Source organism: Janthinobacterium sp. PSPC1-1, from assembly GCF_049897625.1.
In the GTDB taxonomy this organism is placed as follows: Bacteria; Pseudomonadota; Gammaproteobacteria; order Burkholderiales; family Burkholderiaceae_D; genus Janthinobacterium; species Janthinobacterium tructae.
This window is the reverse complement of record NZ_JAFCWP010000002.1, coordinates 111826-340749: the sequence shown is the minus strand read 5'-3', so window position 1 is coordinate 340749 and position 228924 is coordinate 111826. Positions and strand designations below refer to the sequence as shown.

Genomic DNA, 228924 nt, shown 5'->3' with positions numbered 1-228924 from the left:
TTGGCGATCAGTTCAACCACCAGCGGCCGCTCCAGGCCCGTTTCGCGCAAACTCTTCGGCTGCGGCGGCAAGGGCGGCATCAGGTTCGCGTCGGCGGGGCGCGGCGTACTCTCGCTGCTCATAGAATAGTCGACTTCGGTCATCCTGTGTCTCCAAGCCGGTTAAGACTGCATTGAACAGAATTCATTCTAGCCAGCAGGGACTGGCGCCCATTGATTCAGAGCAATGAATAACAATCAGAAATAATGTCGCCCTTGCACCACCAGGCAACCCAGGGCAATGGCCAGTCCGTACGGCATGTTTCCCACGCTGGCACCGCTACCCAGCGCAGCAGGCGCCAGGGGAATGCCGGCCATGCGCGCGATCATCGGCCACAACAGCTGGCGCAGATTGCCCAGGCAGGCGCGCCACTTGCCCTGGTACGTGATCATCAGCACGGCCATCAGGCCGCCCAGCACAAAGGTGGCGAAACAGATCTGCAGCACGGGCCACGGGCCGGCAAAGGCGCCCACCATGGCGATCAACTTGACGTCGCCGGCGGCCATGCCGCGCAGCACATATAAAGGCAGGAATAGGAAGAAACCCGTCGCCATGCCGCCCAGCCACAACGACGGCACGCTTTGCGGCCACAGCCACAGGTGCAAAGCCAGCGCGGCGAGAATGCCGGACAGCACCAAACCATTCGGTATCTTGCGGCGGATCAAATCACTGACGGCGGCCCCCGTCACAAAACACAACAACAGCAGGTCGCACAAGGCAGTTGCAGGCATGGCATACCTCCTGAAAAAAACCCGCCACTGGCCGGCCAGCGGCGGGCACCCGCTTAGGGCGTCAACACCAAGTTAGTCGAAATTTCGGTGAGGACGTTCAGCAGGTTGGTCTTGATCAGCAAGAAACCGGCCGTGATGGCGGTCGCCATCAAGGCCGCAATCAAGCCGTACTCGATTGCCGTAATGCCATCCTCATCCTTGACAAACTGCTGTACTGCCGACAGGAAGGTATGCATGACAAGCTCCCAAAAGTGAATCACAAGTCCCTGGCGCAATCGGGTGTGAAACATTGCCCATTCCTGCTAATATGTTTCCTGCCGTAAATTTCTGCGCCATTGGATTGACTATAAAGCGTCCACGGTTTGGCAAATTGACGCGCCACAAGTTTCCATATGGAAATTATCAAACCTTGTTGAAATGACGACTGACGCAAACAAATGTTGCGATCAGGATTGAAAGTCTTCGTCAAGGCAAGTTTTTTGCAACGCGGTGCATGAATCTCATGTATTTACATGAAATATTGCATACGTTAATTGCCTATTAGGCAAAAAGACATTATCCTGCTTAGCTCTTCTTTGGAAAGGCCTCTCGCCCTGCGGTAAAGAGCGTCATGCCACCAAATAAATCTTGGCTTCTGTAGACGGACGCGAACATGCTCTTGCTTGATGCAATGCTGCTATGACGACACTTGTGTGACTACTTTCCAGAGAACGACAATGGATTCCCTACTGAAACACATGGTGGACATGACCGGGCACCGCGACCACACGATGCTCGACATCTCCGTGATCTCGGCGGTTCAGGAGCTCGCTGCCGCATCGCAGACCCGTGTGCTGGCACTGACCACCGTGCGTGGCCAGGTGTTCGTGCGGTCGCGGGCCATCATCGTGGCAGGCAGCGTGGCCCGCATGGAAGAGCATAACGACCCTACCCTGCCAGGCGAACCGTTGTCCGACTACCCGGCCCTGGCCGCCTGCATCGCGCGCCATGAAGCGAGCGCCGATACCCTGTGCGCCGACGGCCGCCACCTGCTGTGGCTGCCCATCTGGATCGGCGACCAGGTCACCACCTGCCTGGAAATCACCAACCCCACGCCCTACACGGGCGCCACCATCCAGGTGATCGGCGGCATCGTCAGCGTGTACCGCAATTTCCAGAACCTGCTCGACTACAGCGAACGCGATTCGCTCACCGGCTTATTGAATCGCAAGACCTTCGACGACCAACTGGCGAAAATCCTGCACAGCCGCGGCGAACCGGAAGCGGACAAGCCGCTTCCCATCGATGAAGAGCGGCGCCACCATACGGACACGGAACGGCAATGGCTGGCCGTGATCGATGTCGATCATTTCAAATTGGTTAACGATAAGTTTGGCCACCTGTATGGTGATGAGGTGCTGATCCTGATCGCCAATCAGCTGCAATCGTCGTTCCGCTCGCAAGACCGCATCTTCCGCTTCGGCGGCGAGGAATTCGTCGTGCTGTTGCGCTCGATCACCCTGGAAAATGCGCAGAAAATCATCGACCGCTTCCGCACCAATGTCGAAACGCACGACTTCCCGCAAGTGGGCAGAGTCACCGTCAGCGTGGGCTTCGTCAGCATCAACGCCTACGAGGCACCCGTCATCATTCTCGGCCGCGCCGACCAGGCCCTGTACTACGCGAAAAGCCATGGCCGCAACCTGGCTTGCCATTACGACGAGCTGGTAGCCAAGGGCCTGTTAACTACCATCGCCTCGAACGATACGGCGGAGTTCTTCTAGGCATCCGCGAGGGAGAGAAAGCGCATGGGATCGACCTGCCACTTGGCAGCCGACTCATGGCCGACGATCTTGTCGCCGCCGCCGAAGCCTAAGCCGCGCGACAGGTCGACTGTCTCGGGCTTGATGTAGGCATTGCTCTTCGTACTGAAAAACACATTCACCTTCGGCGCCAGCAGATTGCTCTCGTGCGCCTCGATGACGACGGCCAGGCGGCCCGATTCCAGCATGACCATGGTACCCACCGGATAGATCCCCACGCAGCGCATGAAATCCTGCGCGAACACGGGGTTGAAATGGAATTTGCTCCACTCATAAATCTTGCGCAAGGCTTCGGCGGCGGCGACGCCCTTGTGATAGCTGCGGTCGGACGTCAGCGCGTCATACACGTCGACGATGGCGGCCATCTGCGCCAGCTCGCTGATGGCGTCACCGGCCAGCTGGTCCGGGTAGCCGCTGCCGTCGCGCCGCTCATGGTGGTGCAAGGCGATGTCGAGGGGAATGGCGCCCAGCTCGGGCGAGCGGCACAGGATATCGTAGCCATCGCGCGGATGGCGCTTGATCAGGGCAAATTCTTCCGGCGTCAGGGGACCGGGTTTGTTCAGCACGCTATCGGGCACCAGCGCCTTGCCAGTGTCATGCAGCAAGCCGCCCAGGCCGGCCTGGTGCGTGGTGGCGCCATCGACGCCCCGCGAGCGGCAAAACGCCACCATCAGCGCGCACACACTGACGGAGTGCAGGAAGGTGTAGTCGTCCTTGTTCTTGATGCGCAACAAACCGACGAGGGCGCCGGGATTGCGCAGAATCGATTCGGTAATATCTTGCACCGTGTGCTGCACGCGGTCGATCTCGACGGCCTTGCCCAGGCGTACATCGGCCATCACCGTGCGCACCAGGCTCGATGCCTGCCGCCGCACCTGCGTGGCGCGCGCCAGTTCCATGCCCAGCGACACGCGCGTGACCACCTGCGGCGCCGCTGCGGCGATCTGCACCAGTTCGCGTTCCGTCTCGGCCCGCGCCTGCGCCACGGTAGGCGCATCCTGCACATCGAGGCCCTTGCCGCTGTCGATCACCACGTCGTGGATGCCCGCTTGCACGATCTTGCGGATTTCATCGTCGCTGCGCAACAGGAAACGGTTGCGCACGAACGGATGCGTCATCCAGTCGCAGCTGAGGTCGTGGACATACATGCCCACTTTTAATTGAGACGAATCAACTTTCTTGAGCATGCTGTCATCCCACAAGTACGCGTCTGGAGCACCGAAGGCGCTAGAATGAGTATAACAAAATTGTTATTCTGCTGGCCGCGTTCGGCGCTGCGGCGCAACACCCTGTTTTTTCCGATCACCGCACCCTCAACGCACCGCTCTTGGGACCCATGGAACTGCGCCAATTACGTTACTTTGTTGCCATCGTTGACCACGGCTCGCTGTCGCGCGCGGCCCTGGTCCTGCATGTGGCGCAGCCGGCCCTGACGCAGCAGCTGCGCCAGCTGGAAGAAGAACTGGGGGTACAGCTGCTGCACCGCTCGGCCCAGGGCGTGCTCAGCACGGACGCGGGCAAGGTGTTTTACGAACACGCGCAAGCGATCCTGAAACAGGTGGCCGACGCCCGCTCGGCCGTCACGCAAAGCGCCACGCGGCCGTCCGGCAATGTCACCTTGGGCTTGCCGCACAGCATCTCCGGCGCGCTGGCCCTGCCCCTGCTGCTGGCCGCGCGCGAACGCTACCCCGAGATCACCCTGCAACTGACGGAAGAAATCACGGGCAACCTCAATGAACAGCTCAAATCGGGCCGCATCAACCTGGCCGTGCTGTTTGACGATGGCCAGCTGACGCCTTTTGCCTGCAGCCCCCTGGTGGAAGAAGAAATGCGTTTTATCTGCCGCAGCGATTCGCCGTTCACGCCCGCCGGCCATGCCGTGTCGTTCCCGCAAGCGTTGAGCGCCACCCTGATCCTGCCGGGTCTGCAGCATGGTGTGCGCCCGCGCATCGACAGCCGCGCGCGCGAACTGGGCCTGGAGACGGCGAACGTGATCGAGATCAACTCGATCGCCATCCTGAAATCGGCCATCCTGGCCGGCATGGGCGCCACCATCTTGCCGGCCGCCCCCCTGCTGGCCGAACTGGACAGCGGCGCCATGCGCAGCTATGCCATCCACAGCCCCGTGCTGTCGCGCACGGTGGCCCTGTGCGCCTCAAAAAACATTCCCCTGACGAATGCGGGCAACGCCGTGAAAAACCTCGTGCTGCAAGTGGCCGCCGAGCTGTGCGGCAGTGGGCGCTGGGTGGGGGCGCACGTGCTGTAGCGGCCATTACTTTTCCAACAATAATTTCCCAAAAGAAATAAAATAATGATCTTATCCATTTCACCTTCGTCATCATGTCCTTGTTCATCACCTCGCTGCGCGCTCTGGCGGCAGGCGCCGCCCTGCTGCTGATGCCGGGCGCCCAAGCTGCCCGGCCCCAAGCCGAATTTCCCATCCTCGAAGTGCTATTGCTCGATATCGCACAGCCGATTGAAAAGAGCGAAATTGATGTAGCCGTGTTCATCGCTCCGGAAAGCTGCACCCCCAAGATGCATGAAAATACATGGGGGAACATAGTTTCATCGGACAACGATTCCCTCATCCACAGCTGGGCTTGCCGAGCGTACATGGACGCTGCCGTCAATCCAGAGTATCAAGTCGCCTTCATCCCTACGCCGCCTTCCTTCAAACGACCATCTATTCGCGATACCGTGCAAGGGCTGCCTCCCAGCACTACGGGGCGGCGCTATGTGGCCCTGGTGGACTGGACGTTTGCCGATATCATGCCGCCCAAAAACTGCAACTACGGCTGCAACTCTGACCTCATCATGCTCAGCGAAGCGGTCGTGTATGACCGCGTTGCCGACAAACCGGTCTGGCATTCGATCCAGACCAAACATGCATCCATGTCAGAACTCAGCTACACGGAAAAAAACGCAAAATGGCTGGGGCCAGGCCTGGTTTCCGGCACACTGACCAGCGGTCCGGTCATAGACCAGTACGCCCGTGAAGCCGATGGCAAAGGCGTGCGCCGCACAACGGCCCTGAAAACGCCGGACCAGCCGGGGCAAGCGGGCACGGTGCTCAATCCCAAAGCCAATCTGATCATCTTCAACCGCCTGTCACAAGAGACGCTCGACAGCCGGAAATTCGATGACGGCAACCACTTCTATTCGCTAGTCGCCAACCATCTGGACGGCCGCGCCAAAAAAACCTATTACATGAGCCATTCCAGAACCCATGTGGCACTGGAACTGGTGCCCGGCACTTACCAGCTATCGCTGGAAAAAAATCCGATGACCATCGAGATCAAGGAACATGGCTCCCCTGTTTACCTCAGCTTCGGCAAGGGCTTCATGGACAAGCTCAGTGTCAGCGAAATCGATGCGAAGCAGGCGCTGGCCTTGGCGCAAGACTCGCTCAATGCCCTGCTGCCTGAGTTGACGCCATTGGCCTATCCATTGCGCGCACGCAAGCTGCAATGGACGCAGCCCTAAGCGTGCCTTACATGCATGGCCTGTCTTGCGGCGCAAGGCAGGCCATCATTTTTTCTTATACCCCCATCGCCAAAGCGTATTTGCCCCTTCCCCTCGGTCGTTCTACACTGACCACATTAACTATTTTAAATTTAAAATAGTTATGTGCCGCCCACACGCGGCCATCCCGTCTGCACAGTGCGCGCCTTACCGGGTGCGCCCCTTGTACAGCCGCTATCTGAAACACCCTTTTGGAGACAGCCATGTCCGTGACCACGGAAAACGGCTCCGCAGCGTTCGCTAGAAACGCCGGTGCCGCGCCATCTACGCCCCCCGACACTTCCCGTTTGACCAGCGTCAGCCTCGACGACAAATACACCGCCACTTCCGGCGCCATCTTCCTGTCCGGCATCCAGGCCCTCGTGCGCCTGCCCATGATGCAGCGCCTGCGCGACCAGGCCGCTGGCCTCAACACGGCCGGTTTCATCTCCGGCTACCGCGGTTCGCCCCTGGGCGGCCTCGATGAAAACCTGTGGAAAGCCAAGCAGCACCTGGAACAACACCATGTGCAGTTCGTGCCCGGCGTCAACGAGGACCTGGCCGCCACGGCCGTCTGGGGTTCGCAGCAGGTGGACCTGATCGGCCCGGCCAAGTACGACGGCGTGTTCGCCATGTGGTACGGCAAGGGCCCGGGCGTGGACCGCTGCGGCGATGTCTTCAAGCACATGAACCATGCGGGAACCTCGAAATTGGGCGGCGTGCTGCTGGTGGCTGGCGACGACCATGGTGCGTATTCGTCGACCCTGCCACACCAGTCCGACCATTTGTTCTCCGCCTCGATGATCCCGGTCTTGTATCCTTGCAATGTGCAGGAATACCTGGACCTGGGCATACACGGCTGGGCCATGTCGCGCTTTTCCGGCTGCACCGTGGCCTTCAAGGCCCTGGCCGACACGGTCGAATCGTCGGCCTCCATCGATGCCGACCCGTTCCGCGTGGAAGTCAAAATCCCGCAGGATTTCATCATGCCCGAAGGCGGCCTGAACGCGCGCCTGTCGAGCATCCCGCTGGGCCAGCAGGCGCGCAACCAGGAAGCGCTGATGCAGGACTACAAGATCTACGCAGCCCTGGCCTACGCGCGCGAAAACAAGCTCAACCACACCACCATCGACAGCCCGAACGCCAAGCTGGGCATCATCGCTTCCGGCAAGTCCTACCTGGACGTGCTGGAAGCGCTGGAAGAACTGGGCATCGACGAGCAGATGGCGGCCGAGGTCGGCATGCGCCTGTTCAAGGTCGCCATGCCGTGGCCGCTGGAACCGGACAGCGTACGTGAGTTTGCGCAAGGCCTCGATGAAATTCTCGTGGTCGAAGAAAAGCGGCAAATCGTCGAATACCAGCTCAAGGAACAGCTGTACAACTGGCGCGACGACGTGCGTCCACGTGTCATCGGCAAGTTCGACGAAAAAGGCGAATGGGTGGCGCCGCGCGGCGAATGGCTGCTCACCTCGAAGGCAGACTTTTCCGTCTCGCAAGTGGCCAGAGTCATCGCCAGCCGCATCGCGCGCCTGATTTCCGACCCCGTCACCTGCGACCTGATCAAGGCGCGGCTGAGCTTCCTCGACGCCAAGGATGCGGTATTGAAGAAGGCCGTCAACACGCCGTTCCGCCCCGCGTTTTACTGCTCCGGTTGCCCGCACAACACCTCGACCAAGGTGCCGGAAGGCAGCCTGGCCCTGGCCGGCATCGGTTGCCACGTGATGGCCACCTCGATTTACCCGGAAATGAACAAGCTGACCACGCACATGGGTGGCGAAGGCGCGCCGTGGATCGGCCAAGCCGCATTCTCCGAACTGCCGCACGTATTCCAGAACCTGGGCGACGGCACGTATTTCCATTCCGGCTATCTGGCCATCCGCGCCGCGCAGGCGGCCAAGGTCAACATCACCTACAAAATCCTCTACAACGACGCCGTCGCCATGACAGGCGGCCAGCCCGTGGACGGCTTGATTACCGTACCGATGATGGCGCAGCAGGTGGCGGCCGAAGGTATCGCCCGCATCGCGCTGGTGACGGAAGATTTGAGCCGCTACAGCGACCGTTCGAACCTGCCCACCCACCTGACCCTGCACGACCGCAAGGACATGGATGCCGTGCAGCGCGAATTGCGCGAAGTGCAAGGCGTGTCCGTGCTGATCTACGACCAGACCTGCGCGGCCGAAAAGCGCCGGCGCCGCAAAAAAGGCGAGTATCCGGACGTGGCCAAACGCATGGTCATCAACGATGCCGTCTGCGAAGGCTGCGGCGACTGCGGCGTGCAGTCGAACTGCGTCTCGATCCTGCCGAAGGAAACGGAGTTTGGCCGCAAACGCACCATCGACCAATCCTCATGCAACAAGGATTATTCGTGCGCCAAGGGTTTCTGCCCCAGCTTCGTCACCGTCGAAGGCGGCAGCCTGAAAAAAACCAAGACGGGCGCGGGCAAGCCGGGTGAGACGGACAACTTCGGTCCGCTGCCGGAACCTGTATTACCCGCCTGCGACGCACCGTACAACATCCTCATCAACGGCATCGGCGGCACGGGCGTCATCACCGTGGGCGCGCTGATGGGCATGGCAGCCCACCTGGAAGGCAAGGGCGCGTCCGTGCTGGATATGACGGGCATGTCGCAAAAGAACGGTTCCGTCACCTCGCACGTGAAAATCGCCAAGTCCCCTGCGCACATCCGCGCCCAGCGCATCGCCACGGGCGAAGCGGACCTGATTTTAGGCTGCGACATGCTGACGGCCGGCGCGCAGGATGCCGTGTCGAAAATGCGTCCAGGTAGAAGCCTGGCCGTCGTCAACCTGCACGAACAGCCGCCGGGCACGTTTGCGCAGAATGCCGACTGGCAATATCCAACGGCGGAAGTGCGCCAGCTGATCGAGGAATCCGTGGGCGGCGCCGAGGCGGCCGACTTCATCGACGCCACAAAATTGGCTACCGCGCTGATGGGCGAATCCATCGCCGCCAACCTGTTCATGCTCGGTTACGCCTGGCAAAAGGGCCGCATCCCGCTGACGCAAGCGGCCCTGCTGCGCGCCATTGAACTCAATGGCGTGGGCATCGAGTCGAACAAGAAGAGCTTTTTGTGGGGCCGCCGCGCCGCCGTCGACGTGCGCAAGGTGACACAAATCGCCACGCCGTCGCAAGCGATCCTCGTGCAAATGCCGCAAAGCCTCGATAGCGTCATCAAGAAGCGCGTGGAGTTCCTCACCGCGTATCAAAATGCCGCGTATGCGGATGGTTATTCCACCTTGGTGAAACAGGTGCGCGACCGCGAGAATACCCTGGGACTGGGGCAGAAGCTGTCGACCGCCGTGGCCAAGAGCTATTTCAAATTGCTGGCCTACAAGGACGAATATGAAGTGGCGCGCCTGTACACGGATGGCCGTTTCGTGGAGCAATTGCAGCAGCAGTTTGAAGGCAATTTCTCCGTGAAATTCAACCTGGCGCCACCGCTGTTCGCGAAGAAAGATGCGAAAGGGCATTTAGTAAAAGCGGAGTTCGGTTCCTGGATGTGGCGCGCCTTCAAGCTGCTGGCCAAAGCAAAAAGCTTACGCGGCGGCAGCTTCGACGTCTTCGGTTATACGGCCGAGCGCAAGATGGAGCGCGCCCTGATCGTCGAATACCGCGAACTGCTGGCCGGCCTGCTGGTTAGCCTGACGGCGGAGAACCTGGCCACCTGCGTGGAACTGGCGTCCTTGCCCGAAAAAATCCGCGGCTTCGGCCACGTCAAGGAAGCGGCCGTCGCCACGTATCGCCAGGACAAGGCGCGATTGCTGGCGGTGCTGGCAGATGGAAGCAAGCGCGCGGCCTAAGACTCTAAGCTACAGCACTTGATTCACAATGCGCTATGTCGGCAGCAGTACACACTGCCGGCATAGCGCATTTTCGTTCAAGCCTGCACATTTTTTATTACACCAGAAAAACGACAACATCACATTCCTCATAAAAATCAGTCACTTACTATCACATGACCAAGCACTGGGTCACCCGGGCCATCGCGCTGCTTCAGTCAAGCCGCGACCCGGTACCGCATGAGATCAAGGAACTGGATTGGATTGGAAGCTGAGCCTGTCTGGCAATAAAGAGCACCTTATCGAGCATCTGACTGCCTTTGCCAATCCCAATAGGACTCGTGACGGCGGCTTTTCAAGAAATATTAAATTGTTTATATTTTCAATAAAAATAATTTCATTTACGCTATCTAAATCGTCTCATAATTTTTCTCTGAATTTTCCTTTTTCATAAAATCCGATTTTCATTGCCACGAAGACGAAATTCGTGCAAAACTTATTCGTTCATTCTGTACTTCAACAGGAACGAGTACGTTCACGCATTTCTACCCACGTCATAGGAAAAGCAATGGATTTAATCGACCAACTCAGAGCACTTGCCTCCCGAATCGCAGCGACCAAGGATATGATCCAGACGGAGGAAGCCACAAAAAACGCGATGATCATGCCTTTCATCCAGATGTTGGGCTACAACGTATTCGATCCCACGGAAGTGACACCAGAATTAATTGCCGACGTCGGTACAAAAAAGGGAGAAAAAGTCGATTACGCCATTCTCAGTGATGGCAAGCCAATTATTCTCTTCGAATGCAAGAAAAGTGGTGGAGACCTGAGCATCAATCATGCTGGGCAATTGTTCAGATATTTCCATGTCACTGCAGCACGATTCGGTGTGTTGACAAATGGACTTACCTATAAATTCTTCACCGACCTTGAGCAACCCAACAAGATGGACGAAAAACCCTTCTTTGAGTTTAATATTCTGGACTTCAAAGAGCGGGATGTGGATGAACTCAAGAAATTTGCAAAATCCCAATTCGACGTCGATACCATATTGACGACAGCGAACGATCTAAAATATACGCGTGCCATCCAGAATCGCCTGGCAGAATGGACACTCAATCCCTCCGAAGAATTTGTAAAAATACTGTCATCAGATTTACTCGGAGGAAAGCGCTTTACACCCGCTGTCAAAGATCAATTTACCGTCATTACTAAACGGGCATTTGAGCAATTATTGGGGGAGCGCATCAATGATCGCCTCAAGGGTGCAATGACGCCGGAATCATCGCCGGCACAAGAACTGGCGCCAGTCATTCCTCCTGAAGGTGTCGTTGAAAACCCGATCATCACGACACCAGAAGAGATCGAAGGATTGCACATCATCCGCGCGATACTGCGAGGTGTTGTCAGTTCGCGCCGCATTGTCATGCGTGATTCGCAGAGTTACTGTGCAATCTTGTTAGACGACAATAATCGTAAGCCAGTTTGCCGCCTACGCTTCAACAATACTGAAAAACTTGCCATTGGCCTGTTCAATCAAAAGAGGGAAGAGGAAAAGTTCCCAATTGCCAGCCTAGACGATCTGTACACCCATGCAGAACAATTGAAGGCTACCGTCCTGATGCATTTGCCTGCGGAAGATGGCGAGAAAACAGCGTAAGAGATAGCATTAGATGCCGTAGAACCAAGTCCGGGGCGAGTCCCGGACTTGCAACGCATGCTGATTCAATCCGCGCAGCGCCCCACGGTCGCCCCCGGCAACAACACCGGTTGCCAGATTTCCTGCAAGCGTTCCGGCGGCGTGCCGGCCAGCAGGGATTGCAGCATTTCCACCATCTTGGCGCCAGCGCGGCGCAGGTCGGGCTGGTTGATGGTGGTGACGTTGATGCCGATCAAGGTGTCTTCCACATTGCCCCAGACGATGACGGAGATTTCCTTGCCGATCTCGATGCCCGCATCCATCAGGGCGCGCACCACGCCCACGCCGGACAGGTGGTTGTCGACAATGACAGCCGTGGGACGGGGCGAACAGGCCAGCAATTGCTGCATGGCCTGGTAGCCGCTGCGGCGATCAAAAGTATTGTCGAGCAGATAGTGGGGATCGAGCGGCAAAGCCGCTTGCGCCATGCAGCGGATAAAGCTTTCCTTGCGCTCATAGGCAAAATGCAAATCCAGCGGCGCGCTCAGCAGGGCGATGCGCTGGTGGCCATGCGCCGCCAGGAAAGACACGGCCAGGTCAATGCCCGTGTCATTGTCGTAGTCAAAATACGCGTATGGCGCGTCGATGCGCGTGCGGCCATTCGCGACAAAGGGAAACCCCACCTTCGTCAGGTAGGCGATGCGTTCATCGACCACCTTGGTGCGGCCCACCACTAGGCCATCGACCTGGCGCCCGCGCACCATGGTTTCATACGAGGGCTGCTCGTTCTGCGGCGACACGGGGGCGATGATGAGACTCATCTTCGACGCTTCCACGGCGTCCGACATGCCATTCACCACGGAAAGGAAGACGCTGTCGCCCAGATCGCTGGGCAGCAGGGGATAGATCATGCCCAGCACATTGGTACGGCCGACGGCCAGGCTGCGCGCCAGCGGGTTGGGCCGGTAGCCGACTTTCTTGGCGGCGGCCAGGACGATTTCACGGGTGCGGGAATTGACTTCCGGATAGCCGTTCAACGCCCTGCTGACTGTCGTTTTCGACATGCCGAGGGCAATTGCGAGGCTCTTGAGATTCATGTGTTAACTACCTGTCTGTATGGCAAAAAAAACCAACTCTGACCGTCAATTATAGCCCAGAGCGCCAAGCAGGCCGCGCATTACCGTGCGCCGCCATGGTAGAAAAACAACAACATATTGACTATTTAAAAAGCAATGTTTTAAATGTGACCAGTGCTGCCCTCTTCGCAGCGGGGCATCGGCCATGGCAGACAGTCAAGGCCAAGTGACGGAAGCGTGCACTCACTTTGAGCATCGCGTCGCCAGCTTCGGCATGCCAGTTCGGCAACACGGGGCGCGCACGATAAAATTATCAAGAAAACATAATTAGCTGGAACTATGCGAGAATTTGTCCTACTCTTGATTCAGGTGAAGATTACCTGCAGACATGTCGCGCCCCCCCGGCCTGCATTCTTCCTCTTCTGCGCACGCCTGGACATACTTTCAAAGGTGAACAATGTGGTCACGCTAACGTCCGTCAACAATCTGCAAGCCTCGCTGGCCACGGCGCAACGCCGGGTCGAGCAAGGCCAGAACCAGGTACAGCGCGACAAGGAGCAACTGGCGCAAAGCCGCCAGTCGCTGGCGCGGGAACAGGAGTCGCTGAGCCAGACGCAGCGCAGCAGCCAGCAAGCCCAGGCCGATGCCCCTGCCGCCGTGAAGGCGCCGCAACTGGATCAGGCGATCAAGCTGGCCGTGCCGCAGCAGGCGCTCCCCTCCACGCCGAAAAGCACGCCCCAGCTGAACAGCTATGGCCAGACCCTGGGCCGCCTGATCAACGTGACGGCCTGAACCAGCTTTACCTGGCCATTTCCTCTTCCAGCATCGCCAGCCACCATTTATTCCCCTTCTGCGGTTGCGTCAGGTCGACCGTCTCGCCCATCTGCGGTGTGGCCAGGTGCACACCCTGCTTGGCCGCCAGCCCCGTGATGCGGTCGAACGGTTCATGCCAGGCGTGCAGCCCCAGGTCAAAGGTACCGTTATGCACGGGCATCAGCCACTTGCCGCGCAAGTCCAGGTGAGCCTGCAGGGTCTGTTCCGGCTGCATGTGCACGTCCGGCCACAGCTTGTCGTAGGCGCCCGTCTCGATCATGGTCACGTCAAACGGGCCGTACTTGTCGCCGATCTGCTTGAAACCGCCGAAATAGCCGGAGTCGCCGCTGAAAAACACGCGCACGTCCGGTGCGTCGATGACCCACGACGCCCACAGGGTTTGGTTGCCATCAAACAAGCCGCGCCCGGAGAAATGCTGCGAGGGCGTGGCGACGAGTTTCACGCCGGCAATCGTGGTGCCCTGCCACCAGTCGAATTGCCGCACCTTGGCGGCCGGCACTCCCCAGGCAACCAGGGTGTCACCCACGCCCAGCGGCGCAACAAAATGTTCGGTCTTGGCGGCCAGTTGCAGCACGGCGGCATGGTCGAGGTGGTCGTAATGGTCATGCGACAGGATGACGGCCTTGATCGGCGGCAAGTCGGCGATGCTGATGGGCGGCTGGTGAAAACGTTTTGGTCCCGCCCATTGCACCGGCGAGGCGCGCTCGGAAAACACGGGATCGGTGAGGAAGAATTCGTTGTTCAGTTTCAGCAGCAGGGTCGAGTGACCGAGGCGAAACAGGCTGTTGTCGGGCGCGGCCAGCAACTGCGCCTGGCTCAAGGCTTGCACGGGTACGGCAGCGGCCGGCACCGTGCTGTCGGGCTTATCAAAGAGAAATGTCCACATCAGCTTCAGCGTTGCTGCCGTGCCCAGCTTGTGCATCTGCACGGGATTGCGGAACTTGCCGTCCTGGTGTTGTGGCGATTCAGTCGGCGTGACAGGCGCGGCGCGCAAAGTGCAAGAACTCATGATGATCAGGACTCCCAAGAATAAGATGCGGTGCATATGCGATCCGGTCAATAAAACACAAGGATTAAATTACACTACACAGTGTAGTTCCTATTTCGAGCAAAGTAAACCAGGAGGTGTAAAATATTGTTTTCAAAGGAGATTTCCCGCCATGGCCGCACCGCAACGCCTCACCGACCGCAAGCGCGTCGCCATCGTCGATGCCGCCATCGCCGAGTTCCGCGAGCACGGTTTTGACGCGACCAGCATGGACAGGATCGCCGCCACGGCCGCCGTTTCCAAGCGCACCGTGTACAACCATTTCCCCAGCAAGGATGAACTGTTCGCGGAAATCCTGCGGCGCATGTGGGAAAGCAGCGTGGCCCAGCCCGCCGTGCCCTATCTTGCGGACCAGCCGCTGCGCCCGCAGGTGCTGGCCCTGGTCGAGCAGAAAATGGGTTTGCTGTGCGACCCGGCATTCATCGACCTGGCGCGCGTGATCTTTGGCGAAACCATCCACTCGCCCGCGCGCGCGCAAGCGATGGTGGCGCGCCTGAATGAAAAGGAAACGGGCCTGTATCTGTGGATCCGCGCGGCGCAGCAAGATGGGCGCATCAAGGCGGGCGAGACGGTGGAAGTGGCGCACCTGCTGATGTCGCCCTTAAAAACCTTTGCATTCTGGCCACAGATCACCCTAGGTGAGCCTCTGCTGGGCCCGGCACGCCGGCGCGAAGTGGCGGAACTGGCCGTCGATATCTTCCTGTGCTACTACGGCGTGGCAAAACAGACGGCATAAACGGGCGGCAAATGGGCAGAGATGGTCTGCCAATGCTCGCCCTCGTCGCTCGAATACCAGGCGCCGCCCGTCGTTGACGCCATCAGCAAGCTGCGCCCATCGTCGGCCAGCGCCAGCCCATGGCGGTAGATGAGGTCGTAGCAATGCTGCTGCGGCAATCCGGCGCGCAACACCTGAAACGTCTTGCCACCATCGCGCGTGCGCGTCACGGCCAGCGCGCCGTCCTGCGGTATGCGCAGCACGTCCGCCTGCGCGGGCACGAACCAGGCCGTGTCGCCATCGCGCGGATGCACGGCCACGGCAAAGCCGAAATGCGACAGCGGCGCCGTCGTCACTTCCTGCCAGTGCCAGCCGGCGTCCTGCGAGCGCCAGATGCCGTTATGGTGCTGACACCACAGCGCCTCGGGCGTTCCCGCGCTGCGCACGATGCGGTGCGGGTCTTGCACGGCTTCGTTTTCATCGAGCTCGGGCGGCATGTAGTCGGCGCGCATGCCCGTCGCGCTCAAGGCCCAGCTGGCGCCGCCATCGAGCGTTTGCCAGACGCCGCCGCAGGATACGCCGACCAGCACCTTGCTGCTGTCGCGCGGATCGACGCAAATGCTGTGGATGCCGGGCACGTCGTAGCCGCCGCCAAACCACTGCGCCCGCTGCGGCACGTGCCACAAGGACTCGACCAGCTGCCAGCTGTCGCCGCAGTCGGCGGAACGGAACAGACCGCCAGGCAGGGTGCCCGCCCACAGCACGCCGGGCTGGTCCGCGCCACCGGCCGCCAGCGACCAGATCTGCCGCAAGGTCCAGTCCACCGTATCGCTGCTGTCTTCCGGCTTGGCGGGATAGGCGGGCACGGCGATCTCTTGCCATGTGGAACTGCCCCTGTCCAGGCGGTGCAGCTTGGCGCCGAAGTGGCCCAGGTTCAGGGCCGCGTACAGGGTGCCGTCACGCCCATCGTGCAGCAGCATGGAGACGGGGTCGCCGGCAAACTGCACCAGCGCCAGCTGCCAGGCGCCGGCCGCATCGACATCGAACTGGAACAGCCCCTTGCGGGTGCCGAGATACGCGCGTTGCGGAACTGCTGTCATGGCGTCAACCTCCTGAAAGTGCCTGCAAGATATACACCTGGCTGTCGGGCCGCAAGACGTCGTCCAGCACGCGCCGCTCGCGGCAGCGGGCGCCATCGATGAAGATCACCACGTTGGGGCGCAACGCGCCCTGCTCGTCAAGCACGTAGCCACGCAGGCGCGGCTGCTGCGCAAACGCGGCATTGAGAGCGGCGCGCAGGCGTGGCGCGGCCACGTCCACGGTGGGGACGGCCAGGAAACGTGCCAGTTGCCGGGTAAAATGCAGATGCGCCATGCTGCCCTTCGACGTCGTCGGCCTCGACTCATTCTAGTCCGCTGTGCGGCCAATACAATTAAAATAGCGGCAAGCACACAAGGAGGCCAGGCATGACGATTACCCCGGAAGAACTAGCGGTGCTGATGCAGGAAGTGGAAGTGGCCGATCCCATCGATTTTGCCGACCTGCCTTTCGACGAGCAGGAATTGCGCGGCCTGATCGCCAACCACCTGTGCGAGATGGCCGATGCGATGGAAAGTTTCAGCCCGGAAGACCGCAACCTGGCCCTGCTGGCAGTGGCGGCCAAGCTGGTGCTGGAAAACCTGGTGCTGCACGTGCAACTGCTGCGCCGCCATGGCTTGCCCGTCAGCGACAGCGTGGATGCGCTGCTGCAGCGGCTGAAGGGCGGCAAGCCCTGACAGCCTGCCGCAGCAGCACCCTCGTTTACTGCAAGTTGATGGCCGTCACGCGCGACATGCCGTTGCCGTTGTCGCTCACCGAACGGATGTAGAGCACGCCATTGCGCGACAATGCCAGCGTGCCGGCAATCCGGAAACTCCAGACGGTTTTTTGGCTGGCCAGGTCCAGCGCGTACGTACCCTTCTGGCCAGCAATAAACAGCAGCTTGTTGGTGACGATCAGGTCGCCTCCAAAGCGCTCTTCCTTGACCGCCGACAGGGGCCAGCTCCACAGCACGGCACCCGTCGCCAGGCTGCGCGCTTCGAGCGACGCCGTGGCGTGATTGCCCGCATACAACACGCCCTGCGCCACCACGGGCTGCGTGGTGAACTGGCCATTGACGCTCCAGCGCACTTGGCGGCTATCCGTGTCGACCAGGGTCAGGCTGTTGTCAACGGGAAAACTAGTGGGAAGACGCTGGTTCAACAGCAGTACGCTGTGCGCATCGGCCAGCACGGGTGCCTGATACAGGCTGGACCGGCTCAATCCAGTCACCACCTTTCCCGGCACGGCCACGCTCCATTGCTGCGCGCCATCGGCACGATTGAACGCGCTCAAGGTACCCGCCGTATTGCTGTACACCGTAGTGGCATTCACGGCCGGCGTCCACTCGTCGACATTGCCCAACTTCGACAATCCCAGGCTGGCGGACCACAGATTGCGGGCCGTCGTGGCCTCCGCGCTGATCACATCGTTATTGCCGCCGACATAGACGCTTGCGCCAGCCAGCGTCGGAGCGGTCAGCGGTGACGTCCCCGTCAGGATGCCGTTCGTCTGCGGCTGCGTGGCAGTGGCCAGCTTGACGCCGCTCACGGCGTCAAACGTATGGACGCTGGCCAAGCCCGCCATCGCCAGGCGCGTGCCCGACACGCCAGGCGCGCTCAGTGCGCCATCGAGCGTCTGCGGCGTGCGCCATTGCACGCTGCTGTCGTGCTCGGACAGGGCCATCAAGGTATTGGTATAGATGATTTTCTTCGCATCCTGGCTATCCGCCGCGGATTGCTCCAGCGAGAAATAGACGAGGCCATTCGCGGCCACTGGCGGACTCACACGATAAGTTTTTTCTCCGCCAGCGTATTCCCACGTCCAGCGGCGCGAAAATTTGCCCGCATCGAGATCGACGGGCACCAGACCCGTGTGTGCCGCATTGCCATTCGTGCCTTCCCAGTCCACCGCACCCGGCAACGCGCCCAGGGCCGGCATATTGCCCTTGAGCGGCGCCACCACCACCTGGTATGGGATGCTTTCGGGCAAATTTCTGTATTCGAATTCGAACAAATTCAGGGGAGACAGCGTAATCCGTCCCGTGTAGGTGCCAGGCGCCAGGCCAGGCACGGGCTTGAAGGTGATGCGCCAGCTGTTGTCCGATAGTTTCTGATGATCCGATAGCTGGAAAACAGTCACACCGTTCGCGTCGGTGGCGCTCCACAGTGGACGCTCGGCCAAATCGCTGCGCACCACCACGTTCACGTCGGTACAGGCTTCACCCGGCGCCATGTTGCAGTTGCTGCTCACTTCAGACAGGTGCAGCACGCGGCGCTCTTCCGGCCCGAAGACTCCGCCCCCTCCGCCACAACTGGCGATGAATGGCAACGCCAGCATCAGGGCAGGTAACGCGGCGGCGCGGTACGATCCTTGCATCGTTATAGTCATGTATCTTCCATGTTCTGGCTTTCCCATCCGCCACCATGGCAAGATGCAAAACCCATCGAATCTTTTAACATGAAAAAATGTGAAAAATATCACACATTGTCACCAGTGCAAGGCAACATCAAGTGCGGCGCACGGCCCGCGCCTGCAAGGTGAGATCGCTTTCTGCCACGGCCACGCAGGGCAGGATGTAGCCGTCGAGCCGTTCATCGGGGCTGATGCCGGGCCAGTCCACCGTGTAGCGTATCTTTCCTTCGGGCATGTGGCAGATGCACGTGCGGCAAGTGCCGTTGCGGCAGGAACTGAGCAGGCGGATGCCGGCCAGCTCTGCGGCGGCCAGCACGGTGGTGCCCGCGTCGGCCGGGAATTGCCAGTCTTGCGGAAGGATGGTGATGGTAAAGGAGCGCATGCCCCAGTGTAACAGTCAGCTTGCCAAGGTCGTCCACTGCGCGCCAGCCGCATGGCTGCGCAACACGGCCTCGGCAAAGGCCAGGCCCGCCACGCCGTCAAACACCGTCGGCAGCCAGCTGGCTTCCTCGGGCACGGGCAAGCCAGCCTGCAGGGCGCGGATGGCCAGGGCCGCATCCAGGTACAGCTGCGCGAACGCTTCCAGATAACCTTCCGGATGGCCGGCCGGCACGCGCGTGGCGTGGCGCGCGGCCGCACTGTCGACCCGGCCCGGGCGCAGCAGTTGGCGGTTGCCGCCCTGCGGCGTACACCACAGCGCATTTGGTTGTTCCTGGTCAAAGTCCAGCTGAGCCTTGCTGCCGAACAAGCGCAGGCGCACCGTGTTTTCGCAGCCTGTCGCCACCTGGCTGGCCCACAGGGTTCCTTTGGCCCCATTGGCGTAGCGCAGCATCACCTGCACGTGATCGTCCAGAGTGCGGTGCGGAACAAAGGTCGACAATTCCGCCAGCACGGCATGCGGCGTGAGTCCGCTGACGAACTGCGCCAGGTGGTACGCGTGCAAGCCCACGTCGAGCAGGGTGCCGCCGGGACCGGCCTTGTGCGGGTCGTTATGCCAGTTGCCCTCGTTCATGCCGCCGGCCGCGATCGCATCGGCCAGCCAGTCTTGCGAATACTCCACTTGCACGAGGCGCAGCTCGCCGATCTCGCCCGCCTCGACCATGGCCCTGGCGTGGCGCAGCAACGGATAGCCGCTGTAGGTATGCGTGAGCGCAAACAGCAGGTTTTTCTGTTGCGCCAGCGCCGCCAGCGCCTGGCCCTCCGCCAGAGATATGCCCAGCGGCTTGTCGCAGATCACGTGGATGCCCGCTTCCAGGAACGCCGTGGCGACGGGTGCGTGTAAATGGTTCGGCGTGACGATGGCCACCGCTTCGATGCCGTCCGCACGCGCGGCCTCCGCCTGCGCCATGGCGCGGTAGTCGCTGTAGCAGCGCTCCGGCGCCAGATGCAGCGCGGCACCGCTCTCTCTCGCGCGCTGCGGGCCGGACGACAGGGCGCCCGCCACCAGTTCATACTGGTCGTCGATGCGCGCCGCGATGCGGTGCACGGCGCCGATGAATGCGCCCTGCCCGCCCCCTACCATGCCCAGCCGTAAGCGTCGCTGCATGTCGTCTCCTTATTTCAAGCCAAGCAAGTGATGGATTTGATCCTGGTCCACCGCGCTGCCGGCGAAATCGTCGAACGCGCGTTCGGCCACGTGAATGATGTGCTCGCGGATGAAACGCGCCCCTTCGGCCGCCCCATCCTCCGGGTGCTTCAGACAGCATTCCCATTCCAGCACGGCCCAGCCTGGAAAGTCGTACTGCGCCAGCTTGGAAAAAATCGCCTTGAAATCGATCTGCCCATCGCCCAGCGAGCGGAAGCGCCCGGCCCGGTCTTGCCAGTCGCCATAGCCGCCATACACGCCCTGGCGCCCATTCGGCCGGAATTCCGCATCTTTCACATGAAACGCCTTGATGCGCGCATGGTAAATGTCGATGAAGGCCAGGTAATCGAGCTGCTGCAGCACGAAGTGGCTGGGGTCGTACAAGATGGACGCGCGCGGGTGATCGCTGACGGCGGCCAGGAAGCGCTCGAAGGTCACGCCATCGTGCAAATCCTCGCCCGGATGCAGTTCATAGCAGAGGTCCACGCCGGCCGCATCAAACGCGTCGAGGATGGGCAGCCAACGTTTCGCCAGTTCCGCAAACGCCGTCTCCACCAGTCCGGCGGGGCGCTGCGGCCACGGATACAGGTAGGGCCAGGCCAGCGCGCCGGAAAACGTCACGTGCGCCGTGAGACCCAGGCGCTGCGAGGCGCTGGCCGCCCACAGCAATTGCTGCGTGGCCCAGACCGTGCGGGCAGCCGAGTCGCCACGCACGTGCTCGGGCGCAAAGCCGTCGAACAGCGCGTCGTAGGCCGGATGCACGGCGATCAGCTGGCCCTGCAAATGCGTCGACAATTCCGTCACCTGCAAGCCGTGGCGCTCCAGCAGGGTTTTCACATCGTCGCAGTACTGCTGGCTATTGGCCGCTTGTTCCAGATCGAACAATCGCGGCGCCGTGGGCAGCTGCAAGCCCTTGTAGCCCAGTCCGGCCGCCCACTGCGCCAGGTGCTCGAGCGAGTCGAATGGCGGCTCGTCGCCGAGAAACTGGGCCAGGAAAATGGCCGGGCCCTGGATGGTTTTCATATCGATGTCCTGTTAACCCAAACCGAAATCCGGGGTCAGACCTTAAGGTCTGACCCCAGCCCTTGTTTTGGGGTGTCGTTAAAAAGGCGAGTTCGGAAAGTAAAACTGCTTGGCATTCTCGCGCGTGATCAGCACCGACGGGATGATGGTGTTGGCCGGCAATTTATCACCTTTCAGGCGCGCTTCCGTCGTCAGCTTGATGGCGTCGTACATGAACTTCGGCGAGTACGACACGTCGGCCACGATCAGCGGATCGGAACCGTCCATGATCTTTTTTACGGCGCCCTTCGCGCCCGCGCCGCCGAACACTTGCTTGATGTCCGTGCGCTTGGCTTGCGCGATGGCCTTTTGCACGCCGATGGCCATGTCGTCATCGGCGGCCCAGACGGCGTCGATATGCTTGAAGCGGGTCAGATAATCCTGCATGACCTTGAAGGCATCGTCGCGGTTCCAGTTGCCATACTTGGCATCCAGGACCTTGATCTCGGGATGGCCTTTCATCACGGCACTGAATGCATCGTAGCGCTCGTTATCGAGGGTGGTCGGCATGCCGCGCAGCACGACAATATTGCCCTTGCCATTCAAACTTTTCGCCAGGTACTCGGCCGGCAGCTTGCCAAACGCCGTATTGTCACCCGCAATGTAGGCATCCTGCGACTGCGTGTTCGTCAAGCCACGGTCCACCACCGTCACGTACACGCCCTTGTTTTTCACCTGCGCCACGGGCTGCGTCAGCGAAGCCGACTCGATGGGGAAAATCACCAGGGTGTTGATCTTGTTCACCGTCAACATGTCCTGCAACTGGTTCGCCTGCTCGGGCGCCGTGGCGGCCGTCTTGACGATGATTTTCAGTCCCGGATGGGCTTTCTCCAGCTCCGCCTTGGCCTGGTTCGCCCACCACACGATGCCGGACGTAAAACTGTGCGTGGCCGTGGGTATGGCGACGCCCACCACCAGCTTGTCTGCGGCCTGCGCACTCGGCAGCGCCCACGCCTGCATCACCAGCACTGCCATCCCTGCTACCCCTGCTACCCGTCTAAAGCTCTTCATGCTGCTCTCCTCCAAGGTTGTGGGCGCCCGTTGGCTGCCCTTTCAGAACGCCGCTGTGTTTTTATTTGCGGCCTCGCTGCAGGAAGGCGACGGCGATGATCACCACGCCTTGCACTGCGGCATTCAGGTAGACACTGATGATGCTGGTCAAATTCAGGATATTGCTGATCACGGACAACAAAATGGCGCCGATCACGGTGCCGACGATGCGCCCTTCTCCCCCTTTGAGGGCCGTGCCGCCCACGACGACGGCGGCGATCGCTTCGAGTTCCCACAGCAAGCCCGTCGTCGGCGTGGCCGAGCCCAGGCGCGGCACGTACAGCACGGTGGCGATGCCCACGCAGACGCCCAGCAGCATGTAAGTGGCGATCTTGACTCTGTCGACGTTGATGGCCGCATAGCGCGCCACTTGCTCGTTGGAACCAATCGCCTGCACGTGGCGGCCAAAGGTGGTGCGATTGAGAATGATGGCGCCGGCCGCCGCAACGATCAGGAAAATCCAGATCGGGATCGGCGCGCCCAGCACGCTCGTGTAATACACGGGGCTGTACAGCTCGGACAGGGTGGCATCCAGCGTCAGGGCGCCGCCGTCGGCCAGGTACGTCAAGACAGCGCGGAAGATGCCCAGGGTGCCCAGGGTGACGATGAACGGTTCGATATTGCCCTTGCTAATGAGCAAGCCATGCATCAGGCCGAATCCGGCGCCCAGGATCAAGGCCATGGCGATGCCCAGCACCAGCATGGTGATGGGCGCCAGGTCGCCGCCTGCGCCTTGCGCCAGCGCATTCATGAAATAGATCATGCAGCCGGCGATCAGCGCCGCCATCGAGCCCACCGATAAATCGATGCCGCCGGAGATGATGACGAAGGTCATGCCCACGGCGATGATGCCGATGAAGGCCGTGCGCGTGAGCACGTTCATCAGGTTGTCCAAGGTGGCGAAGTCGCCGTTGAGCAAGGTGCCCGCGATGCACAGCGATAACAAGCCCAGCACGGGGCCAAAGCCCTTGATGCGCGCGCCCAGCTTGGCGACGGTGGATACTTCAGTAGTGTCAGTGCGTGCCGGTTGCATGGGCAATCAACTCCTCTTCGGTCAGGTGGTCAGCAGACAGGGTGGCTTGCAAGGTGCCGGCGCGCATCACGGCCACGCGGTGGCACAGGCCGATCAATTCGATCAGTTCGGACGAGATCACGATCACGGCGCGCCCTTCGGCGGCCAGGCGGTGGATCAAAAAGTAAATGTCGCGCTTGGCGCCCACGTCCACGCCACGGCTGGGCTCGTCGAGCACGACGACACGCGGGTCCGAATGCAGGTATTTCGCCAGCGCCAGCTTTTGCTGATTGCCGCCCGACAGCATGCGCGCGCGGCTGTCGAGGTCGCCCGTGCGGATATTGAAGTCAAGCACGGCCCTGGCCAGCGCCGCCTTCTCCGCCTTGACATCGAGCCACGGCCGCGCATAGCGCTGCAGCGTCATCATAGTGAGGTTTTCGCGTAAACCCAGGTTCACGTGCAAGCCCTTGCCCTTGCGGTCTTCGCTCAAATACGTCATGCCGTGCTGCATGGCTTGCCTGGGGGTACGAATATCCACCGGCTGGCCATTGATCTCGATCGTGCCCGCGCTGCGCGGGCGCAAGCCCAGCAGTGCCTCGAACGATTCCGTGCGCCCCGCGCCCACCAGTCCCGCAAAGCCCAGCACTTCCCCGGCGCGCACCTCGAAGGACAAGTCTTTCGACCAGCCGGGCACGCACAGGCCATCGACCTTCAGCAGGATCGGCGCATCCGGCGCGAGTGGCACTTTCGCCGGGAACATGTCGGACAATTCGCGCCCCACCATCAGGTTCGCCATCTGCTGGCGCGTGAGGCTGGCCGTCGGTTCGCGCGTGACGAAACGCCCGTCGCGCATGACGATGACTTCATCCGTATTGCGCTCCACCTCGTCGAGCTTGTGGGAAATGTAGAGGATGGTGACACCATCGCTTTTCAGCTGCGCCATCACGGCGAACAGGCGCTGGGTTTCGGACGACGTCAGGGTGGCAGTCGGTTCATCCATGATCAGGAAGCGGGCGCGGCGCGACAGGGCCTTGGCGATTTCCACCAGTTGCTTTTCAGCCACGATCAGGTCGCGTATTTTCGTCTCGGGCGACACCTCCAGGCCCACCTGTTTCAAATAGCGCGACGCTTCTTCGCGCATGGCGGCCTCGTCGAGCAGCCAGCCGCGCGTTTTCTCATGGCCCAGGAACATGTTTTGCGCCACCGTCAGGTGCTCGGCCAGGTTGAATTCCTGGTGGATCAGCACGATACCGGCAGACTCCGCCGCGCGCGAACTGCTGAAATGCCGGGGCTGGCCATCAATCAGCAGTTGCCCTTCGCTCACGCTCTCGTAGCCGGCGAGGATTTTCATCAGGGTCGACTTGCCGGCGCCGTTTTCGCCCAGCAAACCATACACGCGCCCGGGCGACAAGGTAAAACTGACGCCATGCAAGACGCGCACGGGGCCGAAATCCTTGCAAACCCCCTCGAAACCGACGGCAACGCTCACTATGCACTCCCTCGCAAAATTAATCGGTGTTGCAGCAGCACGCCAGGCACGCTGGCCGCCGGGTTGGCCAGCCGCTGCAGCAATAAACGCGCCGCCGTCTCGCCCAGCTCGCGCATCGGTTGCGCGATGGTGGTCAATCCGGGGGCGATCTGCGCGGCGATGGCGATATCGTCGAAGCCAATCACGGCCACGTCTTCCGGCACGCGTTTCCCCAACTGGCGCAGCGCGCTCAAGACGCCGATGGCCAGGGTGTCGGAGACGGCAAAGATGGCCGTCGGCGCGTCTGGCTGGGCCATCATCTGCAAAGTGGCGGCCGTGCCCGCTTCATAGTCGAGGCTTTGCACCGTGTGCACCCACTGCGGCTGCACGGGCAGGCCGGCGGCCGCCAGGGTATCCAGGTAACCTTGCTGGCGTTGCCGCGCGTACAGATAGCGTTCATCGGAGTTGATCAGGCCGATGCGCGTATGGCCGCGCGACAGCAGATGTGCGACGGCGTCGGAGGCGGCGCGGTGGTTGTCGATGCCGACATAGGGCACGGCCACGGCGGGGTCGAATTCGCAGCAGGCCACCCACGGCAGGCTGACGGATTCATGCGACAGCGCATGCTGCACCGTGTCCGGGTCGAGGCAGATGGCGCCATCGGCGCGGTGCATGCGCAGCAAGTCGAAATAGGAGCGCTCGCGGCCCGCATCGGCGCCCGTGTCGCACAGCAGCACGAAATAGCCGTGCTCGCGCGCCACCGTGTCGATGCCGCGCACGATCTGCGCATAGAAAGGATTGCCCACGTCGGGCACCATGGTCAGCAGCATGCGGCTCTCGGCCGTGCGCAAGCTGCGCGCCAGGTGGTTCATGCGGTAGCCCAGCGCCGCCACGGAAGCGAGCACCTTGTCGCGCGTGGGCGCCCGCACCCCAACCTGCTCGTTCATCACACGCGAGACGGTGGCCACCGACACCCCCGCATGCGCGGCGACGGCGCTGATGGAGACGGTTTCTGTCGGCAAAGAAGACGGGATGGCTGGCGGCATGGTGCTTTTCATATAAATGTAATCGATTACATTTATAGGCCAGTCGCGCGCGCGATGCAAACATTATCGATGCTGCGGTGCGCAAAAGATGTGCAAAAAACGGCCCGGCACGGGCCGTTGGACGCTGCTATTTCTGGGGCTGCCAGGCGCTCTGCTGCACGGCAAAACCACCGTCTCGCAGAGAAGAGATAACTTACTTCATCATCGCGCAAAACGTTTCGGGATTGCCGTCAAGAATGACGCCGCTGGGCCAACGGTGGCTGCGCTGCTGGGCGCGCAGCAAGGACGCGGCCAGGGCCGAGTCGCCATCGACGGCGTAGACGAAGACGGGCATGTTCAGGCCAGCGGCGTCGCTGAGTAAATTCGGATTGGCGTCGAGGCTGCGCGCGTCCACGTGCACGCCGGCGGGCATGCCGATCTGCTGCTGCACGCGCTGCAGCCACGGTTTGTCGAGCTTGGGCGGACGGGCATTTTTCGCGATATAGCGGCTGACCCGGTTCGCGCCGACCGCCTGTGCATTGCGCGCGTCAAACACGAGTAAACCCAGATAACCCTGCGGATCGGCGCGGCGCGCGCACGCCAGGTTGTTCGGCACGCCCGAGGTCAGGAACCAGTTGCCATGCTTGATGTTTGCACGCAATTGCCCCACCAGAGTGGCGATGGGCGCGCACGACGACACGACATCCTTGATTTCCGCGTTCAGGGTCTTGTTCGGGAAAGCCGTCGCCAGGCCGGCGATATCGCTAACGAAGGGCGGCGTTTCCGCCGTCTGCACGCCGCGGTTCTTCATGCTGGCGGCGCGCCAGTCATCGGCCGTCAGTTGCTTCACGGTGCGGGGCGAGCCCGTATCGACGACTCTGCCCGTCAGCAGATCGTGGTGCACCACCCAGCTGCCGTCGCCCAGCAGTTGCAAATCCGTCTCGACGCCGTCCCAGGTGCCGAAATACGTGTTGCGCAGGGCGCTCAGCGAGTTTTCCGGCGCATTGCCGGCGCCACGGTGGGCGTGCACCTTCATGCCCAGGCAGTCGGCCTGGACAGCCGTGCTGGCCATGCAGAGCAGCAAGGCCAGGGCGGCCGCCTTATTTTTGTCCCGGATGATAACCATAATGAATTCCCTGCAAAACATTGATGCGGATCGCTTCGTTGACGGGGTAGCTATAGCCCTGCCCCACCGCCACGACGTGCGTGATATTGGCCAGGATGGCCTTGCCGGCGAGATTCCAGCGCGTGCTGTCGGGCTCGCCCTGGCGCGTCCAGTCCAGCATTTGCCGGAACAAGTCGCTGCGCGTGACGTTGTTGTCGAGCACCGACAAGATGCCCCAGGTGCCCGCAAAGGCCGTCGCCAGCACGCCCGTGGCGATCCAGGCGGAACGGCGACTCAGCTGTCCATCGGCACCCGCCTGCTCGCCCCGGCGCATGGCCAGCAGCAATAATACGACGGTGGCGATCAAGTACAGCAATTTGGAAAAGTGGCCGATGGCACCCAGCAGCGAGAAAAACAGGGCCACGGGCGGTACGATGGCGGCGCGCGCCGCTTCCTTGCCTTCATGGAAGAACCTGCCTCCCGCTTCAAAATCCGTGCGGCTGGCGCGGTATTCCACCAGTTTTTCCGCCGTCTGGCGATCCAGGAACTGGTCGAACAGACGCCCGAACTCGGCAGGACTCGCATACGATGCCTGCACCGTGGCACTGGCCGGCAGTTTCAACGCTTCGCGCAATTCTGCCTGCACGCCGGGGCGCGCGACAAAGGCGGTAAACGGCAAGCCAGGCGGGATGCGCTCGCCGCGCACGGTAACGCCCTTGCTGGCCGCCTCGGCAGTGTAGCGGCGCTTGACGGCGGCGCGGAAGCCCTGCTCATCGTCGGTACGCCAGTTGGCGGGCACGGGCACTTTCTTGCGCACATTGTTGACGACGGCTGCCTGGCGCCGCATCGGCACCGAGTGCGGTTGCCAGCCACGCCGCGACAGGCTGCTCACATACTCCTGCCACGAGGATTGCTGCTTGGCACGCAAGCCAGCATCGCTATCGGGGATGATGCCCGCATACAGTTCCCACTTGCCGGCCAGCTCGCGCATGGCTTCCTGATATTTGTCATAGTAACCGGACGGGCCGCCCGCCACCTGGCGCACGTTGGCGCGCACCAGCTGCTCCTTGGCCGGCCCCATGCGCTCGTCAAGATGCCGCACGGACACGGCCAGGAAGGGGAACAGGGCCAGGAAGGACTTGCCTTCCGGCTTGGCGAACAGGGTGGGATCGTCGACCAGGCCTTGCAGCTGCAAGCTGCCGCCTACCAGCGAGCGCTGCAACAAGGTGGTATTGAAGGCCATGCGGCGAAATTCCGCGTCGCGCGTATTGACCAGCACATTCACTGTGGTTTTCAGCACGCCGAAGACGACGCCGGCCGTCACCAGGCAGCAAACGATGATCTTTGTCCAGCTGGGCCCGCTGCCATTGTTCTTCAGCCGGCGGCGCCACATCAGTTGCAACACCACCAGCGCGGCGGCGATGCCCGACAGGCTGCGGCCATAGAATTCCACCCCTTCCACGTCTTCCGGCTTGACGTTGCCGCCCACCACGTCGAGCAAGCGGGCATTGAAGCCCAGCTCGAAACACAAATACATAATCGTCAGGGCGATCAGGATCAAGGTCTGCCGGATTTGCAGACTGCGTAAACTCGCGGCCATCTTACTTCCTCAAGTCGATGACGACGGGCTTGATTTCTTCCGTCTGGAAACTCATGGCGGCCGGCACGCGCGAGGCGCTGTCGGCGGCACGTGCGGCTGGCGCCGCCGCTGCCGGGGCGCTTGGCACGGTGCGGGCGGGCGCAGGCGCTTCCTGCGCCACCTGGCGGCGGTTCCGGCTGGTGGTGCGCGTGGCGGGCTTCGCGGCTGGCGCCGGTGCGGCGGCCGGCGCGGCGGGGATCACGCGCCCGCTGTCGCTGCCAGGCATGGTGGCGATGACGGGACCCGTGGCGCGCAAGGCGTCGTCGGCAAACGGCTGGGCGCGCGTATCGACGCCGGGCGGCACGGCCACGCTGGCGTTGAGCAGGCGGTTGTCCGTGTAGATCATGCGCGACAGGCGGTTGTAGTTGGGAAAGTCGATATTCAGCGATTTCGCGTCCGCCGCCAGCTCCACGCGGGGGCGGTCCTTGCAATTGCCGACCGTCCACTGCAGCACGTCCGTGCCCTGGAAGGCCAGCACTTCATAACGGTAGGCGCAGCCGCGCTCCTGCGTTTCCACGATCACCACGGTGCGCTCGCCCACATTTTCCACCCTCGCCACGCGGGCTGTGATGGCGTTGGCCAGCGGCACGACGCGAAACGCCTGCGACAGCTTGATCGAATACTTGCCTTGCGGGTCCTTGCGCAAGGTGCCTTCCGTGCCGTCGCGCAGGCGGAAGGTGGAAATCGGCGTGCCGAACAGCTCGGCAGTATCGAGGCCCACCATCACGCCGCCACGGCCGTTCGGCGTCATGGAGCAGCCCGTCAACAGGACGCCAACTGCCACGCCAGCGATCAATGTGCGCCAGTGCGCGGATGCAAAATTCTTATACGTTGTCATGCTGGATAACTTTCTCTTATTTCACAATTCAGGGATTGATCACGGCCAGGGGATTGCCCGGTCCCGGTGGCGGCAAGATTTTCTGGCGGTCGCGCGATAACAGGGTGAAGGCGCCCAGGGTGTCCGGTCCGGCAACGATTTCCAGCTGCTCGCGCTGCAGCCAGGTGCGGATTTCCGCTTCTGTTGCCTCGGCGCGGAACAGCACGCGCGTGCGCACGCCCGTCTCGACGCCGCTGCCGCCATTACGGAATTCCGCATTGCCGACCACGGCCTGATCTTTCGGCAGGAACAGCCACGCCGATTGCACCAGCATCACACTGGCGGCCACGGCCGTGACGAGCTTCAGCCAGCGGTTCGCATTCGCAGCCCTGACTGGCTTAGCTACCGGTGCCAGAGCATCGGCCGGGGCGATCTGCAACTGCTGCAGCCCCTGGCGCAGCAATTGCCGGTAGGCCACGCGGCCATCCTTGCCCAGTTCGCTCGACAAAGGCGTGCCCGTCAGCGCATAGTCGTCGCCGGGCAGGGCCACGCGGGCGATCACGCCGGGCGCCGCCGTGGCGGCATTGGCGCGGCCATGCGTTTCCAGCCAGCGCGCCGCCTGCAGGCGCTCCTGACTGAACACGCCCAGGCAGGCGCCCAAGTCCGTCACGGCCAGGGTCACGGGCATGTCGCACAGCACCAGCCCCGCGCGGGGGTCGGCGGGCGCGTCGCGCTGCTCGACCACCAGGCCGCAGGCATCCGCATACGCCGTGTCGGGCGTGACGAGCCAGCCGCGCCAGCGCTGCCGCGAGCTGTCCCAGGCATCGAGCAGCACGGCGCCAAAGCCGGGACAGCGCGCCAGCAAGTGGATCTGTCCGCCCGCGATGGGCCGCGCGGCCAGCGGCGCGGCGTCGCTGCGGCGCGCAAAGCGTTGCATTAAGTGTTCCGGCACGGCAATGCCGCGCCAGTCGGGGGTATCGCCGCTCACCTCCGCGTCCAGCAAGTCGGCGGACGATGGGGGCGATGGCAGGCGCGCGGCAACGATGGCCAGCGAGGGCGTCAATGCAGTCATGCCGGTGGCCTTTCATCAGGGTTCGGGGAGGTGGCTATCGGGTCCAGCTGCAGGGATAACGCGGCCAGGCACAAGATATCCAAAACTATTTGCGCCGCCTGCATATCGCGCGCGGTCAGGGCATCGCCCACGCGCAGCTTGAGCAGGCTCAAGACCCAGCTGCCCAGCAGAGTAGAACGGTGGGCCGCTTCGACGATCTGGCGCCCGGCGCTGTCCGCGTCACCCTTCTGCCGGTGCACCAGGCCCAGCTTGCCGCCGTGATAATGCGCGGAGGCGATCTGCTCGGCCAGTTCCTTGACGGGCATGCCGCCGCAGCCGCAATGGCGCAGCAGCAAGATCAAGTCACGCGGCAAGGTGGCGATAAAAACGTCGGCCGCCTCGCGTACTTTCTGCGGCGTCAGCTGGTAGTCGCGCAGCGGTTCGGCATAGGCGTCGGGCGCGCGCAGCTCGCAGCCCTCTTGCGCATCGGCATCTTCGTCATCACGCTGCTTGCGCAGCTGGTCGATGATGAAGCGCTTGAAGTACAGGAACAAAGCACCGACGTGGTGGGGCGCCGCGTCGCTGTCGCTGTGCAGGACTTTTTCAATGAAAAACTGGTGGCGCAAATCCGCCAGGGAATCACCGAGCGACGCCGCCTCGCGCGGGCGGCACGGGGTCAGCGCGGCGACGACGCGCTGGTAAAACTCACCCAGTTCGCCTTGTGTCAGCTGATGGCGGCGGGTCCAGAAAGCATGAATCCGTTCAAATTGTTCCGATTGCACAGCCGGTCCGATCGTGTGTTGGGGCGGCACGCGCCACTGGCCGGCGGCGATGCGCACAGGCAAACAAGCAATGCGCTGGCCAGACAAGAGAAACTTGTCAGTAAGGTAAAATGCATTTAAGCAATTTTCTCATATCACAGTAAAAATCGCTAACTTTTGTTACTTTCACGACAATTCCCGAGACGCCCATGCATCGCCTGATTCCCCTGTTCTTGAGCCTGTTCTTTTTGCTGGGCAGCAACATCGCGCACGCCGCCGTGCCAGCGCCTGTGCCAGCGGCTCCCGGCAAGCGCATCGCCTTGGTAATCGGCAACGCGGCGTATCCGCAGCCGCTATTGAATCCCGTGAACGATGCGCGCGCCATGGCCGAGCGCTTGCGCCGCCTGGGCTTTGAAGTACTGTTGCGCACGGACATCACTGCGGCGCAGTTGCAAAAGGCGTCGGCCGAGTTTTCCACGCAGGCGCGCGGCGCCGATATCGCCCTGGTGTTTTACGCGGGCCACGGCGCGCAGGCGGGCGAAGCCAATTACGTGCTGCCGCTGGGTGCCAACATGAATGCGCTCAGCGCTGCCGCCATCGCCGCGCAGGGCGTGTCCGTCTCCAGCCTGGCGGGCGATCTGCAGCGCACGGGCGCGCGCGGCGCCGTGCTGATCCTCGACGCTTGCCGCCAGGAATATACGCGCGGCGGTGCAATGGTGCCCGTGCCCGGCGGCAGCAATGCGGTCAGCCACGGTTTTGCCGACACGCAAGCGCCACGCGGCGTGGTGATCGCCTATTCGGCGGGACCGGGCGCCCTGGCGCGCGATTTCTGGTCGCCCGATTCGCGCAACAGCCCGTATACCAGCGCCCTGCTCGACGCGCTCGATGCGCCGGGCTTGCCGATGGGCGACGTCTTCTCGCAAGTGGCGGCGCGGGTCGCCGCCATGACGCACGACGTGCAAAAGCCGCGCGTCTCGTTCGGCGAAACGTCGGCGCGCCTGGTGCTGAACATGGGCAGCGGCAAGGGCATCAGCCAGCCGGCGCCGGGCGTGCTGGCTTCCGGCAACAACGGTATGCGCGCCCCTGTCCCGGCGCCAGCGCCACCGGCCACCGTCACCGCCTCCGGCGCGAAAGTGTGGCCAGGCAACGTACTGCAAGACATCAACTATGAAATCCGCATGCAGATCGCGGCGCGACCGTTTCCCCGCCAGCAGCTGGAAAAGCGCGCACGCGGCGGAGATCTGGTGGCGCTGACGGCCCTCGGCTACGGCATCGGCGGCGGCGATGCTGGCATCAAACAGCCGAAGGCGGGCATGCAGTGGCTGGAAAAGGCGGCCGCCAAGGATTTCCCGATTGCCCAGACCTATCTGGCCGAATTGCTGATGGTCAAGGGCGACCCCGCCTCATTAAAACGCGCCGGCGTGCTGCTGGACGCTGCCTCCCAGGCGGGCTATACGGCTGCGCACGCCTACAAATTCGACCTGGCGCGGCGCACGGGCGCGCCGCCGCAGGATGCGGCCCGCCATTTGCAGGACGCCTTCATGGGCTTGATGAAGGATTACCAGGGCGCCGCCAAGGACGTTTTACAGCCGCCAAAAAAATAGTTTCAAATAATTTTGGATTTCCCTGAACTGCCCCCGTTATCCGTGGGTACATGCAATACAGCATGACAGTGACCAGGGAAATCCCATGCAAGCATCCAGCCCAGCAGCAACTATTACCACCGGCCAACGGGGCCGCATTCTCGCCTACCAATCGAGCGGACAAGGTTCCGTCAGCGTGGCCGGCATTCAACATGCCTTCGACGTGGCCACGCACTGGCGCTCGGACGTGGCGCCCGCCATCAACGCCGTCGTCGACGTGCGCTTCGATGACGCCGGCAGCCTCGCCACGGTCAGCGCCGTGGCAACGCAGCAACTGGCACAGGAAGAGATGGCCGGCGCGGCCAAGCTGGCGCGCGACAAGGGCCAGCAACTGTGGGGCCAGGCCGTCTCGGCGCTGGGCATCAAGGTGCTGGCGACTCTTGGCGTGCTGATCGCCGGCGCCTTTATCTTCAACACCATCGGCATCCGCCTGTTCGCCTCCGTCTCGCGCACCTATTGGCAGCTGCTGGGCCTGTCCGCCGACAGCCTGGAAAGCTTTGCCCGCGATGGCGGCGGTGGTTTTACCTCCGCACAATTTTTCTTCCTGCTGGCCATTGCCGCCTGCTGCGCCACCATGGCCAGCAACCACCCGAAAGCGGCGCTGGGCAAGTGCGCGCCGCTGCTGTTTGTCGTCATCCACAGCAGTTTGCTGTTCATCAAAATCAAGGGCGCCGTCAGCGATGCGGGCAACGCCATGGGCGGCATCATGGGTACCCGCGCGGCCCGCATGGCCGAGCAGATGGCCAGCGAAATGCTGGGGCAAGTGTGGCAAGGCTTGTCGTTCGGCATCGGCTTTTACCTGGTGCTGGCGTCTTCCATCGTCCTGGCCGCGTACGGCGTCGGCGAATACAAACGTAAAACCATCGGCTAAGTCACCTCACACATTCACTCAAGGAAATATCATGAACCGTACCCTCCCCGCCCTGCTCGCCATCGCCGTGATCCTGTCCGCCTGCGGCAAGACCGACACCGCCACACCGGCCGCCTCCGCCCCCGTCGCCGCGAATGTCGCCGACATGGCTGCCAAGGCGCAAGTGAAGGCGGCGGCCGCCAGCCTGCCACAAGCGGACCCGGCCACGCCAAGCGCCAGCTATATCGACATCACCAGCGGTAACCAATTGATGTACAGCTACATCGCCCTGTCCGGCGTGCCGCCCGACTATGCGGCCGTGGCGCAGCGCATCTCGCGCGAATATGCGGGCAGCAACGACGCCTTCCGCAAGCAGGAAGTGCTCGACGCGCTGAAACCGCAGATCGACGCCAAGGTCAGCGAAGCGAAAACCAAACGCTACCTGCGCTACCAGATCAATGGCCAGGGCGCGCTGTCGCCGTACGCCATGGACAAGGCCGCCTTCCCCGCCAAGTTCGCCGACGCGGGCACGTATTACTACATGTACGACAACGGCGACTACAAGCTGGCGTTCACGAATGGCGACGGCTACTCGCTGCTGAAAGTGGATCAGGAGGCGGCCCGCAAGATCGAGGCGGCGCGCAGCGGCTACAAGGACTTCGCCATCATCGTGTATGCCTACGCCCAGGAAGCGGACATGGCCAGCAACCAGGTCAAGGCGCAGATCGTCAAGGTGGCGATCAAGCTGAACGGGGAAGAAATTCCCGTCAGCCAGGCGCTGTAGAACAGCCTCGGTTACACTGTTCGCCACATTGCATCGGGATAGTGACATGGGCGAACAGACACTGGCGGAACAACAGCTGGCCAAGGGCCGGCAACTGCAGCAGCAAGGCAAGCTGATCGAGGCGATCAACGCTTACCAGGCGGCGTATAAACAGGACCCGGCCCTGGCCGAAGCGCAGCATTTCCAGGGCCTGGCCATGCTGGAACTGGGCCAGGGCACCATCGGCCTGGGCCTGTTAAAACTGTCGCTCAAGCAACAGCCCGACAACGCCCTGTTCCACTACAACCTCGGCAACGTGCTGCGCGGTACAGACAACGAAGCGGCGCTGGCCAGCTACGCCACGGCGGCGCGGCTGGCGCCGCACGAGCACGATTTCGCCATCAGTCACGCGGAATTGCTGCTGGGAAAACAGCGGCTGGCGGACACCATCGCCGAACTGGAACGGGCCCACGCCCTGCGCCCGCAGCGCTGGCAAACCCTGCAGGGCCTGGCCGAGCTGTACTACCGCACGGGACAGCAGGCACTGGCGCTGGAGCGTTACGCGCAAGCCCTGGCGCTGCACCCGGCGCTGGCGCACACGTGCCGCATCGGCTTTGCCAGCCCGCAAGCGGAACAGACAGAAACGCTGACACCGCTCGACGTCGCGCCATCGCTGCAGGACTTCCTGCGCGAAACGGATTTGCACATCCTCGACGATTTCCTGCCCGACCCCACCGCCTGGCGCGCCCAGGCGCTGACTCTGCCATTCGAGCAGCAGCGCTATGCGGGACAGAACTATCCGGGCAGCCAGACGGCGGGCCAGCCCAGCCAGGCCATCATGGAGCGCATCGCCACGGCGCTGGGCCGCCCCATCCGTTTCATTTCGCCCGACAATGGCTCGTATCGCCTCAGCTATGCGGACGCCATGGCACGCACGGATATCCACGTGGATAACGAGACGGGCAACAATTTCAATTTCTATGCGGGCGTGCTGTATCTGAATCCGCCCGAGCAGTGCCAGGGCGGCACCACGTTCTGGCGCCACCAGCCCAGCGGCTGGTACCGGCGCTTGCCCGAGGCGGACGTAAAAGCGGGCGGCTACGCCAGCTTCAAGGATTTTCAGAAACGCTGGCTGCCGAACAGTAAAGTGCAGAAATTCAACGACTTACAGGAACAGCGCGACAGTTGGCAAGCCCTGCTGGAAGTGCCGATGCGCCACAACCGATTGATCGTGTACAAGGGCCACTACTTTCACTCGATCAGCAATGTGTTTGGCGACACGCCGGAGAATGGGCGATTGGTGCAGCTGTTCTTTTTTGAAGTGCCCGATTGAGCATGCTGCGCGGGTATTGTCGGATTACGCCCTGCGGGCTAATCCGACCTACCTGTCACCGTGCCATGTGTAGGTCGGATTAGCGGAACGCGTAATCCGACACAGCCACCACCGCGTCGTGTCAATACATATCCGCCGCCGTGGCGCGTACCGCTTTCAACAGCATATCCGCCCCCGGCGACAGCAGATGATCCTGCTGGCGGATGATGCCGAAGGCATCCATCTTGCATGGAAGCTCGATGGGCAGGATGCTCAGCACGTTCAACGATTCGTAGTAATGCGCCACTTCCGTCGGCATCACGTGCAGGGAATCCGTTTGCTGCAGCAAGGACGTGATCAGCAGCAAGGCGGTGGTGTCGACCACGTCGACGGGCGGTTCCAGACTGGCGCGGCGGAACATCATGTCGAAGCGGTGGCGCAGGATGCTGCCTTGCGGCGGCAAGATCCACGGCTGGCCCGCCAGGTCTTTCAATTGCAGATTCTTGCGAGACAGCAGCGGGTGGCCATTGCGCGCCACGGCGCTGGCCGGCTCTTCCGTCAACTCCTCGTAGATGAGGCCGGCGCTGCTTTCCTTTTCCAGGATGCGCCCGATCATGAAATCGAGGGTGCCGTGCTGCAGCATGTCCATCAGGGTGTTGCTGTGCTCCAGGTGCACGCCGATGCGCATCAGCGGCGCCTGCTGCTTGATGCGGGCAATCGCGCGCGGCAGCAAGGCCATGGCCGGCGTCATGATGACGCCCACCTCCACCTGGCCCGTCAAGCCCGACTTCAGGGCGACGATGTCGTCATGCGCCAGCGACAGGCTCGTCAGGGCCATGCGCGCATGGCGTATCATCGTTTCGCCGTAGATGGTCGGCTCCATGCCGCGCGGCAACCTGTCGAACAGGCGCACGTCGAGCATCTCTTCCAGGTCCTTGATTTGCTTGGACGCGGCCGGCTGCGTCATGTGCAACTCTTCCGCCGCGCGGTGGATGTTGCGCTGCTCGTCAAGGGCGATCAACAGCAGCAATTGCCGCGTCTTCAGGCGGGCTCGCAAGAACCAGTTGGGGTTGAGGGTATCCATGAATAAATCATATCATGATCGATATCAGTTTTAACTCAATATCGATATTCCAGATATCGGTGTGTCTCCTTTTTGAGCGTCGTCAAACTGCGTTCACAATGCCTTGCAGGCGGCGCTGGGATTGGCTGCCGGGCCAGCCGTTTGATGGATGAATTCGATCGTGCCGTCCGGCTTGTATTTCAGCTCTTCCACAGCCACGGAGCGCCGGTATTCTCCGCCGCCGGGCAACTTGTCGTTGTGATAGAAGATGTAGGACTTGCCGTTAAATTCGATGATGGCCTGGTGGATGGTTTTCACCACGGCATTCTTGTCCATGATGGCGCCGCGGAAATGCCAGGGGCCCGTGGGCGTGGGGCCTGTCGAGTACGCCGTTTCTTCGGGGAAGTTGCGCGAGTACGACAGGTAATACGTGCCCGCATGCTGGTGCATATACGCCGCTTCCGTGAACGCATCCATGCCGAAGGTCAATATCGGGCCATCGAGCTCCGTCATGTTGGCTTTCAGCTTGGCGTATTTCAAGACCGTGTTGCCCCAGTAAATGTAGGCCTGGCCATCCGTATCGATGAAAACAGCCGGGTCGATGTCGTCCCACGGGATCGCCGTCTGTTTCGTCATGTCGTTCGTGATCAGGGCGCTGCCGCGCGCGTCGACGAACGGCCCCGTCGGGCTGTCGGAGACGGCCACGCCGATGGCCTTGCCGGCGATGGTTTTATGGTCGACGGTCGAGTAAAAATAATATTTGCTGCCGCGCTTGACGATGTCGCCGGCCCAGGCATCCTTGCCGGCCCAGGCAAACGTGGAAAAGCGCACGGGCGAGCCGTGGTCCGTCCAGTTGGCCATGTCGCACGAGGAATACACGCGCCACTCGTTCATCCGATAGTCCGTGTCGGTAGCGCCCGCTTCATCGTGGCCGACGTACAGGTAGACCCTGCCATTGTCGACCAGCGCGGCCGGATCGCCCGTGTAGATGTTTTTCACGATGGGATTGGCCGCCGGCGCGTTGACTGCAATACAGGCGAGCGCCACCGCCATGCCGATGGCTGCGGCACGTTTATTCTGCTTCAACATAAAAGTTAACTCCCGTTGGTATTTTTCTGGCCCATGGCCATCAGTCTTTGCACGACGCAAAAGACGAACAGCAAGCCGCCGATGACGATCTTGGTCCACCACGAGCTGAGCGTGCCGTCGAAGGCGATCAGGGTTTGGATGGTACCGAGCACCAGCACGCCGGACAAAGCACCGGCCACATAGCCGTAGCCGCCGCTGAGCAGGGTGCCGCCGATGACGACGGCGGCTATCGCGTCCAGTTCCGTGCCTTGCGCATGCAAGCCATAGCCGGACAGCATGTAGAACGCAAACAGCACACCACCCAGTGACGCACAGAATCCGCTGAAGGCGTAAATGAAGACCTTGGTGCGGCCCACGGGCAGCCCCATCATCAGGGCCGACTGTTCATTGCCGCCGATCGCATACACGGCGCGGCCGAACGGCGTGGCGTGCGCCAGCCAGATGGCCAAAAGCAAGGTCGCCACGGCGATCACCACGCCGGGCGAAACGAAGCCGCCCAGGAAACCCAGCTGGGTCTGCGACATGGCCACGAACAGCGGGTCGGTGATGGTGATGGAATTGATGCTGATCAAGTAGCACAGCCCCCGCGCCAGAAACATGCCAGCCAGGGTGACGATGAAGGGCTGCAACTTGAAATAATGGATCAGTGCGCCCATGCCGGCGCCAAACACGCTGCCCAGCGCCAGCACGGTGGCGATCACCAGCAGCGGCGACCAGTGCGCCACGTTGAGCAGCCAGGCGGCGATCATGGTCGACAGGGCCAGCACGGACCCGACCGACAAATCGATGCCGCCGGAAACAATCACGAAAGTCATGCCGACGGCGATCACCAGCAAAAAGGCGTTATCGATCAACAGGTTAAAGATCACCTGCGTCGACAGCAGGCCCGGGTAGGCGGCGCCGCCCAGGCCCAGCATCACCACCAGCAGCAAGACCGTGACGAGCGAAGTGAAATACGGGGTGTGCAGCAAGCCCTTCATGCTTTTCTCCGATGCAGTAATTGCTTGAACTCCGACGATTGCGACAGGCAGACGAGGAAGACGACGACCGACTTGACGACCATGTTCACTTCCGGCGGCACGCCCAGCGAATAGATCGTGTAGGTCAGGGTCTGGATGATGAGCGCGCCGATCATGCTGCCCACGAGGCTGAACTTGCCGCCGGCCAGGGACGTGCCGCCCAGGGTCACGGCCAGGATGGCGTCCAGTTCCAGCATCAGGCCCGCATTGTTCGCGTCCGCGCTCTTGATGTTCGAGCTGATCATCAACCCCGACAGGCTAGCGCAGGCGGCGCAAAACACGTAGACGAAAAAGATCAATGTCGCCGTCTTGATGCCGGCCAGGCGCGCGGCGACAGGGTTGATGCCGACGGCCTGGATGAACAGGCCCAGCGCCGTTTTGCGCATCAGCACGGCCGTGATGATGAAGACCGCCGCCACGAGGAACAGCGAGAACGGCAAGCCGAACAGGTAGCCGCTGCCGATGAAGAAGTACGGCTGGTAGTAGACGGTGACGATCTGCCCATCCGTCAACAGTTGCGCCAGGCCGCGTCCCGCCACCATCAATATCAAGGTCGCGACGATGGGCTGCAAGCCGAGACCGGCCACCAGCACGCCATTCCAGGCGCCGCACAGCAGCGCCGCGCCCAGGGCGGCGGCCAGGGCCCAGCCCATGGGGATGTTGCTCACGTAGGTCGGCACGCCGTTGTCCATCACCATGGTGCCGCCGATCAACATGGCGGCCACGGTGCCGGACAGGGCCACGACGGCGCCCACGGAAATGTCGATGCCGCGCGTGGCAATTACCAGGGTCATGCCCAGCGCGGCCAGCATCAGCGGCGCGGCGCGGTTGACGATGTCGATCACGCTGCCGTACAGATGGCCATCGCGAATTTCCAGATGGAAAAAGCCGGGGATGGCGAAGAAATCGACCAGCAACAGCAGAAACAGCGCGGCCAGGGGCCGGCTCAGGGGATGGTGTAAAACAGTATGCAAGGCGGACGTACCCGTAGTGGAAGCCGTACGCGCCAGTGGCGCGCTCGATGGCGTGGATAAACTCATGTGGCGTCTCCGGCAATCACTTGCAGCACGGAACTGTCATCAAGCTCGCCGCGCGCATAGTCGCCGCAGGCCTTGCGGTCGCGCATGACCACAATACGGTCGCTGCAGCGCAGCACTTCCGGCAGCTCGGACGAGATGAACAAAATAGCCATGCCCTTGCGGCACAGTTTGCTCACATAACTCATGATTTCCTGCTTGGCGCGCACGTCGATGCCGCGCGTCGGTTCGTCCAGGATCAGCATGGCGGGCGAGGTCACCAGCCAGCGCGCCAGCAAGGCTTTCTGCTGGTTGCCACCCGACAGGCTGCCAATCGGCGTTTCGATGCTGGCCGTCTTGATACCGAGCGCCTTGACGTACTCGTCGGCCAGCGCCTGCTGGCGTTTGAACGGGATGGCGCGCAGCAAGCCCGTGCGGGCTTGCAAGGCCAGGATGATGTTTTCGCGCACGGACAGCGACAAAATCGCCCCCTCGTGCTTGCGGTCTTCCGAGCAAAAGCCGATGTCACGGGCAATCGCGTCGCGCGGCACGCTGAAGTGGCGCGGCTTGCCCTGCATGGTGATGCTGCCGGAATCGGCCTTGTCGGCGCCAAACAGCAAGCGCGCCAGCTCCGTGCGGCCCGAACCGAGCAAACCGGCCAGGCCCAGCAATTCCCCCTGGCGGATGTGGAAATCCATGGGCAGCAAGGCGCCCTTGCGGCCCAGTCCGGTGGCTTCCAGCACGGCGGGACCGAAACTGGCCGCGCCCGCTTCTTGCGCCAGATCAAGCTCTTGCGCCACGGTGTCGGCCGCCACGCCGATCATCTTGTTCACCAGCGCCAGGCGCGACAGCTCGCTGCACGCATATTCTCCCTCGCGCTCGCCATTGCGCATGACGGTGATGCGATCGGAGATGGCGTAGGTCTGGTCGAGAAAGTGGGTGACGAACAGAATCGCCATACCCTGCTCGCGCAAACGGCGCAGCACGGAAAACAGCAGATTGACTTCCGCCTCATCGAGGCTGGACGTGGGTTCGTCGAGGATCAGCACGCGGGCCGAAATGTTCAGCGCGCGCGAAATGGCCACCATTTGCTGGATGGCCAGCGGAAAGCTGGACAGTTGCGCCGTGACATCGATATCGATCTGCAATTGCTGCAGCAAGGCACGCGCCTGTTGCTGCATGGCACGCCAGTCGATGATGCCAAAGCGGCGCGGGTAGCGGCCGATAAAAATGTTTTCCGCCACCGACAGGTTCGGACACAGATTGACTTCCTGGTACACGGTGCTGATGCCCAGCGCCTGCGCGTCCGAGGTGGACGCGGGGGCGATGGCTTTGCCATCGAGCAAAATCTGGCCGCTGTCGGGCGTGTAGACGCCCGTCAGCACCTTGATCAGCGTCGATTTCCCCGCGCCGTTTTGCCCCATCAGCGTGTGCACTTCGCCCGGATACAGGCGCAGGGCAACGTCGCTGAGGGCTTTGACGCCGGGGAAGGCTTTACTGATGCCGCGCAACTCCAGCAGGGGAGCTGGCGCGGCCATGTGATGCGCTTGCGTCTTCATCATGCGGCAAGCTTAGTACTTACGGTTCGGAAATTCCTTGGCGGCCACCTCGGCAGGGAACACGCCTTCCACCGTCGTGATGCGCGCCGGCACGGGCTTGCCGGCCACCACATCGCGGGCGATGGACATCAGTTGCGGGCCCAGCAGCGGGCTGCATTCCACGGTGACGTTCAGCTTGCCGGCGATCATGGCCTCGAACGCGCCTTTCACGCCATCGATGGAGATGATGATGATGTCCTTGCCCGGCTTCATGCCCGCTTCTTCGATGGCCTGGATGGCGCCGATGGCCATGTCGTCATTGTGCGCGTACAGCACGTTGATCTTCTTGCCTTCGGCCTTGAGGAACGCTTCCATCACTTCCTTGCCCTTGGCGCGCGTAAAGTCGCCCGTTTGCGAACGGATGATCTTCATCTTCGGATTCTTGCCGATGACTTCCTGGAAGCCTTCCTTGCGGTCGATGGCCGGCGCGGAACCGACCGTGCCCTGCAGTTCGACGATATTCAAGGTGGCATCCGGGGTTTTCTTGGCGTGCTCGAGCAGCCATTGACCAGCGCGGCGGCCCTCTTCCACGAAGTCGGAACCGATGAAGGTGACGTACAGTGATTTATCGGCCACGTTGACGGCGCGGTCCGTCAAGATGACGGGAATCTTGGCGGCCTTGGCTTCGCGCAAGACGGTATCCCAGCCCGATTCCACCACGGGCGAGAAGGCGATCACGTCAACTTTTTGCGCGATGAACGAGCGCAGCGCCTTGACCTGGTTTTCCTGCTTTTGCTGCGCATCGGCAAATTTCAGGGTGACGCCATCTTTCTTGGCGGCCTCCTTGATGGAGACGGTATTGGCGGTGCGCCATTCGCTCTCGGCGCCTACCTGCGAAAAGCCCATGACGAGGGGCTTGGCGGCAAAGGCGGAAGAAGTAGCGGACAGTGCCAACAACATGGCGCTGGCGAGGAGGGTGCGGCGTGTCAATTTCATTCTTGTCTCCAGTTTTTTTTGGAATACCATCATAGCCGGATGCCGGATGGGCGGTTTTTTATGAACCCATGGTAGGAGAAAGCAACATAGCCATCCAATCAATTCTTTTTCGCTTGCGATACCGATTTGCGTATCACCGGATGGTCGCCTAGCTTCCTGCCTCCCGTCAGCGCAGCAGGCGCAGCCCGTACAGGCCGCCCGCCACGGAATCCTTGCCGGCGACAAATTTCACGCGCAATTTGCCGTTAGCGGCTTTGACCAGCTCGGCAGGCAAGGCCACATCCACCGTATGCAGCTCTTGCGGCGCATCGGCCGCCACGGCGATGGTCTCGACCTTGACGCCGTTGATCAAGACGTCGAAGACACGCCCCGCGTCCAGGGTGGACAGGGTCAGGCGCAGTATCGCCGCTGCACCTTGCGGGTCGCTCAGTTCATAGCTGAACCAGCCCGTGGCATGGCGCCAGTGCCTGCCCTTGTTGACGCCGTTTTCTCCCCCCTCGGCCTGGAAGTTGTGGTCGGACTCGGGCTGCTGTTGCCCTGGCGCCACCTGGTCGATGGTCTGCGCATCGAGCGCCAGGCGTTGCGCTTCCGCCTGCCGGGTGGATTCCTGCAGCTGCGCCAGCCTGGCGGGCGTGGATACGGGCCAGTACAGCATGTAGCGAGAGTCATGCAGACGGAAGAACGGGATCAGTTTTATCTTCGCCGCATCCTTGCTCTGGATCAGCCCGGGCGCCGTGAACGTCAGCGGCTGGCCTTTCACGGGGCGGATTCTCCGCATGAAATCCTTCTCATCGCTGACGAACAGCGGCGACGATTCCAGCGGACAGACTTGCCCCTGGGCGATATGGCCCATGCGCGAATCGTCGGCAAAATAGTTCAGTTGTTCATTCGCGAATGGCTGCGTCTTGGCGGCCAGCACGATGGGGCCATGCAGCACGGCATAGTAATTCGACTGGTCCGGCATCTGCTCCAGGCGCGTCGTCATCGGCAGGGTCACGTCGACGCTATCGCCCGCTTTCCAGGCGCGCGTGATCGTCACGTATTCGCCGGGCGCGCCGTTCACGCGCATGGCCTTGCCGTTGAGCTTCAGGCGCAGCTTGCCTTTGGCTACCCACTGCGGGTAGCGGATCTTCATGCTGAACGTCTTATTTCCCTGCACGGTGATGCGCGTCGTGTCCTGATCGGGGAATTGCGTGCTCTGGATAATCCTGACGCCCTGCTCTTTCCAATCGAGCGTGGATGCCATGAACAGGTTCACGTACAGGGCGTCGCCTTCATGCGCGTAGATGAACTCGCCATATTTGGCCTGGCTTTCGATGCCGGAACCCACGCAGCACCACATGCCCTTGTCCACCTGCGAATACACGCGGTAGTGATTCGGGCGCATGGGCGTGAAATACACAAAACCGCCCGTGCCGGGGCGCTGCGACGACAGGATATGGTTGTACAGCGCGCGCTCGTAGTAATCCGCGTAGCGCACCTGTTCATCGCGGCGAAACAGTTGCCCGGTGAGCTTGAGCATATTGTAGGTATTGCACGTTTCAGGCCCTTCGACCTCTTCCACCATAGAGGAAAAGTCGTGCTCGTCGTGGAAATGTTCCTTGACGCTATTGCCGCCGATGGCCACCGTGCGCTTGTCATGCACGGTTTGCCAAAAGAATTGCGCCGCCTGCTGCCAGTCGCGCCGGCCCGTCAATGCACCGATACGCTCGAAGCCGATCACTTTCGGGATTTGCGTATTCGCATGCAGGCCCGTCAGCTTGTCCTGCTGCTGCGCCAGAGGCTGCAGGATGGCCTGGTGCGAAAAGCGCACGGCCAGGTCCATGTATTTCTGCTCGCCCGTCATGGCGTAGACGTCGGCCAGCACTTCATTCATGCCGCCGTGCTCGGCGCGCAGCATCGCCTGCATCTGTACATCGCTCAAGGACCCCGACAGTTTCACGGCCCAGTCCGACAGCTCGATCAACATGGTTTTCGCTTCAAGATTGCCAGCGTACTGGTAGGCGTCGCGCAAGCCGGCGAACACCTTGTGCAGGTTGTACCACGGCACCCAACGACCATTGACGGAGAAAGTGTCGGCCTGCAAGTTTCCTTTGGCGATCGCCTGCCAGGCGGCATTGCCGTCGGGGATGCCGCCCAGGTAGCCATTACCATTGGCGTCCTGGCATTTCTTCAATTCCGCCAGCAGGTAGTCGAGGCGTTCGCGCGCCTGCGCGTCGCCCGTGGACGCCACCATCAGGGCCAGCGCGGACAGGTAATGCCCGCCCATGTGGCCATCGAGCCCCGTCGACTCCCAGTTGCCATAGCTGGGCCGGATCTGCGGCAAGCCCGCTTCGCGGCGAAATGGCGCCAGCAATTTGTCCGGTTCGAAGGCCAGCAAATAATGCAAGTCCGTCGTTTGCGCATCGAGGAACGGTCCCGCTTTCAAGCGTACGGACGAGAGGGGAAACAGTTCAGCCGCAGGGAGTAGCGGCGTGACAAGACCGCCGGCGGCCAGCGCCAGCGTCAACAAGGTCTTTTTCATGGCGCGCCCTCAGGGTTTGGCGGCCGGCAGCTCGCGGCTTTGATAGCGGTTCAAGTCGCGTGCATCGACTTGCGGCCAGCCCTCCTTGTCCCACGTCATGGGCAGGATCTTGAGCTTCTGCAAATAATTGTCCGCCGTCTCATACGCATGCAGCACCAGGTAATCCTTGCCGTCAAACGTGTAGGCGCTATTGTGGCCCAGGCCTTGCCAATCCTTGTCGCCCTGCAGCACCACGGTGCCGCCGCCCTGCGCCATGTCGCGCCCGTTCTTGTCCAGGTACGGGCCTGTCACACTTTTAGAACGCCCCACTGCCAGGTGATAGGTGCTTTTTTCCTTCTGGCAGCACAAGCCCCAGGAAACGAAGAGGAAGTAATCCTTGCCGTGCTGGAAGATGAACGGCGCCTCGATTTCCTCGGGCGCGGGCTTGAATTCGCCCGCGCGTGGCGGCAGCGGTGCCCGGCGCGCCAGCGAGTGCCACTCTTGCGGTTCCGCAATACGGGTCCAGTCGGGCGTCAGTTTGACCAGCTTGATGCCGTTCCAGAACGAGCCGAACGACATCCATGGAGTACCGGCCGCATCGGTGATGATGTTCGAATCGATGGCGTTCCACTCGTCGCGCTCGGGCACCGATTGCAGCAACATGCCCTGGTCGACCCAGCGGTAGTCGGGCGAGCGGGGATTCAAGGTGGTATTGACGGTCACGCCGATGCCGGACGTGTTCTTGCCGAAGCCGGAGACCGAGTAGTACAAGTAATATTTGCCGTCATGCAATTGCACGTCGGGCGCCCAGATATGGTCGTCAAACGATGGCGCGGCCGTTTTGGCCCACGTGGGCTGGCCCGCGAAGACGCGCCCTTCCGGTTGCCAGTCGAGCATATTTTTCGAACTGTAAAAGGTGATGCCGGGGCCCGTGCTGTACAGATAATACGTATCGCCTTCCTTCGCCATCACAGGGTCGTGCACGCTCACTTGCGCGGCATGGCAGGACAGCGCCAGCAAGGTGGCGGTAACAGCGGCCAGGCCGCGCTTGAGCGTTTGCATCATTGTTTTCCTTTGACTTTGACTTGTTAGTTGCCCGTGCGGGCGCCCCACAGCGACACGCCATCGGCGGACTGCACCGTGAACGTGACGACAAAGGCGCCGGCATTGCCATTCCACTGGCGCGACAGCACGCCATGGAACAGGCCGCCGGACACCAGGGTAATGGCGATCAGATTGTTGCCCTGGTGTATCCACCTCCCCACCTGCGCGCCCGTGATGGTGCCGTCCGCCAGCAAATTGATGGATTGCGACAGCTTGAGCACCGTGGAAATATCCTTGCCATGATTGACCAATTGATAGCTGCCCGCCACGTCCGCTGCCACCACTTGCGCCGCCAGCGGCGTGGCGCTGCGACTCAATGGCACATAACGGAATGGCGCCGCCACCAGCCAGCCATCGCCATTCATGAACAATTCGTGCACGCGGATCTCGTGCAACTCGCCCGTATTCGGGAAGCGCGTATGGAAGATCAGGAAATACTGCTGCGTGGCGGCATCGTATACCGCCGAATTGTGTCCTGGCGACACATATCCCAGTGGCGTGCCCGTCTCGCCAGCGGCCAGCGCGAATTGATGGTTGCCCATCAGCTTCTGGCCAAAAGGCGCGATGCTGGCGTCGTCGAACAGGGGCAAGGCGGGATTGGACTTGACCTGGCGCATATCGTTGCCCTTGCCATCCACGTACGGGCCGTCCGGCGCGCGCGAACGGGCCACGCGCATATTGTAGGCACCGTTGGCATCCAGGCCGCCAAACGACGTAAACAGGTAGTAATACTGCGTTTGCGGGCTGTACAGCACGTAGGCGCCCTCGATGCGGCTATGGTTGCCGCCGATCACGTGCTTGCCATAGCCCTGCCCCGCGACAGGCAAGCCCGTGGCCGGGTCCATGGCGAGGATGAAGATGCCGCCCGAATACGAGCCGTAGATCATCCACAGCTTGCCGGCAGCGTCGCGGAAGGTGTTCGGGTCGACCACGTTCGGTTGCGTCAGCGCATCGTAGATAGTCACGCCATCCTCGCTGATCTGGCCCCACATGCCCGATTTCAGGAAAATCTTCTGATTGACATATGGGCCTTCCACTTTGTCCGCCAGGGCCAGGCCCATGGCGGAACGGGGCGAATCGCCCTTGCAGCTGTTGTAGTACATGGCGAACTTGCCATTGTCGAGCGCGATCACGTCGGGCGCCCACAGGCCCGTCACTTGCGTCCAGGCAAAGGTGTCAGCCAGGCTGGTGACGACATTGTTGAACAGGGGGTTGCTGGCATTGACGCCGTCGGCCATCTTCGTCCAGTTCATCAAGTCGGTGGATTTGGCGGCCGCCAGGTGCGAGCCGAACACATAATAGGTGCCGGCCACCTTGATCACGGACGGGTCGTGCACGGAGACATTGCTAAAAATGATGGCGCCTTGTACTGGTGGAACGACAGCGGGAGGGACGACCGGCGGCACCACGGGCGGCGTGACGGAGACGACAGGCGCGCTATCGGACGAACCACCGCCACAGGCGGCCAGGGCCATGGCGCTACCCAGCGCCAGCACAGCTTCTCTTCTGTTCATGGAATACTTTCTCTACAACGTGCAGCACGATGCGGCTGGCCGGCGCAGGAAAGCTCCCGCACCGGCACAGAGTAGACAGCAGGAAGCCAGGCGTTTATTCGACGGCGACCACCACCACGGCCTTGGCCGGGATAGACACGGTCAGCTTGCCGCCTTGCGCCTTGGCATTGAACGCCACCGGCTGCACGGCTTGCGGTTGCGCAAAGCTGTTGACGGCATCCATCTTGCCGGCGGTCAGTACGCGGCCCGTGATGCTGGCCACTTGCTTGCCGGCCAGCGCCACATTGACGTCGACGGCCTTGTGCGGGTTCGTGTTGACCAGCGACAAATATACCTTGCCGTCCCTGGCGCGCGCGGCCGAGGCACTCACTTCCGGAATGCTGACCTTGCCCAGGCTGTACTTGCCATTGCCACTGATGGCGACCGGCAAGGTCGTGGCATCCTGGAACGGCACGTACATTTCAAACGCATGATACGTGGGCGTCAGGAAATAGCTATCCTTGTCCGTGATGATCATGGCCTGCAGCACGTTGACCATTTGCGCGATATTCGTCATGCGCACGCGGTCCGCGTGTTGGTGGAAAATATTGAAGTTCAGAGCCGCGACCAGGGCATCGCGCAAGCTGTTTTGCTGGAACAAGAAACCCGTATTGGTGCCCGGCTCGACGTCGTACCAGGTGCCCCATTCATCGACGTACAAGCCCGTCTTTTTCGAGGGATCGTTCTTGTCGATGGCGGCGAGATTGTTCTTGATCAAGCTATCGATGCGCAAGGTGCGGCTCAGCGTGGAAATCCATTCATTTTCACCAAAGCCCGTGGCCGCGCCCTTCTTTTCCCAGATACCGGTCGGCACCGTGTAGTAGTGGAAACTGATGGCGTCCATCATGTTCGGCTTGATCTCGCGGCTCAGGGTGCTGGACCAGCTGATGTCGTCGTCATTGCCGCCGCTGGCGATGAATTTCGGGCGCGCGCTTTCCGGCGTCTTCATGAAGGTGTGATAGTGCTTGTACAGGTCGGCGTAGTATTGCGGACGCATATTGCCGCCGCAACCCCAGGCTTCATTGCCGATGCCAAAGTAATCGACTTTATACGGCTGCGCGCGGCCATTCTTGCGGCGCAGCTCAGCCAGGGTCGACTTGCTGTCCGAGGTCATGTATTCGAGCCACTCGGACATTTCCTGCGGCGTGCCGGAACCGAGGTTGCCGTTGATATAGGTCTGTGCGCCCAGCAGCTCGGCCAGGTCGAAGAATTCATGCGTGCCGACGGCGTTCGACTCTTCCACGCCACCCCAGTTGGTGTTGACCTTGGTCGGGCGCTTCTCGCGCGCGCCGATGCCATCCTTCCAGTGGTATTCATCGGCAAAGCAGCCGCCCGGCCAGCGCACCAACGGTACATGCAACTGTTTCAGCGCGCCCAGCACGTCATTGCGCCAGCCCTTGGTGTTGGGAATGCTGGACTCCGGTCCCACCCACATGCCTTCGTAAATACCGGTCCCCAGATGCTCGGCGAACTGGCCGTAGACGTTCTTGTTGATCACGGGACCTGGCCTGGCCGCGTCGATGGTGACATTGACGGGCGCGGCAAAGGCGCTGCCGACGGCCATGGCCAGGCTAAGGGCCACGATGCTGGTGTTGATGAATTTCATGCTGTCTCCTGTTGTTTTAATTGAAAATGGCTACAAAGCCGCCATGCGGCTTGATCGTGATGACGGCCTTGCCGGCCGAAATTTCCTGCTGGCTGAATGCGCGTTCGCCGGCGCCGTCCGTGATCAGGGCGCCACGCTTGCCTTCGAGAAAGGACAAGTCCACGGTGAAGGTTTGCGCCGTGACCTGGGCGTTGATGCCGGCCACATACCAGCGCTCGCCAGACTGGCGCGCCAGCATCAGGTAGCGGCCGGGCACACCATCGATGAAGCGGCTGTCATCCCAGCTGCGCGGCAGTTCCTGCAGGAAGGTTTTGACATACGGGGGCACGCTGGCCATGCCGGCGGGAATCTCGGCAAAGTTCTGCACGCCCGACAAAAACAGCACGGGCAGCGCCAGTTCGAAACCGTTGCGCGTGGCACGGCGGATGTTGGGCACGTCGCCAAACACCATGGGCGTGAAATCCATGGGGTCGAACAAATTGCGGGCGAACGGCAGCATGGCCGCGTGCGCGGGCATGGCGTCCTGGTCGCGCTGCTCGAAGGTGGTGAATTCCAGTCCCTTAACGGCCTCGGCCGTCATCAGATTCGGGTAGGTACGGGCCCAGCCCCGTGGCAAGGTAGCGCCGTGGAAATTGACCAGCAAGCCGTGTCTGGCCGCATCATTCAGGATGCCCAAATAATAGGCAATCATCGACTGGCCGTCGCCGGCAAAGAAGTCCACCTTGATGCCCTTGATACCCATGGCCGCCAGGCGCGAAAATTCGTGTTCGCGCTGTGCATGGGTCAGCAGCTTGCCTTTCGGCGTGTACTCGGTCTTGTTCCAGCTACCCGACGAGTTGTACCAGAGGAACAGGCCCACGTCTTTCGCGGCCGCATAGCTGGCCAGCTCGGCAATTTTCTCGTAGCCGATCTTGCGGTCCCAGTCCGCATCGACGAGTACATAGTTCCAGCGCATGTCCGCCGCGTAATCGATGAAATCTTTCTGCACGCCATACACGGTGGCGTCATCCTTCAGCAAGCCCCAGCTCCAGGCAGCGTGGCCGGGCAGCACCTTGGCCGTATCGAAGGCGATGGCGGGCGCGGCCAGGTCCGTGCCCAGGGTCGAGTCCATGATGGTGGCCAGGCTGCCGATGGCCAACACCCGCCATGGCGAGCGCAAGCCCGTGGCCGCCTGTGCCAGCAAGGCGCCGCCAGGTGCCACTTCGGCCGCCATCGGCGTGCCGATGCGGTAGATGCCCCCTTTCGAGGCCGCCTGCAGGCGCGAGGCGTGGAAACTGCCATCCATGCCCGCTTCCGTCAGCGCCACCCAGGTCTCGCCCGCCTTGAACAGGGCCGGGAAGACCCAGCCGGCCGCCAGCGGCGATGGCGTGCCGACGGCAATATCCATACGGTAATGTTCTTCGTAGGCGGGATTGGTGTTCATCCAGCCCGTCTGCGCCACCTGCATCGGCTGCAGCCACGCCCGCGTGCTGGGCGCAAAGGCAAACGACGTGCTTTCCTGCAGCATTGTCCCGGCCGAGCTGGGCACCTGGCCCAGCACGTAACGGAAAGCCACGCCATCGTTGGAGACGCGAAACACCACGTCCATAGCTTGCCCCCGCGCATTGTGCACCGTGAACGTCTGTTCATTGGCCGCGTAATCGATGACCTGGCGCTTGCCGGTGGCCATCGTGTAGCGCTCGGCAACAGAAGTGATGGGAGACGCCGCGCCCAGGCTCAGTTTCTTCGACAGGTTCAGGCCGCCAAATTCCAGGCCCAAAGTTGATGGCAGGATCACGGGCGCGCCGCCGCGCGAGATGCTGTAGTGGATGCTGCCAGCTGGGCCAGGCGCGACCTTGACCTGCAGGGTACCGTCAGGACTCTGCAGCCCTTGCGCATCAGCAAAGGTGGCAAAAACAAGGGCGACGCTGCAAACAAGAGGTTTCATCTTCAATGTCCGGATGTGGCGATGCCTCTCCTGCCGCGGGGTTGGGGCGGCATGAGGGGTGCTTCAAGATCGGAGGTGCCGGTCAATGCCGGCGCGAATAAACGGCGCGGGGGTGCTTACACCCAGCCTGCATCCACGATGAACTCTTGACTGGAGCACATCGCGCCATCGTCCGATGCGAGGAACAGCACCATGGCGGCGATGTCCTGTGGCATCAGCTTGCTTGGCAAGCATTGGCTTTTCTTGATTTCCACTTCCGCCGCGTCGTCGACCCACAGCTCGATCTGGCGCTGTGTCATGACCCAGCCCGGCGTGACCGTGTTGACGCGGATATTGTGGGCGCCATAATCGCGCGCCAGGCCCCGCGTCAGGCCCACGACGGCCGCCTTGGTGGTGGCGTAGACGGGGTAGCCGCCCGACTTCATGTGCCAGGAAATCGAGCTGACGTTGATGATGGAACCGCCGCCCCTGCGCTTCATGCCCTCGAAGACGGCCTGGCACGTAAAGAACATGGGACGTTGATTGATCGCAATACGCTCGTTCCAGTATTCCAGGGTCACGTCCTGCGCCTGGTGGCGCTGGTCGTTGGCAGCATTGTTGACGAGGATATCGAAGTCGCCCAGCGTCTGCGCCAGTTCCGCCATGACGGCTTGCAGCGATGCAATATCCGTGATGTCGCAATGGCGGAACAGTGGCGCCGTCAGACCCGCTTCGGCCAGGCGGCGGCACAAGGCCTCGCTCGCTTCCACGGCAATGTCGACAAACGCCACCAGCGCGCCCTGGGCGGCAAACTCCGCCACCAAAGATTCGCCGATGCCGCTGCCGCCACCCGTGATGAACACGCGCTTGCCCTGCAAGCTGCCATATTTCGCCAATTGCTTCATTTTGTCTCCACCTGTGTATTTTTATTTTTACCAATAAAACCGTAGCGAGCGGCAACGAGTTGTGGCCGAGACGCGGAACTGTGCGAATGCACAGTGAGCATCACAGGCCGCAAATCGCGCCGCACAGTAGGTTTTAGAGTTTACCGAGCACGCCATCGTGACGGCGCCATATCCCCAGCGGATTATCGTCGCGCAGCGATGCCGGCAGCAAGTCCTGCGGCAGATTCTGATACGACACGGGGCGCAGGAAGCGGTTGATGGCCGCCGTGCCAACCGAGGTGCTGCGGCCGTCCGAGGTGGCCGGGAACGGGCCGCCGTGCACCATGGCCGTCGACACTTCCACGCCGGTCGGAAAACCGTTGGCCAGGATGCGGCCTACGCGGCGTTCCAGCACGGGCAGCAAACGGCGCGCATCGTTCAGGTCGCCGGCATCCATCTGCAGGGTGGCCGTCAGCTGGCCTTCCAGGCTTTCCGTGATCGCCAGCAATTGATCCATGTCGCGGCACGCCACCAGCAGCGAGGCGGGACCGAAGACTTCGTCGCGCAGATCGTGCTTGCCCAGGAAAGCCTCGCCCGAAGTGACGAACAGGGCGGCGGCGCCCTTGCCTTCCTCGCCAGCGTTTTGCACCAGCGGCGTCACATCGGCGTGCTGCGCCAGGGCGGCCACGCCTTTCGCATAGCTGCTGGCGATGCCGGCCGTCAGCATGGTGGCGGCCGGTGCCGGTGTCAGCGCTGCGGCGGCAGCGGCGGCAAAGGCCGTAAAGTCAGCACCTTCCAGGCCCAGCACGAGGCCGGGATTGGTGCAGAACTGGCCCACGCCCATCGTCAGCGAAGCGGCAAAGCCGCTGGCAATGGCTGCGCCACGGGCGGCCAAGGCTTGCGGCAGCACGAACACGGGGTTGATGCTGCTCATTTCAGCATATACGGGGATCGGCTGCGCACGCTCCGCCGCCACCTTCATCAGGGCGATGCCGCCCGAACGCGAACCCGTAAAGCCGACAGCCTGGATGGCCGGATGGGCCACCAGCGCCTGGCCAATGCCATTGCCCGTGCCTGTCAGCAAGGCGAATACGCCGGCCGGCAGCTGGCAAATCTCGATGGCTTTGACAATCGCGCGCGCCACCAGCTCGGAGGTGCCAGGGTGGGCCGAGTGGGCTTTCAGCACGACAGGGCAGCCGGCCGCCAGGGCCGAGGCCGTATCGCCGCCAGCCACCGAGAAGGCCAGCGGGAAGTTACTGGCCGCAAACACGGCGACGGGGCCCAGGCCGATCATGCGCAAGCGCAAGTCAGGACGCGGCGGCGTGCGCTCGGGCAAAGCCGAATCGATGCGCGCATCGGTCCACGATCCTTCGCGCAGCAAGCCGGCGAACAGTTTTAACTGCCCCACCGTGCGGCCCCGCTCGCCTTCCAGGCGCGCGCGCGGCAAGCCGCTTTCCGTCATGGCGCGCACGATCAAGTCGTCGCCCAATTCCAGAATTTGCGCGGCGATGGTGTCGAGAAAATCGGCGCGCTGCGCATCGCTGGTGGCGCGGAAGGGGTCGAACGCGGCCTGTGCCAGGCGGCATGCCTCGTCGATTTGCGCTACGTCAACCATGTGGAAGGCAGGCGCGATATGCGCGCGCGCGGCCGGGTCCCACGCTTCGAAGGAGCCGCCATTGCCCTTGACGGCGACGCCGCCGATCAATGCATCACCGGTGATATTGAAACTCATAATGTGCTCACTTTCGCAAATTCGGTTGGGAAGACGTCGAGGCGGTTGCGCAGGGCGGGGCCAAAGGCCGGCGCCTCGATTTCAAAGGTTTCGCCCGGCGCCACGCTCACGCCATCGGCAAAGCTTAACGTCGCTGTGCCGAAGAAGTGCACGTGCACGTCGCCAGGGCGCTTGAACAGCGGATACTTGAAGTGATGGTGTTCCAGGTTGGCTATCGTGTGCGACATATTGTCTTCGCCGCTGACAAAGGCCTTTTCCCAGCGCACCTTGCCGGCCGCATCGAGCACGCGCGAAGCGCCATCGATGTGCGCGGGCAATTCGCCCACCAGCAGGGCCGGTCCCACGCTGCACATGCGCAGCTTCGAATGGGCCAGGTACAGATAGTTCTGGCGTTCCGTCACGTGGTCCGAGAATTCATTGCCGATGGCGTAGCCGACTCTATACGGCTGGCCATCGTCGCCGATCACGTACAGGCCGGCGATTTCCGGCTCTTCGCCGCCATCGAGGGCAAAGTCCGGCATGCGCAGCGGCTGGCCGCCGGCGCGCACGATGGAGCCGTCGCCCTTGTAAAACCACTCGGGCTGGGCACCGGCCGTGCCAGCGGCAGGCTTGCCGCCTTCCACACCCAGGCGGAACATTTTCATCGAGTCGCTCAAGGAATCGGCATCGCCGCCGATCTTCTTGTGCATGGCGTCGCGCGCACCGGCGCTGCCCAGGTGGGTCAGGCCCGTGCCCGTCACGTAGCAGTGCGCTTCGTCCGCATGGTCGAGCGGAGGCAACACACGCCCGGCAGCGGCCACGTCCGCATAGGAATGCGTGGTGTTGCCGACGGTGGCGTTGACCAGCTCCGCCAGATTGATACGCTTGCGGATGGCGTCTTGCGCCAGCGCATACGTCGTGTTGTAGCCTTCGATGACGCGGATGACGTCATCTTGCAGCAGGCCGACGAGGCGGCCGCCATGTTCATTCATAAATTGCAGCAACAGCATAATGGTCTCCGCTTAATGTGAGTGGCGCGGCACGGCGGAACCGCGATTGCCGACCAGGAAGTCGAAATCGCAGCCTTCGTCGGCCTGCAACACGTGTTCGATGTATAGCTGCTGGTAGCCGCTCTTCGGTCCGGGCGCGCTGCCCAGTTCGCGCTTCGCCAGGCGCTCGGCAATTTCCGCGTCGCTGATGTCGATGTTCAGGCTGCCGGCGTGGCAATCGAGAGCGATCATGTCGCCATCGCGCACGATGCCCAGCGGGCCGCCCGCCATGGCTTCCGGCGCCACGTGCAGCACGACGGTGCCGTAGGCGGTGCCGCTCATGCGCGCATCCGAGATGCGCACCATGTCGGTGATGCCTTGCGCCAGCAGTTTCGGCGGCAAGCCCATGTTGCCCACTTCGGCCATGCCCGGATAGCCTTTCGGGCCGCAGTTCTTCATCACCAGCACGGAATCGGCGTCGACATCGAGGTCTGGATCGAGGATGCGCGATTTGTAATGTTCAAAGTCTTCGAAGACGACGGCCTTGCCACGGTGCTGCATCAGATGCGGCGAGGCGGCCGACGGCTTCAGCACGGCGCCGCGTGGCGCCAGGTTGCCGCGCAACACGCAAATGCCGCCATCGGCCAGCAGCGGGTTGTCCAGGGTGCGCACCACTTCATCGTTGTAGATCGGCGCTTCGACGCAGTTGTCCCAGATCGACTTGCCGTTGACGGTCAGCGCATTCTTGTGCGGCAACAAATCGCCCTCGCCCAGGCGGCGTATCACGGCCGGCAAGCCGCCCGCGTAGTAAAACTCTTCCATCAGGAAGCGGCCCGACGGCAGCAAGTCGACGATGGTCGGCGTGCCACGTCCCACCTTGGTCCAGTCTTCCAGCTCCAGCGGCACGCCGATGCGCCCGGCAATCGCCTTCAGATGGATCACGGCATTGGTGGAGCCGCCGATGGCCGCGTTGACCTTGATGGCGTTTTCAAACGCCTCGCGCGTCAGCACTTTCGACAGGCGCAGGTCTTCGTGCACCATTTCGACGATGCGGATGCCCGACATATGCGCCAGCACGTAGCGGCGCGAATCGACGGCGGGGATGGCCGCGTTGTGCGGCAAGGACGTGCCCAGCGCTTCAGCCATGCTGGCCATCGTCGAGGCCGTTCCCATGGTGTTGCAGGTGCCGGCCGAGCGCGACATGCCCGATTCGGCCGACATGAACTGGTGCAAGGTGATGGAACCGGCCTTCATCTGCTCGTGCAACTGCCACACGGCGGTGCCGGAACCGATATCCTTGCCGTTGAGTTTTCCGTTCAGCATGGGGCCACCGCTGACGACGATGGTGGGAATGTCGACACTGGCCGCCCCCATCAGCAGCGCTGGCGTGGTCTTGTCGCAGCCGACCAGCAGCACGACGGCGTCCATCGGGTTGCCGCGGATCGATTCTTCCACGTCCATCGAGGCCAGGTTGCGCGTCAGCATGGCGGTGGGGCGCAGATTCGATTCGCCGTTCGAGAAGACGGGGAATTCCACGGGGAAACCACCCGCCTCCAGGATGCCGCGCTTGACGTGTTCGGCCAGCTGGCGGAAATGCGCGTTGCACGGGGTCAGTTCGGACCAGGTATTGCAGATGCCGATGATGGGCTTGCCGTGAAATTCGTGGTCAGGTATGCCCTGGTTTTTCATCCAGCTGCGGTACATGAAGCCATTCTTGTCCTGCGAGCCGAACCACTCGGCCGAGCGCAGGGCCACCTTCTTTTTTGTCTCAGACATGCCATTCTCCTGGTTGTGCCATGCCGGATCTAAGGTCGTCGGCCCGGGCAGCGATGTTGGAATACTAAAGAATCCTGCCATGCCTTTCCAATCAATTTTTAATGCGTTCCGATATCGAAAACGGTATCAGCATGCGCCAATGAAAACGCCCTGCGGGCGCATGGCGGCAGGGCGTGGGCTGTTTTGGCCGGGGTGCCTACTCGGCAGAAAAGCGGTACACGGTGTACGTCTGATACACCTGACCCGGGCGCAAGATGGTGCTCGGAAAGTGGGACTGGTTCGGCGAATCCGGGAAATGCTGGGTTTCCAGGCATAGCGCGCTGCGGTAACTGTGGGCGCGCAGCTTGCCGTGCTGGCTGCCGTCGAGGAAATTGCCCGAATAGAACTGAATGCCCGGCTCCTGCGTGTACACCTGCATCACCCTGCCCGATTGCGGCTCGCGCACCATGGCGGCCAGCGTCAGCGCCTGGCCTGGCTGTTGATTCAGCACAAAGTTATGGTCGTAACCGCGCCCGATGCGCAGCTGTTCATGCGGCACATCGATGCTGTCGCCGATGACGGTACTCTGGCGCAAGTCGAACGGCGTGCCCGCCACGTCCGCCAGCTCGCCCGTGGGTATCGATCCCGCATCGACGGGCAGGTAGCGGTCCGCGTTGATCGTTACCTCGTGGCCAAGGATAGTGCCCTGCCCCGCCAGATTGAAATAGCTGTGGTTGGTCAGGTTGATCGGCGTGGCCTGGTCCGTCACGGCGTGGTAGCGCAGGCTCAGCGCGTTGTCGTTGTCCAGTTCATAGGTCAGCGTCACGTCGAGCTTGCCCGGGTAGCCATCTTCGCCGTCCGGGCTGCTGCGCGTGAACGTGACACCTACAGCATCGTCCCTGGTGAACGGCGCGGCCTGCCACATGACCTGGTGAAAGCCCTGGTTTCCACCATGCAAGTGATTCGGCGCATTGTTGACGGCCAGCTGGTAATCCTTGCCGTCCAGACTGAAACGCCCCTGGGCGATGCGGTTGCCGAAGCGCCCGATGACGGCGCCCAGGAACGCGCTATTGGCCAGATACGGTTCGATGCGCTCGAAACCCAGCACCACATCGGCAAAGTTGCCGTCGCGGTCAGGTACGTGAATTTCGCTGATGATGGCGCCAAAGTCCAGCACCTTCACTTGCATGCCCTGGCGGTTCGTCAGGGTAAACACGCTCACGTGCTGGCCGTCGGGCAGGATGCCGAACGGCGCTTGCGTCACTGAAACAGAATCAACTGGGGTCATGGCGTCGGGTCCGGAACGTTACAGGGTCGATGAGCGGCCAAACACGGGCATGCCTTGCGCATCCCAGCGCAGAGGCTTGACAAACGTGTGGCGGTCCGGGTTCCACAGCGGGTCGCCAACGATTTCCGTGTACGTGCGGGCATGGTACACCAGCAACACGCCGTCGCCATCCTCGGCCGTGGTAAAACTGTTGTGGCCAGGGCCGTAGATGCCGTGCTCGTAGCAGGTGGCAAATACGGGCTCGGGCGACTTCGTCCACGCCGCCGGATCGAGCAAGTCGGCGGACTCGTCGGCCCACAGCAAGCCCATGGCGTAGTTTTCATCGGTGGCGCTGGCCGAGTAACTGATGAAGATCTTGCCGTTGCGTTTCAGCACGGACGGTCCCTCGTTGACCCAGAAGCCGCGGATTTCCCAGTCGAACTCCGGTTTGCTCAGCATCACGGGCGGGCCGGCCAGCTGCCACGGCGTGGCCATCGGTGCGATGTACAGGTTCGAATTGCCCTCGATGGCGACATCCTTCTGCGCCCACAGGTAGTACAGCACGCCATTGTGCTCGAACGTGGTGGCGTCCAGGCAGAAGGTGTCGATGCCCGTGTCGATCTGTCCCATGAATTCCCACTCGCCTTCCAGTGGATTGGCGTTGGTATTGCGGATCGCGTACATGCGGTGCTGGAACAGTTGATCTTTGATTTCGCGGCTCGGCGCGGCGGCGAAATACACATACCAGGCGCCCTGGTTGAAGTGCAGCTCGGGTGCCCACACCAGCTCGCTGTACGGCCCCGTTTCCGGCTTGTGCCACACGTCGACCGTTGGCGCGTCCGCCAGGCCGGCGATGCTGTCGGCGCGGCGCAGTTCGATGCGGTCGTACTGGGGCACGGAGGCCGTAAAGTAATAATAGCCGTCGCTGTGGCGGTAGATATGCGGGTCGGCGCGTTGTTCGATCAGCGGGGTCAGGACTTCAGCCATGTTGTTTACTCCAAATAATTAGTCTCAGGCGGCTACATAGCCGCGCTTGTGCATTTCGGTTTTCACGCCCGTGTAATAGCTGTCGCTGATGCGGTACTTGAACATCAGCAAGCCCATCAGCAAGTGGAAGAAGCCGGGGATGATCGACAGCATCAGGGCGATGCCGTTCAGGGCGAATTGTGTTTGCTCATGGTTGGGCTGGTAGTCGAAGTAGGACAGCAGCATGCCGACCAAAAAGCCCGCCACAGCCATGCCGGCTTTCTGGCAGACGGAGATGCCGCCAAAGGCGAAACCGGAGACGCGCTTGCCCGTTTTGACTTGACCATAATCGATGGTTTCGGCAATCGCCGACCAGAACACGGGCGCGTGCAAGTCCACCACAAAGGAGAGCAGGAAATACAGGGCGAAAGCCAGCACGGTGTCGCTCGGCTTCACAAAAAAGTAAATAGCCAGGCTGATCAGCGCGACGCCGATTTGCGAGTAGCGGAACAGCTTGACCTTGCAATAAAACTTGGTGATCCAGGTCGAGGCGATCATGGCCAGGATGGCCGCCACCACGCCCGTGGTCAGAAAGGCGGCCACCGTTTCCGTGCTGCCGCCCAGATAGTATTTCGCATAATAAATAGCGACGGAGCCGCGCACCACGTAGCCGACCGTGCCCGTGACGCACACGCCGCACAGCACCAGCCACTGGTCGTTCTGCAGCAGCACCTTCATTTGTTCCAGCAGCGATTGTTTTTCCACCACGTGCACGACCCGCTCGGTGGTGGTGAAATAGCAGAACAGGAACAGGGCCACGCCCATCACCGCCATCACGGCCATGGCCGCCTGGTAGCCGACGGCCGGGTTGCCGCCGCCCCAGCGCTGCGACAGGATCGGCACGACGATGGTCACCATGAAGGCGCCGATCTTGGCAAAGAACAGGCGGTAGCCATTGGCCGACAGGCGCTCGTGCGGGTCGCTGGTCAGGCCGCTGATCAGCGAGATGTAGGGGATGCCCACACCGGCCGTCATGATGGTCATCAGGATATACGTCGAATACGCCCAGATCAATTTGGCGTCATAGCCCCATTCCGGCGTGGTGAACACAAAAAACACGCTGACGCCGAACGGCACGGCCAGCCACAGAAGATACGGGCGGTAGCGGCCCGAGGCAAAGCTGTAGCGGTCGGTGATCTGCCCCATGACGAGGTCGGCGATGGCACCCACCACTTTGACGGCCACGAACAGCAGGGCCAGGTCCGTGGTTTTCAAGCCATAGATATCGGTATAGAAAAAGGTGATGATCAACATCATTGACGAGATGACGACATTGAGCGCCATGTCGCCCGCGCCGAAGCCGACCTTTTCAACGGTGGATAATTTTTGCGTCTCCATGCTTTGCGTCCATTCTTTTGATGATGAATCGTGTCTGACTGCCTAACTGCAACGCAAGGGGCGCTGCCGGCCGAAACCTTGGCAACGCCCTTGATGTTTACTGTGCGACTAACTTACATTTTCCAGCGCAGGGATAAACCGACTGTCCTGTCATAACGGCGCGTATCGCGCGGATACACGCCTGCCTCGTTCCAGTAATCCTTGAACTTGGTATCGAGCAAGTTATTCCCGTCCAGGGTCACGGTGAACTGCTCATTGATCTTGTATGACAGCGATCCGTCAAGCTGGGCCGTCGGCGCCACTTTCAAGTCCAGACCGGGGCCGCCCTGGTTGTAGCTGTCGATGAATTTCGAGCGCCAGTTGTAAGCCAGGCGGCCCGACCACGCATCTTTTTCGTACAGCAGCACCAGGTTGTAGGCATAGCGCGACACGCCCGTGATGGCATGGCTGCCCGTCTCGTCGTCGGTGGTGCCGCTCATGTAGGTGCCGTTCGCTTGCAAGCCCAGGCCGCTCAACAGGCCCGGCAAGCCGTCATAAAACTGCTGGTAGCCAATTTCCAGGCCCTGCAGCTTGCCGGCGGCCGTGTTGTACGGGCGGTCCACGTCGTAGGTCTTGCCGGCGATGGTTTCGCTGGCAATGCGTTGCTGGATATAGCCGTCGAACTTGTGGTGGAACACGGTGGCCGTCACGGAACCGGCCGGCGCGAAATACCATTCCAGTGCGGCGTCAACATTGTCACCCGTCACTGGCTTCAGGTTTGGGTTGCCACCCGCGCCCGTCGCCTTCACCGTTTCCGTCGAGTTGACCAGGGCCACGCCCGGGTTCAGCTGTGCAAAGCCAGGGCGGCTGATGGTGCGGCCCGCGGCGAAGCGGCCCACCAGGTCGGCGCGCAGCTTGATTTTCAGGGCCACGCTGGGCAGCACGTCGGTGCTGGCCGTGTCGCTGATGACGGGCGTGTAGACGCCGTCTTGCGAACTATTGCCTTGCAGGCTTTGTTCGGTGCGCACGACGCGCACGCCCACAGTGCCATCGACTGGGTAGGCGCCCAGCTTGAAGGCGATCTTCGCCTTGGTATAGATGGAATACGTCTTTTCCGTATCCTTGAAGAACGAGCCCGGATCCATGGCGCGCGCCGCGCTGCTGCCCGTGACGGCTTGGCGGATCGTGCCCGTGTTATTGAGCAGGAAACTCGCGCACGGCGTGTACCACTGCTTCAAGCCATAGTCGGGACCACCGCTGGACATCGGTTCCGACAGGCAATTGAGGCCGGGAATCGACGTCACGCTCTGGCGATTGAACGGAAACGCTGCGCCGGACACGTCCGGTGCTTCCGCATTGCCCTCGAAGCTCTTGATCGATTCGGCTTCGCGTTTGACGCCGCGCACACCGATGCTGATTTCCTTGAAGAAGCCGCCGGCACTCGGCGTGTACGCCAGGTCGGCGCGCAGGTCGTTCGAACTGCCTTGATCCCGGCCATAGCGGTCGAAAAAGCCCTTCAGATGGTAGTTCGACGGGTCTTGCAAATCGATGCCCGTGTAGTCGACGTGCAAGGTGCCGTTCTGGTTGGTATTGATGCTGGCGTTCGGCACGACGGTAATCGCATCGAGAATCGGGTTGCGCCAGGTATAGCTGCTTTTGGTGCTGGCCACTTCCGACGTGAAACGCCATTCCGGGTTGATATCCCACAAGCCGCCCACGGCAAACTGATGCGTCTTCGTCTGGTTCTTGTTCGCTTGCGTCGACATGATGGTGTTGACGTTTTTGGAGGTCAGCGTTTGCAGCTGGTTGCTGCCGGCAATCTTGGTGGCCGAGACGGGCGTGCCCCACCATGGCAAGCCGACGAAGTAGTCGGATTCGGCGTTGAGCAGGAAGCGCGTGGCCATGCCTTCGGCGTACAGTTCAACGTCGGCGTTCGGACGCCATTGCAGCACGGCATTGGCGGTGCTGCGGCGGCGGTCGCCCTTGATCGGCAACAAGCCCACCTGGTCCGGCCCCGTCAAACCCGGCGACAGGAAACTTTTGTCCACGGGGGCCGTACTGAACGCGCGTTCTTCATGGTAACGGTGCTGCTGCTGCGACAAGCCCAGCAGCGCGCCCACTTCGCCGATGCCCGTCTTCCAGCGGTTAGCCACCATGCCGCTGATGTTCGGGTCGGTGGCTTTCGATTTGTCGCTGTAGACGGCGCGCGTGTTGACGCTGGCGGTGAATTCCTTGAAGTCGAACGGGCGATTCGTGCGCACGTCGATGATGCCGGCCACGCCGCCTTCGACCTGATCCGCGCCCTGCGATTTGTACACGTCCACGCGCTGCAGCATGGTGGCGGGAATGTCGGCCAGGTTGACGTAGCGGCCCGTGGTGGTGAACAGTTCCCGGCCGTTGAGCAGGGTCGTGACATCGCGCAAGCCGCGGATCATGACAGCGCTCGCTTCGCCCGAATCACGGCGGATCTGGATGCCGGAAATGCGCGCCAGGGTCTCGGCCACGTTGTTGTCGGGGAATTTGCCGATATCGTCCGCGACGATGGAATCGATGACCTGGTCCGAGCGCATCTTGATCTGCTGCGAATTTTGCGCCGAGCGGCGCACGCCGCTGACGGTCACGACAGACACTTCCGCAGCAGGGTCGACACTGGCGTCGGCCGCCACCGCGTCCTGCGCCCATACCGAAGCCGTGCTCAGCAGGCCGATACCGGCCAATGCCGCAACGGCTGCCTTCAAGGTGAATGGACGAGGGAAAGTGGCCGCGAGCGGGCCGGTGGCGTGGCGCATCATGAATCTCCAGATATTGTATTGATATTGTTGTACCGCTTGCATGTCGTGCGCATGCTCGGCGTTTATCTTAGGGGCTGGACGATAATCTCTCCAATCAATTTTTCCACTGTTTCGATATCAATTTTGATATCGGTGGTGGAGAGACTTTGAAGGTTGTAAAGTGACAACGGCAGGGGCGTCGTGGGCATTTTCGGGAGAAACTTCCCATAAAAACGGCAGCATGGCCATCCCTGTGGAATCGCGCCGCAGGCGTTGTGGCGATGGTTAACGTCGATCGGCACGCATTGACATGCCTGTCGCACTTGTTGATAATGACAATCATTCTCAGGCAGCCAACCAAGCGGGCATCTTTGCCCTGCCAGTGCCCTGCCTGGCAACAGTCACTGGCGCACCTCGGGTTCTTTGAGTCGATAGCTTGCCGCCAACAGTGCCATTTCCTCGCGGCCATGGCGTCTGCGTTGCAATCCTCAGTGCGGCCATGGCATTCCCACCCTCAGTCTGAAGGACATCCAGTGAAGTTATTCAAAAGCATGCCGTTGCCTTATCATCCCCTGTACGCCGCCCTGATGGCTGCCCTGGCGGCGCCATCCGCCGTGGCGCAGCTGGCGGTGGACGGCAGCGGGACGGACGGCCAGATGCAGGCCGTGGTGGTGTCCGCCTCGCGTTCGAATATCGCGGCAGACAAGGCGCCGCAAACCGTGGTCATCATTGGCAAGGCGGAAATCGCGCGCCAGATGGCCATTTCCGGTAATTCCTCGGATGTTTTGAGCAGCGTGCTGCCGTCCTACACGCCCAGCCGCGGCAAGATGAATGGCTCGGGCGAAACCTTGCGCGGACGCACACCGCTGATCCTCGTCGACGGCGTGCCGCAATCGAACCCCATGCGCCCCACGGGACGCGAAGCCCATACCATCGATTTTTCCATGGTCGAGCGCATCGAAGTGATCCAGGGCGCGAATGCCATCAATGGCCTGGGCGCCACGGGCGGCACCATCAACATCATCACGCGGCGTCCTGAAAAAGGCAGCTTCAACCAGCACATCGACATCCAGGCGACAGCGCCGACAGCGCAAACGGGCTCCGATGTGATGAATTACAAGACCAGCTACCGCCTGGATGGACGCACGGACAAGCTGGAATACCTGCTGGCCGCCTCGTACGAAGACCAGGGGCTGTATCTGGATGGCAAGGGCCGCCCTATCGGCAGCGACAATACGCAGGGCGACCTGATGGATTCGCGCACGTATGACGTGCTCGCCAAACTGGGCTATGTCATCGATGACAACCAGCGTCTGCAACTGTCGCTCAACCGCTACAAGATCAAGTCGAAGGCCGGCTACCTGGTCGTCGCCGGCGACCGCGCCACGGGCTTGCCCAGCGTGTCGGTAAAAGGCGAGCCGCCAGGCATTGCACCGTGGAACGATGTCTGGACTTCCAGCCTCAGCTACAGCCACGCCAACCTGGCCGGCATGGAACTGTCGGCCATGGTCTTCAACCAGGAATTCGAAGGCTTGTTTGGTGCGGACAATTCGGCCACCTTCCAGGACGCCAGCATCGCGCCCGTCGGCAAGCTGTACGACCAGTCGCGCGCCGTCGCCTCCAAGTACGGCAGCAAGGTCGGCCTGAGCCGCTCGGACTTGCTCGATGGCCGCTTGAAACTGACGGTAGGCTTCGACACCCTGTTCGACAAGGGCAAGCAAGACTTGTACGCGACGGGACGCACCTATGTGCCCGAGTCCGAATACCGCAACCTGTCGCTGTTCCTGCAGGGCGAATACAAGCTGACGGGCCAGCTCACGCTGCACGCGGGCGTGCGCAAGGAAAATGCCGACCTGCAAATCGACAGCTACCAGACCCTGGCCCAGTACAAACGCGTCAAGGTGACGGGCGGCAAGCTGAAATTCAATGAAACCCTGGTCAACGCCGGCCTCGTCTACACCCCGCTGCAAGACATCACCGTGTTCGGCAGCTACTCCGAAGGCTTCGGCATGCCCGATATCGGCAGGGTATTGCGCTCGATCAATACGCCGGGACAAAGCATTGCCAACATGCACAACCTGGAACCGATACTCACGAAGAGCATCGAGGTCGGTACCCGCGTGCGCAAGGGCGCGTGGGATGCGGACGCCAGCTATTTCCGCTCCGATTCGGATTTCGGCACGCGCATCGTACCCATCAATGGCGCCTTCATGATGGCGCGTGAAAAAACCCGCATCGAAGGCGTGGAAGCGAGCGTCGGCCTGCGCCTGAACGCGGCCCAGCGCGCCAAGCTCGCCTATTCCTACACCAAGGGCCGCTATGACAGCGACGAGAACGGCAGCCTGGACGCGCGCCTCGACGGCTTGAACGTGGCGCCCAACCGCCTGATCGCCACCTGGTCGGCCGACTGGAACGCCCAGCTGAAAACCTTCGTGCAAGCACAGCACGCCTTCCGCCAGTCGTTCGACGACGCGGCCAAGGATTTCAGCGGCTACACGCTGGTCGATGCCACGGCCAGCTACCGCCTGCCCAAGGGCGAGCTGCGCCTGGCGGTGGCCAACCTGTTCGACCGCGACTACATCACGTATTACTCGCAAAGCGCGCTGGTCGAACCCAAACGCTACTTCGCCGGACGGGGACGCACCTTGTCGCTTGGCTACTCGCTGCGCTTCTAAGCGGCACGCATGACGACGCGCGCGCGCTCCAGAGTCGCCAGCATCGCCGCCCCGGCCCGCATGCTGCTGCGCGTGACGGGCGCCGTGGCGGGCGGCTACGCCATCACGGCGCTGGGCGTGACGGCGGCCGGCGCCGTGCTGGCGCGCCTGGGCATGGCCCGTTCGGAGGCCGTGGTGCTGGCGGCGATGCTGGGCTTTGTCGTGTATTTGCTGCTGTTGCTGTGGGGCTTTAGCGTGCCGTCACTGGCACGCCTGTGGCTGCGCCTGGGCGCCAGCGCCGCGGTGCTGGCCATCCTGATTTATCTGATCACCTAGGAAGCGGCCGCATGGAACGCACGTTTGGCAAATCCATGGTCTGGCTGCACAGCTGGGCCGGCGTCATCCTGGGCAGCGTGCTGTTCGCCATTTTCTGGATGGGCACCCTGAGCGTCTTCGACGCCGAAATCGACCGCTGGATGATGCCGCAAACGCGGCTGGCGCCCGCCACGCAGCCACTCTCCCTCGACCGCATTGCCCGCACCGTGCTGCCTGCCGTGCCGGCCGGCGCCAGCCAGTGGCGCGTCGACCTGCCCACGCCACGCGAACCGACCTTGGGGTTTTCCTATCGCCTCGGCAAAAACAGCGTGGCGCACCAGCTCGATCCCGCCGGCCATGCCTTTATCCCTGACCAGGGAACGGCAGGGGGATCGGGCTTTATCTTTCCGTTTCACTACAGCCTGCACCTGACATGGCTGGACCTGGGCAAATGGCTGGTGGGACTGGCAGCGATGGCGATGCTGGTGCTGCTCGTTTCCGGCGTCGTCATCCACAAGAAAATCGTCGCGCAATTCTTCACGTTTCGCCCCCGCAAGCGGCTGCAGCGCAGCGCGCTGGACCTGCATAACCTGAGCGGCCTGGCGGCGCTGCCGTTTCATTTCCTGATCACCTTGTCCGGATTGATCATTTTCATCACGATCTACTTTCCGCAGGCGCACGAAGCCACGTATGGCAGCGGCGAACAGGCCAAGGGCGCCTTCATGGCGCAAGCGTATGGCCGCTTCAAACGCCCCAAAACGGGACAGCCCGGCACGCTGGCGTCGATCGACGCCATGGCCAGGCTGGCCGAACGCGAATGGCATGGCGGACAGCCGTATTTCATGCGCGTCTGGCACCCGGGCGACGCCAACAGCTACGTCGAGCTGCGCCGTTCGTATACGGGCGATATCACGATGAACCTGGACCAATTGTATTTTGACGCCGGCACGGGCGCGCTGCTGCAGCGTTTCCAGGCCGCGCCCGTGATGACGGCGCAGCGTGTCATGTCCGGCCTGCATTTCATCCGCTTCAACCACTGGACCTTGCGCTGGCTGTACTTCCTGGGCGGCCTCTCCGGCTGCCTGCTGATCGCCACAGGCTACCTGTTCTGGCTGGAGGGACGCCGCGCGCGGCACGCCAGGCAAGGGCTACACGGCGTGCGCGTGGTGGAGGGACTGGCCATCGGCAGCGTGACGGGCATCATGCTGGCCACGCTGGCCTTCTTCGTTGCCAACCGCCTGTTGCCGCTCGACGCCGCCATGGCCGGCATGCCGCGTGCCAGCCTGGAAATGGCAGCTTTCTACGTGGTCTGGGTGGCCGCCTTCCTGCACGCCTGGCTGCGCGCTGGCCGTGCCTGGCGCGAACAGGCCTGGCTGATCGCCGCCATGGCGCTGCTGGCTGTACTGCTGAACTGGCTGACCACGGGCGACCATCCGCTCCACGCGCTGGCCACGGGCCAGCATGCCGTGGCCGGCATGGATCTGCTGCTACTGGCGACGGCCGTGCTGGCCGCAGCCAGCGCACGCCGCCTGGGCCGCAAAGCGGGGAAAGGCTCGCATGCTTGAACTGTTACTGAGCTGCGCTGCCGCAGCAGGCATCTACCTGGCATTTGCCTTGCTTGCACTATCACAAGAAGAACATTGGGCAGCGAGCGTCGGCACGCAGCCCGCCCCGCCATCGGCCCGGCTGCGCCGCCGCTGGCGCTACGCGGCCGGCACCACCCTGGCACTGGCCGGCGCACTGTGTGTGGCGGGTCACGGCAGCGGCTTTGGCCTGTTGCTATGGGTACTGATGATGGGCGCCGGCATCATGGCCGTGGCCTTCACGCTCAGCTGGAAGCCCCATTGGCTGCGCGGCATCGCGCAAGGCGCAGGCAAATTCGCACCACGCTGAGACCAGCGATGCGGCTAAACCAATAGAAGAAACAACGCGAGGAAAATCTTGGTGCGGCTGGCGGGGATCGAACCCACGACCCTTGGCTTCGGAGGCCAATACTCTATCCACTGAGCTACAGCCGCGTAGGGGGAATTTCTGAAGTGATGCGAAGGATACCGTTTTTCTTTACCTACGTCTACGGAAACTGTCGTATCGCTGGCAATTGCATGTCGCTGCTCAATTTTTGTGCCTATAATTGTGGGTTTCACAAAGGTTTACATCCAAGCATGTAAAAATGCTACCTTACACGGCCATCAGTTTCAAATCTGGACTAAGGACATCATGAGCGACGCACATAACGAACAACAATCAGCGATCAAAACGCCTAAGCAATTGCTTGCCGCCGTAGCTGGCTTCTTCCTCGTCACCGTCATCGGCATCATCTTGCTGGTGCAGTTCGTCACGGCGCAAAAACTGACGGGTGCAGGGACGGAAAGCCAGTCGCCGGAAGCCATTGCCGAGCGCCTGAGCCCCGTGGCCAACGCCGGCTTTACCTTCAAGGATGCCAGCGGTCCGAAGGTGCTGCAAGGCGGCGAAGCCGTGTACACGGCCACCTGCGTGGCATGCCATGGCGCCGGCGTGGCCGGTGCACCGAAGTTTGGCGATGCGGGCAGCTGGTCGGCCCGTCTGGCCCAGGGCTACGATACGGTCCTGAAGCACGCCATCGAAGGCTTGCGCGCGATGCCGGCCAAGGGCGGCAATCCTGACCTCGACGATGTAGAAGTGGCGCGCGCCGTGGTCTACATGGCCAACGCTTCGGGCGGCAAGTTCAAGGAACCGGAAGTGCCGGCACCGGCCGCAGCCGCTGACGGCGCTGGCGCACCAGCGGAAGAAGCCAAGAAATAAGCGCGATGCCGCTTCAGGCGGCGCGTTGAAGCGGCTCCCAAAGGCTGCCGCAGATGTGAAAAAGCCGCCCGGTTCAACTGAACCGGGCGGCTTTTTTAATGTCCGTGCGCGGCGCGCTACAGCTTGAATGCGCCGATGATCTGTTCGAGCTTGGCCGTCTGCTCCTGCATCGAATGGGCTGCCGCTGCCGCCTGCTCCACCAGCGCGGCATTTTGCTGGGTGGTGTCGTCGAGCTGAACGATGGCCTGGTTGACCTGGCCGATGCCCGTTTCCTGCTCCTGGCTGGCCAGCAGGATCTCGCCGATGATGTTGGCAACCTTGTCGGTGCCGGCGACGATCTCGTGCATGGTGGCGCCAGCCTGGTCGACCAGCTTGGTACCGGCGTTGACGTTGTGCACCGATTCAACGATCAGCGCGCCGATCTCCTTGGCCGCCGTGGCCGAGCGGTGCGCCAGGTTGCGTACCTCGGAAGCCACCACGGCAAAGCCGCGGCCCTGTTCGCCGGCCCGGGCCGCCTCGACGGCCGCGTTCAACGCCAGGATGTTGGTCTGGAACGCAATCCCGTCGATGACGCTGATAATGTCGGCAATCTTCTTCGACGAGTGTTCGATCGCACCCATCGTTTCGACCACCTGCGTCACCACCGCGCCGCCCCGCGCCGCCACCTTCGAGGCGTCCAGCGCCAGCCGGTTGGCTTCCTGGCCGCTGCTGACGTTCTGCCTGACGGTGCCGGTCAACTCCTCCATCGACGCGGCGGTCTGCTCGAGCGCGCTGGCCTGGCTTTCGGTACGGGCCGACAGATCCTGGTTGCCGCTGGCGATTTCACGCGAAGCGAGCGCGATCGACGCCGTGCTGGTGCCGATTTCGCGCATCATCTGCTGCAGCCGTTCGATGAAGGCGTTGAAGCTGCCGGCCACATCGTTGAACTCGCTGCCACCGCCGCCTGGCAGGCGCCGCGTCAGGTCGGCGTCGCCAGCCGACAGCGCGTCGATATTGCTCTTGAGTACGCCCAGGCGTCCCATGAACAGGCGGATGCTGCCGATGAACATGGCCAGCAGCAGCAGGGCGATGGGGATCTGCACCATGCCCAGCTTGCTCAAGATGCGGTCGCTTTGCTCGGTCAGCTGACTGGTCGGCAAACCGGTCGCCAGCACCCACGGACTGCCCGGTATCGCCTTCAGAAACAGCGTGTGGGGCGTGCCGTCGCTGCGATACTCCGATTCGGCCACGCCCTGCGCATCGAGCTTGGGCAGCAGGCGGCCGATTTCCGCTACCATCGGCGAACTGGACGCCAGATCCTCGACTTTCTTGAGTACGATCTCGTCCTTGATATACGTACTGTTGCTGATGATCTTGCCGTCGCGCTCCACGATCAGGATCTGGCCGTGGATCGTTTTCTCCATGTCGGCCACCAGGCGGTTGAAAAAACCCAGCGTGACATCGATGGTCGATACGCCGTACAACTCGTTGTCCTTGTAGATCGGCATGGCACAGTTGGTGCGCGGCTGCGCACTGGCGTCGTCCTTGTAAGCCTTGGCCCAGTCGCAATGGCCCTTGGCAGACTTGAGCCCGCCCAGATACCAGCTCTGCTCGAAGTACTTCAACGACTCCGGCGAGTTCCAGTGGGTGTTGACGACCAGTTTGTTGGACGCATCGCGGGCGAAAAAGGTGCTGAACTTGTCGCGCTCGGGATCGCGCTTTTTCGGCAGCGGCCAGATGCCGCCGCCAAACACATTCGGATCGGAATACTGGTCGACCAGCCCCGGCAGCAGGACGTCGATCGCGGCGCTGTCCATCAGCGCCACCGTCTGGGTGATGCTGCGCTGCTGCGCCTCCACCTGTCGCAACTGCTCGGTAATCCTGGTGGAAATTTTGCTGACATCAAAACCGACCACCATGCCCTCGGTGCGTTTCAAATCCGGCGTGACGAAAAAATGGATGACGGCCAGGGTCATGACCAGCAGCACCACAAAAACAAGACTGAACAGGGTGATAAAACGGGCTTGGCTCGTACGAAATATGTCTCTCACAATGTTTCCTTTTTGATGACACACGGGGCGCTACACAGGTTTATTATTGTTTTCATCCAGATATAGGCGCTTCAAACTTCGTTGTCAACGAGCAAGGAAAATCACCGGCGACGCACGCAACACTTCGCTGTATACGGCTGGCACGCAAGCAAAAAAAAATGCCGCCCGGCGCGAACCGGGCGGCATTGCTAAGTAACCCCCAATAAATTATTGTGATTTCTGACTTCCATAACCGGCGCTCTGCGGCGTTGCCCGCTGCTAGCAGTGCTCGCACTGCGTCGCAGCGGGCGCCTTGCATAGCATCCGGTTCTGTTCGTCATAAATTAACAATAATTTCCTGAGGATTACTTAGCGTATTTCTGTCCAGCCGAAAAAATGGTTTACCACATGATGACGCGGTCTTTCGGTGGCAGATACATCTTGTCGCCCGGTTTCACGTCGAAGGCCTGGTAGAAGCCGGGCTGGTTGCGCATGGTGCCGTTGGCGCGGAACTGGCCTGGTGAGTGCGGGTCCGTTTTCAGCAAGACCAGTTGCTGCGCTTCACGCATCTTCATGCGCCAGACCTGGGCAAAGCCCGCGTAGAAACGCTGTTCGCCGGTGAAACCGTCGATGACGGGGGCTTGCTTGCCATTCAGCGACAATTTGTACGCTTTATACGCGATCGCCACGCCGGAATTGTCGGCGATGTTTTCGCCCAGGGTCAGTTCGCCGTTGACGAAGTGGCCCTTGACGGGGCTGAAGCTGTTGTACTGCGCCACCAGCTGCTTGGTTTTCTTGGCGAAGTTTTTATGGTCGGCCTTGGTCCACCAGTCGCGCAGGTTGCCGTCGCCGTCGTACTGGGCGCCCTGGTCATCGAAACCGTGGCTGATTTCATGGCCGATCACGCCGCCGATGGCGCCATAGTTGACGGCGTCGTCCGCCTTGGCGTCGAAGAACGGCGCTTGCAGGATGGCGGCTGGGAAGACGATTTCGTTCAGTTCCGGGTTGTAATAGGCGTTCACGGTCTGCGGCGTCATGCCCCACTCGTCGCGGTCGATAGGCTGGCCCAGCTTATTCAATTCGCGGTTGTAGTTGAGCAAGTGCGAACGCTGGATGTTGCCAACCAGGTCGTCCGGCGCCACCGTCAGGCCCGAGTAATCGCGCCATTTGTTCGGATAGCCGATCTTGGTGGTGAACTTGGCCAGTTTAATTTGCGCCTGTTTCTTGGTGACGGGGCTCATCCAGTCGAGCTTGTCGATGCTTTGCTGGTAGGCCGTCATCAGGTTTTTCACCAGCGCTTCCATGCGCACCTTGCGCTCGGCGGGGAAATATTGCTCCACGTACAGCTGGCCCACGGCTTCGCCCAGCGCGCCTTCGACGGCGCCCACGCCACGCTTCCAGCGCGGACGCATTTCCGTCACGCCCGTCAGGGTGGTGCCGTAAAACGCGAAGTTTTCATCGACATACGCTTTCGGCAGGTAACCGGCATTGGCGTGCAGCAAGTGCCACTGGAAGTACGCTTTCCACGTCGCCAGCGGCGTCTTGTTGGCGATCTCTGCAAAACCTTTCAGGTAGCTGGGCTGGCTGACGATCACATAGCTGACCTTGCCGGCGATGCCCGTGTCCTTCAGGTAGCGGGCCCAGTCGTAGCCTGGCGCCATGGCGGCCAGTTTCGCCAGCTCCACCTTGTTATAGGTCTTGACGGGATCGCGGTTCTGCACATTGCTCCATTGCGCCTTGGCCAAGTCCGTTTCCAACGCCACAATGGCTTTCGCATTCGCGGCCGCATTCGCGTCGCCGGCCAGGCTGAGCATTTTTTCCACGTGGGCCAGGTATTTGGCACGCGTATCGGCCTTGCCCGCTTCCAGGTAGTAATCGCGGTCAGGCAAGCCCAGGCCGCTTTGCACGATGTCGGCCACGTATTTGGTGGAATCCTTGGCGTCCTGATGGATGGCGAAGTCGTACGGCGAGGTCACGCCCAGCTTGCTGAAGTGGGCGATGACGGCAGGCAACTCCGCCTTGTCCTGCAGCGCGGCGATCTTCGCCAGCTCCGCGTTCAAGGGCGTCAGGCCCAGGCTTTCCAGCTTGGCTTCATCCATGAAACTGTTATAAAAATCACCGATTTTCTGGGCATTCGAGCCGGCCGCGCGGGCCTTGTCGGCGCTAGCGCCTTCGACGATGCCGCGCAGCTGCGTTTGCGTATCGTCGGCCAGCTTGGCAAAGCTGCCCCAGCTCGACTTGTCGGCAGGGATCACGGTTTCCGCCAGCCATTTGCCATTCAGGTGCTGGAACAGGTCGTCCTGCGCGCGCACGGCAGGATCGACGTACTCGACGGCGATGCCGGACGTCAGCGCGGCGGCCGCGACGGCCGTGGCGGGAGCAGCAGCGGCTTTCTTGGCCGTATCAGCGGCGCCAGCCATGCCGGACACGCCAGCCAGCAAACTCAGGGTCAATGCACTTAACAAATAACGATTCACGGTTGTCCTCTATATTATATTGTGTGGAATATAAGGGTCAGAAGGCCCAGGGCTTCTGGCCCGGTTTTTGACTGTAGCATACCGGCTGAAATGACAGAAAAAACTTTGTCATGAATACAAAAAAGACCACGCAAGTGGTCCTTTTTGTTGTGACAAGATAACGTTTACATGACGTAGATCGGCTTAGCCCGGAGGGCGTAAGCCGACAACATGGTGAGCGCCATCGGTATGTCGGATGACACTTACCAGATGATCACGCGGTTTTCCGGCGCCACATACATCTTGTCGCCCGGTTTCACGCCAAACGCTTCATAGAAGCCAGGCTGGTTGACCATGGTGCCATTCGCGCGGTACTGGCCCGGCGAATGCGGGTCGGTCTTGATCTGCACGATTTGCTGCGCTTCGCGCATCTTGCTGCGCCATACCTGGCCAAAGCCCATGTAGAAGCGCTGGTCGCCCGTCAAGCCATCGAGCACGGGCGCCGGCTTGCCGCCCAGCGAGATCTTGTAGGCTTTATAGGCGATCGCCACGCCCGAGTTGTCGGCGATGTTCTCGCCCAGGGTCAGCGCGCCATTGACGTGGTAGCCAGGCAATGGGCTGTAGCCATCGTACTGCTTGGTCAGCGCATCGGCCTTGGCGGCGAAGTTCTTGCGGTCAGCCGGGGTCCACCAGTCGCGCAGATTGCCGTCGCCATCGGACTGGCTGCCCTTGTCATCGAAGCCGTGGCTGATTTCATGGCCGATGACGGCGCCGATGGCGCCATAGTTGACGGCGTCGTCCGCGTTGGCGTCGAAGAACGGCGGCTGCAGGATGGAGGCGGGGAAGACGATTTCATTCATCGTCGAGCTGTAATAGGCGTTCACCGTCTGCGGCGTCATGCCCCACTCTTCGCGGTCGATCGGTTTGCCCAGCTTGGCCACCTGGCGCGCGGAGCTGAAATTGGCAGCGCGCATCATGTTGCCCACCAGGTCGCCCTGGACGATTTGCAGCTTCGTGTAATCGCGCCATTTGTTCGGATACGCGATCTTCGGCGTGAACTTGGCCAGCTTGGCTTGCGCTTCTTTCTTGGTGTCAAGGCTCATCCAGTCCAGCGTGTCGATGCTGTCCTTGTAGGCGGCCAGCACGTTTTTCACCAGTTCCTGCATGTGCGCCTTGCGCTCTGCAGGGAAATATTGCGCGACATACAGTTTGCCAACGGCTTCGCCCAGCACGCCTTCGACGGCGCCCACGCCACGCTTCCAGCGCGGCTGGTTTTCCGTCACGCCGCTGAGTACCGTGCCGTAGAAGGCAAAGCTTTCGTCGACGAAGTTTTTCGACAGGTAGCTGGCATAGCTGCGCAGCAACTGCCATTCGAAGTACGCTTTCAGGGTGTCCAGGTCGGTGCTAGCCAGCACCTTGTTGTAGCCGGCCAGGTAGCTCGGCTGGTTGACGATGACGTAATCGACCTTGTTGGCAATGCCCAGGGCAGCCAGGCCGGACTTCAGGTCGTAGCCGGGGGTCAGGTCATTGAGCTTGTTGATGTCGGTCTTGTTGTAGCGTTTCACGGGATCGCGGTTCTCGACCTTGGTCCATTGCGCTTCGGCCAGCGATGTTTCCAGGGCCACCACCGCCTTGGCGCGCGCGGCGGCGTTCTTGTCGCCCGCCATGGCCAGCATCTTTTCCACGTGTGCCTGGTATTTCTCTTTGACGCCAGCCTGCTTGGCTTCCAGGTAGTAATCGCGGTCTGGCATGCCCAGGCCGCTTTGGCTCACGTAGGCGGCATATTTCGTTGAGGCACGCGCATCCTGGCCCACATACACGGCGTACGGGGTCGACACGCCCGTCTGGCTCAGGTGGGCGATCAGGGCGGGCACGCCCTTCTTGTCGCGCAGCGAGCGGATGCGGTTCAGTTCGCCGGCCAGCGGCTTCGTGCCCAGTGCATCGAGCTTGGCTTCATCCATGTAGCTGGCGTACAGGTCGCTGATTTTCTGCGCTTCGGAACCGGCCTTCTTGTGCTTGTCCTGTTGCGTCGCTTCGATGATGCCGCGCAACTGTGGCGTGGTGTCATCGCGCAGCTTGGCGAACGAACCCCAGCTCGACTTGTCGGCAGGAATCTCGGCCGTGGCCAGCCACTTGCCATTCAAATGGGTGAAAAAGTCGTCCTGCACGCGCACGGCAGGGTCGATGTACTGCACGTCGATGCCGGAAACGACGCCAGCGGCGGCACGCGCGGAAGGTGCGACACTGGGTACCACGGTCGGGGCGGCCACGGCGGATACGGGTTCGGCGGCATGGGCAAACGCAGCCAGCAGGGTCAGGGTCAGACTGCTCAAGAGATAGCGATTCACGGATTGTCCTTATGGGGCATGTCAAAAAGACCGGGCATATAGCTGCGGGCGGATAGCCCGCCGCGCCAGGCGCTGCAGGAATGTAGCACGCGAGCATGCCCTTTGACCATCTTTGCCCCTCAGTTGCCGGGCAACGTCATGCCGGCGCCGCCGCTACCCATGCTCACGCCCGCGCCGCCCATGCCTCCCTTGCCGCCCTTGCGCCCGCCGTGTTCGCCAGCGGGCGCGCCGCGCGATTCACTGCGGGGCGCGGCGGCGTCCATCACGCGCGCCATCTGCCCGGCGATGAACTGGGCCACCATCTGGCGCTGCTGCTCGTCCAGGGCATCGTTGACGCTCAGCCACCATTCGCGTAGCTGCTTTTCTTCGGCCAGGCTCTGCGTGCTTTCCGTGTCCAGGCCCGCGAGCAAGTCGCGCAACTCCAGCCGGGGCGCCTGCAAGCCCTGCGTCACGCCCGCTTGCAGGCGTTCGCGGCGCGCCTTGCGTTCGCGCAAGAGTTGACGGGTTTTTCCTTCCACCTGCTGCCACAAGGTGGTTTGATTCGCATTGAGTTTCAATTCCGTCCTGAAGTCGGACGCCATCGGCAACAAGTCTTCCAGGCGCATCTCGGCAATCGGCACGGCCGAGGCCGTCACGGCGGTGGTGCCCAGCAGGAAAGCCAGGCCGAGGCGGCGCAAGGCGGGGGAAAAGATCAGCGAGGTCATGGGGGCTCCGGATAAAAAAAAGCCTGCGTCCGCAGACGCAGGCAAAACCACTTCGGGTCGAGAATGCGAGTCCACTATAGGGCCGCCGCACACGCTTTTTTTCGACTCTTACAAATGCTTACTCCCCTCAAGAGTAACTATACATCGCATACAAAGCCGCAACATATGGCAAGCTGACAGCCCCGTTTTCGCGCGTAGACTGGGGCGAGGTACGCTTTTTCCACGGCCGGCCCACGCCGGCAGAGATTCAGGTCTATACTTTCAGGAAAGCGCCGCTCCACGGGGACTGGCGCTTGTGCAAGACACGCTAGCTGCAAAGGTGCAATGATGGGCAAACTCAAAAATACCGGCTTGATCGGCCTGGGCGTGGTGGCCGGCGTCGCCGTGTCGCTGCAATTTTCGGCCATGGCGCAAAAGACCGTCGAGCCGCCCCTGCCGCTGGAAGAGTTGCGCCAGCTGGCCGATGTGTTTGGCCTGATCAAGTCCGATTACGTCGAGCCGGTGGAAGACAAAAAATTGCTGGAAGACGCCATTTCCGGCATGGTCGCCTCGCTCGACCCCCATTCCGCCTACCTCGACAAGAAAGCCTACGCCGAGCTGCGCGAAGGCTCCGAAGGCAAGTTCGTCGGCCTGGGCATTGAAATTGGCCTGAGCGAAGACGGCTACATCAAGATCGTCTCGCCCATCGAGGATTCACCCGCCTACCGCGCCGGCATCAAGGCCGGCGATTTGATTACTCGCCTCGACGGCCAGCCCGTGAAAGGCGTCAGCCTGGACGACAACGTCAAGCGCATGCGCGGCGAACCGGGCACCAAGGTGTCGCTGACCATTGCCCGCAAGGATGAACCGCAGCCGCTGGCCTTCACCATCACGCGCGAGGAAATCCATCAAAAGAGCGTGAAAGCGAAGATGGTCGAACCGGGCTACGCCTGGCTGCGCGTGTCGCAATTCCAGGAACCGACCGTCGACGACATGGCCGCGCAGATCACGGCGCTGTACCAGCAAGATCCAAACATCAAGGGCATGGTGCTGGACCTGCGCAACGATCCGGGCGGCGTGCTGCAAGGCGCCATCGGCGTCTCGGCTGCCTTCCTGCCGAAGGACGCGGCGATTGTCTCGACCAACGGCCAGTTGCCGGACTCGAAACAGGTGTTCTATGGCCGCGCCGAATACTATACCTTCCGCGCGGAAGGCGATGCGCTGGCGAAATTGCCGGCCGCTATCAAGAAAGTGCCGCTGGTGGTGCTGGTCAACACGGGTTCGGCCTCGGCCTCGGAAATCGTCGCCGGTGCCCTGCAGGATTACCAGCGCGCCACCATCATCGGCACGCCAACCTTCGGCAAGGGTTCCGTGCAAACCATCCGCCAGCTGACGGCCGACACGGCCGTCAAACTGACGACGGCCCGCTACTACACGCCGAAAGGCCGCTCGATCCAGGCCAAGGGCATCGTGCCCGACCTGCTGGTCGATGAAAATGCGGACGGCGACGGCCTGAACGGCTTGCGCATCCGCGAAGCGGACCTGACCAAGCACCTGAGCAACGACCGTGACCAGGAAAGTGCTAAAGCTGCCCCCGTCAACGACGAGATGGAAGAGCAATTGCGCATCATTGCCCTGGAAAAGACCCGCAAGCCGCTGGAATTTGGCAGCAAGGACGATTTTCAATTGCACCAGGCGCTGAACCACCTGAAGGGTTTACCAGTCCAGCTGGCCAAGGCCGAACCGGTGGTGGTGCAGGCCGACGTCAAGAAAGAACAGAAGAAGTAAGCAACATCGCCAGCAGCACAGCGGGGGGCGCAATGCCCCCCGGTAAGCCGTCCACGCGACAAAAATCAATCTTCCGCCACACTTCCCCCTCCCCCGCAACACGAAACTCTCTACAGTCGAGCCCGTTTGTGTAAAATTTGCTTCACTTATCGGCAGCGCGCCGATTGCCAAATTTGAAAGTTTAACCATGAAACAAGTCGTCATCAGCGGTACCGGACTGTACACGCCGCCATTTTCGATCTCCAACGAAGAGCTGGTCATCTGCTTCAATGCTTACGCGGAAAAGTTCAATGCCGATCACGCCGACGCGATCGCCGCAGGCACGGTGACGGCGCTGGAGCTGTCGAGCGTGGCCTTCATCGAAAAGGCGTCCGGCATCAAGTCGCGCTTCGTGATGGAAAAGGAAGGCATCCTCGATCCGGCGCGCATGGTCTCGCGCATCCCGGAACGGGGCGATGACGAACTGTCCTTGCAGGCGGAAATGGCGGTCGCCGCCGCGCGCGATGCGCTGACGCGCGCCGGCCGCACGCCGGCCGACATCGACATGGTGCTGGTGGCGTGCAGCAATATGCAGCGCGCCTATCCCGCCATGGCGGTGGAAGTGCAGGATGCGCTGGGCATCGACGGGTATGGTTTTGACATGAACGTGGCGTGTTCGTCCGCCACCTTCGGCATCCAGCAAGCCGTGGCCGCCGTGCAAAGCGGCCAGGCGCGCGCCGTGCTGGTCTTGAATCCCGAAATCACCAGCGGCCACCTGAACTGGCGCGACCGCGACAGCCATTTCATTTTCGGCGACGCCTGCACCGCCATCATCGTCGAAGCCAAGGACACGGCCGTCTCTACGCACCAGTTCGAGATCATCGGCACGGAACTCAAAACGCGCTTCTCTAACGCCATCCGCAACAATTTCGGCTTCCTCAACCGTTTTGACGAGTCCGGCGTGGGCAAAGCCGACAAATTGTTCCGCCAGCAAGGCCGCAAAGTCTTCAAGGAAGTGTGCCCGATGGCGGCCGAGATGATCAAGGCGACCCTGGCCAAGGCCGGCGTGGAAGTGGCGCAAGTCTCCCGCTACTGGCTGCACCAGGCCAACCTGAACATGAACCTGCTGATCGCGCGCCTGATCCTGGGCCGCGACGCCGAAGCCAACGAAGCGCCCGTGATCCTCGACACCTACGCCAACACTTCATCGGCCGGTTCCATCATTGCCTTCCATAAATATCAGGATGATATGGCGGCGGGCGACATGGGCGTCATCTGCTCGTTCGGCGCCGGCTATTCCATCGGCTGCGTGGTCGTGCGCAAGGTGTAAGCATTGGGAGCGGGATGCGCCTGATTGCCTCAATTAGACGCAGATCGCAGTCGATGGCATGTGTTCGGTGCCACCTGGACGAAGATATAGCGCAAATTTTTTGTAAAAAAAGCGGCAGGAAAATTCCAGCCGCAGCTTTGTTGCGTTTATACTCGATCGCTGAACACCCTCTTTTTCCATCCGCACGTCCCCATAAGGAACCCACCACGCATGCCCCATGACATCAGTCTGATCACCACCATCGCTGCAGCCCTCGGGTTCGGCCTCATCTTCGGCTTCATCGCCGCGCGCCTGAAACTGCCGGCATTGGTCGGCTATCTGGCCGCCGGCATCATCATCGGACCGGCCACGCCCGGTTTTGTGGCGAATGCGGAAATTGCGGGGCAATTGGCGGAGATCGGGGTGATGCTGATGATGTTCGGTGTCGGCCTGCACTTTTCCATCGACGATTTGTGGGACGTGCGCAAGATTGCGCTGCCCGGCGCCATCTTGCAGATCGGCGTCGCCACGGCGATGGGCATGGGCCTGGCCCACTGGTGGGGCTGGACCCTCGGTGGCGGACTGGTCTTTGGCTTGGCCCTGTCCGTGGCCAGTACCGTGGTGCTGCTGCGCGCGCTGGAAGAACGGGGCATCCTCGACTCGCTCAATGGCCGCATCGCCGTCGGCTGGCTGGTGGTGGAAGACCTCGTCACGGTATTGGTGCTGGTGCTGCTGCCGGCGTTCGCCGGTGTGCTCGGTGGCAAGGTCGCGCCGGATGCCGAGGCCACCAGCCTGTGGCAAACCCTGGCCGTGACCCTGGGACAAGTGGCCGGTTTCATCATCTTCATGCTGGTGGTGGGCCGCAAGCTGTTCCCGTGGATTTTGTGGCAAGTGGCGCGCACCGGTTCGCGCGAACTGTTTACCCTGTGCGTGATCGCCGCCGCCGTTGGCATCGCCTACGCTTCCACCAAGCTGTTCGGCGTGTCGTTCGCGCTGGGCGCCTTCTTCGCCGGCATGGTGCTGCGCGAATCCGAACTGAGCCACCGCGCCGCGGAAGAGTCCCTGCCCCTGCGCGACGCGTTTGCCGTGCTGTTCTTCGTTTCCGTCGGCATGCTGTTCGAGCCGAATATCCTCATCGACAAGCCGCTGCAGGTGCTGGCCGTGTGCGCCATCATTATCTTCGGCAAGTCGATCGCCGCCTTTTTACTGGTGATGGCCCTGCGCTATCCGCCGAAAACCGCCATCATCGTCTCGGCCAGCTTGGCGCAGATCGGCGAATTCTCGTTCATCCTGGCGGCCTTGGGCCTCTCCCTGGGCCTGATGCCGCAGGAAGGGCAAAGCCTGATCCTGGCCGGCGCCATCCTGTCCATCGCCCTCAACCCGCTCGTGTTCAGCATGGCCAAGCCGCTGCTGCGCGTGATCGGCAACAGCGATTTTGCGCGCAAGTTCGAACGCACCACCGACCCGCTGGCCGAGCTGCCGATGACAGTGCCGCAGGAAAAGCTGTCGGGCCAGATCGTGCTGGTCGGCTATGGCCGCGTGGGCCGGCGCATCGCCGCCGCCCTGATGGAGCGGGGCATCCACTTTGTCGTGGCCGAGGAAAACCGCGAAATCGTCGACCAGCTGCGCAAGCAGGGCATTCCGGCCGTGGCCGGCAATGCGGGCGAACCGGCGGTATTGATCCAGGCGCACATCACGCACGCCACCATGCTCGTCATCGCCACGCCGGACACCTTCCACGTGCGCGCCATGATCGAGACGGCGCGCGCGCTGAACCCCGCCATCCTGACGGTGGTGCGCACGCACAGCGAGGAAGAGGCGGAATTGCTGCGCGCGGAAAACGCGGGCAAGGTCTTCATTGGCGAGCACGAGCTGGCCAATGGCATGGCCGAGCACGTGCTGCAGAGTTTTGAGGCGGCCAGCAAGGGCCACGGCGCGCATTAAGCCAGCACCCTTTCCGTCCTGCAAGCCAAGCCTGCCCGCTTCCCAGCCGGCAGGCTTTCTTTTTACAGGCTGGCGGCCAGCTCCGCGCCTTCCCGTATGGCCCGCTTGGCATCGAGTTCCGCCGCCAGCGCGGCACCGCCGATTTTATGGAAGCGCGGGCCGCCCGCCTGTAAGGGCTTGCCATCCTTGTCGACTGGCGGCATGAGTTCCGTCAAACTGTCCTGGCCCGCGCAGATGACCACGTTGTCCACCGCCAGCAGGCGCTGCTCGCCGCCCACGGTGATGTGCAAGCCCTGCGCGTCGATCTTGTCGTAGCTTACGCCGGCCAGCATGGCCACGCCATTGCGCGCCAGGGCCGCGCGGTGTACCCAGCCCGAGGTCTTGCCCAGGCCCGCGCCCACTTTCGATGTCTTGCGCTGCAACAGGAAAATCTGCCGCACGGGCGCAGGCGCCACGGGGGCCACCAGGCCGCCACCGGTGGCCGCATTCAAGTCCACGCCCCACTCGCCCGCCCAGGTCGCCACGGATTGCGGCAGCGGGTGCGCCGGGTCGTGCAGCAGATATTCCCCCACGTCGAAGCCGATGCCGCCCGCGCCGATGATGGCCACGCGCGCGCCGACGGGTTTCTTGGCTTGCAGCACATCCAGATACGACAGCACTTTCGGATGCTCGATGCCGGGAATGGCCGGCAGGCGCATCTTGATGCCGGTGGCGACGATGACGTCGTCATAGCCGCCGGCCAGCAATTGCTCGCGCGTCACGCGCTGCCCCAGGCGCAGCTTGACTTCCAGCAGCGCCAGCCGGCGGGCAAAGTAGCGGATGGTTTCCGTAAATTCTTCCTTGCCCGGTATCTGCATGGCCACCTTGAACTGGCCGCCCACGCTGTCGCTGCTGTCGAACAGGGTCACTGCGTGCCCGCATTCGGCGGCCACGCAGGCGGCCGACAGGCCGGCCGGCCCGGCGCCGACGACGGCCACCCGGCGCGGCACGGCCTTTTTCGCGTACACGAGTTCCGTTTCATGGCAGGCGCGCGGGTTGACCAGACAGCTGGCGCGCTTGTTGGCAAAGGTGTGGTCCAGACACGCCTGGTTGCAGCCGATGCAGGTGTTGATTTCGTCGGCGCGGCCTGAAGCGGCCTTGGCGACAAAGTCAGGGTCGGCCAGGAAGGGGCGCGCCATCGACACCAGGTCGCAGTCGCCGCGTTCCAGGATGGCGTTCGCTTCGTGCGGCATGTTGATGCGGTTCGAGGCCACCACGGGAATGGTGACTTCGCGGCGCAGCCGGCCCGCCACGCTGGCAAAGGCGGCGCGCGGCACGGAGGTGACGATGGTGGGCACCCTTGCCTCATGCCAGCCGAAGCCCGTATTGAGAATGGTCACGCCGGCCTGCTCCAGCGCCTTGGCGACCGTCACCACGTCATCCCAGGTATTGCCGCCCTCGACCAGGTCGAGCAGGGAATGGCGGTACATGATGATGAAGTTGGGGCCGACGGCGGCGCGGATGCGGCGCACGATCTCCACCGGCAGGCGCATGCGGTTCTCGATCGTGCCGCCCCAGCGGTCCTGGCGCAGATTCGTGCGCGCGCACAGGAACTGGTTCAATAAATAGCCTTCGCTGCCCATCACTTCGATGCCGTCGTAGCCCGCCTTTTGCGCCAGGCGCGCGCAGCGCACGTAGTCGCAGATGGTGCGCTCGATGCCCCGCTCGCTCAGGGGACGGGGGCGGAAGGGCGAGATCGGCGATTTTTTCGCCGATGCCGAGACGACGAACGGCTGATAGCCATAGCGGCCCGCATGCAGGATCTGCATGACGATCTTGCCACCCTCCTCGTGCACGGCGCGCGTCACCTTGCGGTGGTTCGGCACGTCGCCGAGGAAATTCAAAGTGCCGCCGAACGGCAGCAACCAGCCCTGGCGGTTTGGCGAGATACCGCCCGTGACGATCAGACCCACGCCACCGCGTGCCCGCTCGCGGTAAAACGCGGCCAGCTTGCCATAATGATAAAAACGGTCTTCCAGGCCCGTATGCATGGACCCCATGATGACGCGGTTGCGCAAAGAGGTAAAACCCAGGTCGAGCGGGGCCAGCAGATGGGGATAGGCAGTCATGGTCAGTCCGATAGATGGTGGTATGCAGGCCGTACGGTAACAAGCATTGCTGGCCAGCGCAGCGACTTTCTCTAGACCGGGAGTTCTAAATCGACGGGCGCGCCCGCCGGCGATGGGTACAGCTTGTGCCGGGCGCTACTTTCCCGTAGGCTAGGTGGCATGACGCGACTCTTCCTCTGCCTGCTGATGCTGTGCGCCGTCCCCGCTACCGCGCTGGCACAGGCGATACGCATGGACAAGCTGAAGGTCGAGGTCAAGCGCATCGAGGTCGACGGGCAGCGCATGTATGAAGTCGATGCCAGCGGCAGCGTGCAGGCGCCGCCGGCGTCCGTGTGGAAAACCTTGACGACCTACGAGCGCATGCATGAATTCGTGCCCGACCTCAGTTCCTGCCGCGTGCTGTCGCGCAACGGCAATGAAATCATCATCGAACAGCAGGGCATGGCGCGCTTCCTGTTCATGAACCACCCCATTCACCTGGTAGTGCGGGCCACGGAAACGCCGTTTACGGCCATCGATATCGCCCTCATTTCGGGCGACATGCGGCATTACGAATCGCGCTGGAATTTGTATCCCATCCCCGAGACGGGCGGCACACGCATCGTCTTTTCCAGCCGGCTGATGCCGGGCTTCTATGTGCCCGGCATGCTGGGCACGACCATGATACGCGGCGATATCGAGCGCATGATGGCGGCTGTGCTGGCTCGCATCGACAGCCAGCACGCCGATAAATCCGGATAACTCCGGCGCAGTTACGCCAGATACGTGTCGCGGTCGCGGATTTCCGCAAAGTTTTCCAGGCTGCCCAGTTTGACTGTGACGGGATTCAGGCTGGCCTGCGGCTGCATCGAGCGCCAGGCGAACAGCCATTCCTGCTCGGGCGCTTCGGCGCGCGTCTTGGTGAAGGTAGCGCCCAGGGCCGCGCGCTGGCCGTATTCGACGACGCCGTCGATGCCGGCCCAGCTGGGCAAAGTGCGCTGCACGGCGCGGTGCAGGCGTTCGCCGAATTCTTCCGTATTATGGATGATCAAACAGGCGTCAGCCGGGGCGAACAGGTCGAACAGGTGCTGGTCCCATACTTGCGAAAAGCTGAGGGTCAGGCAATTGCCCGCTGGTATCAGACGGAACTGGCCCAGGCTCAGCGCCAGCTCGAGTTCGCTGCGCTGGCCGTAGCGGTGCAGGGTGGGGGGACGTTTGTAATCGTGCATGCTGGACTCGTTCTTCAATAGTAGGGTAAAACCGGCGCGGCCGCTTAACGGGGCGGGCGGATATGGCGCCGGATGCGCTGGGCCCTGGCTGCCAGGTAAATTTCGCGCAGTAAGTAAATAAAACAGCCGATCAGGCAAATCACGGCCAGCACAAAGAAGGCCGCGATGTATTTGTCCAGCGTCAGGTTCATAATATCGCCCAGAAACAGCATGGCGATGATGACGCAGACGAAAAAACCGCAGGCCGTGCTGAGCGAAATCGAATAATTGATCAGATGGGTACGCGTATAGAGCGTATCTAACTCATCCATGTAGAAATCGTTGTAACCGATGTCCAGCCGGTCTTCCAGCACGCGCGTGCGGTCGATGATGCGGCCGAGGCGGTTGGTCAGCACGACCAGCATGGTGCCGATGCCGGTCAGCAGGAAAACCGGCGCAATCGCCAGCTGGATGATATGGCCGATGTCGCCGATCTGTATGTTCATGGGTAAAAAAAGGTAAGGTCGCACTGCCGCCCGCGGAAGGCGGCGGCACAGGCGCTAGTGTAGCAGGTGGCGCACGCCGGCTGGCCGCTTTGCCAACCGACGTGTTGTAACGTCATGCGAAGCCGCGCCCCGGGACGAAGCGCTCGGTGGCGCGCACCAGCGCCGAAGCGATGCCGTGCTCGAGCGCGCCATGGCCCGCGTCCGGTATCATCTCCAGCTGCGCGCCGGGCCAGGCCTGCTGCAGGCGATAGGCCGACAGCGGCGGGCAGATGGCGTCGTAGCGTCCCTGCACGATGACGGCTGGCAAGTGCGCGATGCGCCCCATGTTGCGGATCAGCTGGTCTTCCTCGAAGAAACCGAGATTGGCCATGTAATGCGATTCGAGCCTGCCCACGCCCAGATCCAGCGCATCGTTCGGCGCATCTTCCGGCTGCGGCATCAGGTACACGCGGCGCCCCTCGAAGCGGCTCCAGGCGCGCGCGGCAGGCCAGTACACGGCAGGATCGCTGCTGAGGATGCGTTGCACGTAGGCGGCCAGCAAGTCACCCCGCTCCTCTGGCGGAATCGGCGCGGCAAATTCTGCGTACAGTTCCGGATAGAACCAGCGTACGCCTTCGATGAACCAGTCGATTTCCGCCTGCGTGCACAAAAAGATGCCGCGCAGCACGAAACCGAGGCAAGCTGCCGGATGCGCCTGGCCATACGCCAGCGCCAGGGTCGAACCCCAGGAGCCGCCAAACACCAGCCATTGATCGATGCCGAACTGGGCGCGCAGCACTTCGATATCGTCGATCAGCAACTGCGTCGTGTTGTTGCGCCATTCGCCCAGCGGCGTGGACTTGCCGGCGCCGCGCTGGTCGAACAGGATCACGCGGTAGCGCTGCGGATCGAAGAAGCGGCGGTGCTGCGGCGACAGGCCCGCGCCGGGGCCGCCATGCAGGAACAGCACGGGAATGCCATCGGGATTGCCGCACTCTTCCCAATAAATGGTGTGCAGGTCATCGACCGCCAGCATGCCGTGCCGGTTCGGCGTCAGGGCGGGAAACAGGGGCGACAGGGAATCGGGCATGGCGAGCGGTCCTTGGAATGGCGGTCAGGGCGCCAGGCACGATTCCTGGCAACTGTCCCAATTATAGTGTGCCCCCGGCGCCTCAGGCCAGCAGCAAGGGCAGGCGGTTCGACGACTTGATTTCGCGCATCGACAGGCTGGACTGGATTTCCGCCACGCCGGGCAGGCGGCGCAACACCGTCGAGACGAATTCGCCATACGCTTCCAGGTCGCGCGCCACCACTTGCAGGAAATAATCGGCTTCGCCCGCCACATTGTGGCACGACAATATCTCGGGAATCGTCGCGATGGCTTGCTCGAACTGCGACGGCTGCTCGCCGCCATGGTTGGCAAACACGACCCGTACAAATGCCACCAGGCCGATGCCCAGCTTCTTGCGGTTGAGCAAAGCCTGGTAGCCGGTGATAAAACCTTCCTCTTCCAGGCGGCGCAGGCGGCGCCAGACGGGGGTTTCACTGAGCTTCAAGCGCTCGGCCAGGCGCGCGTTGGACAGCCTTCCTTCATCCTGCAACAGCCTGAGTATTTGCAAATCGGTGGCGTCGAGGCTAACTTCTGAAATTTTCATCTATTTTTTGTTTTTATAGGAGTGGAATCTACCCGAATACTAGGGCATGCCGGGCAGGAAAAGCAAGCACATTTCATCGCGACAAGAACATAATGGGGCCCGGCGAGCATGCGGCAAACTGCCGTTGCTCCCGCCCTTATTTTTTGCCTGTGACCGAGCTGCGCCATGTCCGATTCTACCTTCCTGATGTACCTGCTGGCACTGGCCGGCGCCTTTTTATTACCGGGCCCCGACATGGCGCTGGTGCTGGCGACGGGCGCCGCGCGCGGCGTGGCCACGGCGCTGGTGACGGCGCTGGGCATTGCCGGGGCGCGCGCCGTGCACGTGGCGCTGTCGGGCGCGGGCCTGGCGGCGCTGATGGTGACGCATCCGCAAGCCTTGCAGTGGGTCAAATGGGCGGGCGCCGCGTATCTGCTGTACCTGGCGCTGCGCCTGCTGCAGTCGGCCCTGTCGACAAGAACGGCACAGGAAGAAGCCGCCCCCGCCACGGCGCACGGCGCCCGCGCCAGCCTGGTGCGCGGCTTCCTGACGAATCTGCTCAATCCGAAGGCACTGCTGTTTTGCAGCATGTTCCTGCCGCAATTCGTCGTCGGCAGCGAGCAGGTCGGCATGCAATACCTGCGTCTGGGCGCCGTCCTGGTGCTGGTGGGCTTGCTGTTCGATGCCCTGTACGCCGTACTGGCCGCACGCCTGGCGCGCCGCCTGCGCGGTAAACCTTCGCCTTACGGCAAGTTCGTGCTGCCCACCGTCTTCGTGCTGCTGGCCGGGCGGCTGGTGCTGGGCTGAACTTCAGGCGCAAGCGTCGCCCCGCCGGCAAAAAAGGCGGGGTAGTCGTGCAACAGGCTACGCTCCAAATCGTTGACCTTGCGAAATTGCCGCAGCGACGGCGCCATGACCCGGCCCGCATCCCAGCTGCGCCAGGCGTTCGGCGCATCGAATTGCGCCAGCAAGGCGTCGCCCAGGTCCTGGTACACGGCCGCCATGTGCGGCTTCGCCTGCAGTACTTGCAGATACAGCGCGGTCGCTTCGGGCCATTGCCCCAGCTTGGCACGCAAATTCCCCTCGAACAAGGCCAGTACGGGCTGGTCCAGCCCCGTTTGCTTCCTGGATGCCTGCACGGTGGCCAGCGCGGCCGCGATGCCTGCCTGGTCCTTGGCCAGCAGCCCCCGCGTCAAGTCGTGGATGGGCTCGCACTCCTGCATGGCCAGTTGCTGCTGGGGCGTGAGTTTTTCCACCAGCGCCCCCGTGGAAAAATGATCTTCCAGCATGCTCAGGAAGGCGTCAAAGGGTTTCTCTTCCGCAAACAGACGCTCCGCTTCGGCCCGCAGCGCTGGATGCGCCTGAGGTCCCAGCGGCGGCAGCCGCGCCGCCTGCGCCAGCACTCTTTCAAGCGGGGAGGCATCGGCCGCCAGCGGGCGTGGCCGGTAGGCGGCCAGGGAATACGTGGCCGGCGCATCCATGACAAGCCGGCTGATACGGAAATGGCGCGTGACCTTGCCGCCCACCTCCTGGTAGTGCAAGGTGAATGCGGCGGGAATGCGCTTGCCGCCGGCCAGCATTTTCAATACCAGCGGGTGGCCGCCCCAGGTGTAGCGCAAGTACTGGGCAAACGCCACGGCATCGTCGCCGCTGACGGGGCTGCCGGCTATTCCCAGGCGCAGCAGGGGCTGCTCATCGAGCGACCACAGTACGGCGCCGTCGAGCACCTGGGGCAGCAGCGCATTGCGCCGCCTGGCCGCCGGCACGGACAGCGATTGCTCCTCGTACACGAGCGGCGTGACGTGGGCTTGCAAGCCGCCAGCCTGGAGCGCGCCGGCCATGCCCTTGCGGTGTCCTATCTCGAAACGGCGAAAACCCGCCACGTCGAACAACGAATACGTGTCGTAGGTGGAGGCCGCCGTATCGATGACGTGGCGGCGGCGCGTGGCAAAGTCGAGCACGGACAAGCTCTTGCCATCACGCACGCTGATGAAATGTTCGCCCAGCACCACATCGCTGTCCTGCGTATCGCGCGCGGGCAGGCTGGTTTTCACGCCGGGCTTGTTGACGCGCTCGGTAGTCACCGTGACGTGGAACGCGACGCTGGCCTGGGCCGCGCTGGCGCCCAGGAACAGGATGACGGCCACGCTGGCGCGGCGCAAGGCAGGAACAAGGGTCATGGGGAGTGATGCGATGAAGAAATGCTGATTCTAAGGCAAAGCACGCGCTTGTCCCGTTTTGCTCGCCAGCCTAAAAAAAAAGACAGCCGCAGCTGTCTCTCTGTTTTACCTCAACAACGATTACGACATGTGCTGGCCGCCGTTGATCGAAATATTCGCGCCCGTGACGAACGCGGCTTCATCAGAAGCCAGGTAGGCCACCAGGCCAGCCACTTCTTCCGGCTTGCCCAGGCGCGCCATCGGAATTTGCGGGATGATTTTGCTGTCGAGCACTTCCTGCGGAATTGCCATGACCATCTTGGTGCCGATGTAGCCTGGCGAAATGGTGTTGACGGTGACGTTCTTGCGCGCCACTTCCAGCGCCAGCGACTTGGTGAAACCGTGCATGCCGGCTTTCGCAGCCGAATAGTTGGTCTGGCCGAAAGCGCCCTTCTGGCCGTTCACGGACGAGATATTGATGATGCGGCCCCAGCCGCGTTCCACCATGCCATCGCAGACAGGCTTGGTCATGTTGAAAACGGAGTCGAGGTTGGTGCCCATCACGGCATCCCAGTTCGGCTTGTCCATCTTCTTGAACGTCATGTCGCGCGTGATGCCGGCGTTATTCACCAGCACGTCGACAGGACCGATGTCCTTTTCCACGGCAGCCACGCAGGCAGCGGCCGAATCGTAGTCGGCCACGTCGCACGGATACGCCTTGAAGTCATAGCCCATGTCCTTGGTCGTCGCCAGCCAGTCCGCGACCTTCTGATTGCCTGGAGAATAGGTCGTGACCACGCGATAGCCGAGCGCCGCCAGCTTGAAACAGACTGCTTCGCCCAGACCACCCATGCCACCAGTTACCAATGCAACTCTTGCCATTTTTCATCCCCTCAGTGTCGTTCTGTCGCTAAAAAGTTAATCATTTGCTTAAAACTATCCACATACGCCGTGTAACGGCAGCCGACCGCATCGAACCAGGCCGCCGCACACTGCGCGCGACGGCCCGGGTTCGGTGCTAGCGATTAATCCCGCTCGATGGCTAAAGCTACTCCCATGCCGCCGCCAATGCACAGCGCCGCCAGGCCTTTCTTGGCGTCGCGGCGGATCATTTCGTGGATCAGGGTGACCAGGATGCGCGCACCGGAGGCGCCGATCGGGTGGCCGATGGCAATCGCGCCGCCGTTCACGTTGATCTTGCTGGTATCCCAGCCCATTTCCTTGTTGACGGCAATCGCTTGCGCGGCAAACGCTTCGTTGATTTCCATCAAGTCCAGCTCTTCATGCGTCCAGCCGGCTTTTTTCAGGCACAGACGCGAAGCGGAGACAGGGCCCATGCCCATGACGGCCGGGTCCAGGCCCGACGAGGCGTACGCCTTGATGCGTGCCAGCGGCTTCAAGCCCAGTTCTTTCGCTTGCGCAGCGGACATCATGATGACGGCGGCGGCACCATCGTTCAGGCCGGAAGCATTGCCGGCGGTGACGGTACCGTCCTTGGCGAACGCAGGGCGCAGGCCGGTCAGCGATTCCAGGGTCGAGCCGGGCTTGATGTATTCGTCGCTGTCGAAGACCACGGTGCCTTTTTTGTTGGCGATTTCCAGCGGCAGGATTTCATCCTTGAACTTGCCCGCTTTTTGCGCCGCTTCCGCCTTCAGTTGCGACTGCAGCGCGAATTCATCCTGCTCCGCGCGCGTCACTTCGTATTTCTTGGCGACATTTTCCGCCGTGATGCCCATGTGGTACTGGTTGTACACGTCCCACAGGCCGTCGACGATCATGGTGTCGACCATCTTGAAGTCGCCCATGCGGAAACCGTCGCGCGAGCCGTTCATCGCGTGCGGCGAGGCGCTCATGTTTTCCTGGCCACCGGCGATGATGATGTTGGCGTCGCCACATTTGATCGCTTGCGCCGCCAGGTGTGTAGCCTTCAGGCCGCTGCCGCATACCTTGTTGATGGTGAATGCCGGGATGGAGCTGGGCAGGCCAGCCTTGATGACAGCCTGGCGCGCGGCGTTCTGGCCGACGGCAGCCGTCAGCACCTGGCCCAGGATCGCTTCGCCGATCAGGTTCGGGTCGATGCCGGTTTGTGCCAGCAAGCCCTTGATTACATGCGCGCCCAGTTCGGACGCAGGAATCTTGGCCAGACTGCCACCGAATTTGCCGACTGCGGTACGGCCGGCGGCCACGATTACGACATCATCCATTTATTTCTCCGATATGCAGGCCACGAGGGCCAAGGTGAAGGTGTTAATACAATCCAATGAATCCGGGAAGACACAGCAAGCTGTGTTTCATTCTAGCGTGGCATACGCCACAGTTCCAGCGCCACACCGCAGGCGGCAGCGATGGCGGCCTGCCCTGCAGTGGCGGCGGGCGGCCTGGCGCGGCGGATAGCCGCTGCCGGGCCACAACGCGCCTACGCTTGACGAGCGGGACGCGTGTTTTTATTTTTATCATACCCTTCATCGGCGCCGCCGAAAGTGGTTTTTAGAAAATTATTGAAGGGAATAATCAGGGGCACGGGCGTTTGCTTTACCACCTGCACCAGCTCGCCAAATTTTTGACGCGATGCAGCAAACTCACCCTTTGTCACAGTGTCGAATTTCTCCTGGGTTTCCTGAGCAACATCCTTTGCCTGGCGGCCATATGCACCGATGCGTTCGATGGCCAGTTGCGACTGCGTGCGCGACAGTTCCAGCAGCGCTTGCGTATCCTTCGCGGACAGCAGCTGATTGCCCGCCACCGTAGCGGCCGCCAGCGCCGCGCGGGCTGCATCGAGCTGCAAGTCCAGCACGCTGGCGCCGCTCTCGACGGCGGCCTGGGCATACGCTTGCGCGCTGATCAATTGTGCTTCCACCACGGCCTTGCCGGCCAGTGCCCATTGCTCGGAAAATGAAAACATCGTGTTCCTCCCCAAAGAGTAGGCAGCGCCATGTTGCGCCGCACAGTGCTCAACTGTAAGCGGTGGTTCATTGCTAAACCTTGATATTTATCAAGCTTTGCTGTTGGTTTGTTTCCAACTCAACGTTGATCAGGACAACAACTTGATACCGTCAAGCGAGGCCGCGCACTGCTCGCGTATCACGCTGACGAAATCGCGCACATACGCCTTGTCCTGCAACTGCTCCGGCACGGACACGTACAAGTCGCTCCACAGGCCGTGCTCGCCCACCGGGCGCGCCACCACATAATCGTAATCGACATAATTCTTGATGGCCCAGTTCGGCAAGGCGGCGATGCCGCGCCGGCTCGCCACCAGTTGCAGCACGGCCACCGTCAGTTCCGCCGTGCGGCGTTCAAACTGGATGCCGGCCGGCTTCAGCACTTCACGGATCAGATCGATGCGCTCTTCCGGCACGGGATAGGTGATCAGGGTCTCGCCCGTAAAGTCGGCCGCCACCAGCCGGCGCTGCGCCTGCAGCCGGTGCTTCTGCGCCATCACCACCAGCATTTCAAAGCGGAATAGGGGAAACACGGTGAAGTCGGGGCCGTAAGGCGAGCCGATCACGAGATCGGCCTCGCCCGAGCGCAGCAAGTCCGCCGGTTCGCTGTGAAAGCCCGATACCAGGTCGATCTCCACTTCCGGCCAGCGCTGGCGGAACGCATCCATCACCGGCATCAGCCAGTCGAAGCAGGTATGGCATTCAAGCGCCACGCGCAGCTGCCCCTTGTCGCCCTGCGACAGGCGCGCCACGTCGCGCTCGGCCAGCTCGATCTCGGGCAGCAGCTTGTCGGCCAGCTCCAGCAGCCGGCTGCCCGTGGCCGTAAACGCGATCGGCATCGACTTGCGCTCGAACAAGGGCGCCTTGTAGCGCTCTTCCAGCAAGCGGATCTGGTGCGACAGCGCCGACTGGGTCAAATTGAGCAACTGCGCGGCGCGTACCAGGCTGCCGGAGGAACGCAAGGCACTCAGGGTGCGCAGGTGGCGGATTTCTAGCATTGGGGAAATGGATTCTGTGCGTGAATTATTTTCATGTTATTCGGCAAAATGTTTCGTTTTGATTATAGATCAAGTTGCCGCACACTCTAGCGCATTCACATTAAATCTCGATGACATCATGACCATTCGTACCCACATCCTTGGCTTTCCCCGTATCGGCGCCGCGCGTGAATTGAAACTGGCACTGGAAAGCCATTGGCGTGGCGAGATGTCCGAGGCCGCCCTGGAAGCGACGGGCCAGCAACTGCGCGCACGCCACTGGGCGCAGCAGCGCGACGCCGGGCTCGCTTACGTCACCGTGGGCGACTTCGCCTTTTACGACCAGGTGGCCAGCCATATCCAGCTGCTGGGCTGCGAACCGGCGCGTTTCAACTTTACGCCGGAGCAATCACCGCTGGCGCGCTATTTCACCATGGCGCGCGGTGAAGCAACGCATGCGCAACACGCGGACTGCGGCCATGCACACGCCGCAGGCACTGCCGCGCTGGAAATGACCAAGTGGTTTGACACCAATTACCACTATCTGGTGCCCGAATTGTCGCCGCAGACGCAATTTTCGCTGGCTTGCGAGCGCCTGCTGGCGGAAGTGGCCGAGGCGCAGGCGCTGGGCCACCAGGTCAAGGCGGCCCTGATCGGCCCCCTCACCTTCCTCTGGCTGGGCAAGGAAAAGACGCCGGGCGAGTCTGGCTTCCATCGTCTGGCCCTGCTGGAACAATTGCTGCCCGTGTACGGCGCCCTGCTCGACCGCCTGAAACAGCAAGGCGTGACCTGGGTGCAGCTCGACGAACCGATTTTGGGCCTGGACTTGCCCAACGCCTGGCGCAGCGCTTTTGAAAGCACCTACTGGCAGCTGAACCAGGTGGGCGTGAATATCTTGCTGGCCACCTATTTCTCGCCGCTGGAAGAAAACCTCAGCCTGACCTGCCGCCTGCCCGTGGCCGGCCTGCACGTGGACGGCATCCGCGCGCCGCATGAGCTGATCAGCGTGACGGACTGGCTGCCCGCGCATAAAGTCTTGTCGATCGGCATCGTCGACGGGCGCAACATCTGGCGCACCGACCTCGACGCGGCCCTGGCCGTGCTGCAGCCGCTGGCAGCCAAGCGCAACGGCCAGCTGTGGCTGGCGCCGTCGTGCTCGCTGCTGCACGTGCCGTTCAGCCTGGAAGCGGAAACGGAGCTCGACGGGGAAATCAAGAGCTGGCTGGCGTTTGCCACGGAAAAGCTGGCGGAACTGGCCCTGCTCAAGGGGGCACTGGAAGGCCGGTCCGACGCCGCCGCGCTGGCCGCATTGGCCATTTCTCGCCTGGCCATCGCCGGGCGGCGCGCCAGCCCCCGCGTGCAGCGTGCCTCGGTCACACAGCGCCTGCAAACGCTCACGCCCACCGTCGACCGCCGCGATTCCAGCTTCCCGCTGCGCCAGGCCGTGCAGCGCGCGCGTTTTCAGCTGCCCGACTTCCCGACGACGACCATCGGCTCCTTCCCGCAGACGGCGGCCATCCGCGCCGCGCGCGCCAGCCATCAACGGGGCGAACTGGCCAGCGCCGAGTATGAAAACCAGATGCGCACCGAAATTGCCCACGCCGTGGGGCGCCAGGAAGCGCTGGGTCTGGACGTGCTGGTGCATGGCGAAGCGGAACGCAACGACATGGTCGAGTACTTCGGCGAACAACTGGACGGGTTCGCCTTCACGCGCCTGGGCTGGGTGCAATCGTACGGCTCGCGCTGTGTGAAACCGCCCGTCATCTACGGCGACGTGCAGCGCCCGGCCGCCATGACCGTCGCATGGACGGTGCACGCGCAAAGCCTGACGCATAAACCCATGAAGGGCATGCTGACGGGTCCCGTCACGCTCTTGCAATGGTCGTTCGTGCGCGACGACCAGCCGCGCGCCAGCACGGCGCTGCAGCTGGCCCTGGCCATCCGCGACGAGGTACAAGACCTGGAAACGGCCGGCATCGGCATCATCCAGATCGACGAACCGGCCATCCGCGAAGGCTTGCCGCTGCGCCGCGGCCAGTGGGACGCCTACCTGGACTGGGCCACGCGCGCCTTCCGCATCGCCGCGTCCGTGGTCAGCGACACGACGCAGATCCACACGCACATGTGTTATGCCGAGTTCAACGACATCCTGCCGCAGATCGCCGCCATGGATGCCGACGTCATCACCTTGGAGACGAGCCGCTCGGACATGGAGTTGCTGACGGGCTTGGGCCAGTTCCAGTATCAGAACGAAATCGGCCCTGGCGTGTACGACATCCATTCGCCGCGCGTCCCCACGACCGTCGATATGGTGAAATTGCTGCAAAAAGCCAGTGCCATCATTCCACCAGCCAATTTATGGGTGAATCCGGACTGCGGCTTGAAGACGCGGGGCTGGGCGGAAACGGAAGCGGCTTTAAAAAATATGGTCGCGGCGGCTCAGCAGATGCGGGCAGCTTGATGCCATAGGCGTACTCAAGCCGCATTCTCGGCTGCGCTCGGGACGGCGCAGCGGTTTTCCGGGGCGCCGCCCTTGTTTTTTGACAAGAAGTCACTGTTGCCCTGCGGAATAGCACGCGCCAGGCCCCTGATGCTGATTTTTTTGCAGTAGAATGCAAGAAATTTACTGCTCCCATTGTTGCCGTACGGAACATCTGGCCTGCCGCAGTTTCACTTTGATAAATGTTTATGTCCAAAAGCCCGTCGCAGAAGCCTATCGAAATCAAGATTTCCACCGTCGTTGCTGTCTCCGCCATTATGCATAGCGCCGATACGCAGGCACTCGATGCCGCCTTGCGCGACATGACGGGAGGCGTGGCGGACTTTTTCGAAGATGACCTGGCCGTGCTGGATGTGGCCGACTTGCCGCCTGGCGGCATGCCCGTCGATTGGGCTTCGCTGGTGGCCCTGCTGAAAAAATACCGCTTGAATGCCGTGGCCGTGCGCAATGCGCCGGCCGAGATGCAGGACGCCATCCTGGCGCAAGGCTTGAGCCTCGATAGCGGCAAGACGCGCGACGATGCGCCGCCCAAGGATACGCCCACGGCGGCCGCCCAGGCGGGCGCCGAAGCGCAAGTGATGGTGATCGACACGCCTGTGCGTGCGGGCCAGCGCATTTATGCGCGCGGCTGCGACCTGATCATCACCGCCGTGGTGAACAATGGCGCCGAAATCATCGCCGACGGCAGCATCCATGTGTATTCCTCGCTGTATGGCCGCGCGCTGGCCGGCGCCTCGGGCAATGCCCAGGCGCGCATTTTCGCGCTGGCCATGGAGCCTGAACTGGTGTCGATCGCCGGCGTGTACCGCACGTTCGAGGATGGTTTCCCGGCGGAAATGGCACGCGGACCCGCGCAAATTCGTTTGGCTGGAGACAGAATCGATATACACTCTGTCAATCCGGTCACTCCCGTGAACCGCTCTTAAGCTGCACAATTCAAGAGATATCTGAAAAGGATTATTTGTGGCAAGAATTATTGTTGTGACGTCCGGCAAGGGCGGTGTCGGCAAGACGACCTCTAGCGCCAGTTTTTCCACTGGCCTGGCCATGCGCGGCCACAAGACAGCCGTGCTCGATTTCGACGTGGGCCTGCGCAACCTCGACCTGATCATGGGTTGCGAGCGCCGCGTCGTCTACGACCTGATCAATGTGATCAACAAGGAAGCCACGCTGAACCAGGCCCTGATCAAGGACAAGCACTGCGACAACCTGTTCATCCTGCCCGCGTCGCAAACGCGCGACAAGGATGCCTTGTCGGAAGAAGGCGTGGAACGCGTGTTGAACGACCTGATCAACATGGGTTTCGAGTTCATCATCTGCGATTCGCCGGCCGGCATCGAGCATGGCGCGCTGATGGCGCTGACGTTTGCCGACGAAGCCATCATCGTGACCAACCCGGAAGTGTCGTCGGTGCGCGATTCGGACCGCATCCTCGGCATCCTGCAAGCCAAGTCGCGCCGCGCGCAGACGGGCGGCGAACCGGTCAAGGAACATTTGCTGATCACCCGTTACTCGCCGAAACGCGTGGAATCGGATGAAATGCTGTCCTACCAGGACGTGCAGGAAATCCTGCGCATCCCGCTGGTGGGCATCATTCCGGAATCGGAACAAGTGCTGGCCGCCTCGAACCAGGGCAACCCGGCCATCCATTTCAAGGGCACGGACGTGGCGCAAGCCTATGAAGACGTGGTCTCGCGTTTCCTCGGCGAAGAGGTCGAGTTGCGCTTTACCAACTATGAAAAGCCTGGATTACTCCAGCGCATTTTTGGGGCGAAGTGATATGGCCTTGCTTTCTTTCCTGTTCCCCCCCAAGCCGAAGACGGCCACCGCCGCCAAGGAACGCCTGCAGATCATCATCGCCCGCGAACGCAGCGGCCGCGGTGGTCCGGACTTCCTGCCCGCCCTGCACAAGGAATTGATCGCCGTCATTTCCAAGTACACCAAGGTCAATGCCGACGACATCAAGATCTCGCTGGACCGCCAGGGCAACCTGGAGGTGCTCGACGTCAACGTGGTGCTGCCGGACGCTTAAGGTCTTTAATCCGGCCTGACCGTGAGCAATTCCTGCGCCACCGCGGCGCAGGCATTCACGTGCTGGTTGCCGATCTGGCGGAACACGGCGTAGCCGATGGCTGCCGCCACCACCTGCCCGGCGAACGGCACGAAGCGCGCCACCTGCTTGGTGGCAATCTTGACGCCACTGCGCTTGAGCAGCTGGAGGATCAGTTCGCGCGACACCAGCTTCCCCACCAGCATGCCGCCCATGCCCACCGCCGCGCGGTAAGCCATCAGCTTGAACTGCGGGTTGAGGCGCTCGATCTGCTCGGGCGTCAGGCCGAATTCGTGGTTGATATCGTTGATCAGCATGGAAAACAGGCCGACATCCGACATCAGGTCGATGCCGGGAATGGGAATGGCCGAGGCGCCCGCCGACATCACGGCACGCCGCTGCACCAGGCGCCGGCAGCGCTCGCGCACTTGCTCGATTTCGACACGACTGGCCGGTATCAGGGTCCAATCGGTACTGCTCTTGTCTGTCATTGCCGTTTCTCCGCGGTGAGGGTAGATGAACAAGTGTAACGTAAAGGATCTGCCCGCCGATTTCACTGGACACAGTTGCAATCTCTGTTATATTTCACTTGAGCATTCCTTAACATTACGATAAGCAGAGCGGAACGTCTGTTTGTTGCTACACATTCCAGCCCATTATGCGAATTGCCGTACTCGATAGCGACCATAGTCAGGCAGAGCTGATCTGCCAGGTGCTCACCGCCGCCGGCCACGCTTGCCACGAGTTTCAAAGTGGCAAGGAAATGCTGGGGCAATTGCGCAAGGACAGTTGCGACATGCTCATCCTCGACTGGCATGTGAGCGATCTGGACGGTGCCGAAGTATTGCGCCGTGCCCGGGAAAAACTGGCGCCGAAGGCGCCCGTGTTGTTTATGACCAACAGCTCGGGCGAAGATGATGTGGTGGCCGGCATGACGGCCGGCGCCGACGACTACATGATCAAGCCCTTGCGGCGCAGCGAACTGACTTTGCGCACCCAGGCGCTGCTGCGCGTCGCCTACCCGGCGCAGAATGGGGCCGAGTACTTGCAATTTGGTCATTACACGTTTGAAACCCGCCCCAGCCGCCTGCTGAAGGATGGCGAAGTGCTGGACGTGACGCACAAGGAATTCGCCCTGGCGCTGCTGTTTTTCCGCAACATGGGCCGTCCCCTGTCGCGCGCCTACATCCATGAAGCCGTGTGGCAGCGCGACACGGCCCTGCCCTCGCGCACCATGGATACCCACGTCTCGCGCGTGCGCAACAAGCTGCAGCTGAAACCGGAACACGGCTACCGCCTCGTGCCCGTCTACAGTTATGGCTATCGCCTGGAAAAACTGGGCGGGTGACGCCCACGCATCCGGACGAAAACAGGCGAACTGCTCAAAGAGCGGGCACAAGGCGTTATAATGTCGGCATAAGAATTCCCAACAGCCCTGAAATGCAACTGCTCGCCGTCGGCCTCAACCATACCACCGCCCCAGTGTCGCTCCGCGAACAGCTGGCGTTTGCGCCTGAGCATCTGGGTTCGGCGGTAATGGCGGCGCGTACCTGGTTCCAGCGCATCGACCTGCGCGACAACGACGAAGCGGCCATACTCTCGACGTGCAACCGCACCGAGCTGTATGCGGCCAGCCATGTGCCGAACCCGCTTGACGCGGGCGCGCATTTCCTGGCCGACTACCACAAGCTCAACTACAGCGAGCTGCGCCCCCACTTATATATGCTGCCGCAGCACGATGCCGTGCGCCACACCTTCCGCGTCGCCTCCGGGCTGGACTCGATGGTGCTGGGCGAAACGCAGATCCTGGGGCAGATCAAGGACGCCATCCGCACGGCCGACGAGGCGGGCGGCCTGGGCACGTATCTGCACCAGTTGTTCCAGCGCAGTTTTTCCGTCGCCAAGGAAGTGCGCAGCAGCACCGAAATCGGCGCCCACAGCGTTTCCATGGCGGCCGCCGCCGTGCGCCTGTCGCAGCGCATCTTCGACAAGATCGCCGAGCAGAACGTGCTGTTCATCGGCGCCGGCGAAATGATTGAATTGTGTGCCACGCACTTTGCCGCGCAAAATCCGAAAAGCATCACGATTGCCAACCGCACCATGGAACGGGGCGAGGAACTGGCGCACCGTTTCAACGGCAAGGCTATCCGCCTGGCGGACTTGCCAGAAATGCTGCACCAGTTCGACATCGTCATCTCGTGCACGGCATCATCGTTACCGCTGCTGGGCCTGGGCCTGGTCGAGCGCGCCATCAAGGCGCGCCGCCACAAACCCATGTTCATGGTCGACCTGGCCGTGCCGCGCGACATCGAATCGGAAGTGGGCCGCCTGAACGATGTCTTCCTGTACACGGTCGACGACCTGGGCAAGGTCGTGCAGACGGGCCTGGAAAGCCGGCAAGCGGCCGTGGCGCAAGCAGAGACCATCATCGAGACGCGCGTGCAATCGTTCATGAGCTGGGTCGACGACCGCGCCATGGTGCCCGTCATCCAGCATTTGCATGAAAACAGCGAAGCGCTGCGCCTAATGGAAGTGGAACGGGCGCGCAAGATGCTGGCCAAGGGCGCCGACATCGACGCCGTGCTCGAAGCGCTGTCGAAAGGCTTGACGGCCAAGTTCCTGCACGGTCCGCAGCAGGCGCTGCACCATGCGCAAGGCGACGAGCGCAAGCAGCTGGTCACCCTGCTGCCAAAATTGTTCCGTCCCCGCCGTTAGCGCAGCCCCGCTGGCCGCCCGCGCGGCCGCCCCCTGCCCGCCTGCCGGGCGTGCCGGACCAGCACCATCCCTACACTCTTTTACCGCGAATCGCTATGAAACCATCCATGCTGGGCAAACTCGATCAACTGGCGAACCGCCTGGTCGAACTCGACGAACTGTTGATGCACCCGGACGCCACGTCGAACATGGACAGCTACCGCAAGATGACGCGCGAGCACGCCGAACTGGGCCCGCTGGTGGCCCTGTACCATTCCTACCAGGAAGCGGGCAACGATATTGCGACGGCGCAAGAGATGCTGGGCGACCCGGACATGAAGGAATTCGCGCAGGAAGAAATCGAGGCGGCGAAAGCCACCATGGCGCGCCTGGAACGCGAATTGCAAACCATGCTGCTGCCGAAGGATGTCAATGACGAGCGCAATATCTTCCTGGAAATTCGTGCCGGCACGGGCGGCGATGAATCGGCCCTGTTCGCCGGCGACCTGCTGCGCATGTACTCGCGCTTTGCCGAGCGCAACCGCTGGCAAGTCGAGCTGGTGTCGTCGTCCGACTCCGACCTGGGCGGCTACCGCGAAGTGATCGTGCGCGTGGTCGGCAATGGTGCGTATTCGAAGCTGAAATTCGAGTCGGGCGGCCACCGCGTGCAGCGCGTGCCGGCCACGGAAACGCAGGGCCGCATCCATACGTCGGCCTGCACGGTGGCCGTGATGCCCGAGGCCGATGAAGTGGAAGACGTCAACATCAACCCGGCCGACCTGCGCATCGACACCTACCGCGCCTCGGGTGCGGGCGGCCAGCACATCAACAAGACCGATTCGGCCGTGCGCATTACCCACTTGCCGACCGGTATCGTGGTGGAATGCCAGGATGACCGCAGCCAGCACAAGAACAAGGCGCAAGCCATGAAAGTGCTGGCCGCGCGCATCAAGGATGTGCAGCTGCGCGAGCAGCAGTCGAAAGAAGCGGCCACGCGCAAGAGCCTGATCGGCTCGGGCGACCGCAGCGAGCGCATCCGCACCTATAACTTCCCGCAAGGCCGCCTGACGGACCACCGCATCAATTTGACCTTGTATAAGCTGGACTTCATCATGGATGGGGATTTGACGGATTTGACGAATGCGCTGGCGGCTGAACACCAGGCGGAGCTGCTGGCCGCGCTGGGCGATTAAAAAGCGTCCATGGCGGCGTTGCATCGCCTGGCCGTACATTCGTACTGCCTGCGGCGATGCGCCTTGCCCTGAACACTTTTTAAAGCGCCCAGCCAGATCAAGGGTTTAAGTAGCGGCTAAGCAATAAAAATCCGGCCTTGTGCGAAAATGGCCAGCTCGATTCCATCCACCTCACCGTGTCGCCCATGAAAAATTCACGCACCGTCCTCCTGTTGATCGCCGCCCTGTGTTTCCTGATGCTGGGCGTGGCCATGTATTTGCAGCATGCCATGAACATGGCACCGTGCCCGCTGTGCGTGATCCAGCGCTACCTGTTCCTCGCCATCGGCATCGCCTGCCTGGCTGGCGCGGCCGCCAACCGACCGAAAATCGGCGCCGGCATCGGTATATTGGCGGCCTTGGGCGGCCTGGGCGTGGGCGCCAAGCATTTGTACGTACTGGCCCATCCCGGCTTCTCGTGCGGCATCGATCCGGTGGAAACGGCGCTGAACAAGATCTTCACGGCCGAACTCATGCCCTTCATGTTTGAATCGTATGGCGCCTGCGAAAACGCCGGCGAGCCGTTTTTCGGCCTGTCGATCCCGCAATGGGCGTTCATCTGGTTCGCCATCTTCGCCATCGGCCTGCTGTGGACCTTGCTGCGCCGTCAGAAATAATTGAAAGTACCATGCCAGAAACACTGATCCCCGCCGGCAGCACTGTCGGCGCCCTGCAAATCCGTCCGCTGCTCGACCCGCTCGACAACCGCATCCTGCTGGGCCACGCGCTGGGCTTGTCGCGCGTCTCGCTGATCACGCAATCGGAGCGCGTGCTCACTTCGCATGAAGCCGAACGCCTGTCAGGCTTGCTGGCGCGCCGCCTGCAAGGCGAGCCGATCGCCTATATCGTCGGCCAACGCGAATTCTTCGGTCTGCCGTTCGAAGTCAACGACGCCGTGCTGATCCCCCGCCCCGACACGGAAGTGCTGGTGGAACTGGCGCTCGAGCGCCTGCCACCGGGCGGACGGGTGCTCGACATGGGCACGGGCAGCGGCGCCATCGCCGTCGCGCTGGCGTACACGCGGCCCGACGCCGTCGTCACGGCCCTGGACGTCAGCAGCACGGCGCTGGCCGTGGCGCGCCGCAACGCCAGCGCCAACGGCGTCAACATCACCTTCATGGCCAGCGACTGGTTCGAAGCGCTGGGCACGGAAAAATTCGACCTGATTGTCTCGAATCCCCCCTACATCGCCAGCGGCGACCGCCACCTGGCCGAAGGCGATTTGCGCTTCGAACCGGCCGGTGCGCTGACCGACCACGCCGATGGCCTGTCGGCACTGCGCACCATCGTCGCCGGCGCCGCGCGCCACCTGGCGTCGGGCGCCTGGCTGCTGATGGAACACGGCTATGACCAGGCGGCATCCGTGCGCGGCTTGCTGGCCGACGCCGGCTACAGCAAAGTGCAGAGCTGGCGCGACCTGGCCGGCATCGAGCGCGTCAGCGGCGCCCGCCTGGGCTGACCCATCCACGTGCGCGGGGCTTGATCCGGCAACGCGCCAGATGCTCCGCAGTTTGTTAAAATATCAAGCGAATTCCTGACCGAAGCGCCGCCCCTCTTGCCTGGGGCGGACGCTGGCGACGCGGCGTTTTTTGGGCCGGCGCCGACGCATTTGCCAAAATTCGGTTAATCTCAGCACAAATTATTTATATGCTGCACAAGAAAGGAAGCTCAAATTGCCCAACCTGTTGACTCGCCGCCTGGCATTGCTGACCGAAGATGCCAACCGCGCGCTGCTGGGCGGCTTGCGCGGCATCGAGCGTGAAACCCTGCGCGTCGACCCTGCCGGCCATCTGGCTTCCACGCCCCACCCCGCGGCCCTGGGCTCGGCGCTGACGCACCCTGAAATCACCACCGACTACGCCGAAGCGCTGCTCGAATTCATCACCCCGGCTGAAAGCGACATCGCCACGACATTAAGCAAGCTGGATACCGTACACCGCTACGCCTACAGCCGCCTCGGTGACGAGTTGCTGTGGAGCCAGTCGATGCCGTGCCAGTTGCCGCCCGAAGCGCAGATCGAGATCGCCAACTACGGCAGCTCGAACATGGGCATGCTCAAGCACGTCTACCGGCGCGGCCTGGCCTTGCGCTACGGCAAGGCCATGCAATGCATCGCCGGCATCCATTACAACTATTCGCTCGACGAACAGCTGTGGCAAGTGCTCGCCAGCAACCCGGACACCAGCGCCAGCCCGACGCAGGCAGCTGCCTCGCCGAAAGACGTGCAGTCGGAAAGCTATCTGGCGACGATCCGCAATTTCCGCCGCTACAGCTGGCTGCTGATGTATCTGTTCGGCGCCTCGCCGGCGCTGTCGGCCGGTTTCCTGCGCGGCCGCGCGCACAAGCTCGACACCTTGTCCGACGACACCCTGTTCCTGCCGTACGCCACCAGCTTGCGCATGAGCGACCTCGGCTACCAGAACGACGCCCAGTCGGGCCTGCGCCCGCACGAAAACAGCCTGGAAGACTACGTCAGCGCCCTCACGCACGCCGTCAACGACCCGTATCCGCCGTATGCGGCGCTGGGTACAAAGAAGGATGGCGAGTGGATTCAATTGTCCACCAACGTGCTGCAGATCGAAAATGAATACTATTCGACCATCCGTCCGAAACGCGTGATCCGCACGGGCGAGCGCCCCATCCAGGCCCTGTGCCTGCGCGGCGTGCAATACATCGAAGTGCGCTGCATGGATGTCGACCCGTTCGAACCGGTCGGCATCAGCCTGGAAACGGGCCGCTTCCTCGACGCGTTTTTGCTGTTCTGCGCGCTCGACGACAGTGCGCCCATCTCGGCCGAGCAAAGCGCCTGCTACACGCACAATTTTGCGCGCACCGTCAAGGAAGGCCGCACGCCGGGCCTGACCCTGCGCCGCGACGGCGCAGACATCACCCTGCAGGCCTGGGGCGAAGAACTGCTGGCGCGCATCGCCCCCGTGGCGGCCTTGCTCGACGCGCGCATTGGCGGCACGGCGCATGCGGACAGCCTGGCGGCGCAAGCCGTCAAACTGGCCAACCCGGACACGACGCCATCGGCAAAGGTATTGGCCGAGCTGCGCGCCAATGGCGGCTCGTTTGCCACCTTCGGCCTGCGCCAGAGCGAACGCCACGCCGCCTACTTCCGCGCGCAGCCGACAAGCGAGGAACAAAGCGCGTATTTCGACGCGATGGCCGCCAGCTCGCTGGCCGAGCAGCGCGCCATGGAAGCGGCGCCCGCCGGCAGCTTCGACGATTTCGTCGCCGCCTACCGCGCCAGCACCCTGTGTTCGCACACCTGACCTTGCACAAAACGTCCCGATGCTGACCTTCTACAATGAATTGCACAGCCAGCACCGGGGCCGCTTCGAAATGTTTCGCGGCACCATGGTGCCCTGCTTCGAGACGCCCGAACGGGCCGACATGGTGGTGGCCGAACTGGGACGGCGCAACCTGGGCCGCATCGTCACGCCGCACGGTGTACCGCTGACGTCGCTCGAACGCATCCACACGCCCCGTTACCTGCACTTCCTGCGCCACGCCTGGCACGACTGGCTGGCGCTCGACCCGGACAATGCCAACAAGGATGCCTTGCCATCCGTGTGGCCCGTGCGCACCTTGCGCAGCGATATCGAACCGGACGACTTCACGGCCAAGCTGGGCCTGTATTCGATGGACAATGGCACGCCGCTGACAGCCGGCACGTGGACGGCGGCCAAGACGGGCGCCGACTGCGCCGTCAACGCGGCCCACGCGCTGCGCCTGGGAGAACGGGCCACGTTCGCCCTGACGCGCCCGCCGGGCCACCATGCGGGCAGCGATTTCTTTGGCGGCTACTGTTTTCTGAACAACGCGGCCCTGGCCGCGCAGCATCTGCTCGACGACGGCGCCCGCAAGGTCGCCATCCTCGACATCGATTACCACCACGGCAACGGCACGCAGAGCATTTTCTATGCGCGCAACGACGTGCTGTTCGCCTCCATCCACGCCGATCCGCGCAGCGAATACCCGTTTTACCTGGGGCACGCCGATGAAACGGGCAGCGGCGCGGGGCTGGGCTACAACGTCAACCTGCCGCTGCCTGCCGGCAGCACCACGGCCAGCTGGTTCGCCGCGCTGGAAACGGCTTGCCTGCGCATCAAGATGTACGCGCCCGACGCGCTGGTGGTATCGCTCGGTGTAGACACCTTCGTCGGCGACCCGCTGTCGTACTTCGCCCTGCAAAGCGGCGACTACCTGCGCGTGGGCGAACGCCTCGCCCATCTGAACCTGCCCACCGCCTTCATCCTCGAAGGAGGCTATGCGGTGAAGGAGCTCGGTATCAATGTCGTCAATGTGCTTGAAGGTTTTGAGACGGCGGAGTGAGGCGGCGCTGCTGTCGGCTTACGCCCTCGCGGGCCTCGGCGGCCCCGCTAAGCCGACCTACCCGACACTCACATATTCCGGAACAGCGCCATGAAAGGCTGGCTCACGGCCAGGGTTTCCGGCCGCGTTTTCAGGCGCAATACACCGCGTCCCACCTCGTCGCGTGTGACCGCCGCCACCATCTTCATGTTGACGATGGTGGAGCGGTGAATCTGCTTGAAAATCGCCGGATCGAGCACGTCGAGCAGTTCGCGTATCGGCTTGCGCAGCAGCGCCTCGCCGTCCGCCGTCATGACGGCCGTGTACTTGGTGTCGGACTGAAAATAGGCGATATCTTCCACCATGATCAGGCGCGTGTCCTTGCCGCTGCTGGCCGTCAGCCACACCAGCGGCGGCGACTTGGCCGCCGCCGGCAAGGCGCGGCTCAATTGCTGCAGCAGGCCGGCCAGCGCGCCGTCACCCGCCTGGGCCTTGCCGGCCCGCACCTGCAGGCGCTGCAAGGTCGCTTGCAGGCGCTCACGGGCGATGGGTTTCAATAAGTAATCGACGGCGCCGTTGTCGAAGGCATCGATCGCGTACTGGTCGTAGGCGGTGACGAACACCACCTGGGTGGCGGGACTGGCTTCGAGCGCGCCAGCCGCCACTTCCAGCCCCGTCAAACCCGGCATGCGGATATCCAGGAAGGCGACGTCGGGTCGCAGGGTGGCGATGGCGTCGAGCGCCGTGCCGCCGTCGTCGCAGGCGGCGACGATGCGCAGTGTCGGCCACTCTTCGGTCAGCAGGGCCACCAGCGCATCGCGCAGCAGGGTTTCATCTTCGGCGATGACGCAGGTCATGCCGCTCAAGGTTTCATCCATACGACACTCCTTGCGCCGTGCTGTCAGGCACCGTGATGGTGGCCGTCACACCATCGGGGAAATTGGCGACGATGGCAAACGCGGCGGCATTGCCGTAGGTCAGGCGCAGGCGTTCGCGCACATTGCGTAAACCAATGCCCGTGCCGGCGCCATCGTCGCTGAAACCCTTGCCGTCGTCGGCCACCGTGACGATCACCGTGCCATCGCCGCTGCGCGCCATGATCCAGATGGTGCCGCCGCCGCTCTTCGGCTCCAGGCCATGCTTGATGGCGTTTTCCACCAGGGTTTGCAGCATCATCGGCGGCAGCTCTGCCTGGCGCAGGTATTGCGGTACCTCAATCTGCAGGTTCAGGCGCGCGCCCATGCGGATTTTCAGGATATCGAGGTAGGCGCGTGCCCGTTCCAGCTCCGTGCCCAGGGTCGACATGGCTTGCTCCGTGCGCGGCAGCGAGTGGCGCAGGTACAAAATTAGGTTGCCCAGCATCTCGTCGGCGCGCACGGGGTCGCTGCGTGTGAGCAGCTGCGCGCTGGCCAGGGTGTTGTACAGGAAGTGCGGCTCGACCTGCGCGTGCAACAGGCTCAGCTTGGCCACCGTGAGTTCCTTTTCCGTCACCGTCTGGCGCGCCTCGGCCTGCTCGCCGCGCCGGCGCTGCGCCACGCGGCGCGTCATCGCCCGCGTCACCGCTTCCGCGTTTTCCAGGTTGCTGCCATGGTCGACGAGGAACCAGTCGGTCCAGGCATTGCGCGCCGGTTCGCAGATCAGGGTCACGCTGCCCGCCTCGCCATTTGGCGTGACGGTGGCGAGGATCTGGTTCGGCCGCGGCTCCAGAAAACCCAGCAGGCGCATGCGGGGCAAGCCCGTGTGCGTGTACGGCGCCGCGCGGCGCACTCTAGCCTGCACCTGCAGGCTGTCGCGCGCGCTTTCGACCACTTCGCTGCCCGGCAGTTCGCGGATGGCCGCGTCGATCATGTCGAACGCCTCGCCCGCCTCGAACGGGATCTCGATCTGGCGCCGCTGGCGGCTCGACAGGGTGCCGGCATTGACGGCGCCGGCAATCAGGCGCACGCGCCGCACGTGCGAAAACGCATTCGTGATGACGGCGCCGGCCAGCAGCGCCCCGACGATGACAAAGAAGCCCTCCGTATTCCCGAAGATATAGCGCAGAAAATTCTCGACCAGAATCGCCGTAGCAATAATGTAAGTGAGCATCGTGGCCAAGGTGATGCGCAGGATAAAGAAGAGGCTAGTCATGATTTTTTCCTTGGGGTTTGAAGTGGGCCCAGCATAACCATCGCCCCCGGCGACGGTGGCCATTATGCGACGGAAGGGCAATACTGGCGACAAAGGCAAGAAAATAAAGCACAAATATGCGTCGCCTGAAAATAAAATCGCTTGCAATTAAATAGTGCGCGATATATATTGAGCACATGGACGCCGGCAATCGCTTCTGCAGACGGGCATCCTGGGGCAGCAGCCCATGAAACAAGTAGCACACTATTTAGTCGTTAACTATTTAATTTACTCAAGGAAACCATCATGTCGATCAAACAAGTCCTGTACCGCGCGCAAGCCACCGCCACCGGAGGCCGCGAAGGCCGTGCCGTGTCGTCCGACAATGTGCTGGACGTCAAGCTGACCACGCCGAAAGAACTGGGCGGCAATGGCGCTGTGGGCACCAATCCGGAACAACTGTTCGCCGCCGGCTACTCGGCCTGCTTCATCGGCGCCATGAAATTCGTCGGCGGCCGCGACAAGATCGCCTTGCCGGCAGACCTGTCCATCGAAGGCAAGGTCGGCATCGGCGCCATCGACACGGGCTTCGGTATCGAAGTGGAACTGACAATTTCGCTGCCGGGCATGGAGCGCGCCGCCGCCGAAGCGCTGGTCGCCGCCGCCCACATCGTGTGTCCTTACTCGAACGCCACGCGCGGCAACATCGACGTCACCCTGACGATCGTCTGAGCACACCTGGCATAAGCTGCTGCGCATCGCGCTTTGCCATCAAAACCGCACTGCCATGAAGGCAGCGCGGTTTTTTTTGGCTATGTCACCGTCAGATGTGGGAATTCTCCCAGCGTTGCTTTCAATAACGTTTCTGCTGACCGGATGCGCCTGGCGTCGAGTATCCAGCGCCATCCCAGGTAGTTCGGCAGGTAGCGCGTCGCCACGCCGTGAAAGGGCCGTAGCCATTCGCGCAAGCGGCTGTGATACGCATTGACGTTCTGCACATGCGCGGCGCCCCGCACACGGATGCCAGCGCGCAAGTTGACGGCCGCGTGGCTGATGCCCGCTTCCCTCGCAAAAGCCCGGTAAGCGGCATGGCCGTCGCTTACCAGCAGGATATCCTGGTCGATGACAGGCAACAAACAGCGGTGCAGCTGCGCCTTGGTCAGCGCGCCTTTGCCCGTGACGAAATCGAGGGTCTGCCCTGTGCGGTCGCGCGCTACCAAAATGCAAACTTGCTCGTTCGATATGCCGCGCTTACGGGCATGGCCGCCCCGGCGGCGGGCTGGACGCGTCATCTGTCTGGATCCCTTTTCCGATTCCAGCAGATAGCACTCGTCGGCCTCGGCGATGCCATGCAGGCCCTGCGGCCGGTCCGTCTTGGCGACGCGGAGAAAACGGTGCCGCCAGCGAAACGTGGTGTTGCGGTGCAGTCCCAGCTGCTGAGCGGCCTGGCGTACCGAGGCGGAGTCGAGCAGGCAATCGGCATAGGCGAGCCACAGCGCCTTGTGGCGCAACCTGGCCAGCGGCGTGCCCGTCAAGGCATTGAAGGTGCGCCCGCAGGATACGCAGCGGTAGCGCTGCAGGCCGTGCGCATGGCCATGCCGGTGCAGGTGATTCGAGTGGCAGGCGGGACAGGCCAATCGCGGCCGCGCCACGCTTTCCAGCAATGCGATGGTCGCGTCGTGTGGGGCGTTGCCACACAGCAGGGCTATGCCTTGCTGCCGCTGGCGTCGGTTCAACTGAGCAAACTGCGCAATAAAGCCGGTCCATTCGGCTGGCTGCATGATCTGCTCCCTGTGTGGTGGGTATGCAGAGTCAGACAGCACCGCCAAGGGAAGATTCCGGCATTTCCCCTATTTGCCGAGGACAGAGCCTTTTTTTTCACGTGTACCTTTAGAATGGCGCTCTTTTCCTGATTTTTCCGGAGTACGCATGATCGCCTGGCAATGGAACACGTTCGACGAACTCGGCCCCCACGCTTTGTACCAGGTGCTGGCCTTGCGCCAGCGCGTGTTCGTCATCGAACAGCAGTGTATTTACCCGGACCTCGATGGCCATGACCAGCAAGCCATGCACTTGCTGGGCTGGCAAACGGTCGATGGCCAGCGCCGGCTGGCCGCGTATCTGCGCGTGCTGGCGCCGGGCGCCAAATACGTGGAAATGTCGCTGGGCCGCGTGCTGACGGCGCCCGAGGCGCGCAGCACGGGCGCCGGCAAGCGGCTGCTGGCGGAAGGCATCGCACGCGCCGAACGCCAGCACCCTGGCCACGCCATCCGCATCGGTGCGCAGCAGTACCTGCAGCGCTTCTACCAGTCGTTCGGTTTTGTCACCGTCAGCGCGCCCTACGACGAAGACGGCATACAGCACATCGACATGCTGCGCGCGGCGCAGGCGGCAGCATGACGACGGCCCTCATTTCCTGGAGCGGCGGCAAGGATTCCTGCCTGGCCCTGTGGCGCGCGCGCAACGCCGGCATGCGCGTGCCGCTGCTGATCACGGCCATGGATGAAGATGGCCGCAAATCGCGCTCGCACGGCGTGCCGCCTGAATTGCTCGAAGCGCAGGCAGCCAGCCTGGGTGCGCGCCTGCAGCGCTATCACGCCAGCTGGGCCAGCTACGAGGAACAATTCATCGCCATGCTGCGCGCGGCGAAAGACGAGGGCATAGCTCACGCCCTGTTTGGCGACATCGATCTGCAGCCGCACCGCGACTGGGAAGAAAAAGTCTGCGCTGCGGCCGGCCTGACCGCCCATCTGCCCCTGTGGGGCGAAGCGCGGCGCGCGCTGGTCGACGAATTTCTCGCCGCCGGCTTCAAGGCCATCGTCGTGTGCATCAATGGCCGGCACCTGCCACGCGAGTTTTGCGGGCGCGAGTTCGACGCTTCCTTCCTCGCCGACCTGCCGCCCGGTGTCGACGCCTGCGGCGAAAACGGCGAATTCCACACCTTCGTCTACGACGGTCCCGCCTTCAGCGCCCCGGTGGCGCTGCGCCGCACGCAGGTGCTGCAATATGACGCGCCAGCCGATCTGGGCGGCGCCACGTATTACTTCCAGGAACTGGCGCCAGCCTGACAGAGACAGAGCCCGCAAAGCAAAAAGGGCGATTCCGTGGAATCGCCCTTGGTATTGCCAGCCCTGCGCGGGCTTACTTTTTCGACACGTTTACAAGCTTGACTTCAAACAACAAGCCCGCGTAGCCGGGAATCGCCGTTGGCTTGCCCGCCTTGCCATAAGCGAGGTCATACGGAATGGACAGGATGCGGGTGCCGCCCACCTTCATGTCGACCAAGCCGCGGTCCCATCCCAGGATCACGAGACCCTTGCCCAGCTGGAAAGGCAAAGCCGGGCCAGACATGTTTGTCTCGAACTGCTTGCCCTTGTTGTCCGGCTTGCTCGCGTCATACAACCAGCCCGTGTAGAGCACATCCAGGGTATCGCCCGCCTCCGCTGTCAGGCCGGTGCCGACCACCACGTCGGAGAAGGTGAGTTTCGGCACCTGCGTATTCGGGTCGAGCACGACCGGCTTTTCCGTGTTTGCGGCGGCGCCGCAGGCGGTCAGGGCCACTGCACAAGCGAGCGTGGCGATCAATTGAAATACCGATTTCATGGTTTCCCTTTAAATATTGGTGTGTGACTGGGGCCCGTACGGTGCGGACCGGTACGGGCTGGAGTTTAACAGGTGTCGCCGGGCCTATTTGTAAGCAGACGTAAGCACGACGCTGAATGGTGCGCCGATGCAACGCTGCCAAAATGGCCACAATATCTAGATTTCCACCTGCGTGCCCAGTTCGATCACCCGGTTGCTCGGGATCTGATAGTAGTCGGCCGCCGTACGCGCATTGCGCGACATGGTGACGAACAGGTGCTCGCGCCATGGCATCATGCCGGCCCCCGGCGTCGAGATGATGGTCTGGCGCGCGATGAAGAACGACGTTTCCATCATCTCGAAATCGAGTCCCTGCTCGGCGCATTGCGCCAGCGCCGCCGGAATGTCCGGTTCATCCTTGAAGCCGTAATGCACATTCACCTGGTAGCACTGGTGGCCCAGCTCCACCACGCGCACGCGCTCGGATGGCAACACCCACGGCTCTTCATGCATGAAGACGGTGAGGAAAATGACGCGCTCATGCAGCACCTTGTTGTGCAGCAAGTTATGCAGCAGCGCATGCGGCACGCCATCCGTTTCGCCGCGCAGGAAGATGGCCGTGCCGGGCACGCGCAGCGGCGGCGCGATGAACAGCGACGAGAGGAATTCGTTGAGCGGGATCGCGTGCTTTTCCAGGTTCTGGAACACCAGTTGGCGGCCCCGTTTCCAGGTCAGCATGATGATGAACAGTACGGCGCCCAGCAACAGCGGGAACCAGCCGCCGTGGAACAGTTTCAGGGAACTGGCCGCGAACAGGTTCACATCGATGATCAGGAAGAAGCCCGTGGCGGCCCAGCACAGCAGCAAATTCATCTTCCAGCGGTAGCGGATGACGAAGAAGGTCAGGATCGTGGTGGCCAGCATGGTGGCGGTGACGGCGATGCCGTAGGCAGCGGCCAGCTTTTCCGACGAACCAAAACCGACGACGGCCATCAGCACGACGGCCAGCTGCAGCCAGTTCACGGCAGGAATGTAAATCTGGCCGATTTCGCTTTCCGACGTGTGGCGCACTCGCATGCGCGGCAAGAAGCCCAGCGCGATGGCTTGCTTGGTCATCGAAAAGGTGCCGGAAATGGTCGCCTGCGAAGCGATCACGGTGGCCATGGTCGACAAAATCACCAGCGGATACACGCTCCAGGCGCCCAGCTGCTGGTAGAACGGATTGGAAATGGCTTCCGGGTGCGCCAGCAGCAGCCCGCCCTGGCCCAGGTAGTTCAGCGCCAGCGCGGGAAAGGCGATCAGGAACCAGGCCATGCGGATCGGCTTCTTGCCGAAGTGGCCCATGTCGGCGTACAGCGCCTCGGCGCCCGTCAGTGCCAGCACCACGGCGCCCAGCGACAGGAAGGCGATGCGGCCATTGTCGAGCAGGAAAGCCACCGCGTGCAGCGGATTGACGGCGGCCAGGATGCCTGGCGACTTGATGATGTTGAGCACGCCCATAACGGCGAGCGCGACAAACCATATCAGCATGATGGGAGCGAAGAAGCGGCCGATGCCGGCCGTACCGTGCGACTGCACCGAATACAGCGCCACCAGCACGGCGATCGTCAGCCACACCACATACGGGCTGAAGGCGGGCGTCGCCACTTCCAGGCCTTCGATGGCCGACAGCACCGAAATGGCCGGCGTGATCACGCTGTCGCCATAGAACAGGGTGGCGCCAAACACGCCGATCACCATCAGCGGCACATGCCAGCGCGACGACTTGCTGACGGACGACAGCACCAGCGCCATCAGGGCCATGATGCCGCCCTCGCCGCGGTTGTCGGCACGCAGCACCAGGGTCACGTACTTCAGCGAGACGATCAGGGTCAGGCCCCAGAAGATCAGCGAGACGATGCCCAGCAGGTTGTTATGCGTGACAGACAGGCCGTGGGCCGGGTCGAATACCGTTTTGAGGGTGTATAGCGGACTGGTGCCGATATCGCCATAGACGATGCCGACGGCAGCCAGTGTCAAGCCGACCAGGCCGCTTTTTTTGTGTTCCGACGTCAAGATTGCACCCGTTTTTGTTTTGTTGCATCGCACAATATGATAGGTATTAGCAAATAGCAAGAGTATTTTTGCATGGTTCCGCAGCTGCCCCAAAGTCGTGGTTTTGTACCGCTCCGCCTTGCTGCGCGGGCTTGCGGCCATTGATTTGTTGCCATTCTACGCCTCGCCAGCGGCGCCGGGCAGCCCCCGATGTTTTCAGCCATAATGACAGACTGTCTACTCTCCAGCGAGCCCCATCATGAATCCAGGCATGTTGTACGCCTCCCTCGCCTTCCTGTGCTGGGGCCTGTTTCCCCTGTATTTCCATGCCATCGGCGAGATCGCACCACAGGAAATCCTGGCGCACCGCATGGTCTGGTCTCTGTTGTTTCTAGGCATCGTGCTGACCGTACGCCGCCAGTGGAGCTGGCTGGGCAGCCTGAAAGCGCAGCCCAGGGTCGTGGCCAGCTTCGTCGCCAGCGCGTTTTTGCTGTCCGCCAACTGGTTCATCTATATCTGGGCCGTCAACAATGGCCACGTGGTCGACGCCAGCCTCGGCTACTTTATTACGCCCCTGATCAATGTCATGCTGGGCTTTATGCTGCTGCACGAGCGCTTGCGCCGCCTGCAGTGGCTGGCCATCGGCCTGGCCGCCTGCGGCGTGGCCTGGCTCACCTGGCAGGCGGGGCAAGTGCCGTGGATCGCCCTGCTGCTGGCGGCCACCTTCGGCGGCTATGGCTTGCTGCGCAAGACGGCCGCGCTCGGTGCGCTGGAAGGCCTGTCATTCGAAACCTTGATTTTGTTTCCCCTGGCGCTGGCCTACATGCTGTGGCTGGCCTGGCACGGCCAGAGCGGCTTCGTCAATACAGATTCCACCGCCACGCGCGCGCTGCTGCTGGCGTCCGGCCCCATCACGGCCATTCCCCTGCTGCTGTTTGCCGCCGGCGCGCGCCGCCTGCCGCTGGCCGTACTGGGCTTATTACAATACATCGCCCCCACGGGCCAGCTGCTGATCGGCGTGTGGGTTTTCCACGAATCGTTCACCCAAGAGCGCATGCTGGGCTTCCTCGTCATCTGGACGGCGCTGGGCCTGTATGCGGCCGAGGGGCTGTGGAACAGCCGCCGCGCGCGCGCCATCGCCTAGCCTAGCCTTGCCCTTGCGGCCGTTTCCGCAGCGCGCAGCGCTGGCCGGAAGCGGGCGTTTACCGTATCCTGTCCGTCTTTGTATATCACCCGAGATTTCTAATGGCAAATTACGTCTACACCATGAATCGCGTGGGCAAAATCGTCCCGCCCAAGCGCCAGATTCTGAAAGATATTTCCCTCTCCTTCTTCCCAGGCGCGAAGATCGGCGTGCTGGGCCTGAACGGCTCCGGCAAATCGACCCTGCTGAAAATCATGGCTGGCATCGACACCGACATCCAGGGCGAAGCCGTGCCGATGCCGGGCCTGAACATCGGCTACCTGCCGCAGGAACCGCAGCTGGACCCGGAAAAAACCGTGCGCCAGGAAGTCGAATCGGGCCTGGGCGAAGTATTTGAAGCGCAAGCCAAGCTGGAAGCCGTGTACGCCGCGTATGCCGAGGAAGACGCCGATTTCGACGCGCTGGCCACGGAACAGGCGCGCCTGGAAGCGATCATCTCGACTTCCGACGGCGGCAATTTGAATTTGCAGCTGGAAATGGCCGCCGACGCGCTGCGCCTGCCGCCATGGGATGCCAGCATCGGCGTGCTGTCCGGCGGTGAAAAGCGCCGCGTGGCGCTGTGCAAGCTGCTGCTGTCCAAGCCCGACATGCTGCTGCTCGACGAGCCGACCAACCATCTGGATGCGGAATCGGTCGACTGGCTGGAACAATTCCTGCTGCGCTTCCCTGGCACCGTGGTGGCCATCACCCATGACCGCTACTTCCTCGACAACGCGGCCGAGTGGATCCTGGAGCTTGACCGCGGCAGCGGCATTCCATGGAAGGGTAACTACTCGACCTGGCTGGAGCAGAAGCAAGCCCGCCTGAAACAGGAAGAATCGACGGAATCGGCGCGCCAGAAGGCGCTGCAGAAGGAATTGGAATGGTCGCGCCAGAACCCGAAAGCGCGCCAGGCCAAGTCGAAAGCCCGCCTGGCCCGCTTCAACGAGCTGTCCGAGCACGAGTACCAGAAACGCAACGAAACGCAGGAAATCTTCATTCCCGTGGCCGAACGCCTGGGCAATGACGTCATCGAGTTCAAGAACGTGTCGAAAGCGTTCGGCGACCGTTTGCTGATCGATAACCTGAGTTTTACCGTGCCGCCAGGCGCCATCGTCGGCATCATCGGCCCTAACGGCGCCGGTAAGTCGACCCTGTTCAAGATGATTACCGGCAAGGAACAGCCGGACAGCGGCGAAGTGGCCATCGGCCAGACGGCGCGCGTGTCCATCGTCGACCAGAATCGCGGCGACTCGCTGTCGGACAGCAAGACCGTCTTCCAGGACGTGTGCGGCGGCGCCGACATGTTGACGGTTGGCCGCTTCGAAATGCCGTCGCGCGCCTACCTTGGCCGCTTCAACTTCAAGGGCGGCGACCAGCAAAAAATCGTCGGCAATCTGTCCGGCGGTGAACGTGGCCGTCTGCACCTGGCAAAAACCCTGCTGATGGGCGGCAACGTCCTGCTGCTCGATGAACCGTCGAACGATCTGGACGTGGAAACCCTGCGCGCGCTGGAAGACGCCTTGCTGGAATTTGCCGGCAGCGTGATGGTCATCTCGCATGATCGCTGGTTCCTCGACCGTATCGCCACGCACATCCTGGCATTCGAAGGCGATTCGCAGGTCACCTTCTTTGACGGCAACTATCAGGAATACGAAGCCGACAAGAAGAAACGCCTCGGTGACGAAGGCGCGAAACCAAAACGTATCCGCTACAAACCGCTCAGCGTATAAATCGGTTGCAGCAATACAAAAAGGCAGTTACCTCGCGGTAACTGCCTTTTTTTTCAGCACTTTTCTAAGCAATTAGAAATTGTAGCGCGCGCCCAGGGCCAGGCCGGTAGCCTTGCGGCCCTGGTCGGCACTCTTGCCGAAGTGTTCCACTTCCGCCGTCAGCGAGACTTTCTCGTTGATCGCGTACTGGGCACCGACGGAAGCGTACACGCCCGTCTTGTCGTTGCCGCTGATGCCGGTCGACAGGCCCGTGCCGCTCAGGCTATTCTTGACCTTGGCCACACCGAGCTTGCCGAACACGCCGACTTTCTCGCTCACCGGCATGCTGGCCTTGCCGGCCAGGTAGTAGCCGTGCGAATCGCTTTTCACGGAACCGTTGCCGGCGCCGGTGACATAGCTGTAATCCTTGCTGCCGAAATCGGCATAGCCGCCCTCGACCGCCCAGGTTTTATCGAAATCGTAACCGGCGAAGACCTTGGCGCCCGCCTTGTAGCCGCTGTGATTATCGGCGCTGGTGGCGCCAGGAATATCGAAGTTATAACGGTTGCCCGTGACGCCGGCACCCACATAGGCGCCTTCGGCGTGCGCGGCGCTCATGCCGGTCAGTGCAGTAGTCGTAGCGATCATTGCAAACAGGATTTTCTTTTTCATCATGTTCTCTCTCTCAAATAGTTGACGTGCCTGGATTCGCAGTTCAGCGAAGTGCGATGACTACACAATAACAGCCGAAAAAAGCTACGTCTTTCTCCATTCCGTAAGAACTGTGACAAGATGTAAGCGGACATTTCAAACTGACAATGACCATAAAATGCGCACCGTTGAGCGAACTTAAGATAGACTTAAGAGAAATTTGAATTTCAGACGAACAGGAGAAGTGCATGCACAAACGCCAGTTTCTCGCGGCCGGCGTGGCCGCTGCGGCCCTGCCCGCCATCGCCCTGGCGGCGCCCGCCAGCCTGCGCGGTCCGGCCTTGCTGACCATCACGGGCAGCATAGCCAAACCCAACCGGGGTCCGTTCGACGCCGTGCGCGACCAGATGATGCACAAGCAGAAAATCAGTTTTGAGCGGGCGCGGGCATTCGACTTTGCGGCGCTGGGGAACTTGCCGGCACACACCATCCACCCCACCCTGGAATACGATGGCAAGGCGCATGCCCTGCGCGGGCCGCTGCTGGTCGATGTCTTGAGGGCGGCGGGCGCCCCGGAGGGAGATGATGTGCGCCTGCTGCTGCGCGCCGTGGATGGCTATGCGGCGGCGCTGACCATGGCGCAAGTGCGCGCGCAGCGTTTTATGGTCGCCACCCACCTCGACGGGCAGGCGATGGCGCTGGGCGGCCTGGGACCGCTATGGGCGATCCATGATGCCGACCGCATCGCGGCCGTGGCGGCACTGCCCCTGGCCGAGCGTTTCGCCAGTTGCCCGTGGGCGCTGTATCACATCGGTGTGGAGGCGGGTTGAGCTGACTTGCAACGTCAGACAAAATCGTAGCGAGCGGCAGTGATTTGTGGTCGAGAAGCATAGCCGTGCTTGAGCACGGTGAGCATCGCCGGCCGCAAAGCGCGACGCGCAGCAGGTTTTGATAGGCGTTTAGGCGTAGGCTTCCGCCATCGACATGACCCTTGGTGCGATGGTGATGCCGTGCTCCTCGAACAGGACCGTGATGGCCGCCAGGTTGAGTGTGCACTCCTCGGTTTTCCAGCCCTTGAAGATATCCGTGCCATCCTTCTGGAAATGTAAATCCAGCACCTTGCCCCCATCCTTGTGCAAGTAGGGGGAACTATAGGTGTTCTCGTAGCCGAGCACCTTCAATTGTCCCAGCAAGGCATGCGGTGGATGATCGGGATCGGTGGCGAGGAAAATGCCAAAAGTCTTGCCCGGTGGTTTGGCGGCGATGTCGACTTCATAAATGCCGGGGGCCTTGCTGACAGACGTACTCTTTAAAAATAACATACTACACTCCCTGCGCGTGGTGTCCTGCGCCGAAAACGGACGGCAAGACATGGGCGGTGCGCAATGATTCCCATCGTCAAATCTTATTGCTAATTTGCATCTTTGTCGACAAATCGGCACTTTTATTTGGTAAGTCGTGGTTATCTTGTCGCGGATACCAGCGTAAATTGTCAATAAAGCCAGTTATCATTGCGCCAATACCCGCCCTGCTGCATACTTTTGGATTGCGTCACGATTGCCTTCCCGCCTGCCACTTTCACGTCTCCATGCGCCTTCTGTCGATCAAGTACCGCCTGCTCATCCTCCTGACCCTGATCCTGGGGGCGGGCTTCATGGCCACCAGCCTGGCCAGCTACCTGGCCTCGCGCCAGGCCATCGAGCATGGCATCGCCGACCAGACCTTGCCGCTGACGGGCGACAACATTTACTCGGAAATCCAGAAGGACATGCTGCGCCCCGTCTTCATCTCCTCGCTGATGGCGCACGACACCTTCGTGCGTGACTGGATACTCGCTGGCGAAAGCAACCCGGCGCAGATCGTGCGCTACCTGGCCGAGGTCAAGAAGAAATACGGCGCCATCACCAGCTTTCTCGTCTCGGACAAGAGCAGCAAATATTATTATGCTGAAGGCACGCTGAAATCCGTCAGCCCGGAAGCGACGCGCGACCTCTGGTACTACCGCGTGCGCGCCATGGACAGCACCGATTATGAAACCAATGTCGACGTGGACATGGCCAACCGCGACAGCATGACCATCTTCATCAACCACCGCGTTTATGATTACGATGGCCAGTTCATCGGCGCCACGGGCATCGGCCTGACCCTGGACACCATGAGCCACATCATCGACCGCTACCAGGCGCGCTTCCACCGCAACATCTACTTTGTCGACGGCGCCGGCGCCCTGGTATTGGCGGGCAAGACCATGCGCGAGGGTCGCGGCAACATCCGCAATTTGCCCGGCGTAAGCAGCATTGCCGAGCAGATCATCAACCACCAGAGCGCACCGACGCACCTGTCGTACCAGCTGGGCCGTGCGCAAATCCTCGTCAACTCGCGTTTCATTCCCGAGCTGGGCTGGTATCTGGTGGTCGAGCAGAATGTCAGCGACGAAGTCAAGTCGCTGCAGGGCGTGTTCATCCTGAATCTGGCCATCAGCTTTGGCGTCACCCTGCTGGTATTGCTGCTGACCCTGTTGACGGTGAACCGCTACCAGCGCCGCATCGAACGCATCGCCTCGACGGATGCGCTGACGGGCTTGCTGAACCGCCAATCGCTGGAATTGCTGTTCCAGCGCGCCATGCTCTTGTCCAAGCGCAACGAGCAACCGATGTCGGCCATCCTGTTCGACATCGATTTCTTCAAGCGCGTCAACGATACCCACGGCCACCTGTGGGGCGACAAGGTCATCCGTGGCGTGGCGGACGTGGCGCGCGCCACCGTGCGCGAAAGCGACGTCATCACGCGCTGGGGCGGCGAGGAATACCTGGTGCTGCTGAATAACTGCAGCCTGGCGCAGGCGCTGGACGTGGCGGAAAACCTGCGCGCCGCCGTCGAGCAGCACGATTTCGGTCTGCCCGCGCCGCAGCTACCCGTGACGATCAGCCTGGGCGTGGCCGAGTACCGGCGCGACGAAAGCGAATCGGCCTTCTTTTCGCGCGCCGACAGCGCCCTGTACCAGGCCAAGCATCACGGCCGTAACGGCGTGCACGCCGCCTGATTCATCCCCCGCGCTTGCGCCTGGCCAGATCTTGCGTGGGCGCCACCAGCGCCCGGTACAACTCGCCCGTGGCGGCATCCCAGCTTTGCACCGCCTGCTGCTGGCGTTGCACGGTGGCCGCATCGCCGCGTGCGATGGGGCCGGACAGCGCGGGCGCGGCGCCCAGGCGGAACACATTGGCCACCGCTTCCGTCACCAAAGGCTGGGCCAGCTCGCGCGCCACCGGCTCGGCAATGCCGGCCGCCTGGTAGGCGCGCAGGGCGGCGTCGAGCACCGTCACCAGGTAATTGCTGGCAAACACGGCAGCGGCGTGATACAGGGTCTTGGCGGCCGGGTCGATGGGCACGGGCCGCGCGCCGATGGCATTCAAGGCCGGCGTGAGGAAGGCCATTGCCAGCGGATCGCCTTCGACGCCGCAAAACGTGCCGTCAAAGGTGGCGGCCACCTGCTGCGGGTCGGCAAAGCTGCGGATCGGGTGGGCGCTGGCGACAAAAGCACCGGCCTGCGTGGCGGCCAGCAGCACGTTCGAGGCCAGCGCGCCGCTGCAGTGGAACACGATGGCGCCCGCCTGGCGTCCCTCGGCCACCAGCGCCGCGCAGGCCGGGACGATCTGGTCGTCGGAGACGGCCAGCAGGGTGACATCGGCGCGCCGCAAGGCCGCATAGCTGGCGACGGGGGTACCGGCGCCCATGAAATCGACGGCCGCCTGCGCCGAGGCGATCGAGCGCGTCAGCACGTCCTGCACCGCGATCCCGTCCACGCCGGCGAACAAACGGCCCAGCACGCGGCCCACATGGCCGGCGCCGATGATATTCAGGGTGACTTGCATGGCTGCCTAGAAGCTGGAACCGGGCTGGCGCAAAAATTCCACTTCTTCCGGCGTGGAAGGCCGGCCGAGCATGGCGTTACGGTGGGGGAAGCGGCCGAAGCGGGCGATCACTTCCTGGTGCCGCTGCGCATAATCGAGCATGCCATCAAAACCGGGCTGCGCCTGCGACAGCAGCTGGAACAATTCGACGGCGCGCGCCTGCATGGCCAGGTCTTCCGCATGTTCGAACGGCAGGTAGGCGAAGGCGCGCAGCATCGGTGGCAGCAGCTGGTCCTGCCCCGCTTGCGTCAAGGCGACGGCCAGCGCCAGCGCCTGGGCGTCGCCGGCAAAGGCGCGCGGCGTGCCCCGATACACATTGCGCGTCAACTGATCGAGCACGATGAGGCGCGCCAGCGCGCCGTGCGGCGTCGCGTCCCACGCGCGCAAGCCGCCCTCGATGGCGGCATCGATCAGCGTGCCGAAACGCGCGCGTATGTGTGCGTCAAAGGCGTCATCCTTGCGGAACCATGCCACGCGCGACTGGCCGTAGTCAGGGTTATCCGGCGGCAGGAACCAGAAATCGAGTACGTCTTGGGCCTGTGCATCCATGTCCATCCTTTTCAGTTGCGTGCGTGCGACAGCTGGAAGCCGGCGATGCCTTCGAAGGCGGCCAGTTCAGCCGACATGGCCGACAGGCTGGCGCCCGTGTTCTTGCCATGCGCTATGGCGACAAAGCGCCATTCCTGCATGCCGTCGGTGCTGCCGATGGTCAGCGAGCCGCCGGCGATGTCGTAGCCGCGCTTGGCAGCCATGCGCCGCAGCGCATCTTCGCGCGGAACAAACCCTTGCTTGAAGCGCATGGTGATGGCCACTGCGTGGCGCGACGGCAGCCAGTTCTCCAATTTTGACAGAAAAATCATCGCCATCGCGCACATGAAGGCCAGGCCCATGGCCGACAGATAAAAGCCGATGCCGACCATGATGCCGATCACGGACGATGCCCAGATCGAAGCGGCCGTCGTCAAGCCGCTGATATTGAAGCCTTCGCGCATGATGACGCCGGCGCCGAGGAAACCCACGCCCGTGACGATACCCTGGATGATACGCGTCGGGTCGCTGCCGACGATGGTGCCATGGCCGCCATACCAGAACTCCGGATAGCCGCCCAGCACCGTCAGCGCGGCCGAAGCCATGCAAACCAGGCCATACGTGCGCATGCCGGCGGCGCGCCCGTGATACGAGCGCTCATAGCCCACCAGCAAGCCCAGCAGCAACGCGCCAAGCAGGTTCAGCAGAATCACGCCATTCGTTGCCAGCTCGGCCGGCGACCAATAGGCGCGCAGGAAGTCAATGGTCGGCATCTAGGGCTTTTTCGTCAGCTGCTTTTCAAACGCCACATCGAGCTTGCTGACGCGGCGCGCTTTTTGCGGTCCCAGGCCATTCACGAAGGCGACAAAGGCATCGAGTTCCAGCGGCGGGCAAAGGGGCGGCAAGCCCGGGCCTTCGGTCAGGAAAAACAGTTCATCGCCCGTGCGCGCCATCGTATAGAGGCGGTGGCCGGTGCGTTCCTTGAGCCGCTCGATGGCGGACGTGGCGCGGGTCGAACGCATCAGATGGCTCCCGTGCGCTGTTCCAGCCACGCCAGCGCAGGCGCATCGGCCGGCGCAGCCAACAGCGGCGCGAGGCGCGCACGCACGGTGGCGTGGTAATCGTTGAGCCAGGCCGCCTCGTCGTCGCGCAACAGCGAGCGCTCGACGCAGCGCGTATCGATCGGGCACAGGGTCAGGGTTTCGAAGCGCAGGAATTCCCCGAACTGCGTCGTCCCTGCGGGAACGTTCAATACCAGATTCTCGATACGGATGCCCCACTGGCCAGGGCGATAAATGCCCGGTTCGATGGAGGTGATCATGCCGATCTCCATGGCCGTCTGCGGCTCCGGCATGGCCGACTGCGAAATCGATTGCGGGCCTTCATGGACATTCAGGAAAAAGCCCACGCCGTGGCCCGTGCCATGGCCAAAGTCGATACCCTCGGCCCACAACGGTGCGCGGGCAATCGCATCGAGCATGGGCGACTTCACGCCGCGCGGGAACTGCGCGCGCGACAGGGCGATCATGCTGCGCAAGACCAGCGTGAAATCGCGCCTGTGCTCAGCCGTGATCGTGCCGACGGGGACCACGCGCGTGATATCCGTGGTGCCGCCCAGGTACTGGCCGCCCGAATCGATCAGCAGCAAGCCGTCGCCTTCGATGGTGGCCTCGCTGCCCGCATGGGCGTGATAATGCATGATCGCGCCGTGTGCGTTGAAGCCGGCGATGGTGCCGAAACTGGGGCTGACAAAATGCGCACGGCGCGCGCGGCATGCCGTCAGGTGTTCGTCAACGCCGATTTCCGTCAAGGGCGCGCGCTGCGGATCGGCCAGGGTGCTGTCTAACCAGCTGAAAAATTCGCACAGCGCGGCGCCATCTTGCTGCATGGCGGCGCGCACGTGCGCCGCTTCGCTCTCCGACTTGCGCGACTTGGCCAGGGTGCTCGGATTGATCGATTCGACCACCCGCACGCCCTCGGCCACGGCCTGGCGCGTGCCGAACGTGATGCGGCGCGGGTCCAGCAGCAAGGTGGCGCCGGCCGGCAGCGCGGCCAGCGCGGCCGCAGTACGGTCATACGCGGCCACGTCCACGCCTTCGCTTTCCAGGGTAGCGCGCAGGGCGGCGGGCAGCTTGCCGTCGGCGACGAACAGAGTGGCGCGCTCGGGGCCCACCAGCGCATGCGCGAGGAAGACGGGGTTGTAACTGACGTCGGCGCCGCGCAGGTTGAACAGCCAGGCGATATCGTCGAGGGTGGAAATGACGTGGTGGCTGGCGCCGTGCGCCGCCATGCTGGCGCGCAGGGACGCCAGTTTTTCAATACGCGACAGCGATGGATACGCCGCCGCGTGTTCAACCACTGGCGCGGCAGGCATGGCCGGGCGCTCTGGCCAGACGGCTTGCAGCACATCGGTATCGGTGCGCAGGGTCACTTGCTCGCCCAGCGCCTGCTGCAGCAGGCGCGCATTGGCCAGGCCCAGTACGGCGCCATCGACGGCTACCGTCTGCCCCGGCTGCATGGTCTCGCCCAGCCAGTCGATATACAGCACGCTGGCGCCGGACGGGATTTTTTTCAGGACGATGCCGCTGCCGGACAGTTCGTCTTCCGCCTGCTCCCAGTAGCGGCCATCGGTCCACACGCCGGCAAAATCCTGCGTCACGACCAGGGTGCCGACCGATCCCGTAAAGCCCGACAGCCACTCGCGGCCCTGCCAGCGCGCCGGCAGGTACTCGGACAAATGCGGGTCGGCCGAGGGCACGATGCAGGCGTCGATGTGCTGCGCGCGCATGGCGCTGCGCAGTTGCGACAAACGGGAGGCGGGAGTGGATTGGTCAGGTGTCTGCATGGGGCCGAAAAGAGCGGTGCTGGGAAGCGCCTATGATACCGCGATTAGCCCGGCTAAGGCACTGCGCGCCCGCAACGCCTTTTCCGCCGGTTTCAGGTTGCGTTCGAGTTTTTTCCTGATGCCCGCGTGGCGCACCTGGTCCAGCGCTGCGCGCAGGGCTTGCACGCTGGCCTGCGTGGGGATGGTTTCCACGCCATGGCCCAGGGCCATGGCCAGCGATTGCGACGGCGCGCTGTTGGCCGTGCCCGGCGCCACGCACGCTTGCGGCAGCAAGGTGGCGATGACGGGCGCGAACCAGCAGTCATCGCGATAGGAAGCCACCCGCGCGGCACGCGCCAGGATGCCGGTATCGGCCGTGGCGAAGGCCGCATCGGCCACATACGGCAACTGGCCGGCATGGATGGCTTCGAGGTGGCGCGCCGCCTCTTCCAGGATACGGCGTGAAAAATCGGCATACGCCGCATCGTCGGCCAGCACCTGCGCGGGGTCCGTATCGCCGATGTCGTCGCGGCTCCAGTGAGCGCTGTGCGGCGAGCTGGCCAGCGCCAGCAGCGAGGCGTCGCGCAGCTGCGGCAGCAAGGCCAGTTCGTGCAGGGTAATCGGCATGGGCAGCAAGACATGGCGTGCCTGCATGGCAGCATCGAGCCGCGCCAGCGCCTTGGCGCCGGCCAGGCGCGCCTGCAGGAACGCTTGATAGTGCTGCTCCGTCAGGTGCCGCACGTCGTCCATCGAAGCATCATTCGCCATCATCGGCCTCGTAGCGGCGCAAGCCTTCCAGGTCCAGCACGCGGATGCCGCCATAGTCGAGGCGCAGCAAGCCCTTTTTTTCCAGCACCTGCAGAGCCTGATTGGCGCGCTGGCGCGAAGAGCCCGACAGCAGGCCGATCTCTTCCTGCGACAGCTGCACCAGCGTATCGACGCCAGGGTACAGGTGCGAGTTGAACATCGAGGCCAGGCAGCGCGCCACGCGCGTGTTCAGGTCGAGCAGGCGCTCGTTTTCCACCATGCCGATGAACTGGCCCAGGCGCTCATTGAGCTGCATCAGCAAGAACCGCGTAAAGGGCAGACTCGTTTCCAGCAGCCAGTGAAAGGTGGCGCCGGGCAGACGCGCCACGCGCGTGTCGCGCAGCGCCATGGTGTCGTATTTGCGGATTTCCCTTTTCAGCAGCGAGCCTTCGCCAAACCAGCTGCCGGGCGGCACGCCGATGAAGGTCATGGCCTTGCCGGAGGCGGAAAAATTATTCATCTTGACCATACCGCTGATAACGCCGATCCAGTTGTCCACCGGCTCGCCCTTGCGGCAGACAAAGCCGCCTTTCGGCACGAAGGTTTCAAACACGTCCGCCTCGACGCGGGCCATTTGCACGGGATCGAGCAGCTGCGCCCAGTTGGCCGCGCGCACGGCATCCTTCAAACTGATATCAGGGTAGGTCATTGTGCGATGCACCATCGAAAAGTGGGTAAATGTCCCCGAAAAGACAACTCGGCAAACTAACGCAAGCTACTATCATTGCACAAACGCCTTATACATAAAAACACAGAGCGCCATCCAACGAGGTGGAGCCTGAGACAAGCAACAGGGAGACACTGGTGCAAACGACTACCACAGCAACGATGCCGACTTTTCCGCGGCGCTTATTGCAACACGGGACAGTACGATCCGACAAGCCCGCCTTTCGCGAAAAACACCTGGGCATCTGGCAAACCTGGACCTGGTCCCAGGTCAACGAGGAGGTGCGCGCCCTGGCCTGCGGCCTGGCCGCCATCGGCTTCCAGCGCGGCATGAACCTGGCCATCATCGGCGACAACCGTCCCCGCCTGTACTGGGCCATGCTGGCCGCGCAAAGCCTGGGCGGCGTGCCTGTGCCACTGTATCAAGACGCGCCGGCCGCCGACATGGCCTATGTGCTGCAGGATGCGGAAATTCGCTACGCCATCGTCGAAGACCAGGAGCAGGTCGACAAGCTGCTCGAACTCAAGGCCCTGTATCCGCACATCGCCCACATCGCCTACGACGATGAACGGGGCATGCGCCATTACCGCCAGCCGGAGCTGATGTCCTTTGCCGCCCTGCAGGTGCTGGGCCGGGCCTACGACCGCGAGCATCCGGGCTTCTTCGACGCTGCCGTGGCAGCGGGCCAAGGTAGCGACTCGGCCGTCATCCTGTACACCTCGGGCACCACGGGCAAGCCGAAGGGCGTGTGCCAGAGCCACACGGCGCTGCTGGCGGCCGGCGAAGGCGGCGTGGCCTTCGACAAGCTCACCGACGACGAAGACATCCTGTCCTACCTGCCCATGGCGTGGGTAGGCGACTGCCTGTTCTCGCTGGCGCAGGCGATGGTGGCCGGCTTCACCGTCAATTGCCCCGAATCGGGCGACACGGTGATGATCGACATGCGCGAAATCGGCCCCACCTGCTACTTTGCACCGCCGCGCGTGTTCGAAAACATGCTCACCAGCGTGATGATACGCATGGAAGACGCGAGCAGCATCAAGCGCCACATGTTCAGCCATTTCATGGACGTGGCCAAGCGCTGCGGCGCGCAGATCCTGGATGGCAAGCCCGTGTCGCTGGCGGATCGCCTCAGCTACAAGCTGGGCGAGCTGCTGGTCTACGGTCCCCTGAAAAACGTGCTGGGACTGTCGCGCGTGCGCGTCGCCTACACGGCCGGCGCCGCCATCGGCCCCGACCTGTTCCGCTTCTACCGTTCCATCGGCGTCAACCTCAAGCAATTGTACGGTTCCACCGAAACCTGCGCCTATGTGTGTCTGCAGCCGGACGGCAATATCAAGTTCGACAGCGTGGGCCTGCCCGCACCGGGCGTGGAAGTCAAACTGGCGGCCAATGGCGAAGTGCTGGTGAAGTCACCGGCCACCATGAGCGGCTACTTCAAGCGTCCCGAAGCCACCGCCGAAGTGATCGATGCCGACGGCTACTTTCATACGGGCGACGCGGGCGTGTTCGATAGCGAAGGCCACTTGAAAATCATCGACCGCGCAGCCGATGTCGGCAAGCTGACGTGCGGCGCCATCTTCGCGCCCAACTACATCGAGAACAAGCTCAAGTTTTTCCCCTTCATCAAGGAAGTGGTGGCCTTCGGCCATGCGCGCGACCAGGTGTGCGCCTTCATCAATATCGATATCGAAGCGGTGGGCAACTGGTCGGAGCGGCGCGGCATCGCGTATGCCGGCTACACCGACCTGGCGGGGCGCGCCGAAACCTACGGCTTGATCCGCGACTGCATCGAGCAGGTCAACGCGGAACTGGCGACCGATCCGCTGATGGACCGCACGCAGATCCACCGCTTCCTGGTGCTGCACAAGGAACTCGACCCGGATGACGACGAACTGACGCGCACGCGCAAGGTGCGCCGCAAATTCATCGCCGAGAAGTACGCGGTGCTCATTTCCGCCCTGTATGAGGGCAAGGCAACGCAATACATCGAGACCCAGGTGAAATTCGAGGATGGCCGCACCGGTTCGACCAGCGCCGACCTGCAGATCTGGGACAGCAAAACGTATCGGCCCCAGGGCCTGGCCGCATGATGGAGCACAGCACGATGCAAATGAACGAACCCGACGCCCATTTCGGCACGGCCCGCAAGACCGGCCCCGTGATCCTCGACCTGAAGAACATCTCGCTGTCGTTCGGCGGCGTAAAAGCGCTGACCGACATCTCATTCGACGTCAAGCAGCATGAAATCCGCGCCATCATCGGCCCGAACGGCGCCGGCAAGAGCTCGATGCTGAACGTGATCAATGGCGTGTACCGGCCGCAGCAGGGCGAGATCATCTACCGGGGCGAACACCGGCGCGGCATGGATTGCTACGCGGCCGCCAAGTCCGGCATCGCGCGCACCTTCCAGAACATCGCCCTGTTCAAAGGCATGACGGTGCTGGACAACATCATGACGGGGCGCAACCTGAAGATGAAGTCGAATTTCCTGCTGCAAGCCCTGTACTGGGGCCCGGCGCGGCGCGAGGAAATCGAGCACCGCAAGAAAGCCGAGGAGATCATCGACTTCCTGGAAATCCAGGCCATCCGCAAGACGCCCGTGGGGCGCCTGCCCTATGGTTTGCAAAAGCGCGTGGAACTGGGCCGCGCACTGGTGGCCGAACCGGAAATTTTGCTGCTCGATGAACCCATGGCCGGCATGAACGTGGAAGAAAAGCAGGACATGTGCCGCTTCATCCTCGACGTCAACGACCAGCTGGGCACGACCATCGTGCTGATCGAGCACGACATGGGCGTGGTGATGGATATCTCCGACCGCGTGGTGGTACTCGACTACGGCAAGAAGATCGGCGACGGCACGCCCGACGAGGTGCGCAGCAACCAGGATGTCATCAACGCGTATTTGGGTGTCGCGCACTAGCACCAGACAAGGGATAGCAATGAATATCAATTTTTTCTTTGAAGTGCTGATCGGCGGCCTGCTGTCAGGCGTCATGTACGCACTGGTGGCGATCGGTTTCGTGCTGATCTACAAGGCCTCGGGCGTGTTCAATTTTGCGCAGGGAGCGATGGTGTTTTTCGCCGCCCTCACCTGCGTCGGCATCATGGACAAGTTCGGCCTGTCGCTGTGGCTGGCCATCCCGCTGACGATGCTCACCATGATAGCTCTGGGCATGGCGATTGAAAGGGTGGTCTTGCGACCGCTCGTCAACCAGCCGGAAATCACGCTCTTCATGGCCACCATCGGCCTGACCTTTTTCATCGAAGGCCTGGCGCAGCTGATGTGGGGCTCGCAAGTGCACAAGCTGGACCTGCCCATCGAAGACGTACCGATGCAGTTCCTGATGGACCGCTTCGACATCAACATCTCGCAGTTCGACCTGATGGCGGCCGGCATCTGCGCGCTGCTGGTGATCTGCCTGGCCCTGCTGTTTTCGAAAACCAAGGTGGGCCGTGCCCTGCGCGCCGTCGCCGACGACCACCAGGCGGCGCTGGCGGTGGGCATCCCGCTGCAGCGCATCTGGGCCGTGGTGTGGGGCGTGGCGGGCCTGGTGGCCATGGTGGCCGGCCTGCTGTGGGGCGCGCGCAACGGGGTGCAGTTCGCCCTCACCTTCATCGCCCTCAAAGCCTTGCCGGTGCTGATACTCGGCGGCTTCACTTCCGTGCCGGGCGCCATCGTCGGTGGCCTGATCATCGGCGCCTCGGAAAAGCTGGCCGAAGTCTACCTCGGCCCCATGGTGGGCGGCGGCATCGAAGGCTGGTTCCCGTATGTGCTGGCCCTGCTGTTCCTGCTGGTGCGCCCGGAGGGCCTGTTCGGCGAGAAGATCATCCGGCGAATATAAGGCCCCAAGAGCATCGTAGGTCGGATTAGCCGAAGGCGTAATCCGACAAACACCCCAACAGCCAGTAAAGGACACGCCATGATTTACCGTGAAGCAGGACAATTCAAGACCAGCTACCAGGCTGACAACCAGATTTTCCCGATCCGCCAGGACCGCCTGGCGCTGACGGCCACGCTGCTTGTCGCCGTCTTCCTGCTGCCGTATTTTGCCTCGCCCTACATGCTGTCGGCGATCCTGATTCCCTTCCTGATCTTCGCACTGGCAGCGCTGGGTCTGAACATATTGACCGGTTACGCAGGCCAGTTGTCGCTGGGTACGGCCGCCTTCATGGCCGTGGGCGCCTTTGCCTCGTATAACTTCATGGCCCGCCTGCCAGGCTTGCCGCTGCTGGTGTCGTTCATCCTCGGCGGCCTGTGTGCGGCCATGGTGGGCATCGCCTTCGGCCTGCCCTCCCTGCGCATCCGCGGCTTTTACCTGGCCGCCTCCACCCTGGCGACGCAATTTTTTGTCGTCTGGTGCCTGACCAAGATCCCGTACCTGACCAACTACAGCTCCTCGGGCGTGATCACGGTACAGAAAATGACCATCCTCGGCTACCAGTTCGATACGCCGCAAAGCAAATACCTGCTGGTACTGGCCATCGTCGCCGGCATGGCGCTGCTGGCCAAGAACATGATCCGCTCCAACGTGGGCCGCTCGTGGATGGCCGTGCGCGACATGGACATGGCGGCCGAAGTGATCGGTTTCAGACTGATGCGCACCAAGCTGCTGGCGTTTGCCGTCAGCTCGTTCTACTGCGGCGTGGCCGGCGCGCTGTATGCGTATGCCTACCTGGGCACGGTGGAGCCGGAAGCGTACAACCTGGACCTGTCCTTCCGCATCCTGTTCATGATCATCATCGGCGGCGTCGGCTCCATTCTCGGTTCCTTCCTCGGCGCGGCCTTCATCGTGCTGCTGCCCGTCTTCCTGAACACCATCGCGCACGGCCTGGCATTGCCGACCAGCGTGGCCTCGAACCTGGAACTGATGGTGTTCGGCGCGCTGATCATTTTCTTCCTGATCGTCGAACCACACGGCCTGGCCAGGCTGTGGCAGATCGCGAAGGAGAAACTGCGCCTGTGGCCTTTCCCGCACTAGGAATTTGTACCTTGCAGTCTGATGTCGGTTGACTTGAAATCAAATAAAACAAGAGGAGACACACAATGAAACACATCAAATCGCTCATGCTGGCCGCCGCCATCGCCAGTGCCGCACTCACCATGGCCGGTAGCGCCCAGGCGCAGGACAAGGAACAGTACATCGCCCTGCCCTCCTACCGCGTGGGTCCCTACGCGGCCGGCGGCTCCGGTTTCTACGGCGGTGCCATCGACTACTTCAACCTGGTCAACCAGGCCGGCGGCGTGAATGGCGTCAAGATCAGCTGGGAAGAATGCGAAACCGAATACAACCCGTCGCGTGGCGTCGAATGCTATGAGCGCCTGAAAACCAAGCAGGGCGGCGCCACTTTGGTCGAAACCCTGTCCACCGGCGTCGCCTACGGCATTCTGGACCGCGTGGCACAGGACAAGATCCCCATGACGATGATCGGCTACGGCCGCTCGGATGCCGCCAACGGCAAGGTCTTCCCGTATGTGTATCCTCTGATCTCCAGCTACTGGAGCCAGGCCGCCGCCATGATCAAGTACCTGGGCGACAAGGATGGCGGCATGGACAAGCTGAAAGGCAAGAAAATCGTGCACCTGTACCACGATTCGGCCTTTGGCAAGGAGCCGCTGCCCGTGCTCGAAGCGCTGTCGAAACAGTACGGCTTTGAACTGGTGAAAATTCCCGTCGCGCCGCCAGGCAGCGAGCAGCAATCGCAATGGCTGCAAATCCGCCAGGCCAAGCCGGACCACGTGATCCTGTGGGGCTGGGGCGTGATGAACTCCGTTGCCATCAAGACGGCGCAGCGCAACGGCTTCCCGCGCGACAAAATGCTGGGCGTCTGGTGGGCCGGCTCCGAGGAAGACACGATTCCATCGGGCGACGCGGCCAAGGGCTACACGGCGATGACGTTCAATACGCCGGGCAACTACCCCGTGCTGGACGACATCCGCAAGAAACTCTATGCGTCCGGCAAGGGCAACCTGTCCGACCAGTCGCGCGTCGGTTCCGTCTACCACATGCGCGGCGTGACAGCCGGCATCCTGTGGGTGGAAGCGATCCGCGTGGCGCAGGAAAAATTCGGCAAGGGCAAGCCTGTCACGGGCGAGCAGATGCGCTGGGGCCTGGAAAACCTGAACGTCGACGACGCGCGCCAGAAGGCCGTCGGCGCACTGGGCATGTTCCCCACCGTGAAGACCAGCTGCGACGACCATGAAGGTTCGGGCGCCGTGAAAGTGCAGCAGTGGGATGGCAAGAAGTGGATCGCCATCACGCCGAAATGGATCGTCGGCGACAAGGCCCTGGTGCGTAAACTCGTCGAGGAATCGTCAGGCAAGTACGCCGAAGAGAAGAAGATCACGCCGGCGTGCATGAAGTAAGCGGCTCTCGGGGTGATGTCGGATTACGGCCTGCGGCCTAATCCGACCTACGCCGCATCCACGTAGGTCGGATTAGCGCAGCGTAATCCGACAAGCACCAACATCACATGAAAACGAAGCAGCCATGACACCCACTGCCACGCAAACACCAGACACCCCACCGCCCTACCTCTCGGTGAACAATATCGAAGTCATCTACGACCACGTGATCCTGGTCCTGAAGGGCGTGTCGCTGCAAGTGCCGCAAGGCAAGATCGTGGCGCTATTAGGCGCCAACGGCGCCGGCAAGTCGACCACCCTGAAAACCATCTCGACCCTGCTGCGCGGCGAACGCGGCGACGTCACCAAGGGCGAAGTCCAGTTCAAGGGCGAACGCGTGGATCAATTGACGCCGAATGAGCTGGTCAAGCGGGGCCTGTCGCAAGTGATGGAAGGGCGCCACTGTTTCGGCCATCTGACCATCGAGGAAAACCTCCTGACGGGTGCCTACACGCGCAGCCTGTCGCGCGGCGAGCTGAAAGACGCGCTGGAGAAGGTATATCACTATTTCCCGCGCCTGAAAACGCGGCGCAGCAGCCAGGCCGGCTATACCTCGGGCGGCGAACAGCAGATGTGCGCCATCGGCCGCGCGCTGATGGCCAAGCCGTCGATGATTTTACTGGACGAACCTTCAATGGGCATCGCGCCGCAGATCGTCGAAGAGATCTTCGGCATCGTCAAGGACCTGAACCACAAGGAAAACGTGTCGTTCCTGCTGGCCGAACAGAACACCAACGTGGCGCTGCGCTACGCCGACTTCGGCTACATCCTGGAAAACGGCCGCGTCGTAATGGAAGGGCAAGCCCAGGAACTGGCCAGCAACGAAGACGTCAAAGAGTTTTATCTGGGCGTCTCCAGCGCCGGGCGCAAGAGCTTCCGCGACATGAAGTTCTACCGCCGCCGCAAGCGCTGGCTGGCCTGACACAGGAAGCAAGTCATGGACCTGGAGCGAGCGAAGCAGGTGTGCCGTGCCTTTCCCGGCGCGACAGAAGACATCAAGTGGAGCAACGTGCTGGCGTTTTGCGTCGGTGGCAAGCTGTTCGCCCTGTGCGGCGCGGAAGCACACAGCACGCGCGGCATCAGCTTCAAGATCGATGCGGAGCGCTTCCTGGAATTGACGGACCGTCCCGGTTTTCGCCCCGCGCCCTACCTGGCGCGGGCCAGATGGGTGCTGGTCGCCAGCCCCGACGCGCTGGACGACGACGAAATGGCCGCCCTGCTACAGCGCTCATACAGCCTGATTGTTGCGGGGCTGACGAAAAAAATGCAACGTGACATTGGAGAATCAGCAACATGACCGATACGCTCGATAGTCTGGAAGCACGCGCCCCCGAAGCGCGCGAACACGAATTGATGGCCGGCCTGCCGCAGCTGATCGCGCGCGCGCAACAGGCGCCGGGCTGGGCCCGCATTCTCGATGGCGTCAACGCGGCCGACATCACCAGCCGCGCCGCGCTGGCGCAGCTGCCCGTGACGCGCAAGTCCGACCTCAAGCAATTGCAGCACGATGCCTTGCCCTTCGGCGGCTTGAACACGACGCCGAAAAACGCCCTGTCGCGCGTCTTCGTCTCGCCCGGCCCCATCTTCGATCCGGAAGGCCGTGGCCCCGACTGGTGGCGCTTCGCGCGGCCCATGTATGCGGCCGGCGTGCGCGCCGGTGGCTTGCTGCAGAACTGCTTTTCGTATCACTTTACGCCGGCCGCCTTCATGGTCGAAGGGGGCGCCGCACGCATCGGCTGCACCGTCATCCCGGCCGGCATCGGGCAGACGGAAATGCAGGTGCAGGCCATGGTCGACCTGAAGCCCGACACGTATATCGGCACGCCGTCATTTTTAAAACTGATCATCGAGAAGGCGCGCGAAATGGGCGCCGACATCAGCAGCGTCACCAAGGCCGTGATGGGCGCGGAAGCCTTGCCCGAATCCCTGCGCAGCTGGTTTGCCGAGAACGGCGTGCCGCACGTGTTCCAGACCTATGCCTCGGCCGATATCGGCAGCATCGCCTATGAAACGGCCAGCAATGGCAAGCTCAATCCGGGCATGGTCGTCGATGAAAACGTCCTGCTCGAAATCGTCCACCCGGGCAGCGGCATTCCCGTCGCACCGGGCGAAGTGGGCGAAGTCGTCGTCACCGTCTTCAATGCCGACTACCCGCTGATCCGCTTTGCCACGGGCGATCTGTCGGCCGTGCTGGTCGATACGCCGGATTCGCCGTGCGGGCGTACGAATACGCGCATCAAAGGCTGGATGGGGCGTGCGGACCAGACCACCAAGGTGCGCGCCATGTTCGTGCATCCGTCGCAGGTACATGACATCGCGCGCCGCCATCCGCAGATCAAAAAGGCGCGGCTGGTGGTATCGGGACGCATGGCCAACGACGAGATGGCTTTGCATTGCGAAGTCGACGATCCGACGGACGCCAGCGGCGTGGAAGCCATCATCGGCTCGATCCGCGAACTGACCAAGCTGCGTGGCGACGTGGTGCTGGTGGCCGTGGGCAGTCTGGCGCAGGACGGCAAGGTCATCGACGACATGCGCGATTACAAATAAGGCGAAATTGCGGGATAATACCCGCATTGACCATCAGCCCCATTCATCGCCATGCAAGAGTCCATGCAAGAATTTCATCACAACCGTGCCCGTGACCTGATCAAGAACGCGGAACTGCTGTTCGACCAAGATACCGTGCAGGCGTCGATCACGCGCATGGCCGATGTACTCAACACGCGCTTCAACGCCGCGGATTCCAAGGAATTCCCGCTGGTGCTGGGCGTGATGGGCGGCGCCGTCGTCTTTACGGGCAACCTGCTGCCGCAACTGAGCTTTCCGCTCGAATTCGACTACATCCATGTGAGCCGCTACGGCGACGACGACAAGGGTGGAGAAGTGGTGTGGAAAGTCATCCCCCGCTCGAACGTGGCGGGCCGCACCGTCATCGTGCTCGACGATATTCTCGACGAAGGCGAAACCCTGGCGCACGTCAAGCAGCGTTTGCTGGACATGGGCGCCTCGGAAGTCATCCTGGCCGTGTTTGCCGACAAGGCCATCGGCAAGAAAAAGCCCGTACAGGCGGACATCGTCGGCCTGGTGATCCCGAACCGCTTCGTCGTCGGCTTCGGCATGGATGCGTACGGCTACTGGCGCAACTTGCCAGGGCTGTGGGCCATCAAGCCCGAGGATTTGAAGCAGGAGTGACTGGGCTAATTGCGGTGGTTGTCGGATTACGCTACGCTAATCCGACCTACCAGTGCCCGGTGGCGTAGGTCGGATTAGCGCGCAGCGCGTAATCCGACACCACCACCAGCGTTACAATTCTGGTAGGTCGGATTAGGCCAAAGGCCGTAATCCGACAACTACCACCAGCGTTACAACTTCAGCCGCGCGCGCGCCGCAGTGTATTCGGCCTTCAGGCGCGCCACCATCTCTTCCACGCTCGGCACGTCATCCATCAAGCCCACACCTTGGCCCGCGCCCCAGATGTCGCGCCAGGCCTTGGCGCTGCCGGAGCCAAAATTCATCGAACTCTTGTCCGCTTCGGGCAAGGCTTCCGGATCGAGTCCGGCCGCAACGATCGATTTCTTCAGATAATTGCCGTGCACGCCAGTAAACAGGTTCGTGTAGACAATGTCCGCCGCGCTTGAATCCACGATGGCGTCGCGGTAGCCATCGCTGACGTTCGATTCCTTGGTCGCCAGCCAGCGCGAGCCGATGTAGGCAAAATCGGCGCCCATGGCCTGTGCGGCCAGCACGGCGTCGCCCGTGGCGATGGAGCCGGACAGCGCCAGCGGACCGTCAAAGAATTTGCGCACTTCGCCCACCAGCGCGAACGGCGACAGGGTGCCCGCATGGCCACCAGCACCGCTGGCCACCAGGATCAGGCCGTCGACGCCCGCCTCCAGCGCCTTTTTCGCGTGGCGGATCGAGATCACATCGTGCAGCACGATGCCGCCATAGCTATGGATGGCGTCGAGCATTTCCTTGGGCGGCGCGCGCAGCGAGGAAATGATGATCGGAATCCGGTGTTTCACGCACACTTCCACGTCATGCGCCAGGCGGTCGTTCGACTGGTGCACGATCTGGTTGACGGCGATCGGTCCCACTTTTTTATCGGGATTGGCGGCCTGGAAGGCGGCCAGTTCAGCCTGCAGCTCGGTGAGCCACGTGTCGAGCAATTCGGCGGGACGCGCGTTCAGGGCCGGGAAGGAACCGACGATGCCGGCCTTGCACTGCGCCGCGACGAGGGCCGGGCCGCTGGCGATGAACATCGGCGAGGCGATAACGGGTAAGGAGAGGTTTTGCAACGCAACAGGCAATGCCATGGCGGACTCGCTGGAAAGTTGATCGGACGTGAAAGACACACTGAACGTTGATTATAGTGCAGAAAAAGTACGATCGTGCTGAATTTATCACCTATCCGCTTCAGCCCTCGTTGAGCAAGTACTCACCCTCGACCCGTGCCGCCGCAGCCCTCACCAGTTGCGACACGGCCCACTCGGCCAGCGCGGCCGCCTCCTGGCGCAGGAAGCGCCGGTTGGCCTCTTCGAAGATGGGCATGCCGCGCAGCAGGGCCGGTATTGCGGCGAGGGCGATGCGCTGGCGTTCCAGCAGCAAAAATTTCAGCAGCACTTTCACCGCATTCTGCGCATTGCGCACGGGGTCCGACGACAGGTAATCGAGACGTGAATACGCGCGCTGCAGGGCGCCGGCAGCGTCCTGGAACGGCCGCCCGTGGCCGGGAATGACGACGCGCACGTCCAGGCTGGCGATCAGGTCCAGGGTGGCGCGCGCTTCCAGAAAGCCGGAGCCGCCGTCGAGTTCGGGGAAGATCACGCCAAAGCCGTTTTCCCACAGGGCGTCGGCGGAAATGAGGATGCCCTCGTCGGCGCAGTAAAAAATCAGCGAGTGCGGGTCGTGACCCGGTGCGCCCAGCGCCTGCCAGGCCATGTCGGCCAACGTCAACGTGTCGCCGGGCGAGACGGTGGCGTCAAAGCCGAAGCGCGGGCATTGCTGGCCCGTGGCCTGGAAACTGAGGGCATCGACATCCCATACTCGCACCTTGTCCGCTTCCGAGACGGGAATAGCCGTCTGGCAGCCATACTCGGCTTGCAGCAGCGCGTTGCCGCCGCAATGGTCGGAGTGCAGATGGGTGTTGAACAAGCGGTGCAGTGGTCGCCCTTGCAAGCTATGGCGCAGCAAGGCCAGCGTCTGCGGCGCATGCGTGACATAGCCGCTGTCGATCAGGGCCGTGTCGTCCCGGCCCTGGAACAGGATGTTATTCGACGACAGCCAGCCGCGTTCGAACACCTGCATGGCATCGGGGAACAGCGCTGGTGATCGCGGCATGGATTTCCTCAGTAGTCGGACTCGAAATCGAGCAAAGATTCGCGTCCTGGCAATGCGGCCCACACGGTGCGCTTGAAGTCGTCGTCAGCCTTGCTCCAGGCGATGATCTCGTCGAGCGTGCGCAAGCAGCCTTCGCACAAGCCGCTGTTGCGGTTCATCTTGCACAGGCTGACGCAGGGCGATGGCACCGGCGACGGCAAGGAAAGTGGAACGGCTGGCGGAGGTGGGGTAGCGACCATCATGGAGCGGCATCGGTAAACGTGGAGGCTTGCATTATGCCGCGAAACCGTGTCGGCGAGGCGATGGCCTCGCCATGCAATGTTTCTGTGAATATATTTTTAAGAGAAAGCATGAGCAAAAAAGCATCTTCCAGAAATTTATTTTGCAGCCATTCTCACTCTGCGGGTGCCCGTCCTACAACATTATCAGAGTAAATCCTGCTTGACTTGAAATATTTCAGAACTATACTACCATCCATACAGATGGCAATTGGATGCCACGTGGAGTTTTTGGAGAGATATGGCCAAGCAAGACAGCAAGCCCAAAATTGGGGAATCCGAGAAAATCACGATCAACCTCGGTTTGATCGACCTGGGGCAGATCGATTTGCTGGTCCAGGAGGGATTTTATTCCAACCGCACGGATCTGATCCGTACGGCCATACGCAACCAGCTGGGTATCCACGCCGACGTGGTGAAACAAACCGTCGCCCGTAAAAGCCTGGTATTGGGCATGCAACATTATTCGCGCGCCGACCTGGAGGCGATCCAGGCAGCCGGCCAGCGCCTGCAGATACAGGTGCTGGGACTGGCCAGCATCGCCAGCGACGTCTCCGTGGAACTGGCACTGGCCACCATCGAGTCGATTTTCGTATTAGGTGCCCTGCATGCCAGCACCGTCGTCAAGACGGCGCTCGCAGGGCGAATTCACTAGCGTATTGGTTCGCGGCGATGACCCGGCCGATGCGCGGCACCGTTAAGGATGGTCATGAAACTACCTATCAACATGTTGGCGCACATGCGCGCCGCAACCCGCAATCTGATGGGCAGCGGTCCAGCCGCGGCCACCGAAGCCATCCAGCAGGCGCTGGCCGCGGCCGGCCTGGCGCCGCAGGCAGCATCCGCGCAAGCGCCGCCACCGCAGCCCATGCGCGACATTAATCCTCCACCACCCGCGCCACCATCAGCGGGCGCGCAGCCGCAAGCTGCCGCCGCGCCAGAAACGCCTGCCGCACCACCCACGCCCGCGCAGGCGGCGCAGGACTTCGCGCAGGATTTCATGGCGCGCCTGGGCGTGCCCGCCGGCCTGGGCCAGCACAGCTTCGACATGCCCAGCTTCGAGATGCCGAATTTCCATCCGCCCGGCTTCAATGCGCCGGCCACCACGCCGGCGGAACTCCCCGCTGGCGCGCAGTTCATCGACGGCGTATACCGCAACCATGCGGGCACGCGCTCCTACAAACTGTATATCCCCAGCAGCTACCACGGCCAGGCCATGCCGCTGATCGTCATGCTGCACGGTTGTACGCAAAATCCCGACGACTTCGCGGCCGGCACGCAGATGAATGCGCTGGCCGAGGAAAAAGAATGTTTTGTCGTCTACCCGGCGCAAACGCAGGGCGCGAACAGTTCGCGCTGCTGGAACTGGTTCAACGCCATCGACCAGCAGCGCGACCAGGGAGAACCGTCGCTGATCGCCGGCATCGCGCGGCAAGTGATCGACGACTACCCGGTAAATGAACGCGAAGTGTTCGTCGCAGGCCTGTCGGCGGGCGGCGCCATGGCCGTCATCGTCGGCACCTTGTACCCCGACCTGTTTGCCGCCGTCGGCGTGCATTCGGGCCTGCCCTTCGCCTCGGCGCAGGACTTGCCGTCGGCGCTGGCCGCCATGAAGGGCGGCGCCATGCCCAATGCCCAGCGCAAGGCGCCGGCGGGGGGCGTGCCCATCATCGTTTTCCATGGCGACCGCGACACCACCGTCAACCCGCGCAATGGCGATGAACTGATCGCCCAGGGCGTGCGCAGCCAGGCGGGCGGCAAGGCGGCCAAGGCCGACTCCATCGACGGCAGCGTGCCGAATGGCCACCGCTACACGCGCACCACGCACAGCCAGGCCGATGGCTCGCCGCTGGGCGAACACTGGGTCATCCACGGCGCAGGCCATGCCTGGTCCGGCGGCAGCAATAATGGCAGTTACACGGACGGAAAAGGCCCGGACGCCAGCCGAGAGATGCTGCGCTTCTTCAAGACCGTCAGCTGATATTTTCGGTGTATGGCGCGATCTGCCGCTGCTTGTCGGCGATCTCGCACACGCCATCGGCATAGCGATTGGAAATGGCGATAAACTGGTCCTGGATCTGCAGGAAGGCGTCGACGATCTCGGCGTCAAAGTGCGAACCGCGCCCCTCGACGATAATCTGCACGGCCTGTGCATGCTCCATGCCCTGCTTGTAGATGCGCCGGCTGATCAGGGCGTCATACACGTCGGCCAGCGCCATCAGGCGCGCCGAAATCGGGATGTCTTCGCCTGCCAGCCCTAGCGGGTAACCGCTGCCATCCCATTTTTCATGGTGGCTGTAGGCGATCTCTTTCGCGTACTTGAGGAAATCGACCTCGATGCCCAGCTCGTGTTCGGCCGCCAGGATGGCGTCGCGCCCCAGGGTGGTGTGCGTCTTCATGATGGCCATTTCGTGTGGTTCGAAACGTCCCGGCTTGAGCAAAATATGGTCGGGGATGCCCACCTTGCCGATGTCGTGCAGCGGCGCCGTCTTGAACAGCAGTTCGATATTCTTGTCCGTCAAAAAATCGCGGAAACGCGGCAGGCCGCGCACTTTCTCGGCCAATGCCTTCAGGTAGTGCGAGGTGCGGCGGATATGGTTGCCCGTCTCGCTGTCGCGCGTCTCGGCCAGCGACGCCATGGCGTGTATCGTGACGTCCTGCAGCGCCGCCACTTCCTGCACCCGGCGCTCCACTTCCGTTTCCAGGTAATGATTCTGGTCGCGCAAAAAATCCTGCATCTGCTTCATCGCCAGCTGCGTCCGGATGCGGGCCAGCACGATGGGCGCCGAAATCGGCTTGGTGATGTAGTCGACGGCGCCCAGGGCCAGGCCCAGCTGCTCGTCGGCCACTTCGCTCATGGCGGTCACAAAAATCACCGGTATGCCGGCCGTGGCGGGATCGGCCTTCAGCGCGCGGCACACGTCGTAGCCACTCATGCCCGGCATCATGATGTCGAGCAGGATCAGATCGGGCTGGTCGCCGCCGGCGGCGATTTTCAGGGCGCGCTCGCCATTGACGGCGATCTTGGTCCGGTAATCGTCTTCCAGCACTGCGCGCAACAGGTCGATATTGTCTGGCGTGTCGTCGACTACCAGGATGGTTGGCTTGCTTGCTGACGCTCTCATGCCCGTCCTTCGCTCTGCATAGTTATCCTTGTCACAGTGTCAGCTCCAGCGCATCGGCCACCTCGCCCAGCTGCGCCAGCGCACCTTCGAAATCGTATTGTCCCAGCATGCGCTTCAACTGGCGCGCATGTTCCCCCTGTCCGGCCGCGACCAGCACGGGACCGATGCAATCGAGATGCTTGACGGCCTGCGCATCGTCCTGCTGCAGCAGTTGCGACAGTTCGCGCAAGCCCGCCTCCAGGTGTGCCCGGTCCACCGGCGCCACTACGGCGTTGCCCGGCTCGGGCACATTGCTGCGCGACTGCATGGCCAGCACGATCTTCGGCACCAGTTCGTCGAGCGCCAGGGTGCAGGCCGCCAGCGCCTGCGGCAAGCCGTCATGCGATCCCAGGCTGAGCAAATGCTCGACCCGCGCCGCACTGTCGGCCAGGCCACCGGCGCCGATATTGCCGGCCAGGCCCTTCAGGGTATGCGCTTCCCGGATTGCCGTCTCGAGCTGATTGTTCTCGATGGCGGCGACGATGCGCTGCATGGCATCGAACTGGGTTTCCACAAAACGATCCAGCAATTTTCGCATCAAAGTAGCATTGCCGCCCACGCGCCGCATGGCCTCCGCCATTTTCAGGCCGGCGATCACGGGCAGCTCCGCTTCCGGCTGCGCCACCACCACCGTCATTTCCTGCGGCGCAGCCGGCGCGATCCAGCGCGCCAGGGTACCGAACAGCTGCGCCACGTCGATCGGCTTGGCGATGAAATCGTTCATGCCGGCGTCCAGGCATTTTTCCTTGTCGCCGACCATGGCATTGGCCGTCATGGCGATCACAGGCAAATCCGAATAACGGGGATCCTGGCGCAGCTTGCGGGTGGCCTGGTAGCCATCCATCACCGGCATCTGGCAATCCATCAGCACGCCGTCATAGGCGTTTTCCTCGATCTTCGCCAGCGCGATGGCGCCATTGCTCGCGATGTCGACACGAATGCCGGCGTCGTTGAGAATATGCTGCGCCACTTCCTGGTTCACCTCATTATCCTCCACCAGCAGCAACCAGGCGCCGCGCAGGGCGCGTTCGTCGTCGCGGTAGCTGCTCTGGCGCTGCGTCTTGCGACTCTGCCCTGTCACGCCGCCAAACACGAACGATATCTGGTCGAGCAGGGTCGAGGCGCTGACCGGCTTGTTCAATACGCCATCGAGCGGCAATTCCCGCTGGCGTGCCGCCTCCAGCAGCGCTTCGCGATGGAAAGCCGTGACCATGATACAGGCCGGCGTCGCATCGATGCCGGCAGCATCGGCACGGATGCCGGCCAGCGTATCGAGGCCGTTCATGCCCGGCATTTTCCAGTCCATCAGCACCAGCCCGTACGGGCGCCCCTCGGTGCGCGCCTGCGCCACGGCGCCGATGGCCAGCACGCCGCCAAACACGGCACGCGCATCGAAACCGAGCGCCGTCAGCATGCTGACGAAGATTTCACGCGCGCTGGGGTTATCATCGACCACCAGCACGCGCAGGCCCTGGAACTGCGGCGGCACTGGCAGGCTGTCGCGCGGCACGGCGGCCAGGCCGAAGCGGGCCGTGAAGAAAAAGGTGCTGCCCACACCCGCTTCGCTGACCAGGTCAATCTCGCCTTCCATCATTTCCACCAGGCGCTTGCTGATGGTCAGCCCCAAGCCGGTGCCGCCATGGTGACGCGTGGTGGACGTGTCGGCCTGGGTAAATGCCTGGAACAATTTGCTGCGCTGGGGCGGCGTCAGGCCGATGCCCGTGTCGCGCACATCCACGCGCAGCACCGCCGCGTGCTCTTCCAGCTGCTGCAAGCGGATGCTGACGACGATCTCGCCCTTGTCCGTAAATTTGATGGCATTGTTGGTCAGGTTGATCAGCACCTGGCCCAGGCGCAGCGGATCGCCCTGCAATGCGTTCGGCACGTCGGGGGCGATGTCGAACAGCAGTTCGAGCCCCTTGTCCTGGGCCCGCATCACGGACAGGTCGGCGATCTGCGCCAGCACGTCTTCGAGGAAAAAATCGACTTTTTCAAAGGCCATCTTGCCCGCCTCGATCTTCGAGAAATCGAGGATGTCGTCAATAATGGCCAGCAGGTTCTTCGAAGCCGATTCCACCTTTTCCAGGTAGTTGCGCTGGGTCGACGTGAGTTCCGTCTGCAGCGCCAGGTGGGTCATGCCGATAATGCCGTTCATCGGCGTGCGAATTTCATGGGACATATTGGCCAGGAAGTCCGACTTCATCTTGGTCGCATCCTCGGCCACTTCGACGGCATGCCGCAGATCCTGCTCGACGGCCAGGTTGGTACTCATGTTTTTCAGCGCCTGCAGCAATTCGCCCGTCTCATCGCGCGACGTCACTTCGATGACGGAACTGAAGTCGCCTTTGGCCACGCGCGTAGCGATCGCCACCGCCTCGCCCAGCGGACGCGTGATCGAACGCGCCGACCAGGCAAAGGCCAGGCCGATCAACAGGGCTGCCAGCCCGATGCCGCCCATCAGGATCAGCGACGTATCGATATCGTTGCGTATCCTGGCCGCGCTGTCGCGTATCAGTTGCTGCTGCAAGTCATCGAGCTGGCCCACGTACAGCAGCACTTTTTCCAGCACCGGCAAGGTCTGCGTCCGCATGGCCAGCTCCGCGGCAGCATCTTCGCCGCGCTCGACCAATTCAAACATCGTCTTGAGCGAAACATAGTAGTCGGCGCGTGCCAGGTGCATCTGTTCCAGCAGGCGCCGTTCTTCCGGCCGCGCATCGAGACCATCGAGGATGCGCACCTGTTCATCGATGCCTTGCTTGATCGCTTCCAGGTGCGCCTGATTCGCCTGGCGACGTGCCAATTCGTGCTGGTTCGGCAGGCTGGCAATGCGCGTAGCCGCCTCGCGCGCCAGCCCATGGATCTTGCTGGTGGCCTTGGCAGCGACCCAGTCGCGCTGCAGGATATCGTCGGTCTCGGCGCGGATGGCATAGATGCGGCTACCCGCCAGGACGATGACGACCAGCATCAGCACGATCAAAATGGCATAACCGGCATTAATGCGCACGCCGATGCGGATATCCCTGAAGCGCATAACTTTCCTATAAGAAATTCTTAAAAATTGAAGTCTGAACGTATTCCCCTACGGAATGCAAGGTTTATTGCAAAGGAAAAAGTGCGCCGAGGCGTTTATTTGGCCGGCGTAGCTGCCGGAGGCGTCACGGCGGCGATGCGCTCTTGCAGGCAGGCGGGGCACCAGCAGCCCACGGCGGCGCTGCCGGGCACGGGAACGGCCGGCGGCAGGGCCATGCACCAGCATGGTCCGCTGGCCTGCGGGTCAGTCTGGCCACACTGGAAGGTGGCGCCGCAGCGGGTGCATACGCTCATGGCTGTGTCTGAATTGGCAAGTGTGTGTCGTGCTGCACCGGGGTGCGACGCAGATGTAACTGGCAGTAAAAAGGCTGGATGGGGAACATATCGGACCAGACTATAGGATCATCAGGGAAAATACAACAAGATCGCCCTATAATGCCGCCAAGATTTTCTTCTTCCCTGTAAAATCTCACCAATCTATTTTCCGGACTCGCCATGAATCAACTAGCTAACTTGAACCTGGACATGAATGACGACTTGACGGCGGTGTCGCCACAAATCAAGGCGCAGATTCTGGCCGAGGCCCTTCCCTACATTCGCAATTTCCATGGCAAGACCATCGTCATCAAGTACGGTGGCAATGCCATGACGGACGAACGCCTGAAGCACGGCTTCGCGCGCGACGTCATCCTGCTCAAGCTGGTCGGCATGAACCCGGTGGTAGTGCACGGCGGCGGACCGCAGATCGACAACGCGCTGAAAAAAATCGGCAAGCAAGGCACCTTCGTGCAAGGCATGCGTATCACCGATGAAGAAACCATGGAAGTGGTGGAGTGGGTGCTGGGCGGCGAAGTGCAGCAGGATATCGTCATGCTGATCAACCATTACGGCGGCCAGGCTGTCGGCCTGACGGGCAAGGATGGCGGCTTGATCCGCGCACGCAAGATGCAGATGCCGGACCGCGAACATCCGGGCGAATTCCTCGACATCGGCTTTGTCGGCGAGATCGATGCGATCAACCCGGCCGTCGTCAAGGCGCTGCAGGACGATGCCTTCATTCCCATCATTTCGCCTATCGGTTTCGGCCAGGATGGCCAGGCTTACAACATCAACGCCGACGTGGTGGCGGGCAAGATCGCGGAAATCCTGAAAGCGGAAAAGCTGATCATGATGACCAACATCGCTGGCGTCCAGGACAAGCAGGGCAACCTGGTGACCGACCTGTCCGCGCGCGAAATCGACGAGATGTTCGCCGATGGCACGATCTCGGGCGGCATGCTGCCGAAGATCTCGTCCGCGCTCGACGCCGCCAAGTCCGGCGTGAACACGGTGCACATCATCGATGGCCGCATCGAACACTCATTATTGCTGGAAGTGTTGACCGAGCAGGCTTTTGGTACTATGATCCGTTCGCACTAAAAAAATCGCAATGCATCACAGCGAGTAGTTTGGCGGCGCAGATCACCTGGCGCCGCTTTTAATTTGCCCTTGTAGCTCAGTGGTAGAGCACTCCCTTGGTAAGGGAGAGGCCACGTGTTCGATCCACGTCAAGGGCACCAACTATATCTCCCCGCAGCTGAAAAAATGTCCATGGCGGCGTTGTCCTTCCTCGCCGTACATGCGTACTGTCTTCGTCAGTCCGCCTTACCCTGAACACTTTTCCATCTGCTCTGCCGCGTGTTTTGCGCGGCGGAGCTAGCGTCATCTATTCTTCCTGCTGTCGTTAAAACTAATAAATCCGCTCGACCTTCAAGCCCTTCTGACGCAATAGATCCGGAACGCTTTTCGTTCCCACCAGATGCAGCACGCCGATGGCGGCCAGGCTGTGCTTTTCGCGCGCCAGCAGTTTCGCGATGCCGTCGGCCAGGGCCGGGTTGCGGCCATCTAACAACACCTTTTGCACGAACTGCGCGGAAAACGACGGGTCTGTTGCGGCTTTGGCGGCCAGCTTGTCGAAGGCGGCCGCGTCGGCCGTGCGCCAGGCGTTGGCGATCTCGCGCGCTTCCTGACTTTGTTCCTGGTCCTCGATCGAGGCCACACCGTCTTCCAGGAAGCGGCACTGCTCGAGCGGCGTCATGGCGCCAAACAGCGCCAGCTGGCCTTCCATCGACTCGAGTTCCAGCACGGGGATCTTGCGCGCCTTGGCCTGCTGCGACAGATAATTGTCGACCGCCAGGTCAGAGCGGTAGCCGAGCGTGGAAAACTCGCCGATGGCCAGCATGCTGGCCAGCATCCACGGTTTCATCGGCGCCACCGCTTCGGGCGCTATACCGTATTTTTGCAACAACGGCGCCAGACGCGGCGCCAGGGTCTGGCGGCAGTCGGCTGGCACTTGGCTGCCCGGCGCCTCCATGCCGTATTTCAGCACGGCGCCCAGGGCGGCGCGCGGGTCGGCGCCGGGATCGATCTCCAGCGCCAGCGCCCCGGCGCCTTCCAATGCCTGCGTCACCGTCGGCTCGAGCGGATAAAAATCAGGGGCGCCGACGTGGATGGTGCCGAACAAATACAGGGTGTGGCCGGCGTCCTGCACCTTGAACAGGGCGCCCCGGTTTTGCGCCACGGGCGGCACTTCGGCGAAGGCCGCCGGCAACGGCAGCAAGAATAATCCGCAAAACATCACTATAATCTGGCGTCGCATGGTTTTCCTGATTGTTGAATTTTTCATCTTCTCTCGCTAGCAAAGACTCCTGTGCCTGTGTCCCATCTTATCCGCTCGTCGCCGGTTTGGCTGTTTGACCTCGACAACACGCTGCACAATGCCTCGCACGCCATCTTCCCCACCATCACGGCCAATATGAACACGTATATTGCCCGCGTGCTGGGCGATGGCGTCACGCCGGCCGACGACGCCATCGTCAATGCGGCGCGCGCGGCCTACTGGCGCCGCTATGGCGCCACCTTGCTGGGCATGGTCAAGCACCATCAGGTGCAGGCAGCGCACTTCCTCCACGAGACGCACGCGTTCGACGATTTGCGCGCCATGATACGCGCCGAGCGGGGGCTGGGGGCTTTACTCAAACGCCTGCCTGGCCGTAAAATTTTACTCACCAACGCGCCGCTGCGCTACTCGAGCGACGTGATGCGCCATCTGGGCCTGCAGCGGCACTTTGCGCAGCATATCGCCATCGAGGCGATGCACGTGCACCGCCAGCTGCGGCCCAAGCCATCGACCCTGATGCTGCGCAAACTGATGCGCAAGCACCAGATCCGCCCTGGCCGCTGCATCCTGGTGGAAGACACCCTGGCCAACCTGAAGGGCGCAAAAAGACTGGGCTTGCGCACGGCCTGGGTCACGCAATACCTGAAAATGGCCGATCCGATCGGCGTGGCAAAGCTGCCCAGAGCGTTAAATCGCCCCGCTTACGTCGATGTCAAAGTAAAATCTGTCCGGCATTTGGCACGCCGCCTTCACCGTCTGCGCTGAAGGGGACTCCTGGGCTTCCGGTTGACGCCGGAAGACGCACCGCTAGCGGCGGTGACGGAACGCCCCATCAAGGCAGCATTTTTTTAACGACAAGAGAAAATATGGCAAGCACACCGCCGGGCCAACGCAGGCTACAAATTCTTCAGGCCCTCGCCGCAATGCTGGAGCAGCCGAAAGGCGAAAAGATCACCACTGCCGCACTGGCGGCCAGACTGGCCGTGTCGGAAGCGGCCCTGTACCGCCATTTCGCCAGCAAGGCGCAAATGTTCGAAGGACTGATCGAATTCATCGAGTCGAGCGTTTTCGGCCTGATCAACCAGATCGCGGAAAAGCACAGCGACGGCATGACGCAGACGCGCGACATCGTCGGCATGCTGCTCAATTTCGCCATCAGCAATCCGGGCATGACGCGCGTGCTGATCGGCGATGCGCTGGTAAATGAGGACGAGCGCCTGCAAGTGCGCATGAACCAGTTCTACGACCGCGTGGAACTGGCGCTCAAGCAGGCCTTGCGCGTGGCCGCCGCCGAAGGCCATGGCAAGGAAAGCGAAGTGGCGGCGCGCGCCACCCTGATCGTCAGCTTCGTCATCGGACGCTGGCACCGCTACGCCAAGAGCGGCTTCAAGATCAATCCTTCCCAGGAAGCGGCGCTGCAAATCGCCATGCTGCTGGGGTAAGTCATCGCCGCAGCTGTCCCCATGCACACCGACTGTTTCGCCCTGCTCGACGACGCCAGCACACCCGGCGCCGGTTCGCGCATGTACACGGGCCTGGCGGCGGTCTTGCAGTGCACCGAGGGGGAGCAGTGGCCGGCCCTGCTCGAAGGGCTGCAAGGGGCCTTGGAACGCGGCCAGTACGCCGTCAGCGTGTGCAGCTACGAGTTGGGCGCGCACTTGCTGGCCATGCCGCCGCGCGCGGCCGGCCCCGGCGCGCCGCCGCTGGCGCAAGTGCTCGTCTTTGAGCATTGCACGCAGCTGTCGCAAGACGAGGTGCAGCAGTGGCTGGACGCACGCGTGGATACCGCGCCGTCCGGCGTGGCCGCTATCCACGCAAATGTGGATCAAGCCGAATTCACGCGCGCGCTGCAGCGCATCCACGACTACATCGTGGCCGGCGACACCTATCAAGTCAACTACACGTATCGTTTGCGCTTCGACGCCTTCGGTTCGCCCCTGGCCCTGTATGCGCGGCTGCGCGCGCGCCAGCCCGTACCGTATGGCGCGCTGGTGATGCTGCCCGATGGCCGCGCCCTGCTGTCGCTGTCACCGGAACTGTTCGTGCGCCATGCGCAAGGCGAATTGATGGCGCGTCCCATGAAAGGCACGGCGCCGGCCGCCCCGCCTGAGCAAATGGAAGAAAACGTGCGCCGCGCCGCCGCCCTGGCCCATGATCCGAAAAACCGCGCGGAAAACCTGATGATCGTCGACCTGCTGCGCAACGACATCGGCCGCATCGCCGTCACGGGCTCCGTCAAGGTACCGGCCCTGTTCCAGGTGACGCGCTACAGCAGCGTGCTGCAAATGACCTCCACCGTGCAGGCGCGCCTGCGCGGCGACGCCAGCCTGGCCGACATCTTCCAGGCCTTGTATCCGTGCGGCTCGATCACGGGCGCGCCGAAACGGCGCACCATGGAAATCATCGCCGAACTGGAACCCGCACCACGCGGCATCTATACGGGCGCCATCGGCTGGTTCGATCCACCAAACGCTGGCGCCGCTCACGCCGTGGGCGACTTCTGCATGTCCGTGCCGATCCGCACGCTGGCCCTGCAAGCGGCTGGACCTGGCGGCATCCGGCGCGGCGAAATGGGCGTGGGCGCCGGCATCGTGCTTGACAGCGACCCGCACGAGGAATTTGCGGAATGCCAGCTCAAGGCCCGCTTCCTCACGGGCCTCACGAACGACTTCGAACTGTTCGAGACCTTGCACGCCAGCCGCGACGATGGCTGCCGCCAGCAGGAGCGGCACCTGGCGCGCCTGGCCGCCTCCTGCGCCTACTTCGGTTTTGCCTGGAATGCGGACGCTGCCCGCGCCGCGCTGCAGGCGGCCTGCGCGGCGCGCGCCGACGATGCCCCCTTCCGCCTGCGCCTGACGCTGCGCCAGGATGGCCAGTTTACGACGCAAAGCGGTGCCCTCAGCGCCTTGCCGGAGACAGTCAACATTCTGCTCGCGCCCGACGCCACGACTGCCGACGACCTGTTCCTGCGCCACAAGAGCAGCGTGCGCGCGCGCTACGACGCAGCCTGGCGCGCGGCCGAGGCGCAAGGCGGCTTCGACATGCTGTTCTTTAACGAGCGGGGTGAGCTGACGGAGGGTGGACGCAGCAACGTCTTCGTCCGGCTCGATGGCCGCTGGCACACGCCACCGCTGTCATGCGGCCTGCTGCCCGGCGTGCAGCGCGCGGCCATGCTGGCCGACCCCGTCTGGGATGCGCGGGAAACCGTCATCACGCGCGCCATGCTGGCGCGGGCCGAGGCGATCGTCGTGTGCAATGCGCTGCGCGGGGCCATGCCGGCCAAGCTTATCCTTTAAGCATCTATGCGCATTTCATAGCCGCCATAGATCATCCGCTTGCCATCGAACGGCAGCTTGGCCGGATCCATCATCTCGGCCAGGCGCGGGTCTTTCATGACCTTGTCGTTGATTTCATCGCGCTTGGCGCGCGACTCATACACAATCCAGGAAAACACCACCACTTCGCCATCCTGCAAGTCCACCGCCTGCGGGAACGAGGTCAGCTTGCCCGGCTTGACATCGTCGCCCACGCATTCGCGAAATTCCAGCGCGCCATATTCGCGCCAGACGGCGCCGCAACTACGCGACATGGCCAGGTAAGCATCGAGCTTGGCTTTCGGTACGGGCACCACAAATCCATCGACATACGCCATGATGTTCTCCTCTGTTGTGACAAACGCGAACAACCAGCTTAGGACAATGATGGCAATACGACAAGCGCGGCATTAAAAAAAGCAGGCGCGCAGGCCTGCTTGTGTGTCGGCAACTTACAGCGCCAGCGCTTTTTCCACCGCGCCAACGAGTTTCTTGTCGTCCGGCGTCACCTTGCTGGGGAAGCTTTCCACCACTTTACCGTGGCGGTCGATCAGGTATTTATGGAAATTCCAGGCCGGCGTCTTGCCCGTCTGCTTGATCAGGTCCACGTACAGCGGATTCGGCGCGGGGCCGGAAACCGCCGATTTGGCGAACATGGGGAACTTCACGCCATAGGTGTTGTAGCAGAAATCGGCGATTTCCTTGCTGTTGCCGGGCTCCTGCTTGCCGAAATCGTTCGACGGAAAGCCCAGCACCACCAGGCCCTTGCTGCCGTACTTGGCGTACAGCGCTTCGAGCCCTTCATACTGGTTGGTAAAACCACAATAACTGGCCGTATTCACCACCAGCACGACCTTGCCCGCGTACTGGCACAGGTTTTGCGGTGCCTCATCCTGCAAACGGTTGAAGGTCTGCTTCAGGATGGTGGGACAGGCCGCTGGCGCGGCAGCAACTGGCGCGGTGTCGGCGGCATGGGCCGGCATGGCCAGGCTGGCGCCGGCGGCAAGGGTGGTCAGCGCAAACAGCTGGGCAAGGGTCTTGGACATGAAGGGCACCATGGTTGAACGGAAAAAAACCATTCTATGCCAAACGCCGCCCACGCGCATGAGGGCCACAACAACAGCGATAGCTTGAGCGACATCAACGACCGTGCAGTACTTGCCCAACGCACAGTTTTTTTACCTATGCTCGGCCTTCCTGCCCTTGCCTTGTGGAGTCACCATGTCCTTCCCGCACCTGAGCGCGCACCTGACCACATTAACCACCACCCTGCTGGCCGCCAGCCTGCTCGTCCTGGCGCCAGCAAGCGCGCACGCCGCCACGGCGGCCAAAGCCGTCAAGCCCGCCGCGAGCAAAGATGCCGCCGCCCTGCCCGCCTACCAGGCCGACCTGAGCCAGACCACCGTGTCGGGCCTGTCCTCGGGCGGCTTCATGGCGGCGCAATTTGCCGTCGCCTACTCGGCCACGGTGGCCGGCGCCGGCATCATCGCCGGCGGCCCGTATTTCTGCTCGGGCCAGCCGGGCCGCTTTCCCTACATTCCCTACCTGACGAATGCCCTGACCACGTGCATGAATCCGGGCAGCGCACAGGTGGCGCCGCCCGTGGCCAGCGAATTGCTGCGCGCAGCGAACGATTTTGCACGCGCCCGTCTCATCGACGACACGGCCAACCTGAAACGCCAGCGCGTGTATCTGTTCAGCGGAACGAAAGACCAGACCGTGACGCGGCCGGTAGTGGAGCAGGTGGAAAAATTCTATCAACTGGCGGGCACGCCGGCGGCGCAGATCCGCTTCGTCGATACGGTCGGTGCGGGCCATGCCATCATCACAGACAACAATCAGGACAAGCCGTGCGCCGTGACGGACTCGCCCTTCATCAATGACTGCGACTTCGTGCAGGCGCGCGACATCCTGCAGCACCTGTACCCGGACCTGCAACCGTCGTCGACCACCCTGACGGGCAAGCTGATCGCCTTCAACCAGCGCAGCTTCATCCAGAACGCGTACTCCAGCATGAACAATACGGGCTACGCCTACATCCCGAAAGCCTGCGACAGCGAGAGCTGCCGCGTGCACGTGGTGTTCCACGGCTGCCTGCAAACGACGCAGGCGATCGGCGACCGCTTCTATACCAGCACCGGCTACAACCAGGTGGCGGACGCCAACAAGATCATCGTGCTGTATCCGCAGGCCGAACCGAGCCCCGTCTACCCGTACAACCCGAAAGGCTGCTGGGATTTCTGGGGCTACACCAGCATCAATCCGATCGACCCGGATTTCTACCGCAAGAGCGGCACGCAGATGCAAGCGGTCAAGGGCATGCTGGACAGGTTAGGATCGGCTCGCAACAGCCGTCGATAACAGACGTAACGGATGCTTGAGAAAATCGTAGCGAGCGGCAACGATTTCTGGCTAAGAAGCGCAGCTGTACTGAGTACGGGGCCGCCGAGGCAGCGAGCATCGCAGGCCAGAAAGCGCGCCGCGCAGTAGATTTAATCAAGCATCCTAGATCGCGCCGCGGCTCACGTTAAGCGGCCTTAGATACCGCCCATGCAGATGTATTTGATGACAAGGTAGTCCTCGATACCGTAGGTCGACCCTTCACGGCCCAGGCCCGATTGCTTGACGCCGCCGAAGGGCGCGATCTCGTTCGAGATCAGGCCCGTATTGACGCCGACCATGCCCGTTTCCAGGCCTTCGGCCACACGCCAGATGCGGCCGATGTCGCGCGAATAGAAATAGGCGGCCAGGCCAAATTCCGTATTGTTGGCCAGGGCGATCACTTCATCGTCCGTCTTGAAGCGGAACAGGGGCGCCAGCGGGCCGAAAGTTTCCTCGGTGGCCACGCGCATGTCGTTCGTCACGTCGGCGATGATGGTCGGCTCGAAGAAGCCGTTACCCAGCGCATGGCGCTTGCCGCCGGCCAGCAGGCGACCGCCCTTGGCCAAGGCATCGGCCACGTGCTCTTCCACCTTGGCCACAGCCTTGGCATCGATCAGCGGGCCTTGCGTCACGCCCGCCTCGATGCCATTGCCCACCTTCAGCTTGGCCACGGCGGCCACCAGTTTTTCGGCAAACGCGTCATACACGCTGTCCTGCACGTACAGGCGGTTGGCGCAGACGCAGGTCTGGCCCGCGTTGCGGTATTTCGAGGCGATGGCGCCTTCCACGGCCGCATCCAGGTCGGCGTCGTCAAAGACGATGAACGGCGCGTTGCCGCCCAGTTCCAGCGAGAGTTTCTTGATCGTCGGCGCGCACTGTTCCGCCAGCAAACGGCCCACCTGTGTCGAGCCCGTAAACGTCAGCTTGCGCACGATGGGGTTCGAGGTCATTTCGTCGCCGATGTCTTTCGGCGCACCCGTAACGATGCTGAACACGCCCGCAGGCACGCCCGCGCGCTCGGCCAGCACGGCCAGCGCCAGCGCGGAAAACGGCGTCGCTTCGGCAGGCTTCAGGACCATCGGGCAGCCGGCGGCCAGGGCCGGGCCGACTTTGCGCGTGATCATGGCGGCGGGGAAGTTCCACGGCGTGATGGCGGCGCACACGCCGATCGGTTCCTTGGTGATGACCAGGCGGCGGTCCGGCCACGGCGATTGCAGGGTGTCGCCAGCGACGCGCTTGCCTTCTTCGGCAAACCACTCGATGAACGAGGCACCGAACTGCACTTCGCCCTTCGCTTCCGGCAGGGGCTTGCCCTGCTCGGTGGTCATGATCAGCGCCAGGTCGTCGGCGTTTTCCAGGATCAGGTCATGCCAGCGGCGCAGCACGGCCGCGCGTTCCTTGGCCGTCTTCTTGCGCCAGGCAGGCCAGGCGGCATTGGCCGCCTCGATGGCGCGGCGCGTCTCGGCTGCGCCCATCAGGGGCACCGTGCCGATATGCTCGCCGGTGGCGGGATTGCTCACATTAATCGTCTGGCCACCATCGGCATCCGCCCAGGCTCCATTCACGTAAGCCTGGTGACGCAACAAGGTAGGATCTTTCAACTGCAGCATATGGATCTCCGGTCTGGTTTGAATTATCGACGAGGGATACTATGCCACAGCGCGGCCGATTCCGCAGGCGCAGCGCTGAACTGCCCTCAGCTCTACTCGACCTTGAAAGACGACAGTTTCGGGTCCGGCGCCGGGTATTCCAGCTTCATGCCCTGCAGCGTTTCCAGCAGCAGCGAGGCGACCACCAGGTTGCGCTGCGTCTTGGAGTTCGATGGCACCACGTACCACGGCGCGTGATCGGCATCGGTCTCGCGGATCGCCGTTTCATAGGCGCGCTGGTAGCCATCCCACTTCTTGCGCTGGGCGATATCGTTGGGGTCGAACTTCCACTGGCGGTCGGGATCGTCAAGCCGTTCCTGCAGCCGTCCCCGTTGCTCGTCCTTCGAGATATGCAGGAAGACTTTCAGGATGACGGTGCCCGTTTCGCTCAGCATGCGCTCGAAATCGCGGATCTGCGCGTAGCGGCGCTGACACTCGGCCTTGTCGATCATGTCCTGCACCCGCGTGATCAGCACATCTTCGTAGTGGCTGCGGTTGAAGATGGCGATCTCGCCCTTGACGGGCACGTGCTGGTGCACGCGCCACAGGTAATCGTGCGCCAGTTCGATATCGGTGGGGCCCTTGAAAGCCACGGCGCGGATGCCCATCGGATTGATGTTGCTGAAGATGGCCTTGACCGTGCCATCCTTGCCCGAGGTATCCATGCCCTGCAGGACCAGCAGCACTTTTTTCTTGTGCTGCGCATACAGCATGCTCTGGCACTCGGCGATCTGCGCCGTCAGCGCCACGGTTTCCTCGCGGTCCAGGGCCTTGCACTGGGCTGGCGTCAGCTTCTTGTTGGCCGCCTTGGTGGCGGCGCCCAGCAGGCGCTTGCCGGCGAATTCCTCGTTCAACTCGAATCCCTGGCCGGCGCGAAATTGCGTGCGCGCCTTCATGCCGCCACCGCCAGCTTGCGGTGCTCAATTTTTGTGCAGTGGTCCACCACCACGTCCAAGCCAGCCGCCCGTGCCAGTTGCGCCGCCTGCTCGTTGATGATATCGAGCTGCAGCCACAAACAGCCTGCCTTGACGGCGATGGCTTCCTCGGCGATGGGCAGGATATCCTCGGACTTGCGGAAGCAGTCGACGATATCGATGCGCGCCGGCGCCACGGCCGCCGCAGCCTCCATCAGGGTGGCATAGGCGCGCTGGCCCAGCACGTCGCGCCCGGCGAGGGCCGGATTGACGGGCAACACGCGGTAGCCATGCTGCAGCAGGTAATCGGCCACTTCGTGGCTGGCGCGTTCGGGCTTGTCGGACATGCCGACGATGGCGATGATGCGGCTGTCTTTGAGGATGCGGGCGATGTTGGACATGTTTTACGATAGGTAGGCGTGCGACATTGCCCGCCTAGCGTAGCAGATTCCAGGCCCGGCGGGAGCTAGCCAGAAGACTTAGCCTTGCGTATGACTGCCATCTTCGCCACGAAGGCCTGCGCACGCGCCGTCACGGCCGCATAGTCGCCGGTGGCGCCCGGGCCACTCAGGCTGCCGCCGATACCCACGGCCACGGCGCCGCTGGCAAACCATGCATGCAGGTTTTCCACCGTCACGCCGCCCGTCGGCATCAACGGCGCTTGCGGCAACGGTGCGCGCAGGGCCTTGATGTAGGCGGGGCCGAACATTTCGGCGGGGAAGACCTTGACGATGTCGGCGCCCGCCTGCAGGGCCGTGACGATTTCCGTCGGCGTCATCGCACCCGGCATGGCCAGCACCTGATAACGCTGGCACAGCGTGATGGTTTCCACGTTCACGCCGGGCGAGATGATGAACTGCGCGCCGGCCAGGATGGCGGCGCGCGCCGTCTCCGTATCGAGCACCGTGCCCGCGCCCAGCAGCACGTCATGGCCATGGCGTTCGCGCAGGGTGCGCAGCACGCCCAGGGTATCGGGTGTGGTGAACGCCACTTCCAGCGCCGTGATGCCGCCGGCAATGCACGCCTCGGCGATCTGCAGCGCCGCCTGCGCCGAAGGGGCGCGCACGATGCCGACCATGCCCCGCTCGATAATGCCCTCAAAAACCGTGTGCTTTTGCATGTTTTCTCTCCTGTCAGCCCGGCAGGGCGCCAAAGCGCACTTCCGGCAAACCGCGCAAGCCAGGCTGGCGCGCATGAAACAATCCCCCGGCCAGCGGTTCGCTCGCCAGCTGGGCCGGCGTCAAACTCTCCTGAGCAGTGGTGACGAACAATTCGTCGTAGTGCGGGCCGCCCAGGCTCACGCAGCTGGGCTGCGAGACGGGCAAGGTAATCGCGCGCTCGACGCTGCCGTCCGGCGCGAAGCGCAATACGCGTCCCGCACCCCATTGCGCGCTCCACAAGTGGTCGTACGCATCGATGGTGGCGCCGTCGGCCGCGCCGGGGCCTGGATCGAGCACGGCAAACACGCGCACCCGGCTGGCGTCGCCCCCCAGGTAATCGTCCCAGCGGTAGATCGCCTTCTTCATCGAATCGCAAAAATACATGGCCGTGCCATCGACGCTGAAGCAGATACTGTTCGAGATGGCGATGGGCGGCAGCGGCAAGCGCTCCAGGCTCAAGTCCAGGTTGAGGCGGTAAAAGCTGGCGATCGCATCGCGGCAGGGGCGCTCATCGAGCGTGCCGAAGACAAAGCGTCCCTGGCGGTCGCAGCGGCCATCGTTCAGGCGGGTCATGGGCAAGTCCCCCTCCACCGTGTGCAAGGGCGTAACGGCCCCGCTGCGCGCGTCAAACCACGCCAGGCGCGAGGCTAGTCCCAGCAGCAGCACCTCGTCGCTGTCCGTCAGCGCGAAGCACGCCAGACGCTCGGGCATGGCCCAGCTCTGGCGTTCGCCCGTGGCCAGCACCAGCGCATGCAGCTGGCAACCTTCGATATTCGTCCAGAAAACGCGGCCGCTGCGTTCGCACCAGCGCACGCCCTCGCCCAGGAAATTCTGCGCATCGACCAGTAATTGGGCCCGTGTCCCCATCATTTTTCCTTGTTTTCAGTGTGATTCGCGAGGAACCGCCGAGCCGCGGCAGCCGACGAGAAAATCCAGGTCCGCGCCTTCGTCGGCCTGCGTCACGTGCTTGATGTACATGGACTGGTAGCCGCCCTTCATGGCCGGCTCGGGTACGCGCCACTCTTCGCGCCGGCGCGCCAGCTCGGCCTCGTCGACGTCCAGGTGCAAACGGCGTCCCGCCACGTCCAGTTCAATCATGTCGCCATCGCGCACCAGCGCCAGCGGGCCGCCCACGGCCGCTTCCGGCGCCACGTGCAGCACCACCGTGCCGTAGGCCGTGCCGCTCATGCGCGCGTCCGAGATGCGCACCATGTCGCGCACGCCCTGCTCCAGCAGTTTTTTCGGCAGTCCCATATTGCCCACTTCGGCCATGCCCGGATAGCCCTGCGGGCCGCAATTTTGCAGCACCATCACGCAACTGGCATCGATATCGAGGGCGGGATCGTCGACGCGTTTTTTATAATGCTCGATGCTGTTGAAGACGACGGCGCGGCCACGGTGCTGCATCAATTCCGGCGAAGCGGCGGAAGGCTTGATGACGGCGCCGCGCGGCGCCAGGTTGCCATGCAGGACGGCGATGCCGCCCTCGTCCTTGAATGGCTGCGCCAGCGGCGTGATCACCTCGGGATTGAAATTTTCCGCCTCGGCCACGTTGACGGCCATGCTGGCGCCCGTGACGGTAAGCGCCTCGCCATGCAATGTGCCCAGCAAGTCGCGGATGATCACGGGCAGGCCGCCCGCATAGTAAAAATCTTCCATCAAGTACTGGCCCGACGGCATCAGGTTGAGCAGGCAGGGAATGTCGCGGCCCAGGCGGTCCCAGTCGGCCAGGCGCATGTCCACGCCGATGCGCCCGGCAATGGCCAGCAGATGGATCACGGCATTGGTCGAGCCGCCGATGGCGCCGTTGACCATGATGGCGTTTTCAAACGCGTCGCGCGTGAGGATCTGCGACAGTTTCAGGTCTTCATGCACCATGTCGACGATGCGCCGGCCAGTCAGTTGCGCCTGCAGCTTGCGGCGCGCATCGACGGCGGGAATGGCCGCGTTGCCGGGCAGGGTCACGCCCAGCGCCTCGACCATGCTGGCCATGGTGGACGCCGTGCCCATGGTCATGCAGTGGCCGGCGGAGCGCGACATGCACGATTCGGCCTGCTTGAATTCGTTTGAGGTCATGCGTCCGGCGCGCACGTCTTCGGAAAACTTCCACACGTCCGTGCCCGAGCCGATCGGTTTGCCGCGATAGTTGCCGTTCAACATGGGACCGCCCGACAGCACGATGGTGGGCAAGTCCACGCTGGCCGCGCCCATCAGCAGGGCCGGGGTGGTCTTGTCGCAGCCCGTCAGCAGCACCACGCCGTCGATCGGGTTGGCGCGGATCGATTCCTCCACATCCATGCTGGCCAGGTTACGAAACAGCATGGCCGTCGGGCGCAGATTCGTCTCGCCCAGCGACATCACGGGAAATTCCACGGGAAAACCACCCGCTTCGAGCACGCCGCGCTTGACCATCTCGGCCAGGTCGCGAAAATGGCCATTGCAGGGCGTCAGCTCGGACCAGGTATTGCAGATGCCAATGACGGGACGGCCATCGAAAGCGTCGCCGGGATAGCCCTGGTTCTTCATCCAGCTGCGGTGAATAAAACTGTCCTTGTCGTCGCCGCCAAACCACGACTGCGAACGCAAGGGACGCTTGTTCTTGTTGTCACTCATACTGTCTCCTGCGGGGAAATCAAGCCGCGCGCGGCGGCGATCAGCAGCGCACCGTGACCGGCCAGATGCTCTTGCTGCTGGTCGTCGACGATGATGCGCTTGCCATAAAAAAATCCGTGTTCTTCGATCAGCAGCCCGAGCGCCTGGCGCAACATGGGTTTGCCGGTAATGACGAGCGGCGTATCGGGCCGCATCTGGATGGCGGTGCTGTTGCGCAGTGCCAGCAGGTCGCCGCTGAGGACAGCCCCCATCAGGAAATTGGCCCGCTCATTGCATTCGACGGCGCTGAACTGGCCCAGGGTGCGCACGCTGAAGCAGGCGCGCGCCAGTCCCGTTTTTTGCGCCGCGGCCGCGCCGGCCAGCAGCATTTTCGGCACCAGGGTCTGCGCAAAACCGCCTTCGACCGATTGCTTGATCAGGGTGTGCTGCGTGATCGCCTGCAGCAGCTCGCCCGCGATGGTGGTGCTGCAGCCGAGGATGCGGCGCTGCTCGTCCACGCTGATCAATTTGGTATGCGAACCGGGCATGATCAGGGTCGCCGCGCCGCGCAACTGCAAGCGCTCGAGCAGCGCGACGACTTCCGTCTCTTCGCCGCGCATCATGTCCATCGCCTCGACGTTATGCAGGCCGACGGCGCCATGCTGGTTGCGCACGCCGGGGATCAGCCACAGGGGCTGCGCCAGCACGTCGGGCAAGTCCACCGTCTGCATGCCTTGCGCCAGCTGGGCCAGGCCGGCAGGCGCCGGCAAATGCGGCACTTCCTGCACGCCCATGGGCGAACTGATCATGCCCGAGGCCAGCGCCAGGTCCACCTCGCACGGCGCGATGCCGGCGCTGGCCAGCACGCTGGCGATGGTGTCGCGCAGCGCCTGTTTCAGCGCACCGTTATGGCCATCGATGGCGGTATTGCGCACGCCCGTTTCCAGCTGCGCCTGGGCGACGACGGCGCCTGCGCGCCACAGCAAGGTACGCGTATTGGTGGTACCAGCATCGATGGTGAGTATGTTCATGGGCAGGTTCGCAGCGTCGGTCAGGACAAAAATAAATGAGGGAAAAACTACCCCATGGTAGAACTGCCCCGCATATCTGACCAATCACTTATTTGACATCATTGATACCGGTTCGGATATGTCAAACGCGTCAATATCCTGCACGCCCAAACGGTAGGCGAGCGTGAAGCGCATCACCTGTCCCGGCTGCAATTGCACGCCCCGCGCCAGCAGGGAAAAACAGCGCGCATCGGAATACAGATGGCAGCTGTCCTGGCTACTGGAAAAACGCAAGACCCGGCCCGACGCGGGATCGGCAACCCGTGCCGCTTCGCGCAGCTGGCCGCAGCCTGTCCAGTAAAAGTCATGCCCGAATCCCGGCAAGTTCACCAGCGCCGGCCAGGCCAGGCGCGATGCGAGCGGCGCCGGCTGGCGAAAGTCCAAGGCGCTGCCCGCCACATCGAGCGGAGAGCCGTCCGCGCAGCCGCCAGGCGAGTAGTGATCGGCGGCCAGGCGCAGCACATGGTCACCCACGGCGGCATGATGCCCCTGCAGATTGAAGCGGGGCGCGGCAAGCGCGAAACGGGAAATGGTCTCGGCCGTGGCGGCGCAATCGAGGTGCAGGCTGCCATCGTCGTCGAGCCGGTAAGCCAGGCGCACCGTCAGGCCGTCTTGCGCCAGGTGCAGCAGCAAGTGGCCGTCGTCCGGCGGCGCGCACTGCCAGCCCGTGGGCGCACGCGCCGCAGGGGGCGCCGCGCCCAGCACATCGGCCAGGCGGCCATAGCGGTCAGGTGCCCACCAGGCCCGCACACTGGCATCGTGCGCGTCGATGGCCACGCGCATGCCGCGCGCATTGTGCAAGGTAAAAATCGTCATGGCGGTGGCTGGCTGCGCTGCTGGAATTCGCGCGGCGTGCAACCGAGTTCGCGCTTGAAGACGGCATGCATGTACTGCACCGTGGTAAAGCCGCAACGCACGGCCACCTCGGCCACCTGCCCCGGTCCGCGCGCCAACAGGGTCTTGGCCGCATCGAGCTTGAAATGCAGGATTTCATCGTGCACGCTGCGCCCCAGTTCCTGGCGGAAGTGCGCTTCGAGCGAGGAGCGCGACACGCCCACGTAATCGGCCACCTGCTCCGTCTTGATGCCCTGGCACGCGTACTGGCGGATGAAGTGGCGCGCCTGCATCACCTGCGGATGCTGGAAGGGCTGGTGACGCGTGGACGCGAGCACGTTCAGGCCGGCCGGCGGCACCAGGATGCGTGTGCCGGACAGGCGCGCGCCATTCAACATCTGGTGCAGCAAATGCGCCGCCGTACGGCCCATTTCCTCCGTACCCTGGATCACGGAACTCAATGGAATGCGCGTGAGCATGCGCGCCAGCGGGTCGTTGTCGATGCCGATCAGGGCCACTTGCTCCGGCACGGCGATGCCCGCGTGCATGCAGGCTTGCAGCAGCTGGCGCGCGCGCGCGTCGCTCACGGCGATGATGCCGACGGGTTTTTCCAGGCTGTTGAGCCAGGCGATCTGCTGCTCCACCGCTTCGTCCCACGCGGGCGCGCTGGTGGCGACGCCCCGGTACACATCGGCGCGCATGTGGTCGCGCTGCATCAAGGCGCAAAACGCCGTTTCGCGCTCCTGCGCCCAGCGGTTGACATCGGCCTCGGGCAGGCTGAAACAGGCAAAGCGGCTCAATCCCGCTTCCACCAGGTGTTCATAGGCCAGCTTGACGATCTTGAAATTATCGGTCGCCACGTAGGGGATGCCGGCCGGGTAGTCCTCGGCGCGCGCATACGAGCCGCCCACGGCCACCACGGGCAGGCGGCTGTGCGCCAGCGCCGCGCAGACGGCGGGATCGTCGAAATCGGCGATGATGCCGTCGCCCTGCCAGCGCTCGATGCCAGGCAGGCGGCAGCGGAAATCCTCTTCCAGGAACAGGTCCCACGACACGCGCGTGGTGTTCAGGTAGGCGGCAATGCCCGCGATGATGTCGCGGTCGTAGATTTTATTGCCGTTAAACAGCAGCGCGATCCGGTGCGCGGTCGGCATCTTCATGGTGTCTCCTCGCGTGCCAGATCGTTTCACGGCTAACGGCGCCCTGCTCGCGTGCTGACATCGACCCACACGGCCAAAGTGAGGATACTGCCTTTCACGATCATCTGCCAGTAAGTGTCCACGTCCAGCATGGACATGCCGTTATCGAGGCTGGCCATCACCAGCGCGCCGATCAGGGCGCCGTACACGGTGCCCGAGCCGCCGCGCATCGAGGTGCCGCCGATGAAGCAGGCGGCGATGGCATCGAGTTCGCTGAAGGTGCCGGCCGAGGGCGAACCGGCCGCCAGCCGACCCGTGTTGATCAGGCCAGCCAGCGCGCACATCAGGCCCATGATGCCAAAGATCCACAGCTTGACGGCTTTCACGTTGATGCCGGACAGGCGCGTCGCTTCCATATTGCTGCCGACGGCGTAGATGCGGCGGCCGAACACGGTCTGGCTGGTGATGTAGCTGAACAACCCCAGCAAGGCCAGCAGCAACAGCACGGGCAGCGGGATGCCTTCATAGCCGTTCAGGGTTTGCACGAAGGCGTACAGCACGGCGCCGATGACGGCCAGGCGCAAGCCGTCGGCCCAGGGTGCCGTCTGCGGCAAGCCATGCTGCGCGCGGCTGGCGCGCGCGCGCCAGGTCAAAAAGGCGGCCAGCAGGAACAGGCCGACGCCCAGCACGATGCCGGGCACTGCGGGCAGGTAACCCTGCCCCAGGTAGACCATCGGCTCGGAGACGGGTGCGATCGTGATGCCGCCCGTGATGCCCAGCAGGACGCCGCGATACGCGAGCATGCCGCCCAGGCCGACGATGAAGGACGGGATGCCCCGGTACGCCGTCAGGTAGCCGTTCAAGAGGCCGATCACCAGGCCGCAGCCGAGTACGGCCGCCAGGTTCAGCGCCAGCGGCCAGTGCTGCGTCACGTCCAGCACCGCGGCGATGCCGCCCAACAGTCCCAGCATGGAACCGATCGACAGGTCGATCTCGCCGGCGATAATCACCAGCACCATGCCGCAGGCGAGGATGCCGGTGACGGACATCTGGCGCAGCAGGTTCGACAGGTTGCGCGGCGTGAGGAAACTGCCCTGCGTCTTCCACGAAAAGAAGGCCCAGATCAGCGCTACGGCGATCAAGAGGGCCAGCATCTTGTATTGGGTGAACAGCTGTTTGATACTGTGCGGTTTCATGCTGCGGGTTCCTTGTTTGCGGTGTTGGTGGCGGGCGCCGGACGCTGGTCCAGTGCCGCCGCCAGCACGGTTTCCTGGCTCAGGCCATCGTTGATAAAGTCGCCGCGCAACCGGCCTTCGCCCATCACCAGCACGCGGTCGGACACGCCCAGCACTTCGGCCAGTTCCGACGAGACCATGATGATGGCCACGCCCCGGTCGGCCAGCGCCAGCATCAATTTGTAGATTTCATATTTGGCGCCCACATCGACGCCGCGCGTGGGCTCGTCGAGGATCAGCACGCGCGGGCGCGTCAGCAGCATCTTCGCCAGCACGGCCTTTTGCTGATTGCCGCCCGACAGGCTCGTGATGGGCAGCGACGGGCTGGCCGCCTTCAGTTCCAGCTGGGCGATCTCGCCGCGCACGGCTGTCAATTCCGCCTCGCCATCGATGCGCGTGGCGCGCGCGAATGTCTCCAGCACGGCCAGCGTGATGTTCTGCCCCACATCGAGGTCGGGCACGATGCCGTGGTGCTTGCGGTCTTCCGGCACCATGGCCAGACCCATGGCGATGGCCTTTTGCGGAGACGAAGTGTCGATGCGGCGGCCATCAAGCCACACTTCGGCCTGGCACGGCCCCTGGTAGGCGCCGAACAGGGCCGAGACAAGCTCCGTGCGCCCCGCCCCCACCAGGCCGGCGATGCCGAGGATCTCGCCACGGCGCAGGGTGAATGACACATCGTCGACCCGCTTGCGCTGCGGGTTGTCGGCATCGATGCAGCTCACGTGGCGCGCCTCGAACAGCACTTCGCCGATAGGTGCCGGCTGCGCGCGTTGCGGGTACAGCTGGCTCATTTCGCGGCCCACCATCTGCGCGATGATGCGTTCGACGTTCATCTGCGCCATCGGCGTGGTGGCGATATGCTTGCCGTCGCGGATGACGACGATGGTGTCGCAGATGGCCGCCACTTCATCGAGCTTGTGCGAAATGTAGATGCAGGTGACGCCCTTGGCTTTCAGGGCGCGCAGGATATCGAGCAGCACGGCGATTTCCGACGCCGTCAGCGACGACGACGGCTCGTCGAGAATCAGCAAGCGCGCATTCTTGTTGAGCGCCTTGGCGATTTCCACCAGTTGCTGGTGGCCGCCGCCATAGTTCATGACCGGCAGCGCCACGTTCAGTTCGGGAATTTTCAATTCGCGCAGCAGCTCGTCGGCGCGCTTGTACATGGCGGCGTAATGCATGCGCCCGCCCGGCAGGGTGAGCTCGCGGCCCATGAAGATATTCTCGGCCACGGACAGCTGCGGCACCAGCATCAGTTCCTGGTGGATGATGATGATGCCCGCGTCTTCCGTGTCGCGGATCGATTGCGCGCGCAGGCTCTGGCCCTCCCACAGGATGTCGCCATCCCAGGTGCCGTGCGGATAGACGCCGGACAGCACCTTCATCAGGGTCGACTTGCCGGCGCCATTCTCGCCGCACAAGCCGATGCACTCGCCGGCCCGCACCTGCAGGTCGATGCCGTCAAGCGCGCGGACGTCGCCAAACTGTTTGACGATGCCTTTCATTTCAAGCAGATAGTCGGACATGCTCACTCTCGTTGCGGATACGGGAAAATGTCGGATTACGCGACGCCAAGGCGTCGCTAATCCGACCTACGGTCGATGCGGACAGCCGACACCACAACCGGCGTTTCCGGAGCCGGCGATTGTCGGACAACGGCCGATGCGGGCAATCGTAGGTCGGCTTAGCGCGCAGCGCGTAAGCCGACATCAGGCGGGTGATTAATTACCCAGCTGCGCCTTGGTATAGAAGCCGTCATCAACGAGAATGTTCACATTTGCCTTGGTCAGCGGCGTTGGTTTCAGCAGCACCGTGCTGACTTTTTTCAGGCCGTTGTCATAGCTGGAGTTGTAGGCCGGCTTTTCATTGCGCGCCAGCTGGATGGCCAGCTTGGCCGCTTCCGAAGCGATGGTTTTCAACGGCTTGTAGACGGTCATCGATTGCGTGCCGGCGATCACCCGTTTCACCGCCGCCAGGTCGGCATCCTGGCCCGAGACGGGCACCTTGCCAGCGAGTTTTTGCGCGGCCAGGGCCTGGATGGCGCCGCCGGCCGTGCCGTCGTTCGAGGCAACGATGGCGTCGATCTTGTTGCCGTTGGCCGTCAGCGCGTTTTCCACGATGGACAGCGCTTCGGTGGCGCTCCAGTCCTTCACCCATTGCTGGCCGACGATCTTGATGTCGCCTTTGTCGATGAACGGTTTGAGTACCTTCATCTGGCCTTCGCGCAGCATCTTGGCATTGTTGTCGGTGGGCGAGCCGCCCAGCAGGTAGTAATTGCCCTTCGGCTGCAGCTTGGTCACGCCTTCGGCCTGCATCTCGCCCACTTTCTCGTTGTCGAACGAGATGTAGGCGTCGATATCGGCATTCAGGATCAATCGGTCATACGACAGCACCTTGATGCCGGCCTTTTTCGCCTCCTTGACGGTGTTGTTCAACACTGTCGCATTGAACGGCACGATCACCAGCACGTCCACGCCGCGCGAGATCAGGTTTTCGATCTGTGAAATCTGGCGCTGCTCGCTGGCGTCGGCCGACTGCACGAAGACCTTGGCGCCCTGCTTCTCGGCGGCGGCAATGAAGAAATCGCGGTCACGCGTCCAGCGTTCCACGCGCAAATCGTCGATGGAAAAGCCGATCTTCGGATTTTTCGCATCGGCCAGGGCGGCGCTGCTGCTCAATGCCAGCATGGCGGTCATGATGGCTGCACTGATGATCTTGTTCATTACGTGTCTCCTTGTTGGATTTTATTAACGACGTTTTTTAACTGCGGGGTACTTCTAAAATCACGTCGGGTTACGCGCGGAGCGCTAACCCGACCTACATCAATGGTTGTGGCGTGGCAGGGTCTGGCCCACGGCGCGGTATTTCAGCGCCAGCTCCATGCAGGCGCCCGTTTCCAGCTGGCCCACGCTGGCGCGGTAAATCTCTTGCCACGGCGTGGCGCTGTCGTTGACGGGCGGCGGCAGCGCCGTAGCGCGGCGCGCCAGCTCCGTGGCATCGACCAGCATGTCGCAGCGGCCCGCGTTCAAGTCCACGCGGATGAAGTCGCCCGTGCGCAGCAGCGCCAGGCCACCGCCCACGGCGCTTTCCGGCGAGGCGTTCAGGATCGAAGGGCTGTCCGAGGTGCCCGACTGGCGCCCGTCGCCCAGTGTCGGCAGGTTCAAAATGCCGGCCTTGAGCAGCGCGTCGGGCGGCTGCATGTTGACCACTTCGGCCGAACCGGGCCAGCCCACGGGGCCGGCGCCGCGCATGACCAGCATGCAGCTGTCGTCAATCGCCAGGGCCGGATCGTTGATGCGCGCGTGGTAGTCGTTTGACCCATCAAAGACGATGGCGCGCGCCTCGAATACGCCTTCGCTGCCGGGACGCGACAGGTAGCGCTCGCGAAAAGCGGGCGAGATCACGCTGGTCTTCATGATGGCGAAGTCGAACAGATTGCCCTGCAAGGCCATGAAACCGGCCTTTTCCTTCAGGGGCGCGGCAAACGGACGGATCATCTCGCGGTCCGCGCTTTCACGCCCCGCCAGGTTCGCCGCCATCGTCTGGCCCGTGACCGTCAAACGCTCGGCATGCAGCAAGCCCGCCTGCTGCAGCTCCCACATCACGGCCGGTACGCCGCCGGCGCGGTGGAAGCGCTCGCCCAGGTATTTGCCGGCCGGCTGCATGTTCAACAGCAGCGGCACGTCGTAGCCATGTTCCATCCAGTCGCTCGAATGCAGTTCCACGCCCGCATGACGGGCCATGGCCATCAGGTGCGGCTGGGCGTTGGTGGAGCCGCCGATGGCCGCGTTGACGATGATGGCGTCCAGGAAGGCCTCGCGCGTGAGAATGCTCGACGGGCGCACGTCGTCATGCGCCATGCCGACGATGCGGCGCCCCGTGGCATAGGCGATCTGGCCCCGTTCGCGGTACGGCGCGGGGATGGCCGAACAGCCCGTCAGGGACATGCCCAGCACCTCGGCCAGCGCATTCATGGTCGATGCCGTGCCCATGGTGTTGCAGTGGCCGGCCGACGGCGCCGACGCGGCGGCGATCTGCAGGAATTTGTCGTTGTCGATCAAGCCGGCGGACAGCTGGCGGCGGCCCTTCCAGATGGCGGCGCCGGAACCCACCAGCTCGCCGTCCATCCAGCCATCGAGCATGGGACCGCCCGACAGCACGATGGCGGGAATGTCCACCGTGGCGGCGGCCATCAGCTGGGCCGGCGTGGTCTTGTCGCAGCCCGTGGTCAGCACCACGGCGTCGATCGGGTAGCCATGCAGGATTTCCACCAGGCCCAGATACGCCAGGTTGCGGTCCAGCGCGGCCGTCGGACGGCGGCAGTTCTCGAAAATCGGGTGCAGCGGGAATTCCATCGGGATGCCGCCCGCATCGCGGATGCCGTCGCGCACGCGCTGGGCCAGTTCCAGGTGGATGCGGTTGCAGGGACTGATGTCGCTGCCGCTTTGCGCAATGCCGATGATGGGACGGCCCGAACGCAGTTCCTCGGCCGTGATGCCGTAGTTCATGAAGCGCTCCAGGTACAGCGCCGTCATGTCGATGTGCTCGGGATTGTCGAACCAGTCCTGCGAGCGGAAGCGCCGCGACGGGCGTTGGGCTGGAATGTTCATGCGCCGTACCAGCCGGCGTCGACATAGTATTCGCGTCCCGCGCACTTGGCCGCGTTATCGGACGCGAGAAACAGCGCCAGCGCCGCCACGTCTTCCGGCTCCACGCGCGTCTGCAGGCATTGTCCCTGCAGGATCAACGCTTCCGCTTCCGGCGTATGCCACAGCCGCTCCTGGCGCGGCGTGCGCACGGCGCCGGGAATGATGCAGTTGACGCGGATGCCGTCGACACCCAAGTCGCGCGCCAGGCCGCGCGTCAGGCCCTCGATGCCGGCTTTCGCCGTCATGTAGATCGACAGGTTCGCTTGCGCCAGGTGCCAGGAAATCGAGCCCAGGTTGAGGATTACGCCGCTGCCCTTGGCGCGCATGGCCGGCGCCACTGCCTGCGCACAGAAATACTGGTGGCGCAGGTTGACGGCGATGCGCTCGTCCCAGTAAGCGGGCGTGACGTCCTGCAACTGGTGGCGGTCGTCATTGGCCGCGTTGTTGATGAGGATATCCGTGGCACCCGCGCTGTGTTCAATCTCGGCGAAGGTGGCGGCCAGAGCGCCCAGGTCCGTCAGGTCGCAATAGCGGAAAACGGGCGGCTGCGGCAGGTGCGCCAGCTTTTCCTGCAGCGCGCGCGAAGGTTCGTTGGCGATATCCAGGAAAGTGACGTGGGCGCCCTGGCGCGCGAACGCCTCGACGATGGCCACGCCGATGCCGGTGCCGCCGCCCGTGATGACGACGCGTTTATCAACCAGGCTGGGATAGGTTGCATGCTGCATGGTGTCTCTCTTTTAAAAAATTTGAATCAAAGCAAACTGCGACGGGCCAGGTTCTGGTACAGCGCGCGTACGCCGAACGTCCAGGGAGGGATCACATCGCAGTGCTGCACGTCGTTGACCAGCGCGCCCAGCGCGGCGCTGGCGATGGTGACCCGGTCGCCCAGGTGGTGCGTAAAGCCGCCGCCCTGCGCGCCGCGGTCCTTCACGGGCGAGAACATGGTGCCGAGGAACAGCATGAAGCCGTCGGGATACTGGTGATACTGGCCTGCCGTCTGGCGCACCAGGTCGAGCGGGTCGCGGCTGATCTCGCGCATGAAACTGGCGCCTTCGAGCACAAAGCCGTCGTCCGCGCCTTCGATCAGCAGCGACACTTCCGCCTGGCGCACGGTCTCGAGCGTAAAACCCTCGTCGAAGAGGCGGATGAAGGGGCCGATGGCGCAGGAGCCGTTGTTGTCCTTGGCCTTGCCCAGCAACAGGGCGCTGCGCCCTTCGATGTCGCGCAGGTTGACGTCGTTGCCCAAGGTCGCCCCCAGCACCTCACCGCGGCTGTTGACGGCCAGGACGATCTCCGGCTCCGGGTTGTTCCAGGCGGACGATGGCAGCAAGCCCACCTGCGCGCCGCAGCCCACCGACGACATCGGCTGCGCCTTGGTAAACACTTCCGCATCGGGGCCGATACCCACTTCCATGTACTGCGACCAGGCGCCGCGCTGCTGCAGCTGCTGTTTCAGGCGCTGCGCCGCCTCCGAGCCCGGCTTCAGGGCCGACAAGTCGCCGCCCAATGTCATTTGCAGCGCAGTGCGCAGGCTCGCGGCGCGTGCCGCATCGCCGCCCGCCTGTTCTTCGATCACCCGTTCCAGCAGGCTGACGGCGAAGGTCACGCCGCAGGCCTTGACGGCCTGCAGGTCGCACGGCGCCAGCAGCAGCGGCTCACCTGCCGGTGCGGCCAGCGCCTGCGCCAGCAGCGCCTGCACGGGGCCGAGCGCGATACCGGGCGCATGGCGGGCGATATCGAGCGCATCGCTGCGTTCGAACAGCTCGGCCACCGTCGCTACCGTCTGCGTGATGTCGACCACCTCGCCGCCGCGCACGGCGACGACGCAGGGTCCGTCACGCCAGATGCGGCCGATGAGGAGGGCCTGCGCCAGGTCGGCGGGCAACAGGGAGGCGGGGGAAATCGGCTGCATGGCAAGCTTTCAAAAGGTCGTGACGGGATGGCTGGTCTTCAAGTCCGGACCGATTCTGCGCGCCGCCCTGTATCGCCGCAATTACGAAAATCACCAAATTGGATGATGATTATTGGTATTGCAGCGCACCAAAAAAAGCCGCCGCCGAGCTCCCTTTTCTGCCCTCTCCACACGGCGGGAAGGGGTGCCATGGCGCATTGCATCAATTGGTCCATTGATACCGTTTTGGATATCAGCAATGCGAAAAAAGTGATTGGTGAGGGATGGATGGACAAACTAGTATCAGCCGTGGCCTGCAATCGGCCATCCGCACGGAGCCCGCCCACTGGGACGACGGCCCTGGCACATTCAACTATCGAAGACGGTGGAGACCTGAAATGAAAACAACAATGAAAATGCTGACCGCGAGCCTGGCGCTGGCCATCTCCGGCATGGCCGTAATGCCTGTGGCTAGTGCCGCCGACAAGGGCGCGATCGGTATCTCGATGCCGACCAAGTCGTCCATGCGCTGGATCGCCGACGGCGACAACATGGTCAAGGTATTCAAGGAGCGCGGCTACAAGACGGACTTGCAGTTTGCCGATGACGATATCCCGAACCAGCTGGCGCAGGTGGAAAACATGATCACCAAGGGCGCCAAGGTGCTGGTGATTGCCGCCATCGACGGCACCACCTTGTCGAACGTGCTGCAAAAGGCGGCCGACAAGGGCATCAAGGTCATCTCGTATGACCGTCTGATCCGCGGCACGAAAAACATCGATTACTACGCCACCTTCGACAACTTCCAGGTCGGCGTGCTGCAAGCGGGTTATATCGAATCGGCGCTGAAACTCAAGGAAGGCAAGGGTCCGTTCAATATTGAACTGTTCGGCGGCTCGGCCGACGACAACAACGCGCACTTCTTCTACAACGGCGCGCTGTCGGTCCTGAAACCGTATATCGACAGCGGCAAGCTGGTGGTGCGCTCGAAGCAGATGGGCATGGAAAAAGTGGCCACCCTGCGCTGGGATGGCGCCGTGGCCCAGGCGCGCATGGACAACCTGCTCAGCGCCTACTATGGCAATGCGCGGGTCGATGCGGTGCTGTCGCCATATGACGGCTTGAGCATCGGCATCCTGTCGTCGCTCAAGGGCGTCGGCTACGGCACGCCGAAACAGCCGTTTCCCGTCGTGACGGGCCAGGATGCGGAAATCCCGTCGGTGAAATCGATCATCCGCGGCGAACAGGCATCGACCGTGTTCAAGGACACGCGCGAACTGGCCAAAGTGACGGCCAACATGGTCGACGCCATGATGAGCGGCAAAACGCCGGCCGTCAACGATACCAAGACCTACAACAACGGCGTCAAGGTGGTGCCATCGTACCTGCTGAAACCGGTCACCGTCGACAAGGCGAACTGGAAGCAGGTACTCGTCACCGGCAGCGGCTACTACACGGAAGCGCAAGTGAAATAAGCATCGACGGTACAGAAGGCCCGGCGCTGCCGGGCCTTTCGCTTCATGCACGATCCAGAACAAGACTGCCGCACGACCGATGCCGACCAGCGCGGCCGTGCCAGAGAGGTTATATGACGAACACTATCCTGGAAATGCGCGGGATACGCAAAACATTCCCGGGCGTCGTGGCGCTCGACAATGTCAACCTGCGGGTACGCAGCGGCGAGATCCACGCCATCGTCGGCGAAAACGGCGCCGGCAAATCGACCCTGATGAAAGTGCTGAGCGGCGTCTACGGCCATGGCAGCTATACGGGCGACATCGATTACCTGGGCCAGACGCGGCACTTTCGCGGTATCAAGGACAGCGAAGAAATCGGCATCATCATCATCCACCAGGAACTGGCGCTGGTGCCCCAGCTGTCGATCGCCGAGAATATCTTCCTCGGCAACGAACCGGCCCATATGGGCGTCATCGACTGGGAATACGCGCAAACGAAGACGCGCGAACTGCTGCACAAAGTCGGCCTGAAAGAATCCCCGGACACCCTGATCACCAACCTGGGCGTGGGCAAGCAGCAGCTGATCGAAATCGCCAAGGCGCTGTGCAAGGACGTCAAGCTGCTGATCCTCGACGAGCCGACGGCCAGCTTGAACGAAAGCGACAGCGCGGCCCTGCTCGACCTGCTGCTGGGCCTCAAAGCCCAGGGTATCGCCTCGATCCTGATCTCGCATAAGCTCAATGAAATTTCACGGGTCGCCGATGCCATCACGGTGCTGCGCGACGGGAACACGGTCGACAGTTTCGACTGCCGCACGGAGCCCGTCAGCGAAGACCGCATCATCGAAAAAATGGTCGGGCGCGAGATGGCCGACCGCTATCCGCCGCGCACGCCCAGCATCGGCGAGACCATTTTCGAAGTGCGCGACTGGCGCGTGTTCCATCCCGAGCATGCCGACCGCCCCGTCATCAAGGGCATCAACCTGCACGCCAAAAAGGGCGAGATCATCGGCATCGCCGGTTTGATGGGCTCCGGGCGCACGGAACTGGCGATGAGCATTTTCGGGCGCGCCTACGGCCAGCGCATCAGCGGCACGGTGCTCAAGAATGGCCAGGAAATCGATGTCAGCACCATCGGCAAGGCGATCGCCCATGGCCTCGCGTATGTCACGGAAGACCGCAAGGGCCTGGGCCTGATCCTCGAGGAAGACATCCAGAAGAACACCAGCCTGGCCAACCTGGATGCGATTTCCAGGCACATGGTGATCGACGAGCAGCGTGAATTCAGCGTGGCCGAGGAGTTCCGCCGCAAGCTCAAGACCCGTTGCTCGAGCGTGGCGCAAAAGGTGGTCAATCTGTCCGGCGGCAACCAGCAGAAAGTGGTGCTGGCGAAGTGGCTGTTTTCGCGCCCCGACATCCTGATCCTCGATGAGCCGAGCCGCGGCATTGACGTGGGCGCCAAGTACGAGATCTACAGCATCATCAGCGAGCTGGCCGCCGAAGGCAAATGCATCATCATGATTTCCTCGGAAATGCCGGAATTGCTGGGCATGTGCGACCGGATCTATGTCATGAACGAAGGCCGCTTCGCGGCAGAACTGAGCGCGGCAGAAGCATCGCAGGAGCGCATCATGCGCGCGATCGTTACACACGGAGAAAACAATGGACAATAAATTGACAGCAGGCGCGCCGGCAGCAGCAGCGCCAGCGGCCGCGCCGCAAGCGAAAAGCTATGCCGGCTTTTTGAAGAATAACATGCGCGACTACGGCATGCTGCTCTCCCTGATCGTCATCATGGGCTTTTTCCAGTACATGACCGATGGCACCCTGATGCAGCCGCTGAACCTGACCAACCTGGTGCTGCAAAACAGCTACATCGTCATCATGGCGCTGGGCATGCTGATGGTCATCGTGGCCGGCCATATCGATTTGTCCGTCGGCTCCGTGGTCGGCTTCGTCGGCGCGCTGGCGGCCGTCCTGATCGTCAACTATGAGATGAACTTTGTCGCCGCCAGCATCCTCTGCCTGATCGCCGGCGCCGTCATCGGCGGTGCGCAAGGCTATTTCGTCGCCTTCTTCAAGATCCCGTCGTTTATCGTCACCCTGGCCGGCATGCTGGTGTTCAAGGGCCTGACCCTGGCGCTGCTGGCAGGCCAGTCGGTCGGCCCTTTCCCGGAAGGCTTCCAGATGCTCAGCTCGGGCTTTTTGCCCGACCCGTTCGGCGGCGAGAATCTGCGCGGCCTGTCGCTGCTGCTGGGCGTGATCGCCGCTGCGGCGCTGATCATCACCTCGCTGCGCAGCCGCGCCAAGCAACTGAAACACGGCATGGAAAACGAGCCACGCGCCTTCTTCCTGCTGAAAAACGGCGTGTTTGCCGCCGTGATGGTGTACTTCAGCTACCTGCTGGCGTCGTACCGCGGTTTCCCGAACGTGCTGGCCGTGATGTCGCTGCTGATCGTCGCCTACACCTTCATTACCAACCGCACCGTGCTGGGCCGCCGCGTGTACGCCGTCGGCGGCAACGAAAAGGCGGCGCGCCTGTCCGGCATCAAGACGGAACGGGTCAGCTTCTACACCTTCGTCAACATGGGCATGCTGGCCGCGCTGGCTGGCCTGATCTTCGCGGCGCGCCTGAACACGGCCACGCCGAAGGCCGGCACGGGTTTCGAGCTGGACGTGATCGCCGCCTGCTTCATCGGCGGCGCCTCGGCCTCGGGCGGCGTGGGCAAGGTGATGGGGGCCGTGATCGGCGCCTTCATCATGGGCGTGATGAACAACGGCATGTCCATCATGGGCATCGGTATCGACTACCAGCAAGTGATCAAGGGCCTGGTGCTGCTGGCGGCCGTGTTCATCGACGTCATTAATAAAAATAAATGAGAAGAACAAGGAAGCACAGGTTCGAGCCTTAGGGGGCTCTGGCCGGCGCTTGCGCCGGCCTTTTTCATTTATGTGATCGCCAGGCGCGCGGCCCTGTCCCCCCACCACGCCGCCTCTTCGAACACAGAAAAGCCCGACAGATCGGCATGCGCGAACAGGATGGCGCCATCGTGCTCGCGCAGCGCCTTCAAGCCCGCGTTACTGCGAAATCCCGGCAACGGTGCCGCCATGGCGTGGCCGCGCACGGTGATGTCGACGCGCTCGACGCAGCTGGCAAAATCGCGCCCATACGCCGTCTTTAAATCGACGCTGGCCAGCGCCAGCAATTGCTCGGGCGTGGCCACATCTAACCATTTGCGCGCTTGCTGCGGCGTGCGGTCCGACAGGGCCACGTAAGCGCTGAAGACGGTTTTCTCGGGCGGGCGCACGCGGATGTCCTGGTGCGTCGAGACGACATAGCCGAGGCCCGGTTCCTGGTACACCACATTGTCCCAGCACAGCGGTGCATGCGGCAGTTCGTCGGGAAAGCGTTTCAGTAAAAAATTCGCCACCATCCATGGCGCATAGGCGGGCGTGTGCAGCTTCGCGTCAAAGCCGTAGCTGGCAATGTCCGGCACCACGCGCGCTGCCACATACAAGGGCATGGCGCAGATGGCCTTGCGTGCCTTGACCAGGTAGGTGCGTGGCTGGCCGTCGACCAGTTCCAGGCACAGCGCTTCCACGCCCTGGTCCGTCGTCTGCACGGAAACCACCGTGCCCGCATGACGTTTGACGCGTGAGGCCTGCTCCATGGCCGTGGCCACGGGCTGCATGCCGCCCGGCCAGGTCAGCCAGGCGCCATTGCCCGCGTTGGCAGCCTGCCCCCAGCGGCTGCAATAGTAATGCAGGCCGGCCCAGGCCGACACCTGGTCATAGCGCGTGCCATAGTCGTCGCGGCAGCAGTAATTCAGATACCAGTGCAAGGTGGGCGAGGTATAGCCTTCGCGCTCCATCCACTGCTTCAAGGTGATGGTGTCGAGCGCCTGCCAGGCCGGGTCTTGCGACGATTCCACGGTGGGAAAGACAAACACGCGTTTGCCGTCGTTGCCGCGCGCCTGGCGCAGCCGCCGTACCTCGGCAAAGAAGCGCTCATGCTGCGCCAGTTCCTCGGGCGGCACGCCTTCGGTGGGAATGAAGCCGTCCTGCCAGTGGCCGTTGAACAGCAGGCGCTCTTCCGGCGCATGCAAAATATAGCGCTCGTCGTAAGTCGGCTTTTCCGCCTGCGGATCGCGCTGGATAATCCCCAGGTCGAACAGGATCTCGCGCACATGGGTCGATTCGGGCGAAGGCAGCGGTAAATAATGGCCACCGGTCGGATAGGCCAGGTCGCCGAAGTGGCCGCCGGCCGCGTTGCCGTACGGCTGGGGACCGTCGATCATCAGGAAATCCTGGTGCCCCAGCTTGTTCAGGCGCCAGGCGGCCGTCAGGCCGGCGATGCCGGAACCTAAAATTGCCACGTCGGTGGTGATGGTTGCCGAGGGCGGCGGCAGCGCCGTGCGCTCGCGCAGCAGCTTGCGCAAATAGTGTCCCTCGCTGCGGCCCGGATACAACACCTTGGGCGTGATTTCCTGCCAGCGCAAGTACGCGGCGATACTGCCGATGCCGGCGGCCGCCGCCGCCGTGCCACCGGCAGCCCACAGCATGAAGGAGCGGCGCTGCATCAGCGGATCACCCGGTTCCAGTCCTGCTCGAATTCATGCACGAGCGACTGGGTATTCAAGCGATTCGGCGCCATCGGCAGCGGCTGCATGTCGGGCGGGAAGATGAACATCTCACGTGTGGTGTCCGCATTCAGGTAGCGCATCGGCAGGCGGTATGTCGTCGGCGGCACGTAATCGAGCTGGGGTGAAGCGAGGATAAACCCCCATTCGCCGAACGAGGGTACGTAGGCGTGATACGGCCAGGTGCGCATGCCCACTTCGCGCAGGGTCGAATTGATGGTCCAGTAGGCGTGCGGGGCAAAGAAGGGCGACGTCGATTGCACCACCATCAAGCCCTTGGCCGCCAGGTGCTTTTTTACCAGGTCGTAGAACGGCACCGAATACAGCTTGCCGAGCGCGAAGCTGGATGGATCGGGAAAGTCGACGATGGCCGCGTCGAACATATCGCCGTTGTTGCGCAGCCAGACGGCGGCATCGGCATTGACGACGGTGACACGCTTGTCCGAGAACGAATTATTATTCAGCTTTGCCAGTTCCGGGCGCGTGGTAAACGCGGCCGTCATGGCGGGGTCGAGGTCGACCACGGTGACGTGTTCGATATGCGGATAGCGCAGGATTTCGCGCAGCGCCAGGCCATCGCCGCCGCCCAGCACCAGCACGCGGCGCGCCCATGGCAAGGCTTCCAGCACGGGGTGCACCAGCGCCTCGTGGTAGCGGTACTCGTCGCGCGAGGAAAACTGCAGGTTGCCATTGATGTACAGCCGCGTATCGTCCTTCCAGCGCGTGATCACCAGACGCTGGTAAGGCGTGGTGGTGGAATACACGATCTGGTCGCCGAACAGGCCGTGCTCGCCCCACTCCACCATGCGGTCCGACATGGCAAAGCCAGTCACCAGCAGCAGCAGCACGGCGCAGGCGCGCAGGAAGCGCCCCGTGAGGTTCTTTAGTTCGGCGCGAAACACGTAAATGCTCCACAGGCCGACGGCCACATTCAGCATGCCGAACAAAAAGCCCGTGCGCACCAGTCCCAGGTACGGTGACAGCACCAGCGGAAACAGCAGGGAGACGGCCAGCGCACCCAGGTAATCGAAGGTCAGCACACGGCTGACCAGTTCGGAAAATTCGGTTTGCCGCGTGTTCAGCGCGCGCATCACCAGCGGCACTTCCATGCCGACCAGTGCGCCGATCAGGAACACCATCACATACAATAAGGTGCGAAATGGCGCCGCCATCCACGAAAAGGTCATGAACAGGATGGCGGCCGAGAGGCCGCCGATCAGGCCCACGGCCAGCTCGATGTCGACGAAGCGCGAGAGCACGTCGTCGTCCTTTACATACTTGGAAAAGTGAGCACCTACACCCATGGCGAACAGGTAACAGCCAATGATGGTGGAAAACTGCAGGATGGAGTCGCCGAGCAGGTAGCTGGACATGGCGCCAGCGATCAGCTCATACGCGAGGCCGCAGGAGGCGACCACGAAGACGGACAAGATCAGAATTTTTTTGTTCATGGGACTTTTTTTGTTCTAATATGCGTTGACGTTATCAAATACTCATTGCGAGGAAAGCCGTGCCCGCCATCCTAAACTATCTGATCCATCTTTTACTGGCCGCCGGGCTGTTGATTGTATTTTTTATCATCTACACGCGCGTCACGCCGTATAACGAAGTGCTGCTGATTCGCCAGGGCAACCAGGCGGCGGCCCTGTCGCTGGGCGGCGCGCTGCTGGGCTTTTCCGCCACCATCGCCTCGTCCCTGATGCACACGGCCGACTACCAGCAATTCTTCGCCTGGGCCTTCGGCGCCATGGTGGTGCAATTGCTGGCGTACGTGGTCACCACGCGCCTGCTGCGCATGTCGAAGGACCAGATCGAATCGAACAACAGTGCCTTCGGCGGCTTGCTGGGCGCCATTTCCCTGTCGATCGGCGCCATCAACGCCGCCTGCATTTCCTGACACCGTTTTATCTTATTCAAGGATATCCATCATGAGCCTCGGCAGCTTTATCAAGAAGCAGTTTATCGACGTACTGCAGTGGAACGAAGAAACGGAAGGCGTGCTGGCCTGGCGCTTTCCCATGCAGGATTTCGAGATCCAGAACGGCGCCATCCTGAATGTGCGCGAATCGCAGGTCGCCGTCTTCGTCAACGAAGGCAAGATCGCCGACGTCTTCGGTCCCGGCACGCACAAGCTGACGACGCAGACCTTGCCGCTGCTGACCAACCTGAAAAACTGGGACAAGCTGTTCGACTCGCCCTTCAAGTCGGATGTGTATTACTTCAGCACCCGCGTGCAGACGGGCCGCAAGTGGGGCACGCCGCAGCCGATCACCATCCGCGACAAGGATTTCGACATGATCCGCGTGCGCGCCTTCGGCATGTATTCGTACCGCATCGCCGACGCCCGCACCTTCTTTACCGAGATCAGCGGCACGCGCGAAGTCTATACGCGCGACGAGGTGGAAGATCAATTGCGCGGCATTCTGATGTCGAGCATGGCCAGCTCGCTGGGCGGCGCAAATGTGCCCTTCCTCGACATGGCGGCCAACCAGGCGCTGATGGCGCAAGAGGTCAAGGATGGTCTGACGCAGGCGTTTGCCCGCTATGGCGTGGGCCTCGATGAATTCAACGTGGCCAGCATCAGCCTGCCCGAGGAATTGCAGGCGGCGCTCGACGAGCGCATCTCGGCCGGCATGAAGGGCGGGCTGGGCGCCGACAAGATGAGCGGCTACACCAAATTCCAGGTCGCCAACGCGATCCCGCTGGCGGCGCAGAACGAAGGCGGCATGGCAGGCATCGGCGCGGGCCTCGGCGCCGGGCTGTCGATCGGCCAGGTGATGGCGCAGGGGATGGGCAATGCGTTGCAACAGCCCGCACCGGCGCCGGCGACGCCACCCGCACCTGCCGAAGAACCGATCGAAGCGCGTCTGGAAAAGCTCAAGGGCCTGCTCGACAAGGGACTGATTTCGGCGGCCGACTACGACGGCGCGAAAGCGGAACTGCTGAAAAAACTGATCGGCTGATTAGAGCGAAATACGACTGCATGCAAACTGTTTCCTGTCCCAGCTGCGGCGCGGAAGTCCGCTTCCGCTCGCACGCTTCCGTGCTCGCCGTGTGCGAGTACTGCCACAGCACCATCCTCAAGGACGCCGATTCCGTCAGGGACGTGGGCAAGATGTCAGCCGTCCTGGAAGACTATACACCGATCCAGATCGGCACGGCCGGCGTACACGACGGCCTGCATTTCACCGTCGTCGGGCGCATCCAGCAGCGCTACAGCGCCGGCACGTGGAACGAGTGGTATCTGCTGTTCGATGACGCCAGCACAGCCTGGCTGGGCGACTCCTCCGGCCTGTACACGCTGACGCGTGAGCGCGCGACGCAAGACGCCCTGCCCGTCTTTGGCGAGCTGGCACCGGGCAAGCGCTATACGCTCTGCGGCGAGCCGTACACGGCGGCCGAGATCCGCAATGCCGAGTGCATCGCCGGCCAGGGAGAATTGCCGTTCAAGGTGGGCGCGGGCTGGCGCATCCAGGTGGCGGACTTCCGCAACTACGCCAGCTTTGTCACGCTCGATTACACGGATGGCCCGCAACCGGTCGTCTACCAGGGTGTCGCCGTCACCCTGGATGGCTTGCAATGCCAGCTGCTGCGCGATGACGACGCCATCGCCAGGAGCGCCGGCAAGTACCGGGGCAAACTCGATGCGCTCGACTGCCCCTCATGCGGCAGCGGCATCAAGTACGTCCCTGGCGCGGCGGCGCAGCTGGTGTGCCCCGCCTGCCACGCGCAGCTCGACGCCAGCGGCCCGGAAGCGCAGGTGCTGGCCATCGGCAAGCAGGTGCACGACAATGCCGACATCACGCTGGAGCTGGGCGCCAGCGCAAAGATCAGCAATGTGGACTTCACGGTCATCGGCATGATGCGCCGCGCCGACGACGAGGGCAGCGAATGGAACGAATACCTGTTGTACAACGCGCGCGCCGGCTTCTTCTGGCTGGTGGAGACGGACGACGGCTGGTCGCGCTCGAACGTGCTGCCGAACTGGCCCAACTGGGCCTCGCTGGACGCCGCTACCTGCACGCTCGATGGCGCCACCTATGCCAAACTGTATGACTACGGCTCGCAGGTGGTGTATGCAGCGGGCGCCTTCAACTGGAAGGTGGCCGTCGGCGACAGCACGCGCGTCTATGAGTTTGAACAGGGACAAACAAAACTGGCGGCGGAGCTCACCGGCGAGGAAATGACCTGGTCGCGCTCCGTACCCGTCGCCTATGACCAGATGGCCGCCTGGTTCGGCGCCGCCTTCCATGGCGGCGCCAAGGCGCAGAACATCCAGCTGAGCCACCGCGGTATCGCCAAGGTCTTCATCGTCATCGTGCTGGTATTGAATGCGATCCCGATGTTCGTCTCGTTCTCCAGCACCTTGATGTGGAGTTTGCTGGGCTGCCTGGCGCTGTTCCTGCCCGCCGCTTTTCTCGACAAGAATGCAAAGAATCCTCCATGAGTAAATATGTGATCTATGCCCTGATGGTGACCTTCAGTGTCACGGCCGCCAACTGGGTGCGCATGTTCAAGGTCGCCGGCAGCAGCAGCGGCAGCAGCTGGAGTTCGCGCACGGGCAGCGGCGGCGGCAGCTATGGCGGCGGCTCCAGCGGCGGCAGCCACAAATAAGCATGGCAGCCACACCGCATCTGCCCCTGGGCACCCACTTGCTGGCCGACCTGTCGGGCATCGCGCCGGAACGCCTGCGCGACTGCGCCGCGCTCGAACGCCTGCTGCGCGCAGCGGCCACTACGGCCGGCGCGCAGGTGCTGCACAGCCATTTCCACAGCTTTGGCGCCGGCCAGGGCGTCACCGGCGTGGTGCTGCTGGCCGAATCGCACATTTCCATCCACACCTGGCCGGAATGCAGCTTTGCCGCCGTCGACATCTTCATGTGCGGCGCGGCGCAACCGCAGCTGGCGCTCGACGTCATCAAGGACGCGCTGCAGGCGGCGCACTGCCAGTTGCAGTCCGTGCGGCGCGCCCCGCCGGGGCATTCCTAGCGTCGCTGGTGGATCGCGTGGGGATCGCTTACACTGTCGGCTGATCCTCCAACCGTGACTCCCATGCCCCGTTCCGCCCTCCTCGCCCTGCCCCTGCTACTGCTGGTTTCTGCCTGCGACGACTACACGGCGCCGAGCCTGTACCAGGCCACCACGCCCGAGTGCAAGACGTGGACGGAGGGCTCACGTTTCGAGCTGCCGCGTGGTATCAGCGTGTATGCCACGCCACCCGTCACCTTGAAAGAAGGCGGTACGGAACTGGCACTGATTTTTACGCTTCCCATTGGCACTCAAGCCAGTTTTACGCGCCTGTCCTTCCTGCTGGAAGAGCCGAAACAAGCACCGTTCGCCGAGGCGAAGGTGCTGACCATCTACCAGCGCGGCATGAACCGCAAGGCGGAGATGGTCGACGTCATCGATACACTGCCCATCATGTTTTCCGCCGTGGGTTCGAGCGCTGAAACCCAGTGGCGCTTGCGCTTGCAACTGCCGCGCCAGCTGCCGCAACGCTTTGATTTATCCATGCCCGACATGCTCGTCGCCGGCAAGCGCTATCCGGTGCGCACGTTTACGTACCGCTATTTCCCCGAGCGCAGCGCCTACGGCATGTGCAGCTAATTCAAAAATCGCGCCAACAATGTGTCGGATTACGCCCTGCGGACTATTCCGACCTACGGCATGTGCAGCTAAGGTTGACGGCGGCGCACGCCACTGGCACACTGGCGTTTTCCCTCACACCTCAGGAGTAGACAACATGCGCCATTCGGATACTGCCGTGCTGTCGGCTGCCTGATCACTGTCTTTCCCGGCTAAGACCCTTAGCCCGCTCTTCTTCATACGCGTGATCGCGTAGCCGACGTCCCCCTTCTTTCGTGCCAGTCATCGCGACTGGCTGTGCCTGCACGCGCAGGCTCCACGTCCGCACGCGGACGACAGAATCTGGAATCACGCTACCATGATCGCATTCGATTTTGCGCAACTACGCCTTATCGGGCTGCAGCAGGCCATCGCCAGCGCAGCCACCCAACTCGACTTATCTTCCCCCGGCGCACAGCTGCTGCGCGTGAGCGCCGTGCACCGCGACAGCATCCTTGTGCACGACGGCACCAAGGAACACCCGGCACAGATCCTGCCGCGCCTGCTGCACCAGCAGCAGGCGCAGGACGACGTCCTCACGGTCGGCGACTGGATCGCCGCCGAACACGATGCGCACGGCGCGCTGTGGATAACGGCGCACTTATCCCCAGTCACGCAAATCGCGCGGCGCGGCAATGACGGCCGGCGCCAGGTACTGGCCAGCAATGTCGATACGGCCCTGCTGGTGATGGGACTGGATCAGGATTTTAATCCGCGCCGGCTGGAACGCTATCTGGCCATCGTGCTGGCGGCGCAAGTGACGCCCGTGGTGGTGCTGAGCAAGGCCGACATGGCCGACGACGTGGCCGGCAAGCTGGCGCAGTTGAAACACCGTCTGCCGTCCCACGTGCCGCTGTTTGCCGTCGACACGCGCCACGCATATGACGTGGCCATCCTGGAACCCTGGCTGGGTGCCGGACAGACCCTGGTGCTGCTCGGTTCATCGGGCGCCGGTAAGTCCAGCCTGACCAATACCCTGTGTACGGCCGGGCAGGCAACCAACGGCGTGCGCCATGGCGATGGACGCGGCCGGCATACGACGACGGCCCGCTCGCTGCACCTGTGCGTGGATGGCGCCTGCATCATCGACACGCCGGGCTTGCGCAGCTGGCAGGCCGATGCCGATGCGCAGACCCTGGCGGCCACGTTCGACGACATTGCGGCACTGGCGTCCACCTGCCAGTTCCGCGATTGCCAGCATGCCAGCGAACCCGGTTGCGCCGTGCGCGGCGCCGTCGATGGGGACCGCCTGCGCAATTATCACAAGCTGCTGCGCGATGCCCGCCGCGGCGAAACGACGCCGCTCGAGCGCAGCGCAGCGCGCGCCAAGTGGAAGGTGACGATGAAGGCCTTCAGGCAGCGCGACAAGGAAGGGATTGCGTGAACAGCCGATCCGCAGCCAGGATGCTGGAATATATCAAAGTTGCAATTGAGAAATATGCAAGGTATAGTCAGATGCAGTACCAGCAGACATGCGCCGCACGCAATGCCCGTGGCCCGCCAACCATGAAATGAGGATGCACTGTGTTCAAGGGAAAAACCGTTTTACTTCTGAGTACATTGTCAGCTTGCCTGTTCGCCAGCAGCGCACTGTTCGCGCAGAAGCTGATCGTGCCGCAAGAGATTCACTATGCCGACAAGGTCTACACGCTGGCGTTTACCGCGCCGCAGGGTCGCAACAGCCAACGGGCCTTGTATGAATATACGACGAATGGCGAAGCGGTGGAAAAATGGAGCAGCCTGATTACCATACTCTACGAAGGCAATTCCAAGACCGATCCCCTGGCCTTCTCGGCAGCCCTGCTCAAGTCGCTGGCAGCCACCAAGCCGGAACCCATTTCCTCCGTCACGGTCGAAAATGGTCACGTGCTGATGCGGTCAGTATATGAACCGGATGCGGCCAACCCCGTGTATGAATCAAATGTGAGCAAGAGCTTTCATGGTACTGCCGCCTGTGGTGGCCTGCTGCAGTTTCAGTATGCGGTAAAAACACCCCCCGGCGAAGACCAATCCGCAGCGGGCAAGCAGGCGACGCTGAAGCTGGTCAATGAGGGCAATGCCAGCCTGGCTGTCCAGTTACGCGATGGCGCCTGGCAGCCAAGCTGCGAATAAGCCTAGGCTGAGGCATAAAAAAAGGCAGCCCGCAGGCTGCCTTTTTGTTTTACTGCGTGCGAGCAAATTAATGCTTGCGCAGCTTCTGGATCGCTGCCAGCTGCGCAATCGCGCTGGCCAGCTCGGCTTGCGCTTGCGCGTAGTCGATGCCCGAATCCTTGTTGTGGATATTTTCTTCCGCCAACTTCTTCGCTTCCAGCGCTTTCGCTTCATCCAGGTCGTGACCGCGGATCGCGGTATCGGCCAGGACGGTCACGGTGTCCGGTTGCACTTCCAGCAAGCCGCCGGCAACGAAGACGAATACTTCTTCAGCCTGACCGACTACCTTGATGCGGACCGCGCCCGGACGGATGCGGGTAATCAAAGGCGTGTGGCGTGGGTAGATACCCAGCTCGCCCTGCTCACCCGGCAACGCGACGAATTCTGCTTCGCCTGAAAAAATCAGTTCTTCAGCGGAAACCACGTCAACGTGAATTGTGTGTGCCATGTGTGTCCTATCGGGTTGAAGAACCCCGCCGTGTAAAGGGCGGGGTTAGGCCCAGACTTAACTTAGTTAAGTTTCTTGGCTTTTTCGATTGCTTCTTCGATCGTGCCGACCATGTAGAACGCTTGTTCCGGCAGGTGATCGAGTTCGCCCGAAGCGATCATTTTGAAGCCCTTGATCGTGTCTTTGAGCGAAACGTATTTACCAGGCGCGCCGGTAAAGACTTCAGCGACGTGGAAAGGCTGCGACAGGAAACGCTGCATCTTACGTGCACGGGCGACCAGCAGTTTGTCTTCCGGTGCCAGCTCGTCCATACCCAGAATCGCGATAATGTCGCGCAATTCTTTGTAGCGTTGCAGGGTCGTTTGCACGGCACGCGCGGTGTCATAGTGCTCTTGACCAACGATCAACGGATCGAGCTGACGCGAGGTCGAATCGAGTGGGTCCACGGCTGGGTAGATACCCAGGGAAGCGATGTCACGCGACAGCGCAACGGTCGAATCCAAGTGAGCAAACGTGGTAGCAGGCGATGGATCGGTGTAATCATCGGCTGGAACGTAGACGGCCTGGATCGAGGTGATCGAACCGGTCTTGGTCGACGTGATACGCTCTTGCAGACGGCCCATTTCTTCAGCCAGGGTCGGTTGGTAACCCACAGCCGACGGCATACGGCCCAGCAGTGCCGATACTTCGGTACCGGCCAGCGTAAAGCGGTAGATGTTGTCGACGAAGAACAGAACGTCCTTGCCTTCATCACGGAACGATTCAGCGATCGTCAGACCGGTCAGCGCAACGCGCAGACGGTTACCTGGCGGTTCATTCATCTGACCGTAGACCATCGCCACTTTGGAGTTCTCTGGATTTTCCAGATCGACCACTTTCGCGTCAGCCATCTCGTGGTAGAAGTCGTTACCCTCACGCGTACGCTCACCCACACCGGCGAACACGGACACGCCGCTGTGCGCTTTGGCGATGTTGTTAATCAATTCCATCATGTTGACGGTCTTGCCTACGCCAGCGCCGCCGAACAGACCAACTTTACCGCCTTTTGCAAACGGGCAAACCAGGTCGATCACCTTGATGCCGGTTTCCAGCAGTTCTTGCGATGGCGACAGTTCGTCGTATGCAGGAGCGGTGCGGTGGATCGACGCGACTTGCTCGTGCGACACTGGGCCGCATTCGTCAATCGGGTTGCCCAGCACGTCCATGATGCGACCCAGGGTTGCTTTACCGACTGGCACCATGATAGGTTTGCCGGTGTTCTGGATCATCATGCCGCGACGCAAGCCATCGGACGTGCCGAGTGCAATGGTACGGACAATGCCGTCGCCCAACTGCTGTTGTACTTCCAGGGTCAGTTCCGAGCCTGCCATCTTCAAGGCATCAAATACCTTAGGCATCGCGTTGCGGGGAAACTCAACGTCCACCACAGCGCCGATACACTGAACGATTTTGCCATCAGCCATGTTCGTTCCTTCAATATAGTTAAATTCGTTTAAACCGCAGCCGCACCGGCGACGATTTCGGAGAGTTCTTTGGTAATCGCAGCTTGGCGGGTCTTGTTGTAGATCAGCTTCAGTTCGCCGATCACACTACCCGCGTTGTCGCTTGCAGCTTTCATCGCGACCATCCGTGCCGATTGCTCGGACGCCAGATTCTCCGCGACTGCCTGGTACACCAGCGCTTCTACATAGCGCTCCAGCAATTCGTCGATGATGCTTTGCGCATCCGGCTCGTAGATGTAATCCCACGAGTGTGCGCTCTTGTCGGCGACCATCTTGTCAGCCGTCAGGGGCAGCAACTGTTCGACCACTGGTTCCTGCTTCATCGTGTTGATGAATTTGGTGTAGCACAGGTACACTGCGTCGAGCTTGCCTGCCTGGAACTCTTCGAGCATGACCTTGACGGGTCCGATCAATTTGTCCAGGTGGGGCGTATCACCAGTTTGAATGGCAGAAGCGACGATCTTGACGCCGATGCGATTCAAAAAACCCAAACCCTTGTTACCGATGGCAACTGCTTCAATCCGGTTGCCAGCTGTTTCCAGCTCGCGCGACTTCGACGTCACCTGGCGCAGGATGTTGGTGTTCATGCCGCCGCACAGACCCTTGTCGGTCGTGACAACGATGAAACCCACTGCCTTCGCTTGCGTACCCTGGGCAACTGCCAGGAACGGGTGCGTGTATTCCGGATTGGCATTCGCCAGATTGGCGGCGATATTCCGAATCTTGTCACTATAGGGACGAGCGGCCCGCATCCGGTCTTGCGCCTTGCGCATTTTGGACGCGGCGACCATTTCCATCGCCTTGGTGATCTTCTTCGTATTCTCTACGCTCTTGATCTTGCCTCGTATCTCTTTGCTTGATGCCATGAGTCCTTACTCCTTCTGCGCGTAGGGCGGCGCCTCACTCGAGGTGGGCGCCGCCTGGCCGCTTAATATGCGCCGGATTTCTTGAAATCAGCAATGGCCGCCGACAGAGTTGCTTCGCTGTCTTTGTCGAGTTGCTTGGTTTCTTCGATCTTGGCCAGCAGAGCAGCTTGCTTGGTCTTCATGTAAGCGTGGACACCAGCTTCGAACGACAGCACTTGCTTGACTGGCACGTCGTCCATGAAGCCTTTGTTCACCGAGAACAGCGATACGGCCATCAGCGAGATCGACAGTGGCGAGTACTGGGCTTGCTTGAGCAATTCCGTCACGCGGGCACCACGGTCCAGCTGCTTGCGGGTCGACTCGTCCAGGTCGGATGCGAACTGCGCAAACGCAGCCAATTCACGGTACTGCGCCAAGTCGGTACGGATACCGCCGGACAGGTTTTTGATGACCTTGGTCTGGGCGGCGCCACCGACGCGCGATACGGAAATACCGGCGTTAATTGCAGGACGGATACCGGCGTTGAACAGCGAGGTTTCCAGGAAGATCTGACCGTCGGTAATCGAAATCACGTTGGTTGGAACGAATGCGGACACGTCGCCAGCTTGCGTTTCAATGATCGGCAGTGCCGTCAGGGAACCGGTCTTGCCTTTGACGGCGCCGTCGGTGAACTTCTCGACGTAGGCGGCATTCACGCGTGCTGCGCGTTCCAGCAGGCGGCTGTGCAGGTAGAACACGTCGCCTGGGTACGCTTCGCGACCTGGTGGACGGCGCAGCAGCAGCGAGATTTGACGGTATGCAACAGCTTGTTTGGACAGATCATCGTAGACGATCAGTGCATCTTCACCGCGGTCACGGAAGTATTCGCCCATGGCGCAACCGGAGTACGGCGAGATGTATTGCATGGCGGCCGATTCCGAAGCGGAAGCGGCGACAACGATGGTGTATTCCATCGCGCCGTGCTGTTCCAGCGAGCGCACGATGTTCTTGATCGACGAGGCTTTTTGGCCAATCGCGACGTAGATACATTTCATGCCCTGGCCTTTTTGATTGATGATCGCATCAATCGCCACAGCCGACTTGCCGGTTTGACGGTCGCCGATGATCAGTTCGCGCTGGCCGCGGCCAACTGGAACCATCGCATCGATCGACTTCAGGCCGGTTTGCATTGGTTGCGAAACGGACTCACGGGCGATCACGCCCGGAGCGATTTTTTCAATCGCGGCCGTCAGTTTCGTGTCGATGGCGCCTTTGCCGTCGATTGGCTGACCCAGCGCGTTGACAACGCGACCGAGCAGCTCAGGACCAATTGGCACTTCCAGAATGCGGCCGGTGCATTTCACCGTGTCGCCTTCGGAGATGTGCTCGTAGGCACCCAGAATCACGGAACCGACGGAGTCGCGTTCCAGATTCATTGCCAGGCCAAACGTGTTGCCTGGGAATTCCAGCATCTCGCCTTGCATCACGTCCGACAAACCGTGGATGCGGCAGATACCGTCGGCGACGGAAATAACCGTGCCTTGATTACGCACTTCAGCGCCGCCATCAAGACCTTGGATCCGGCTCTTGATCAACTCGCTGATTTCAGATGGGTTGAGTTGCATACTAACTCCTAAAAGTGTTTCTCTCAGCTTGCGCGAGGGGTAAGGGTCTGTCTTAGCTGGCCTGCCGAAGCGCGTGTCTTACGACACCAATGCAGCGTGCAGTTGCTGCAGCTTGGCGCGCACCGAGGTATCGAGCACTTGGTCGCCAACAACCACGCGCACGCCGCCGAGCAGCGATGGATCCACTGTGACGGCAGGGTTGAGCTTACGACTGAATTTCTTTTCCAGCGTTGCGACCAGCTCGGCCGTTTGGCCTTCGCTCAGATCGAAAGCGCTCGTGATCTCGGCGTCAGCCGCACCTTCCAGACCATTTTTCAAGGTATGGAATTGCGCGCCGATTTCCGGCAGCAGGCTGATGCGGCCATTTTCGATCAACAACGTGACGAAGTTTTTGACTTCTTCATTGAGCGGCGATTTCAACAACGACAGGATGGTGGCGGCGACGTCGCTTTCCGAAACTTTCGGATTGCGCGCGTACGCCTGTACCTCGGGGTGGCTACCGATCTGTGCCAGTTCGGACACCAGTTCGGACCACGCCGCGAGGTTGCTTGACTCCTTACCAGCTTGGGCTACGCGGAACAAAGCTTCCGCGTAGGGACGGGCGACGGTTGCGAGTTCTGCCATGATTACAGCTCGACAGCAAGACGCTGCAACATTTCGGCGTGAGCCGTAGCGTTGACTTCACGCTTCAAGATCTGCTCGGCACCCTTGACAGCCAGGTCAGCCACCTGAGCGCGCAATTGTTCGCGTGCTTTCGACAGTTGCTGTTCGGCGTCCGACTGGGCTTGCGCAATGATACGCGCAGCTTCAGCTTGTGCATTTTGCTTGATCTCTTCAGCAACCAGCTGCGCGCGCTTTTCAGCGTCCGCAACGCGTTGCGACGCTTCTTCACGTGCACTGTTCAATGCCTCTTGCGCACGCTTTTCAGCGACAGCCATCGAAGCCTGACCTTGATCGGCCGCAGCCAATCCATCCGCGATTCGTTTGGCACGCTCATCCAGCGCATTATTCAGCGCTGGAAATACGAACTTCATCGAGAACCAGACCAACACCGCGAAGGTGATCATCTGGCCGATGAGCGACATATTGATGTCCATACCTTTGCTCCTAACTAAAAGTTTCTCCTAGGGTTGGAGCGAATTACTGAGCAACAGCCGTCAGAGCGGACAGGAACGGGTTAGCGAACGTGTACAGCAGAGCGATACCAACGCCGATCATCGAGATAGCATCCAGCAGACCAGCGATAACGAACAGTTTGGTTTGCAGTTGTGGCATCAGTTCTGGTTGACGTGCCGAAGCTTCCAGGAATTTGCCACCCAGAATAGCGAAGCCCAGAGCGGTGCCGATTGCGGCCAGGCCGATGATGATTGCTGCTGCCAGAACGGTCATGCTTTGTACTTGTGCGATCAGAGCTTGCATAAAATTCTCCTAAATTTAAAAACGAAAGATACTAAAAAAACAAAATATAAAGTTGCTGATTAATGTTTCTCAACCGCAAGGCTCAGATACACAACCGTCAACGCCATAAACACAAAAGCTTGCAAAGTTACAATCAAGATATGGAAAATTGCCCATGGACCACCCAACGCCCACTGTGCCCACCAAGGCAACAACGCGATCAAGATGAAAATCAGCTCGCCGGCATACATATTGCCGAACAGTCGCAGCGACAGGGAGATCAGTTTTGCAACCAACTCAACCATTTGCAGCAAGAAATTAACTGGTGCCAACAAGATCGTGCCGATGATGCCACTTGCATGGAAAGGCGCGGTAAACAATTCCTTGATCCAGCCGCCCAGGCCCTTGGCCTTGACGGAAAACGCGATAATGCACAGAACGACCGAGAACGACATCGCAAAAGTATGGTTCACGTCGGCGGTCGGCACCACGCGCAGCTTGTGCACGCCAAACCAGCTCAACACTGTCGGCAGCAGGTCAACCGGCAGGAAGTCCATTGCGTTCAACAACCAGACCCAGACAAAAATAGTGATGGCCAGCGGCGCGATGATCTTGCTTTTTGCGTGGAAGGCCCCATTAATAGTCTCATTGACCATTTCCATGATCATTTCGACGAAGTTTTGCAGTTTGCCAGGAACACCGGCCGTCGCGCGGCGCGAAGCCATGTAGAAAACGGCAAGGAAAACAAAGCCCATGATGGCAGACACCCAGAATGTGTCCAGGTTGAAGGCGCCATCGGCGCTTTTCAAGTGGGCCAAATGGTGGCTGATGTATTCTGTGGCGTTGGCCGGGGCAGCATGGCCCGCTTCAATAGCGTGTTCTGTGGTCATAATGAATTTAGATTTGTCGTTTCAGAGCACAACAGGCCCCAAAACCAATGATTAAACAGCGAGCAATGAAAACCAGTATGCTAAGGTTGCCACCGCGAAACCCAAGATCAGCCATAACCAGGCGGCCGACTGAAACAACACCAGTGCCAATATAAACAGCACCGCTGTAAGAAATATTTTCACCATTTCCGCACGCAAGTGCGCGCGAAAAGCTTTTTTGGCGTCGCTACTACCGCGAACCACCAGCAAGGCATACGCCAGACTGCCAGCGACGGCGATCGCACCGCCGCATGCGGCGGACCAGCCTCTCACACTACCACCGAAAAACACGGTGAGCGTGGCAAAGCTGATCACGATTGCTAGCTGCAAGGCAACTACTTTGTAGACTGGCTTGGCAATACTTTGTTGTGAATCACTCAATTGCCAAGTTCCCAGAAAAATCTACACACGCAAAGACACGGGATTATAGTTGGCTTTGATCTATAGAGTCAAACGTTGCTGCACCGCAGCAGGGCGATTGCGGCGTGAAACTGACGCTTTACCGACTATTCGCCGCCATTTGCACCACTATATGGCAAAGTCGCTTGTCTGGCCGCTTCCAGCCGTGTTATCAAGGAATCACGTGGTGCATCTGGAAAGCATGGCCGGATTGTCCACACCCACACTCCCCATATCTTTGCAGCTTGCTATTTAACCACGCAAGCGGGTCAACAAACCATCGAGCACGTCAAGATCGGCAAAATCGATCACTAATTGGCCACGGCCTTTGTTGCCCATTTTGAACACCACGGGCGTGGCCAGCGCATCGGACAACTCTTCTTCCAGGCGCGCGATGTCGCCGGACTTTTCCTTTTGCCGTGGCTCGACGGGGTTGGCCGCTTCTTCGACCGTGCGGGTGACGAGCTTTTCCGTTTCGCGCACCGACAGGCGCTTGGCCACCACCTGGTTGGCCAAGTTGATCTGGCTGGCCGCATCGACGGCCAGCAAGGCGCGCGCATGGCCCATGTCGATATCGCCGGCCATCAGCATGGTCTGCACGGGACTGGCCAGGTTCATCAGACGCAGCAGGTTTGACACCGCGCTGCGCGAACGTCCCAGTGCCGTGGCCGCTTGCTCATGCGTGAAATTGAAGTCGGCGATCAGGCGGTGGATGCCCTGCGCCTCTTCCAGGGGATTCAAGTCTTCGCGCTGGATGTTCTCGATCAGCGCCATGGCCGCGGCGGCCAGGTCGTCCACATCGCGCACCAGCACCGGCACTTCCGTCAGGCCGGCCAGTTGCGAGGCGCGGAAACGGCGCTCACCGGCGATGATTTCATATTTGACAAGTCCGCTCAAGGTATCTTGCCCGATCGGGCGCACCAGGATCGGCTGCATCAGTCCTTGCGCCTTGATCGAGGCGGCCAGTTCATTCAGGGCCCCTTCGTCCATGCGCGTGCGCGGCTGGTATTTGCCGGCTTGCATTTGCGACACGGGCAAGCTGGAGGGTTGATGCGTGTCCGGGCTGGCGAAGTCGCCGCCGCCACCCAGGAGGGCGTCGAGTCCGCGACCCAGTCCTTTTAATTTTTTCGTAGCCATGCTGTCCTAATCGTGTTTTCAGAGTAAGCGCTCACATCATTCCTTGCGAGTCGCTCGCCCTTTGTTTACATATGTTTGATGCGCTCGACCATCTCGGCGCCGAAGGCGATATATGCCTGGGCGCCTTTCGAGCTGGGGTCGAAGGTCACGCCGGGCAGGCCGTACGATGGCGCTTCGGCCAGGCGCACATTGCGCGGGATGATGGTCTTGAAGACCTTGTCGCCGAAGTGCTGTTCCAGTTGGGCCGACACTTGTTGCGATAATGTCATGCGCGGATCGAACATCACGCGCAAGAGACCAATGATCTTCAAATCCGGGTTCAGGTTGGCATGCACCTTCTTGATGGTGTTGACCAGGTCGGACAAGCCTTCCAGCGCGTAGTACTCGCACTGCATCGGGATGATCACGCCATGCGCGGCGCACAGGCCGTTCAAGGTCAGCATCGATAATGCCGGCGGGCAATCAACCAGGATGAAGTCGTATTCGCTGTCCACTTCGGCCAGCGCATCCTTCAGGCGGCGTTCGCGGTTGTCCAGTTCGACCATCTCCACTTCCGCGCCGGCCAGTTCGCGGTTCGACGGCAGGACATCGAAACGCCCCGCTTCCGAACGCTGGCGTGCCGTTTTGACATCGGACTCGCCCAGCATGACTTCATAGGTCGACGCCTTCAGGCCGGCCTTGTTGATGCCGGCCCCCATGGTCGCATTGCCTTGCGGGTCGAGGTCGACCAGCAGCACACGCTGGTTCAACTTGGCCAGACCGGCGGAGAGGTTGACGCTTGTTGTGGTTTTACCAACACCACCCTTTTGATTTGCTACACAAAAAATTTTGGCCATGTATCTTCTAGTTGTAAAGAGATGCAAACTTCATCGTGCGCCCCGGCATCCGGCCGAAACGATTTATATTATTTATTTCATTTATACGATATAAATCGTTTATACGGTTTATATCATTTATACCGTATAAACTGTTTATATGATTTATACCGTTTAATCTTCTGGCCTTTAAATTCTTACTATAAAGACCAGATGACGCTCTGCATTTAGCCCTGGTACCTGGATTGCCTGTAATTGCGTCACTTGCCAGTCTGCTGGCAGTCGCTCGCGCTCGTCTGGCGGTGCCACCCCTTTCAAGGCGATGAATTGCCCGCCCTCGGCCAGCACGTGGTGCGACCAGTTGACGAAGTCGGACAGGTCGGCAAAGGCGCGCGAGGTGATCACATCGAATTTCTGCGCCACTTCCAGCTGTTCCACCCGCTTGGTGTACACGGTGACGTTGGCGAGCCCCAGTTCCGCCTTCACTTGCGTCAGAAAGGCCGTCTTTTTGTGCACCGTGTCGATCATCGACACCTTCACGTCGGGCCGCGCGATGGCCAAGACCATGCCCGGCAAGCCGCCACCGGCGCCCACGTCGAGCACGTTTTTGGCATCCGCGAACGCGGGCACGGCCGCCAGCGAATCGAGCACGTGCAAGGTCAGCATCTGCAGGGGATCGCGCACCGACGTCAGGTTGTACACGCTATTCCATTTGGCCAGCAAGGCCAGGTAATCGAGCAGTTTTTCCGTCTGATCCGCGCTCAGGTCCAACCCCAGCGCGGCGATGCCTTCATTCAAAATGGGGGCCAGTGCGGCCCGGTCAAACTGCTTCATTCAACAACCTCGTCCTTTAAAGTGGTGGTCTGCGCGGCACCGAAGCCGCGCTTTTTCAAATGCACCAGCAGCAGCGAAATCGCCGCTGGCGTCACGCCGGAAATGCGCGAGGCCTGGCCCAGGGTTTCCGGGCGCTGCTTGTCGAGTTTTTGCCGCACTTCGACCGACAGCGCGCCGATGTCCAGGTAATTAAAACCGGCCGGCAAGGCCAGGTTTTCATAGTGCTCGTGGCGCTCGATTTCCTTGCTCTGGCGCTCGATGTAGCCCGCATATTTGAGCTGGATTTCCACCTGCTCGCGCACGGCGGGGTCTTCCACGCCGGGGCCGGCCAGGGCCTGGCCTTCGATGCCCGTCATGCTCATCAGCGTGTCGTAGGCGACATTCGGGCGGCACAGCAAGTCCGCCAGCGAATACTCGCGCTCGATGGCCTGGCCAACGATGCGTTCCGATTCGGCGGCCGCCAGGATGCGCGGATTGACCCACGTGGAACGCAGGCGCTGCAGTTCCAGCGCCACCGCTTCGCGCTTGGTCTCGAAGGCTTGCCATTGGGCGTCGCCCACGCAGCCGAGGGTGCGGCCGATTTCCGTCAGGCGCATGTCGGCATTGTCTTCGCGCAGGCTCAAGCGGTACTCGGCGCGACTGGTGAACATGCGGTACGGTTCCTGCACGCCCTGGGTGATCAGGTCGTCGACCAGCACGCCCAGATACGCCTCGGAGCGGCCCGGTACCCAGGCTTCCTTGTCCTGCGTCAGCAGGGCCGCATTCAGGCCCGCCAGCATGCCTTGCGCGGCCGCTTCTTCGTAGCCCGTGGTGCCGTTGATCTGGCCGGCGAAGAACAGGCCCGCCACGGCCTTGGTTTCCAGCGAGGCTTTCAAGCCGCGCGGGTCGAAATAGTCGTATTCAATGGCGTAGCCGGGGCGCAGGATGTGGGCGTTTTCCATGCCCTTCATCGATTGCACCAGGGCGATCTGCACGTCGAATGGCAGGCTGGTGGAGATGCCGTTCGGATAGAACTCATGCGTCGTCAAGCCTTCCGGCTCGAGGAAGATCTGATGCGATTCCTTGCCCGCGAAGCGGTGGATCTTGTCTTCGATGGAGGGGCAATAGCGGGGACCCACGCCCTCGATGACGCCCGTGTACATGGGGCTGCGGTCGAGGCCGGCGCGGATGATGTCGTGCGTCTGGCTATTCGTATGCGTGACCCAGCACGGCACCTGGCGCGGGTGCATGGCCGTGTTGCCCATCACCGAGAAGACGGGCACGGGATCGAGGTCGCCCGGCTGTTCTTGCATCACGGAAAAGTCGATCGTGCGGCCATCGATGCGCGGCGGCGTGCCCGTTTTCAAGCGGCCCTGCGGCAGCTTCAATTCCTTCAAACGGGCGGACAGCGAAATGGCTGGCGGGTCGCCGGCGCGGCCGGCCGAGTAATTATTCAAGCCCACGTGGATCTTGCCGTCGAGGAAAGTGCCGGCCGTCAGCACCACGGCGCGCGACAGGAACTTCAGGCCGATCTGCGTCACGGCACCGATGACCCGGTCGCCTTCGACGATCAGGTCATCCACCGCTTGCTGGAACAGCCACAAATTCGGCTGGTTTTCCAGGCGCGTACGGATGGCGGCCTTGTATAAAATACGGTCGGCCTGGGCGCGCGTGGCGCGGACTGCCGGGCCTTTCGAGGAGTTCAGGATGCGGAACTGGATGCCGGACTCGTCGGTGGCAATCGCCATCGCGCCGCCCATGGCATCGACCTCCTTGACCAGGTGGCCCTTGCCGATGCCACCGATGGAGGGGTTGCACGACATCTGGCCCAGTGTCTCAATATTATGCGTGAGCAATAGCGTCTTCTGCCCCATGCGGGCGGAAGCGAGGGCCGCCTCGGTACCGGCGTGACCACCACCGACAACGATGACGTCGAATTCTGTAGGAAATAACATGATAAATAGGTAACAGTGCAAGTAAAAATGCGGGAAGAGAGCTCCGATTATAGAGTCTTTTTGCGAGCGCAACCTTCCTCGGGCCAATTTTTGCTTAATTTTTACTCAGCAGTGACAAGGAAGCAGTGATTTCTGTTTCACGTGGAACACTCCATGGGCTCGCGAGGGGGCTGCGGTGACCGCCAATGTTTGCTACAATTGCCGCATCGTCCGCAACACCGTGGTCACGCCAGTGCCCATAGCGACGATCATCCAGGAGGACGGCCTCCCCCATCATGGGAACACACCGGGACGGCCCGCTCTGTATAAGGAGCCGCCATGGCCTGGATACTTTTACTCATTGCCGGCATGTTGGAAGTCGTGTGGGCATACTCGATGAAACTCTCCGAGGGTTTCACCAGAATCACCCCTTCCGTCATTACCATCGTCATGATGATCGCCAGCTTCGGCTTGCTGTCGATTGCCATGCGCACCCTGCCCCTGGGCACGGCCTACACCATCTGGACGGGCATCGGCGCCGTCGGCGCCTTCATCGTTGGCATCGTCTTTCTGGGCGAACAACTCAGCACCATGCGCGTGTGCGCCGCCGTCCTCATCGTGTGCGGCATCGTACTGATGAAGCTGTCTTCCAGCCATTGAGAGGAATCCCCATGCTCCTCGAAAACTATTTTCCCGTCCTGCTGTTCATTCTGATCGGCATCCTGGTCGGCATCGTGCCCATGCTGCTGGGGCGCGTGCTCGGTCCACACAAACCCGATCCACAAAAACTGTCCCCGTACGAATGTGGCTTCGAGGCGTTCGGCGACGCGCGCATGAAGTTCGACATCCGCTTCTACCTGGTCGCCATCCTCTTCATCCTGTTCGATATCGAGGTGATCTTCCTGATGCCGTGGGCGGCCAACGTGAACGAACTCGGACTGCCCGGCTTCTGGGCCGTCATGGGTTTTCTGAGCGTACTGACCATCGGCCTGGCGTATGAATGGAAACGCGGCGCGCTGGAGTGGGAGTAAGCCCCGCTTCTGGTTCCACGTGAAACATGCGCACGGCGGGAAAGCGGAGTAAGCTTGGCTTCTATCCTCACTGTCAGGAGTCTGCATGTCCGCCTTCCAGTTCCGTACCGTGCCCCATCTGATCGTTGAACCAGGCGCCGCCGCCCAACTGGGCGCGCACATCGCCCAGCACTTCCCGACCGTGCGCCGCGCCCTGCTCGTCACCGACACGGGCTTCCTGCGTACGGGCCTGGCCGATGTTCCCCTGCACAGCTTGCAGGAGGCGGGGATCGAAGCGCACGTCTTTTCCGACGTGCAAGCCGATCCCCCCGAAGCGATCGTGCTGGCCGGCGTGGCCCAGGCGCAGATGTTTCACGTGGAACTGATTATCGGCCTCGGTGGCGGCAGCTCGCTGGATGTGGCCAAGCTGATTGCCGTGCTGGCGCCGGGCCACCAGGAACTGACGCAACTGTATGGCATCGGCAATGTGCACGGCCAGCGCCTGCCTCTGGTGCAATTGCCGACCACGGCCGGCACGGGTTCGGAAGTGACGCACATCGCCATCGTCACCACGGGCGCCACCAGCAAGATGGGCGTGGTCGCGCCGCAACTGTATGCGGACCTGGCCATCCTCGACGCCAACCTGACCCTGGGCTTGCCGCCCGCCGTGACGGCCGCCACCGGCATCGATGCCATGGTGCATGCGATCGAAGCGTACACCAGCCGCCTGCTGAAAAATCCCTTGTCCGACATGCTGGCCACCCAGGCGCTGTCACTGCTATCCAGCAACCTGCTCATGGCCTGCCGCGATGGCAGCAACTTGCCGGCGCGCCAGGCCATGCTGCTGGGCGCCATGCTGGCCGGCCAGGCGTTTGCCAATGCACCGGTGGCCGCCGTGCACGCGCTCGCCTATCCCATCGGTGGTTTGTTCCACGTGCCACATGGCCTGTCCAATGCGCTGGTGCTGCCGCACGTGTTGCGTTTCAATCTGTCCCATGCGGCACCCCTGTATGCGCAACTGGCGGCCGTCTTGCAACCCGGCATCGTGGGCAGCGAGGAAGCGCGGGCCGTGGCCCTGATCGACGCCATGCAGGCGCTGGCGCGCGCCACGGGTATCGCGCGCACCCTGCGCGAGGTGGGCATCGCGGCCAGCGACCTGGACCGGCTGGCCGACGACGCCATGCTGCAGACGCGATTGCTGGGCAACAATCCGCGCGTCGTCACACGCGAGGATGCCCGCGCCATCTATGCGGCAGCGCTATGAGACTCAGTCGGGCACATCCACCACCGTCCCCGTCACACTGATCGCATTGCCTGCCGCTGGCGTCGACGCTATCGCCGGCAGGTTGAGATTCGTGATCAAGGTTGACGCATCGGCGCGCGTCACCGTGCGCACCACCTGCGAGGGCGGCAAGGCTTGCTTGGCAGACAAATGCGCATACATGGCGTCGAGCGCCCGGTTCAGGTACACGTGTAGCGGCACGATCAGGGTCGGCAAGGCGCTGCTGAAGGAATCGAAGTGGTTGGCATGGGTCACCTCGATATAGCGCAGCTTGCTATTGCTCCCTTCCACGGCGGCGTTCAGGCCAAGATAGGCGCGCGAAGCGTGATTGACGGGAATCAGGGTATCGCTGCGGCCGTGCACGATGATGGCCGGCTTGCCGTTCAGTTTGCCGCTGGCAGCCACTTCGGCCATGCCTGCCCGCACGCGCGCGCTCTGCCCCGCCAGGGTGCCCTGCAAATTGGCGCCGCTGACGGCGTCGCGCCCCGTCGCCAGGCTGCGCAGGCAAAGGAAGCCATCGAGCGACTGGTCCGCCAGACTGTTTGACGGCGACACGCCGGCCGTGTAGACCCTGGCGCCACCTACGCTGTTCTCGTACACGACACTGCCGAGGATGCCGTTTTGCGCGGCAAAGCTGGCCGCCTTTTGCGCCGAGGTGAACGCGATGGGGTTGCCGCTGCCATCGGTCTGCGCAAACGTGAAACCGCAGACCTTGTCCGTCACGGAGAATTTCCCATAGGCATACGCGTACGTGACGGCCACCAGGATATTCGTGCCCGCGTGCGCGGCCTGCAGCGGGTCGGAGTCAGGCAACCAGCCATATGCGCGCAAGCGCTGCTTCGCGTCCGCCTGCTGCGCCGCCAGATCCGCGCCGTTCAACAAGCCCTTGCTGACAAGCGCCGTACAGCGTCCCGCATTGCCGGCCACGGACGCGATGCACGGCTGGTACAGGGCCGCATAGGTGGCGTAGTCAAACAGCGAGCGCCCCGGTGCGTTCACTACCACCCCGCCCTGGCGCACGCTGTAGGCCGTGGACGGCTGCGGTTGCACCTGCGGCTCGCTGGCCGCCACGCCGCTGATCAAGCCCTGCGTATCCTGTTCCGCCGCCAGCAGGGCCGAGCCGGCGCCGTTGGAAATACTGGAGGCAATCGTGATGGTGTTCTTCGGCGTCAGCCGCACGATGCGCGCACTGCCATCGCGGGCCAGCACGCCATAGCGCTCGTTCAAAACGTAATACGCCATCTCGACCGCCTGCAAGGTCACCTTGCCCCAGTCCTTCTCGGGGTTCTGCTGCGAGTGCGCGTGCTTGAAGGCGATACGGTTCGGATTGGCACTAGCCCAGGCCAGCCTGTCGGCGTCGCTCAAGTCCGGCGCGAAGAGCGCGTTCTTGCCGGCGGTCACCCTGCCCGCGCGCACGCCGTTCTGCAGATTGACGCTGTCGTCCTCGAACACATACAGGCCCGTGCCGGAACCCTTGTCCGCATATGCCACGGCGCAGCCCTTCTTCAAGCCCCATTCGCCGGAGCTGCCGATGGCGCCATAGATGCCGCGCGAGCCGCTCGACGTGCCCGTGACGATGCAGGCGCGGTCCGGGTCGAAGCTGGCCGGCACCTGCACCATCAAGGTGACATTCTTCTTGCCCGTGCCATCGTCGGCATAGGCGATGTATTCGCTGCCCGCCACCAGGCCCTCGCCCGTGCCGACATTACCGCCGGCATCGACATTCGGTCCGTACAGGGTGCCGTAGCCGCTGTTGGCGGCAATGTCGAGCACGGCGCGGTAGTTGGCGTAGATCGCATTGCGGCGCAGTTCGAGCGGCGTCGGCTGTTCGGGATTCGCATACGCGGGTGCGGCGCCCGCCAGGCCCGTCTTGCCCAGGCCGGCAGTCAGCAGATCGTTCGTCTTGCCGTCGTAGTCGGCGCGCGTGATGCTGCCCAGGTAGCCGGGCATCTGGTTCAGTTCTTCCGGTGCATGGTTGCTGCCGCAGGCTGCCAACGCCAGCAAGGTGCACAGGCTCATGCCGGTGCCCGCGCGCGTGATCGTCATTTGCATGGTGGTTCTCTCCGTTGAGGTAACAGTGGACGCACAATGAAAAACGCCGGACGAATCGTCCGGCGTTGCTTGAAAATCAGACAGTGGCCTTGGCGGCCCTGCCGCCGAAGCGCGCGATGGCTTCGCCGACAATGCCGCGCCGGAACAGCAGCACGCAGATGACGAAAATCACCCCCGTGACCATGCCCACCGATTCGCCCAGAGTGCCGAACCACTCGATGCCCGTGTGCGTGGCCAGATAGGTGCCAACATCGCCCAGCTTGTTTTCCAGCGCGATGATCAGCACGGCGCCAAGGATGGGACCGGCCATGGTACCCATGCCGCCCACCAAGGTCATCAGCACGACCAGGCCGGACATGCCCCAGTACACATCGGTGAGTGTTTCAAAGCCCAGCACCAGGGTCTTGGTGGCGCCGGCCAGGGCGGCCAGCGAAGCGGACAGCACGATGGCCATCAGCTTGTACTTGTTGACGTCGTAACCGAGCGAGATGGCGCGCGGTTCGTTTTCCTTGATCGCCTTGAGGACCTGGCCGAACGGCGAGTGGATGGTGCGTACGATCAGGGCGAAGCCGGCGATGAAGATGGCCAGCACGAAGTAATACAGTACGGTGTCATTGCCCAGATCTATCATGCCCAACAAGGTTCCACGTGGAACACCCTGCAAGCCATCCTCGCCGCCTGTAAAGGGCAGGCGCAAGGCCAGGAAATACACCATCTGCGCCAGCGCCAGGGTGATCATCGTAAAGTAAATGCCCTGGCGGCGGATCGCCAGGCCGCCAATCACCAGGCCCAGCAAGGCGCCCGTAGCGACGCCGGCCAGCAAGCCCAGTTCCGTTGGCCAGCCCCAGGTGCGCAGCGCGTAGCCGGTGACATAGCCGGCGCCGCCAAAGAAGGCCGCATGGCCGAACGACAGCAAGCCCGTGTAGCCGATCAGCAAATTGAACGCGCAGGCAAACAGGGCAAAGCACAGCAGCTTCATCAGGAAGACGGGATAGCCGTAAAACGGGGCCGCCAACGCCAGCAGCAAGGCAATGGCGTAGCCTACATTCTTATTCATCGTGGTAGCTCCAATACATGACTGATGAGGATTACTTTTCTTTGCCGAACAGGCCGGCGGGACGCAGCAGCAGTACGATCACCATCACCACGAAGACCACGGTGGCCGAGCCTTCCGGGTAGAACACGCGGGTCAGGCCCTCGATCACGCCCAGGCCCAGGCCCGTCAGGATGGAGCCCATGATGGAACCCATGCCACCGATCACCACCACGGCAAACACGACGATGATCAGGTTCGAGCCCATCAGCGGCGAGACCTGGATGATCGGCGCCGCCAGCACGCCGGCGAAACCGGCCAGCGCCACGCCGAAGCCAAACGTCAAGGTCACCATCAGCGGCACGTTGATGCCGAACGCTTCCACCAGTTTCGGGTTTTCCGTGCCGGCCCGCAGGTAGGCGCCCAGCTTGGTTTTTTCGATGACGAACCAGGTCGCCAGGCAAACGGAGAGCGAGGCGATCACCACCCAGGCGCGGTAGTTCGGCAGGATCATGAAGCCGAGGTCCGTCGCGCCGGCCAGCGCTTCAGGCACGGCATACGGCTGGCCCGAGACGCCATAGAACGAGCGAAACACGCCTTCCATGATCAGGGTAATGCCAAAGGTCAACAACAAGCCATACAGGTGGTCGAGTTTATACAACCAGCGCAACATGGTCTTTTCGATCAGGATGCCGACCAGGCCGACGAGGATCGGGGCGATGACCAGCATGGCCCAGTAATTGATGTCGAAATAACTGAGGCCCATCCAGGCCAGGAAGGCGCCCATCATGTACATGGCGCCGTGCGAGAAATTAATAACATTGAGCAAGCCGAAAATGACGGCCAGACCGAGGGACAACATGGCATAGAACGAGCCGTTGACGAGACCCAGCAGCAGCTGGCTCATCATCGCTTGTATAGGAACGCCGAAAATTTCCATGGCATCACAGTATAAAAAGCACCGCCGGGTAGCGGTGTGGTATCAAGGGAAACGCGCCACCGCAAACGGCTGCGGCGGCGCAAGGCGAACCCTGCGGGCGAAGTGCAGGACGGAGCGCCCGCGCAGCGGCGGGCACTCTGTGGATGTTGCTACAGCGTTACTTCCACAACGAACACTTCGACTCGGCTTTGGTCACATACGCTTGCGCACCAGGCACGGTAGCGACCACCTTGTAGTAATCCCATGGGTATTTCGACTCGGACGGTTTCTTGACTTCCATCAAATACATATCGTGCACCATGCGGCCATCGGGACGCACTTCGCCATTCTGCGTGAACATGTCGTTGATCTTGGTCTTCTTCAGATACGCCATGACTTTTTCGGTGTCATCCGTCCCCAGCGCCTTGACGGCTTTCAGGTAGGTCGCCGCGGCCGAATAGTCGGCTGCCTGCAGCATCGACGGCTCTTTCTTCATCTTGGCGAAATAGCGTTTCGACCAGGCGCGCGTGTCCGCATTCAAGTCCCAGTACCAGCCATCGGTCAGGTACATGCCCTGCGTCAGGTTCAGGCCCAGCGAATGGATGTCGTTGATGAAGATCAGCAGGCCGGCCAGTTTCATCGATTTCGTCAGGCCGAACTCGTTGGCTGCCTTGATGCTGTTGATGGCGTCGCCGCCCGCATTGGCCAGGCCCAGGATTTGCGGCTTGGCTGCCTGCGCCTGCAGCAGGAAAGAAGAGAAATCCGAGGCGCCCAGCGGATGCTTGACGCTGCCCAGCACCTTGCCGCCGGCCGCCTTGACAACTTCAGCCGTGTCTTTTTCCAGCGAATGGCCAAACGCATAGTCGGCCGTCATGAAATACCAGCTCTTGCCGCCCTGCTTGACGATGGTGCCGCCCGTCCCGCGCGCCAGCGCTACCGTATCGTAGGCGTAATGCACGGTGTAGGGCGTGCACTCTTCATTCGTCAGGCGCGAAGAACCGGCGCCGATGGCGATGAAGATCTTTTTCTTTTCCGCCGCCACCTTGGCCATGGCCAGGCTGGCGCCGGAATTGGTGCCGCCGATCAGCATGTCGACACCTTGCTGGTCGAACCATTCGCGCGCCTTCGAGGCGGCGATGTCAGCCTTGTTTTGATGGTCGGCGGAAATAAACTCCACCTTCTTGCCGGCCAGTACCACGCCGGCATCGGCGATCGCCATCTTGATGGCTTCCGCGCCACCGAGGCCGTCGACGTCGGAATACACGCCCGACATGTCGGAAATAAAACCGATCTTGATGGTGTCGCCCGATACCTGGGCGTGCGCGGCGCTGGACAAGCCCAGTGCGCAAAGAGTGGCGGTGGCAATGGCGATAGCGTTACGTTTCATAGTGTCTCCGTTGGGATTATTGTTTGCTATTTAAACGATTGCTCGACGACGATACAGAACTACATGGGCATTACACGCCAAGCAGCTCGGTCAATACCGGCATCTTGGCTTCCAGTTCGGATGCAGCAAAAGTCTCGACGATCTGACCGTGCTCCATCACATAAAACCGGTCCGCCAGCGGTGCGGCAAACCGGAAATTCTGTTCCACCATGACGATGGTGTAACCCTTCGCTTTCAGGGTGGTGATCATGCGCGCCAGCCCTTGCACGATGACGGGCGCCAGGCCTTCGGAAATTTCATCGAGCAGCAGCAGGCGCGCGCCCGTGCGCAGGATGCGCGCCACCGCCAGCATCTGCTGTTCCCCGCCTGACAATCGCGTGCCCTGGCTGTGGCGGCGTTCCTGCAAATTCGGGAACATGGCGTAGATTTCCTCGACCGACATGCCCTTCTCACCGCTGGCTAGGGTGGGCGGCAGCATCAGATTTTCCTCCGTCGACAGCGAGGAAAAAATGCCGCGCTCTTCAGGACAATAGCCGATGCCCAGGTGGGCGATTTTGTGCGTGGCCAAACCTATCGCTTCGACGCCATTGACTTTGATGGAACCCGTGCGTGCGCCCGTCAGCCCCATGATGGCGCGCAAAGTGGTCGTGCGGCCGGCGCCGTTGCGGCCCAGCAAAGTCACCACTTCGCCCTGCTCCACTTTCAGGTTCACATCGTGCAGGATGTGCGATTCGCCATACCAGGTGTGCAGTTGTGCAATTTCCAGCGCGGGTGCCCTGTTGCTAGCGGTCATCAATGTGCCCCTTCCAGTTCGGCGTGGGTGGTGCCCATGTACGCTTCCATCACTTGCGGATTACGCGACACTTCCGCGTAACTGCCTTCGGCCAGCATGGCGCCGCGCTGCAGGACGGAAATCTTGTCGCAGATGCCAGAGACCACGCTCATATTGTGTTCCACCATCAAAATGGTGCGGCCGACCGAGACTTTCTTGATCAGTTCGGTGACGCGGTGCACATCTTCGTGGCCCATGCCCTGGGTCGGTTCGTCGAGCAGCATCATTTCCGGTTCCATCGCCAGGGTGGTGGCAATTTCCAGCGCCCGCTTGCGACCGTACGGCATGTCGACCGTGATGGTGTCGGCAAACTCCGTCAGGTCGACTTCGGCCAGCAAGGCCATGGCGCGGTCGTTGAGCTGGTTCAAGGAACGCTCACTCTGCCAGAAGTGGAACGAGGTACCGAGTTGGCGCTGCAAGCCAATACGCACATTTTGCAGCACGGAGAGATGCGGGAAGACGGCGGAAATCTGGAAGGAACGGATCACGCCCATGCGGGCGATCTGCGCCGGTTTGGCAGCCGTAATATCTTTCCCATTGAACAGGATCTGTCCACCGGTGGGGACCAGGAATTTGGTGAGCAAGTTGAAACACGTGGTCTTGCCGGCGCCGTTAGGACCGATCAAGGCGTGGATATGGCCCCGCTCTACCTTCAGGTTCACCTCGCTCACTGCGGTGAAACCCTTGAATTCCTTGGTCAAATTTCTTGTTTCCAAGATTATGTTTGACATCGTGTCTCCTAGTTGTACTTTTTGTACTACTTAGTCATTTTTATAATACACAACTTAAATTTAACGCACAATACAGTATAACTACGGGGATTTTTCGCCAGCCCGAATGGCGCAAACCTGCGCTTTGACGCGCTCATTTCCAGGCCGCATGTATCATTTGCGCCGCTTTTTCCGCAATCATCACGGTGGGCGAGTTCGTGTTACCAGAAGTAATGTACGGCATGATGGAGGCATCGACGACGCGTAACCCATCCACGCCGAGCACGCGCAGCTGGCTGTCGACCACGCTCGACGCATCGCCTGCCACGCCCATGCGGCACGTGCCCACCGGGTGAAAGATGGTGGTGCCGATCTGGCTGGCCGCCTGCGCCAGCTCTTCCTGACTCTGAAATTGCACGCCAGGCTTGTATTCCTGCGGCGCAAATTTTTTCAGGGCCGGCGCGGCAGCGATGGCGCGCGTCAGGCGCAAGGCGTCGGCCGCCACGGCGCGGTCCTGCTCGGTACTCAAGTAATTGGGCACGATCTTCGGCGCCGCATAGCTGTCGGCCGAGGCGATGTGCACATGGCCACGCGAGGTGGGGCGCAGATTGCAGACGCTGGCCGTAAACGCGGGAAACGCATGCAGCGGCTCGCCGAATTTGTCCAAGGAAAGCGGTTGCACGTGATATTGCAAGTTCGGCGTGGCTTGCTGCGGGTCGGACTTGGCAAACGCGCCCAGCTGCGACGGCGCCATCGACATGGGCCCGCTCTGAAATAGCGCATATTGCAAGCCGATCTGCATCTTGCCGACAATATTGCTGGCCATCACGTTCAAAGTCTTGACGCCCTGCACTTTAAAGACCATACGCAGCTGCAAGTGGTCCTGCAAATTGCCGCCCACGCCAGGCGCATCGAGCACGGGCACGATGCCATGCTGCTGCAACAAGGCGGCTGGACCGATGCCGGACAGTTGCAGCAATTGGGGCGATCCGATGGCCCCCGCCGTCAGCAAGGTTTCCCGTTTGGCCGTCGCCTGCCACTGCGTGCCGCCGCCCGTAAACACGATGCCCGTGCAACGGGGTCCCGACTCCGAAGTCTCAATCAATAGACGTTCCACGTGGCAACCCGTCATGATGGTCAGATTCGGGCGCCGCGACGCCGGTTTCAAAAACGCTTTCGAGGTGTTCCAGCGGATGCCGCGGCGCTGGTTGACGTCGAAATACGCGCTGCCGCTGTTGTCGCCACCGTTGAAATCGCTGGTTTTCGGGATGCCAACTTGCTGCGCCGCATCGCGGAAAGCATTCAAAATATCCCACGACAGCCGCTGTTTTTCCACGCGCCACTCGCCGCCCGCGCCATGGTTTTCCGACGCGCCACCGTAGTAATCTTCGCTTTGCTTAAATAGCGGCAAGACTTTGTCCCAGCGCCAGGAAGCGTCGTCCGTCAGGTCGGCCCAGTGATCGTAATCGCCGGCCTGGCCGCGCATGTAGATCATGCCGTTGATGGAAGAGCTGCCCCCGAGCACTTTTCCGCGCGGATACATCAGGCTGCGCCCGCCCAGGCCCGCGTCCGCCTGCGTGGAATACAGCCAGTCCGTGCGGGGATTGCCGATGCAATGCAGATAGCCGACGGGGATGTGTATCCACACGTAATCGTCCTTGCCGCCCGCTTCCACGAGTAAAACGTTGGCATCCTTGTCGCGTGTGAGCCGATTGGCCAGCACGCAACCTGCCGTGCCGCCGCCCACGATGATGTAGTCGTATTCGCCTGCTGATTCCAATGAAGCTCCTTTCGGTATGCCATCAAGCTGTCGCGCGGCGTGTCTCCCCGCCGCGTCCCGTTACCAGAGTCTGTCTTTCTTCATGCATGCATGGCTGTTGAGCCAGATTGAGATTACCACCAGTGCCGGGCCAGGGCGACATTATTCGTGGCAAGCCTCGCGACAAGCTAAAAAGCCGGGAAAAACAGGGGCTGCAAGCTGTGGATAACCATATGGATATCCACAGGGACGATATGTGTGTAAACGAAAAATTTTTTCGGCAGCGTTTTTTTGTCCAGAAACCATCCCAGGCAGATACACCGCTTACTCAGCGCTTATACGCACGCCAAGCGATTGTTTACAAGGATAAATCGGGACTTATCCACAGAAGATGCCACCGTTAACTACTATTACTATTCTTGTATACGATCTTGTTAAGGTAAACCCGACAACGCGTGCTTTGCCTGTGCTTCGCCTTCGAAAAGGTTCACAAGCCTGTGTCCTCAAAAAAAGCCGACGAGCTGCTTTGGCTGACAAAAAAAAATGGTGCCAACAACTGAGCGACGAAAACCGGCACGGCAGGCATCACGCACACAGCACTGCCAAACCGTTTTGCAAAATGGAAACGTCAACAGACCTGACCGAGCACAGTGCCAGCAAGCCATTCAATGTCGAAAAGAGGGGAAATTTGATACGATTGTGGATAAGTCACTTGATATCCACAGGATGACTTGTGAGTAAACACGAACTTTTGCGCAGGCCCGCATTTTATACAATTTTGCTCCTCGCGTGATACAGCGATTATGCACGCTTTATTTTGCGCGTAAACGCTTGATCCTGTTGAAAAAAAGCGACTTATCCACAGAAAAAACCGCGTTTACTATTACTACTATTTTTATATATAGATCTATTGTAAACCGACAAAAAAAGCGAAAGTCCGGGGATATTTCCAAAAAGCATGCAAAAAACATCCAAAAAAAAAGCCAACGGCAACATCGCGACCCACTGCCAAACCGTCTTGCAGAAATCACCAGGGTGCCAACGTTCGCAAAAGAACAGCGCCCGTGGTCGCTCAAGCTTAATTGCCAAACTTGATTGCCAAACAGGAATCTGAGTGTACGAAGCACGTCAAACATGCCACTACAGCAAGAAAACCCGTGATTTTTGCTTGCCGCTGTGGATAAGTGCCTGCATATCCACAGGATGAGATGTGGGAAAAGTCGATCTTTGTCCACAGCCCGATTTTTATCCCAAACAAGTCCTCGCTCGATACAATGCTTGTACGCCTACTTTTTTGTGCGCTAAGTCGATGATTTTTCGATGGTATACCGACTTATCCACAAAAAAATGGCCGTTTACTATCACTACTATTTTTATGTATACATCTTTATTTAAAACACAGAAACAAACGCGAACGGTGGAAAAGTCGCCGAAACGGCTGTTTTCACCCTGTAAACCGTCTGGCAATTCAAAAAACCTGTAAAAACAGCATGAAATCACACACAAAAATGCGTTTAGGCATCATCAGTGCCTTGCACGAAGAACAGCAGGGGCTGGTAGAAGCCATGCAAGGCCCCCAGAGGCGTTCACACGGCATGCGCGACTACACCCTGGGGACCCTGTGGAATATCGACGCTGTGTGCGTCCTGTCGCGTCTGGGCAAGGTTGCCGCTGCCATGACAGCTTCTATCCTTGTGGAAAAGTACGGAGTTACCCACATCGTCTTCACCGGCGTGGCCGGTAGTGGGGATAAACATGTCAAAGTTGGCGATATCGTGGTGGCGGAAGCCTTGCTGCAGCACGATATGGATGCCCGTCCCCTGTTTCCCCGCTTCGAAGTGCCGCTGACGGGCTTGCAGCGTTTTGCCACGGACCTGGAACTGAGCACGCAACTGGCAGCTGCCGCGGAAGATTTTCTGCGTGACGATGTTTCCAGCGTGCTCAAGGCGGCCGATATCGCGGCGTTTGGCTTGCAGCACGCGCAAGTCCACCGCGGCTTGATCGCCAGCGGCGACCAGTTCATCAGCAGCGCCGCGCATCTGCACCAGCTGAAAGCGGATATTCCCGATCTGTTGGCCGTCGAAATGGAAGGCGCCGCCGTGGCGCAAGTGTGTTTTGAACTGGGCGTGCCGTTTACGGTCATGCGCACCATTTCCGACAACGCCAACGAAGAGGCGGCCGTCGACTTCATGCGTTTCGTGCAAACGGTCGCTTCGCCGTACGCGTTTACCGTCATTCAGCAATTGTGCCAGCGCCTGGCTGGCTGATTTTCATTCAAGCGTGCATAAAAAAAGGGCAGAACCACTGGTTCTGCCCTTCCGCGTTAACTGTCTGCTTAAAATTTAGACACTTAACATCATCAAACTGGCGTTACCGCCCGCTGCCGTCGTATTCACGCACAGCGCCCGCTCAGCGACCAGGCGCCACAGGGGGATGACACCCTCCTGCGTGGTGGCGATGGTGCCCACCAGGGCCCCTTCCCGGGCCGCCAGCAGCGGTTTGAGCTGGCCATCGAGACTCGGCTCGATCATGGCGATCTGGAAATCATGCTTGACCGACTCCAGGCTGCTGACGACCTGGATGCGGTCCTTCAGCGCCGCCGGCAAGTCGCCCGGGATCAACTCCGGCGCTTGCGCCAGCACCAGGGCCTGGTTACCGGTGGCCAGCACGGCCGCCAGCTGGTTCATCAAGGTGCCGGAGGTGGCCGCCGCGCACAGAATCGTGCCCCGTGCGGCAAAGCTCAGGGTATTGCGCTCGCCTGTCGGGCCTGGCAAGACGGTGGTGCTGCCCAGCAAGGTCGTGCGCGCGTATTCCTGCGCCAGTTGCTCGACCTTGTCGTGGCCATGCATCTTGGCCCACACGGTCAGCGCATCGAGCGCTGGCGGCGCCTGGCGCTGGTGCTGCGCACCGGCCGGTGCATTGCGCTGCAGGCGTTTCAGGTATAGGGGGCCGCCCGCCTTCGGACCGGTCCCCGATTTGCCTTCGCCGCCGAACGGTTGCACGCCGACGACGGCGCCGACGATGTTGCGGTTCACATAAATATTGCCCACGTGCGCGCGTTTGGTGATGAAATCGATGGTTTCATCGATGCGCGTATGGATGCCCAGGGTCAAGCCATAACCGCTGTCGTTGATCGATTGCACCAGTTGCGGCAGTTCGGCCCGCTTGTAGCGGATCACGTGCAGCACGGGGCCGAAGACTTCCTGCGTCAATTGCGCCAGTGACTTGATTTCCAGCACGGTCGGGGCGACGAACGTGCCTTTGACGGTCGGTAAATCAAGCGAATAATGGTCGATGGCCACGGTTTTCATCTTGTTGATGTGCGCCAGCAGATTGCTTTGCGCTTCCGCATCGATGACGGGACCGATATCGGTGGCCAGACGGTCAGGATTGCCAACGCGCAATTCCTGCATGGCGCCTTTCAGCATGTGGATGGTCTTGTCGGCAATTTCCGCTTGCAGGAACAGCACGCGCAAGGCCGAGCAGCGCTGGCCGGCGCTATCGAAAGCGGACGACATCACGTCTTGCACCACTTGCTCCGGCAAGGCGGACGAATCGACGATCAGGGCATTCTGGCCACCCGTTTCGGCGATCAGGGGAATATCGATGCCTTCGGTTACGGCACGCGCGGCCAGGTTGCGGTTGATCAATTGCGCCACTTCCGTCGAGCCCGTGAAAATCACGCCTTTCACGCGCGCGTCATTGCACAGGCCGGCGCCGACGATCTCGCCGCTGCCGGGCAAAAATTGCAGCGCGCCGCGCGGCACGCCCGCCGCATGCAGCAGTTGCACGGCGCGGTGGGCGATCAGCGGCGTTTGCTCGGCCGGCTTGGCCAGCACCACATTGCCGGCGGCCAGGGCGGCGGCCAGCTGGCCCGTGAAGATGGCCAATGGGAAATTCCACGGGCTGATGCAGGTGACGGGACCGAGCGCCAGGGGCGCCGGCGCGTGTTCCACCTGCGCCGCGTAGTAGCGCAGGAAGTCGACGGCTTCGCGGATTTCCGCGATCGCGTTCGGCAAGGACTTGCCCGCTTCGCGCACGGCCAGGGCCATCAGTTCGATATGGTGTTCTTCGAACAGATCGGCCGCGCGTTGTAAGGCTTGCGCACGGATCGACGGTTGCGTGGTTTGCCACTCGATGGCATACGCGCTGGCGCTGGCCAGCGCCGTTTCCACGTCGGCCGGACCGGCTTCCATGACCTTGCCCACGACATCGTCGTGCTGGGCCGGATTGTGCAGCATGTGCGTGGGGCCATTCAGGCTGACGGCGCCATCGATCAGCGGCGCTGCCTGCCAGGATTGCTGCTGTGCCAGGCCGGTGGCCAGGGTGCGCAAGGTGTCTTCATTCGACAGGTCCAGGCCTGCCGAGTTCCTGCGTTCGCTGCCAAACATGTCCAGCGGCAGCGGAATCGACGGGTGCGGCAAGCCGCCCTGCAGGCGCGCCTGTTCCAGGGGATCGCGGATCAGGCTATCGATGGCCACGCTTTCGTCGACGATCTGGTTGACGAACGACGAATTGGCGCCGTTTTCCAGCAGGCGGCGCACCAGGTAGGCCAGCAGGGTTTCATGCGAGCCGACGGGCGCGTAGATGCGGCACGGCTTGTCGAGATTGTCGGGGCCGACGACCTGGTCGTACAGGGTCTCGCCCATGCCGTGCAGGCACTGGAATTCATAGTCGCTAATGCCGTCGCGCTTCGCCCAGGTATAGATGGTCGCCAGGGTTTGCGCGTTGTGCGTGGCAAATTGTGGATAGATCAGGCTGCTGGCGGCCAGCAGTTTTTGCGCGCACACGAGGTAAGAGACGTCCGTGTAGACCTTGCGCGTGTAGACGGGATAGCCTTCCTGGCCATCGACTTGCGCGCGTTTGACTTCCGCATCCCAATACGCGCCCTTGACCAGGCGCACCATGAACTTGCGGCCGCTGCGGTGCGCCAGGTCGACCAGGAAATCGATGGCGTAGGGGCAGCGTTTTTGATACGCCTGCACCACGTAGCCGATACCGTCGAAACCGGCCAGGTCCGCATCGAAAGCCAGTGCTTCCATCAGGTCGAGCGACAGTTCCAGGCGGTCCGTTTCTTCCGCATCGATGTTGAAGCCGATGTTGTACTGTTTGGCCAGCAACAGCAGCGCTTTGACCTTCGGCAGCAATTCTTCCATGACACGGGCGCGCTGGGCGCGGCTGTAGCGCGCATGCAGAGCCGACAGTTTCACGGAAATGCCGGGGCCGTTGCGGATGCCGCGGCCGTTCGATGCCTTGCCGATGGCATGGATCGCCGTTTCGTACGAGGCGTAGTAGTTGGCCGCGTCCTGCTGCGTCAGGGCCGCCTCGCCCAGCATGTCGTACGAGTAGCGGTAGCCGCGCGTTTCATTCTCGCGGCTGTTCTTCAATGCTTCTTCGATGGTCTGGCCCGTCACGAACTGGTTGCCCAGCATGCGCATGGCCAGGTCGACGCCTTTGCGGATCAGCGGTTCGCCGCCTTTGGCGATGAGCTTGGTCATGGCCGAGCCGAGGCTCGATTCGCTACTGGTACTGACCAGTTTGCCCGTGATCAGCAAGCCCCAGGTGGCGGCGTTGACGAACAGCGACGGCGATTCGCCCAGGTGCTTCTTCCAGTCGCCCTTGCTGATTTTGTCGGCGATCAGGCGATCGGCCGTTTGACTGTCGGGTATACGCAACAGCGCTTCAGCCAGACACATCAATGCAACACCCTCTTCCGACGACAGCGAGAACTCGTGCATCAGCGCATCGACGCCGGACGCGCGTGTGCGTTTGTGGCGCACGTTCGAGACCAGGCGGTGTGCCAGCGCTTGTCCCTCGGCCGTCGTTTCGGTACTGCTGGGGCGCACTTGTTGCAACAGCCACTGCACGGCGGAAACCTCATCGCGCCTATAGGCGGTGGTGATGGCGGCGCGTTGTGGTGTCGCTTCAGGCAGGATTTCTGCCTGGAACGCAGCAAAAGGAATCGGGGTAAAAGCCGAGGGGCCTGCAGGGTGCATAAGTGCTCTTTACAAGGAAAAGGGGGACGAAAACTGACGTAATTCTTGCTCTTTTTTGGTGCAAAAAAATACAGAAAGTCGGACGTTAAGATGATTCGATTGTAAAGGGGATTCTTATGGATTAATTCTGGTAATACAGGGGGCTAGCAATAGATAGTTTTTGATGCGACAATTTAACCAAATAATATTAATTTGGGGGTGATGGTAATGCTGGACAAGATCAGTAAGAAAATCTTGATGGAATTGCAGAGCGATGGACGCATCAGCAATGTGGAGCTGGCCGCGCGCGTGAACTTGTCGCCGGCCGCCTGCCTGGAGCGCGTGCGCAAATTGCACGAATCCGGTTACATCATGGGCTATACGGCCCAGTTGAACCCGCAACTGCTCGACGTCTCGCTGCTGGTGTTCATCGAAGTGGTGCTCGATCGCACGACACCGGAAGTGTTCGACGCCTTCAAGCATAGCGTACAAATCATCCCAGAGGTACTGGAATGTCATATGGTCGCTGGCGGTTTCGATTACCTGGTCAAGGCGCGCGTCAAGGACATGGCGGCCTACCGCGAATTCCTGGGCAAGACGCTGTTGCAGAAAGGTGTGCGGGAAACCCACACTTATGCCGTCATGGAAGAGGTCAAAAACACCACCAAATTGCCAATTAAGTGACCTTGGTGTAGCCGCCCCACTTTTCTGATTGAGCTATCGGAACAAATGTTGTAGGGTAGAACTACAATTCTGCTATCCAGTAGCCGCCTGAAACGCCGCGCAGACGTAATGTTCAGGGTGCAAGGTGGGCAATCGTGCCCACCCGCATACGGTTACAGCACGTCCCTTTCGCGGGACGTGACGGGTTCGCGCAGCGGGGGACAAATGAAGCAGTTGCAGCATCAGCTGGTGCGTTTCTTTGCATTCACGATCCTGGCCATGGCCGTGGCCTGTTGCCTGGCCTATCTGCTGCTGCTGTCGGGCGGCGACCATCCTTATCTGATTGCCTGCGTGGCTGCCGCCATCGGCGCTGCGCTGCTGGCGTTCGCCGGCCGTCCGCGCGGCGAGCCGGGCTTGCACCAGTTCGCCGACACGGTGGGCAACGCCATCGACGCCATCATGATCGGCGCGGCGGAAACCTCGTATTTTGTCGATTCCGTCAAACAGAAGGTGGAAATCGATGTCCGCACGGCCAGCGACATCGCCGACAGTTCTGCACAAAATGCCGTGATGACGGAAAAGATTGCCGCCAATGCGGAACGGGCCGCCAAGGTGGCCGCCGGCGTGCGCGTGGAAAGCGTGGCGGCGCGCGCCGAAGTGGATCAGGGGCTGCGCCGCATCAACAAGGCCCGCGAGGAAGCGCAAGGCGCCTCCAGCACCATGCTGAGCTTGCAGGACAAATCCAAACGCATCACGGGCTTCACGGAAGCCATTTCCGATATTTCCGCGCGCACCAACTTGCTGGCGCTGAACGCCGCCATCGAGGCGGCGCGCGCCGGCGAACACGGGCGCGGTTTTGCCGTGGTGGCCGGTGAAGTGCGGCAATTGGCGCAGCGCACCAAGGAAGCCTCCGATGAAATCAGCGTGATGGTGCGCGAAATCAATGAACAGTCGGAAAAAGCTGCGCGTGGCATGAGTTCGCTGGCGGCGGGCGTGACGGAAGCGGCGCGCAATGTGGAAAGCGTGCATGGCTCGCTCAGCCATATCGAGGAATCGTCGGGCGAGTCGGAAGACGCGATCGGGCAAATCGCCCGCGCCTCGCGCGAACACGTCGAGACGACGCAGCTGATCGCCGACGCCATCCTGCAAATCCGTGACAGCATGCTGTCGACGAATGTCGAATTGCCGCGTGCCACGCAGTCGGCCATGGCGCTGGCAGAGCGTGCCGAGGCGATCGCCGGCGCTTTGGGCGAATCGAGCGTGGCCACGCCGCACGACGAGATCCGTGCAGCGGCCCAGCGCGCCGCGCGCGAGGTGGGCAAACTGTTCGAGCAAGCCATCGCGTCGGGGCGCATCACGCGCGAAGCCCTGTTCGATCGCCACTATCGGCCCATCCCGAACACCAATCCGCCCAAGCACAACACGAAGTTCGACGCGTTTACGGACAAGGTGCTGCCGGAGTTGCAGGAAGGCGTGCTGGCGGCATTACCCCATCTGGCGTATGCGGGCGCCGTCGACAACAATGGATATTTTCCAACGCACAACAAGAAGTTTTCCCAGCCGCTGACGGGCGATTACGCCACCGATATGGTGAATAACCGCACCAAGCGCATCTTCAGCGACCGCACGGGCAAGCGCTGCGGCAGCAACACCAAGGCCTTCCTGTTGCAAACGTATAAGCGCGACACGGGCGAAGTCATGCATGATTTATCCGTACCGATCCACGTCGATGGCAAGCACTGGGGCGGTTTCAGGATTGGCTATAGATCCAGCAACCACGCATAGCAAAACGCCTGATGATTACTCATCAGGCGTTTTTTCTTGCGTAGGCTACGGTTTATTCAATATGCGGCTTGGGTGCCACGCCGCCGCCGGCCGCCGTGGCCGTCCGTAAAGTAGGCGTGTTCATGCTTTCCAGATGATTACGCAGCCATTTGTGGGCGGGGCTGCGGGCATCGCGCTCGTGCCACAGCATGTCCAGGTGGACGGCCGGCAAGGTCAATGGCAAATCCTTGTACAGCAAGGACTCCGTCATGCCCGTCGAGGCGATCAAATGGCGCGGCAAGACGGTGATCAGGTCGGAATTGGCCACCACGCGTCCGGCCGTGAAGAACTGGTTGACCGTCAACAGGATGCGTCGCTCGCGGTGGATCTGCGACAGCGCCTCGTCGATCAAGCCATGCGCGCGGCCGGAAAAGCTCACCAATAAATGGTTCGCCGCGCAATAGTTATCCAAGGTCAATTCCTTGTCGGCCAGCGGATGGCCGCGCCGCATCACGCACACATACTTGCCGGAATACAGGCGCTCGTGGCGGATGGGCGAACCCGTTTCGCTCGACAATTGCGCCGCCACGCCGGGAAAGAAGCCCACGGCCAGGTCGATATCGCCGCGCAGCAGCATCGGGCGCGGTTCGCGCGTGGTCAGCGGCATCATGCGCACGTTGACGCCCGGTGCTTCCCGTTCGATCGAGCGCATCAGGGAGGGCAGCCAGAAGGCGGCCGTCGCATCGGCCATGGCCATGCGGAAAGTGGCGTGGGTCTTCGACACGTCGAAAGTTTCCGGCGTGACGGCCGCTTCCAGGCTGGCCAGGGCCGAGCGCACGGATGGCCACAGCGCTTCGGCGCGAGGCGTGGGTTTGACGCCATATGCCGTGCGGATCAGCAATTCGTCACCGAGGCTCTCGCGCAGGCGTTTGATGGCGTTCGATACCGCCGGCTGCGTCATCGCCAGGTGGCCGGCTGCGCGCGTCAGGTTTTGTTCCGTCATGACGGCGTCGAAAACACGCAGCAAGTTCAGATCCAGCGTCAGAAAACTCATGGAAAGCCCAAGATAAAAGTTGAATTGATTACTTGAGAGTGTAAACCGCGCCGGGCGCGAATATTTTCACTCGTCAAAAAATATTACCGTTTTCCATTCACGATTCATATAATTGGTATCAAGAAATGGAATTAGATTTATATGTTGCACTGCACTATAGTACTGGCAAATTCTATAATGCACTGGAACAGTATGTCTACCTTCGCCTCCGCCCTGTACGCAGTATCCGCACCCGTGCTGGAGATTTCCCTGCTGAACGCCCTGCAACTCGTGCTGGTGATCGTCGCCGTGGGCGCGTTCGCCCTGCTGTTCAAGCCTTTGCTGGTGGGCATCGCCCGCGCCATGGTGCTGGTGGTGCGTCCCAAGCTGAGCCGCGAGGAGCGCCTGGCGCGTCAGCAGATGCGCGAAGCGCAAGTCTTGCAACGCACCTTGGGCAAGATGGATGGCGTGTCGCCCAGCAATGCTGCTGAATTGCGCGCCCTGTCGACGCGCGCCTGAGCGCTAAATTGTTGCAGCATGACAAGCCGGCCTGCGCCGGCTTTTTTTACGCCCGCGTTTTGCTTCAGGCCGCTTTAGGCCATATCGCCCAGCAAATGCGCGCGCAGCAAGGTGTCGGCCGGATGGGCGCCGATCCAGATCTTCAGCAGCGCATTATAAAAAGCCAGGTCCGGTACCGTGTCGCCCACCTGCTTGCCGTTCAGCTTGCACAACGTCCCCTCTTCCGGCAGCCAGTCCACCGTCAGGATGTCGCCTTTTTTCAGGCCGGGCACCATGGCGAACATGGCGCCGAACTGCATCGTTTGGCTCAGCAGGCGCGTGCGGTCGGCCTGGTCGGAGCTGCGCTTCAAGCCCTGCATGAAGGCGTGACCCAGCTCGTCGGAAGTGATGTCGCGCAACATGACGATTTCCAGACGGCGCGGCCCGGGCAGCGCCAGGATGTCGGCCAGCTGGGTTTTCTTTTCCGGCAGGTACAGCGCAATCGTGTAGACCTTGAAGATGACCTTGTAGCGCACGCCAGCGCCGTTGAGTTTCAATTCGCGGCTGGCCAGCTGCACCGTCTCGTCCAGTTTGACGCCGCCCACCTCGACGGCGAACGCTGCTTGTGCCAGGGCAGCGCACAGGCAGGCACAAGCCAGGGAGCGGCCCAAACGGGATGTGCTTATTTGCATCTTCTACCTCCGTGGAAACCATGGGCTGTGGATAAGTCAGCACACAGTGTAGAACAGTTGGCAGAAGCTGGCGCCACGCAGAAGTGGCGCGGGAGAAAGGCTTAGGTTTTTGCCGCGGGTAATTCCGCCTGCAGGCGTTCGTACTTGGCCATCAGTTGTTCCGGGCTTTCGCGCCAGGCGGGATTGAAGGGGATGCAACTGACGGGGCACACTTGCTGGCATTGCGGCTCGTCAAAGTGACCCACGCATTCGGTGCACTTGTTGGGATCGATTTCATAGATTTCCGCGCCCATGTAGATCGCGTCATTCGGGCATTCGGGCTCGCAAATGTCGCAATTGATGCATTCGTCGGTGATCAGTAATGCCATGATTTCACTCTTACTTATTGCGATGATGCAGCATTGGCGGCAATCTTGTTTTGCAGCCAGCGGTTCACCGAGGGGAAGACAAACTTGGAGACGTCGCCGCCCAGTGCCGCGATTTCGCGCACGATGGTGCCCGAAATGAACTGGTACTGGTCGGACGGTGTCAGGAACATGGTTTCGACATCGGGCAGCAGGTAGCGGTTCATGCCCGCCATCTGGAATTCGTATTCGAAGTCGGAGACGGCGCGCAAGCCGCGCACGATAACCCGCGCTTCATGCTTGCGCACGAAATCCTTGAGCAAGCCGGAAAAGCTTTCCACTTGCACATTCGGATAGTGACCGAGGACTTCGTTGGCGATTTCCAGGCGTTCGTCGAGCGAGAAAAACGGTTGCTTGTTCTTGCTGTCGGCCACACCGACGATCAGCTTGTCAAACAGACCCGATGCGCGGCGCACCAAATCTTCATGACCGCGCGTGAGCGGATCGAATGTTCCTGGATAAACGGCTACAACCATTGCGGCTCCCTGATGATGCACCAATATAGACGCGCATTATGCCTGAATTTGGTGCCGCGCCTCGGGCCAGGGAGCCTTTTTGCCTCATTTATAGGCAGATTCAGGCAGTTGCCGGCACTTTGTTGTAAGTTAGCAAATGATAATAAACGGTGCCTGCCTTGTCGGCACGGATGACTTCCCACGGCGCCATCCACTCGGGTTTGTCCAGTTCGCTGCTCTCGTCGAAGACCAGCGGCAAGCCCGATTCCGCATAGACCATGCCGCCTTCCTTGAGCAGGTTGGCGCACAAGGGCAGCACTTTCGCCAGGAAATCCTGCTGGTACGGCGGGTCGAGGAAGATCAGGTCGAAACGCTGGCCGCGCGATGCCAGGCCTTGCGCCGTCAGCAACGCGTCGCCGCGCAGCAGTTGCACATTCTCGGCGCGCAATTTCGCCTTGTTTTCTTCCAGCTGGCGGATCACGGGCGTGTGTGTGTCGACCATGGTGACGGACGCCGCACCACGGCTGGCCGCCTCGAAGCCCAGTGCGCCGCTGCCGGCGAACAGGTCCAGCACCTGGGCGTTGGCCCAGTCGCCGTCGCGCAAGTGGTTGATCCAGTTGAATACGGTTTCACGTACGCGGTCCGGTGTCGGGCGAAGGCCCAGTGCCTGCAAAACAGGCAGCACGGAACGCTTCCACTGGCCGCCGATGATGCGCACCTGGTTCGGTGGCGGCGCGTGGTGGACGGGGACTTTGGCGGGTTTTTTAATCTTTTTTTGCATGGGGATTTCTTCAATTCGGTGGCGGCCACTATAGCATATGGCCCCACCTCCCCTGCTGGCGCTGCCTGTCTATTTGGGTTGCGCGGCCAGGGAATTGAAATCGTCAATCCAGCCCTGCATGCGCTTGACGGCGTGGGCTTTTTGCGCCGGCGTGGCGATCTTGATCACCGTCAAGACCATCTGTGCCGTGCTGCTTTCGTAGGCATCGAAGAAGGCCTTGCGCTCGGAATGTTCCAGGCGCTCGAAACTGTCCTTGATCAACGTCGTGATCAAGGCTGCGGCCGCTTCCTTGCCGAGTTTTTCCTGGTGGACTTTCTTGACCAGGTTCAACACATTCTGCTGGCGCCGCATGCGTTCGTCGAGCCAGATCTCATTGTTCAGCGGACGCGCGTCGGACGCCTTGCGGATGATCGCTTCCTGCTCGCTGCTGAAGCTGCCGAACCACAGTTCGAATTGCTCCATGGCTTTCTTGTAGCGCAGTTTCTGGCGCTTCTCCTGGTCGCCGCTCAGGTATTTCTTGCGGTAATCGTCATTGTTCGACTTGAACTTCTTTTCCATCTGCGCGATTTGCTCGGGCTTGAGCGAGCGCGCCAGGTCGGCCAGTTCGGGCGCCGCCTTCAGCAGCAGCGCCTGGGTGCGTTGCTTGATCTCGCCGTAGTCGGCCATCAGATCCGCCTGCGTGATATTGCCTTGCAACTGTTTCTGGCCCGTGCGCAGGATGTCCACGTAATCCTTCAATTGCGTCTTGCGATGCCAGTCGAACAGCTTGTCGATATCGTCGCGCACCCAGCCCTTCTGGTCGCGGTCCAGGTCGACATACGCGTTCAGCCACCAGTACAGCACGGTATCGCCATTGTTGTAGGCCAGGCGCAAGCCGCTGCAGCCGGCCATGACGACGAGCATGAGGGCCAGCACGGCATACGTAAAACGCCCAAAGGGCATGGAAGACGGGGCCTGCGTGTTAAACTTTTTCATATTCTTAACTTATAAAAGACGGTCTATGAACGTTGTCATTCTCGCTGCCGGTATGGGCAAACGCATGCAGTCGGCACTGCCCAAGGTATTGCACCCGTTGGCGGGCAAGCCGCTGTTGTCGCACGTCATCGACACGGCGCGCGGCCTGGCGCCGTCCCGATTATGCGTGATTTACGGGCATGGGGGCGCCGCCGTGCTGAAGTTGCTCGACGGCTACAAGGCCAGCCATGCCCTGACGATCGACGCCGCCGAGCAAACGCAGCAGCTGGGCACCGGCCATGCGGTGCAGCAAGCGGTGTCCTTGCTCGATGACAGCGTGCCGACCCTGATCCTGTACGGCGACGTGCCGCTGACCAGCGCCGCCTCCCTGCAGCAACTGGTGCAGGCGGCCGGCAACGACAAGCTGGCCATCTTGACCGTGGAACAGGACGATCCGTTTGGCCTGGGCCGCATCGTGCGCGAGCACGGCGCCATCGTGCGCATCGTCGAGGAAAAGGATGCCACGCCAGAACAGCGCGCCATCCGCGAAATCAACAGCGGCATCATGGTCGCGCCCACCGTGCAGCTCAAACAATGGTTGTCGGCCTTGTCGAATGACAATGCGCAGGGGGAATACTATCTGACCGATATCGTCGCCCAGGCCGTCGCCGATGGCGTGGCCGTCACCTCGGCCCACCCGGCTGCCGTGTGGGAAGTGGCGGGCGTCAACAGTAAGGTGCAACTGGCGCAGCTGGAACGCATCCACCAGAACAATATCGCGCAAGCGCTGCTCGAGCGTGGCGTGACCCTGCTGGACCCGGCCCGCATCGACGTGCGCGGCGAACTCATTTGCGGCCGCGATGTCACCATCGACGTCGGCTGCGTGTTCGAAGGCAGAGTCGAACTGGGCGACGGCGTGCGCGTGGGCGCCAGCAACGTCATCATCAACGCCACGGTGGCCGCTGGCGCGCACATCAAGCCGTTCTGCCATATCGAGGACGCCGTCGTTGGCGCCGCCTCCATCATCGGCCCCTACGCGCGGCTGCGCCCGGGCACGGTCCTGGCGGAAGACGTGCATATCGGTAACTTCGTCGAAGTGAAAAACAGCCAGATCGCCGCGCACAGCAAGGCCAACCACCTGGCCTACATCGGCGACGCCACCATCGGCTCGAAGGTCAACATCGGCGCCGGCACGATTACCTGCAACTACGATGGCGTGAACAAGTTCCGCACGGTGATTGAAGACGACGCTTTTATCGGCAGCGACAGCCAGCTGATCGCGCCCGTCACCGTCGGCAAGGGCGCCACCCTGGGCGCCGGCACGACCTTGTCGAAAGATGCGCCGGCCGGCAAGCTGACGGTCTCGCGCGCGCGGCAAGTGACCATCGACGGCTGGACGCGCCCCGTGAAAATCAAGAAGTAAGCGCCACGTTCAGTTTTGCACACAGGCAGGCCTCGCGGCCTGCTTTTTTATTTGTGGATAACTATGTGGGTAAGCTGCTGCACAAGTAGCGGATAAGTCTGTGTGCAAACCCGTGCATAAGCTGTTGACAAGTTTCTTCCTTACACCTGGCATGCGCCTGTCGTCCCCTTTTCCTTCGATTGCCGCTCGCCGTCAGCAGCGTCGCGGCGCTTATCCCCGCATTGTGGATAAGTCTGTGCGTAAGGCTGCGGATAAGCGTTGGATAGTCTGGGTACAAGTGGGGATAACTGTCTTTTTGCCACCGGCTTGCCTATTGGTGCTGTGGGTAAGCCTGTGGAAAAGCGCGTGAATAGGCGGTGCATAGCATGTGTGCAAGTACTGCCGTCGATCAGGGCAGGCCTGGCGACATAGGCACGGGCGTTCCACTGCTGCCCGCCCAGTTCACGCCTGGCCCGGCACCGCGATACACGGCGTTGCGCTGTTCCAGGTTTTGCAGGCGCAGCAGAAGGGAAGAATGTAAAGTTGGGCAAACCTGAGCGATTCCCGACTGATTCAGTCGGGAATGCGGAGCCATCAGGCGGGCAGGCGCAGGGCGAAGCTGATGGTGCCGTTGTTGCCGGCACTGTCGAGGGTGACTTGGCCGCCGTGCAATTCGGCGATGCGCTGTACCAGGTACAGGCCCAATCCTGCACCAGGCTTGTGCTGGGCGATGCGGCCACGGAAGTATTTCTGGAACAGGCGCGGGATTTCATCGGCAGGCAGGGGCTCGCCCGCATTGCTGACGACAATTTGCACGCGGCCGTCATCGAGCGTGGCGGCTTGCACGCGAATCGCCTGGGTCTGCGGTGCATGCCTGTCAGCATTGCTGAGCAGGTTGCGCAGGGCCACGCGCAGCAGGCTGGCATCGGCCACGACGCTGTCGGGCAGCGCCTGCACGCTGGCATCGATGCGGCCATCGGGCCATTCGGCCAGCACGGCGTGCAGCAGGGCGCGCAAGTCGCATGGCTGGGGACGGAACGTCGCCGCGCTCGTTTCCATGCGGTCGGCGCTCAGGTATTCATCCACCAGCGCCGTCATGCGGCCGCTCGCTTCGCGCAGGTTCTGGCAGCGCTGCAGGGTTTTTTCCCGTGGCGCCTCCGTGTTGCGGGCAATCTGCTGGGCCGTGGTGTTGATGATGGCCAGCGGCGTGTGAAATTCATGCGACACCATGGCAACGAAATCCTGCTGTTCTTCGCGCGTACGGGTTTCCACTTCCAGGGCGGCACGCAATTCGCCTTCGAGTGCGGCGCGCCGGCCGATTTCCTGTTGCAGCGCCAGCGTGCGCCGCGCCACCTGCTCTTCCAGGCGTTCATTCAGGGCGCGCACGGCACGCACTGCCTCGGCCTGTGCCCTGTCCTTGGCGCGGCGCAATTCCGCGTAGCGGCGGTTGAGGCGCAGGCTCATCAGCATCATGTGGACAAAGGCGCCCAGGGTGGCCGCATGGTTGGTCCAGAAATTGGGCGGCACGATGGCCATATTGCGCAGGAAACTGATCACCACGCCCGCGTAAAAGATGCCGAAGATAAACAGAAAGGCATGCGCCGGGCGATGGCCGCGCAGCGCCAGCCAGCTGGCCAGGCCGATGAACAGCACGATCAGCGGCAAGGCCGTCATTTGCACCACCAGCACGCCTGCAGCATAGTCGCCGCGCAGCACCAGCAGCGCCCCGAACAGGGCGGCGGCGGCCGTGATGCCCACCACGGTACGGCTGAAACGGGGATACAGCGTGGGCAGCTCCAGCTGCAAGGTGGAAAAACGCGCGCCGACGGCAATCGACATGGCCATCGATACGCCCAGCATGGGGTCGGACAAGCCGTTCGGCATGGCGAAGATCTGCTGGGGAATGGCGATCGTCAGCGCTTCCGTGGTGGCATTCGTCAACACATACAGCAGGTACCAGCCGCTGTGGGCTTCGCGTGTCATGCGCCAGAAAAAGATATGGAACAGGATCAGCAGCAAATAACTGCCAAACTGCAAGCCGTAATACAGGTATTCGCGGCGCGAGGACGCGTCGAAGCTGGCGCTGGGCAACAACGTCAGCTCCGTCGACATGGCTTTTTTGGTGTGCAGGCGCACCAGCCAGCGCTGTGGCTGATCCGCTTGCAGCTGCACGGGAAATACCACCTGGCGCGCATCGATGGGCCAGGCCTCGCGGATCACGTCGGCGCCCGCCTCTTGCCGCAGCCAGTGTCCGGCCTGATCCTGGCGATACAGGCGCACGTCATCGAGTACGGCGTTGCTAAAACGCAACACCCATTCATCGGGCGACCGCGCCGCGCGCGTCACCTCCAGGCGCAGCCAGATAGCATCCTGCGTGTAGCCGGCACTGACGGCGCCAGGTAGGGGCCGCCAGCCTGGCGCGGCCAGTGCGGTCTCCGGACCCAGCTGGCCGGAGGTGTCGCGCAGCATCTGCATGTGGCCGTTGGCCGACACGGGCTGCCCGCTGGCCGGCAGCGTCAGTGGCACCGATACGGGCGCGGCCGCCCCGGTCAGCGCTTGCAGGGTGGCGAAGAACAGGACAATGGCGAACAGGATTTTCATGGCGCAGGAGCTTACCATGTGGGGCATGACGCCCCTGCGGCTTGCTTCCCGGCAGCATGACGATCGGTTATCCTTGCGCCATGTTGAACCTCATTTTGCTTGAAGACGAAGCCGTGCTGCGGCAGGAATTGACCGAATTCCTCTGTGACTGCGGTTACCGCGTGACCGCCGTCGCCGACCTGGCCGCGTTTCACGCCTGTTACACACCGGCGCTGCACCGCATCGCCGTCATCGACCTGGGCTTGCCCGATGGCGACGGCATGCTGCTGGTGCGCGCCTTGCGGGCGCAGGGTCAGCCCATCGGTATCGTCGTGTTTACGGCGCGCGGCACGACGCGGGACAAGGTGAACGGCCTGGGCGGCGGCGCCGACTATTACCTGCCCAAGAGCGCCGACCTGGATGAACTGGCGGCCACCCTGAGCGCGCTGGCGCGGCGCCTGGGCGAACCGGCCGCTGCTGCCATCGCGGCACCCGTCACGGCCTGGGTGCTGGAAGTGGGGCCGCGTCGCCTGCTGCCGCCTGGTGGCGACGCCATTGCGCTGTCGCAACAGGATGTGACGGTGCTGCACGTCCTGATGGCCGAACCGGAGCGTATCGTCAGCCGCCAGCAGATCGTCCAGTCGCTGGGCGAGAATTTCCTCTGCTATGACCAGCGCCGCCTGGACACCCAGATCAGCCGTTTGCGCCGCAAGGCCGAGCAGGCCACCGGCATGACCTTGCCCATCAATACCGCCCGCAATGCCGGTTACCGGTTTTATGCCGACGCGCAAGTGCGTCCCTGATGTTCCCTCTGCGTGCGGCTGTGGATAAACCTGTCGATAAGTGGTGCAAAAGCCTGTTGGCAAGCTGTGTGAAAGCGGTGCAAAAGTCACCGTGGCAATGCCTGGCTCGTGGGTATGAATGAGTGGCAACACGCTTGCCGGGGCATGGCCTCGTCCAGTCTGAAGATTGCTGGAGAAAAATCGTCCTGCCATCGCTCATGGAGCCTGGCCTGCTTGTGTATAAGCCTGTGCAAAAGTGCCGTATAAGCGGTGCGCAAGACGCGTATAAGCATGTGGGCAAGCGGTGGATAATCGGCGCATGGCAAATCAGACGGCGATGCGTGTCTCGAACTTGCTGCGAAACGTGGAAAAATAGCTTTTCACGTTGCGCACATTGGCGTGCGCGGCAAACAGGCGGTGCGCCAGCGCATGATACGCGGGCATGTCGGCCACTTGCACCATCAGCACGAAGTCGGGTCCGGGCGAGACGCGGTAGCATTGCAGAATGGCGGGCTCGTCCGCCACGACTTGCTCGAATTCCGCCATGCGTTCCGCCGCCTGCACGTCGAGCGTGATTTCCACGATGGCCGTCAGGCGCGCGCCCACCAGCTGCGGCGCGACGATGGCCACTTGCCGCTCGATGACGCCGCTTTCCCGTAAATGCTTGACGCGCCGCAAACAGGTGGGCGCCGAGACATGCACCGCTTGCGCCAGTTCACTGTTGGTTTGCGATGCATCAATTTGCAAGGCGTTCAGGATGCGACGATCAATCTCGTCGAGAGTAATGTTGTGTTCGCTCATGATTTTGATGAATTAGAGAATAAATACAGTTTAAATGAAATAATATTTCACCGCAAAATAGCCGTGAAATATTCAGTCAAAAATACACGTATTTAGAAAGCATATTTCATACGCTCTGCATTAGCATGCGTGCATTGATGAATTTTTAGACAGAGGTTTCCATGTGCGGCATCGTCGGCGCGGTAGCGCAACGTAATATCACTCCCATCCTGCTCGAAGGCTTGAAGCGCCTGGAATACCGTGGCTACGATTCCTGCGGTATCGCCCTGCACGCCGATGGCCGTTTGCAGCGTTCGCGCTCCACCTCGCGCGTGGCCGAGCTGGAAAAGCAGATCGCCGAAGAGGGCTTGAGCGGTTTTACGGGCATCGCCCACACGCGCTGGGCCACGCATGGCGCCCCTGTCTCCTTCAATGCCCACCCGCATTTTTCCCCAACGGAAGAGAACGCCCGCGTGGCGCTGGTGCATAACGGCATCATCGAAAACCACGATGAGCTGCGCGCCGAACTGACGGCCCTCGGCTACGTCTTCCAAAGCCAGACGGATACGGAAGTGATCGCCCACCTGGTCGAGCACATGTACAACGGCGACCTGTTCGACACCGTGCAGCAGGCCGTGAAACGCCTGGACGGCGCGTACGCGATCGCCGTCTTCTGCCGCGACGAGCCGCACCGCGTGGTGGCCGCGCGCCAGGGCTCGCCCCTGATCGTCGGCCTGGGCAATGGCGAAAACTTTGTCGCTTCCGACGCCATGGCGCTGGCCGGCACGACCGACCAGATCATCTACCTGGAAGAAGGCGACGTGGTCGACCTGCAATTGTCGCGCTGCTGGATCGTCGATGTCGATGGCAAGTCCGTCGAGCGCGAAGTGAAAACCGTGCATGCGCACACGGGTGCGGCCGAGCTGGGCCCGTACCGCCACTACATGCAGAAGGAAATTTTTGAACAGCCGCGCGCCATCGGCGACACGCTCGAAGGCGTGACGGGCATCATGCCGGAATTGTTCGGCGACAAGGCCTATGCCATCTTCAAGCAGATCGACCGCGTGCTGATCCTCGCCTGCGGCACCAGCTCGTATGCGGGCATGACGGCCAAGTACTGGATCGAAGCGATTGCGAAAGTGCCCGTCAGCGTGGAAGTGGCCAGCGAATACCGCTACCGCGACAGCGTGCCGCACCCGAACACGCTGGTGGTGACGATTTCGCAAAGCGGCGAAACGGCCGATACCCTGGCCGCCCTGAAACATGCGCGCAGCCTGGGCATGCATCACACCTTGACCATCTGCAACGTGGCCACCAGCGCCATGGTGCGCGAATGTGCACTGGCCTACATCACGCGCGCCGGCGTGGAAGTGGGCGTGGCGTCCACCAAGGCGTTTACGACGCAGTTGGCGGCACTGTTCCTGCTGACCCTGTGCCTGGCGCAAGTCAATGGCCGCCTGACGGAAGAACAGGAAGCGGCGCACCTGAAAGCCATGCGCCACCTGCCCGTCGCCATCGCGTCCGTGCTGGCGCTGGAACCGCAGATCATCGCCTGGTCCGAGGAATTCGCGCGCAAGGAAAACGCCCTCTTCCTGGGCCGCGGCATGCATTACCCGATCGCCCTGGAAGGCGCGTTAAAACTGAAGGAAATCTCGTATATCCACGCCGAAGCGTATCCGGCCGGCGAACTGAAGCACGGCCCGCTGGCGCTTGTGACGAATGAAATGCCGGTCGTCACCATCGCGCCGAACGACGCGCTGATCGAAAAGCTCAAATCGAACATGCAGGAAGTGCGCGCCCGTGGCGGCCAGCTGTACGTCTTTGCCGACGTGGATTCCCGCATCAGCTCCGGCGAAGGCCTGCACGTGATCCGCCTGCCCGAGCACTACGGCGATTTGTCGCCGATCCTGCACGTGGTGGCGCTGCAATTGCTGGCGTACCACACGGCACTGGCGCGCGGCACGGATGTCGACAAGCCGCGTAATCTGGCGAAGTCGGTGACGGTGGAGTAAGCCTCACATGGGAGGACACCAGGATTGAAAATCCTGGTGCCGGTGCTTCGATTGCGCCCCGGGCCAGCAAGAATAAACGCCACCTCCGGGTGGCGTTGTCGTTTCCGGGACACGTAGTCCTTCTGCCCGGTCTATCTCCGGTGCTGTCACTGCAGGCATCAGGGTTCGCAGGGCAGTGCCAGGTAACGCGAGGTTGGCAAGGCGCTTAGCTTTCTTGCGCGCTGGCCGGCTGGCGCGCCAGCTCGATGAAGGCCCGCACGTAGTCGATGGCGGTGTCCGTCTCGCGTGCCCCAAGGAAGATCTGCTTGGCGATGCCGCGCTCACCCAGCCGCACCGGCACCACGTCCATCTTGGCTGCGTATTCTTCGACCAGCCAGCGCGGCAGGGCGGCCACGCCGCGGCCGCTGGCCACCATCTGCAGCATGATATCGGTCGTTTCGATGGCTTTGTGGCGCTTGGGCGTGACACCGGCCGGCAAGAGGAACTGGTTGTAGATGTCCAGGCGCTCGATGTCCACGGGGTAGCTGATGAGCACTTCCTGGGTCAGCTGCTGCGGCTTCACATACGCCGCCGACGCCAGGGCATGCCCCTTGGCCACGACCAGCACCTGCTCGTAGTCGAACACGGGTTCGAATGTCAGCCCCGGCTTGTACAGCGGGTCGGGCGTGACCAGCAGGTCGATCTCGTAGCCGAACAGCGCGCCGATCCCGCCGAACTGGAACTTCTGCTTGACGTCCACATCCACATCGGGCCATGCGGCCAGATAGGGCGACACCACTTTGAGCAGCCACTGGTAGCAAGGGTGGCATTCCATGCCGATGCGCAACGCACCGCGCTCGCCCTGCGCGAATTGCCCCAGGCGCTCTTCGGCCAGGTCCAGTTGCGGCAGCACCCGGTTCGCCACCGCCAGCAGATACTGGCCGGCCTGCGTCAGGCGCAGGTTGCGCCCTTCGCGCAGCCAGACGTCGGTGCCCAGTTGCTGCTCCAGCTTCTTCATGCTGTGGCTCAGGGCCGACTGGGTCAGGTGCAGCACGCCTGCGGCGGCCGTCAACGAGCCTTGTTTTTCGACCTGCTGGACGATGCTGAGGTGGATGCGTTCAAGCATTGAGATGAGCCATGTTCATGGATGTATGAAATAAGACCATTATACTTCATGGGTTTCCGCCGCTATCATCCATCCTCTTGCTGTTGGCATTCTTCGCCCTCGCGCATCACTCCCTATGAAAGCAAACATGACACGTCCCCTGCGTCTAGTAGCGGTTTCCGGCGGGCTGCAACGTCCTTCCAAGGCGGCAGCCCTGGCAGAGCACCTGATGGACCTGATCGCCGATGAAGTGCTGTGCGAACAGCGCCTGGTCGAACTGGGCCAGCTCGCACCGCAGCTCGCCGGCGCGACCTGGCGCTCCCACCTGCCCGAGACGGTGGAGCGGGAACTTGCGGCGGTCGAGCAAGCCGACATCCTGGTGGTGGCAACACCGGTCTTCCGCGGCGCCTACACGGGACTGTTCAAGCACTTCTTCGACTTCATTCATCAGGATGCCTTGATCGACAAGCCCGTCTTGCTGGCGGCCACCGGCGGCAGCGAGCGCCATGCCCTGATGATCGACCACCAGTTGCGGCCGCTGTTCAGCTTTTTCCAGGCGCGCACCTTGCCGCTGGGCGTCTACGCGACCGACCAGGATTTCCTCGACTACCGTCCGCACAACGAAGCCCTGATCCAGCGGGCGACACTGGCGGTCCAACGGGCATTGCCCTTGATCGGCCTGACGCGCCATGCGCAATCTGCCACCGCTGAAGAGCTGGTCGCAGCCTGATACGCATCCGCACGCTCACCAAGCAATCAACACATTCATCTTTTCGCAGCAATCAGGACACCAGATCACCATGAGCCAAGATTTTGTATTCAGCATCAAGAGCATTGTTTTCGATGAAAACTATCACCCATCGGACAATACGCGCCTGACAACCAACTTTGCCAATCTGGCCAGGGGAGAGCGTCGCCAGGAGAACTTGCGCAACACCCTGAAAATGATAGCCAATCGCTTCAACAACCTGGCGCATTGGGACAACCCGAAGGCAGACCGCTACTCAGTTGAGCTTGAAATCATTTCCGTAGAATTAAATATTGCTGTCGCAGGGGGCAACATCCCATTGATCGAGATATTGAAGCCGAATATCCTCGATAAAAAAACCGGAGAGCGCATCGACGGCATTGCCGGCAATAACTTCTCCTCCTACGTG

205 protein-coding genes and 2 tRNA genes (2 of these 207 cut by a window edge) are annotated in these 228924 nt (G+C 62.0%); 80 read left to right on the top strand and 127 right to left on the bottom strand.

What is annotated here, in order from left to right:
• The 3 genes from ACP7EG_RS09045 to ACP7EG_RS09035 all read right to left on the bottom strand — a co-directional run.
• Positions 1 to 143 carry the 5' end (the start) of an ATP-binding protein gene (locus ACP7EG_RS09045; protein WP_426087372.1) on the bottom strand. The gene continues 1231 nt to the left of window position 1, outside the view, so the window shows 143 of its 1374 coding nt (coding positions 1–143); it begins with the start codon at positions 141 to 143; the stop codon falls past the left edge of the window.
• Positions 144 to 236: 93 nt separating this feature from the next.
• Positions 237 to 770: an A24 family peptidase gene (locus ACP7EG_RS09040; protein WP_426087371.1), complete on the bottom strand. Its 534-nt coding sequence runs from the start codon at positions 768 to 770 to the stop codon at positions 237 to 239.
• 53 nt (positions 771 to 823) lie between these two features.
• Entirely contained in the window at positions 824 to 1006 is a 183-nt protein-coding gene (locus ACP7EG_RS09035) for a Flp family type IVb pilin (protein WP_426087370.1), read from the bottom strand.
• Between the two features lie 480 nt (positions 1007 to 1486).
• Here ACP7EG_RS09035 and ACP7EG_RS09030 point away from each other — a divergent pair, with 480 nt between their 5' ends.
• Positions 1487 to 2533, top strand: a complete 1047-nt coding sequence (locus ACP7EG_RS09030) for a GGDEF domain-containing protein (RefSeq protein ID WP_426087369.1) — start codon at positions 1487 to 1489, stop codon at positions 2531 to 2533.
• Here the strand turns inward: ACP7EG_RS09030 and ACP7EG_RS09025 are convergent.
• Positions 2530 to 3759, bottom strand: coding sequence for an HD-GYP domain-containing protein (locus ACP7EG_RS09025; RefSeq protein WP_426087368.1), 1230 nt, complete (start codon positions 3757 to 3759; stop codon positions 2530 to 2532). The two genes, ACP7EG_RS09030 and ACP7EG_RS09025, sit on opposite strands and share 4 nt — an antisense overlap.
• 149 nt (positions 3760 to 3908) lie before the next feature.
• Between ACP7EG_RS09025 and ACP7EG_RS09020 the strand changes: the two genes are divergently transcribed.
• From ACP7EG_RS09020 to ACP7EG_RS09005, 4 genes are all read left to right on the top strand, one after another.
• Positions 3909 to 4838 carry a LysR substrate-binding domain-containing protein gene (locus ACP7EG_RS09020; protein ID WP_426087367.1) on the top strand — a complete coding sequence of 310 codons (930 nt, stop codon included), beginning with the start codon at positions 3909 to 3911 and terminating at the stop codon, positions 4836 to 4838.
• A 74-nt stretch (positions 4839 to 4912) separates the two neighbouring features.
• Positions 4913 to 6055, top strand: coding sequence for a hypothetical protein (locus tag ACP7EG_RS09015; protein WP_426087366.1), 1143 nt, complete (start codon positions 4913 to 4915; stop codon positions 6053 to 6055).
• 242 nt (positions 6056 to 6297) lie between these two features.
• Complete coding sequence (locus ACP7EG_RS09010) at positions 6298 to 9894, top strand: indolepyruvate ferredoxin oxidoreductase family protein (protein ID WP_426087365.1); 3597 nt, start codon at positions 6298 to 6300, stop codon at positions 9892 to 9894.
• Between the two features lie 547 nt (positions 9895 to 10441).
• Positions 10442 to 11536, top strand: coding sequence for a type I restriction endonuclease (locus tag ACP7EG_RS09005; protein WP_426087364.1), 1095 nt, complete (start codon positions 10442 to 10444; stop codon positions 11534 to 11536).
• A gap of 65 nt (positions 11537 to 11601) precedes the next feature.
• On the opposite strand, the gene ACP7EG_RS09000 is transcribed toward ACP7EG_RS09005, so the two are convergent.
• Positions 11602 to 12612 (bottom strand): substrate-binding domain-containing protein, encoded by a 1011-nt coding sequence (locus ACP7EG_RS09000; RefSeq protein ID WP_426087363.1) that lies wholly within the window; start codon positions 12610 to 12612, stop codon positions 11602 to 11604.
• A gap of 438 nt (positions 12613 to 13050) precedes the next feature.
• Between ACP7EG_RS09000 and ACP7EG_RS08995 the strand changes: the two genes are divergently transcribed.
• Positions 13051 to 13383 carry a hypothetical protein gene (locus tag ACP7EG_RS08995; protein WP_426087362.1) on the top strand — a complete coding sequence of 111 codons (333 nt, stop codon included), beginning with the start codon at positions 13051 to 13053 and terminating at the stop codon, positions 13381 to 13383.
• Positions 13384 to 13390: 7 nt separating this feature from the next.
• Here ACP7EG_RS08995 and ACP7EG_RS08990 read toward each other — a convergent pair whose 3' ends face one another.
• Entirely contained in the window at positions 13391 to 14434 is a 1044-nt protein-coding gene (locus ACP7EG_RS08990; RefSeq protein ID WP_426087361.1) for an MBL fold metallo-hydrolase, read from the bottom strand.
• Positions 14435 to 14585: 151 nt separating this feature from the next.
• Between ACP7EG_RS08990 and ACP7EG_RS08985 the strand changes: the two genes are divergently transcribed.
• Entirely contained in the window at positions 14586 to 15209 is a 624-nt protein-coding gene (locus tag ACP7EG_RS08985) for a TetR/AcrR family transcriptional regulator (protein ID WP_096233196.1), read from the top strand.
• On the opposite strand, the gene ACP7EG_RS08980 is transcribed toward ACP7EG_RS08985, so the two are convergent.
• Both ACP7EG_RS08980 and ACP7EG_RS08975 read right to left on the bottom strand, forming a co-directional pair.
• Complete coding sequence (locus ACP7EG_RS08980) at positions 15182 to 16288, bottom strand: WD40/YVTN/BNR-like repeat-containing protein (RefSeq protein WP_426087360.1); 1107 nt, start codon at positions 16286 to 16288, stop codon at positions 15182 to 15184. The two genes, ACP7EG_RS08985 and ACP7EG_RS08980, sit on opposite strands and share 28 nt — an antisense overlap.
• Before the next feature lie 4 nt (positions 16289 to 16292).
• Entirely contained in the window at positions 16293 to 16562 is a 270-nt protein-coding gene (locus tag ACP7EG_RS08975; protein WP_426087359.1) for a MoaD/ThiS family protein, read from the bottom strand.
• 92 nt (positions 16563 to 16654) lie between these two features.
• Here ACP7EG_RS08975 and ACP7EG_RS08970 point away from each other — a divergent pair, with 92 nt between their 5' ends.
• A complete protein-coding gene (locus ACP7EG_RS08970) occupies positions 16655 to 16963 on the top strand; it encodes a hypothetical protein (RefSeq protein WP_141171364.1) in 309 nt (102 codons plus the stop codon).
• A gap of 25 nt (positions 16964 to 16988) precedes the next feature.
• On the opposite strand, the gene ACP7EG_RS08965 is transcribed toward ACP7EG_RS08970, so the two are convergent.
• The 13 genes from ACP7EG_RS08965 to ACP7EG_RS08905 all read right to left on the bottom strand — a co-directional run bounded on the left by ACP7EG_RS08965 (position 16989) and on the right by ACP7EG_RS08905 (position 31339).
• Positions 16989 to 18656, bottom strand: a complete 1668-nt coding sequence (locus tag ACP7EG_RS08965) for a PQQ-binding-like beta-propeller repeat protein (RefSeq protein ID WP_426087358.1) — start codon at positions 18654 to 18656, stop codon at positions 16989 to 16991.
• A 118-nt stretch (positions 18657 to 18774) separates the two neighbouring features.
• Positions 18775 to 19062 carry a 2Fe-2S iron-sulfur cluster-binding protein gene (locus ACP7EG_RS08960; protein WP_426087357.1) on the bottom strand — a complete coding sequence of 96 codons (288 nt, stop codon included), beginning with the start codon at positions 19060 to 19062 and terminating at the stop codon, positions 18775 to 18777.
• A gap of 15 nt (positions 19063 to 19077) precedes the next feature.
• Complete coding sequence (locus tag ACP7EG_RS08955; protein ID WP_426087356.1) at positions 19078 to 20226, bottom strand: Gfo/Idh/MocA family protein; 1149 nt, start codon at positions 20224 to 20226, stop codon at positions 19078 to 19080.
• Between the two features lie 9 nt (positions 20227 to 20235).
• The gene (locus ACP7EG_RS08950; protein ID WP_426087355.1) at positions 20236 to 21288 is read right to left on the bottom strand and encodes a sugar phosphate isomerase/epimerase family protein; all 1053 of its coding nucleotides are present in this window, start codon (positions 21286 to 21288) and stop codon (positions 20236 to 20238) included.
• A 78-nt stretch (positions 21289 to 21366) separates the two neighbouring features.
• Positions 21367 to 22302 (bottom strand): substrate-binding domain-containing protein, encoded by a 936-nt coding sequence (locus tag ACP7EG_RS08945; RefSeq protein ID WP_426087632.1) that lies wholly within the window; start codon positions 22300 to 22302, stop codon positions 21367 to 21369.
• A 97-nt stretch (positions 22303 to 22399) separates the two neighbouring features.
• Positions 22400 to 23410 (bottom strand): ABC transporter permease, encoded by a 1011-nt coding sequence (locus ACP7EG_RS08940; protein WP_071079889.1) that lies wholly within the window; start codon positions 23408 to 23410, stop codon positions 22400 to 22402.
• A complete protein-coding gene (locus ACP7EG_RS08935) occupies positions 23391 to 24878 on the bottom strand; it encodes a sugar ABC transporter ATP-binding protein (protein WP_426087354.1) in 1488 nt (495 codons plus the stop codon). The genes ACP7EG_RS08940 and ACP7EG_RS08935 overlap by 20 nt, the downstream gene beginning before the upstream one ends.
• Positions 24878 to 25903, bottom strand: a complete 1026-nt coding sequence (locus ACP7EG_RS08930) for a LacI family DNA-binding transcriptional regulator (RefSeq protein ID WP_426087353.1) — start codon at positions 25901 to 25903, stop codon at positions 24878 to 24880. The genes ACP7EG_RS08935 and ACP7EG_RS08930 overlap by 1 nt, the downstream gene beginning before the upstream one ends.
• Before the next feature lie 193 nt (positions 25904 to 26096).
• Positions 26097 to 27008 (bottom strand): glycerophosphodiester phosphodiesterase, encoded by a 912-nt coding sequence (locus ACP7EG_RS08925; RefSeq protein ID WP_426087352.1) that lies wholly within the window; start codon positions 27006 to 27008, stop codon positions 26097 to 26099.
• Positions 26983 to 28587 carry a hypothetical protein gene (locus tag ACP7EG_RS08920; RefSeq protein ID WP_426087351.1) on the bottom strand — a complete coding sequence of 535 codons (1605 nt, stop codon included), beginning with the start codon at positions 28585 to 28587 and terminating at the stop codon, positions 26983 to 26985. The genes ACP7EG_RS08925 and ACP7EG_RS08920 overlap by 26 nt, the downstream gene beginning before the upstream one ends.
• A 1-nt stretch (position 28588) precedes the next feature.
• Positions 28589 to 29464: a hypothetical protein gene (locus ACP7EG_RS08915; protein ID WP_426087350.1), complete on the bottom strand. Its 876-nt coding sequence runs from the start codon at positions 29462 to 29464 to the stop codon at positions 28589 to 28591.
• A 28-nt stretch (positions 29465 to 29492) separates the two neighbouring features.
• Positions 29493 to 30515 carry a hypothetical protein gene (locus ACP7EG_RS08910; protein ID WP_426087349.1) on the bottom strand — a complete coding sequence of 341 codons (1023 nt, stop codon included), beginning with the start codon at positions 30513 to 30515 and terminating at the stop codon, positions 29493 to 29495.
• Positions 30512 to 31339 (bottom strand): hypothetical protein, encoded by an 828-nt coding sequence (locus ACP7EG_RS08905; protein ID WP_426087348.1) that lies wholly within the window; start codon positions 31337 to 31339, stop codon positions 30512 to 30514. Before ACP7EG_RS08905 ends, ACP7EG_RS08910 begins: the two co-directional genes overlap by 4 nt.
• A gap of 125 nt (positions 31340 to 31464) precedes the next feature.
• Between ACP7EG_RS08905 and ACP7EG_RS08900 the strand changes: the two genes are divergently transcribed.
• The 4 genes from ACP7EG_RS08900 to ACP7EG_RS08885 all read left to right on the top strand — a co-directional run bounded on the left by ACP7EG_RS08900 (position 31465) and on the right by ACP7EG_RS08885 (position 35844).
• Positions 31465 to 32859: a caspase family protein gene (locus ACP7EG_RS08900; RefSeq protein ID WP_426087347.1), complete on the top strand. Its 1395-nt coding sequence runs from the start codon at positions 31465 to 31467 to the stop codon at positions 32857 to 32859.
• Between the two features lie 85 nt (positions 32860 to 32944).
• A complete protein-coding gene (locus ACP7EG_RS08895) occupies positions 32945 to 33769 on the top strand; it encodes a hypothetical protein (RefSeq protein ID WP_426087346.1) in 825 nt (274 codons plus the stop codon).
• A gap of 31 nt (positions 33770 to 33800) precedes the next feature.
• Entirely contained in the window at positions 33801 to 34532 is a 732-nt protein-coding gene (locus ACP7EG_RS08890) for a hypothetical protein (protein ID WP_426087345.1), read from the top strand.
• A gap of 46 nt (positions 34533 to 34578) precedes the next feature.
• A complete protein-coding gene (locus tag ACP7EG_RS08885; RefSeq protein ID WP_426087344.1) occupies positions 34579 to 35844 on the top strand; it encodes a DUF6445 family protein in 1266 nt (421 codons plus the stop codon).
• 121 nt (positions 35845 to 35965) lie between these two features.
• Here the strand turns inward: ACP7EG_RS08885 and ACP7EG_RS08880 are convergent, their stop codons facing one another.
• The 20 genes from ACP7EG_RS08880 to ACP7EG_RS08785 form a co-directional block, all read right to left on the bottom strand.
• Positions 35966 to 36907, bottom strand: coding sequence for a LysR family transcriptional regulator (locus ACP7EG_RS08880; protein WP_035823672.1), 942 nt, complete (start codon positions 36905 to 36907; stop codon positions 35966 to 35968).
• 93 nt (positions 36908 to 37000) lie between these two features.
• The gene (locus ACP7EG_RS08875) at positions 37001 to 37975 is read right to left on the bottom strand and encodes a glycoside hydrolase family 43 protein (RefSeq protein WP_426087343.1); all 975 of its coding nucleotides are present in this window, start codon (positions 37973 to 37975) and stop codon (positions 37001 to 37003) included.
• A 5-nt stretch (positions 37976 to 37980) separates the two neighbouring features.
• Positions 37981 to 38955, bottom strand: coding sequence for a galactofuranose ABC transporter, permease protein YjfF (gene yjfF, locus ACP7EG_RS08870; RefSeq protein ID WP_426087342.1), 975 nt, complete (start codon positions 38953 to 38955; stop codon positions 37981 to 37983).
• On the bottom strand, positions 38952 to 40034 hold the full coding sequence (locus ACP7EG_RS08865; protein WP_426087341.1) for an ABC transporter permease: 1083 nt from the start codon (positions 40032 to 40034) through the stop codon (positions 38952 to 38954). The genes yjfF and ACP7EG_RS08865 overlap by 4 nt, the downstream gene beginning before the upstream one ends.
• Positions 40031 to 41572 (bottom strand): sugar ABC transporter ATP-binding protein, encoded by a 1542-nt coding sequence (locus ACP7EG_RS08860; RefSeq protein ID WP_426087340.1) that lies wholly within the window; start codon positions 41570 to 41572, stop codon positions 40031 to 40033. The genes ACP7EG_RS08865 and ACP7EG_RS08860 overlap by 4 nt, the downstream gene beginning before the upstream one ends.
• Positions 41573 to 41581: 9 nt before the next feature.
• Positions 41582 to 42544, bottom strand: a complete 963-nt coding sequence (locus ACP7EG_RS08855) for an ABC transporter substrate-binding protein (protein WP_096233149.1) — start codon at positions 42542 to 42544, stop codon at positions 41582 to 41584.
• Between the two features lie 166 nt (positions 42545 to 42710).
• Positions 42711 to 45068, bottom strand: a complete 2358-nt coding sequence (locus ACP7EG_RS08850; RefSeq protein ID WP_426087339.1) for a beta-L-arabinofuranosidase domain-containing protein — start codon at positions 45066 to 45068, stop codon at positions 42711 to 42713.
• A gap of 9 nt (positions 45069 to 45077) precedes the next feature.
• Positions 45078 to 46112: an arabinan endo-1,5-alpha-L-arabinosidase gene (locus ACP7EG_RS08845; RefSeq protein ID WP_426087338.1), complete on the bottom strand. Its 1035-nt coding sequence runs from the start codon at positions 46110 to 46112 to the stop codon at positions 45078 to 45080.
• A 23-nt stretch (positions 46113 to 46135) separates the two neighbouring features.
• The gene (locus ACP7EG_RS08840) at positions 46136 to 47665 is read right to left on the bottom strand and encodes a glycoside hydrolase family 43 protein (RefSeq protein WP_426087337.1); all 1530 of its coding nucleotides are present in this window, start codon (positions 47663 to 47665) and stop codon (positions 46136 to 46138) included.
• Between the two features lie 94 nt (positions 47666 to 47759).
• Complete coding sequence (locus tag ACP7EG_RS08835; protein WP_426087336.1) at positions 47760 to 49310, bottom strand: alpha-N-arabinofuranosidase; 1551 nt, start codon at positions 49308 to 49310, stop codon at positions 47760 to 47762.
• A 16-nt stretch (positions 49311 to 49326) separates the two neighbouring features.
• Positions 49327 to 51237, bottom strand: coding sequence for a glycoside hydrolase family 97 catalytic domain-containing protein (locus ACP7EG_RS08830; protein ID WP_426087335.1), 1911 nt, complete (start codon positions 51235 to 51237; stop codon positions 49327 to 49329).
• A 116-nt stretch (positions 51238 to 51353) separates the two neighbouring features.
• The gene (locus ACP7EG_RS08825; protein WP_426087334.1) at positions 51354 to 52121 is read right to left on the bottom strand and encodes an SDR family NAD(P)-dependent oxidoreductase; all 768 of its coding nucleotides are present in this window, start codon (positions 52119 to 52121) and stop codon (positions 51354 to 51356) included.
• A gap of 133 nt (positions 52122 to 52254) precedes the next feature.
• Positions 52255 to 53832, bottom strand: coding sequence for an aldehyde dehydrogenase (NADP(+)) (locus ACP7EG_RS08820; protein ID WP_426087333.1), 1578 nt, complete (start codon positions 53830 to 53832; stop codon positions 52255 to 52257).
• Positions 53829 to 54821 (bottom strand): AraD1 family protein, encoded by a 993-nt coding sequence (araD1, locus tag ACP7EG_RS08815; protein ID WP_426087332.1) that lies wholly within the window; start codon positions 54819 to 54821, stop codon positions 53829 to 53831. Before araD1 ends, ACP7EG_RS08820 begins: the two co-directional genes overlap by 4 nt.
• A gap of 12 nt (positions 54822 to 54833) precedes the next feature.
• Positions 54834 to 56576, bottom strand: a complete 1743-nt coding sequence (locus tag ACP7EG_RS08810) for an IlvD/Edd family dehydratase (protein WP_116742930.1) — start codon at positions 56574 to 56576, stop codon at positions 54834 to 54836.
• Between the two features lie 196 nt (positions 56577 to 56772).
• The gene (locus ACP7EG_RS08805; RefSeq protein WP_426087331.1) at positions 56773 to 57843 is read right to left on the bottom strand and encodes an aldose epimerase family protein; all 1071 of its coding nucleotides are present in this window, start codon (positions 57841 to 57843) and stop codon (positions 56773 to 56775) included.
• An 18-nt stretch (positions 57844 to 57861) separates the two neighbouring features.
• Positions 57862 to 58809 carry a glycoside hydrolase family 43 protein gene (locus ACP7EG_RS08800; RefSeq protein ID WP_426087330.1) on the bottom strand — a complete coding sequence of 316 codons (948 nt, stop codon included), beginning with the start codon at positions 58807 to 58809 and terminating at the stop codon, positions 57862 to 57864.
• Between the two features lie 24 nt (positions 58810 to 58833).
• Positions 58834 to 60186: an MFS transporter gene (locus ACP7EG_RS08795; RefSeq protein WP_426087329.1), complete on the bottom strand. Its 1353-nt coding sequence runs from the start codon at positions 60184 to 60186 to the stop codon at positions 58834 to 58836.
• Between the two features lie 113 nt (positions 60187 to 60299).
• A complete protein-coding gene (locus tag ACP7EG_RS08790; RefSeq protein ID WP_426087328.1) occupies positions 60300 to 62957 on the bottom strand; it encodes a TonB-dependent receptor in 2658 nt (885 codons plus the stop codon).
• 62 nt (positions 62958 to 63019) lie between these two features.
• On the bottom strand, positions 63020 to 63238 hold the full coding sequence (locus ACP7EG_RS08785; RefSeq protein WP_426087327.1) for a hypothetical protein: 219 nt from the start codon (positions 63236 to 63238) through the stop codon (positions 63020 to 63022).
• Between the two features lie 231 nt (positions 63239 to 63469).
• Here ACP7EG_RS08785 and ACP7EG_RS08780 point away from each other — a divergent pair, with 231 nt between their 5' ends.
• From ACP7EG_RS08780 to ACP7EG_RS08765, 4 genes are read left to right on the top strand one after another with little or no spacing between them, the layout of a single operon-like run.
• Positions 63470 to 65611, top strand: coding sequence for a TonB-dependent receptor (locus tag ACP7EG_RS08780; RefSeq protein ID WP_426087326.1), 2142 nt, complete (start codon positions 63470 to 63472; stop codon positions 65609 to 65611).
• A gap of 9 nt (positions 65612 to 65620) precedes the next feature.
• A complete protein-coding gene (locus tag ACP7EG_RS08775) occupies positions 65621 to 65926 on the top strand; it encodes a hypothetical protein (protein ID WP_426087325.1) in 306 nt (101 codons plus the stop codon).
• Positions 65927 to 65937: 11 nt separating this feature from the next.
• Positions 65938 to 67470, top strand: coding sequence for a PepSY-associated TM helix domain-containing protein (locus ACP7EG_RS08770; RefSeq protein ID WP_426087324.1), 1533 nt, complete (start codon positions 65938 to 65940; stop codon positions 67468 to 67470).
• On the top strand, positions 67463 to 67798 hold the full coding sequence (locus tag ACP7EG_RS08765; protein WP_426087323.1) for a DUF3325 domain-containing protein: 336 nt from the start codon (positions 67463 to 67465) through the stop codon (positions 67796 to 67798). Before ACP7EG_RS08770 ends, ACP7EG_RS08765 begins: the two co-directional genes overlap by 8 nt.
• Positions 67799 to 67847: 49 nt before the next feature.
• Here ACP7EG_RS08765 and ACP7EG_RS08760 read toward each other — a convergent pair.
• Positions 67848 to 67923, bottom strand: a tRNA-Arg gene (locus tag ACP7EG_RS08760).
• Positions 67924 to 68122: 199 nt separating this feature from the next.
• Between ACP7EG_RS08760 and ACP7EG_RS08755 the strand changes: the two genes are divergently transcribed.
• Positions 68123 to 68686 carry a c-type cytochrome gene (locus tag ACP7EG_RS08755; RefSeq protein ID WP_426087322.1) on the top strand — a complete coding sequence of 188 codons (564 nt, stop codon included), beginning with the start codon at positions 68123 to 68125 and terminating at the stop codon, positions 68684 to 68686.
• 116 nt (positions 68687 to 68802) lie between these two features.
• On the opposite strand, the gene ACP7EG_RS08750 is transcribed toward ACP7EG_RS08755, so the two are convergent.
• From ACP7EG_RS08750 to ACP7EG_RS08735, 4 genes are all read right to left on the bottom strand, one after another.
• Positions 68803 to 70707 (bottom strand): methyl-accepting chemotaxis protein, encoded by a 1905-nt coding sequence (locus ACP7EG_RS08750; RefSeq protein WP_116745815.1) that lies wholly within the window; start codon positions 70705 to 70707, stop codon positions 68803 to 68805.
• A 389-nt stretch (positions 70708 to 71096) separates the two neighbouring features.
• Entirely contained in the window at positions 71097 to 73172 is a 2076-nt protein-coding gene (locus ACP7EG_RS08745) for a M13 family metallopeptidase (protein ID WP_426087321.1), read from the bottom strand.
• Between the two features lie 242 nt (positions 73173 to 73414).
• Positions 73415 to 75499 carry a M13 family metallopeptidase gene (locus ACP7EG_RS08740; protein ID WP_426087320.1) on the bottom strand — a complete coding sequence of 695 codons (2085 nt, stop codon included), beginning with the start codon at positions 75497 to 75499 and terminating at the stop codon, positions 73415 to 73417.
• A 119-nt stretch (positions 75500 to 75618) separates the two neighbouring features.
• Positions 75619 to 76203, bottom strand: a complete 585-nt coding sequence (locus tag ACP7EG_RS08735) for a hypothetical protein (RefSeq protein ID WP_426087319.1) — start codon at positions 76201 to 76203, stop codon at positions 75619 to 75621.
• Positions 76204 to 76527: 324 nt separating this feature from the next.
• Here ACP7EG_RS08735 and ACP7EG_RS08730 point away from each other — a divergent pair, with 324 nt between their 5' ends.
• The 3 genes from ACP7EG_RS08730 to ybaL all read left to right on the top strand — a co-directional run bounded on the left by ACP7EG_RS08730 (position 76528) and on the right by ybaL (position 81202).
• Positions 76528 to 77970, top strand: coding sequence for a S41 family peptidase (locus tag ACP7EG_RS08730; RefSeq protein ID WP_426087318.1), 1443 nt, complete (start codon positions 76528 to 76530; stop codon positions 77968 to 77970).
• A 187-nt stretch (positions 77971 to 78157) separates the two neighbouring features.
• Positions 78158 to 79279: a beta-ketoacyl-ACP synthase III gene (locus ACP7EG_RS08725; RefSeq protein ID WP_426087317.1), complete on the top strand. Its 1122-nt coding sequence runs from the start codon at positions 78158 to 78160 to the stop codon at positions 79277 to 79279.
• Positions 79280 to 79489: 210 nt separating this feature from the next.
• Entirely contained in the window at positions 79490 to 81202 is a 1713-nt protein-coding gene (gene ybaL / locus ACP7EG_RS08720; protein WP_426087316.1) for a YbaL family putative K(+) efflux transporter, read from the top strand.
• Positions 81203 to 81264: 62 nt separating this feature from the next.
• Here the strand turns inward: ybaL and ACP7EG_RS08715 are convergent, their stop codons facing one another.
• The gene (locus ACP7EG_RS08715) at positions 81265 to 83310 is read right to left on the bottom strand and encodes an FAD-dependent oxidoreductase (protein WP_426087315.1); all 2046 of its coding nucleotides are present in this window, start codon (positions 83308 to 83310) and stop codon (positions 81265 to 81267) included.
• 159 nt (positions 83311 to 83469) lie between these two features.
• Between ACP7EG_RS08715 and ACP7EG_RS08710 the strand changes: the two genes are divergently transcribed.
• The gene (locus tag ACP7EG_RS08710) at positions 83470 to 84051 is read left to right on the top strand and encodes an SRPBCC family protein (RefSeq protein ID WP_426087314.1); all 582 of its coding nucleotides are present in this window, start codon (positions 83470 to 83472) and stop codon (positions 84049 to 84051) included.
• 11 nt (positions 84052 to 84062) lie between these two features.
• Here ACP7EG_RS08710 and ACP7EG_RS08705 read toward each other — a convergent pair whose 3' ends face one another.
• From ACP7EG_RS08705 to ACP7EG_RS08690, 4 genes are all read right to left on the bottom strand, one after another.
• Complete coding sequence (locus ACP7EG_RS08705) at positions 84063 to 84518, bottom strand: hypothetical protein (protein WP_426087313.1); 456 nt, start codon at positions 84516 to 84518, stop codon at positions 84063 to 84065.
• Between the two features lie 44 nt (positions 84519 to 84562).
• Positions 84563 to 85003: a DUF2721 domain-containing protein gene (locus ACP7EG_RS08700; RefSeq protein WP_096233094.1), complete on the bottom strand. Its 441-nt coding sequence runs from the start codon at positions 85001 to 85003 to the stop codon at positions 84563 to 84565.
• A gap of 112 nt (positions 85004 to 85115) precedes the next feature.
• Positions 85116 to 86072 carry a prolyl aminopeptidase gene (gene pip / locus ACP7EG_RS08695; RefSeq protein WP_298403766.1) on the bottom strand — a complete coding sequence of 319 codons (957 nt, stop codon included), beginning with the start codon at positions 86070 to 86072 and terminating at the stop codon, positions 85116 to 85118.
• Positions 86073 to 86154: 82 nt separating this feature from the next.
• Positions 86155 to 86637 carry an Lrp/AsnC family transcriptional regulator gene (locus tag ACP7EG_RS08690; RefSeq protein WP_034752896.1) on the bottom strand — a complete coding sequence of 161 codons (483 nt, stop codon included), beginning with the start codon at positions 86635 to 86637 and terminating at the stop codon, positions 86155 to 86157.
• A gap of 165 nt (positions 86638 to 86802) precedes the next feature.
• Between ACP7EG_RS08690 and ACP7EG_RS08685 the strand changes: the two genes are divergently transcribed.
• Positions 86803 to 87423, top strand: a complete 621-nt coding sequence (locus ACP7EG_RS08685; protein ID WP_426087312.1) for a LysE family translocator — start codon at positions 86803 to 86805, stop codon at positions 87421 to 87423.
• On the opposite strand, the gene ACP7EG_RS08680 is transcribed toward ACP7EG_RS08685, so the two are convergent.
• From ACP7EG_RS08680 to ACP7EG_RS08660, 5 genes are all read right to left on the bottom strand, one after another.
• A complete protein-coding gene (locus ACP7EG_RS08680) occupies positions 87360 to 88796 on the bottom strand; it encodes a hypothetical protein (RefSeq protein ID WP_426087311.1) in 1437 nt (478 codons plus the stop codon). The genes ACP7EG_RS08685 and ACP7EG_RS08680 overlap by 64 nt on opposite strands.
• Before the next feature lie 120 nt (positions 88797 to 88916).
• Positions 88917 to 89657, bottom strand: coding sequence for an acetoacetyl-CoA reductase (gene phbB / locus ACP7EG_RS08675; RefSeq protein WP_096233088.1), 741 nt, complete (start codon positions 89655 to 89657; stop codon positions 88917 to 88919).
• Positions 89658 to 89800: 143 nt separating this feature from the next.
• Complete coding sequence (locus ACP7EG_RS08670) at positions 89801 to 90979, bottom strand: acetyl-CoA C-acetyltransferase (protein ID WP_071079930.1); 1179 nt, start codon at positions 90977 to 90979, stop codon at positions 89801 to 89803.
• 212 nt (positions 90980 to 91191) lie between these two features.
• Complete coding sequence (locus tag ACP7EG_RS08665) at positions 91192 to 91677, bottom strand: phasin family protein (RefSeq protein WP_116742915.1); 486 nt, start codon at positions 91675 to 91677, stop codon at positions 91192 to 91194.
• A gap of 129 nt (positions 91678 to 91806) precedes the next feature.
• Positions 91807 to 92715, bottom strand: coding sequence for a LysR substrate-binding domain-containing protein (locus ACP7EG_RS08660; protein ID WP_426087310.1), 909 nt, complete (start codon positions 92713 to 92715; stop codon positions 91807 to 91809).
• 118 nt (positions 92716 to 92833) lie between these two features.
• Here ACP7EG_RS08660 and metE point away from each other — a divergent pair, with 118 nt between their 5' ends.
• From metE to minE, 4 genes are all read left to right on the top strand, one after another.
• Positions 92834 to 95155: a 5-methyltetrahydropteroyltriglutamate--homocysteine S-methyltransferase gene (gene metE / locus ACP7EG_RS08655; protein WP_426087309.1), complete on the top strand. Its 2322-nt coding sequence runs from the start codon at positions 92834 to 92836 to the stop codon at positions 95153 to 95155.
• Between the two features lie 227 nt (positions 95156 to 95382).
• Positions 95383 to 96120, top strand: a complete 738-nt coding sequence (minC, locus tag ACP7EG_RS08650) for a septum site-determining protein MinC (protein ID WP_426087308.1) — start codon at positions 95383 to 95385, stop codon at positions 96118 to 96120.
• A 37-nt stretch (positions 96121 to 96157) separates the two neighbouring features.
• Complete coding sequence (gene minD / locus ACP7EG_RS08645; protein ID WP_010393629.1) at positions 96158 to 96973, top strand: septum site-determining protein MinD; 816 nt, start codon at positions 96158 to 96160, stop codon at positions 96971 to 96973.
• A 1-nt stretch (position 96974) separates the two neighbouring features.
• On the top strand, positions 96975 to 97226 hold the full coding sequence (gene minE, locus ACP7EG_RS08640) for a cell division topological specificity factor MinE (RefSeq protein ID WP_071079935.1): 252 nt from the start codon (positions 96975 to 96977) through the stop codon (positions 97224 to 97226).
• Between the two features lie 5 nt (positions 97227 to 97231).
• On the opposite strand, the gene ACP7EG_RS08635 is transcribed toward minE, so the two are convergent.
• Positions 97232 to 97735: a hypothetical protein gene (locus ACP7EG_RS08635; RefSeq protein ID WP_426087307.1), complete on the bottom strand. Its 504-nt coding sequence runs from the start codon at positions 97733 to 97735 to the stop codon at positions 97232 to 97234.
• 167 nt (positions 97736 to 97902) lie between these two features.
• Here ACP7EG_RS08635 and ACP7EG_RS08630 point away from each other — a divergent pair, with 167 nt between their 5' ends.
• From ACP7EG_RS08630 to ACP7EG_RS08600, 7 genes are all read left to right on the top strand, one after another.
• Positions 97903 to 98592 (top strand): response regulator transcription factor, encoded by a 690-nt coding sequence (locus ACP7EG_RS08630; protein WP_096233074.1) that lies wholly within the window; start codon positions 97903 to 97905, stop codon positions 98590 to 98592.
• 92 nt (positions 98593 to 98684) lie between these two features.
• Positions 98685 to 99959, top strand: coding sequence for a glutamyl-tRNA reductase (gene hemA, locus ACP7EG_RS08625; protein ID WP_071079938.1), 1275 nt, complete (start codon positions 98685 to 98687; stop codon positions 99957 to 99959).
• A 95-nt stretch (positions 99960 to 100054) separates the two neighbouring features.
• Positions 100055 to 101131 (top strand): peptide chain release factor 1, encoded by a 1077-nt coding sequence (gene prfA, locus ACP7EG_RS08620; protein ID WP_071079939.1) that lies wholly within the window; start codon positions 100055 to 100057, stop codon positions 101129 to 101131.
• A 185-nt stretch (positions 101132 to 101316) separates the two neighbouring features.
• A complete protein-coding gene (locus ACP7EG_RS08615; RefSeq protein WP_426087306.1) occupies positions 101317 to 101787 on the top strand; it encodes a disulfide bond formation protein B in 471 nt (156 codons plus the stop codon).
• Positions 101788 to 101798: 11 nt separating this feature from the next.
• Positions 101799 to 102629, top strand: a complete 831-nt coding sequence (gene prmC / locus ACP7EG_RS08610) for a peptide chain release factor N(5)-glutamine methyltransferase (protein WP_426087305.1) — start codon at positions 101799 to 101801, stop codon at positions 102627 to 102629.
• Between the two features lie 214 nt (positions 102630 to 102843).
• On the top strand, positions 102844 to 104445 hold the full coding sequence (gshA, locus tag ACP7EG_RS08605) for a glutamate--cysteine ligase (protein WP_426087304.1): 1602 nt from the start codon (positions 102844 to 102846) through the stop codon (positions 104443 to 104445).
• A gap of 19 nt (positions 104446 to 104464) precedes the next feature.
• Positions 104465 to 105508, top strand: a complete 1044-nt coding sequence (locus ACP7EG_RS08600) for a histone deacetylase family protein (protein ID WP_426087303.1) — start codon at positions 104465 to 104467, stop codon at positions 105506 to 105508.
• A gap of 68 nt (positions 105509 to 105576) precedes the next feature.
• On the opposite strand, the gene ACP7EG_RS08595 is transcribed toward ACP7EG_RS08600, so the two are convergent.
• Together ACP7EG_RS08595 and ACP7EG_RS08590 are read right to left on the bottom strand one after the other, a co-directional pair.
• Complete coding sequence (locus ACP7EG_RS08595; protein WP_426087302.1) at positions 105577 to 106365, bottom strand: LytR/AlgR family response regulator transcription factor; 789 nt, start codon at positions 106363 to 106365, stop codon at positions 105577 to 105579.
• The gene (locus ACP7EG_RS08590) at positions 106358 to 107617 is read right to left on the bottom strand and encodes a sensor histidine kinase (RefSeq protein WP_426087301.1); all 1260 of its coding nucleotides are present in this window, start codon (positions 107615 to 107617) and stop codon (positions 106358 to 106360) included. The genes ACP7EG_RS08595 and ACP7EG_RS08590 overlap by 8 nt, the downstream gene beginning before the upstream one ends.
• Before the next feature lie 285 nt (positions 107618 to 107902).
• On the opposite strand from ACP7EG_RS08590, the gene ACP7EG_RS08585 reads away from it, so the two are divergent.
• Positions 107903 to 108328 (top strand): organic hydroperoxide resistance protein, encoded by a 426-nt coding sequence (locus ACP7EG_RS08585; RefSeq protein ID WP_071079944.1) that lies wholly within the window; start codon positions 107903 to 107905, stop codon positions 108326 to 108328.
• A gap of 80 nt (positions 108329 to 108408) precedes the next feature.
• Here ACP7EG_RS08585 and ACP7EG_RS08580 read toward each other — a convergent pair whose 3' ends face one another.
• Complete coding sequence (locus tag ACP7EG_RS08580; RefSeq protein WP_426087300.1) at positions 108409 to 109377, bottom strand: IS1595 family transposase; 969 nt, start codon at positions 109375 to 109377, stop codon at positions 108409 to 108411.
• Positions 109378 to 109525: 148 nt separating this feature from the next.
• On the opposite strand from ACP7EG_RS08580, the gene ACP7EG_RS08575 reads away from it, so the two are divergent.
• Positions 109526 to 109996, top strand: coding sequence for a GNAT family N-acetyltransferase (locus ACP7EG_RS08575; RefSeq protein ID WP_426087299.1), 471 nt, complete (start codon positions 109526 to 109528; stop codon positions 109994 to 109996).
• Positions 109993 to 110664, top strand: a complete 672-nt coding sequence (locus tag ACP7EG_RS08570) for a diphthine--ammonia ligase (RefSeq protein WP_426087298.1) — start codon at positions 109993 to 109995, stop codon at positions 110662 to 110664. Before ACP7EG_RS08575 ends, ACP7EG_RS08570 begins: the two co-directional genes overlap by 4 nt.
• 73 nt (positions 110665 to 110737) lie before the next feature.
• On the opposite strand, the gene ACP7EG_RS08565 is transcribed toward ACP7EG_RS08570, so the two are convergent.
• Complete coding sequence (locus tag ACP7EG_RS08565) at positions 110738 to 111199, bottom strand: FKBP-type peptidyl-prolyl cis-trans isomerase (protein WP_426087297.1); 462 nt, start codon at positions 111197 to 111199, stop codon at positions 110738 to 110740.
• 156 nt (positions 111200 to 111355) lie between these two features.
• The gene (locus ACP7EG_RS08560) at positions 111356 to 113233 is read right to left on the bottom strand and encodes a potassium transporter Kup (protein WP_426087296.1); all 1878 of its coding nucleotides are present in this window, start codon (positions 113231 to 113233) and stop codon (positions 111356 to 111358) included.
• Between the two features lie 238 nt (positions 113234 to 113471).
• Between ACP7EG_RS08560 and rarD the strand changes: the two genes are divergently transcribed.
• Both rarD and ettA read left to right on the top strand, forming a co-directional pair.
• A complete protein-coding gene (gene rarD, locus ACP7EG_RS08555) occupies positions 113472 to 114356 on the top strand; it encodes an EamA family transporter RarD (RefSeq protein WP_426087295.1) in 885 nt (294 codons plus the stop codon).
• A gap of 101 nt (positions 114357 to 114457) precedes the next feature.
• Positions 114458 to 116128, top strand: a complete 1671-nt coding sequence (ettA, locus tag ACP7EG_RS08550) for an energy-dependent translational throttle protein EttA (RefSeq protein ID WP_099761103.1) — start codon at positions 114458 to 114460, stop codon at positions 116126 to 116128.
• A gap of 72 nt (positions 116129 to 116200) precedes the next feature.
• Here the strand turns inward: ettA and ACP7EG_RS08545 are convergent, their stop codons facing one another.
• On the bottom strand, positions 116201 to 116782 hold the full coding sequence (locus ACP7EG_RS08545; protein ID WP_071079950.1) for a porin family protein: 582 nt from the start codon (positions 116780 to 116782) through the stop codon (positions 116201 to 116203).
• Between the two features lie 224 nt (positions 116783 to 117006).
• Between ACP7EG_RS08545 and ACP7EG_RS08540 the strand changes: the two genes are divergently transcribed.
• Positions 117007 to 117588: a molybdopterin-dependent oxidoreductase gene (locus ACP7EG_RS08540; protein ID WP_426087294.1), complete on the top strand. Its 582-nt coding sequence runs from the start codon at positions 117007 to 117009 to the stop codon at positions 117586 to 117588.
• Positions 117589 to 117717: 129 nt separating this feature from the next.
• On the opposite strand, the gene ACP7EG_RS08535 is transcribed toward ACP7EG_RS08540, so the two are convergent.
• On the bottom strand, positions 117718 to 118080 hold the full coding sequence (locus tag ACP7EG_RS08535) for a hypothetical protein (RefSeq protein WP_426087293.1): 363 nt from the start codon (positions 118078 to 118080) through the stop codon (positions 117718 to 117720).
• Positions 118081 to 118346: 266 nt separating this feature from the next.
• On the opposite strand from ACP7EG_RS08535, the gene ACP7EG_RS08530 reads away from it, so the two are divergent.
• Positions 118347 to 119801, top strand: coding sequence for a sensor domain-containing diguanylate cyclase (locus tag ACP7EG_RS08530; protein WP_426087292.1), 1455 nt, complete (start codon positions 118347 to 118349; stop codon positions 119799 to 119801).
• Position 119802: 1 nt separating this feature from the next.
• Here ACP7EG_RS08530 and ACP7EG_RS08525 read toward each other — a convergent pair whose 3' ends face one another.
• From ACP7EG_RS08525 to ACP7EG_RS08495, 7 genes are read right to left on the bottom strand one after another with little or no spacing between them, the layout of a single operon-like run.
• Positions 119803 to 120630, bottom strand: a complete 828-nt coding sequence (locus tag ACP7EG_RS08525) for a Rossmann-like and DUF2520 domain-containing protein (protein WP_426087291.1) — start codon at positions 120628 to 120630, stop codon at positions 119803 to 119805.
• Between the two features lie 6 nt (positions 120631 to 120636).
• Positions 120637 to 121224 (bottom strand): DUF924 family protein, encoded by a 588-nt coding sequence (locus ACP7EG_RS08520; RefSeq protein ID WP_426087290.1) that lies wholly within the window; start codon positions 121222 to 121224, stop codon positions 120637 to 120639.
• 5 nt (positions 121225 to 121229) lie between these two features.
• Entirely contained in the window at positions 121230 to 121970 is a 741-nt protein-coding gene (locus ACP7EG_RS08515; RefSeq protein WP_071079956.1) for an MgtC/SapB family protein, read from the bottom strand.
• Complete coding sequence (locus tag ACP7EG_RS08510; protein ID WP_071079957.1) at positions 121971 to 122219, bottom strand: hypothetical protein; 249 nt, start codon at positions 122217 to 122219, stop codon at positions 121971 to 121973.
• Positions 122219 to 124042: an aminopeptidase P family protein gene (locus tag ACP7EG_RS08505; RefSeq protein ID WP_426087289.1), complete on the bottom strand. Its 1824-nt coding sequence runs from the start codon at positions 124040 to 124042 to the stop codon at positions 122219 to 122221. Before ACP7EG_RS08505 ends, ACP7EG_RS08510 begins: the two co-directional genes overlap by 1 nt.
• 30 nt (positions 124043 to 124072) lie before the next feature.
• A complete protein-coding gene (locus tag ACP7EG_RS08500; RefSeq protein WP_426087288.1) occupies positions 124073 to 124792 on the bottom strand; it encodes a hypothetical protein in 720 nt (239 codons plus the stop codon).
• Positions 124779 to 125477 (bottom strand): Crp/Fnr family transcriptional regulator, encoded by a 699-nt coding sequence (locus tag ACP7EG_RS08495; protein WP_071079960.1) that lies wholly within the window; start codon positions 125475 to 125477, stop codon positions 124779 to 124781. The genes ACP7EG_RS08500 and ACP7EG_RS08495 overlap by 14 nt, the downstream gene beginning before the upstream one ends.
• Before the next feature lie 179 nt (positions 125478 to 125656).
• On the opposite strand from ACP7EG_RS08495, the gene ACP7EG_RS08490 reads away from it, so the two are divergent.
• The 9 genes from ACP7EG_RS08490 (at position 125657) to ACP7EG_RS08450 (ending at position 135096) form a co-directional block, all read left to right on the top strand.
• A complete protein-coding gene (locus tag ACP7EG_RS08490; protein ID WP_426087287.1) occupies positions 125657 to 127588 on the top strand; it encodes an AMP-binding protein in 1932 nt (643 codons plus the stop codon).
• A 14-nt stretch (positions 127589 to 127602) separates the two neighbouring features.
• Positions 127603 to 128418 carry an ABC transporter ATP-binding protein gene (locus tag ACP7EG_RS08485; protein WP_029496076.1) on the top strand — a complete coding sequence of 272 codons (816 nt, stop codon included), beginning with the start codon at positions 127603 to 127605 and terminating at the stop codon, positions 128416 to 128418.
• Positions 128419 to 128443: 25 nt separating this feature from the next.
• Positions 128444 to 129340, top strand: a complete 897-nt coding sequence (locus ACP7EG_RS08480) for a branched-chain amino acid ABC transporter permease (RefSeq protein WP_170840586.1) — start codon at positions 128444 to 128446, stop codon at positions 129338 to 129340.
• 78 nt (positions 129341 to 129418) lie between these two features.
• Complete coding sequence (locus ACP7EG_RS08475) at positions 129419 to 130477, top strand: branched-chain amino acid ABC transporter permease (protein ID WP_034752817.1); 1059 nt, start codon at positions 129419 to 129421, stop codon at positions 130475 to 130477.
• A gap of 65 nt (positions 130478 to 130542) precedes the next feature.
• Positions 130543 to 131862 (top strand): ABC transporter substrate-binding protein, encoded by a 1320-nt coding sequence (locus tag ACP7EG_RS08470; protein ID WP_099761113.1) that lies wholly within the window; start codon positions 130543 to 130545, stop codon positions 131860 to 131862.
• A gap of 124 nt (positions 131863 to 131986) precedes the next feature.
• Positions 131987 to 132823 (top strand): ABC transporter ATP-binding protein, encoded by an 837-nt coding sequence (locus tag ACP7EG_RS08465; RefSeq protein WP_071079964.1) that lies wholly within the window; start codon positions 131987 to 131989, stop codon positions 132821 to 132823.
• Between the two features lie 15 nt (positions 132824 to 132838).
• Positions 132839 to 133198: an MmcQ/YjbR family DNA-binding protein gene (locus tag ACP7EG_RS08460; protein ID WP_426087286.1), complete on the top strand. Its 360-nt coding sequence runs from the start codon at positions 132839 to 132841 to the stop codon at positions 133196 to 133198.
• Entirely contained in the window at positions 133195 to 134451 is a 1257-nt protein-coding gene (locus ACP7EG_RS08455; protein ID WP_426087285.1) for a phenylacetate--CoA ligase family protein, read from the top strand. Before ACP7EG_RS08460 ends, ACP7EG_RS08455 begins: the two co-directional genes overlap by 4 nt.
• 63 nt (positions 134452 to 134514) lie before the next feature.
• Positions 134515 to 135096, top strand: a complete 582-nt coding sequence (locus tag ACP7EG_RS08450) for a hypoxanthine-guanine phosphoribosyltransferase (protein ID WP_071079967.1) — start codon at positions 134515 to 134517, stop codon at positions 135094 to 135096.
• A gap of 170 nt (positions 135097 to 135266) precedes the next feature.
• Here the strand turns inward: ACP7EG_RS08450 and ACP7EG_RS08445 are convergent, their stop codons facing one another.
• From ACP7EG_RS08445 to ACP7EG_RS08435, 3 genes are all read right to left on the bottom strand, one after another.
• Positions 135267 to 136220, bottom strand: a complete 954-nt coding sequence (locus ACP7EG_RS08445) for an NAD(P)H-dependent flavin oxidoreductase (protein WP_426087284.1) — start codon at positions 136218 to 136220, stop codon at positions 135267 to 135269.
• Between the two features lie 100 nt (positions 136221 to 136320).
• Entirely contained in the window at positions 136321 to 137244 is a 924-nt protein-coding gene (locus tag ACP7EG_RS08440; protein WP_426087283.1) for an MBL fold metallo-hydrolase, read from the bottom strand.
• A gap of 8 nt (positions 137245 to 137252) precedes the next feature.
• Positions 137253 to 137486, bottom strand: coding sequence for a DUF1289 domain-containing protein (locus ACP7EG_RS08435; RefSeq protein WP_426087282.1), 234 nt, complete (start codon positions 137484 to 137486; stop codon positions 137253 to 137255).
• A 277-nt stretch (positions 137487 to 137763) separates the two neighbouring features.
• On the opposite strand from ACP7EG_RS08435, the gene ACP7EG_RS08430 reads away from it, so the two are divergent.
• Both ACP7EG_RS08430 and ACP7EG_RS08425 read left to right on the top strand, forming a co-directional pair.
• Positions 137764 to 138177 carry a CopG family transcriptional regulator gene (locus ACP7EG_RS08430; RefSeq protein WP_034783786.1) on the top strand — a complete coding sequence of 138 codons (414 nt, stop codon included), beginning with the start codon at positions 137764 to 137766 and terminating at the stop codon, positions 138175 to 138177.
• Positions 138178 to 138231: 54 nt separating this feature from the next.
• Complete coding sequence (locus ACP7EG_RS08425) at positions 138232 to 139503, top strand: extracellular catalytic domain type 1 short-chain-length polyhydroxyalkanoate depolymerase (protein ID WP_426087281.1); 1272 nt, start codon at positions 138232 to 138234, stop codon at positions 139501 to 139503.
• Here the strand turns inward: ACP7EG_RS08425 and ACP7EG_RS08420 are convergent.
• The 3 genes from ACP7EG_RS08420 to ACP7EG_RS08410 form a co-directional block, all read right to left on the bottom strand.
• Positions 139496 to 140647 (bottom strand): response regulator, encoded by a 1152-nt coding sequence (locus ACP7EG_RS08420; RefSeq protein ID WP_426087280.1) that lies wholly within the window; start codon positions 140645 to 140647, stop codon positions 139496 to 139498. The genes ACP7EG_RS08425 and ACP7EG_RS08420 overlap by 8 nt on opposite strands.
• 31 nt (positions 140648 to 140678) lie before the next feature.
• The gene (locus ACP7EG_RS08415; protein WP_426087279.1) at positions 140679 to 143717 is read right to left on the bottom strand and encodes a response regulator; all 3039 of its coding nucleotides are present in this window, start codon (positions 143715 to 143717) and stop codon (positions 140679 to 140681) included.
• 95 nt (positions 143718 to 143812) lie between these two features.
• Positions 143813 to 144010 (bottom strand): cysteine-rich CWC family protein, encoded by a 198-nt coding sequence (locus tag ACP7EG_RS08410; protein WP_071079972.1) that lies wholly within the window; start codon positions 144008 to 144010, stop codon positions 143813 to 143815.
• A gap of 231 nt (positions 144011 to 144241) precedes the next feature.
• Here ACP7EG_RS08410 and argB point away from each other — a divergent pair, with 231 nt between their 5' ends.
• Both argB and ACP7EG_RS08400 read left to right on the top strand, forming a co-directional pair.
• Positions 144242 to 145135, top strand: a complete 894-nt coding sequence (gene argB / locus ACP7EG_RS08405) for an acetylglutamate kinase (RefSeq protein ID WP_010393729.1) — start codon at positions 144242 to 144244, stop codon at positions 145133 to 145135.
• A 65-nt stretch (positions 145136 to 145200) separates the two neighbouring features.
• Positions 145201 to 145275, top strand: a tRNA-Thr gene (locus ACP7EG_RS08400).
• A gap of 170 nt (positions 145276 to 145445) precedes the next feature.
• Here the strand turns inward: ACP7EG_RS08400 and ACP7EG_RS08395 are convergent.
• Complete coding sequence (locus tag ACP7EG_RS08395; protein ID WP_426087278.1) at positions 145446 to 146315, bottom strand: TraB/GumN family protein; 870 nt, start codon at positions 146313 to 146315, stop codon at positions 145446 to 145448.
• A gap of 90 nt (positions 146316 to 146405) precedes the next feature.
• Here ACP7EG_RS08395 and ACP7EG_RS08390 point away from each other — a divergent pair, with 90 nt between their 5' ends.
• The 3 genes from ACP7EG_RS08390 (at position 146406) to pabB (ending at position 149671) form a co-directional block, all read left to right on the top strand.
• The gene (locus ACP7EG_RS08390) at positions 146406 to 147140 is read left to right on the top strand and encodes a pyrimidine 5'-nucleotidase (protein WP_426087277.1); all 735 of its coding nucleotides are present in this window, start codon (positions 146406 to 146408) and stop codon (positions 147138 to 147140) included.
• 101 nt (positions 147141 to 147241) lie between these two features.
• Positions 147242 to 147817, top strand: a complete 576-nt coding sequence (slmA, locus tag ACP7EG_RS08385; RefSeq protein ID WP_086144344.1) for a nucleoid occlusion factor SlmA — start codon at positions 147242 to 147244, stop codon at positions 147815 to 147817.
• A 21-nt stretch (positions 147818 to 147838) separates the two neighbouring features.
• Complete coding sequence (pabB, locus tag ACP7EG_RS08380) at positions 147839 to 149671, top strand: aminodeoxychorismate synthase component I (protein ID WP_426087276.1); 1833 nt, start codon at positions 147839 to 147841, stop codon at positions 149669 to 149671.
• Here the strand turns inward: pabB and ACP7EG_RS08375 are convergent.
• Together ACP7EG_RS08375 and ACP7EG_RS08370 are read right to left on the bottom strand one after the other, a co-directional pair.
• On the bottom strand, positions 149668 to 150027 hold the full coding sequence (locus tag ACP7EG_RS08375) for a DUF1428 domain-containing protein (protein WP_096233010.1): 360 nt from the start codon (positions 150025 to 150027) through the stop codon (positions 149668 to 149670). The two genes, pabB and ACP7EG_RS08375, sit on opposite strands and share 4 nt — an antisense overlap.
• 114 nt (positions 150028 to 150141) lie before the next feature.
• On the bottom strand, positions 150142 to 150735 hold the full coding sequence (locus tag ACP7EG_RS08370) for a glutathione peroxidase (protein WP_426087275.1): 594 nt from the start codon (positions 150733 to 150735) through the stop codon (positions 150142 to 150144).
• 175 nt (positions 150736 to 150910) lie between these two features.
• Here ACP7EG_RS08370 and ACP7EG_RS08365 point away from each other — a divergent pair, with 175 nt between their 5' ends.
• Complete coding sequence (locus tag ACP7EG_RS08365; protein ID WP_426087274.1) at positions 150911 to 152050, top strand: extracellular catalytic domain type 2 short-chain-length polyhydroxyalkanoate depolymerase; 1140 nt, start codon at positions 150911 to 150913, stop codon at positions 152048 to 152050.
• 176 nt (positions 152051 to 152226) lie between these two features.
• Here the strand turns inward: ACP7EG_RS08365 and gabD are convergent, their stop codons facing one another.
• The 15 genes from gabD to ACP7EG_RS08290 form a co-directional block, all read right to left on the bottom strand.
• Entirely contained in the window at positions 152227 to 153681 is a 1455-nt protein-coding gene (gabD, locus tag ACP7EG_RS08360; RefSeq protein ID WP_426087273.1) for an NADP-dependent succinate-semialdehyde dehydrogenase, read from the bottom strand.
• A gap of 92 nt (positions 153682 to 153773) precedes the next feature.
• Complete coding sequence (locus tag ACP7EG_RS08355; RefSeq protein WP_219134088.1) at positions 153774 to 154616, bottom strand: PPK2 family polyphosphate kinase; 843 nt, start codon at positions 154614 to 154616, stop codon at positions 153774 to 153776.
• Positions 154613 to 155035, bottom strand: a complete 423-nt coding sequence (locus ACP7EG_RS08350) for a CoA-binding protein (protein WP_426087272.1) — start codon at positions 155033 to 155035, stop codon at positions 154613 to 154615. Before ACP7EG_RS08350 ends, ACP7EG_RS08355 begins: the two co-directional genes overlap by 4 nt.
• A gap of 65 nt (positions 155036 to 155100) precedes the next feature.
• On the bottom strand, positions 155101 to 155754 hold the full coding sequence (locus ACP7EG_RS08345) for a bifunctional 2-keto-4-hydroxyglutarate aldolase/2-keto-3-deoxy-6-phosphogluconate aldolase (RefSeq protein ID WP_426087271.1): 654 nt from the start codon (positions 155752 to 155754) through the stop codon (positions 155101 to 155103).
• Between the two features lie 13 nt (positions 155755 to 155767).
• Positions 155768 to 156661 carry an SMP-30/gluconolactonase/LRE family protein gene (locus tag ACP7EG_RS08340; RefSeq protein WP_426087270.1) on the bottom strand — a complete coding sequence of 298 codons (894 nt, stop codon included), beginning with the start codon at positions 156659 to 156661 and terminating at the stop codon, positions 155768 to 155770.
• 15 nt (positions 156662 to 156676) lie between these two features.
• Entirely contained in the window at positions 156677 to 158407 is a 1731-nt protein-coding gene (gene araD, locus ACP7EG_RS08335) for an L-arabinonate dehydratase (protein ID WP_426087269.1), read from the bottom strand.
• Positions 158404 to 159417: a 2-dehydro-3-deoxygalactonokinase gene (locus ACP7EG_RS08330; protein WP_426087268.1), complete on the bottom strand. Its 1014-nt coding sequence runs from the start codon at positions 159415 to 159417 to the stop codon at positions 158404 to 158406. The genes araD and ACP7EG_RS08330 overlap by 4 nt, the downstream gene beginning before the upstream one ends.
• Before the next feature lie 84 nt (positions 159418 to 159501).
• Positions 159502 to 160272 carry a hypothetical protein gene (locus tag ACP7EG_RS08325; RefSeq protein WP_426087267.1) on the bottom strand — a complete coding sequence of 257 codons (771 nt, stop codon included), beginning with the start codon at positions 160270 to 160272 and terminating at the stop codon, positions 159502 to 159504.
• Positions 160269 to 161450 carry a XylR family transcriptional regulator gene (locus ACP7EG_RS08320; protein ID WP_426087266.1) on the bottom strand — a complete coding sequence of 394 codons (1182 nt, stop codon included), beginning with the start codon at positions 161448 to 161450 and terminating at the stop codon, positions 160269 to 160271. Before ACP7EG_RS08320 ends, ACP7EG_RS08325 begins: the two co-directional genes overlap by 4 nt.
• A gap of 32 nt (positions 161451 to 161482) precedes the next feature.
• Positions 161483 to 162625 (bottom strand): sugar ABC transporter permease, encoded by a 1143-nt coding sequence (locus ACP7EG_RS08315; protein ID WP_426087265.1) that lies wholly within the window; start codon positions 162623 to 162625, stop codon positions 161483 to 161485.
• On the bottom strand, positions 162622 to 164193 hold the full coding sequence (gene xylG / locus ACP7EG_RS08310; RefSeq protein ID WP_426087264.1) for a D-xylose ABC transporter ATP-binding protein: 1572 nt from the start codon (positions 164191 to 164193) through the stop codon (positions 162622 to 162624). The genes ACP7EG_RS08315 and xylG overlap by 4 nt, the downstream gene beginning before the upstream one ends.
• 195 nt (positions 164194 to 164388) lie before the next feature.
• Complete coding sequence (xylF, locus tag ACP7EG_RS08305; RefSeq protein ID WP_198521350.1) at positions 164389 to 165390, bottom strand: D-xylose ABC transporter substrate-binding protein; 1002 nt, start codon at positions 165388 to 165390, stop codon at positions 164389 to 164391.
• A gap of 99 nt (positions 165391 to 165489) precedes the next feature.
• Positions 165490 to 167277: an IlvD/Edd family dehydratase gene (locus ACP7EG_RS08300; RefSeq protein ID WP_426087263.1), complete on the bottom strand. Its 1788-nt coding sequence runs from the start codon at positions 167275 to 167277 to the stop codon at positions 165490 to 165492.
• On the bottom strand, positions 167274 to 168041 hold the full coding sequence (locus ACP7EG_RS08295; RefSeq protein ID WP_426087262.1) for an SDR family NAD(P)-dependent oxidoreductase: 768 nt from the start codon (positions 168039 to 168041) through the stop codon (positions 167274 to 167276). Before ACP7EG_RS08295 ends, ACP7EG_RS08300 begins: the two co-directional genes overlap by 4 nt.
• A 26-nt stretch (positions 168042 to 168067) precedes the next feature.
• The gene (locus tag ACP7EG_RS08290; RefSeq protein ID WP_426087261.1) at positions 168068 to 169228 is read right to left on the bottom strand and encodes a fumarylacetoacetate hydrolase family protein; all 1161 of its coding nucleotides are present in this window, start codon (positions 169226 to 169228) and stop codon (positions 168068 to 168070) included.
• Between the two features lie 431 nt (positions 169229 to 169659).
• Here ACP7EG_RS08290 and chvE point away from each other — a divergent pair, with 431 nt between their 5' ends.
• The 3 genes from chvE (at position 169660) to mmsB (ending at position 173544) form a co-directional block, all read left to right on the top strand.
• On the top strand, positions 169660 to 170682 hold the full coding sequence (chvE, locus tag ACP7EG_RS08285; RefSeq protein WP_225243237.1) for a multiple monosaccharide ABC transporter substrate-binding protein: 1023 nt from the start codon (positions 169660 to 169662) through the stop codon (positions 170680 to 170682).
• Between the two features lie 113 nt (positions 170683 to 170795).
• Positions 170796 to 172337, top strand: a complete 1542-nt coding sequence (mmsA, locus tag ACP7EG_RS08280; protein WP_426087260.1) for a multiple monosaccharide ABC transporter ATP-binding protein — start codon at positions 170796 to 170798, stop codon at positions 172335 to 172337.
• The gene (gene mmsB / locus ACP7EG_RS08275; RefSeq protein WP_426087259.1) at positions 172327 to 173544 is read left to right on the top strand and encodes a multiple monosaccharide ABC transporter permease; all 1218 of its coding nucleotides are present in this window, start codon (positions 172327 to 172329) and stop codon (positions 173542 to 173544) included. Before mmsA ends, mmsB begins: the two co-directional genes overlap by 11 nt.
• A gap of 68 nt (positions 173545 to 173612) precedes the next feature.
• On the opposite strand, the gene ACP7EG_RS08270 is transcribed toward mmsB, so the two are convergent.
• Complete coding sequence (locus ACP7EG_RS08270; protein ID WP_426087258.1) at positions 173613 to 175244, bottom strand: NAD(P)-binding protein; 1632 nt, start codon at positions 175242 to 175244, stop codon at positions 173613 to 173615.
• Entirely contained in the window at positions 175244 to 176755 is a 1512-nt protein-coding gene (locus ACP7EG_RS08265; RefSeq protein WP_426087257.1) for a polyamine aminopropyltransferase, read from the bottom strand. The genes ACP7EG_RS08270 and ACP7EG_RS08265 overlap by 1 nt, the downstream gene beginning before the upstream one ends.
• Before the next feature lie 59 nt (positions 176756 to 176814).
• Between ACP7EG_RS08265 and ACP7EG_RS08260 the strand changes: the two genes are divergently transcribed.
• From ACP7EG_RS08260 to ACP7EG_RS08225, 8 genes are all read left to right on the top strand, one after another.
• Positions 176815 to 177201 carry a DUF350 domain-containing protein gene (locus ACP7EG_RS08260; RefSeq protein WP_070313122.1) on the top strand — a complete coding sequence of 129 codons (387 nt, stop codon included), beginning with the start codon at positions 176815 to 176817 and terminating at the stop codon, positions 177199 to 177201.
• Between the two features lie 31 nt (positions 177202 to 177232).
• Complete coding sequence (locus tag ACP7EG_RS08255) at positions 177233 to 178267, top strand: SPFH domain-containing protein (protein WP_426087256.1); 1035 nt, start codon at positions 177233 to 177235, stop codon at positions 178265 to 178267.
• A 20-nt stretch (positions 178268 to 178287) separates the two neighbouring features.
• Entirely contained in the window at positions 178288 to 179751 is a 1464-nt protein-coding gene (locus ACP7EG_RS08250; protein WP_426087255.1) for a DUF4178 domain-containing protein, read from the top strand.
• Positions 179748 to 179918: a hypothetical protein gene (locus tag ACP7EG_RS08245; protein ID WP_157814714.1), complete on the top strand. Its 171-nt coding sequence runs from the start codon at positions 179748 to 179750 to the stop codon at positions 179916 to 179918. Before ACP7EG_RS08250 ends, ACP7EG_RS08245 begins: the two co-directional genes overlap by 4 nt.
• 2 nt (positions 179919 to 179920) lie before the next feature.
• Positions 179921 to 180292, top strand: coding sequence for an adenosylmethionine decarboxylase (gene speD, locus ACP7EG_RS08240; protein ID WP_426087254.1), 372 nt, complete (start codon positions 179921 to 179923; stop codon positions 180290 to 180292).
• A gap of 63 nt (positions 180293 to 180355) precedes the next feature.
• A complete protein-coding gene (locus ACP7EG_RS08235) occupies positions 180356 to 180910 on the top strand; it encodes a hypothetical protein (protein WP_426087253.1) in 555 nt (184 codons plus the stop codon).
• Between the two features lie 337 nt (positions 180911 to 181247).
• Positions 181248 to 182312, top strand: coding sequence for a ribosome small subunit-dependent GTPase A (gene rsgA / locus ACP7EG_RS08230; RefSeq protein ID WP_426087252.1), 1065 nt, complete (start codon positions 181248 to 181250; stop codon positions 182310 to 182312).
• 176 nt (positions 182313 to 182488) lie between these two features.
• Complete coding sequence (locus ACP7EG_RS08225) at positions 182489 to 183040, top strand: hypothetical protein (RefSeq protein ID WP_426087251.1); 552 nt, start codon at positions 182489 to 182491, stop codon at positions 183038 to 183040.
• Positions 183041 to 183107: 67 nt separating this feature from the next.
• Here ACP7EG_RS08225 and ACP7EG_RS08220 read toward each other — a convergent pair whose 3' ends face one another.
• From ACP7EG_RS08220 to mnmG, 13 genes are all read right to left on the bottom strand, one after another.
• Positions 183108 to 183527 carry a F0F1 ATP synthase subunit epsilon gene (locus tag ACP7EG_RS08220; protein ID WP_096232958.1) on the bottom strand — a complete coding sequence of 140 codons (420 nt, stop codon included), beginning with the start codon at positions 183525 to 183527 and terminating at the stop codon, positions 183108 to 183110.
• Positions 183528 to 183589: 62 nt separating this feature from the next.
• The gene (gene atpD / locus ACP7EG_RS08215) at positions 183590 to 184990 is read right to left on the bottom strand and encodes a F0F1 ATP synthase subunit beta (RefSeq protein WP_071080005.1); all 1401 of its coding nucleotides are present in this window, start codon (positions 184988 to 184990) and stop codon (positions 183590 to 183592) included.
• Between the two features lie 29 nt (positions 184991 to 185019).
• Positions 185020 to 185895, bottom strand: a complete 876-nt coding sequence (gene atpG, locus ACP7EG_RS08210) for a F0F1 ATP synthase subunit gamma (RefSeq protein WP_071080006.1) — start codon at positions 185893 to 185895, stop codon at positions 185020 to 185022.
• A gap of 62 nt (positions 185896 to 185957) precedes the next feature.
• Entirely contained in the window at positions 185958 to 187499 is a 1542-nt protein-coding gene (gene atpA, locus ACP7EG_RS08205; RefSeq protein ID WP_096232956.1) for a F0F1 ATP synthase subunit alpha, read from the bottom strand.
• A gap of 78 nt (positions 187500 to 187577) precedes the next feature.
• Positions 187578 to 188123 carry a F0F1 ATP synthase subunit delta gene (locus ACP7EG_RS08200; protein WP_010393786.1) on the bottom strand — a complete coding sequence of 182 codons (546 nt, stop codon included), beginning with the start codon at positions 188121 to 188123 and terminating at the stop codon, positions 187578 to 187580.
• A 2-nt stretch (positions 188124 to 188125) separates the two neighbouring features.
• A complete protein-coding gene (locus tag ACP7EG_RS08195) occupies positions 188126 to 188596 on the bottom strand; it encodes a F0F1 ATP synthase subunit B (RefSeq protein WP_034752697.1) in 471 nt (156 codons plus the stop codon).
• A gap of 43 nt (positions 188597 to 188639) precedes the next feature.
• Positions 188640 to 188918 carry a F0F1 ATP synthase subunit C gene (atpE, locus tag ACP7EG_RS08190; RefSeq protein WP_071080009.1) on the bottom strand — a complete coding sequence of 93 codons (279 nt, stop codon included), beginning with the start codon at positions 188916 to 188918 and terminating at the stop codon, positions 188640 to 188642.
• 59 nt (positions 188919 to 188977) lie between these two features.
• Positions 188978 to 189787, bottom strand: a complete 810-nt coding sequence (atpB, locus tag ACP7EG_RS08185; RefSeq protein WP_071080010.1) for a F0F1 ATP synthase subunit A — start codon at positions 189785 to 189787, stop codon at positions 188978 to 188980.
• Between the two features lie 51 nt (positions 189788 to 189838).
• Positions 189839 to 190207 (bottom strand): ATP synthase subunit I, encoded by a 369-nt coding sequence (locus ACP7EG_RS08180; protein ID WP_071080011.1) that lies wholly within the window; start codon positions 190205 to 190207, stop codon positions 189839 to 189841.
• 270 nt (positions 190208 to 190477) lie between these two features.
• Positions 190478 to 191362 (bottom strand): ParB/RepB/Spo0J family partition protein, encoded by an 885-nt coding sequence (locus ACP7EG_RS08175; protein ID WP_426087250.1) that lies wholly within the window; start codon positions 191360 to 191362, stop codon positions 190478 to 190480.
• 65 nt (positions 191363 to 191427) lie between these two features.
• A complete protein-coding gene (locus ACP7EG_RS08170; protein WP_096232943.1) occupies positions 191428 to 192198 on the bottom strand; it encodes a ParA family protein in 771 nt (256 codons plus the stop codon).
• Between the two features lie 168 nt (positions 192199 to 192366).
• Complete coding sequence (rsmG, locus tag ACP7EG_RS08165; RefSeq protein WP_426087249.1) at positions 192367 to 193011, bottom strand: 16S rRNA (guanine(527)-N(7))-methyltransferase RsmG; 645 nt, start codon at positions 193009 to 193011, stop codon at positions 192367 to 192369.
• Complete coding sequence (gene mnmG, locus ACP7EG_RS08160) at positions 193008 to 194945, bottom strand: tRNA uridine-5-carboxymethylaminomethyl(34) synthesis enzyme MnmG (RefSeq protein ID WP_426087248.1); 1938 nt, start codon at positions 194943 to 194945, stop codon at positions 193008 to 193010. Before mnmG ends, rsmG begins: the two co-directional genes overlap by 4 nt.
• 318 nt (positions 194946 to 195263) lie before the next feature.
• Between mnmG and sugE the strand changes: the two genes are divergently transcribed.
• The 3 genes from sugE (at position 195264) to ACP7EG_RS08145 (ending at position 197198) form a co-directional block, all read left to right on the top strand.
• On the top strand, positions 195264 to 195584 hold the full coding sequence (gene sugE, locus ACP7EG_RS08155) for a quaternary ammonium compound efflux SMR transporter SugE (RefSeq protein WP_426087247.1): 321 nt from the start codon (positions 195264 to 195266) through the stop codon (positions 195582 to 195584).
• Between the two features lie 11 nt (positions 195585 to 195595).
• Positions 195596 to 195955: an NADH-quinone oxidoreductase subunit A gene (locus ACP7EG_RS08150; RefSeq protein WP_426087246.1), complete on the top strand. Its 360-nt coding sequence runs from the start codon at positions 195596 to 195598 to the stop codon at positions 195953 to 195955.
• An 85-nt stretch (positions 195956 to 196040) separates the two neighbouring features.
• Positions 196041 to 197198, top strand: coding sequence for an iron-containing alcohol dehydrogenase (locus ACP7EG_RS08145; RefSeq protein ID WP_426087245.1), 1158 nt, complete (start codon positions 196041 to 196043; stop codon positions 197196 to 197198).
• Positions 197199 to 197201: 3 nt separating this feature from the next.
• Here ACP7EG_RS08145 and ACP7EG_RS08140 read toward each other — a convergent pair whose 3' ends face one another.
• From ACP7EG_RS08140 to ACP7EG_RS08110, 7 genes are all read right to left on the bottom strand, one after another.
• Positions 197202 to 199262, bottom strand: coding sequence for a 3-hydroxybutyrate oligomer hydrolase family protein (locus ACP7EG_RS08140; RefSeq protein WP_426087631.1), 2061 nt, complete (start codon positions 199260 to 199262; stop codon positions 197202 to 197204).
• Positions 199263 to 199344: 82 nt separating this feature from the next.
• The gene (locus ACP7EG_RS08135; protein WP_426087244.1) at positions 199345 to 200325 is read right to left on the bottom strand and encodes a branched-chain amino acid ABC transporter permease; all 981 of its coding nucleotides are present in this window, start codon (positions 200323 to 200325) and stop codon (positions 199345 to 199347) included.
• Positions 200326 to 200356: 31 nt separating this feature from the next.
• On the bottom strand, positions 200357 to 201241 hold the full coding sequence (locus ACP7EG_RS08130) for a branched-chain amino acid ABC transporter permease (protein WP_034752662.1): 885 nt from the start codon (positions 201239 to 201241) through the stop codon (positions 200357 to 200359).
• Positions 201242 to 201398: 157 nt separating this feature from the next.
• Positions 201399 to 202607: an ABC transporter substrate-binding protein gene (locus tag ACP7EG_RS08125; RefSeq protein WP_426087243.1), complete on the bottom strand. Its 1209-nt coding sequence runs from the start codon at positions 202605 to 202607 to the stop codon at positions 201399 to 201401.
• Between the two features lie 70 nt (positions 202608 to 202677).
• Positions 202678 to 203400, bottom strand: coding sequence for an ABC transporter ATP-binding protein (locus ACP7EG_RS08120; protein WP_426087242.1), 723 nt, complete (start codon positions 203398 to 203400; stop codon positions 202678 to 202680).
• The gene (locus tag ACP7EG_RS08115; protein ID WP_096232923.1) at positions 203400 to 204170 is read right to left on the bottom strand and encodes an ABC transporter ATP-binding protein; all 771 of its coding nucleotides are present in this window, start codon (positions 204168 to 204170) and stop codon (positions 203400 to 203402) included. Before ACP7EG_RS08115 ends, ACP7EG_RS08120 begins: the two co-directional genes overlap by 1 nt.
• Positions 204171 to 204303: 133 nt before the next feature.
• On the bottom strand, positions 204304 to 205929 hold the full coding sequence (locus ACP7EG_RS08110; protein ID WP_426087241.1) for a GMC family oxidoreductase: 1626 nt from the start codon (positions 205927 to 205929) through the stop codon (positions 204304 to 204306).
• Between the two features lie 1469 nt (positions 205930 to 207398).
• Between ACP7EG_RS08110 and ACP7EG_RS08105 the strand changes: the two genes are divergently transcribed.
• Positions 207399 to 208175: a 5'-methylthioadenosine/adenosylhomocysteine nucleosidase gene (locus tag ACP7EG_RS08105; protein WP_426087240.1), complete on the top strand. Its 777-nt coding sequence runs from the start codon at positions 207399 to 207401 to the stop codon at positions 208173 to 208175.
• A gap of 75 nt (positions 208176 to 208250) precedes the next feature.
• On the opposite strand, the gene putA is transcribed toward ACP7EG_RS08105, so the two are convergent.
• Complete coding sequence (putA, locus tag ACP7EG_RS08100) at positions 208251 to 211904, bottom strand: trifunctional transcriptional regulator/proline dehydrogenase/L-glutamate gamma-semialdehyde dehydrogenase (protein WP_426087239.1); 3654 nt, start codon at positions 211902 to 211904, stop codon at positions 208251 to 208253.
• A gap of 207 nt (positions 211905 to 212111) precedes the next feature.
• Here putA and ACP7EG_RS08095 point away from each other — a divergent pair, with 207 nt between their 5' ends.
• Both ACP7EG_RS08095 and ACP7EG_RS08090 read left to right on the top strand, forming a co-directional pair.
• Positions 212112 to 212567 (top strand): Lrp/AsnC ligand binding domain-containing protein, encoded by a 456-nt coding sequence (locus tag ACP7EG_RS08095; RefSeq protein ID WP_010393827.1) that lies wholly within the window; start codon positions 212112 to 212114, stop codon positions 212565 to 212567.
• A gap of 204 nt (positions 212568 to 212771) precedes the next feature.
• Complete coding sequence (locus tag ACP7EG_RS08090) at positions 212772 to 214331, top strand: methyl-accepting chemotaxis protein (RefSeq protein ID WP_426087238.1); 1560 nt, start codon at positions 212772 to 212774, stop codon at positions 214329 to 214331.
• A 52-nt stretch (positions 214332 to 214383) separates the two neighbouring features.
• Here the strand turns inward: ACP7EG_RS08090 and ACP7EG_RS08085 are convergent, their stop codons facing one another.
• A complete protein-coding gene (locus ACP7EG_RS08085; protein ID WP_034752642.1) occupies positions 214384 to 215364 on the bottom strand; it encodes a LysR family transcriptional regulator in 981 nt (326 codons plus the stop codon).
• Between the two features lie 192 nt (positions 215365 to 215556).
• Here ACP7EG_RS08085 and ACP7EG_RS08080 point away from each other — a divergent pair, with 192 nt between their 5' ends.
• Complete coding sequence (locus tag ACP7EG_RS08080) at positions 215557 to 215862, top strand: hypothetical protein (RefSeq protein WP_426087237.1); 306 nt, start codon at positions 215557 to 215559, stop codon at positions 215860 to 215862.
• A 74-nt stretch (positions 215863 to 215936) separates the two neighbouring features.
• On the opposite strand, the gene ACP7EG_RS08075 is transcribed toward ACP7EG_RS08080, so the two are convergent.
• The 5 genes from ACP7EG_RS08075 to ACP7EG_RS08055 form a co-directional block, all read right to left on the bottom strand.
• Positions 215937 to 216533: a chalcone isomerase family protein gene (locus tag ACP7EG_RS08075; RefSeq protein ID WP_426087236.1), complete on the bottom strand. Its 597-nt coding sequence runs from the start codon at positions 216531 to 216533 to the stop codon at positions 215937 to 215939.
• A 101-nt stretch (positions 216534 to 216634) separates the two neighbouring features.
• Positions 216635 to 216901 (bottom strand): YfhL family 4Fe-4S dicluster ferredoxin, encoded by a 267-nt coding sequence (locus ACP7EG_RS08070; RefSeq protein WP_034752637.1) that lies wholly within the window; start codon positions 216899 to 216901, stop codon positions 216635 to 216637.
• A 14-nt stretch (positions 216902 to 216915) separates the two neighbouring features.
• Complete coding sequence (gene coaD, locus ACP7EG_RS08065; RefSeq protein WP_034752633.1) at positions 216916 to 217413, bottom strand: pantetheine-phosphate adenylyltransferase; 498 nt, start codon at positions 217411 to 217413, stop codon at positions 216916 to 216918.
• 100 nt (positions 217414 to 217513) lie between these two features.
• Positions 217514 to 218173 (bottom strand): 16S rRNA (guanine(966)-N(2))-methyltransferase RsmD, encoded by a 660-nt coding sequence (gene rsmD, locus ACP7EG_RS08060; protein WP_289950393.1) that lies wholly within the window; start codon positions 218171 to 218173, stop codon positions 217514 to 217516.
• 69 nt (positions 218174 to 218242) lie between these two features.
• A complete protein-coding gene (locus ACP7EG_RS08055; RefSeq protein WP_426087235.1) occupies positions 218243 to 219148 on the bottom strand; it encodes a DUF6279 family lipoprotein in 906 nt (301 codons plus the stop codon).
• Between the two features lie 25 nt (positions 219149 to 219173).
• Between ACP7EG_RS08055 and glmU the strand changes: the two genes are divergently transcribed.
• Entirely contained in the window at positions 219174 to 220550 is a 1377-nt protein-coding gene (gene glmU / locus ACP7EG_RS08050; RefSeq protein ID WP_426087234.1) for a bifunctional UDP-N-acetylglucosamine diphosphorylase/glucosamine-1-phosphate N-acetyltransferase GlmU, read from the top strand.
• Positions 220551 to 221123: 573 nt separating this feature from the next.
• Here glmU and ACP7EG_RS08045 read toward each other — a convergent pair.
• Entirely contained in the window at positions 221124 to 223157 is a 2034-nt protein-coding gene (locus ACP7EG_RS08045) for a 7TM-DISM domain-containing protein (RefSeq protein WP_426087233.1), read from the bottom strand.
• A gap of 53 nt (positions 223158 to 223210) precedes the next feature.
• Between ACP7EG_RS08045 and ACP7EG_RS08040 the strand changes: the two genes are divergently transcribed.
• A complete protein-coding gene (locus ACP7EG_RS08040) occupies positions 223211 to 223912 on the top strand; it encodes a response regulator transcription factor (RefSeq protein WP_426087232.1) in 702 nt (233 codons plus the stop codon).
• Positions 223913 to 224218: 306 nt separating this feature from the next.
• Here the strand turns inward: ACP7EG_RS08040 and ACP7EG_RS08035 are convergent, their stop codons facing one another.
• Entirely contained in the window at positions 224219 to 224692 is a 474-nt protein-coding gene (locus ACP7EG_RS08035; protein WP_426087231.1) for an Lrp/AsnC family transcriptional regulator, read from the bottom strand.
• A gap of 161 nt (positions 224693 to 224853) precedes the next feature.
• On the opposite strand from ACP7EG_RS08035, the gene glmS reads away from it, so the two are divergent.
• Positions 224854 to 226683 (top strand): glutamine--fructose-6-phosphate transaminase (isomerizing), encoded by a 1830-nt coding sequence (glmS, locus tag ACP7EG_RS08030; RefSeq protein ID WP_426087230.1) that lies wholly within the window; start codon positions 224854 to 224856, stop codon positions 226681 to 226683.
• A 205-nt stretch (positions 226684 to 226888) separates the two neighbouring features.
• On the opposite strand, the gene ACP7EG_RS08025 is transcribed toward glmS, so the two are convergent.
• Complete coding sequence (locus ACP7EG_RS08025; RefSeq protein WP_426087229.1) at positions 226889 to 227788, bottom strand: LysR family transcriptional regulator; 900 nt, start codon at positions 227786 to 227788, stop codon at positions 226889 to 226891.
• A 127-nt stretch (positions 227789 to 227915) separates the two neighbouring features.
• Here ACP7EG_RS08025 and msuE point away from each other — a divergent pair, with 127 nt between their 5' ends.
• Both msuE and ACP7EG_RS08015 read left to right on the top strand, forming a co-directional pair.
• On the top strand, positions 227916 to 228497 hold the full coding sequence (gene msuE, locus ACP7EG_RS08020) for an FMN reductase (RefSeq protein ID WP_426087228.1): 582 nt from the start codon (positions 227916 to 227918) through the stop codon (positions 228495 to 228497).
• 70 nt (positions 228498 to 228567) lie between these two features.
• A protein-coding gene (locus ACP7EG_RS08015; RefSeq protein WP_426087630.1) for a DUF1852 domain-containing protein crosses the window boundary here: on the top strand, positions 228568 to 228924 show its 5' portion. Its footprint extends 624 nt past the window's final position; 357 of the gene's 981 nt are visible here — the first part of the coding sequence; it begins with the start codon at positions 228568 to 228570; the stop codon falls past the right edge of the window.

What these genes read in the sequence shown, in the direction of transcription:
- ACP7EG_RS08115 (WP_096232923.1), bottom strand. Translation starts at nt 204,170, where the DNA reads ATGTCAAACATAATCTTGGAAACAAGAAATTTGACCAAGGAATTCAAG.
- atpD (WP_071080005.1), bottom strand. Translation starts at nt 184,990, where the DNA reads ATGGCTGATGGCAAAATCGTTCAGTGTATCGGCGCTGTGGTGGACGTT.
- ACP7EG_RS08300 (WP_426087263.1), bottom strand. Translation starts at nt 167,277, where the DNA reads ATGAACATTCCAGCCCAACGCCCGTCGCGGCGCTTCCGCTCGCAGGAC.
- ACP7EG_RS08855 (WP_096233149.1), bottom strand. Translation starts at nt 42,544, where the DNA reads ATGAAATTGACACGCCGCACCCTCCTCGCCAGCGCCATGTTGTTGGCA.
- ACP7EG_RS08120 (WP_426087242.1), bottom strand. Translation starts at nt 203,400, where the DNA reads ATGACCGCTAGCAACAGGGCACCCGCGCTGGAAATTGCACAACTGCAC.
- ACP7EG_RS08945 (WP_426087632.1), bottom strand. Translation starts at nt 22,302, where the DNA reads ATGGCAGTGCTGGTGATGCAGGCGTGGGCGCTGCCGAGTGCGCAGGCC.
- speD (WP_426087254.1), top strand. Translation starts at nt 179,921, where the DNA reads ATGGCAGCCACACCGCATCTGCCCCTGGGCACCCACTTGCTGGCCGAC.
- ACP7EG_RS08595 (WP_426087302.1), bottom strand. Translation starts at nt 106,365, where the DNA reads ATGGATGAAACCTTGAGCGGCATGACCTGCGTCATCGCCGAAGATGAA.
- ACP7EG_RS08355 (WP_219134088.1), bottom strand. Translation starts at nt 154,616, where the DNA reads ATGAAGGCGCGCACGCAATTTCGCGCCGGCCAGGGATTCGAGTTGAAC.
- ACP7EG_RS08410 (WP_071079972.1), bottom strand. Translation starts at nt 144,010, where the DNA reads ATGAGCGTATGCACCCGCTGCGGCGCCACCTTCCAGTGTGGCCAGACT.
- ACP7EG_RS08095 (WP_010393827.1), top strand. Translation starts at nt 212,112, where the DNA reads ATGCTGGACAAGATCAGTAAGAAAATCTTGATGGAATTGCAGAGCGAT.
- minC (WP_426087308.1), top strand. Translation starts at nt 95,383, where the DNA reads ATGTCCAAAAGCCCGTCGCAGAAGCCTATCGAAATCAAGATTTCCACC.
- ACP7EG_RS08920 (WP_426087351.1), bottom strand. Translation starts at nt 28,587, where the DNA reads ATGGCCGCGAGTTTACGCAGTCTGCAAATCCGGCAGACCTTGATCCTG.
- ACP7EG_RS08080 (WP_426087237.1), top strand. Translation starts at nt 215,557, where the DNA reads ATGTCTACCTTCGCCTCCGCCCTGTACGCAGTATCCGCACCCGTGCTG.
- ACP7EG_RS08735 (WP_426087319.1), bottom strand. Translation starts at nt 76,203, where the DNA reads ATGACCTCGCTGATCTTTTCCCCCGCCTTGCGCCGCCTCGGCCTGGCT.
- ACP7EG_RS09040 (WP_426087371.1), bottom strand. Translation starts at nt 770, where the DNA reads ATGCCTGCAACTGCCTTGTGCGACCTGCTGTTGTTGTGTTTTGTGACG.
- ACP7EG_RS08490 (WP_426087287.1), top strand. Translation starts at nt 125,657, where the DNA reads ATGCCGACTTTTCCGCGGCGCTTATTGCAACACGGGACAGTACGATCC.
- metE (WP_426087309.1), top strand. Translation starts at nt 92,834, where the DNA reads ATGACCATTCGTACCCACATCCTTGGCTTTCCCCGTATCGGCGCCGCG.
- ACP7EG_RS08910 (WP_426087349.1), bottom strand. Translation starts at nt 30,515, where the DNA reads ATGACTGCATTGACGCCCTCGCTGGCCATCGTTGCCGCGCGCCTGCCA.
- araD (WP_426087269.1), bottom strand. Translation starts at nt 158,407, where the DNA reads ATGAGTGACAACAAGAACAAGCGTCCCTTGCGTTCGCAGTCGTGGTTT.
- ACP7EG_RS08295 (WP_426087262.1), bottom strand. Translation starts at nt 168,041, where the DNA reads ATGCAGCATGCAACCTATCCCAGCCTGGTTGATAAACGCGTCGTCATC.
- ACP7EG_RS08145 (WP_426087245.1), top strand. Translation starts at nt 196,041, where the DNA reads ATGTCCGCCTTCCAGTTCCGTACCGTGCCCCATCTGATCGTTGAACCA.
- ACP7EG_RS08455 (WP_426087285.1), top strand. Translation starts at nt 133,195, where the DNA reads ATGACCGATACGCTCGATAGTCTGGAAGCACGCGCCCCCGAAGCGCGC.
- ACP7EG_RS08960 (WP_426087357.1), bottom strand. Translation starts at nt 19,062, where the DNA reads ATGCGCTCCTTTACCATCACCATCCTTCCGCAAGACTGGCAATTCCCG.
- ACP7EG_RS08345 (WP_426087271.1), bottom strand. Translation starts at nt 155,754, where the DNA reads ATGCAAAAGCACACGGTTTTTGAGGGCATTATCGAGCGGGGCATGGTC.
- prmC (WP_426087305.1), top strand. Translation starts at nt 101,799, where the DNA reads ATGCCAGAAACACTGATCCCCGCCGGCAGCACTGTCGGCGCCCTGCAA.
- ACP7EG_RS08600 (WP_426087303.1), top strand. Translation starts at nt 104,465, where the DNA reads ATGCTGACCTTCTACAATGAATTGCACAGCCAGCACCGGGGCCGCTTC.
- ACP7EG_RS08140 (WP_426087631.1), bottom strand. Translation starts at nt 199,262, where the DNA reads ATGACGATCACGCGCGCGGGCACCGGCATGAGCCTGTGCACCTTGCTG.
- ACP7EG_RS08730 (WP_426087318.1), top strand. Translation starts at nt 76,528, where the DNA reads ATGATGGGCAAACTCAAAAATACCGGCTTGATCGGCCTGGGCGTGGTG.
- ACP7EG_RS08105 (WP_426087240.1), top strand. Translation starts at nt 207,399, where the DNA reads ATGAAATCACACACAAAAATGCGTTTAGGCATCATCAGTGCCTTGCAC.
- ACP7EG_RS08330 (WP_426087268.1), bottom strand. Translation starts at nt 159,417, where the DNA reads ATGAACATACTCACCATCGATGCTGGTACCACCAATACGCGTACCTTG.
- minE (WP_071079935.1), top strand. Translation starts at nt 96,975, where the DNA reads ATGGCCTTGCTTTCTTTCCTGTTCCCCCCCAAGCCGAAGACGGCCACC.
- ACP7EG_RS08505 (WP_426087289.1), bottom strand. Translation starts at nt 124,042, where the DNA reads ATGCAGACACCTGACCAATCCACTCCCGCCTCCCGTTTGTCGCAACTG.
- ACP7EG_RS08840 (WP_426087337.1), bottom strand. Translation starts at nt 47,665, where the DNA reads ATGAACAGAAGAGAAGCTGTGCTGGCGCTGGGTAGCGCCATGGCCCTG.
- ACP7EG_RS08510 (WP_071079957.1), bottom strand. Translation starts at nt 122,219, where the DNA reads ATGCGTTCGACCCGCGCCACGTCCGCCATCGAGCGGCTCAAGGAACGC.
- atpA (WP_096232956.1), bottom strand. Translation starts at nt 187,499, where the DNA reads ATGCAACTCAACCCATCTGAAATCAGCGAGTTGATCAAGAGCCGGATC.
- yjfF (WP_426087342.1), bottom strand. Translation starts at nt 38,955, where the DNA reads ATGAAGGGCTTGCTGCACACCCCGTATTTCACTTCGCTCGTCACGGTC.
- ACP7EG_RS08725 (WP_426087317.1), top strand. Translation starts at nt 78,158, where the DNA reads ATGAAACAAGTCGTCATCAGCGGTACCGGACTGTACACGCCGCCATTT.
- mmsB (WP_426087259.1), top strand. Translation starts at nt 172,327, where the DNA reads ATGGACAATAAATTGACAGCAGGCGCGCCGGCAGCAGCAGCGCCAGCG.
- ACP7EG_RS08770 (WP_426087324.1), top strand. Translation starts at nt 65,938, where the DNA reads ATGGAACGCACGTTTGGCAAATCCATGGTCTGGCTGCACAGCTGGGCC.
- atpG (WP_071080006.1), bottom strand. Translation starts at nt 185,895, where the DNA reads ATGGCATCAAGCAAAGAGATACGAGGCAAGATCAAGAGCGTAGAGAAT.
- ACP7EG_RS08585 (WP_071079944.1), top strand. Translation starts at nt 107,903, where the DNA reads ATGTCGATCAAACAAGTCCTGTACCGCGCGCAAGCCACCGCCACCGGA.
- xylG (WP_426087264.1), bottom strand. Translation starts at nt 164,193, where the DNA reads ATGTCCGACTATCTGCTTGAAATGAAAGGCATCGTCAAACAGTTTGGC.
- ACP7EG_RS08955 (WP_426087356.1), bottom strand. Translation starts at nt 20,226, where the DNA reads ATGCAGCGACGCTTACGGCTGGGCATGGTAGGGGGCGGGCAGGGCGCA.
- ACP7EG_RS08150 (WP_426087246.1), top strand. Translation starts at nt 195,596, where the DNA reads ATGCTCCTCGAAAACTATTTTCCCGTCCTGCTGTTCATTCTGATCGGC.
- rarD (WP_426087295.1), top strand. Translation starts at nt 113,472, where the DNA reads ATGAATCCAGGCATGTTGTACGCCTCCCTCGCCTTCCTGTGCTGGGGC.
- ACP7EG_RS08630 (WP_096233074.1), top strand. Translation starts at nt 97,903, where the DNA reads ATGCGAATTGCCGTACTCGATAGCGACCATAGTCAGGCAGAGCTGATC.
- ACP7EG_RS08980 (WP_426087360.1), bottom strand. Translation starts at nt 16,288, where the DNA reads ATGACAGCAGTTCCGCAACGCGCGTATCTCGGCACCCGCAAGGGGCTG.
- ACP7EG_RS08660 (WP_426087310.1), bottom strand. Translation starts at nt 92,715, where the DNA reads ATGCTAGAAATCCGCCACCTGCGCACCCTGAGTGCCTTGCGTTCCTCC.
- rsgA (WP_426087252.1), top strand. Translation starts at nt 181,248, where the DNA reads ATGATCGCATTCGATTTTGCGCAACTACGCCTTATCGGGCTGCAGCAG.
- ACP7EG_RS08415 (WP_426087279.1), bottom strand. Translation starts at nt 143,717, where the DNA reads ATGCGCTTCAGGGATATCCGCATCGGCGTGCGCATTAATGCCGGTTAT.
- ACP7EG_RS08805 (WP_426087331.1), bottom strand. Translation starts at nt 57,843, where the DNA reads ATGACCCCAGTTGATTCTGTTTCAGTGACGCAAGCGCCGTTCGGCATC.
- ACP7EG_RS08370 (WP_426087275.1), bottom strand. Translation starts at nt 150,735, where the DNA reads ATGTCCAAGACCCTTGCCCAGCTGTTTGCGCTGACCACCCTTGCCGCC.
- ACP7EG_RS09015 (WP_426087366.1), top strand. Translation starts at nt 4,913, where the DNA reads ATGTCCTTGTTCATCACCTCGCTGCGCGCTCTGGCGGCAGGCGCCGCC.
- ACP7EG_RS08700 (WP_096233094.1), bottom strand. Translation starts at nt 85,003, where the DNA reads ATGAACATACAGATCGGCGACATCGGCCATATCATCCAGCTGGCGATT.
- ACP7EG_RS08500 (WP_426087288.1), bottom strand. Translation starts at nt 124,792, where the DNA reads ATGATGGCGAATGATGCTTCGATGGACGACGTGCGGCACCTGACGGAG.
- slmA (WP_086144344.1), top strand. Translation starts at nt 147,242, where the DNA reads ATGGCAAGCACACCGCCGGGCCAACGCAGGCTACAAATTCTTCAGGCC.
- ACP7EG_RS08985 (WP_096233196.1), top strand. Translation starts at nt 14,586, where the DNA reads ATGGCCGCACCGCAACGCCTCACCGACCGCAAGCGCGTCGCCATCGTC.
- ACP7EG_RS08715 (WP_426087315.1), bottom strand. Translation starts at nt 83,310, where the DNA reads ATGACTGCCTATCCCCATCTGCTGGCCCCGCTCGACCTGGGTTTTACC.
- hemA (WP_071079938.1), top strand. Translation starts at nt 98,685, where the DNA reads ATGCAACTGCTCGCCGTCGGCCTCAACCATACCACCGCCCCAGTGTCG.
- glmU (WP_426087234.1), top strand. Translation starts at nt 219,174, where the DNA reads ATGAACGTTGTCATTCTCGCTGCCGGTATGGGCAAACGCATGCAGTCG.
- ACP7EG_RS09030 (WP_426087369.1), top strand. Translation starts at nt 1,487, where the DNA reads ATGGATTCCCTACTGAAACACATGGTGGACATGACCGGGCACCGCGAC.
- ACP7EG_RS08420 (WP_426087280.1), bottom strand. Translation starts at nt 140,647, where the DNA reads ATGAGAGCGTCAGCAAGCAAGCCAACCATCCTGGTAGTCGACGACACG.
- ACP7EG_RS08705 (WP_426087313.1), bottom strand. Translation starts at nt 84,518, where the DNA reads ATGCACGATTACAAACGTCCCCCCACCCTGCACCGCTACGGCCAGCGC.
- ACP7EG_RS08525 (WP_426087291.1), bottom strand. Translation starts at nt 120,630, where the DNA reads ATGCAAGTCACCCTGAATATCATCGGCGCCGGCCATGTGGGCCGCGTG.
- ACP7EG_RS08135 (WP_426087244.1), bottom strand. Translation starts at nt 200,325, where the DNA reads ATGAATAAGAATGTAGGCTACGCCATTGCCTTGCTGCTGGCGTTGGCG.
- ACP7EG_RS08175 (WP_426087250.1), bottom strand. Translation starts at nt 191,362, where the DNA reads ATGGCTACGAAAAAATTAAAAGGACTGGGTCGCGGACTCGACGCCCTC.
- ybaL (WP_426087316.1), top strand. Translation starts at nt 79,490, where the DNA reads ATGCCCCATGACATCAGTCTGATCACCACCATCGCTGCAGCCCTCGGG.
- ACP7EG_RS08340 (WP_426087270.1), bottom strand. Translation starts at nt 156,661, where the DNA reads ATGGGGACACGGGCCCAATTACTGGTCGATGCGCAGAATTTCCTGGGC.
- ACP7EG_RS08170 (WP_096232943.1), bottom strand. Translation starts at nt 192,198, where the DNA reads ATGGCCAAAATTTTTTGTGTAGCAAATCAAAAGGGTGGTGTTGGTAAA.
- ACP7EG_RS08535 (WP_426087293.1), bottom strand. Translation starts at nt 118,080, where the DNA reads ATGTTATTTTTAAAGAGTACGTCTGTCAGCAAGGCCCCCGGCATTTAT.
- ACP7EG_RS08570 (WP_426087298.1), top strand. Translation starts at nt 109,993, where the DNA reads ATGACGACGGCCCTCATTTCCTGGAGCGGCGGCAAGGATTCCTGCCTG.
- ACP7EG_RS09000 (WP_426087363.1), bottom strand. Translation starts at nt 12,612, where the DNA reads ATGAATCTCAAGAGCCTCGCAATTGCCCTCGGCATGTCGAAAACGACA.
- ACP7EG_RS08520 (WP_426087290.1), bottom strand. Translation starts at nt 121,224, where the DNA reads ATGGACATGGATGCACAGGCCCAAGACGTACTCGATTTCTGGTTCCTG.
- ACP7EG_RS08220 (WP_096232958.1), bottom strand. Translation starts at nt 183,527, where the DNA reads ATGGCACACACAATTCACGTTGACGTGGTTTCCGCTGAAGAACTGATT.
- ACP7EG_RS08255 (WP_426087256.1), top strand. Translation starts at nt 177,233, where the DNA reads ATGAGCCTCGGCAGCTTTATCAAGAAGCAGTTTATCGACGTACTGCAG.
- ACP7EG_RS08435 (WP_426087282.1), bottom strand. Translation starts at nt 137,486, where the DNA reads ATGATGGTCGCTACCCCACCTCCGCCAGCCGTTCCACTTTCCTTGCCG.
- ACP7EG_RS08890 (WP_426087345.1), top strand. Translation starts at nt 33,801, where the DNA reads ATGAACCGTACCCTCCCCGCCCTGCTCGCCATCGCCGTGATCCTGTCC.
- atpE (WP_071080009.1), bottom strand. Translation starts at nt 188,918, where the DNA reads ATGCAAGCTCTGATCGCACAAGTACAAAGCATGACCGTTCTGGCAGCA.
- prfA (WP_071079939.1), top strand. Translation starts at nt 100,055, where the DNA reads ATGAAACCATCCATGCTGGGCAAACTCGATCAACTGGCGAACCGCCTG.
- ACP7EG_RS08970 (WP_141171364.1), top strand. Translation starts at nt 16,655, where the DNA reads ATGACGATTACCCCGGAAGAACTAGCGGTGCTGATGCAGGAAGTGGAA.
- ACP7EG_RS08690 (WP_034752896.1), bottom strand. Translation starts at nt 86,637, where the DNA reads ATGAAAATTTCAGAAGTTAGCCTCGACGCCACCGATTTGCAAATACTC.
- ACP7EG_RS08325 (WP_426087267.1), bottom strand. Translation starts at nt 160,272, where the DNA reads ATGACGATTTTTACCTTGCACAATGCGCGCGGCATGCGCGTGGCCATC.
- ACP7EG_RS08845 (WP_426087338.1), bottom strand. Translation starts at nt 46,112, where the DNA reads ATGATGCAAACGCTCAAGCGCGGCCTGGCCGCTGTTACCGCCACCTTG.
- ACP7EG_RS08665 (WP_116742915.1), bottom strand. Translation starts at nt 91,677, where the DNA reads ATGTTTTCATTTTCCGAGCAATGGGCACTGGCCGGCAAGGCCGTGGTG.
- putA (WP_426087239.1), bottom strand. Translation starts at nt 211,904, where the DNA reads ATGCACCCTGCAGGCCCCTCGGCTTTTACCCCGATTCCTTTTGCTGCG.
- ACP7EG_RS08680 (WP_426087311.1), bottom strand. Translation starts at nt 88,796, where the DNA reads ATGACCCTTGTTCCTGCCTTGCGCCGCGCCAGCGTGGCCGTCATCCTG.
- ACP7EG_RS08580 (WP_426087300.1), bottom strand. Translation starts at nt 109,377, where the DNA reads ATGCAGCCAGCCGAATGGACCGGCTTTATTGCGCAGTTTGCTCAGTTG.
- ACP7EG_RS08195 (WP_034752697.1), bottom strand. Translation starts at nt 188,596, where the DNA reads ATGGACATCAATATGTCGCTCATCGGCCAGATGATCACCTTCGCGGTG.
- ACP7EG_RS08085 (WP_034752642.1), bottom strand. Translation starts at nt 215,364, where the DNA reads ATGAGTTTTCTGACGCTGGATCTGAACTTGCTGCGTGTTTTCGACGCC.
- ACP7EG_RS08475 (WP_034752817.1), top strand. Translation starts at nt 129,419, where the DNA reads ATGATTTACCGTGAAGCAGGACAATTCAAGACCAGCTACCAGGCTGAC.
- ACP7EG_RS09010 (WP_426087365.1), top strand. Translation starts at nt 6,298, where the DNA reads ATGTCCGTGACCACGGAAAACGGCTCCGCAGCGTTCGCTAGAAACGCC.
- ACP7EG_RS08125 (WP_426087243.1), bottom strand. Translation starts at nt 202,607, where the DNA reads ATGAAACGTAACGCTATCGCCATTGCCACCGCCACTCTTTGCGCACTG.
- ACP7EG_RS08530 (WP_426087292.1), top strand. Translation starts at nt 118,347, where the DNA reads ATGCGCCTTCTGTCGATCAAGTACCGCCTGCTCATCCTCCTGACCCTG.
- ACP7EG_RS08465 (WP_071079964.1), top strand. Translation starts at nt 131,987, where the DNA reads ATGACACCCACTGCCACGCAAACACCAGACACCCCACCGCCCTACCTC.
- xylF (WP_198521350.1), bottom strand. Translation starts at nt 165,390, where the DNA reads ATGAACAAGATCATCAGTGCAGCCATCATGACCGCCATGCTGGCATTG.
- ACP7EG_RS08925 (WP_426087352.1), bottom strand. Translation starts at nt 27,008, where the DNA reads ATGGTTATCATCCGGGACAAAAATAAGGCGGCCGCCCTGGCCTTGCTG.
- ACP7EG_RS08460 (WP_426087286.1), top strand. Translation starts at nt 132,839, where the DNA reads ATGGACCTGGAGCGAGCGAAGCAGGTGTGCCGTGCCTTTCCCGGCGCG.
- ACP7EG_RS08930 (WP_426087353.1), bottom strand. Translation starts at nt 25,903, where the DNA reads ATGCCGCCAGCCATCCCGTCTTCTTTGCCGACAGAAACCGTCTCCATC.
- ACP7EG_RS08445 (WP_426087284.1), bottom strand. Translation starts at nt 136,220, where the DNA reads ATGGCATTGCCTGTTGCGTTGCAAAACCTCTCCTTACCCGTTATCGCC.
- mmsA (WP_426087260.1), top strand. Translation starts at nt 170,796, where the DNA reads ATGACGAACACTATCCTGGAAATGCGCGGGATACGCAAAACATTCCCG.
- ACP7EG_RS08830 (WP_426087335.1), bottom strand. Translation starts at nt 51,237, where the DNA reads ATGAAACCTCTTGTTTGCAGCGTCGCCCTTGTTTTTGCCACCTTTGCT.
- ACP7EG_RS08810 (WP_116742930.1), bottom strand. Translation starts at nt 56,576, where the DNA reads ATGTCTGAGACAAAAAAGAAGGTGGCCCTGCGCTCGGCCGAGTGGTTC.
- ACP7EG_RS08825 (WP_426087334.1), bottom strand. Translation starts at nt 52,121, where the DNA reads ATGAAGCAATTGGCGAAATATGGCAGCTTGCAGGGCAAGCGCGTGTTC.
- ACP7EG_RS08045 (WP_426087233.1), bottom strand. Translation starts at nt 223,157, where the DNA reads ATGCCCCACATGGTAAGCTCCTGCGCCATGAAAATCCTGTTCGCCATT.
- ACP7EG_RS08515 (WP_071079956.1), bottom strand. Translation starts at nt 121,970, where the DNA reads ATGCCGACCATTGACTTCCTGCGCGCCTATTGGTCGCCGGCCGAGCTG.
- ACP7EG_RS08090 (WP_426087238.1), top strand. Translation starts at nt 212,772, where the DNA reads ATGAAGCAGTTGCAGCATCAGCTGGTGCGTTTCTTTGCATTCACGATC.
- ACP7EG_RS09025 (WP_426087368.1), bottom strand. Translation starts at nt 3,759, where the DNA reads ATGCTCAAGAAAGTTGATTCGTCTCAATTAAAAGTGGGCATGTATGTC.
- ACP7EG_RS08790 (WP_426087328.1), bottom strand. Translation starts at nt 62,957, where the DNA reads ATGATGCGCCACGCCACCGGCCCGCTCGCGGCCACTTTCCCTCGTCCA.
- ACP7EG_RS08315 (WP_426087265.1), bottom strand. Translation starts at nt 162,625, where the DNA reads ATGAAACCGCACAGTATCAAACAGCTGTTCACCCAATACAAGATGCTG.
- msuE (WP_426087228.1), top strand. Translation starts at nt 227,916, where the DNA reads ATGACACGTCCCCTGCGTCTAGTAGCGGTTTCCGGCGGGCTGCAACGT.
- ACP7EG_RS08270 (WP_426087258.1), bottom strand. Translation starts at nt 175,244, where the DNA reads ATGCAGCGCCGCTCCTTCATGCTGTGGGCTGCCGGTGGCACGGCGGCG.
- ACP7EG_RS08975 (WP_426087359.1), bottom strand. Translation starts at nt 16,562, where the DNA reads ATGGCGCATCTGCATTTTACCCGGCAACTGGCACGTTTCCTGGCCGTC.
- ACP7EG_RS08590 (WP_426087301.1), bottom strand. Translation starts at nt 107,617, where the DNA reads ATGACTAGCCTCTTCTTTATCCTGCGCATCACCTTGGCCACGATGCTC.
- ACP7EG_RS08265 (WP_426087257.1), bottom strand. Translation starts at nt 176,755, where the DNA reads ATGAACAAAAAAATTCTGATCTTGTCCGTCTTCGTGGTCGCCTCCTGC.
- ACP7EG_RS08245 (WP_157814714.1), top strand. Translation starts at nt 179,748, where the DNA reads ATGAGTAAATATGTGATCTATGCCCTGATGGTGACCTTCAGTGTCACG.
- ACP7EG_RS08545 (WP_071079950.1), bottom strand. Translation starts at nt 116,782, where the DNA reads ATGATGAAAAAGAAAATCCTGTTTGCAATGATCGCTACGACTACTGCA.
- ACP7EG_RS08795 (WP_426087329.1), bottom strand. Translation starts at nt 60,186, where the DNA reads ATGGAGACGCAAAAATTATCCACCGTTGAAAAGGTCGGCTTCGGCGCG.
- ACP7EG_RS08250 (WP_426087255.1), top strand. Translation starts at nt 178,288, where the DNA reads ATGCAAACTGTTTCCTGTCCCAGCTGCGGCGCGGAAGTCCGCTTCCGC.
- ACP7EG_RS08765 (WP_426087323.1), top strand. Translation starts at nt 67,463, where the DNA reads ATGCTTGAACTGTTACTGAGCTGCGCTGCCGCAGCAGGCATCTACCTG.
- ACP7EG_RS08775 (WP_426087325.1), top strand. Translation starts at nt 65,621, where the DNA reads ATGACGACGCGCGCGCGCTCCAGAGTCGCCAGCATCGCCGCCCCGGCC.
- ACP7EG_RS08055 (WP_426087235.1), bottom strand. Translation starts at nt 219,148, where the DNA reads ATGAAAAAGTTTAACACGCAGGCCCCGTCTTCCATGCCCTTTGGGCGT.
- rsmG (WP_426087249.1), bottom strand. Translation starts at nt 193,011, where the DNA reads ATGAAGCAGTTTGACCGGGCCGCACTGGCCCCCATTTTGAATGAAGGC.
- ACP7EG_RS08430 (WP_034783786.1), top strand. Translation starts at nt 137,764, where the DNA reads ATGGCCAAGCAAGACAGCAAGCCCAAAATTGGGGAATCCGAGAAAATC.
- ACP7EG_RS08800 (WP_426087330.1), bottom strand. Translation starts at nt 58,809, where the DNA reads ATGGCTGAAGTCCTGACCCCGCTGATCGAACAACGCGCCGACCCGCAT.
- ACP7EG_RS08290 (WP_426087261.1), bottom strand. Translation starts at nt 169,228, where the DNA reads ATGCAGCCGATTTCCCCCGCCTCCCTGTTGCCCGCCGACCTGGCGCAG.
- ACP7EG_RS08320 (WP_426087266.1), bottom strand. Translation starts at nt 161,450, where the DNA reads ATGAAGATGCCGACCGCGCACCGGATCGCGCTGCTGTTTAACGGCAAT.
- rsmD (WP_289950393.1), bottom strand. Translation starts at nt 218,173, where the DNA reads ATGCAAAAAAAGATTAAAAAACCCGCCAAAGTCCCCGTCCACCACGCG.
- ACP7EG_RS08615 (WP_426087306.1), top strand. Translation starts at nt 101,317, where the DNA reads ATGAAAAATTCACGCACCGTCCTCCTGTTGATCGCCGCCCTGTGTTTC.
- ACP7EG_RS08130 (WP_034752662.1), bottom strand. Translation starts at nt 201,241, where the DNA reads ATGGAAATTTTCGGCGTTCCTATACAAGCGATGATGAGCCAGCTGCTG.
- ACP7EG_RS08850 (WP_426087339.1), bottom strand. Translation starts at nt 45,068, where the DNA reads ATGAAAAAGACCTTGTTGACGCTGGCGCTGGCCGCCGGCGGTCTTGTC.
- ACP7EG_RS08940 (WP_071079889.1), bottom strand. Translation starts at nt 23,410, where the DNA reads ATGCAACCGGCACGCACTGACACTACTGAAGTATCCACCGTCGCCAAG.
- ACP7EG_RS08685 (WP_426087312.1), top strand. Translation starts at nt 86,803, where the DNA reads ATGTCCGATTCTACCTTCCTGATGTACCTGCTGGCACTGGCCGGCGCC.
- ACP7EG_RS08235 (WP_426087253.1), top strand. Translation starts at nt 180,356, where the DNA reads ATGCCCCGTTCCGCCCTCCTCGCCCTGCCCCTGCTACTGCTGGTTTCT.
- ACP7EG_RS08710 (WP_426087314.1), top strand. Translation starts at nt 83,470, where the DNA reads ATGACGCGACTCTTCCTCTGCCTGCTGATGCTGTGCGCCGTCCCCGCT.
- sugE (WP_426087247.1), top strand. Translation starts at nt 195,264, where the DNA reads ATGGCCTGGATACTTTTACTCATTGCCGGCATGTTGGAAGTCGTGTGG.
- ACP7EG_RS09020 (WP_426087367.1), top strand. Translation starts at nt 3,909, where the DNA reads ATGGAACTGCGCCAATTACGTTACTTTGTTGCCATCGTTGACCACGGC.
- ACP7EG_RS08375 (WP_096233010.1), bottom strand. Translation starts at nt 150,027, where the DNA reads ATGGCGTATGTCGATGGATTTGTGGTGCCCGTACCGAAAGCCAAGCTC.
- ACP7EG_RS08025 (WP_426087229.1), bottom strand. Translation starts at nt 227,788, where the DNA reads ATGCTTGAACGCATCCACCTCAGCATCGTCCAGCAGGTCGAAAAACAA.
- ACP7EG_RS08035 (WP_426087231.1), bottom strand. Translation starts at nt 224,692, where the DNA reads ATGAGCGAACACAACATTACTCTCGACGAGATTGATCGTCGCATCCTG.
- phbB (WP_096233088.1), bottom strand. Translation starts at nt 89,657, where the DNA reads ATGGCAAGAGTTGCATTGGTAACTGGTGGCATGGGTGGTCTGGGCGAA.
- ACP7EG_RS08495 (WP_071079960.1), bottom strand. Translation starts at nt 125,477, where the DNA reads ATGACCTACCCTGATATCAGTTTGAAGGATGCCGTGCGCGCGGCCAAC.
- coaD (WP_034752633.1), bottom strand. Translation starts at nt 217,413, where the DNA reads ATGGTTGTAGCCGTTTATCCAGGAACATTCGATCCGCTCACGCGCGGT.
- ACP7EG_RS08820 (WP_426087333.1), bottom strand. Translation starts at nt 53,832, where the DNA reads ATGAGTTTCAATATCACCGGTGATGCATTGATCGGCGGCGTCGCCGTC.
- gabD (WP_426087273.1), bottom strand. Translation starts at nt 153,681, where the DNA reads ATGCTGCAGTTGAAAGATCCTACCTTGTTGCGTCACCAGGCTTACGTG.
- ACP7EG_RS08880 (WP_035823672.1), bottom strand. Translation starts at nt 36,907, where the DNA reads ATGGATACCCTCAACCCCAACTGGTTCTTGCGAGCCCGCCTGAAGACG.
- ACP7EG_RS08350 (WP_426087272.1), bottom strand. Translation starts at nt 155,035, where the DNA reads ATGTCCAACATCGCCCGCATCCTCAAAGACAGCCGCATCATCGCCATC.
- ACP7EG_RS08450 (WP_071079967.1), top strand. Translation starts at nt 134,515, where the DNA reads ATGCAAGAATTTCATCACAACCGTGCCCGTGACCTGATCAAGAACGCG.
- ACP7EG_RS08875 (WP_426087343.1), bottom strand. Translation starts at nt 37,975, where the DNA reads ATGTTGAAGCAGAATAAACGTGCCGCAGCCATCGGCATGGCGGTGGCG.
- ACP7EG_RS08865 (WP_426087341.1), bottom strand. Translation starts at nt 40,034, where the DNA reads ATGAGTTTATCCACGCCATCGAGCGCGCCACTGGCGCGTACGGCTTCC.
- ACP7EG_RS09005 (WP_426087364.1), top strand. Translation starts at nt 10,442, where the DNA reads ATGGATTTAATCGACCAACTCAGAGCACTTGCCTCCCGAATCGCAGCG.
- glmS (WP_426087230.1), top strand. Translation starts at nt 224,854, where the DNA reads ATGTGCGGCATCGTCGGCGCGGTAGCGCAACGTAATATCACTCCCATC.
- ACP7EG_RS08860 (WP_426087340.1), bottom strand. Translation starts at nt 41,572, where the DNA reads ATGATGAAGACGCAAGCGCATCACATGGCCGCGCCAGCTCCCCTGCTG.
- ACP7EG_RS08670 (WP_071079930.1), bottom strand. Translation starts at nt 90,979, where the DNA reads ATGGATGATGTCGTAATCGTGGCCGCCGGCCGTACCGCAGTCGGCAAA.
- ACP7EG_RS08565 (WP_426087297.1), bottom strand. Translation starts at nt 111,199, where the DNA reads ATGAAATCGGTATTTCAATTGATCGCCACGCTCGCTTGTGCAGTGGCC.
- ACP7EG_RS08075 (WP_426087236.1), bottom strand. Translation starts at nt 216,533, where the DNA reads ATGCAAATAAGCACATCCCGTTTGGGCCGCTCCCTGGCTTGTGCCTGC.
- chvE (WP_225243237.1), top strand. Translation starts at nt 169,660, where the DNA reads ATGGCCGTAATGCCTGTGGCTAGTGCCGCCGACAAGGGCGCGATCGGT.
- ACP7EG_RS08040 (WP_426087232.1), top strand. Translation starts at nt 223,211, where the DNA reads ATGTTGAACCTCATTTTGCTTGAAGACGAAGCCGTGCTGCGGCAGGAA.
- ACP7EG_RS08485 (WP_029496076.1), top strand. Translation starts at nt 127,603, where the DNA reads ATGCAAATGAACGAACCCGACGCCCATTTCGGCACGGCCCGCAAGACC.
- ACP7EG_RS08365 (WP_426087274.1), top strand. Translation starts at nt 150,911, where the DNA reads ATGTCCTTCCCGCACCTGAGCGCGCACCTGACCACATTAACCACCACC.
- ACP7EG_RS08965 (WP_426087358.1), bottom strand. Translation starts at nt 18,656, where the DNA reads ATGACTATAACGATGCAAGGATCGTACCGCGCCGCCGCGTTACCTGCC.
- ACP7EG_RS08070 (WP_034752637.1), bottom strand. Translation starts at nt 216,901, where the DNA reads ATGGCATTACTGATCACCGACGAATGCATCAATTGCGACATTTGCGAG.
- ACP7EG_RS08915 (WP_426087350.1), bottom strand. Translation starts at nt 29,464, where the DNA reads ATGACAACGTATAAGAATTTTGCATCCGCGCACTGGCGCACATTGATC.
- ACP7EG_RS08990 (WP_426087361.1), bottom strand. Translation starts at nt 14,434, where the DNA reads ATGAGTTCTTGCACTTTGCGCGCCGCGCCTGTCACGCCGACTGAATCG.
- pip (WP_298403766.1), bottom strand. Translation starts at nt 86,072, where the DNA reads ATGCCCGATTCCCTGTCGCCCCTGTTTCCCGCCCTGACGCCGAACCGG.
- ACP7EG_RS09035 (WP_426087370.1), bottom strand. Translation starts at nt 1,006, where the DNA reads ATGCATACCTTCCTGTCGGCAGTACAGCAGTTTGTCAAGGATGAGGAT.
- ACP7EG_RS08895 (WP_426087346.1), top strand. Translation starts at nt 32,945, where the DNA reads ATGCAAGCATCCAGCCCAGCAGCAACTATTACCACCGGCCAACGGGGC.
- ACP7EG_RS08425 (WP_426087281.1), top strand. Translation starts at nt 138,232, where the DNA reads ATGAAACTACCTATCAACATGTTGGCGCACATGCGCGCCGCAACCCGC.
- ACP7EG_RS08440 (WP_426087283.1), bottom strand. Translation starts at nt 137,244, where the DNA reads ATGCCGCGATCACCAGCGCTGTTCCCCGATGCCATGCAGGTGTTCGAA.
- ACP7EG_RS08575 (WP_426087299.1), top strand. Translation starts at nt 109,526, where the DNA reads ATGATCGCCTGGCAATGGAACACGTTCGACGAACTCGGCCCCCACGCT.
- ACP7EG_RS08885 (WP_426087344.1), top strand. Translation starts at nt 34,579, where the DNA reads ATGGGCGAACAGACACTGGCGGAACAACAGCTGGCCAAGGGCCGGCAA.
- araD1 (WP_426087332.1), bottom strand. Translation starts at nt 54,821, where the DNA reads ATGCTGTTGCTGCAATTTATGAATGAACATGGCGGCCGCCTCGTCGGC.
- ACP7EG_RS08200 (WP_010393786.1), bottom strand. Translation starts at nt 188,123, where the DNA reads ATGGCAGAACTCGCAACCGTCGCCCGTCCCTACGCGGAAGCTTTGTTC.
- ACP7EG_RS08635 (WP_426087307.1), bottom strand. Translation starts at nt 97,735, where the DNA reads ATGACAGACAAGAGCAGTACCGATTGGACCCTGATACCGGCCAGTCGT.
- ACP7EG_RS08540 (WP_426087294.1), top strand. Translation starts at nt 117,007, where the DNA reads ATGCACAAACGCCAGTTTCTCGCGGCCGGCGTGGCCGCTGCGGCCCTG.
- mnmG (WP_426087248.1), bottom strand. Translation starts at nt 194,945, where the DNA reads ATGTTATTTCCTACAGAATTCGACGTCATCGTTGTCGGTGGTGGTCAC.
- pabB (WP_426087276.1), top strand. Translation starts at nt 147,839, where the DNA reads ATGCACACCGACTGTTTCGCCCTGCTCGACGACGCCAGCACACCCGGC.
- ACP7EG_RS08835 (WP_426087336.1), bottom strand. Translation starts at nt 49,310, where the DNA reads ATGAAATTCATCAACACCAGCATCGTGGCCCTTAGCCTGGCCATGGCC.
- ACP7EG_RS08900 (WP_426087347.1), top strand. Translation starts at nt 31,465, where the DNA reads ATGCATCGCCTGATTCCCCTGTTCTTGAGCCTGTTCTTTTTGCTGGGC.
- atpB (WP_071080010.1), bottom strand. Translation starts at nt 189,787, where the DNA reads ATGACCACAGAACACGCTATTGAAGCGGGCCATGCTGCCCCGGCCAAC.
- ACP7EG_RS08470 (WP_099761113.1), top strand. Translation starts at nt 130,543, where the DNA reads ATGAAACACATCAAATCGCTCATGCTGGCCGCCGCCATCGCCAGTGCC.
- ACP7EG_RS08755 (WP_426087322.1), top strand. Translation starts at nt 68,123, where the DNA reads ATGAGCGACGCACATAACGAACAACAATCAGCGATCAAAACGCCTAAG.
- argB (WP_010393729.1), top strand. Translation starts at nt 144,242, where the DNA reads ATGAATGACGACTTGACGGCGGTGTCGCCACAAATCAAGGCGCAGATT.
- ettA (WP_099761103.1), top strand. Translation starts at nt 114,458, where the DNA reads ATGGCAAATTACGTCTACACCATGAATCGCGTGGGCAAAATCGTCCCG.
- ACP7EG_RS08950 (WP_426087355.1), bottom strand. Translation starts at nt 21,288, where the DNA reads ATGAAAACCATCCAGGGCCCGGCCATTTTCCTGGCCCAGTTTCTCGGC.